The organism is Mangrovibacter plantisponsor, from assembly GCF_003182475.1.
GTDB lineage: Bacteria > Pseudomonadota > Gammaproteobacteria > Enterobacterales > Enterobacteriaceae > Mangrovibacter > Mangrovibacter plantisponsor.
Genome location: NZ_QGTS01000006.1, coordinates 115344 through 346029, shown reverse-complemented (window position 1 = coordinate 346029; position 230686 = coordinate 115344). Strand labels below are relative to the sequence as shown.

The following is a 230686-nucleotide window of genomic DNA, read 5'->3' as shown; positions in this document are numbered from 1 at the left end:
CGCTATTACTTGCAAATAGCAGGCTGTGCTTTCCAGGAATAGATAAGTTTGTTGTCCTGGTAATAGTTATACACCGCTCCGTCCGGGAAGAGTGAGCGGAAAACTTTCACCCGGTTATCGTTGGAGCAATAATTCGTGATGATCACTTTCTGCATATTACTGCGCCATTCCTCATTCTGCGTAATACTGGCCGGGAGCCCCTTAATGACGAATTTATAAGTGAATGTATTTCCCTCTGCAGAGACATCCTCCATCATGGTGGCATCATCAATTAATAATGGCAGCTGTTTTTTAACTTCCGCCACGACGGATTTTTGCAGTAACTTTGGGTCGTTATCTTTTAACTGATTAAATTCTTCAATTTTTGCTGATGTGGATTGTGAACGTATCTCTGCCAGCCGCTTATCCAGGTCGTTAGCGCCGGGGGCTGTTTTGCCAGCCTGCGCTGTGGTTGGTGCTTCTGCGGTATCCGCTTTATCTTTGGATGCATCATCGCACCCGCCAGCCAGAAGTATTGCCGGGAAAAGGGCGGCTAATGTTGCCTGTTTGATCATCACTGTCACTCCATAACCGTATGTTATTGTTGCCTCATTGTAATTAATTATATATATAAAGCACCTGGTAACTTTGTTTATCGTTTTCATTCCGGCATTCAGTGCAATTCAGCCAGTGATGGCTGTGCTTTGTGCCGTGCGAATGCACCATTCAGTAAAAAACAGCGTTGTATTCTCAGCCTGAATATTACCTGTATGGCAATCTGTTTTTTGGTGAGTTTTTCGAGATTAATCTTACTTATTCATTATGGAGAGATGGCATGAAGGGCATTGTTCCGGCGGGATTACTGGCCATGGTCTTTTTCAGCGTGCCAGCACTGGCTCAGGAAAGTGGGGTATCGTTTAGCCATAAAAACTGGGAAGTCGTGTGTGATAACACGCTCACCTGCCGGGCGGCAGGTTACAGCCCGGAAGAAGGTAAAGGTGGCTCGGTGCTGTTAACCCGTGAAGCCGGTGCGGGCAGCGCGGTTACCGGCAAAGTAATGCTGGCTGAAGGGGATGACACGGACAGCACGCCGCCGGTAGCCCAACTGGCACTGTGGATCAACGGTCAGCCCGCGGGGGCGTTAACAGCAACCAAAAACGACGACTGGCAACTTTCACAACAACAAACCCAGCGCCTGGTTGCTGCCATTAAAGGTAGCGGCAAGGTTGAATTTAAGGGCGGGCCGGAGCCGTTCGTACTCTCTGGCGATGGCGCTTATGCCGTATTGTTGAAAATGGATGATGTTCAAGGGCGCATTGGTACGCCTGGCGCACTAACGAAAAAAGGCGATAAGCCAGAAAGCAGTGTGCTGGCTGCAATACCTGAGCCGGTTATTCAGCAAGCGAAAACGGCCACTTCCCCGAAAAGAGCTTTGACCGCGCCAGAAATGGCTGCGCTTAAGCCAAAATTACTGGCGGCGCTGGGTAAATCAGAAGAGTGTGACCTTCTTGATGACCCTGATGAAATGGGCGACATGATCTCTTCTGAAGACAAAGCAATAACACTCCAGCCAGTAGATAAATCTCATGTTCTTATATCGGCATTGTGCTGGCGGGCGGCCTATAACGAAGGTTATGGCTATTGGTTAATGGATAGCCAGCTTGCTGAAAAACCGCAACTGGTGACAACTTCCGGCACTGATTATAGCGATGGTGTTATTTCATTGGGCCAGAAAGGCCGTGGTATGGGTGATTGCTGGTGGAGTGCCAGTTGGGTTTGGGATGGCTCTGTTTTCCGTAAAAGCCATGAAGGTGGCACTGGTTCGTGCCGTTACCTGCGCCTGGGCGGCACATGGGATTTACCGCTCTGGGTGGCACAGGTAAAACCGGCTCAGTAAATCCACTGCCATAGCGTTAAATCACCCTGAGTACCTGGCGTGTTCAGCTTTAACGCCAGCAAAATAAGAAAAGGCCGGTTGCCCTGCTGGGTATACCGGCCTTGTTTTTACTGCTGTTTGCCCGGCGGGCTGATGAATATCAGCGAGCCTGTAGGGCGAACACACCCCAGCCCAGGTATTCACGTGTGTATGCCACGTGGCGGAGTGGGGCGTCGTTAAGTTCAGCCCGTACTTCTGCTGCGAAGTCATCACCGGGGTTTTCATCAAGCCAGCGGCGCATTGTCAGCCATTTTGCCGCTTCATACCTGTCCCAGCCGTCCTGGTCTGCCAGTACCATTTCCACCAGGTCATAACCAGGTGAACGGAATGAGGCAACCAGTTCTGGCAGTGTAAGAAAATCCCCCGGTGCTGTGGCACCACAGGCGCGGGCAATGGTTTCTGTTGGCGGCAACTGGCGCCAGTACGGCTCGCCAACCAGCAGCAGTCCGCCGGGTTTCAGGCTTTTCTCCAGCAATGCCAGGGTGCCAAAAATACCGCCGCCAATCCAGGTGGCACCAATACAGGCAGCCACGTCGAACGGCTCACTGGCCACAAAGCCACTGGCATCATTATGAATAAACTGCACCGCGTGGCTGACGCCAAGTGCTTCGGCACGCTGGCTGGCCTGCTGGCTGAATAGCTGGCTCATATCCACACCCAGGCCGGTAATGGCGTGGTCCCGGGCCCAGGTGCACAGCATTTCGCCTGAGCCACTGCCCAGGTCAAGTACCTTGTCGCCGGGTTTCAGGCGTAACGCCTGGCCAGGGGGGGCATATTTCTCCGGGGTAAAGGGGTTATGGATCCGGTGAGCGCTTTCGCTAATCGTGAAAATACGTGGGATATCCATGGTGCTCTCCTCAGCGGTTGTCCGGTTGGGCGCGAACGTTATTCAGCCCGGTGGTGTTAATACGATAGGGCTGCCCGTTTACGGACTTAATAAGTTTTTTGGTTTTGAGTTTTTTGAAAACAGCGAGTGTGCAGTCGCTCAGCAACAGCCCTTCCCGGCTGTAACATTCAACTGCGGTAACGCGGCCAGAGGTATTACGGGTATGCACAATGCGCCCGCCTTTTGCGAGCACGTGTAAAGTCCGTTGTTCCTGACGGGATAAATTCATACTGAAACCTGTTAATCACCATGTGCAAAAACATGCCAACACCCGCAGGTGTTTGCGTAAGGTTTTAGCGCAGCGATAACCAGAGTGGCGGTAAAGCCAGCAAGCTGATTATCTGATGATTACATTCTCCAGCATCAAAGCCTCGGTGAGATTAGGTAAGAAAAACGGGTGAATAGTAACACCTGTTTTTTGTATGGGAATAGAGTGGCGTGAATAATGTGATCCCGGTGCAGCAATACAGTGGAGGTGGTTTAACACACAAAAATGCCTGAGCCACCTCTGCCCAGGTTATAAACGGTGCGGCACCCGGTAGTGATCCATTATCCGGCCCATTAAATACAGGCGCGCTTCTGCTTCAGTGGAAAATAATCCGTGAGTCATTATGGCGTGTTGCGCCACGTTGATAGACATAATAATCAACTGCACAATATCTGCCCGGGTATGAAGTTGGGAAAGAATATCGTTGCAGTCCACATGGTCATCATTGTGGCTATGCCAGCGTAATTTCAGCATTGGAAAAACCTCTGCAGCATGCTGGCGCGCACTTTCCAGAGACATTCCGCCACATTTGCTCAACGCAATATTGTCAAACTTTAAACGCCAGGAATCCAGCGCCCGTGCGGCCCTGTGCGACTGCCCATCCAAAGCGCTTGTTTGCTCCTGGGGCTTGTCATTATTAAGCCGGTAATTACGTGTCGCCATGATGATGTTCCTTATAGCCGGGCTGTATGTAAAACGTGCAGTCCTCCATCAGGAAGATTAGTTCAGTTTGCGGCGTATTTTCGTCGCTGACTTCGCATATCGTGACAGCACTTCAGAAAGCATTTCCCTTAGGGAGATCCCTACACAGTATAACGATTTTGGGTTACCAACAATGGGTAACATAACGCGCCATTTGCGCCCTGATTCTGGCTATAGCCCCACCATTTTTAGTGGGGGCATGCTGCAGCTGCGCCAATTTATTATTAGCTGTGTTTGAATTCGCTGGTACGGGATAAAGGAGAGAGGAGAATGTTGAATATTATCAGTCTATTAGTTGATGTCTCCTCTATGGTTTGTGATTTTTTGTATCTGCGTGACCGCAAAAAAGCAGAGCGCAAAACATTGCGCGGTGCACCATTTCGCAAAATACCCGTTATCCAGATGCAACCCGGTGAAAAGGCTGTTCAGGAAGAGGGAGGCAATACCACCTGCAATACAAAAGAAGCAAAGTAACCGGTTTTTTTCCTCGTTTTTTTCTTGCGCTATCCCACCTTTTTGCCATTTTTTATTAGTTGTTGAGAAATATCTCATTTGAACTGGCGTAACCCCATTTCCCTGCATAAGCTCAAATTAATCAGGTTGTTGCCCCCTGGCGAATTATTTCACAACCTGAATGAGAAAATATAACCGGGCTTTGAGCTAATATTTTGAAAAAAATTGAAAATATCTTTTTCTGGCGATGACCAGGCAGAAGTTATTTTCCGCTGGGAGCAAAACTCATGACGCTGGACTATGTTGCATTGGTAATGCTGGTAGTGGTGGTGTTGATTTTGTTTTACGGGATCATTGCCATTCACGATATTCCTTATGAAATAGCCAAAAAACGCAATCATCCCCATCAGGATGCTATTCATTATGCCGGATGGGTAAGTTTGTTCACTCTGCATGTGTTATGGCCATTCCTGTGGATTTGGGCCACCCTGTGGCGGGAAGACAGGGGTTGGGGTATTCAGAAAATTGAGCAAGAACAGCATGATATCCAGCACCATCTTAGCGTGCTTACCACGCAAATAGAGCAGCTTCAGCAAGAGATTACCCAGTTAAAAAAACCTCCTGAGCCAGTACCCGAAGTAGTACCCGTAGTGCAAGAAGTGCTGGCCAGTTCGCAGGAGGAAAAATAATGGAAACATTGTTACTGCTTTCTTATGCCGCACTTTGTGTTGCGGTGTTCAAGATTTTTCGCATCCCGTTAAATAAATGGACTGTGCCCACGGCAGTATTAGGCGGAGGTGTTTTTCTTGGCCTGATTGTGCTGATTATGAATTACAACTACCCCTTCAGCGATATTGGCAAAGAAGCCTACCGCACCATTCCCATTGTTTCTCAGGTGCGCGGGCGGGTAACTGATGTACCGGTAACGCCGAATGTGATGTTGCATAAAGGCGATGTGCTGTTTCGTATTGACCCGGAACCTTTCCAGAACCGGGTGGATGATCTCCGTGCGCAAATTAAAGACGCCAGCCAGAATGCCCTTTCGCTGGATTCCGGCCTGAACCAGGCAAAAGCGGATCTGAATAAAGCCATTGCCGACCGCGACCAGGCAAAACGGGAATATGCCCGTTATGCTCAGGGCCACAAGAAAGGTGCGTTTTCGGACCAGGAAGTGGATACCCGCCTGCAAACCTGGAAAGCAGCAGAGGCAACAGTGGCAGCAGAACAGGCTGCGGTACAACAGGCACAGAACTCACTCAATTCTGTGGTGGATGGCGAAAACTCGAAAGTCGCTTCACTGATGGCGCAGTTGCGTAACGCCGAATTCAACCTGGAAAGTACGGTGGTGCGTGCGCCTTCTGATGGCTACGTCACTATGGTGGGCCTGCGCCCAGGTGTGATGTCAACTGCCCTGGGGATGGCTCCAGTAATGACATTTGTGCCTAAAGAGCCGGGGGAATTACCCACTTATGTTGCCGCGTTCCGCCAGAACTCCATTCAGCGCATTAAACCCGGTTACGAAGCAGAGCTGTTGTTCCCGTCAATTCCGGGTACCGTGTTTCACGGTGAAGTGCTCGGTGTCTTGCCCGCGATGGGTGAAGGCCAGTTCCAGGGGCAGGGCCGCCTGCTGACCACGGCAGATTTACAGGGCCAGGGGCGTGTTCTGGTCACGGTCAGGGCAACAGACCCGCGGCTGGCGCAATATGACCTGCCCCAGGGTTCCCAGGTGGAAGTGGCAGTCTATTCCGGCCATTTTGAAGAGCTCTCTTTAATGCGTAAGATCCTGATCCGCATGAAAAGCTGGGAAAACTACGTCTTTCTGGACCACTAGCTGCTGCTAAAAAAGTAAGCGCAAACAAGGAAAGAACAGACCGTTTATCTCCCGGAATGTTTGCGCTTACGTATTCAGAAAACCGGCAGGTTATGCTGGCTGGGTAGCTGGCACTGGCAGTGCTGCCAGCATCTCCGCCAATGAAGAGTAACACCCGGCTGCACCCTGGAAATCAGGCTGGTGGCAGCCGGGCGTCACTACACATACTGCCATTCCGGCAGCCTGTGCAGCCCGGAAACCATTCAGGCTGTCTTCCACCACCAGGCACTCTGCGGCGGGCAGTGAAAGTTTGCGTGCGGTAGAGAGGTAAACTGCCGGGTCTGGTTTACCGCGCGGTTCGTTATCGGCACTGGACACCACTTCAAAATAGTGGCTCAGTTGCAGTTTATCGAACACGGCATCAATAACCTGGTGCGAAGATGAAGTGGCTAAAGCGATGCGGCAGTTTCTTTGCTGCAAGGCGCGTAATGTCGCTTCGACGCCAGGCAAAGGTTTACCGTTAGCGGCAATTAATGTGGTGACATGGTGCAAAATGGCCTGTTCCAGTTGCCCTGACCGGGTGGGCAAGTTGAAATACTGGCACCACACCCTGGCGATTTCATCCAGCCGTTTGCCTTTTGTCAGGGCTTCGCATTGCGCAACCGTGGCCTGGACCTGGTATGCCGCAAGTGCCGTGATTTGTGCCTGTTGCCAGAACGGTTCAGAATCAATAATCACACCATCCATATCAAAAATAACCGCTTTCACCTTCATTTTTACCTCTCTTGCTGGCTGGCGGCTGCCCGCCAGCCCGGTTGTTTACGACAATTGCGCGCTTTCTGCCGCACATTCCGGTTTAGTGCTAAAACCGGGCTGTTCAACGTGAATGAATGGGCAGATGAAAAACGCGACGATATACAGCACGGTGTAGGCAATCACTACACCAATGGTACTGAAGTGGGGCAGCAGCAGCACGGCAATGGCTGGGGCCAGGAAGTTGGATGTCCCGGCAGATAAGTTATAAACCGAAATAGCCGCGCCTTTGTGGTTAGGTTCCAGCGCCGGGAATACCGCTGCCATGGGAACAAATGCCGCCACAAAAATGCCCAGCGCAATTGCCGGAATTAACGCCATGGCAAAGTTATGCCCAAAATGCTGGGGGATGTAATAAAACGCCAGGCTGGAGATCGCCATACCAATGCAGCCAAACCAGCGCACCACTTTTATCCAGCCCATTTTTTCAGACACAACGCCCCAGAACACGTTGGAGAAAATCGTGGTGAAGAAAAAGACAGCCCAGACCTGGAGCCATTCAGACGTGGTAAAGCCGAGTTGGTCGACAAACATCATTGGCATGATGACGGCGAAACCAAACAGCGACAGGGTATTGATAATCCTCACCATGCAGGACAGCAGAATATTGCGGTTACTGTAAATCAGCGTCACGGCACGGGTGAGCTCACTGAATTTTTGCCGCGTGGTGAGGTTTTGCATATGGCGTGGTGTGGCAATGTGGCGCAGTGAAATCTGCGCGATAACCCCGCCAGTAACACAAAACGCCAGCGCCAGCCACAATGTCCCCAGTTCGCCAATATGCGGGATGGTGAAGCTCGGAATATAACTACCAAACACACCAATACCAATGGAATACACCGCCCAGAACCAGCCAATCGCTGAGCTGGCGCTGTCGCTCTTCACGTTATGAATAATGGCGACAATAAACGAATACAGGAACAGAGGGTAAGCGAAACCACGAATGCCGTAGAACAGCAGGATCATGGCGTAATTCGCACGCCCCAGGCCAAACACCAGGAACAGGACATGGAATACGCACCACATCAAAAAGCCAATCAGCATGGTTTTTTGTGGGGTAATAATTTCAGCCACCACGCCAGACACCCATGCAGCAAGGGCGGCTGCAAGGCCATAGAGAGTGAAAGCAAAAGAGGCTTCAGCCGGTGAAAAGCCTAATTCTTTAATGTAGTGGGATAAAAACGCCAGTTCGAAGCCATCTCCCGTCATGAAGAAGGCGATAGCGATATAACCCCATATCAGGTTCAGAGGCAATCCCAGCCACTGCTTGTTGGTTACAGACATAATGACCTCGTATTCAGGGTACAGTGGAACCGCTCCGGCGCAGGGCCGGAGGGTTTTGTTATTAAAATTAATGAGTACGGTAAGTAATGTCGTTTTGGTACAGAGCAGCGAATTGTTTATAGCGTTCCATTAGTGTCTGGTGGCGCTCAGGGTTCGCTTGCCAGGTTTTGTAGATTTCAGGTTTGGTGCACACCTCTGCCATAGGTTTACCTGCGGCAAGGCAGGCCAGCCGGGCCGCGCCCAGAGCACCGCCGGTTTCACCACCTTTGTGGGTGACAACCGGCATGGCAAGAATGTCTGCCAGAAGTTGCGCCCAGAATGGGCTGCGGGCACCGCCGCCAACTAATGAGCATTGCGTAATATCAGTGCCGCTTTCCTGCAGCACTCGCAGGCCGTCGGCAATCCCGAAGCTCACGCCCTCCAGAACGGCATAGCCCATTTGCGCGCGCAGGCTGGCATGGGTTAGCCCCCAGAACAGGCCGCGGGCGTTCGGGTCGTTATGGGGTGTGCGCTCGCCAGAAAGGTAAGGCAGGAACAGCGGCGCATGGGCTTTGTCGCTATCGCTTAACTGTTCTATTTCTTCCAGCAGTGCCGTTTCAGTGGTGCCTGTCAGGCGGCAAAACCACTGCAGACAACTGGCGGCACTCAGCATCACACTCATCTGGTGCCATAAATTGGGCAGCACATGGCAAAAGGCGTGTACCGCCGATTGTGGCGCGGGGCGGTAGGCGTCGGTTACCACAAACAGAACGCCGGAAGTACCCAGGGAGATAAACGCATCCCCCGGGGAGACCGCGCCAACACCAATCGCGCTGACCGCGTTATCGCCACCACCACCGGCAACCACTACTGAAGCATTCAGCCCCCAGCGCTGTGCAATGTCTGGTGCCAGTGTTGCCGACACCGCACAACCTTCCACCAGTTCCGGCATATTGCTGCGCGACAACCCACATTTCTCCAGCAGGGTGTCTGACCAGTCTCGTTTGGCTACATCCAGCCACAGAGTGCCTGCGGCGTCAGACATATCGGAGACTTTCTTGCCTGTCATTTTGAAGCGCAGATAATCTTTCGGCAGCAGCACTGTTGCTGTGCGGTTAAAGTTGTCGCTTTCATGGCGGCGAACCCAAAGCAGCTTGGGTGCGGTAAACCCCGGCATTGCCAGGTTACCGGCAATGGTGTGGAGTTCCGGCGCAATTTCTTCCAGCTCTGCGCACTCCTGTGCACAGCGGGTGTCGTTCCATAAAATCGCTGGCCGAATCACTTCGCCCTGGTCATCCAGCAGCACTGCGCCATGCATTTGCCCGGATAAACCAATCGCTTTAATGGCCGACCAGTGCTGGCCGCATTTCTCTTTCAGTGTCGCCATTAAATAGTCTGTGGCTTCCCACCAGGCCTGTGGAGCTTGTTCAGACCAGTGCGGGTGCGGGCGCTGGATGCTCAGTGGCGCACTGTGGGTGGCAACAACATGGTAGTTGTCGTCAATGACCAGTGCTTTCACTTCAGATGTGCCAAGATCAATGCCTAAGTACATAGTCATCCCTCACTGAATCAGCGTGTATACAGCGGCAATTTTTGCGCGTAACAGCGCAGCGAAGTCGGCGCGTGAGGCCAGTTCACCAAACAGTGCTTTGTTGCTGGCATAAACAGCAATTGGGTCGGCCGTGTTGAACATGGCATGCACGGCAGGGGCATCCAGAATGCCGTCCTGGTATTCATAAGGCAGCGTGCCGTTGTGCCATTGCTCCATAAACACGAAGAACAGGGCAGGCAGCATTGCGGTGGCATCCGGGGTGGTTCCACGCTGGTAGCATTCCAGCAGCGTTGGCGTGATCATCGCCGGGATTTTTGAGAAACCGTCTGCGGCAACACGCTGGTTGGTATCCTGAATATACGGGTTAGTAAAGCGGTTAAGCACTACATCGCGGTAACTGGCAAGGTCAATGCCGTTATCGCCAAGGCAGGGGATGACATCTTCGGTGACATAACGGTTTGCAATGGCATAGATAAAATCGGTCTGGGTGCTTTCATGGATATATTGCTGGCCGATTAACGTACCTGCCCAGGCAATGCAGCTGTGGGATGAGTTAAGAATGCGGATTTTGGCTTCTTCGTAAGGAATAACGGAAGACACCAGTTCAACACCGACGTTTTCCAGCGCTGGCCGGGCATCGCGGAAGTTATCTTCCACCACCCACTGAATAAAGGTTTCACCCATTACCGGGGCTTTGTCATCAATACCTGTTTTTTCTTTGATACGGGCCGGCAGGTCTGGTGCCGGGCGTGGTGTGATACGGTCCACCATGGTATTCGGGCTGGTGGTGTTGGCTGTCATCCAGTCAATCACGGCCTGCTTGCCTGTCTGTTGTAAGAATTCGATTAACCCACCATGAAAGCGCTCGCCATTATGGCGGACGTTATCGCAGCACAGCAGGGTTAACGGGCCTGCCTGCGCGGCCATGCGCGTTTCAAGAATGCGGGTAATGGTGCCGTAAATCGTTTTGCAGGCGCCTTGCAGGTCTGCCGCTAAATCCGGGTTGCTGGTATCCAGTTGGTGCTGGGTATTCAGGTAATACCCACCCTCTGTGACAGTAAATGCAATCACTTTGGTTGCGGATTTCGCCCCTTCGTCAATCAGTGGCTGGAGGTTTTCCTGCCAGGGAATGAGTTTCTGAATAGCGGTGATTTCTTCGTATTTTCTTTCCCCTTCCGGGCTGACGGTTTCCAGGACATAACGGCCATTCTGCGCTTTCAGTGCCTGAAGTACGTTTTCTGAATCAGGGCGGATGTTCCCGGCGGCAATGTGCCAGCGGTTATCGCCTGCGGCAATCAGGCTGTGCAGGTACCAGGCCTGATGTGCACGATGAAAAGAACCCAAACCGATATGAAGCCATGTGAATTGATTGTTCATGCTCTGTTCTCCATTAAGGTGTGGGTCCACTCTATTTAAACATTTGATCAATTGTAGAGCTATAGATCACAAAAGAGCAAAAGACCAAACAAAATACAAATGACCAATAATGTGCATCTAATTATGGCAAGAGTACTTGCCTCGCTATGATCTTCCCGCCAGAATGCGGGTATTGCCTGGGGTAAAATGCCCGCAGGCGCAGGAATAAGGCAGGGAAACGTGAGCAAAGAAGACGATGCCAGGCTGGACCAAAAAGTGCGTGCGGCTTGGATGTACTACATTGCCGGGCAGAATCAGAGTGAAATAGCTACCCTGTTAGGGACTTCAAGGCCGGTCGTCCAGCGCCTGATCGCTGCGGCGAAAGAAGAGGGTATTGTTTCCATTGGTCTGCACCATCCGGTGGCGAACTGCCTTGATTATGCGCAGTTGTTGCAGGAAAAGTACCAGTTGCATGAATGCAATATTGTGCCGGTCTACAGCGAAGACAGCCTTCTCGATAGCGTGGCATTTGGCTGTTACCAGGTGATGTCCCGTTTTCTGCGGGCCGATACACCGAAGATTATTGGTATTGGCTCGGGGTTTACCCTGAAAAAAACCATTCAGCGCATTGATTTTAATTGTAAGAACGCCCGCTGTGTTGCGTTGATTAGTGCCATGGATGAAAACGGCCAGTGTAATTATTACGACGATGTGCCCTTGCTGCTGGCGCGTAAACTGGAAGCCAAATATTCTCAGTGGCCGGCACCGCGCTATGCACAAACCAATGATGAACACGCAATGTGGTGCTCAAGCCGCTTGTTTAATAACGTGAGCGAGTTAGCCAACCTGTCGGACGTTATTTTTGTTGGCGTGGGGCCTTTAGGTGAGCAAAGCCCAATTTATAAAGACGGGTTTATTAACCGGGCGCAACTGGATGAACTAACAGCACTGGGCTCTGTCGGTGAGATCCTGGGGCGGTTTATTGATGCCAATGGCAATGTTGTTAACAGTGAAATCAACCAGTTGATAACCAGTTATGATATTCGCAACAATCCCTGCCCGCGTATTGGTGTGGCCTGTGGCGATTACAAACGCCCGGCGATTTTAGCCGCGCTGAAAGGGGGCTGGGTTAACGGCCTGGTTACCGATGAGCATACAGCTCGCTGGTTATTAACGCGCTGAGCACATTGCTTGCATCACCTTTTTGGTGTGGTCTGGTTTTTTATTAGGTGACATCCTTTCTTTCTGTACGGACATGAGGTTTGTCATCAGACTCAGGTGCCTTATTGGCACCTCCTGAGCGCAAAAAAATGAGGTAGTGTTCACAAAATTGCCATTGCATCTTCTGGCTATTATTCACAGTCCTCATTGTTCAATTCAGCTTTTCTATTTATTCAATAACTCACTGTATTTAAAAAATAAAAACATTTGATTCCCGCTATTTGTTAAATTTTAAATGTGATTCAATTCACAAAAAACTATTAACAAACAGGGGTGTCAATGTTCTGTATGGATTCATTTATCCAGTTTTTGAGATCTTCGTTGCAAATACAGGGCTTGCAGCCAGGGAAAAATGTGGGTGTCGCAAGCAATAAGGGCAAATGATGAAAATCGGTATTGTCGTAAGTGGCGGAGATGTTTCAGGGATAAATAATTTTATTTTCCAGATAGCCAGGCTGGCGCAGGCTGATATTACGCTATTTAATGGCGGGATCCCTGGCTTACTGGAGAAAAAACACCATGAGATTGCATGGCGCGAACTGGTGGACTTCTCTATCTCTGCAATGCCGGTAATCACATCCGGGAGGACGTCGAAAAAATTAATGCGTTCAGAGTACAGCGAAATCAGTAAAAAACTTAAATCACTCCATATTGATATATTAATCATGGCAGGTGGCGATGGTTCTTTACAATTTCTGAATACCCTCAGTGAATTCGGTGTTAATTGCTTTGGTGTGGGTATGACGATTGATAATGATGTATTCGGCAGTGATTACACTATCGGTTTCTCAACGGCCTGTGAACAAATTCGCCAGGAAGTATCCAAATTACGTAATACCGGCAGGGCATTGCCCGGGCGAGTATTTATGATTGAAGTTCTCGGTGGGTACTGTGGCGAGCTGACTTTGCAGGCGGCTATCAAGAGTAATGCTGATATTGCGTTAATCCCTGAAAGACAGTTGCCAGTGGCTGAACTGGTATCAAAAATTCAGCACAAGCTGGCGGAACAAAACAGCGTCGTAATCCTTTGCTCAGAAGGCTACACGAAAGAGTACTCGCCTGGGTTTCAGGGGGCGATAGACACCATGATAAAACAACTGGAGCCACAAATAGGTGTGCGTATCCGTAAGACCATTTTGGGTTTTGGCTTACGCAGTGGCGACCCCAGTTGCGAGGAAATTTATCAGGGAACGATTATGGCCAGTGAGATTGTTCGTTGTATTCAGTCTGGAATGCGTAATAAAGCCATTGTTATTAATTCGAGTAATAAACCTATCCCCATTGATTTAATTAGTATGCAAAAACGCCTGGTCGATACTGAAGGGCATCATTATAAACTTGCAAGGCAGCTCAATATCCTTTGAGGAGACCCTACATGTTAAAAGTACTTTGCGTATGTGGCTGCGGCCTCGGCTCAAGCTTTGCCATTGAAATGACCGCGAAAGCTGTTCTTAAAAAACTGGAGATTCCTGCACAAATTGAACACACCACTGTTTCTGAAGCGGGGGCATTTAAATCCGATATTATTTTAACCTCCAAAACATTTGCAGATATTTTAACAGCCGATGCCAGTGAAGAAGAGGCAAGGCGCGTTATCATTCTGAATAAATTAACTGATAAAGAGGAGATAGAAACAAAAATAGTTGCCTTTATGAAAGCGCAAAATTTAATGGTGGTTGATCATGAATAGTATTATTTCATTTATTGTAAAGGATTTACTCGGCCAGGCATCTATCCTGGTGGCATTTATTGCCATGCTCGGGTTGATTCTGCAAAAAAAATCGCCAGGGAAAATAGCAGAAGGCACATTTAAAACGCTGCTGGGCTTTCTGATAATGATGGCAGGCATCAACATTATTGTCGCCACTTTGACTTTCCTTAACGACATTTTTACCCATGGCTTCGGCATGAAAGGGTATATCACCGACGTGGCAGCGATAGCCGGGCTGGCAAACCGTGAGCTGGGCTCCGAAGTGGCGTTAACGCTGATGGTGATCTTTGCCGTCAATATCCTGGTGGCGCGCCTTTCACCCTTTAAATACATCTTCCTGACCGGGCAGGCACTACTCTGGATGGCAACTATCGGCACTGTTATTGGCTATAAAGCTGGCCTGACAGGTTTACCCCTTATCCTTACTGGTGGTGTTTTTGGTGGGGTTATGGCGGTGTTGATGCCTGCGCTGGCGCAACCTGTGGTACGGCGAATTACCGGTTCAGATGACGTCGCGCTGGGGCATTTTTGTACCATTGGCTACCTGGTTCAGGCAGCGGTGGCAAAGGTTGTCGGCAAAGGCTCCCGCTCAACTGAAGACCTGGTGCTGCCGGATAATTTCAAGTTCCTGCAAGATACCTATTTGTCTATGGCGGTGGTGATGGTGCCCATGTACCTGATCCCGGCGCTGGCGGCTGGGCCTGCTTATATTGCCCAGTTTTCTGGCGGTATGAACTACCTGATGTACGCGTTTATGCAATCTATCCAGTTTGTTGCCGGTGTCTTTGTTCTCTATAGCGGTGTGCGTTTACTGCTTAATGAACTGGTGCCTGCATTCCGTGGAATTGCCATGCGTATTGTGCCAGACGCCAAACCCGCTCTGGATTGCCCGGTTCTCTTTCCCTATGCCCCCAATGCAGTGATAGTCGGCTTTCTGGCAACAACAGTGGGTTCTATTATCGGCATGCTGGTCTTCCCGATGTTCGGGATGGCAATGATTCTGCCCGGGTTATTAACGAACTTTTTTGCAGGTGGCACCGCTGGCGTTTTTGGCAATGCGCTGGGAGGGCGGCGTGGAGCAATGATTGGTGGTGTTGTCCATGGCCTGTTTATCACTTTCCTGCCGTCAGTTCTGGTGCCGATGCTGGAAAGTTACGGTTTTAATGGCGTCACGTTCAGTGACTCAGATGTGATCAGTTCTGGCCTGGTGCTGGGGCATGCATTCCAAAATAACTGGTTATTTGTTGCCTTGTTTATTGTGTTTGTTGCCGCCCTTGCCTGGTTTGTAAATGGTAAGTCTGTTAATCCTAAAGGGGAGAAAGGTCATGAGCCTGCTTAATTTCAACGATATTTTACGTATTGCTCAGCAACGACAATTTAAGGCAATTGGTTCATTTAACTTACATTGTATTGAAATGCTGCCTGCCTATTTCCGGGCTGCAAAAAAAACGAACAGCCCGTTAATGATTCAGATATCTACCGGAACAGCACAATATTTGGGTTATAAATTGCTGGTGGATTCTGTGTGCTCCCTGGCGGAAAGTGAAAATGTGCCAACCTGCCTGCACCTCGACCATTGCTCGGATATTAACGCGATTGAAACAGCGATGAACGCGGGTTTTACATCTGTGATGTATGACGGTTCCCACCTTAGTATTGACGACAACATTGCGAATACGCGTATTGTGGTGGAAATGGCTCGCCCGAAAAATATCACTGTAGAAGGTGAATTGGGGGCGATTGGTGGCTCAGAAGATGGCAAAGCCGTGGCAGATGAAGACATCACCATTACTACCGTGGAAGATGCTGTGCGCTTTGTGCATGAAACGCAGGTTGATATGCTGGCGGTCTCTGTGGGCACAGTACATGGCCTGTATACGGGTAAAGCGCAAATTCGCCATGAACGGTTAACCGCAATCAGTAAAGCAACTAGCACCCCGCTGGTATTACATGGCGGGACGGGCGTTAGCGATGAAGATATGCGCCTGGCGGTGACCGAAGGGATTAATAAAGTGAATGTGGGTACAGAAATGAATGTCCAGTGGGTAGGGCAATGTAAAACTACATTTGAAAAAGGAAAAGTGAATGACAGTGTGCGGAAGTTTTTAATTCCGGCAAATGAAGCCGTTACCCAGGTATTAATGGAAAAGATCGCACTGTTTAAATAAATACCCGTTCTTCTTTTATTTTTATCACTCACCCTGGTGCCCCGGCACCCGTCGGGGCTGGAGTCAGCTATGTTTAATTCGCTAAAAGCATTATGGCAAAAAGCGCCAGTGAACCAGGAAGACAATAATCAGCAGGCACAACTGTTGTCTGAACAAATAGCTCTGCTGGAGCAATCTCTGGCACAACAGCCAGATAATGCTGAAACACAAAAAGCATTAATGCTTGAGTACAACCGTGCACTACGTGCTTATGCCGCAAGCCCTGTTTATCGGCCACAGGTGGAGACGTTGTTTACACGAATTGATGAACTGCGAAATATTATTCGCCGTAATATTTAGGGAGTGCGCATGTCCATTAAAGATTTGTTGCTGGAAGCAGATGCTATCCAGGTCGGTGTAGATATTGATAACTGGCAGGATGTGATTCGCCAGGCTGCCAACCCTTTAGTGAATAAAGGTTTTATTTCACAAAATTATGGGGAAGCCGTAATCAAAAACACGCTTGAACACGGAGCGTATTATGTTTTTGATGAGGGGATTGCCATACCCCATGCCCGTCCGGAAAACGGTGTATCCCGCACCTGTTTTAGTCTGGTGTTACTTAAAAACCCGGTCAGTTTTGCCGGAAGTGGTGCGGCAGATATTGTTATTTTATTTGGTGCTCAGGATAGCAATAAGCATATTGAAGAGGGGATTCGCGCAATTGTTGATTTACTGGATAACGATGTCCGGTTGTCCAGCCTGCGGGCAGCGCGCAGCAAAGAGGAGGTGGCAGCATTGCTATGAAACAGTTACTTAGTGCTGAACATAAAACCGTCATTCTGGTTAATGGAATTCCGGCATCAGGGAAAAGTACCGTCACCCAGGCGCTTTCACAGCAATTCGGCCTGCCCTCACTGACGCTGGATGGTATCAAAGAGCCTTTTATGGCGCAGTTCCCGGCTATAGATCGCCAGCTTAACCGCCAGCTTGGGTGCGCGGCTTATGCGGCTATCTGGTCGGTTATTGCTGCGGCTCCAGCAAACTGTATCTGGCTGGTTGATGCCTGGTTTGGGTTTCAGCCCCGTGAGCAACTTCAGGTCTTTTTGCAACAGGCCCGGGTACGTGAGGTGCTGGAAGTCTGGAATCAGGTTTCACCGGAACTGGCTGTATCACGCTATGCCCGGCGGCTTGAGCAACGTAAACCGGGCCACCCAGGGGAAGAGTATTTACCAGAGCTGGCTGTGTTAGCGCAATCTGCCCGCCCCATGAGCATCGGCCCGGTGTACACCTTTGAGCAGGGTGAAGAAGGGGGGGATTCAGGGGCACTTTTTAACTGGGTTACACACCATATAGCCAGTGAAGCATTGGTTGGCTGAGTGTACTGGCAGGCATAGTCAGGCGGGTTTTGCCATAGCGCCTGGCTTGTTCATGCTACTGTTTGCCTGGACTAATTACGTTACGTGAACGGCCTTGCGTGTTTATTTAATCGTACATTCAGTTAATACAAGCATTAAATAACGAGTGTGATTGTCATTAATCTTGCTGCCCGGAAGTACATTCCGGTTATAAAAAAACAGGAAACCCACCACAATTTGTAATTTTATTTCTCCCTGCCTGTTTGTTCTGTTGTTTTCACCCCGGCATTCCGGTTTATTACGCTGCGTAGCATTACGTATCAACCGATACTATGCACGAATTAGCACCACACACAACATACCCGCATATTAACTTATTAAGGACAGCTCTATGTTTAAAGGACTGGTTAGCGCAGCACTCTTACTGGCATGTTCTGCAACGGCGTTCGCTACTCAAATCAGTGGCGTTACGGCTTCTGGTTTTGATGAAAAGAACGGCCACAAGCCTGAATTTATGCTGGATGGTAACGCTAAAACCCGGTGGGCAGTAAGTGGCAAAGGGAACTGGGCTGTGTTCCAGTTAGCCGATGAAACGGAGATTCATAATATTGTTCTGCATACTTTTAAACCGGCAGAGCGGCGGCTTAAGTTTGACTTGCTGGTTTCGCAGGACAACCAAACCTGGGTAACGCTGGCACAAGGGGTACAGACATCCACGGCGTCTCTCAAGGGCGAAAAGTTCGTGGTGAAGCCGGTTAAAGCTCGTTGGGTAAAACTGCAGGTTCATGGCACAGATATCAATTCATGGAGTTCGTTACACCAGGTGGCGGTGAACAGCGATGAAGTGTTGCCAGAAACCGCGCTGAATTAACAACCTGGTGGTGGTGAACCGGAAAGGCTTCAGAAAAGTGCCGTTGTGCATAGAGTGCCGGGTTGCCATAATGGCTACCCGGCATCTCACAGCAAAACAGCGACGTCGCACTGGTGTTGATTGAGAACCTGTAACAGTTCCTGTCGTAGCCGGGTAAAGGTTTTGCTCTTATTGAGTACCAGTGTTTGTCTGAACAGCAAGGGAAAACGCCATGTTAGTGTTTAACTGCACCAGAACGGCAGCAGACTTTTTTACTGTGACGCGCCAGGGTAAAAAACAGTCACCACTGGAACAACCGCCAATGCCAGAGATTGGCGATACTCAGTACGAAAACCTACCCATCAGTTCCTGGCTGGTGCATGCCATTAAGGTTCAGCGTAAACACGTATTAATTGCCATGCATGTATCTACCCGTTATGCCATGGTATTTGTTGGCCTGAAAAAAGGCGACTGGGCTGAATTTGCCAGACTGTGGCTGGAACGGCTGTTTAATAACATGCAGTTTTTCGGTGAACAGCTTGAACTGTGCGATGAAGCCAGCTTCCATGTGATGGTTGAGCAGTTTATTCGCCTGAACCCTAATCCCTGTTTCTGCCTGCGTGGCGACAGAAGCGTTCAGAGCCATATTAATGACGTAGTGTGGAACATCGAATATCAGGCTGATGAAATGGGGGGGTTACCCGAAGACCTGGTGCAGGCATCGCTACTTGATGAGTGGATAAACCACACAGTGCGTTCCACCAAAACTCATAAAGACTATTTCCAGCCCAATGAAGAGATGTTCCTCGAATGGATAACCCTGTATGGCGACCTGGATCCGGGTGAAGTGCCGCAGGTCCGTGAGTATTTTCGCGCGCTACCCATGCAAATGCTGTCTTTACTACCGGAGCCAGAAAATCAGGCTAAAATTCAGGGCATAACAGAGGTCGCGCTGCAGACTAATTTTGAGGGTGAGCCTGCGCATGCGGATAATATTATTGATTTCCAGCAGGCCAGAGCCAATAAAAAGAACAAGTAACGAAAAACATATTTCTAAACGTGAATGTGAACAGATTCTGTTTAATGAATTTAGAGCTTTGCCTGGAGTGTTTTCTTTTTATGGACAATATAAAGGGTTGATAGTGGAAATGTTTAATATGAGGGTAAAATTAATCGGTATTACAGCTTTTGCTTTTATTATTGTAGCGATTATTGCTTTTTTTCGTCCGGTTGATATTGTTGCTGTACACTCAGAATCTGACGCGAGTGTTATATTAGTGAAAAATTTTCCGTATATCGACAAAGGAAAAATAAATTGGTGGTTGGAAAATAAATCCAATATTACTAGTCAGTATCATCTTCCTTTATCATCGCCTGGAAATTTTTATCGTGTAAGTTTTCTTGACTTTGGTGATGGATATAAAAAACTGGGAAAAGAAGACAGGATCTGTTTTGATGATATGAAAACCGATGTGAATTGTGTAGATAAAAATGTTATTTTTTCAGTGGATAAAAATGTAGACGGGCAGTTTTTCTTTCATACTTACAATGGACAATACCGCCTGACAGCAAAGGGAGAAGTGCAGGAGTATAAAGATAATTTTTACGTTAAATAGTATTGGCTGATGAGCGGGTGTAGAGAAATATATATTTTGTTAGAGCTTTTAATTAACGCTCCCTCCTGGTTTTTTTAAATACAATAAAAATACGTTGAGTTATAAGAAACTGTGGGGTGTGCCACGAATATTGCAGGTTCATGGCACAGATATCAATTCATGGAGTTCGTTACACCAGGTGGCGGTGAACAGCGATGAAGCGTTGCCAGAAACCGTGCTGAATTAAGCAACGGGCTCAAACAGGCTCGCCTGAGATGTACAAGAGCAAGCGTTGCCAGGTGGTTCTCCGCCTGGCTATTACAATTTAGCTTGTGGACTCACAGTTACTGACTGGGATCCGAAGCCAACAGCATCATAGTTTTATTTTTAATATCCACCAGTTCCTGGTCTACCAGCATATCCATAGCACGCAGGAAAGTAGATTTGGATATCCCCAGCATATGGGCAATTTCCTCCTGGTTCAGCGGGACCTGTATCTCGCACTGGTCAAAGCCATATTCTTTATTAATATATGATAAATAACGTAAAAACCCCAACACTTTTCCGGCGTTGTCTCGTTGATTCAGTACCGCGATGAATTTCTGTTTTTCCAGTGCTGAGCGGGCAATAATTTTAATAATAAAATTGGTAAAGCCTGTGGTTATTTGGCTGATTTCATAGAAACGGGCATTCTTGAGTTGGCAGACTTCAACCGGGCTGGCCGCCTGAACATGGTGCTGGTAATACTCGGAATAGAGCTCTTCTGCGCCAAATACCTGGCCTGGGAGTATCAGCCCCTGGAGCTTATCCTCTGCGTCATAAACTTTCGCAAAACCAGAACGCAGGGCATACAGTGCATCCACTTTGTTACCACAGCGGTAGATAAAATCACCTTTCGCAAATGCTTTACGTGTGGAAAGGCTGTCAACAAACAGCCGCTCCTGGTAATCAAACAGGTAGGCTTTACAGGCACTGGCAAAGCCACATTTTGCACAGGTGACACAGTTTTTTTTCATTTCAACTTCTTCTTTTTTATGGGCAGGTTACTCTACTGCAATGCCAGTTGTGGCAATGGGGGCTATGGTCAGGGTCATGACTGAATAACACAATTCATGATTGGCGACAGGGGAATACCGATAGTGAAATAATTGTCATCTGTTCTTTGCAGGTAGACGGCGTATTGCCCGCCAAGACCCAGCATTTTTACCGCCAGTGCTGAAACGTTGTCGGGGGCGTTATCGTGCACCATCGGGGCCTGACCAGTTATTGTAATGTGGTATTTATTGGCAGAAATATTACGGTAGTTAAAGGTGATATAGCGTGAAAAGGTCCAGGTTTTCCCGTCGGACTTCATAAAACCGGAGAGATTAAATTGCCCGGTTTTATCGGTACGAAACTCAAAAGCGATATTGCCATTAAATGTAAAGTCTTCTTCTTTTGTTGAGCTGTCATAAGTCAGGTTAGCGAAGCAGCGATCACTAAAATACTCTTTGGGGTGGCTGTTTGCACCCCAGGCAAACAGCCCTGCCAGCAGAACAATGAGGGTGACAAACAGCCCTGTCAGTTTCATTTCCATTCCCCATCGAAGGTGTAGTGATTTTCACAGTAAATAACTTTCTTGCTTGCGTCATCTAACGGACATAGCGAATAAAACACCCGCCCGCGGCCGCCGTAAAATACACTACGTTGTACCTGAACAGTGACAGCAAAAGGCTGCTTTTCACAGCGTGCTGCCATATCTGGTTGAAAGTGGCTCATCATATTAAGTAGTTTCTGTTGCAAACTACCTCGCAATTGTTCAAAAGTTTGCAACTGGCATTTACCGATTGTTCCTGCATTATAAAGCCGTGTGAAACGCGCACCTGTATCGTCATCCAGGCGTATAGCAATATTTGCCAGCACCAGAAGCGTTATCAGGGCGGCAGGTATTACAATCCGCCAGGGGAGTTTGAGTTTTGCTGCAGCATTGCGCTGAACTTCAACGGGTTGTTGTGTATCCGGTTGTGAGATGTCATGCCAGGGCAGAATCTCGATATCAGCAGAAAAATAAAATCCAACCCGGGGCACTGCAATAATCGTTTCTTCAATATCTGTCAGTGAGGTGAGGATCTTACGCAGAATACTCACATATTGATTTAATGACGAACTGGAGCTCACATGCCCGGCTGATTCCCATACCGTTTCCAATAAATAGCTCCGCTCCAGCACCTGGCCTGGGGACGCAATTAATAATGATAAAATCCGGTTGGCAGTATGGGTAAGTTTTTTCTCTTCCAGTACAGGCGATCCTGCAAGTGAGCCCGTTTCTTTTACGGCCAGCGTGCCACTTTCTGTATCATAAATAATACTGCCAGCGATGACATATTTCATGAGCGACTCTTTTGACTGCACCACTTATTCAGCACATTGCAACCAGCGGTTTTACAACGCCGATATTATGGATGAGTAACCCAACGATGTCCCTGTCCAGGCGGCCATTTGCAGATTCTTCCATCAGAATCGCTATGGCTTTTTCGGTATCCATTCCTCGCCGGTAAGGGCGGTTTTCCGTTGTTGCGGTGAACACATCTGCTACTGCCAGAATTCGTGAAGGTATATCCAGTTCTGCGGCCACCAGGCCAAAAGGGTAGCCACTGCCGTCCAGCCGTTCATGGTGGTTTGCTGCCCAGGATACAATTCGCCCGAGTTCTTCAAATTGTTCCAGCATCACCAGCGTTTTATAACTGTGCAACTTCATTCTGGCATATTCGACTGCTTCCAGCCGTCCGTGCTTTTCCAGAATCGACAGCGGAATAAATAACTTGCCGATATCATGCAGGTAACCAGCAATACAGATGCGCTGTTGCATTTCAGTGTCGTAGCCATACAGCTCAGACAGCTTTTCCGCAACATGGGCCACACTGGTACTGTGGGTTTGGGTAAAGCTGCTGTATTTATCGACGATTTTGGAAATAAGCAGGCACACTTCGAGAAAGTCTTCCCGGCCGAGGAATTCTTCGTGCAGCGGGCTGATGGTCTGTAACACGCGTTCCGGTTCCGGATTGCCCAGCCGGAACCAAAAGCCATCCTGCTGGCTTGCTTTTATCAGCGCATCGACCAGTTCTAAGGGCCATTTCTTATTGCCAGACAAAAAGCCATTCACAATCTCTTCGCGCTGTGCAATATAATTGCCATCTACCCGGTGCAGGTATAGCTCAAAGCTGTCTGCCATATGCACCAGGTGGTGAATCAGTGGTAAATTCAGGGGACTGCCATCCATCCATTCCAGATGATGATGTTCAATAATTTGTGTGACGGGCTGCAGAAAGCGGATCCCGGCCGTCATTGCTGCCCCACTTGCTTCATGTCCGTCTAAAAATGACTCACTGGCCAGCGCCAGGTCTGCCCGGGATTTATCCAGAGCGCCAATATCATGCAGCATGCCCGCCAGATAAGCCTCGCATATCTCCTGCTCAGGTAGCCGGGCTTTGTTGGCCAGATACCAACTGATTAACGCTGTCCGTTGCAGGTGAATGACGATTTCAGGTGAAATAGGTTTAATAATACTGTGAAGTAAGTCGAGTACAGTCTGAATTGATATTTTCATAATGCCCTTACCGGTACTTTTCTCGTATTTATACGAGTGTTAATTCACTCTGCCGATATTCATGGAGCATTGTGAAAATGATATAAGTTGTCATTTTTTAAAAGCGAATTAATACGTGTGTATGAAAGTTCTGTTTGCCAGGCTAATCGTAGCCAAACATGATTTGTGCTGTTGCAACAACTGTCCCTGTGCTGAGTGAAGCAGCATCGTAGACTTTATAATACGCATGCAAATAAATGTATTGGGTATCCTGAATATCTTCATCTTTTTCGATATCCAGAATTTGTGTGGCATTTTCCATATCTGAGCTACTGGATATCTGTACTTCTTCAGAATCTCCCATAAAAATACGGCTGCGAATAGCAATGCCAACACCGCCAGCGGTGGTTTCATCATTCACCATAATCTGGTAGGTAGAGTCTGTGCTGACCAGATCATTGCTGGACAACCAGGCTTTAATATTACGTGTGGCGGTTTTCACCCCAGCCAGGTTGCCACATTTTAATGGGATGGTGAAATCGGCACCGTTGGCTTTTCCTCGGACTTTCAAAGTGCTAAGTGGAGCCGGGGGCAATTTTACGGTTAAATCTCGTGTCATATTGCAGGTGGTCTGTTTGGGTTCAAACTGAATGGTCATCTTTTCATAAGCCAGAAAGTAATCGGTATCCCAGCTTTTACGCGCGGTATCCGCCATCATGTTGCTCCACGCGCGGTACGAGTAGGTTTTGCTGGATAATAGCGGTGAGCTACTTCCGCTTCCGGTACCACTCATCACTGCCGGGATCACGCTGAGCGCACCGGTAGTGGTGGATTTGGTGTAGCTTTCTACACCACTGGGTGCAGAGGTTAACAGTTCAGCGCGCAGTGTATATTGTGTCTGGTAGCCAAGTGAGTGAATACCCACTATCCCACTGACTGTTATTTTCTGTGTGCCAGTGATTTCAGATGTCATTTTAATCCAGTAGCTGTCTTCACCGTCGCTGCTGCTGAAATGCAGGTAAACCGGGTTGCTGTCAAAACCGGTAAAGTAATACAGGTGATCCTGCATTAATGAACCGATTCCCACACTTCCGTACACGCAAGTCATGCTGCCGGACCAACTGGTGGTATAAGTAGCTTCATACACATTGCTATTAACGAAAGCAGAAGACAGGTTCAGGGATTTATCTGCTTCCGCCACACTGGTAAATAAAATACCTGCGTTACGGCAAGTATCGCCTGTAACAGCCCGGGATTGTGCTCCCGCAGCCAGGGCGGAAAAACCAGGAGTCATTATTGCGGCTATCACCGTAATAATGAGAAAAAATTTATTGAGCATGATGTTTAATCGTCACAGTAAAAGGTTAGCGGCAGGTATTAATGCCGTGTTCAGTTGGATGTGTAATGGTGCACATCTGTTTCTTTTTGCCTTTGCTGATATTTACTGTAATGGTGTCCGGCATAGTGTCGGATTTAATAAATATCTGGCTACCCTGGGCGACAAAGCCCAGCTCCTGCTTTTTGTTGTCGTAGACAAATGCCCCAAAGGGTAGCTGGTCGCCTTGTGCATCCTGAACATCCAGTGTGAAAAGCTTGCGGGTGTCTGTTTTATATTTCAGGTAAGTAATGCTGCCTTCATACGGGGCAATGTTGAGCATATTCCCCAGTAAATCTACATCACTGCTTTGAGTGCCATCCTGGTCCAGGTGGAAGTTATTCTGCCGGTAAGCAGTGGCACTGGTAACCAGTGCGATGCCTTTGCTGTTAGTTCGTGTGCTGGTGCTGCCATTTACTGTGGCATTTTCAACCCCGGGAGCTTCCAGAATCACAAAGTTACGCCCGCTTTCTGGCGACATCAGCACACCACCACGCCAGGCCAGCAGGTTACCACTGGCGCCCAGGCTTGCCTGGCGGTATTCACGCGCCATGGTCAGGCCGCTGTTCAGGCTGGTGTAGTCGTTCTTCCAACTGGTGTAGAGGTCTGCCGAACGCGAATTACCTTCTCTGTCATGGGAAAGCATCAGGCTGTAATCCACGTCTTTGGCATTACCACTAACACTGACATCAGAAGAGGAGTATTTGCCGTTTTGTACACTGGCGTGGCTTGAAACACTGCCGCCACTGCCAAAAATTGTCATGGGAACAGTGACAGTAAAATAGAGGTTATTCTCTGTTTTACCACTGGACCGCAGGGCGCTTACCATGTTGCCTTCATAGTTGGTTTCATAGTCGTAATAAGACTGGGAAACCTCAGAACGGCGCAGGGAAACGGAGTAGTTCACACTCTTCCAGGTATTACTCCAGGTAAAGTTATACTGCTTGCTGGTCTGGCGGTTTTTCCAGTAATCACGCCAGTAAGCAGATAACGACAGGCGGCCAAAGCCGTTTGGTAATGTCTGGTTGATATTTGCGCTGAACGCCTGTTTGCTGTTAATGGTTGATGTGTTGTAGCCGTATGTCTGGACATTCGAGCGCATCTGCACGAAATCACTGAACGATGCGTAATCCTGGGTACGGTAATAGTAAGACGCCAGTGAAATATTGGTTTGCGTCGGGAAGTACTTACTCCAGGAAATAGAATATTTTTCACCATGAGTACGGCTGTCGCCCGGGAGTGAGTACTGCGCTTCTTCCAGTGAGCCAGAGAGCGAGCCGATATAAGGGATCGACACAGCGCTGCCCAGAATAACTGACTGGTAATGGTTGCTTAACGTAGTGCCGGCAGAGGCTGTCAGGTAGTTATTCAGCCCGCGTGAATAACTGGCCTGCATAAATCCGGTGTTATCATCCACACCACGGATATCAACTTTACCAAGGTTAATTTGGTAGTCGCTGGTGCCCGGACGCAGCATATCCGGAATAGAAGAAAACGGGACGACAAAGCGCTCAATGCTGCCACCACTGTTTTTTACTTCAACAGATAAATCACTACGTGAGCCAGTAGGCATTAAGTCACGAATGGCAAACGGGCCCGCAGGAACGGTTTGTTGGTGAATAATATGGCCATCCTGGTAAATACTCACTACCGACGTACCCGTTGCAATACCGGTAATTACCGGCATGTAAACGCGTTCGCTGTCTGGCAGCATCTGGCGGCTTTTGCGCAGGGTTACCCCCTGGAAACGTACGGTATCAAAATAGTCCGATGCGGTATAAGCCCGCCCGGCACGCAGCACTGCGCCTATTGCCGCAATGGGTTTTTCAATGTAGCGAGTGGTATTGATCCAGTAGCTTTTATTAAGCGTGCTGTAGCGCATCCAGGATGAGTTATCTATCAGGTGCCAGCCAAAAAGATTGAGCCCGCTGCTTAATGACAGATAGATATTATCGCTGTTGGTATAGCCTTTTTGCAGGCCATGAAAATTGTAATAGTTCAGGTTGTAGTTGGTATAAGCGCCATTAATACCTTCATCCCATTTTTCGGGTGCAACCCAGTTGCGGCTTTGGGTTTTTACGAAAGCCTGAGGGACTTCCAGGTCAAGGCGCAATTCGCCTGGTTTCAGGTTACTTTTGCCACCATGCAGCAGGGTGTTAATATCAACTATATCCTCATGCTGGCTTTTCAGTACATCATCCAGTTCCTGAATATCCAGCTGCGCAATATCATCTTTTTTTATTTCAAGTGAATTAGCTGCATTGCTGCCAACGATGACGTTGAATTTGCCGCGCCAGACATTATTAACATAGACATCCAGGTCATAAGCTCCCGGTGTCATTACCAGTGACTTATTACTCCAGTCCATTTCTGCCGAGTTACCCACCAACAAGCTATTATTAAAACTCTCAGCCAGAGCATCCGTGGCGCTTAATGCACACACCGCCAGACTAATGGCATGGACAAGCAAGCTTTTACGAAACAAAAATTCGTTTTTCATCAGAAATGAACCCAGAGTAATCAACAACCATAATCAGTTAATGGTGCTGAACCGTTTTGCACCGAAATCATCAAGCCAGGTAATCCGGTAATGCCCACCAGCACGGACTTTGTCTGACACTTTTGTGCAGCCAAATGGCGCAATAAACGCGGTCTCTGCCAGTAAATTATCTTTGCGGATTTGTTTTAATTCCCCTCCCTGCCAGGTGACAACCTGGGGAATCGTCATGTAATAAGGTGAGTCATTTTTCAGGCAGGTATGCCCGGCAGATGACGACACTGATATTTTTTCTGCGACAGAACTATCCGGCTCGGCTAAAGACTCAGGGCGATAAAACAACTTAATGCGGTTACGAATGGCAACCTGTAAATAGTTATCGTTACTGCCTTCAGGAATAGGCGGAACATCCAGTACGTTAAGCCAGAACACACTTTCGCGGTCTTTCGGCAAAGGCGTGGTATTCATGGATGATATTTTTAAAGTTTGCCCGGCATGGCCTGCCATTTTTACCACTGGAGGCATAATCGTGAAGGGCACTTTTATTTTCTCTGGTGCGGCCGAAGCATCACCATTATCCAGCCAGGATTGCACCAGATGTGTCTTGTCGCTGTCATTGACTAACTGTACGGAAACGAATTTCGCCGCAGCCGGGTAAATAACACGGGTCTGATTAATAACAACACTTGCCAGTACCGTTTGAGAAAATAAAACGGTAGTTAAAAGAACCAGGAGTTTTTTCATAATCGGTATTAGAAAACCGGGGGAAGGGGCCCCCGGTTTGAGCGCCTTAATCGTAGCTGAATGCGTAAGTTGCGTCGGTAACCACTTTACCGGTGGTGGCTGCGCCATTACCGAAGTTGTAGTAGTTAGCGTACATGGTTACCGTCGCGCCATTGGTGCTGGCTACCTCAGTAGAGCTCAGGCCAGTATCAAATGCGCTGTCAAACGGAACCAGCGTAGAGCCATCAGAAGTCAGGGCGATGCCCACGCCGTCTGCACCACCATCGCTGTAGTTTTTCAGGTATTTACCATCATCAGACAGGTTGCTGCTGCTGAAGGTGATTTTCAGCGTGGTGGCACCGTCGTCAGCTGCAGAGCAGTTTTTCAGGCTCATGGTGAAATCTTTTTTACCGGCAGCAACAACGCCTGTAGCACTATTAATATCGTCCAGGGTTACCGGAGTCAGGTTTACGGTAAAATCAGAACCATTGTTAGTGGTAACATCACAAGTGGTATCAGATACAGAACCGTTGAAAGTAATAGTACCCCCGGCAACGCCAGTTGATTCGGTAGCAAATGCAGCGCCAGAGAAAATAATTGCTGCTGCGATTACTGTTTGCTTAAACATAGTTTTCATCTCTTTCCAATTTGTTTCGTGTATAGCTGTAATGTGTTGGCGTGAGGCTTATCCAGAGGTTCCCTGCGTCGCGCCAGTTGTCCTTTTTTGCTGAACACAAGTCCTGTTCGTCTTGCCGGAATATAAGACCATGCAAACATGAAAAAACAAATTTAAATATTCTTTAAATATGAAATTTAATTATAAATATCTGTATTTTAACTTTTATATAGGTTTTGTATCTGTTTTGTGTGGTTTTTTGCAGAAGAGTTCAATATCTCATTCGCGTTAAAAAGTGGGTTAAATTTGTCATTTGCAAAGCGAATTAATGTGTTCAGAATTGGATTTAGCATTAATTTAATATATTAAAACAGTTAATTAACAAAAAATTAAAAATAGTGATGAAATTTGTACAGTCTGGGAATTAAATATAGAAGGGAAGGTGGGGGGAGATATTGGGTTATCTGTAGGGATAAAAGGAAAGATACGTGTGATGCCGGGGTGATATACCCGGTATTTCATTTTCGCCAACCCCTAATCACCACAAAACCCGACTTCCGCAGCCTGGCGGAACAGTGCCAGAGGGAACCCCCTGGCACAATGCCTGCATCAGGCATCCGCTGTGGTGGTGTGCTGTTCTTCACGCAGCGTGCGCTGGTACTCGCACATGGTTTGGTGGCGAACCCAGTAACGCCCCAGTGATTCATTCAGCGCGTCCATTTGTTTGCCAATACCTGGCAGGTAAATGGTCAGGCGTTTGCGCTTGTTGGTACGGGTTTTCTCAAAGTTAAGGGCGAGGTAATCAATCCAGCAACGGGTGTCGTGAGTCATGGTGCTGATATCTTCCCAGCGCAACAGTTCACCGTGTTTGGGTTCGGTAATGCCCTGCCAGCTAATGGTGATGGTTTTGCCTTTGCGCAGCGTATAAGTTTGTGGTGGAAAATATTTCTCTACCAGTGCTGTCTGGGCGGCATCTTCCGGGCGGTAACGCCAGGCAAGGCTTTCTTCATGAGCGCTGGAGAATTCGTGCTCGTAACGTTGCCATAATGCCTGTTCAATCTCTTCCGCATCCGGAATAAGGTTTGCCCAGCTCTCTTCTGGCACGTGGGTGGCGACTGCAGCCAGTTGGTCGCTGCTGATTTCATACCCGACATTTTTCATCCGTACACTTAATGGCGGGTGAGAATCAAACGGATGGGGCACATTCTGGCGGCGGATCATCTCACTGAACCCGTTTGAATGGGCGTACTGTGTTAACCCTTGTGCAATGGTCTGGCGTATTTGCAGGCTGTTTTCGTGCTTTTCATCCTGAGCGAACAGTTCGTTTTCTACCTCGCCCCAGTAACCGGAATAGGCGGAAACTTTCACCAGGGATTGCGCAATAGTGGCAGGCCCGGCGATTTGTGCTGCTTTGTTGTCGGCAATAAACTCACGGCGGCGGCTGTCGCGCTGCCAGGCAAGCTCAAATAAGGTGCGGTATACCGCCAGAGGGTAATACACCAGCAAGGTCGCCAGGTTATCTTTCATGGTTGAGATATACAAATCAAAACGCTGTATTTTCGGCCCCAGTGTGGCGTTAGTGGCGCTGTCCCCCTGGTGGAGGTGAGTTAACTCATGCACCATCACGCCATCAGCCTGTTCGGGTGTCAGGTGGCGCAACAACGGCAGGCTGACATACAACGTGCGCCCGGTCAGTTTGCGGTCTTTCACGGTTAGCGGAACTTCGGTGACATAAAAACTGGCGTCAATCCCGGCCACAATATGGTCTGGTGCAGTTGTGCCAAGGCGCGAGGCAAGGTTATCCATTCTGGCCCACAATGCCGGGGCGTGTGTCCGGCTGATTTGAGCGCCTTCCACCTGGTTGTCAAAGGGGATGCGGCGAAAAATCCCTTTTACCATATAGAACAACCCGGCCAGTATCAGCAGAGCGACGGCGAAAATAGCTTTGGGGTAATATTTGTCGGTAAAGAATGCGGAGATCCAGAAGGTAAACCACAGCAGCAACCCGCCCTGGACAATAACCTCCACAAAACTCATAAAAATAAGTACCGGGCGCGAGAGCCGCAGGCTCCATGCCTGGGCGCCCGGGCTGATAAAAGCAACCCCACCCAGCACACCAACCAGAACTAAAAACACCAGCCCCAAACCCATGCTTAAGAATATCACTTTGTCCATGGTTTCGAATTGCCACAGCTCGTTGCCATTACAGACGGCATGCTTATATTCAAGCAGGTCTGGCGTAACTGTGTCGCATACACTGCGTGGCGGGTGTGCCTGCAGAAATGCGTTTACTTTGGTGAGGTCCTGGTTGTTCTGGCGTGCGTTATCCAGTATTGCTTCAGTAATTTCATTATTCAGCTGGTACCCGGCATATTCCGACAACATCAGCGTGGCCACAGGTATGGCAAATAACGTGAGCAATAAATAGATAAGGATTTTGCTAAATCCTTTTTTCATCGTGGTGTTTCCTTGTCACAGAAAAATATAATCCGGCTATACAGAACAGATGTAGCCGTGCAGCAGGGAATAATTCCCAGCCAGTTAGTTAAAATTATTTTGAAAAGCAGGTGATTATAACGTGGCAGGGGAAAAAATATGACCAACAGAAATTGGTAGTGGTCGGTCGTAGTGAAGCTGCTTGTCTGGTTTTTGGCGTTTTGTTCTGGTTCGTGGTGTTATGCTTGTATGTTTTAAGGTTTTTGTCTTGCTTTATATTGTATTGGAAGCTTGATACTTTCGCTGTGTGCTGGCGGGCGTGAAGGGTGCCGGGCGCCACGCCAGGGGCAAATTAAGATTGCGCTTATTGAAGTGTATTTTAATAAAAATATTTGCGAATAATTATATCTGGCCGCGGTGCTTTGCTATGAATATACACCACCATTACATAGGGGCTAAGCCAGCCCCTGGTCAGAATGTCACTGGTGTATTTACCCACAGCACTTTAGTAACGCTTTTGCCGGGGTTGCTGTAGCCATGAGGCAGGTGGCTGGGAAAGTAGAATGAATCACCGGCTTCCAGTTGCCAGGTTTCTTCACCAATGCGCAATTCTAATATGCCTTCCAGCACATAACCCATTTCTTCGCCCTGGTGTTCAATTAAGGCATCGCTTTTCACGCCAGGTTCAATGATATGGATATCACCCTGTAGCAACCCGCCTTTGTGGTGCCAGGTGAGGTTCTCCAGCTCGATTCCCCCTTTTTTGTTGCGCTGCAGGAAGCGTTTACGGTGGCGTTGCGCGGGTTTCATCACCGGGGAATCTCCCGCCCAGTCTTCCGACATCAGGTCTGAAACACTGGTCTCCAGGGTTTTTGCCAGGTGGTGCAGCATGGTCAGTGAAGGGTTGGCGGCGTCATTTTCCAGCTTGGAGAGAAAACTTTCAGAGCAGTTTACCTGGCTTGCCAGTTGCTTGAGTGTCATTTCCCTGACCAGCCGGGCATGGCGTAACCGCATACCAAGGCTGGCAGGCGTTCCTGTTGATTTCGGGTCTGTCTTTTTTTTCATGGGCTAATGGGTTGCCAGTTAATGAATAAGGCCTGCCCAGGCAGGCCAAAACAAAAAAAATTATCCTGCTACTGTAAATTGGATTTCCTTCGGTGAACAGCCATTGATAGGCACAATGTCTTGCGGGCAGGCGGACATTACTGCCACACAGTCGCGTTCAGCGCGGATTTCCACGTAATCGCCCGGTGCGCTGACAGTGGGCAGCCAGGAAATGGTGTAATCCGGGTTGACCGGCGTGTTCATCCACAGGTTCAGGGGCTGCGGTACTTCGCGGGCACGCAGGCCAATGGCGTTCAGCGCCATACGCATGTTATCTGCACAGCTGTCGTGGTACTCCGTGATCCCCATGTTGGAATAACGGAACAGGTCACAGGCGGCAATCATGGTGTCGTGCACACCCGGTGAGGTATCGGTCAGCAGTGTCACAATAGCGCGGCGCTGGTTGGTTACCAGTACATCGCCTGGTTGGGGAATGATTTTATCGATAAACGCGCGGGTGTGCTCCATGGAAGCGAATTCGCTCAGGTCGTCACTGTTAAAGAACCAGGTATCGCACACCTGGCTGCCCGGGGTGTTGATAATTTTAATCACCTGGCCTTTTTTCAGTTTTACGGCCCGGCCGCAGCGCGGAGGAATGGTATATAACTCGCCAGCTACTGGTGTGCCGTCAACCGAAATTGGGGAGGTTGCGGTGGCATTCATGCCCAGCGCATCGCCATTATCTTTTGCACAACATTCCGGGTATTGGGTCGTGGTAGTCATTATGTAACTCCTTAAATAGTATCAGAAAGCTCGGTAAGCGCACCTGCCAGAGCACGGGCTCCGGTATGCAGCGCACGAGGTTCGGTGTATTCAGCCGGGTTGTGGCTGATGCCACGGTGGCTGGGAACAAACAGCATACTGGTGGGGCAGTGCCCGGCCAGATGCATGGCGTCATGGAATGCGCCGGACAGAAGCCCGGTGCAGGGAATATCGAGTGCCTGGGCTGTGGCGTTCAGCACCTGGTTTATCTGCGGTGCAAATACCACCGGTTCACAGGATAACAGCGGCGCCACACTGACCCGGTCACCAGCCAGCCCGGCTATGCGGGCATCAAACTGTGCCAGTACTGCCGGGTCCGGGTGGCGGAAATCCAGGGTGAAGCTGGCCCGGGACGGAATGGTATTGACCGCGTTCGGGGTAACCTGCCAGCGGCCAAATGTCAGGCGCAGGGCGTCATCGCCCGGGTTTAATGTGCTGGCTTCAATGGCGCTGGCTACGTTGCGGGCAAGCTGCATGGCATCCTGGCGCAAGGCCATGGGCGTGGTGCCTGCATGGGCAGATTCGCCCTGGCACTGTACCTGGTACCAGCGAACCCCCTGAATGCCCGAGACCACCGCCAGGGGTAACTCAAGGTGTTCCAGTAACGGGCCTTGCTCAATATGTAATTCCACAAAGCCGGCCATGTCCCGATTGGGCCGCTGGGCAAGGCCTGGGAAGCGCTGGTGGTGTAACTCCAGTGCCTGGGCAAAGGTCACGCCATCTTCCCCGGTAACGTTCAGAAATGCCGCCAGGGTGTCTGGTTCAGTAAACACACTGGAACCCATGGCACCGGGGGCAAACCGGCTGCCTTCTTCGTTGGTCCAGATGGCAACTTCCACCGGGCGTTCAGTAGTGATGCCTGCGTCATTCAGCGCTTTCAGGCAGGCGAGGCCCGCCAGTACGCCATAGCAACCATCAAAGTTGCCGCCACCGGGTTGGGTATCGATATGGCTACCGGTCGTCACCGGTGGCAGGTCTTGCCTGCCCGGGCGGCGGAAAAACAGGTTCGCGGCGCTGTCGGTGTAAATCTCACAACCCAGCGAGCGGGCTTCATCAATTAGCCAGGCCCGGGCATCCAGTTCGGTAGCGCTCAGTGCCTGGCGGTCCACACCGCCATTATCCAGTGCGCCAAATTGTGAGAGCTTGCTCAGCAGGCTGTCCAGCCAGTCAGTATCAAGGTGTTGAGCAGCACTCAGGCTCGGGGAGGAAATCATAGCGACTCCAGTTCTTCAGGTTGCAAAGGGCGGCGGAACAGTGGTGCCAGAAATATACGTAAGCGCTCACTTTCTGGTTGAGTAAAGAGCTGGCGAGGGCTGCCGCTTTCCACTATGTAGCCATCAGCCATAAACACCAGGCGAGAAGAGATATGGGCGGCAAACGCCATTTCGTGGGTCACCATCACCATGGTCATACCTTGCTTTGCCAGGCTGCGGATAACATCCAGCACTTCTTCAACACGTTCCGGATCCAGTGCTGAAGTGGGTTCATCCAGTAGCAGCAGTTCGGGTTCCAGCGCCAGGGCGCGGGCGATGCCTACGCGCTGTTGTTGACCGCCGGATAACCGTACCGGCCAGTCGCTGGCTTTTTGCGCCATACCCACCTGGTTGAGTGCTGTCATGGCGGCGTGTTTTGCTGCGTGGCGCGGCATTTTTTTGCCCAGCACCAGTGGGGCGACGACATTCTCCAGCACCGTCATGTGCGGCCACAGGTTGAATTGCTGGAATACCATGGCCAGCGGGCGGCGCACCTCTGCTATTAGCGCCGGGCTGTCGGTGTGCGCTTTACCGCGCAGGTTACCGGAATAACCGAGTAACTGGCCTTTAATCAGCACTTCGCCCTGGTCGTAAGCTTCCAGAAAATTCATGCAGCGCAGCGCGGTGGTTTTCCCGGAGCCGGAAGGGCCAATCAGGGTGACGATTTCGCCCGGGTGAACACTCAGGTTGATGTCGCGCAGCACCGGATTCCCGGCGAACGCCTTCCCGACATGGTGCATTTCCAGAATTGGAGCGGATGCATTACTCACGTTAATCTCCTGTACGTAGTGCATAGCCAAGGCCGCGCACGCAAAAGCTGACGCCTTGCGCCAGTAACCAGTAGCTGGCAATCAGCAGGGCGTACGGCAGTACATAGGTGTAGGTGTTGGCGACAATCTGGCTGGTGGTCATGGTGAGTTCCGGTACGGTAATCACCGACGCAATCGCGCTTTCTTTAATAGTTAAAATGAACTGGTTACCCAGCAATGGCAGGGCAAAACGCACAGCCTGAGGTGCCTGGATATGCCAGAAACAACGCACACCAGAAATGGAATTAGCCAGGGCCGCTTCGCGCTGGCCCGGGGGAATGCTGCCCCATGCTGCACGGAAAATTTCACCGAAGTAGGCGGCGCTGTAGAGCGTGAGTGACAGTACTGTGGCCTGTACCGCACTGAGCATAATGCCTGCAGAAGGCAGGCCAAAATAGATAACCGCCAGTTGAGCCAGGTAAGGTGTGCCGCGAATAATCCATACATATCCGCGCCACAAGCGGTATGCCAGTGGGTGATGTGGGCATAATCCGTTAAACGCAAACCCCAGCGCCATTCCCAGCACGGCTGCACACAGGCTTATCCATAATGTGGTACCCATAGCCTGAAGGTAATCGGGCAGGTAATTGGCCAGTTCGCTCATCGTGATTCCCTCTGCCAGTAGCGTTCCGCCTGGCGTCCAGCCAGGGCCAGCAGGCTGGTCAGCGCCAGGTAAATCAGCGCAACGGACAGGTAGACCTGTAATGGCTGGTAAGTGGATGAGGCCAGTTGCTGGCCTACACGCATCAGGTCAGTCAGTGCGATTACAGAGACCACGGCAGAAGCTTTCACCACATCAATCAGTTCTGATAACAATGAGGGCAGTGTCAGGCGCAACACCTGCGGCACCTGAATACGCCACAGAATTTGCCGGGAACTGAGCCCACATATTGCGGCTGCTTCCAACTGCCCGGGAGCAATACTGGCAAACCCGCTCTTGAGGATTTGCGACTGGTAAGCGGCTGTGTTGAGTGTCAGTGCCACCGCTGCGGCGAGGAACACCGGCAGATTCAGCCCCAGTTGCGAAGGAAGGTAAAAGCACAACAGTAACTGAGCCAGCACCGGCGTACCGCGAAACAGACTGACCCATCCATGGGCCACTCCACGCCAGACTCGCGCCGGGCTGCCAGACATGCGCCAGACGCCAATCCCCACCAGAAAGCCGGCAACCATGGCAACCAGGCAGAGTGCTGCGGTGGTTAGCGCGCCATGCAATAAGGCGGGAAGCCAGCTGGCGAAATGGGTGAAAAAAGCAGGCATCACTCAGTACTCACAGTGCCGGTGCTGGCATCGGTGTTGCCGGAACATTCATGGTGAAGCCGAACCATTTCTGTTGCAGTGCTTTCATCGTGCCGTCTTTGTTGGCCTCGATAATGCCGTCCTGGAACAGTTTGACCAGTGAAGCGCTGTCGGCATCTTTACGCCCAACCCAACCAAAATAGGTCTTCGGCCCCAGCATTTCTGGCAGCGTGGCAAACACACCCGGGCGGGCTTTGATAAGCGGCCCCAGGTTGGAGAGCGACTGGGCAACCCCATCCAGGCGGCCATTGGCCAGGTCAACATAGGCTTCGTCGAAGGCGACATATTGTTTAATCTCTTTGATCCCCGGTTTGCCGCTGGCTTTCAGTTTCTGATCAAAAGCCTGCAGCACCTGCAACTGGCCGGATCCGGTTTGTGTTCCCACTACTTTGCCGCTCAGGTCGTCAGGAGAGGTGATGCTGTTGTCTTTCGCGCGTTTCAGTAGCGCGACGGTGGATTCAGCAATAGGAGCGGTAAACGCGAAGTGATCCACACGTTGTTTATTCACGGTAACCGCGGTGATAACGAAATCGAATTTTTTGGCATCCAGCCCGGGCAGAATGCCCTGAAAGGGGAGATCCAACTGATCCACTTTCACGCCCGGCAACGACTTAGCCAGAATGTGATTCATCAGATCCACGTCGTAGCCAACAATTTTATTGTTCTCAACATATTCAAATGGTGCGTAACGGGCTTCGGTAGCGATGGTCATGACCTTCGCTTCTTTAATCCGTTCCAGTAAGTCTGCGCTGTGTGCTGTCGTAGAAAAGGCGCTGGCGGTTACCAACATGGCCCAACAGGCTGCAAAGGAAAAACGCGTCAGTTTCATGGTTTCGCTCTCTGAAAGTGATATTCATTTTAGGAAAGTTACTTGAACGAAATGACATTTGCATGAATTGTGCCAGGGCGTAATCAGACAACCGGTGTTTTTTTATCTAATTGAAAAGTAATTAGTTAAGAAGATTGCCGCCACGGACAATGCTATGAGAAGGAAAAAGTAAAAACGGGCGGTGTGCACAATATTGATGCTTGCTTTGCACGTTGATGGTGCGTTTTGGCGGTGGCAATGCAAATCACCTGCGGCTGGCCTTTACAGCCTTTCAGCGCATAGCCACCTCGCGCTGCATCAGCCCGTTGCTCCACAGACTGGTGAGTAGGGTTATCTTCGCCCAGACCGATTGAGTCGTGGGCATACACCATCACCCTTACAGCTGGTACGGTTCAAGAGGCTGGCCAGTATATGAACGAGAAGCGTGCAGCACTTGATTTATGGCTGGCTACTATCATTCCAGCATCATGGGATGATTACAGGGCATTTGGATAAGTCTGATGTGGCGTTATTCGTGTTTATGGGTCTCGCTTAAAATATTGTTAGCTATATGGCTAATATTGTGATTATGAGTTAGTTTATTAGCTATATAGTTAACTTTGGGTGTTTACATGGCCAGCAGACAGGAAATCGGTAAAACGGTCAGCGAGAAACGTAAAGCGCTTGGGTATACCCAGCAGCGCCTCGCGGAGCTAACCGGTATTCACAAAGTCACTATCTCAGAAATAGAGAATGGTCGTTTTACAGGCTCATTCGATATCTTCGAGCGCTTGCTTGATGCGGTTGGCTTACAGTTTAACGTGACACCTAAACGTCACGAATTACCTGATTGGGATGAGATTGATAGCTTGTTTTCGGAGGATGACTAATGGCCGTCGAAGCGAGCTTACCAGGTCAATGCATAAGAAGCGTGCAGCACTCAATTTATGAATTTATTTAATTCATGCCATATTAACTGGAGATGCCAGCAGTTACCTGCCAGACCGAACTATGATCCATTGCTGGCATAACGGCAGCCGAATAATACCGTTGGTATGGCAAAACGTACTGCCCGGCGGTGTTTATTAACAGGGGATGATCTTACGGGTGAAATTGCAACCGGAATGTTGCGAATTGTATAAGCTGAATTGTTTCAGCTCTGGGGCTTTTTTTTAAAGTAATTCTGGCGCAGTTACGCTTTCCGGGGAATAACCATGTTATTCATTATTGGGTGGTTGATTAATATATTCCCCAGGTAGTGAGCCAGCATAAAGTGACTTTATGGCAAAGTAAAGTATGCCATTAGCCGGAACACCTTCAATGGTGGGTTTCTGCCAGTGGCAATGGCACCGGCGGGGTGGCATGCAGTGCGTTTAAGAACAGAGTTACCGCGTTCTCAATCACTAAAGGGGTGCCGGTGATATTTTTGGTATAGAAAGAGATTGCCAATTTTTCAGTGGTTGCTTTGGTAATATGCACAAAATAATACTCGGCTAAACCATAACTGGCTTTCAGAATAGCGTCTTTGTCGTACTGGGTTTTATCCAGTAACAGAGTAAAATATTCACCCAGTGAGTTAGAGCCTTGTACCACAGTTTCCATTATCGAAACCTCACATTAAATCCATCTTTAAGTTGCCTTGCAAAGTGGCGCAGCTAAGAAGCAGAACCTGGCGCCAGGAAAAGTTTTAATAGTCTTTTACGGTATTTCTCCGCGTTTTGGGGGAGATGCATTTTGATTTAAATCACTATGTTGTTAATTAACCGCTGCAATGGTTTTTGGGGCTTTTGTAGTATATTTTTCAGACAGCGATAATACCCGTGCATCATGCTGAGTGTGGTTCTCTTTTTGGTTACTCTTTTCACGGTGGAAAGCAGTTGCAGCATTATCTGCCGTATAAATATTGTGCTGCCTGGGGGCGGGGTAATCAGAGTTGGTTTGCCGTTATCCGGCTTTCGGGAGCGTTGCTTCCCGGGCGAGCGGGAAGCAACAAAAGGAAGGGTTAGTTTAATTCAGGCCAGTATGCTTTATTCGCCTCAATAAGGTCATCGAGAATCGCTTTGGCAACCGTGGCGCTGGGCACTGTTTTTGACAGGGTAATGGCCTGCCACAGCTTTTGGTAAGAATGCTGTTCCCAGGCATCCACCACCAGTTTTTCCACCGCCACCTGCTGGCCCATCATCCCTTTCTGGAAATGCGGGATTTCGCCAACAGTCAGGGGTTCCGGGCCATTCTTCCCTACCAGGCAGGGGATCTCCACCATGGCATCGGCATCAAAGTTGGCAATTGCGCCATTGTTGGGAACAATCAGCAACATGCGCTCCTGGGTGTTGAACGCAATGGCAGCAGCCAGGTCAACAATGTAAGAAGCATGTTCGTCGATTTCCAGTTCTCCCGCACTGGAATTCCCTGCTTCAATAATGGCCCGGCAGGCACCAAATACCTGTTTTTCACGGTGGTCCATTACTTCGTTTGCCCGCGTTCTTTCCGGGTTGGAGTGAGCCACCACATAATCCGGGAACAGGTAATACTTCAGGTAGGTATTGGGCAGGGTTGCGCTGTCCAGCGCCTGGACATCTTTTGCCTTGGCAAAGGTATCGTTCCAGCTGGCTTCAGTATGGGTATCTTTTGCCGGGGGAACATAGCCGTGTTGTGCCACATAGGCTTTCAACTGTGGCATTAAATCATTACCTGCCAAATCTTCGATTTGGGTCCACCAGCCGAAGTGGTTCAGGCCGTAGTAACGTACACGCATTTGCTTGCGGTCTTTCAGCCCGACAATTTGCGCCATACGCCCTTCAATGCCAATGGGCATATCGCAAATATTGAGGATTTTTGCATTTGGTCGCAGTCTGCGGGTGGCTTCTGCAACAATGGCCGCCGGGTTGGAGTAATTCAGCATCCAGGCATTGGGGGAGTATTGCTCCATGTAATCCACCAGTTCCAGTACGCCGCCAATAGAGCGCATGCCGTAGGCAATCCCACCCGGGCCGCAGGTTTCCTGGCCCAGAACACCATGGCGCAGAGGGATTTTTTCATCCTGCTCACGCATTGGGTATTTACCCACGCGGATATGGGCCATCACAAAGTCCACGTCAGTAAAGGCTTCTTTTGGGTCGGTGGTGTAGCTGAACGCGATATCAGGCGCCTGCTCCTGCAGAATTACTTTGCAGGCTTCGGCGATAACTTCCTGGCGTGCGCCATCGTTGTCATAGAATTTCAGCGCTCGTAACGGGAAGCGGTCCTGGTTCGCCAGCAACATGAGCACAATGCCTGGGGTAAAGGTACTGCCGCCACCGGCGATTACCACTGAAAATTTATTTGTCATACTGCCTCCGTCATGGTGTTGGATTCATTCGTTAAAGCGGCTTTCATCAGGCTTTCAAGTTGGTCCCGCACCTGCGGAACATGCAGCCCGACAATCACCTGGATACTGTTGCCATGGCGCACCACGCCATGGGCGCCAAGGGCTTTGAAAACGTCGTCACTTTGGGTTTGCGCTATATCCACCAGGGCAATGCGCAGGCGGGTGGCGCAGTTATTGATGCTGTCGATATTGGCGGCTCCGCCCAGCGCTTCCAGGAACCCGAAGGCCTGGCCGGTACGGGTATCTCTGGTGGCAGGGGCCGGGGTTTTTCCGCGGGCAGCCTGGTAGTCGGCCTTGCTGTACAGGCGCACTTCACTGGCTTCGCGGCCGGGGGTTTTCAGGTTGAGCCGCAGAATCAGGGTGCGGAACACCACAAAATAGAGCGCGGTGAAACACAGGCCGACCCCAATTTGGGTGAACATCATGCCGCTGTGGTGGTGGAACATCGGGATCCAGTTTTGGGGTAAAAACTGGTCCAGTAAGCCGCCGCCAAAGTTGCCAACTACGCCACACAGGTACATCACTGTCGCCATGGTGGCAGCCAGCACGGCATGCACGGCAAACAGCAGCGGGGAGATAAACAGGAATGTGAACTCCAGTGGTTCGGTAATGCCCACCAGAACGGCGGTGAGTGTGGCCGGGATCAGCAACCCGGCAACTTTTACCCGGTTTTCTGGCGCGGCAGTGAAATACAGCGCAAGGGCAATTCCAACTGAGCCAAACACCTTGGAATTACCGTGTAAGGCAAAACCGCCTTCAGGGAACAGCGCTTTCAATGGTTCGCTGCTGTTGCTGAATTCTTGTAAATGTTGTGCCCAGTAAACCTGAATACCGCCTTCGACCGCGGCCGGGCCAAAGATAAACGGGCCGTAAATAAAGTGGTGCAGCCCGGTGGGGATCAGAATGCGTTCCAGGAAGGTATAGATCCACACGCCAGTGGCACCGGCAGTGCGTAAAAATGCCTGTAATGATTCAATGCCCATCTGGATTTTCGGCCAGCCCAGTAATGTCAGCCAGGCACAGGGGATCATTACCAGAAATGCAATAATTACAACAAATGACGTGCCCTGAAAAATACCCAGAAAAACGGGTAAGGGTTTATCGAAAAAACGGTTATGTAATGCCGTAACTATGCCGGATATAGCAATTGCGCCAATAATACTGGTATCCAGAGTTTTTATTCCGGCTATCAGTGTCAGGCCGCTTCCTGCAATGGGGTCCTGAGTAAAATCTACGCCGAAAAAATTTCCCCAGGTCATTCCTATGGCATTAATAAAATAGTTCCAGGTGAGGAAGCTGATTAGTACGGCAAGGCACGCTCTGGCCTGAGCCTGCTTCGCCAGGCCAATGGGCAGGCCGACGGCGAAGATCAGGGGCATATTGCGAAATACGCTCCAGCCACCTTCTTCGATAATATGAACAATTTGTGCAAATAAGCTTTCCGGCGCGGTCAGTGACTCCCCGACAAAAAGCGGGTTGCTGAGCATAATAGCTATGCCAACAACCATTCCTGCAAACGGAAATAATAATACCGGGGTGAACATCGCACCGCCGAAACGTTGTATTTGACTGAGCATTGTAAAATCCTCACATAAACCAACCGGGTAAGAGGCCTTATTTCATTGTCGTGCTGGCCGGTATTGAGAATAAGAACTGGCGCATGCGATGGCCGGGTGAGAACACCGGGTTTGTGATAGCTTTCAAAGTTTAATTACAGCGCATGATGTCTACTTTTTATTGTGAAACCAGACAAGTGCAGAAACTGGCTGAAGATGTGTTACTGGTTTTTCTATTAGTTAATTGTTTTTAAATAACTTTATAACGGAAACGCCAGTTCATTTTACTCATGGCTGAGGCAAAAAGAGGTCCAGTAGTGATCTACAAATCAATCGCAGAACGGTTACGGGTGCGCCTTAATTCATCGGATTATGCTGTGGGCAGCCCGTTGCCTGGTGAAAAGGCGCTGGCACAGGAATTTGGTGTGGCGCGCATGACAATTCGTAACGCGCTGGATTTACTGGTGAGCTGGGGGCTGGTGGTTCGCCGCCATGGCAGTGGCACGTTTGTCGCCCGTAAAGATGTTCACCATGAAACCAACAGTTTATGCGGCCTGGCGGAAGTGCTGCGCCTGCAGGGCAAAGAGGTTGCCAGCCAGGTGCTGAAATTTGAAGTGATGCCCGCACCGCCTGCAATTGCCCGGCAACTGCGGGTGCAGCTTAATGACCGGATCTGGTTTTCCCGCCGCCTGCGTTACGTGGATGGCAAGCCTTTGATGCTGGAAGACAGCTATATGCCTGTCGTGCTGTTTCCTTATTTATCGCTGGCGCATCTTGAAGGGTCGAAGTTTGATTATATTGAGAAAGAGTGTGGGCTGACGATTAGTGGCAACTATGAAAGCCTGACACCCGTGCTGGCAGACCGGCAACTGGCTGAACAGCTAAATGTTGCTGAGCACACGCCTTTGCTTAGGATCAGTTCGTTGTCTTACAACGACAACGGGGTATTCCTCAATTACTCAGTAATGTACCGTAATACTCGCGAATACCAGGTGGATTACCATTTGCGCCGTAGTGCGCCGCAACAGCCGTTATTGTGAGTGGTCAGAGAGCAGCAGGCAGGGTACTGATGCTGCTCTCTGGTGCGGGCTACTTACAGGTGACTGTTAGCGCGACGCTACCGCGATTATTGTGGTAGGTTTGCCATGCATCATTGGCGAAAGCGTAGAGGTAGCCGCTTGCCTTAGGTGTGAAGGTGGTTGTGTCACCAATCAGAAAGACTTCATGGGGTAATTTTTCATCCTGCTGGCTTCCCGAAGGAAAATCGTTGGCAACCATACCAACCAGCGCGAACCAGGGGTACTGTTCCTCACGTTTGGTGTACCAGAAATCAGCGGTGTGGTTATGGGTGAATTTCTGGTAGAGCGTTTCGGCTTTACCTAACAGTGATGAAACGCTGTGTGCCAGTTTGCTTAACTGAAATTTGCCGTTATCGCAGCCTGCCGGGCCACTGGGGATGTCACTATCCATCCATTCACCCTGCGCCTGAAAATGGTAGGTTTTCCCGGCTTCCAGGTACAACCCGGTTGCATTCCAGTGCTCACGGGCAAACACCGTAACAGTTGTATTGTCACCTTCAGCCAACACTGTGGTAGGCCAGTAGCTACCCTGGGTTAGCGGTGGGTTGTGGTAGCGGTTTAATGCAGACGAGTGTAACTGGCTGGCTTGCGTGGTAAAGCAGGGTACATTCCGCGGGCGGGTTTTCAGCGATTTAAAGACACCGGTAACGGAATCATGCAGGTAGCCCAAATAATCCGGGTGAAGCTGCGCCATGGTATCCGCGCGAAACACCAGCTCACAGGCCTGCGCTTCTTCCATCATCCATTGCAGGGCTCCGTCTGATAACGCACTTTGCCCATAACCCCCACCCACATCAGCATGGACACCAGGAAACCAGATTTGCTTCATATCCGTATGGGCTGTTTCATTGCTCCACAAGGTGGGGGAAAAGCTCTGGCGCTTTTCATCTATGGCAATGGCGTGGCGTGCGTGCTTCACAATATGACTCAGACTGGTATCGTGAAAGCGATAATTGTCCGGGTTGTCCAGCAGGTTGAGCAAAGCCATATCATCCGGCACACCCAGCGCACCGACTGTGTCCCACACGCCAATAAATTCAATACTGACACTGTGCCGGGTGGGAGCCCCCTGCGGCACATTGAAAAAAGCGTGCTGTGCAGTAGCGGTTACCGGTTTAGCCTCATTTTCTGGAGTCTTGTAGATCTCGAACAGGTCTTTAATTGCTGCCCAGCGTTGCTTTTCATCCATTTTCGACGCCACCGGATCCAGCAAACCGCAGCGGGCAATCATTCCGCCAAGGCTGCGCACGGTCCAGGAACCACGGCTGAATCCGAATAACCAGATACGCGCTTCTGGCTGGTAATTTTGTGTCAGCCACCCGTAAGCACTCATAATATTTTCATTCAGGCCTGCACCGGTGCCTCCTCCGGCCATGCGCTGAAGCCAGGTGCCGTCTGTACCCACACCGGGGTGATAATAACGGCGTTGTGCCGGGTTGTTCTCCAGCGCGTTATAGAGTTTCACTACATTAGTTGGCGCCGGGAGGTCGTCGTCCATTTGATCTGGCGTATTCCAGGTACCATCACAACAAATAATCAGATTGAGCATGGTTATATCCTGTGTGTAGGGTTGTTTTCGCTGCTCTGAAAGACAGGGCAATTATCCATTTATAGTTCATGGTTATTACATTTTGGCTATTTTTATTGCTGCCATAGTAGGGCTTATGGGCAACTCCGGCTGATGTATGCCGCTGGCTATTCATGCTTTTTTCGTATTTTTGGGAAAACCAGTACTGAGTCCCAATAATAATCAGGAAAACGGGATGTGAGAGCTGGTATTTGCGGTGTTTTAAACTACGTCGTATTTCACCGGTGCTAATTTTTCACGTAATTCCCAATTAATTTTGCATCAGGGCGTGAGTCTCATCACATAGAAAAATAACAGCGCGTTTATCCATATTTCCAGCAGGATATTTCCGGCGCGCCAACTATTTTCAAATCTGACTGTCGTTAAAAAAACGTAACAAAATCATGATAAGCGGCAACATTTCATGGTCTGTTGTGTATGCCGCATTTTCTTACCGCTGTCCTGACGAATAAATATGAGGCTGAAAATGAGTAAGCAATTTATTGCCAGTATGTTGTCTGCATTACTGATGGGGGCGGCGGTGTTGTCTGCGCCGTTGCACGCCGAAGAAAAAACGGTGGTGAATATTTCCAAAGTTGATGGTATGCCCTGGTTTAACCGCATGGGTGAAGGGGTGGTACAGGCGGGAAAAGACTTTGGCGTGAATGCCTCCCAGGTTGGGCCTGCCAGTACCGATGCGCCGCAACAGGTTAAAATCATTGAAGACCTGATTGCCCGCAAAGTGAATGCCATCACCATTGTTCCGAATGATGCCAACGTACTGGAACCTGCGTTCAAGAAAGCGCGTGATGCCGGTATTGTGGTGTTAACCAATGAATCCCCTGGGCAACCCAGCGCTAACTGGGATATCGAAATTATTGATAACCAGAAATTTGCGGCTGAATACGTTGAGCACATGGCGAAGCGTATGGGCGGTAAAGGCGGCTACGTTATCTATGTGGGCAGCCTGACAGTGCCGCAGCATAACCTGTGGGCAGATTTGCTGGTGAAATACCAGAAAGAGCATTACCCCCAAATGCATGAAGTGACCCGCCGTATGCCAGTTGCGGAAAGCGTGGATGATTCACGCCGCACCACGCTGGATCTGATGAAAACCTACCCGGACCTGAAAGCCATTGTCTCCTTCGGTTCTAACGGGCCAATTGGCGCAGGCCGTGCAGTGAAAGAAAAACGCGCGAAAAACAAAGTGGCGGTGTACGGCATGATGATCCCGTCTCAGGCAGCTTCGCTGATCCGCAGTGGCGATATTACTGAAGGGATCACCTACGATCCGGCAACGGCCGGTTATGCACTGACGGCTGTCGCCAGTACGTTGCTGAACGGCGGCGCCATCAAGCCTGACTTTGAAGTGAAGAACCTGGGGAAAGCGGAAGTGGATATGGATAAACATATCATTCGCTTCCACAAAGTGTTGTTGGTGAATAAAGACAATATCGATTCGCTGTATTGAGTTTGGTACAAGGCCAGGGGCGGTTATGCCCTCTGGCCGGTTGGTGCCAGCACCAGGACCGGGTGGATTACGATTATGGAACCGTTTCTTTCACTGCGTCATATCAGTAAAACCTTTCACGGCACCCGTGCGCTTAACGACGTGGCGCTCGATTTTCTGCCTGGCGAAGTGCACTGCCTTGCCGGGCAAAATGGTTGTGGCAAATCCACACTGATCAAAATTATTTCCGGGGTTTACCGCCCTGATGACGGTGCGCAGATAACTCTTGGCGGCCAGCACTGGTCGCGCCTGACGCCTTCGGCATCTGTTGCTCAGGGGATCCAGGTGATTTACCAGGATCTCTCGCTGTTTCCCAACCTGAGTGTGTGGGAAAACATTGCCGTCAACCACTACCACCACGGCTGGCTGGTGAAACGCCGGGCACTACGCCTGGTTGCTGAACAGGCAATGGCGAGTATTCATGTTTCCCTGCCACTGGATACGTCCGTGGAATCGCTGTCTATTGCCCGTTGCCAGTTGGTGGCTATTTGCCGCGCACTGGCCCAGGATGCCAGGCTGATTATTATGGATGAGCCCACGGCTTCGCTAACCCATCAGGAAGTGGAAGGGTTGCTGGCGGTGGTGCGCCAGCTTCGGGAAAAAGGTATCTGTGTGGTGTTTGTCAGCCACCGGCTTGAAGAAGTGCTGGCGGTGTCGGACAACATCACGGTTCTTAAGGATGGTGAACTTGTGGGCACTTACCCGGCAGCCGATATGACAACGCAACACCTGGGTTTCCTGATGACGGGGCAGCAGTTTGAATACCAGACTCGCGCATTGCGCCAGAGTGCGGGCAGTACGCCGGTGCTGGAAGTCGTGAACTTGTCACGGGCCGGGGAATACCAGGATGTGTCGTTTCAGGTGGAGGCCGGAGAAGTGGTGTCCATTGTCGGGCTGCTGGGTGCCGGGCGCACTGAACTTTGTCTGAGCCTGTTCGGGCTCACCCGGCCAGACAGCGGTGAAATCCGCATTAATGGCCGCCCGGTGAAACTGCGCAGTAACCAGGATGCGATCAGCCAGGGCATTGGTTATGTCTCAGAAGACCGGATGAACCGTGGGCTGGTAATGGCGCAGTCTATCGAGAATAACGTTATCAGCACGGTGTTCCCGCAGGTCACTAATACTGTGGGGCTGATTGATGAAACCCGTTGCCGGGGCCTGGTGTCCCGCCTGGTAAAAGCGCTGAGCATTAAAGTGCCTGATGTTCATTTGCCGGTGAATACGTTATCGGGGGGGAACGCCCAGCGGGTATCAATTGCCAAATGGCTGGCGATTACTCCCCGGTTATTGATTCTCGACAGCCCAACGGTTGGTGTGGATATCGCCAACAAAGCCGGGATTTACCAGATTATTAGCGACCTGGCGAACCATGGTATCGCGGTAGTGATGATTTGCGATGAAATTGAAGAAGCCTGGTACCAGAGCCACCGTATTCTGGTGATGCAGCAGGGGCGGTTAACCCACAGTTTCCTGCCAGAAAACAGTACACAAGAGATGATAGCCGGGGTGGTCAATGGCTGATTTATTCAAACGCCACGAAACCTGGCTGGGGCTACTGATTGTGGTGCTGTTTGCCGGGTTGGCCTGGAAAAGCGATGAGTTTTTTACCCTGGGTAACCTGTATGACCTGGTGAATAACTATGCCATGTTAACCATTCTGGCCTGCGGGCTGTTTATGGTGCTGATTTCTGGCGGTATTGATATTTCTTTTCCGGCGATGACCATTATTGCCCAGTACGGCATGGTGTTGCTGTTGCATCACATTGGCGGCAACTTTGCCGTGGCGTTTTTACTGGCTGGCGGTATTGGCGTGCTGCTGGGCCTGGTCAATGCTCTGCTGGTTAATCGCCTGAATGTGCCGTCTATCATCATTACTATTTCTACGCTGAATATTTTCTACGGCCTGCTGTTATGGCTGAGCAAAGGGGTGTGGCTGTACGATTTTCCCCCCTGGTTCGAAAAAGGCATCATGCTGTTCAAATACACCGATGCAGATGGTTATGACTACGGGCTGAGCCTGCCATTACTGGCGATGTTGTCGGTGGTGGCACTGACCGGGCTTATCATGAATTTCACCACCACTGGCCGCAAGATTTACGCCATGGGCGGCAACCGGGAATCTGCCAGCCGTATTGGCTTCAGTGTGTTGCGGCTGCACCTGTTTGTTTATGGCTATATGGGTTTTCTTTCGGGTGTGGCGGGTGTGGTTCAGGCCTGGACAGTTCAAACCGTGGCGCCTGATTCACTACTGGGCTATGAACTGACAGTGCTGGCGGCGGTGGTGCTGGGCGGAACCAGTCTGGTGGGCGGCCGGGGTACGCTCACCGGTACATTATTAGGGGTGATTTTACTGGCGGTAGTACAAAACGGCCTGAATTTACTGGGCGTATCCTCTTACTGGCAAACACTGATTACCGGCAGCATCATCGTTGTGAGTATCAGTGCGACTGCCTGGAGCCAGCACCAGAACCGGAGTCTGTTATGAAAATCGCCTGGCGTAATAATGTGGAGTTTTACCTGGTGGGGTTGTTGTTGCTGGTGGTGGCCGCTTTCAGTGTACTGATGCCGGATATTTTCTGGTCGGTCAGTAACTTTCAGTCAGTGGCGTCACAAATGCCGGTGCTGGGGATTCTGGCGCTGGCAATGGCGATGACCATGTTATGCGGTGGGATTAATCTTTCGATTATTGGCACGGCCAACGCCTGTTCACTGGTTATGGCCTGGGTGGCAACCAGTTATCCGCCGGGCTGGCTTTCTGCACTGGGTGCGTTGGGTGCCGGTGCAGGCACTGCGGTGCTTATCGGCTTATGTAATGGCGTATTGATTGCCGGGATACGGGTATCGCCGATTCTGGCAACCCTTGGCATGATGACCTTGCTGAAAGGTATCAATATTTTGATAACCGGCGGCAGTGCCATTGCCAATTACCCGGACTGGGTGTTGTGGCTGAACCATGCCCAGTGGTTTGGTATCCCGCTGCCGTTGTGGCTGTTTGCGCTGGTGGCGCTGGGGCTGTGGGTGCTGCTGGAGAAAAGCCCGTTGGGCCGCGCCATCTACCTGATTGGCTCCAATGAACGGGCAACACGTTATGCCGGGATTAATACCCGCCGGGTGCTGATTCAGGTGTATGTGATTTCTGCGCTGTTGTGCGCGGTGGCCGCGTTTTTAATGATGTCCAAACTGAACTCTGCCAAAGCCTCTTATGGGGAATCTTACCTGCTGGTGTCGATTCTGGCTGCGGTTCTGGGCGGGGTAAACCCCGATGGCGGTAGCGGGCGTATTATTGGCATGGTGCTGGCGTTGTTTCTCCTGCAAACCATTGAAAGTGGCTTTAACATGATGGGAGTCAGCCCTTATCTCACCATGGCACTGTGGGGCACATTACTGCTGTGCTTTATTCAGGTGCGCGGCATGATGGGGGTATCCCGGCCAGGTTGAAACTTGTCGTGAAGGTTGAACGAGCCCGCCGGGCACTGGCTGGCCGGCAATTTTGCGGCCTGTACCGCAAGCCGGGTATTTTGCCGGGTGGGAACGGGATTCCCTGGGGATGTATCACAGAAAAAAACCAGTACCTGGTGATAATGCCGTGGCGTTTTCCTGGGCGGGTGTTGGTGTTTTTATCGCCCGGCGGTGGGAAGGCGCACGGTTACTGGAATACATAGCCCTTACTGGAATATAGCCTCGACAGGAGAGTTGAGAATGGTCATTCCCCGTTCGTTTATATCAAGTGCATTTGTTTTTTCACTCGTTTCCCCCGTTTCCGTTTTTGCGCAAACCTTACCAACAATCACTCTGTTGGCAACCGGTGGCACCATCGCTGGTGGTGGTGAGTCCGCCACACAATCTAACTATGTTGCCGGGCAGTTTAATGTTGACCAGTTAGTTGCCGCAGTGCCACAGCTTAGTGATATGGCCATTATTAAAGGTGAGCAGGTGGCAAATATTGGCTCACAAGACATGAATGACAAAGTGTGGTTGTCATTAGCTAAAAAGATTAATGCACAATGCGCGGCCAGCGATGGCTTTGTGGTTACCCACGGTACAGACACGCTGGAAGAAACGGCCTGGTTTCTTGATCTCACGGTAAAGTGCGATAAACCAGTGGTTCTTGTGGGGGCGATGCGTCCGGCAACCGCAATGAGCGCAGACGGGCCATTTAATTTGTATAACGCAGTGGTGGTTGCGGCAGATAAACACTCGGCGGGCCGGGGTGTTTTGGTGGCAATGAATGACATGGTGTTTGATGCCCGCGACGTGACAAAAACCCACACCACCGGGGTGCAGACTTTCCAGGGTGCGAATTTTGGCCCACTGGGGCTGGTTCACAATGGGCGGGTCGAATACCTGCGGGTTTCTGCACGCAGGCATCCGGCTCAGACTGTGTTTGATGTCAGCAAACTTGATGCCCTGCCAAAGGTGGATATTGTCTATAACTACGCCAACGCCTCTGCGGCACCAGTGAAGGCGCTGTCTGGCGAGGGCGCACAAGGGATTGTCAGTGCCGGTGTGGGCAACGGTAATCTTTACCACCAGGTGTTTGATGCACTGGTTGAAGTGCGCAGGCAGGGTGTTGCTGTTGTGCGCTCTTCGCGAGTACCTGGCGGCGCTACCACGCGTGATGCGGAAATTGATGATGCCCGGTATGGCTTTGTGGCTGCAGGCACACTGAACCCACAGAAATCACGCATCTTGCTGCAACTGGCTTTGACACAAACTGAGTCGCCAGAAAGTATCCAGGCTATTTTTGATTCGTATTAACACAATATCGTTATTACCTGCCTGCCAGTTTCCATGCTGGCGGGCTTTTTTGTCCCTGTTAACCGGGTGGTTACAAAATGATACGAAGGTAAACTACCAAGTTTTCCTTCGTAACTGTAGACTGCCTGTATGGAGTAAGGAGCGCATAAAATGAACGATTCAACCCTAACCGCTGCCAGCCTGCGCAGCCTGGTTGGCAGGCTGTCGCGCCGTTTGCGCGCATCTGCACCTCCGGGCGATTTAACCTGGTCTCAGGTTGCTGTGCTGGGCTATTTGGTGCGTGATGGTGCCATGACGGTTACCGAACTGGCCGATGCTGAAAGGGTGCGAACCCAGTCAATGGGCGCAACCGTTGCCAGTTTACAGGCATCCGGCATGGTGACCGGTGAACCCGACCCGAACGACGGGCGCAAAACACGTTACCACGCCACTGAAGCCTGCCTGGCGCTGGTGTCAGCTAACCGCGCAATGCGTGATGACTGGTTATTGCAAGCCATGGAGAGCCAGCTTTCACAGGACGAACAGCGGCAATTAACGCAACTTGTCCCTTTACTCCAGAAACTGGCTGACTATTCATCCTGAGAGGTTATACATGGCTATTACTACCCTTGATGCCAATACGGCACTGATCGTTATCGACCTGCAACATGGCATTGTTTCTCTGCCTGGCGCGCAGGATACTCGCCCGGTTATTGAAAAATGCGCCCAACTGGTTGGCGCTTTTCGCAACGCACAGCTCCCCGTGGTGCTGGTGAATGTTGCCGGGGGCGCTCCCGGGCGTACAGAACAGCCGCGCCACAGTGGTGAATTGCCTGCCAACTGGGCAACGCTTATCCCGGAAATGACCCCACAGGCTGGCGATATCACTGTTACTAAACACTCCTGGGGCGCATTTAACAACACGCCGCTGCATAGTGAACTGCAACAACGGGGTGTGACCCAGGTTATTGTGGTGGGTGTGGCAACCAGTATTGGTGTTGAATCCACTGCCCGCCAGGCGTATGAGCTGGGTTACAACGTGGCGCTGGCGGTAGATGCAATGGCCGATCTGGCGGCAGAAACCCATGCGAACAGCATTGAACGTATTTTCCCGCGTCTTGGGGAAACCGGCACCACAGCCGATGTTCTGGCACAGGTTAGCGCCAGGTGATTAAGGCGCCGGCATCACTGGCCCGCTGGTGCGGGCTGGTACTGATTTCCGCCTTGCTGGTTCTGGTTCTGGAAGCGGTACAGATCCCGGCGGCTTTATTGCTGGGGCCGATGTTTGCGGCTATTGGTTTTGCGGCATCCAGCCGCCCGGTGAGTATTCCCCGCCCGTTATTTCGTAGTGCGCAGGCCGTGGTGGGCGCTATGATTGCTGCCGCTATTCCTCCCTCGATTTTTCACGAAATCGCTCGCCAGTGGCCACTGTTTCTGGGGTGTGTGGTTTCGGTTATTATCGCCAGCCTGGTGTTGGGAGGGCTGTTAGCCCGCTACCAGGTTCTGCCTGGTTCCACGGCAATTTGGGGGTCTTCTCCAGGTGCCGCTACCGCCATGACACTGATGGCGGAAAGCTTTGGTGCCGATGTGCGCCTGGTGGCATTTATGCAGTATTTGCGGGTGATGGTGGTGGCGCTGGTCGCCACACTGGTAACTCGCCTGTGGGTGAGCGATATTCCGGATGGTGCCGCAGCCCAGATAAACTGGTTTGCTCCGGTACCTCTGTGGCCACTATGCGCCACTTTGCTGGTTATCGCTGGCAGCGTATTGCTGGCTCACTGGGTTAAGCTCCCTGCCGGGCCCATGTTACTGGCACTGGTGCTGGCAACGGTTGCGCAAGATGCCGGTGGTTTGGCTATTACACTGCCAGAAACCTTGCTGGCACTGGCTTATGCGTTTGTTGGCTGGGGCATTGGTTTGCGCTTTTCCGCAGAGATCCTGCGCCATGCAGCCCATGCGTTGCCACGTGTGCTGCTTTCCGTATTCACTCTGGTGGCGGTGTGTGCCGGGTTTGCCTGGCTGTTGGTGCGGTTCGCAGGTATCGACCCGTTAACCGCATACCTGGCAACCAGTCCGGGTGGTGCGGATTCGGTGGCGATTATCGCTTCGTCCAGTAATGTGGATTTGCCTTTCGTGATGGCGATGCAAACCGGGCGCTTTATTCTGGTGATGCTGACCGGGCCGTTGTTATCACGCTGGATAGCCAACTGGATGCAAAGGCGTGCGACAGAGTAGGTAAGTAGGTAAAAAGATACGCGGTTCGCAGATGAGCCGGACTGTGTGATACTGGGTGTTGGCTCAGTCGTTAACACAAAGGATGTCTGCATGGAACTGGCTATGTACCTGGTGGATGCATTCGCGCACCAGGCCTTCTCCGGAAACCCTGCCGGGGTGTGTCTTACTCCCGAACCACTACCTGATGCGCTGCTACAAAAAATTGCCGCTGAAATGGCTGTTTCCGAAACGGCATTTTATACCCCTGGCAGCCAGCAGTTACGCTGGTTTACCCCGCTTACCGAAGTTAACTTGTGCGGGCACGGTACGCTCGCCACTGCGCATGTTTTACAGCAAACCGGTGCGCTTAATAGCGGGGAAACATTAACATTCACAACCCTTTCTGGCCCGCTGCATGTAACGGCAGGGCGGGATGCTATCACTATGGATTTCCCGCTGTTGCCACCCAATATGGCAGTGCCTGCCGGGCTGGCATATCTTGCCGCACTGGGGCTTACTGATGAGCAAGTAACAGCACAGGGCATGTTCGGTGAGAAGCATTTTATTGTGGTCAGTAGCGAAGCTGTTGTACGCCAGCTGGCACCAGATTTTGCGGCCTTACGGGCGTTACCCGGGCGTGGAATTGTGGTGAGCGCCCGTGGCGAAAATGGGTTCGATATTGTTTCGCGTTACTTTGCTCCCTGGGTGGGGGTGAATGAAGACCCGGTAACCGGCTCTGCACATTGCGCTCTGGCGGCTTACTGGTGCGCTGAGCTTGGGAAAACGCAATTGCATGCGTTCCAGGCTTCTGCGCGTGGTGGTGAGTTGTCGCTCGCGTTGGGTGAACCTGGACGGGTGAACATTGGCGGGCAGGCGCGCACTATGCTGGTAGGGGCTTTTACTCTGTAATTTTCCGGGCATTACCACAGGGGGGCAATTTTAGTGCCTTCCCTGCCCAGTGGTAATTATGTTATTCGCACCATTGTAAACGGTTGTGGCTGCCACACTGTGATATCATCAGCAAACTGCATTCTTGAAAAAACGCACAATATATTCTTAAATTTTCAAAAGTGGAAATATTTCACTCCCTGTTTTTTCTGTAAAATGAGGTAACTATTTCATTAACTGAACTATCGTTTCCGTAATATTACACGAACACCGCCATTTTTTATCAGGCACGGATTATGTGTTATTTCAGTTAATGATGTATACAATTTAATAACATTACTGGAGTGGCTTCATGAACCTTAAACAGTTGTACTATTTTAAAAGACTGGCTGAAAAGCAGCATTATACTGAGGCCGCATCAAGCCTGTTTATTACTCAGCCTTCATTGAGCCATGCTATTGCTGAGCTGGAAAAAGAATTAGGTGTAACTTTATTTGAAAAACAGGGAAGAAATGTCCGTATAACCAGTGGTGGCATGCTATTCCTGCCTTATGTAGAGAAAGCGATTTGTGAGTTGGAAAAAGGCTGTAATGCACTGACTAAACTGACTGATGTTGCGTTTGACCACGTTAAGCTGGCCTTCATCTATACGATGGGTGAGTGTGTGATCCCCCAACTGATTGAGCACTTTACCGCCCAGCCCGAAAAGAGCAACATTCAGTTTTCATTTTACCAGGGGACAACGTCATCAATTGTTCAGGATTTGAAAGCAGATAAATTTGATATGGCTATTTGTTCAATGATGCCGGATGAAACTGATATTGACTTCACACCTATTATTAGCCAGGAGTTAGTTCTGGTTACTGCGAGAAATCACCCTCTGGCGCAAAAAAACATTCTCAATATTGATTTAGAAGATGTGGCGGAATATCCCTTTATCTTTTTTTCAGAAAAAAGCGGTTTGCGCCAGTTTATTGATAAGATCTTTGTGGGTAAGAATATCATTCCCAATGTTGCCTGTTATGTTGAGGAAGATACCGCAATGGTTGGGTTAGTCGGCATTAATTATGGGATTGCCATAATGCCGCGGATTAACTTGTTATCGTCATCAAATGTTCATGTTATTAACCTGAATAACATTGAGCAAACCCGTTATGTGTACCTGGCAACCCATAAATACCGCACGATGTCGCCACCTGCACAGGCGTTTAAAGAGTTTATGCTGCGTTTTTGCCAGGAGAATTCGTTTCGCTAAGATAAACCGGTAAACAACTGGCCAGGTTGTTTACCGGTTTGGTTATCAGGCCGAGAGCAGTGGCAATACTGCCCGCATAGCGCTGACAGAGATTTGCCCTGGGGCTGAAGCCTGGCCCACAGCACCAAAAGTCATGCTGGAGTGGAACACTTCACCACACAGGCGGCTGATAACGCCCAGTTTGCCCATCGACATAGTAATCAGCGGTTGCGTGGCATACAGTTCCGCCATGGTGGTGGTGGCATCCAGCAATACCAGCACGTCCTGCCTTGTTTGCGGCATTACCGCAATTTTGGGCAGGTCTGCACCCAGTTCCTGCATCCGGCGCAAGCGCCAGATTATTTCTTCTTTCGGCGGTGTTTTATGGAAATCGTGGTTACTCATGATGACGCGCACGTTGCACTCATGGGCAATTCCCACTAACTGCGCAATACGTTTTTCATCATTGAAGAGCTCAACATCAATCAGGTCAACCAGGCCGCTGCCTGCCGCCATGGCGTTCAGGGCAAAATAGTCGTCATCGCTGAGCTGGCACTCCCCACCTTCTTTTTTGCTGCGGAAAGTAAACAGCAGTGGTGTGGCAGGCATGATGTCACGCAGTGCGGATAACACACTTTTGACTGCCGCCTGGTCGCTAACCTGGCTGAAGTGATCTACTCGCCATTCCACTAAATCTGCTTTCTGTAACAACAGTTCGTGAGCATTGACGACGATTTCTTCGCGGGTTTTCCCCATCAACGGTACGCAGATAAGCGGCGTACCAGTACCAAAAGTGATATTTCTGACAGTAACTGTGTTCATTATCCCGTTCTCCTGTGAGGCTCGTTGGTGTCAGACCTGAGCACTTTTAACGGCAAAGTGGGCACCTGCGAATTGCCTCACGCCGATAATTAAGGCCAGCGCAAATCCGGCGGCAGCCAGGCCGGTATCAAACCACATAATACTGGCGATACTGGTGTGTGATAATTCTGCTGTAATCAGTGGGATGGTGAAGGTCGCCAGGCTCCCTGCACTGTAGAAAATCCCGGTTGCTTTCCCTTTGGCCTGCGGGAATTTCATTGCCATGATTGTCAGCGCCAGTTGCATAACACCGCCAGCGGCAGAGAAACCGATGACAAATGCGAACCCTGCCACCATCATTGGTGTTGGCCACAGGCAAACACTGAGCAGCGCAATAAAGGAGATAAAGGTATACAGCATCAACAGGGTATGTGAGCTGACAGTCTTTTTCACCAATGCGGCTGTAATGAATACGCAGGACAATGACCCAACGGTATACAGGCTCAGTAACTTAATGGCCGAAGCGTATTCCATTCCGGCAACAAACTGACCATATTGAGAAAGCCACTGGCTGACCAGATAAAACGTCGCCATAGAGATGTAGCCGTAAAGCGTGAAGCAGGCTATATCCAGTATCTCACTGCGTGACATCCGGGGAGCGGCCGCCACCTGGTTGCTGGCACCTGAAGCCGGATTGTTCGCTTTTCCTGCCTTTTTTTGGTCCTGGTCCGGGAAAGGACGTTTGAGCAAAAAGATGGCATTAAGGATCATAATGCACGCGGCAACAACAAACGACCAGCCAAACCAGGCATTGCTCCAGACCAACAGGCTGATAATAAACGGCAACAGGAACTGGCCTGCGGAAACAAACGCTTTAATCAGAATATTGGCTGTACTGGGCGAATTGGGGAACGACTCCATCAGCGCCGGGTAAGTTCCTGAATCCAGGAAACTGTTGGCGATACCGGCCAGGAAGCCAAACGCGTAAGCAACAGCAATGGTCTGCGACTTCAGTATTCCAAAGAAAAACAGTAAGTAACAGGCCATTCCCAGGTAGATAAAGGGTTTGCGCCCAAAGCGGTCTGAAAGCATACCAGACAAGAACAGCACCACCAGTCGCCCAATCCCCAGTGAGGAAATAACGATGGATACCCCGGCGGCGTCAGTCTGCCATTGTTGCTCAAGGTGTGGCATGTTCAGGGAGATAAGAATCACGCCCATCCCATGAACCAGGTAATTAAGGTATAGCCCCAGAGCGGTGGGAAGATAACGATTTTTCATCTTCTCGTACCTTATCAAAATAGAATATTTTTAACGTATTCAATGGGCATTTCTTTCCCGGTCCAAATTTCGAATGCGCGGGCACCTTGCCACAGCATCATGCCAAGACCATTCATGGTGCGGCAGCCTTTCTTCTCGGCAATTTCCAGCAAACGTGTTTTCAGTGGGTTGTACACCACATCGGTGACAATCAAATCCGGGCGCAGGAAGCTGTCGTCTGGCAGCAATGTCTGGCCCACATAAGGTTTCATCCCCATACCTGTGGCGTTGGCGAACAGCACGCTGTCATCCATTTCCTGGCGCAGGCGTTTGCTGTCGTCCATATCGTAGAGATTCACCACGCAGTTGGTGTTATCGCGGATTTTTTTGACAGTCGCTTCGGCATTGGCAAAGAAGTTATCTTTACGGTTAAAAATGGAAATTTCTTTTACACCGTCCAGCGCGGCCTGCACACAAATGGCAGTTGCAGCGCCACCGGCACCACACAGCGTAATTTTTTTGCCAATAATATCTATCTGTTGTTCTGACAGCGCGCGCATATAACCCGTACCATCGGTGATGTGCCCGGTCAGAACGCCGTCATCGTTGACTACGGTATTCACCGCACCTACCAGTTGTGCTGCGGGTGACAGTTGGTCCAAATACTGGCATACCGCAGTTTTATTCGGCATGGATACGTTAAAACCGCGCAATTTCAGGGCACGAAACCCCTGAATAACGTCGGGCAGTTCCTGGTTGTCCACTTCAAAAGCCAGGTAAACGTAATCAAGGCCCAGTTTGGCAAAGGCTTCATTATGCATGGTGGGTGACAGGCTGTGGCGGATAGGTGTGGCAATCAAACCGATCAGCTCTGTGTGGCCAGTAATACGTTCTGTCATGATAAATTTCCTCATTATATTTAAATGCAAAAGATGTAGGGTTGGCAGCCTGGCGTTGTCAGGTGTTTGTGTTGTCGTTACGCCAGAACGCCCATGTCTTCGAGTGTGCTGAGAATATTTCGCCCTTCACGTACCCCGTCGATGATGCGGCGGGCAGCGACGCTGTCGCCGATATTGACGATGTTGACGTTGTGTTCCAGCCCCCAGGATTGCAGCGGGGAAAGGGTGTGCTGGTCAGCCCGCATACCCAGGCAAACAAAGCCATAATCGAAGGGAAGGTGAAGCACTTCACCTTGTTGCTCTGCGGTGAAGCTGTCGGCATTCACCGACATCAGGCGAGTGTTCATGTACTGAGTCACACCATATTTCTGCAGCATGCTCATCATGGATGTTTTGGTTATCAGGTCTAAATCACGGCCAGGGGCCGGCATCATTTCTACCAGCGAAACATGTGCGCCGCGCAGAGCAAAAAACTCGGTCACATCCAGCCCGACAGCACCGCCGCCAATCACCACGACCTGTTTATTTTCCGGGTGGTCAAATGCCGGCAGATTGTTGAGCATGCCTTTAATGGAAAAGACTTTGCTGTTGGGTTTATCAATAAAGTCCATCAGCCCGTTAATGGGCGGCAGCAAAGGTGACGAACCCGTGGCATTAATTACCAGGTGTGGCTCCAGTGCCGCAATGTCCCGGACACTTGCCTGTTTGCCGGTGATAAGGCGCAGGTTGCTGAGCCCATTGATGCGGTTTTTCATAAAAGCCGGGAAATCAGCGATACGGCGTTTTTCAGGGAGCGTAGATATTTCTGCGGCCAGGCCTCCCGGTTGCCCTTTGGCTTCCAGTAGCCAGGTTTCGCAACCCACTTCAGCTGCTGTGCAGGCGGCTTCCATCCCGGCGGTACCCGCGCCAATCACTACCACGCGTACAGGTTCACGAACGTGGCGTTGTTTATAGGCGTCGCCATGAATAATGTCGGGGTTAATTGAGCAACGAATGGGCCGGGAACGGGCGATACGGTGGTCGGCACAGCCAATATTGCAGGAAATACACTTGCGCATCTGTGCTTCCTGGCCGTGTTGTACTTTGTTGACCCATTCAGGCTCCGCAATCAGACCACGGCCGATGGCAATCAGGTCGGCATCGCCTTCAGACAGAATACTTTCGGCAATGGCCGGGGTGCGGATGTTGCCGGAAACAACAGTCGGCTTATGGAATTTATCCCGCACAACACGCGATAACTTGCGTTTCCAGCCGTCTTCCAGATCCATCTGGTCAATCTGGAATTGGAGTGTGTCGTTTAAGGCTACGGAAACATTGAGAATATCAACCTTGTCCTGGCAGTAAGACAGCATGGTTATCATGTCATCTTTGTGGTTGCCGCCTTCGACAAAGTCTTCCAGGCTGAAACGCAGGCTGATTGGAAAACGGGGGCCAACTTGTTCACGGACTTTATCAATCACTAACTGAACAATACGGGCACGGTTCTCCAGCGAACCACCAAATTCATCATCACGCTGGTTATAAACCGGGGAGAGGAACTGGCACAGCAGGTAAGAGTGGCCCGCGTGAATCTCGACACAGTCAAAACCCGCCAGGCGTGCACGCAGTGCTGCTTCACCAAATTTATCAATGATCTGGTAAATATCTTCTTTGGTCATGGCCCGGGGAACCAGACCATTTTTTTTGGAAGGCACATTGGAAGAGGACAATGGTTGTTGGTGATTAAGGCGGCCAGGATATGCCGATGCCCCTGCGTGGTTAAGTTGCACTGAGACACAGGCACCGTGTTTATGCAGGCGCTCTGTCAGGCGAAACAGCCCGGGTACATACTGGTCATTATCAATACGTAATTGTGTTGTACCATTTGAAGCGAAAGGGAAATCAATACAGACATTTTCAATTGTAATTAGCCCAGTACCACCTTTGGCTCGCAGCTCATAATAATCCAACTGCTCTTCTGAAACCTCGCCATTAATTCCGGCAAAGTTCGTTCCCATTGGGGGCATTATGATACGGTTTTTTAATGTCATGCCATTTATTGTGACAGGCGAAAATATATGGCGGTAAGTATTCATTTTGCTCTCCTTGGGTACGACAGAGTGCATCTTTTCAGTAATTAATAGATTGCATTCTTGGGGTGATTTTTTTTCTTATCCTGATGGTAGAAGAGCAATGAGAGAGAAAATAATGCTTTTTTTTATGGGTAGTCATAGAGGTATTCTATGGAATTAACAATTTTATGATGTTGTTTTAATTTTTGGGTTAACTTGCAAGTTACAAAAAAATAATTCCATTTGATTGTTGTTAACAAATCGCGAATAAATGTGAGCTAAATACTAATGTTTATTTTTTGAAATGCTGGTTCAGATTTTCCTGTACTGTGAGAAAAGACAGTTTTCCCCTGAATTTGGTGGCGAGAAAAAATTGAAAATGTGCAACAGATCACATTAAAAGGGTTTTAGAAAATAAGGTACAGGCCGGGAACCTGTACCTTTCAGGTGTGTTTAACTCAGTGGTGCTGGCTGATGTGCAATATTGGACAGGTAAAGATTGAAGATATCCTGCATGACCAGTGCCTTATTCCTGTCAGCATCAATGACAAAATGTGTGGCTGAACGGTACAGTTTTTCCCGCTCTTTCAGTACGCTACTCAGCTCATCAATAATGTCCAGGCCGGTTAAGGAAGGGCGCTGGCTGATTGCCGGGTTAGCGGAAAGCCGTTCCACCAGAGCCTGAATAGAGGCACTAAGGTAAAAAACCATACCATTGTTTTTCATATGGTTACGGTTTTCTTCACTCAGTACCATACCACCACCGGTCGCCACAACATGCTCCGGCGACGTAAAGTCCTTCAGTATCTGGCTTTCAATTTTGCGAAACGCAGGCCAGCCTTCTTCGTCAACAATTTGTGCAATGGTTTTACCTGTACGTTGTTGTAGCGCTTCATCGGTATCAACGAAAGTTAAAGCCAGATCTGCCGCCAGCATTTTACCAATGGTGGTTTTGCCGCTCGCCCGGGGGCCAATGAGTATTATCGCTTTTCTCATAATATCCAGGCCTTTAACATAACCGCTCTAAGTTGCGGGAAAACAGTTCAGCCGCAGCCGACTGGTAGAGTTTCCATTGTAAAAAATCCCCACCAGGGTATACCTGCAGAAAGTCCTCAAAAGAAGTGAAGTAACGCATCGTATTGTTACCTATGCGGTCATTAATTTTATGAACAATTGCAGCGATACGTTCTTTGCGGATTAATCTTAGCGCTTCCATTTTTACGATAATATCTTCGGGGATTTCTTTTTCCCCAGATTCCCATTGAGACCATGTTTCTGTGTCACTGTCTCCGGCAATCCAGGTTGCAGATTCTTTAACGGAAAGAAAAAAAAGGTAGCGTAGTGCCTGTAGTTCGAGGTTATTCATTTCTTGTTTCTCAGGGTTATCTGGTGTTGTTGGAATAATGGTATGAGAAATATATAATTAATAAAGGTGATCTGTGTCATGACTCGTGCAAGTATTTAAATCAGGATTTGTTTTTTATTACCTCTCTCAACTTAATGGCGCTTTTCTTTTCTTCCGCACCAGGCTCACTTTTTAAGTTCCAGGTAACTGCCTCATGTTGTCTTGTTGTGGGGGCACCGGCTGGTTAAATATTGAAACACTCAGAACAAACTGACACATAAAAAGTGGTTAAGCGCACAGAGTGTGAATGTTGAACCCGGGTCTGGTTACTACGCTGCCATAAGGTTCATCTCTTGGGGGCGCAATCACAACAGGGCGGTGAGCCACTGGTTGTGGAGGAAGAACGGCCACACTATGGGATGGAAAAACAGGTACAGGAGCCAGACATGAAGTTACGCACACTAGGTACAACAGGGTTACACATTCCGCCGTTGGTGTTTGGCGGCAACGTTTTTGGCTGGACAGCAGACGAAAAAACCAGTTTCTCTTTGCTCGATGCGCTGCTTGAACGTGGGTTCAATACGATTGATACCGCAGATGTCTATTCGGCCTGGGTATCAGGTAATAAAGGGGGCGAATCGGAAACCATTATTGGCAACTGGCTGGCGGCTCATCCTGGGGTTCGCGATAAGATTGTGCTGTTTACCAAAGTGGGTTCCGATATGGGCGGCCCGGATAAAAAAGGGTTGTCTGCCCGCTGGATAACCCAGGCGGTTGAAGACTCATTACGCCGGTTGAAGACAGATTACATCGATCTCTATTTTTCCCATTGGGCAGATAATTCTACGCCTTATGAAGAGACATTGGGCGCTTACGAGACGTTGCTTAAAGCGGGGAAAATTCGTGCTATTGGGGCATCAAATCTCGATGCTGACCAGCTTAAAGCATCACTGACCGCGGCAGACAACGCCGGGGTTCCACGCTATCAGGTGTTACAACCTGAATATAATCTGTTTGACCGGCATTCGTTTGAAGGAGCCCGCCAGGCACTGTGTATTCAGGAAAATATTGGCGTAGTGACGTATTACAGCCTGGCATCGGGTTTCTTGTCCGGAAAGTACCGTAGCCAGCAAGACCTGAGCAAAGGCAAGCGTGGCGACCGGGTTGCCAGGTACCTGACGCCGCGTGGTATGGCTATTCTGGAGGCTCTGGACAATGTGGCAAGCCGCCATGATGCGCAACCAGCCGAAGTAGCTCTTGCCTGGCTGAGCACCAGGGACGGGGTCACCGCCCCTATTGCCAGCGCCACGTCGGTGCCACAAGTTGATGCCTTTGTCCGTGCCATGAGCCTGGAATTAAACCCGGATGACCTCGCGCAATTGAATGACGCAAGCCAGGAGTAATTCACTATTTTGAGTGTAAACAGGCCAGTAAGTATACCTGGCCTGTTCCTGTGGCGGGTAACCCGCCAGGTGTTATCCCTGGCGGTATTTAATCACCAGAATGGGCAGGGCAAACAGCAGTGTCAGCAAGTTTGCCAGGCTTACCGCTGCGTCGCCAATCAATAGCCCATAGGCCAGCCACATCACCAGCCCACACACAAACATCAGGTACATCAGTAAAGAGATCCCTTGTGTGTTGCGGGTGGTAATAACTTTAACTGCCTGGGGTAAAAACGACAGCGTGGTCAGGCTGGCTGCCAGGTAACCCACAAATGTGTGCCACTCCATGTTATACCCCGGTTTCCGGCTGCCCGGTTACTGGGCGGGTAAGGGGCGTTGCCGGTTTTACCGTGCCGGGTTTGCGGTATTTATCCAGCAAGTGAATCTGAATATGCCGCAACATGTCGCCATTGAGTTTGTAGTAGCGGAAATAGAGCCATAACGTGGCAAGGAAGAAAAATGCCGGTAATACAATCATGATGACCTGCATGCCTGCCAGGGTGCTGGCAGACTGGGCGACATTGGGAACATAACCAATGACTCCCAGCACCAGAGCGATAAAGAACGCGGCAAATGCTGAACCGCCTTTCACCACCAGGGTTTGTACTGAGTAAGCGATGCTTTCGCAGCGCACATTGAGTTTATATTCGCCGTAATCCACGGTGTCGGCCACCATAATCACCTGCAAAACCCAGAACAACGCGGTGCCAATATTAAACAAAACGCCTGCCAGTAAAATGACCATCACCGGGTGGAACTGGCTCAGGGCGGCAACCAGCAATACGCCACTGCCCAGCAGGGGCATTAACGAAGCGCCAGCCCACAGTATGCGCCGGGAAAGCCGCCTGACCAGCCGGGGGAACAGAATGAGCGTAACAAGGTTAGCCGCGCCAGCATAAGACATATACCAGGGAAATAAACTGGCGTCGCCAATCACATAAGTGAAGTAATAGATGGCAAAGCCATTCACGATATTGGCGGCAATGTTGTAAGCCAGCGCCATGCCCAACAGACAACGTAACTGGTCGTTGTTATACAGCAGCCCAAAAATCGCTTTCAGGCTGGTTGCGGAGGAGGAGGAAGACGTGCCCGGGCTGTCGGATGAATACACTTCGTGCACGTTACGCAGCGTGACAAGCGTAGAAGCAATAAAAAAAGCAATCAACACCAGAGTAAACAACTGGAACCCATCACCGCGGTTTGCGCCACCAACCGCTTCTACAAACGGCAGGGTGACACCGGCTGTTACAAAACCGGCAAGGCTTGCAAAAAAGCGTGGGTAAGGCACCAGTTGCTCACGTTCACGTTTATCCAGCGTTATGGTTGGCACCAGTGACCAGAATGGAATATCCATGATGGTGTAGGTCATTCCCCACAGAATATACGTGACGGCGGCATAGATGAGCTGTGCATTGCCATCCAGCTTGTGCGCACTGAAGAGTAAAAAGAGCACTACGGAGTTTGCCAGTGTACCGACCAGTATCCACGGCTTAAATTTGCCCCAGCGGGTGCGTGTGGCGTTGACTATCCAGCCCATAATGGGGTCGTTAATGGCATCCCAGATACGGGCGACTAAAAACAGTGTCCCGACCGCGCCAACGGACAGGCCAACTACATCGGTGTAGTAATACATCAGGTACATGTAAACAATGCCGATAGCGAAATCTTTACCGAATGCACCGAAACCGTAGCTGAGCTTTGTTGTCATTGAAATACTCATAGGGTACCAGCCTGTGTTCCCAGGGCTGCCTCATGTAGAGTGATACGGTTACCTGCCAGTGCGGGAGGCAGTTGCTCCCGCGTGTTTATTTGCGTACTGCTTGTTTACGTACTTAGTTGTGGAGCCAGCCAGGTAACCAGTCTCCGTGAGCGGCAATCAGGTCATCCGTCAGTGCATAAATTTCGTCAATGCTTAACACGGCAGCGGTGTGCGGGTCGAGCAGGGCGGCATAGTACACATCGTTTTTGTTTTCATTCAGCACAGCCTGAGTGACTAACGTCTGAACGTTAATGTTGGTTTGCATCAACGCTGCCAGGTGGGCTGGCAGCCTGCCAATATGGGTTGGTTGAATGCCGTTGGCATCGACCAGGCAGGGTACTTCCACGCAGCAGCCTTCTGGCAGGTTGTCGATAAGCCCGTCATTACGCACGTTGCCGTAAACCACTTCGGGTGTGCCAGTCCAGATGGCATTCATGATGGCGCTGGCGTATTCGCGTGATGGTGACACATCAATACGTTCCGCCTGCTGGTAAGCCGCCAGGTCTTTATGCCAGGTATCCAGTTGCTCAACGCAGCGTTTGGGGTACTCATCTAACGGAATTTGATACCGGTCGATAAGATCCTGCCGCCCGGGTTTAATAAACCAGGGGGTATATTCGGCAAAGTGCTCTGAGGACTCAGTAACGAAGTGGCCCAATTTTTTGAACATTTCATAGCGCACAATATTTGGGCAGCGCGTGTTGCCATGAATGTTGGCTTTGGGAACGCGGCCCTGGGCATACGCCTCCAGCAAATCCGGGTAGACAGATGTGTAATCACCCTGCGCAGTTTTCTTTTCCAGCGCCAGGTAAAACGCCATATGGTTAATGCCAGCGCAGCGGTAACGCAGGTCTGCCGGGTCGATATCCAGGTCCCGGGCCAGTTCTTCGGCCGTTCCCTGAACTGAGTGGCACAACCCTATCTGTTTGATGTGCGGGTAACGGGCATAGATTGCCCAGGTGTTCATCGCCATAGGGTTGACGTAATTCAACAAGGTGGCTTTGGGGCACAACGCAGTCATATCCTCACAAATACGCCACAAGTGCGGAATAGTGCGTAATGCGCGCATGATACCGCCAGGCCCGAGTGTGTCGGCTATGGTCTGCTCCAGCCCATGGCGTTTGCAGATTTCAAAATCAGTGACCGTACAGGGCTGGTAGCCACCAATCTGAAATGCCACCACCACAAAATCAGCGCCGCTCAGCGCTTCACGTTGTTCTGTATGGCAGGTGATATCGCCTGTCGCACCCGTAGATTCCATCAGTTTGCGCACGACAATATGTGATTCTTCCAGGCGAACCGGGTCGATATCCATCAGTGCGATATGCGCGGTTTTTAATGCCGGGCGCTGAAACACATCGCCCAGTATATTTTTCACGAAAATAGTGGAGCCTGCGCCAATAAAGGCAATTTTAGGGGTGGACATCATCATGGTTTCTCCTTCCGGCTGTTAATGATGCCAGCATGGCACTGAGGGGCAGTGGTTATCGTCCCTGTAACCTGTTGAGCTGTCCCGGAAACTCAGAACTTGCGCGCCAGAGCAATAAAAATGACTAAATGGGAGGAAAAAACCGGTTTTACAGAGTTTTTGGCAGAAATTCTGTTCCATTATTACTCTGCTATAACCCGGATTGAGGGTGATATCGCGTTTTTTTGCCCAGGGTTACGCCATCATTCTTACTTTCCAGAACAAGGAGCGACGATGGGACACTCTGCTTTTTCAGCACTGCCAGCCGACCCTTTTATGTGTAGCAGCGATGAACGGGAAACACGCAGCCCGTTGTCGCTGTATTCAGAATACCAAAAAATGGAAATTGAGCTGCGCGCCCCTCATGCCATGGCAACCAGCCACTGGCACGGGCAGGTAGAAATTAATGTCCCGTTCGATGGGGATGTGGAATATGTCATCAATAACGATATTGTGCGCATTAAACAAGGCCACATTACCCTGTTCTGGGCCTGTACTCCGCACCAACTTACGAACCCCGGCCACTGCCAAAGTATGGCTATTTTCAACCTGCCAATGCACCTGTTCTTAGGGTGGCCGCTGGATAAAGAACTGATTAACTACGTGACTCATGGCATGGTTATCAACTCGCTCGCCAGCCAGCAATTGAGTGAGTTTGAAGTCCGGCGCTGGCAACAAGAGTTAAGTAGTAAAGACGAACAAATTCGCCAGGTCGCCATTGATGAAATAGGCCTGATGCTCAAGCGCTTTAGTTTATCTGGCTGGCAGCCGCTGGTGGTGAATAAAACCCGGCCAACACATAAAAACCGGGTATCACGCCACGCTCAATTTTATGTCAGCCAGATGCTGGAATTTATTGCCCGCCATTACGACCAGTCGCTCACCATTAATGACGTGGCGGAGCATGTTAAACTCAACCCGAATTATGCCATGGGGATTTTCCAGCGTGTGATGCAACTGACGATGAAGCAATACATTACCGCGATGCGCATCAACCATGTGCGGGCATTATTAAGCGATACGGATAAAACGGTACTGGATGTGGCTCTGACTGCCGGTTTCCGTTCGAGTAGCCGTTTTTACAGCGCTTTTGACCGCTATGTGGGAATGTCACCCCAGCAGTACCGCAAATTAAGCCAGCAGCGGCGGCTGATGGGGCGTGAAGAAAACGCTTAACTGCGTGATTTTTGTGTTTTCTGGCGGCGTAATACCCAGGCCTTACGCCATGCGCGGTTGTGCAGGAAGCCATTTACCGCCTGGCCAAAAACAGGTGTATTGAGGCTGGTGAAACTGAGCGCGCTGAAAGCAACCCCTGCAACAGACATCGCCACAAACAACGGGTGTGGTGCATGGCCCAGAAACAATTGTGCCAGCGTAAAGAGGAGATACCCGGTTGAGATGGCCGCCACGCACCGTAACAAAACCAGGTAGCCCCTGAGTGCCAGGTAGTAACCTCTGGCAGCCAACGAGCCCAGAGTGAACAGCGCCAGGCAAAAGAGCAGTACACCAGGAACTATACCGGCGAACACTGCATTGCCCGGCCAGCCTGCCAGATAAAATATCCCCATCCACAGCGCCGGTTGCGGCATGGCAAAGCTGCATAGCGCGCACAGCATACTCAGCGCCAGAGGCAGGCCAAATTTAAATGGGTTAAGCACACCCGGGAAAACCAGTTCCTGCATTACGGCTTCCAGTTCTGTTTCACTGGCCTGGCGTATGCGGGCATCCAACAATTTCATCCGGGCAAGGCTCGCTGTAATTTGCTTCATTTCACGCAGTACACATTAAAGAGAGAAAGACTGAAGAAGGCCGATAACATACTGCCCGGATTGTACCGCATTTCCCGGGTGGCGAATGGTGCCGGTCATCGCACTGCCTGCAAATGCCGAGGTATTCACCATTGCATTGGCTAATTCGCGTTGCAGGCTGTGTTGCAGCGCTTCTGCCGGGAAGCGTTTCGGGTACACACCAGCTTTCATGGCGGCTTTGATTCCGGCACCGGATATCCCCGGGTTCTGGGCACGGATAATTTCTTCTGTGAGGCGTTTGCGTTCAGCCCGGCTCAGGCCTTTGAGCCACTCAACGGCTTTGGCAGAGGAAACGCCTTTCATCAGTTTCCAGGTTTCGAGAGTGCTTTTCAGGCCTGCACCGGCACCCGCCAGAGAAATGACATCCAGCACGGTGCTGGTGGTGTTGTACCAACCCTGGCTGTCCAGCCATGCTACGTCATCACTGTGGCCCGTGCCGATAAACGCCAGGCGACCGACGCCAATCGCGCACTGGGCCGCTGTTGCCAAACCGCCAGCCACAATCATTGCGGCGATAACACCGGAGCCACCTGCAGTAAACGGCACGGCAGCAGACGCGCCAACGGCCAGCACCACGGTGGCAACGGTTGCGCCACAGGCAATAGCAGTAGACGTGATTTCGTTGGTCAGTGAAGGGGCCTGAAGGGTGTTGACCACCGCTTTGGTTGCCTGTTCTGCAGAAACTGCACGGACTTTGGTCACAATGACATGGCTGACTTCACTTTTGACCATGGATTTCGCCCGCCGCGAAGGGCGCACCAGCCAGCGCTGTTTCCCGTCATCATAAATAATCCCAACCTGGTAGAAATTGCGGGAACAATCCAGTGTATCGGCCAGTTTTTGAAAATCGATATCTGCTGCACCGCTTGCGCCAAACAACCGCGCACCGGCATAGTCAGGCATGCCTGCTTCTATGTTATTGCCAGGGTATTGCATGTTGAAACTCCTCTCTCCAGAACCATGCGTTGTATTGAGTAACAAGAAAACAAAGCAAAAAATTCAGATTGATGAAAAAGAAGGAAAAAGCGTGGTTTTTCCTTCTTTTTAGTTAGCAGCTGAAAATCAATGAATTGATTTTCCTGGTTTTTATTGGGTGACATCCTCTCGTTCTGTGCGGACATGAGGTTTGTCATCAGACTCATAAATTGTGAATGATGTGGTAATTCATTGTTATTTATCGCAACAGGTTAAAGGGCTGCCGGAACAGGGTATTTAAGATTGTTCTTATTATGCCGGGCAAAAAATGGGGATCTGCGGAAGAAAACTGTGGGAAAAATGCGCTGAGTTGTGCGGGGAAACCGGTGATTTTTGGCAAACCCGGGCAGGCCATGTGGTGAGCCTGGTTGTGTTATTACCCCGGCAGTGCGGAAAATTGTGTGCGGGCCACCAACCAAAGTAGTGGCCCAGCGACATAAAAATTAAGCAGACGCCATCCAGCCCGCAATGATATCCCCATACAGGCTTTGTGCCTGTTCCAGTTTGTTCACTTCACAATATTCATCTGTTTGATGTGCCATGGCCGGTTCCCCTGGCCCGAGAATAATACAGGGTGGATTTCCCAGCGCAGGTAACAGCAGCGAGGCATCGGTAAAGTAAGGCACAATGCGCGGTGTAAGTGGCGTGCCATGCAGTGGCTGGCAGAGTGCGAAGACCGCCTGAATCCACGGGTCTTGTGGGTCTGTCAGAACCGCAGGCAGGTCGACCTGCGCTTCCAGGTGAATATGCTCGCCAATGTGGTGATGCAGCCGCTGGCAAATATCACTGTGGCTCAGATTCGGGGCCGTGCGGATATCCACATCAAACACCGCGTGGTCCGGAACTGAATTAATGTTCAGCCCACCGTGAATGCGGCCAACATTCAGCGTTGGGTGGCGCATTAATGGGTGATCCGGGCCGGGGGAAAAATGCTGGATTTTTTGCAGTGCGTCTGCCGCCAGGTAAATGGCATTGATACCCAGTTCAGGCATGGCTCCATGGGCTGTCTTGCCGGTTGCTTCTGCCCGCAGCCAGAGCGCGCCTTTATGCCCAATCACCGGGTAATTGGCTGTTGGTTCGCCCACAATCAGTGCGCCTGGCGCGGCACCAGCCAGGCCGGATTCCAGCAATGCCCGTGCACCATCACACCCGGTTTCTTCGCCACCGGTCAGCCACAGGGTGACTCCGGTACCAGCACTAATGGCCGCCCGTTGTGCATCGCAGGCACCAATAAATGCGGCAATGGCGGCTTTCATATCGCTGCTGCCACGCCCATACAGGCGGCCGCCCACGATATCTTTGCCGAACGGGTCATACTGCCATTGTTGCTGGCCCAGCGGCACGGTATCCAGATGCCCGGTAAACCCAAGTGGCGCACCCGGAGTATTGCCCGGTAACCGGGCAACCAGGTTAGTACGATTTTCGCCAAAGGGTAACAGGCTTACCTCAAACCCGCGTTCTTCCAGGTGGTTGGCAAGAAACGCCATACAGGCGTGTTCATTACCCGGCGGGTTAATCGTGTTGAACCCGAGTAACTGCCGGGAAAGGGTGATGAGTGGTGTCGTCATGAGCGGGCCCGGGTGAGCCAGTCCAGCGCATTGACCCACAGGCGGCGGTAGCCGTCCCACTGGCAAAACTCATCGGGCAGCCAGTGAGCAGACATATCACTGGTCCAGGCCAGAGTGCGGCCTTTTTGGTATTCCCGCACCGCCAAAAGTGGGTGCCCGGTGCCAGATACCGTAGCAAGCAACTGGCCTTCGGGGTGCATTTCTACTTCGTTATAGCCCAGCAACCACGGCCATTCGCCTGCCAGCCCGTCCAGCACCGGGTGCTGGGTAATGCACTCTGCGCTGGCGCCTTCCGGCACTTCTACCCGGTCATCCCAGGGCAGGCAGCGCACCGGCAACACTTTCTCGACTGCGGTATTGCGGTAGCGAGCACCACCGTTGATACCCTGAAAGCTGAAGTAACCGCCAATCATCATCAGGTTCCCGCCCCCGGCAACATAATCATGCAGTAACGTTAAGCGATTAGGGGTACGGCGGCTTTTCAGCCAGGTGTCCGGGTGCAGTAACAAGGTGTTCGCACCAATATCGGACAAAATAATCACATCCCACGCCTGTAATGCTTCAAGGGTGGTGGGAAAGTGGGCCTGGGCCTCGTGAGCGGGCATGTGGGTGACCTGGTAATCACTCTCTTTCAGTGCCGCGAGAAAGGCATCAGCCCCGGTGTGGTAAGTCGCGGTATAAAACTGGTCAAACCCTTTTACGTGTGTGGCACTACTGGTCCAGGATTCGCCGACCAGTAAAACAGACTTTTGCATGGATAAACTCCTGTTACCCGCCAAATACGCGTTGCGGGTTGGTTATCATTAGTGTTTCCAGTTGTTCGCCGGTAACGCCGTGGCGGCGTAAGCGGGGCACGAAATGTTTGAGGATGTAGCCGTAACCATGGCCGCCATAACGGGTGAGCATGGTTTTCAAAAACACATCCTGGGAAAGCAGCACCTGGTGAATAAAACCGGCATCAATCAGTTCGCGAATAGCACGGGCATTTTCTTCATCGGACGGCGACTGGGCAGATTCGTCGGCATAGTAGTAACTCATGCCTATCATGTCGTACTCCAGAAACGCGCCCCGTTTCGCCAGGCTGTGTTGATAGGCTTTGTCGGCAAAACTGGGGTTCATGTGGCACAGCACGGTATGGCGCAGGTCTGCCCCTTCTTCTTCCAGAATATCCAGCACCTTGTGACCCAACCGCTCCCAACCCGGCAGATGGACTTCAATGGGGACCTGGGTTGCGGCATTGGCGCGCCCGGCAGCCCGTAGCGATTTCTCTTCTTCTGGTGTGAAGCGGCTGGAGATGCCGATTTCGCCAATTAACCCGGCGACCACTTCTGGCTTTTCATCCATGCCGCCCAGGTCGTAAATCAGTTTGTCGGCCAGCGTCTGGATATCCAGAGTTTTGGCCCAGTCCGGATGTGATGGCTCGAGGTATAACCCGGTGCCCATCACAATATTCAGGCCAGTGAGCCGCGAGATACGTTGCAACGCATGGGGATCCCGGCCGATGCCGAGGTTAGTTGGGTCAACCACGGTTTCTCCACCCAGCGCGCGGTATTTCATTAACTCTTCAATGGCAACATCTACATCGAACAACTGGCAGTTATCGCGGCTCATTAACGGGTTGAGCGACAACTCCCCAAGGTTTTCTATGCTGACCGGCGCTTCGGCGATATGGCGGTCGCTACAACAGCACGGGGGAACCCACTTACCAGCAGCATCCAGCAATATATGTTCATGCATCAGCGTGACGCCCATTTCCCCAACAGGCATTGGCCCGAGCACAGTCATCACACTGCCACTGTTCACCCCAACAGGCAGCGGCGTGGGGTGGCGAAAAATTGAACCCTTCATGAGCTATCCTTTTGCGGCGGAACGCGTGGGGTTAAGAATGCGGGTGTTCAGCCAAATGGCGAGCAGGATGATGCAGCCCGTGGCAATCTGAGTATAGAACGGTGAAATATGGGACAGGATCAGTCCGTTCTGGATAACCGCAATGGAGAGCGCGCCCAGTAAGGTGCCGATGATAGTGCCAAATCCGCCAAACAGACTGGTACTGCCCAACACCACTGCGGCAATGACCTGGAGTTCAAACCCTTCGCCCTGGTTGGATGACCCACTACCGAGGCGGGCGGTGATTATCATGCCAGCCAGTGCCGCGGCCATGCCACTGAGCATGTACACACGCATCGTCACTGACTGGGTTTTGATCCCGCTGCGGCGTGCACCTTCGTTATTTGCACCAATCGCGGTGACATAGCGGCCAAAACGCATATGGTTCAGCGCAAAATGGGCAATGATCAACACCGCGATACCGATCAGTGCCGGCATTGGGATGCCCACCACCCACGCCCGTCCCATAAAGGTAAAACCGCTCCCGGCCGGAACCGGTATGGAATAGCCCTGGGTTATCAACAGTGCCACACCACGAACGACCGCCAGTGTTGCCAGCGTGACAATAAACGCGGGGATCCCTTCACGGGCGATGAAAAAGCCATTGATGAGGCCGATCAGTGCGCCAACCGCCAGGCCGCCAATAAACACGACAGGCCACGGCAGGCCCCAGTGGTTCAGCGCAATAGCCGACAGCGCGCCCACCAGGGCGAGTGTGGATCCTACGGAAAGATCAATGCCGCCAGTGGTAATCACAAAGGTCATGGCACTGGCGACAATCAGTAGCGGTGCAGTCTGGCGAATAATATTCAGCCAGTTATTGCCAGTCAGAAAGTAGCTGGTGATAAGTGAGAACACCAGGCAGCAGAACACGAAAAATAGCGCGATACTCACCACGCCGGAGTGGTTATGCAAAATGCGTTTGGGCAGGCTGTGCTGCAGTACGCGGGGGCTGGACATATTAATGGTACTCATGGTTATCCCCTCAATGAGCCTGAGCGGAGTGGGCGGTGAATTTCTCGCCAACGATCAAGTTGACGATATCGCTCAGGCTGGTTTCGGCAACGCGACGGTCGGCAACGTTGGTGCCTTCGTACATCACCATGATGCGATCACAGACCAGGAACAGATCCTGTAAGCGGTGAGTTATCAGGATCACGCTGACACCACGGGCGCTGACACGTTTGATCAACTCCAGCACGGCCTCGACTTCGGCAACGGCCAGGGCGGCAGTGGGTTCATCCATAATGAGCACTTTAGGGTTGAACGCCGCTGCACGGGCAATGGCGATGGCCTGGCGTTGCCCACCAGACAGGTTACGCACCATCAGCCGGGTATCCGGAATAGAAATTCCCAGGCCCTTGAGCATCTCCTGGGCTTCTTTGTGCATGCGCTGTTCATCCAGGAAAGGAATACCCAGCACCTGTTTCATTGGCTCGCGGCCCATAAACAGGTTGCCGGCCACATCAACGGTGTCGCACAGTGATAAGTCCTGGTAAACCATTTCTATTTGGCAACGCCGGGCATCCGCCGGGGTCTGGAAACGGTGTTCTTCACCATCAATGCGAATTGCCCCGCTGGTGGGGACTACAGCCCCCGACAGGATTTTGGTGAGTGTGGATTTGCCCGCACCATTGTCGCCGACCAACCCGAGAACTTCTCCGGGGGCCAGGCGCAGGTTTACGCCACGTAATGAACGTATAGAGCCGTAAGTTTTGGTGATATTCACCATCTCGACTCTGGCCGGGACTGCCTGTTGTTGCATGCCATTACTCCCAATGTCGTGTGACGGTAGATGACGTTGCGTATTCGGATGGTCGCCACACCGGCCCACTTCTTGTAAACCGGTTTACTTAATGGTGACGACCACCCTTCAGGTTTGCTGTGTTCGTTACTTGTTCGCCGCATTTACCCAAGCAGTAACCATGCCAGGTTAAAAAACACTCACTGGATATTATTGTAATATATTGAATTTAAATGATTAAAATGGATGTTTTTTAGTAAACCGGTTTACTAAGCAGTTAGTATGAGTGATGTCTTAACAGGGCGTATTGCGCTAAAACTGCGCAGCCATTGCACACAATTAGCGCAGCCCGGGGGGCGGCATGATGGAATCACGGGCAACCCATTCAACAGGAAAACGAGTCTGTTCCGGCACGGTTTCGCCGTTAAGTAAACGCAGCATCAGTTGCACCGCCGTGGTCCCCATTTGGTGGGCTGGCTGGCGGATAGTGGAAATGCGTGGTTGGGTGAAATTAGCGTAACTGGCATCATCGAACCCGACCAGTGACAGGGCTTCAGGAGCCTGAAGCTGGCGAGCCCGCAAGCCGTCAAGAATGCCCAATACCAGGTAATCACTGGCCGCGAAAATCGCCGTGGGGCATTGTGAACCACTGAATAACTGATCCAGTGCTTTGCCGCCATATTCACGCTGGTATTCGCCATACAGCACCCATTCCGGAGGGCATGACAGGCCCGCGGCTGCCAGCGCTTCACAAAAACCCTGGTAGCGTTCGCGTACACTCATCAGGGCATCCGGCCCACCGACAAACGCAATGTGGCGGTGCCCGGCGCGGATTAACTGCTCTGTCGCAAGGCGGCCACCCTGAAGGTTGTCGGCAAACACTTTGGGAACATGGCTGCCAGGGATATCTTCATCAAGCAAAATTATCCGCTGGTGGTGCTGTACCTCGCGGCGCAACAGGCCGTCATCCGGGCGGTTGGTGGTAAACAACAGGCCATCGACCTGGCAGGTATCCAGCCAGCGAATAAACTGCCGTTCTTTTTCAGGGTTATTCCGCGTGACGCACAGCACCAGGCTGTAACCTTGTGCAGAAGCGGCTTCTTCGGCGGCATCGGCCAGTTCAGCAAAGAAGGGGTTGGTGATATCCGGTAGCACCAGACCAAGTGTTTCACTGCCGCCTTTGCTCAGGCGGCGTGCCAGACTGTTGCGCTGGTAATCCAGCTTACGAATGGCTGCCTCAATCCGTGCTGCCGTTTCCTGAGGCAACACCAGATTATGGTTGAGGTAGCGTGAGACAGTGGCTTTCGACAGCCCCGCCAGGTTTGCAACGTCTGAAAGAACAACCCGTTTTTTGGTCATGATCGCCGTTATCGTATTGACTGTTCATATCAGTAACACAGATAGCGCTCAGGAATATAGCGTTTTGTCACCTTTTCCGGGGGATGAAAATTAGCACTTGACAAGAGATGCCAAAACGCGAATTTTAATAACCTGTTCCCGACGTTGCCTTTGCTGCATTTTCTCTGGTTATGGAATACCTGAGAAAATATGTTTCGTTTCTCTCGCAGGCCCCATTTTTGGCGTCTGTGTTCTTTATTTGTCCCGCCAAAATACACCTTGTTGCTTTGTAACAAGTTCATCATTTTTCTGACGAGGGCATGACCAATGTTATTCAACACCAGCAAAAAAAATGTTATTTCTGGCGCGCTGATACTTTCTGCACTCTTGTTCGGTAAAGCAATGGCGGCAACGCCAGGCTATGCATTGGTGCAAATTAACCAGCAGGCACTGTTTTTCAACCTGATGAATAAAGGCGCACAAGAAGAAGCAAAATCCACAGGGAAAAATTTAGTTATCTTTAATGCTAACGATAACCCTGTATCGCAAAATGATGCCATTGAAAACTATATTGAACAGGGTGTTAAAGGCATTATGGTTGATGCCATTGATGTGAATGGCATTATGCCCGCTATTAAAGAAGCCGCAGCGAAAAATATTCCTGTCATTGCTATTGATGCGGTATTGCCTGCCGGGCCTCAGGCTGCTCAGGTTGGGGTGGATAACGAAGAAGGCGGCAAAATTTTAGGCAAATTCTTTGTTGACTACATTAATAAAAACGCCGCAGGCAAGGCCCGCCTTGGCATTGTTGGGGCACTTAACTCCGCGATTCAGAACCAGCGCCAGAAAGGGTTTGAAGAAACCCTGAAGGGCCATAAAGGCATCAGTGTTGCGGATGTGGTGGATGGCCGAAATATCCAGGATGATGCCATGACTGCAGCTGAAAACCTGATAACCGGCAACCCAGATCTCACCGCTATTTATGCCACGGGTGAACCGGCATTATTAGGGGCGATTGCCGCAGTGGAAAACCAGGGTAAACAGAGCCAAATCAAGGTGTTTGGCTGGGATCTCACCGCCCGTGCCATTAGTGGTATTGATGCCGGTTACGTGACTGCTGTATTGCAACAGGACCCGGAGAAAATGGGCCAGGAAGCGGTGAAAGCGCTGAATGCGATTAACAGCGGTAAAACTGTCAGCAAGAACATCCTTGTTCCGGCAACTGTGGTGACAAAAGCGAACGTTGATACGTTCCGCCCACTGTTTAAATAACCCACTTGCAGGCGCTACCCGGCTTGTGCCAGTAGCGCCGCCAGTGTTGCTCTGCTCGGGAAAGCCAGGCGTGTTCCTGGGCGGCTGATGGTGATAGCCGCCGCCTGGCTTGCATGATGCAGGGCAAGGGCATCTGGCCGGGTGTTGCGCAGCAGTGTGGAGGCCAGCATTACAGCCAAAAATGTATCGCCCGCGCCAGTGGTATCAACCACGGTGGCAGGCACCGCAGGGACATGTTCCGTGTGGCCGTGGGCGTGTAACCGCGCGCCCTGGCTACCCAGCGTTTCCACCACCAGGGTGTGAACGGTGTCGGGCTGGAGTAAACGGGATTCATGCTCGTTGACGACGGCGATGTCCACCAGCGGCCACAACTGGCGAAAATCTTCCTGGACAGGCGAAGGGTTAAAAACAGTCAGCATCTGCTTGCTTCGCGCACAGGTAAATAATGCCCGGGTTTTTTCCGGGGTGAAATTACCCTGTTGCACCAGCACATCACCGGGGCGGGCAGTTTCCAGTAATGCAGTAATGGTTGCTGTTTCCAGTGCACTGGCGGCATCGCAACTGGTAATAATTGCGTTGTCGTCATCATTGGTAGTGAAAATAATTGAGGTGTCGGTGTGAACAGGTAATGGTGTTTCTGGAAATAACTGTAATGTTTCGGCCTGAAGTTGTTGGTAAATCCATTCTCCGTAGTGGTCATTTCCCCTGCCGGCAATTAACGTTACAGGTAATCCACAGCGGGATAAAACAATGGCCTGGTTTGCACCTTTGCCACCAGTATCAACCATTATTTTTTCCCCGTGCAACGATTCACCTTTATGCGGTAAGGCAGAGCATTGCCAGGTTTCATCGACAGTAATATTCCCGGCAACATAGATATGCATAGCCGTTTCCTTTTTTAGAGGTTTAACATGGGTTCTATATCAGCAACAAAAACGAGCGCAATTCAAGATATTTTTTCACGAGATAAAGTAGTGATTGGTGTTATTCATTGTGAAGCCTTTCCTGGTGCGCCAAAATATAATGGCAAAGCTTTTAGTAGTATTGTTGAGCGCGCGCTGCGTGATGCTGAAAATTATATTGCAGGTGGTGTGCATGGTTTGATTGTGGAAAACCATGGCGATATTCCTTTTTCTAAACCCGAAGACATTGGCCCGGAAACAGCGGCATTTATGGCAGTGATTACTGATAATATCCGCCAGCGTTTTTCCGTTCCTTTGGGGATTAATGTGCTGGCAAATGCCGCTATTCCCGCGCTGGCGACGGCGCTGGCGGGTGGGGCGGATTTTGTGCGGGTTAACCAGTGGGCTAATGCCTATATTGCCAATGAAGGTTTTGTGGAAGGGGCCGCGGCAAAAGCTCTGCGCTACCGTAACCAACTTCAGGCGAGCCACATTCGTGTTTTTGCCGACAGCCACGTAAAACATGGCAGCCATGCCATTGTGGCAGACCGCTCCGTTGCTGAGCTAACCCGCGATGTCGAGTTTTTTGAAGCCGATGCGGTGATTGCCACCGGGCAACGTACTGGTGACAGCGCTACATTGAGTGAAATTGACGATATTCGCAGTGCCACGTCGCTGCCTTTGTTGGTGGGCTCGGGTGTGACGCCGGACAACGTGGCGACCATTTTAGGCCGTACCCAGGGCGTGATTGTTGCCAGTGCGCTGAAAGAAGGCGGGGTCTGGTGGAACCCGGTAGAACGTGAACGGGTGGTGAACTTTATGGCAGCGGCACGCCCCGCGCTGGAGGCCTGATGACCGCATTCAGTGACCAACTGCTGGCCGTGCATAGTGATGTATGGAACGAGATGCAGCAACACCCCTTTGTGCAGGCTATAGAGCAGGGAACCTTGCCAGAAACCGCTTTTCATCGTTACCTGGTTTTCGAAGGGGAGTTTGTGTTCAGTGCAGTGGAAATTTTGGCTCAGGGGTTGAGCCATGCGCCGGATGTATCATGCCAGCGCTGGTTAATCCAGGGGCTGAATGGCCTGGTAGATACCCAACTTGGCTGGTTTGAACGCGTAATGGCAAAGCGCGGTGTGGTTGCTGAACACTGGCAACCCGCGCCTGCCGGGTTTATTCGGTTTCGCGATGGCATGCTACAAGCCGCCCGTACTGGCGGCTACGCCGACATCATGGTTCTGATGTTTGGCGCTGAGTGGATGTATTACCACTGGTGCGCGCGTGCTGCTGCCCGGCCACAGCACGATGAAGACCTGCGCGACTGGTTATCTATGCATGCGGATGATGCTTTTTACCAGCAGGCGTGCTGGTTAAAACAGGAAGTGGACCAGTGCGGTTTAACGCTTTCCGGGCAGGAAAAGCAGCGGCTCAGCCAGTTATATGGTGATGTCCTGGCGTGGGAAATCGATTTTCACCAGGCGATGCTGGGTTAAAAATAATACCCTGTCGCGCATATTTAAATAGGTGATGGGGTGTTTGTAATGTTCTGGTTAATATTTTATGCGCTTTTTTATCGAGGTGTTTATTGTTTTTAACATATGCTAATTGTGACTAAAATATAGTCACTAGTATGTAATTATATTTCCATAAAATATAATTAACTGATTGTTTTAAGCTGCTTTTTTTGCATGGCATGCTGTTATTTTGCGATTTTCCCCTCTTGTGTTTCCATATTTTTCATATAGTTGGAGCGATTCTTGTTAGTGCGGGTAAGTAAAGCAGATATATTACAGTCATTGATTTAATGTTGTTATTATTTTGTCCGGGTAAAATAGCACTCTCTGATTAAAAATCTGTTCAGGTATTTTCGTTATTCACTGCCGCTTTCTGTTGCAGTGATTGCGTATATTGGTTGTTTATTTTTTATAAATTTTGCAAGGACACTGTCTCTTTTACCTGGAAATAGATGTATGAAATTATCACCGACAAAAAATAAGTTAGCGGCAGGCATAATGCTGTCTCTGGTCTGTTCTGGCGCATGGGCTGCTGATCCTTTTGCAGTTGATTCACCGTGGATGCTGGGAGACTGGGGCGGTACGCGTAGTGAACTTCACGATAAGGGCATAGATTTCAATGTAAATTATGTCATGGAAGCGGCGACGAACCTTGGTGGTTACCAGAAACACACTACGGCACGTTATACCTTAATACCCATCTGGATCTGGAAAAACTGCTAGGCTGGCAGGACATGGAGTTTCAGGCAACCATCACAGATCGCAACGGGCAGAATCTTTCTGATAATTTGAGTGATTCACGTAGTCCAATGCTGTCTTCTGTTCAGGAAGTTTATGGCCGTGGGCAGACCTGGCGTTTAACCCAGCTATGGTTGAAAAAAGGGTTCTGGGATGACCGCCTGGATATTAAAGTTGGCCGGGCCACTGTGGGTGAAGACTTTGGGTCTATCGAAACTCACTTCCAGAATTTAGCACTTGGTCCTGGCATACCAGGAAAATCACGCAGTAATTATTGGATGAACTGGCCAGTTTCGCAGTGGATGGCCAGGGCGAAAATCAATTTCACGCCAGAAGTCTATTTCCAGGTCGGGTTATATAATGAAAACCCGTATAACTACGACAAAGGGGATGGCTTCCGTTTTGAATTTACTGATTCCGATGGCAATCTGGTTCCGTTTGAACTGGGCTGGCAACCTGAACTGGGGCCGGACCATCTGAAAGGTAATTACCGGCTGGGCGGTTATTATACCTCTGCTCATGGGTCGGTATACCATACCTGGCAAGATGGCAGTTATTCATCTGAAGCCCATGGATATGGCGGTTACCTTATCATCCAGCAACAACTGTTTGCTCAGGGGCATGATAACCACCGTGGTCTGACGCTTACGCTGAGTAATATTATGAACGACAGACGCACGTCAAAACTGGATAACACTCAGACGGTGGCACTGGCCTGGAAAGGGATGTTTGAGTCTCGTCCTAAAGATGAAATTGGTCTGGGGGCGGCCCGGTTACATGTTAATTCAGCCTATAGCCGGATGCTGGAACGTGAAAATGAATATCACGGAGTGAGCGACTATAACGATGCCACTTACCTGCCAGTGATTCATGGCGCGGAATATGATTACGAACTCTACTATTCAGTTAATGCGACAAACTGGCTGACTATTCGCCCGAATATTCAATATGTCGCCGCGCCTGGCGCGAACAGTGCTGTGAAAAATGCCGTAGTGGCAGGGCTGGGTGCCAGCCTTAATTTCTGACGCAGCAGCAGGTTTGCACTAAATGAAGCTGGTCGGGCGGGTTGCTGGCCGGTTTCATTATCTCCTCTTGATAAACAATACCCCCCAAACCGCATAATCACCTGCCGGGCGCATTCCTTGCCGCCGCTGTCCTGAAGTGTTAAAAGATGCGCCTTTACGAAACATGACAGGGGAAAACCGTGGCAAATACGTCACAACATACCGGTGAGTTGCTAACGGAGGAGACATCCGGGCACCACCAGGAACTGCATCGTGGGCTGAAAAACCGCCATATTCAATTGATAGCGCTGGGTGGGGCAATTGGTACCGGGCTGTTTTTAGGCATTGGTCCTGCTATTCAAATGGCGGGGCCTGCAGTGATATTGGGTTATGCACTGGCCGGGATTATTGCTTTTCTGATTATGCGCCAGTTGGGTGAAATGGTGGTGGCAGAGCCGGTATCCGGTTCTTTCGCTCACTTTGCCAACAAATACTGGGGGCCTTTCGCCGGGTTTTTATCTGGCTGGAACTACTGGGTCATGTTTGTGCTGGTAGGAATGGCTGAACTGACTGCTGCAGGCATCTATATGCAGTACTGGTTCCCCCATGTGCCTACCTGGATTTGGGCGGCCGTTTTCTTCATTGCTATTAATGCCGTAAATCTGGCGAATGTTCGCCTGTATGGTGAAATGGAATTTTGGTTTTCCATTATCAAAGTGCTGGCAATTATTGGCATGATTGCCTTCGGCTTGTGGTTGCTGTTTTCTGGCCACGGCGGTCAGCACGCCAGTTTCAGCAACTTATGGCGTTACGACGGCTTTTTTGCCACCGGAACTCATGGGCTGGTGATGTCTCTGGCGGTGATTATGTTCTCCTTTGGTGGCCTGGAGTTGATAGGCATTACCGCAGCGGAAGCTCACAGCCCGGAAACCACTATTCCCAAAGCGATTAACCAGGTTGTCTACCGTATTCTGCTGTTTTATATCGGATCACTGGTGGTGCTGTTGTCGCTTTACCCCTGGTTGAATGTCAAGGCAGACAGTAGCCCATTTGTGATGATTTTCCATGAACTGGACAGTAACCTGGTGGCTTCTGTACTGAATGTTATCATTCTTGTTGCCTCGCTTTCGGTCTATAACAGCGGAGTTTATTCCAATAGCCGTATGCTGTTTGGCTTATCTGTACAGCAAAATGCCCCGGCTTTCCTGGCCCGGGTGAATAAACGGGGAGTGCCGGTATACGCTTTATTGCTGTCAGGGATTATTACTTCACTGGTGATAGTGATTAACTACCTTTTGCCAGAAAAAGCCTTTGGTTTGCTGATGGCGCTGGTGGTGGCAACACTGCTGCTCAACTGGCTGATGATTAGCCTGGCACACCTGAAATTCCGTGCCGCCATGCGGCGTAAAGGCCGTGACAGCCGCTTTCCTGCGCTGTGTTACCCGGCCGGGAATTATTTGTGCATCGCCTTTATGTTACTGATCCTTGGCCTGATGTGCACCATGGACTCCATGCGGCTGTCGGCCATTCTGTTGCCTGTCTGGGTGTTGGTGTTATTTGCCGCATTTTGGCTGCAGAGGCGTAACAGGGCAGTATTATAATCAGGCGTTATTCAGGGCGTTAAAGGTGCAGGCATATGTTAACCGGAATGAATCACCTGACACTGGCGGTAAGCCAGGTTCAACGCAGTATGGATTTTTACGCCCTGGTGCTCGGGTTTGCACCCAGGGCACAGTGGGCCCGTGGTGCATATTTATCTTTAGGTGATCTCTGGCTATGTTTGTCGCTTGATAAGCCAGAGATATCAAGTGATTACACACACTATGCTTTTACTCTGGAACCCGGAAAAATGGCGGAGTTCCGCGCCAGGCTGGGGGCTTTTGGCATAGTGGAGTGGAAGCAAAACCGTAGTGAAGGTGATTCAGTCTATTTTCTTGACCCTGACGGGCACAAACTGGAAGCCCATTGTGGTGGGCTTTCCAGCCGGCTTGCAGCCTGCCGGGAAGCACCCTGGGAAGGCATGGTTTTTTACCCGCATGGCGAGTAACCTGGAACGCACTCGGGCAGACAGATACCGTTAACTGGCATGGGAAACTGGAAAAGCCCGCGCAATGTTGGCTGCTCTCACCGGGTATGATTCCTGCAGCCAGGCAGGTTATTACTCCACGTTAAAAAGTTAACTCCTTACCACTTAAGTGGTTTTTGGTGTTCATAAAACATTTCTTATAGTTCTCAGTGGGTTACTCTGGCACTATAGGGCGCGGTAATGATAACCCGCTCTGGTGGCTGCTGTTTATGGTGGCTGGCAACCACGGGCGTAAAGCCACCACTGTGTAAATACAGCGTGCTGGCGGTATAACAAAACAGGGAAAATTATGCGTTTCAGGGGATTACAACTGGGTGTGGTTTTACTGGCACTGGTTGGCAGCCAGCCAACAGCATGGGCATCTTCAGATGCAGGGTCCTGCCCCTGGGGAGTGTTGCGCTGCCCACTACAAGGGTTGCCGTTTCTGGATGTAGATAACGATACCAATGATAACTTGCTGCGCCTGGTAAGTGCCGGTAAACATTTTACCTTGCCAGTGTATGCCTTCCCGCTGGATGCCAGCACAGTACGTAACGCACATTTCGGTTACCACTATGATGAGCCTGAGTCACCGGTGGGTGACCCGGTTGCGCCACAAGATGCGGCGCTGGCAGCATTAAAAAACCAGTTGGCCGCGCTGGGTATACCTGGCCAAACACTCAATGTGCCTGGGCCGGGCGAACTGGATACGCGCTTTGTGTCTAACTCAATTTCTTCTACCGTCTCATTTATCACGGCTTTACAGGCTGAAAGCTCACTGGCGCCAGAGCAGCGCAAAGCACTGGCTCAAATTCGCCTGGCCTTGCTGGCCGAGGGAGGCGCGGTTGATGGTGACGACCATGTAGATAGCGCAGCCTGGCCGCCAGATTCTGCCGCCGGCGCTTTTTACCGTTATTTATCTGCAGCCCGCGCGTTTTACTACGGTAATTATTCTGTTGCCCTGAATACCTTCAGCCAGTTGGCGGAAAACCCGCAGAAATGGGTTGCGCAGGCAGCAAGTTACATGCTGATTCGCACAAAATTAAATATGAGTGCGCAGTATGCGGAAGATGAATACGACATGTTTGATGCGCGCAATGTGAATCAGGGCATGGTTCGCGAGGCGCGAGAACTTGCTCAAAGTTACCTTGCCACCTGGCCAGATGGTGAATACCGGGATTCTGCTGTGGGCCTGTTGCGGCGTATTGCGTGGTATTTGCAGGACTGGTCGGTACTTGGCCCACAGTATGAAAGCGCGCTCGCTCATGCCACCGATGCCGCTTCGCTGAAGGCTCTTGTTGCGGAAACAGACAGTAAGTTTTTGAGCCGCGATCTCTATGGTTATGGGTATAACAACGATTTTGTATCCGATGCCAGAATGCCATTGCTCACTTTCATTCAGTCTCTGCGGTTATTACGCGAGTACGAACGGACCGACAGTTCAGGCCCCAAAATTACAGCTGATTCCCTTAAAACACTGCAACTATTGTTTAACCAGGCGGGGGAACAACCCTGGGGTGATTACCTGCACACGGCCTGGTTGTACTGGCAGCAGCAGGATTACCCGGCAGTGCTGGCGGCTGTCACGCCACAGGCGCAAGTGAGCGATGATGACCTGCCCGGGTTCAGCCAGCAGGTTCTGTATGGCTATGCGCAAGTGGCGTTAAAGCAGTGGCCGCAAGCTCTCGCGCACTGGAAAGGCCTGTTGGAGCATACCCAAAATGGCGAGCGCAAGGCATTTCTGGAAGCTCAGGTGGCCGCAACTGAAGTGGAACAGCAAAAAGTGGGTGACATTTTTGCTGCAGGCAGCCCGGTAACTAACCTGCGCTACCGTTCACTGGTGCTAAAAACGCTTGCCTCGCGTGAGTTACTGCGCCAGCAAGTGAGCTCGGGAATGAACGATGACGAACGCACCATTGCATTACATACATTGCTGATGCGTGATTTGATGGCGCAGGATTATTCCGCCTGGCTGGCAGATATTTCTTTGCAAAACCACATTGCCCACCCGGCCGGTGGGGAAGACTTCAGTGATGTTTCCCTTGCGCAATTTAGCTGGGATGGAAAAGGGGCTGAAACGGGTTATTACTGCCAGCCCCTGCAGGCTACGGTTCAGGCACTGGCTAAATCCCCGGCGGGCAGCCACAACCTGAACTGCCTTGGGGAGTTTATCCGTACTGCGGGTGCGCAAATTAATACCTGGCCAGAAAGTGGCGGTAATGCCGGGCTGGACACCGCGGTGGAGCACCAAAAACCGGTCACCCAGCCAGACCGTATGGCGCTTTACCGCCTGGTTATTAACAACCCAAATAGTGAGCCGGAAGATAAAAGCTTTGCGCTTTACCGTGCTGTGATGTGCTATGCCCCTTCCGGGTCTAACGATTGTGGTGGCCTGGATGTGAGTAAAGCGCAGCGCAGGCAGTGGTTTAACCAACTACACCGTGATTACCCCGGGAATATATGGGCAAAACAGCTGCGCTATTACTGGTAACCGGGCTTTTGGGCATAGTACCTGCCATTTTGGCTGGCACTATGCCTGCTACGGAAACGAAAACAGTAACGGTTACCCCCAGCCACTATGATGCATTCTGGCTGTGGTCAGGCAGGCGTTTACCCGGCGGGTTACCTGCTATTCGTACCTTGTATCTCCATCAGGGCGAAGTGTTAAACCTGCACGGAAAAGCTGTATTTATGCGCCAGGGGCAACCTGTTGCTTCGGTGAAAGCTACCCACATTTGGCTGACTGTCCGGCTGGAGACGCTGGCGTTACCCGACGACCAAATTGGCCGCATGGTTAACTTATTGCTGCGCTGGGAAAAGGCCGGGAATCATGTTGTGGGGTTGCAGTTGGATTTTGATGCAGCAACCGGGCGTTTGGCTGAATATGGCGTATTTTTGCAACGTGTTCGTGCAAAAATGCCTGCTGATTTCGCATTAGGGGTGACCGGGTTGCTTGACTGGGCGCATACCGGAAGTGTGGCACAACTGAACCTGTTACCCATTGATGAAATTGTGGTGCAGACTTATCAGGGGAAGCGCACAGTGCCTGGCTATCAACGCTATTTACCCGCCTTGCAGGGGTTGCATATTCCTTTCCGCATTGGCCTGGTTGAAAACGGGAGCTGGGGGGATATGCCTGGTGAGGTACGGGATTCGGCATGGTTTCGGGGGTATGTAGTTTTCCTGGTGCAATAAACGGCTGAGTGCCGCAAAGCTGAATCAGTAACTGTACTAATGGCTGAATCATAATAAATAGCGTTTAATTAATTATTGGGGTGGATTAATCCTGGCTATTTTAAAATGAAAAAATAATAAAGCTTTATTATGATAGTAATCTGTTAATTCAGGTTACTGGTCATGTCTATTACTCATCCTTTCTGTGAATACTCACCACATTGCTCGCTTGGTAATATTTGTTCAGTGAATAATGCTCACTGTGAACCGCTGTTTGTGAATAGCCTTAAAGCAGCGGTTTTAGCACCTAAAAATTCTTGTATTTTTGAATTTAAACAGAAAGTTACATCATTTTCGGTTTTGAGAAAAGGGCTGGTTAAACTGTATGACGAGAATAGAAATATTCGGAGTGTGGTTTTCCCTGGTCAATTATTGTCTGGTGGGGATTATTCTGAAGGGTATTATTCTTACTCCGGGGTTTGCGCAACAGAAGTAGAATATTGCCAGTTAGCTCTTGGCCGGGTATATGACTTAAGTCAGATTATTCCAGATTTCACACTACAAATACTGAATGTGTTTTCTCGTACCATTGCCAGTAAGCAACATTGGGAAGAATGCCTGATGCTACCTGATGCAAAATTGCGCCTGGCCGCTTTTTTGACTATGTGGTGGCAGACCTGTAGTACTTTGCCAGCAGGCAACGACTATGTTCGCCTGCCGCTGAGTAAAAAAGAGCTTGCTGCATTATTGGGGATGTCACTGTCTACGCTTAACCGCGCGTTTCAGTTACTTAGCGATGAACAACAGATTGATCTCCACAAAAAATACATTCGTATTTTGCCGGGGGTGCATTGAGTATTCTTTATGCCGGTATGCTGAAAGGCAGGTTATCCAAACTGGATACAACTTCATCAATCATTCAACAATCATTCAACAATCGATAAGACTTTCCTTAAGTTTCTTTGCAGTTACGTACTCATTGTGATAACACTTCTCATTCTGATTTATATTTCCCAACTAATGGGGTTATGGGTGTGAGTGCACCTGTTAAGGGATGAGTGACTGAAGATGATTAAACAATGGGCTGGCCGGTTACTGCACTGTTGCTTTATGGCTCTGGTGCTGGTTCCTGCTGCGGCGATTGCCACGCAATACCCGCTAACCGTAAAAGATATCGATGGCCGTACAGTGGTTCTGGACCATGAGCCGCAACATATTATTTTGCAGGACGGGCGCGATCTTATGGCGCTGGCTTTGTTAGACCGGGACAACCCGTTTCACCGGGTCATTGCCTGGAATAACTTGTTAAAAAAACAGGATGAACAAACCTGGGATATTCTGCGTAAGGCCTGGCCGGCAGCAGAAAAAATACCGGATATGGGCTTCTCCGACCAGGGTGAAGTCAATAATGAAACGGTCATTGCCAGTGAACCAGACCTGATGATTGCTCAGTTGCGGGCAAAACCTGCGCTGGAACAAACCGGTGTGCTTGGGCGCCTCAAAGCGCTGCATATTCCGGTGCTGTTTGTTGATTACGAACTGCACCCGGTGCAAAACACACTACCCAGTATTACGTTGTTAGGCAAAGTACTTAACCGGGAATCGCAGGCAAAAGCCTATACCGATTTCTACCAACAGCGCCTGGCTAAACTCCAGCAGATTGTTGCTGTACAAAAGAAGAAACCCGAAGTCTTTATTGAACCTATTGCCGGTATTGGCGGCACATCCGGAGCCTGTTGCTTTACCCATGGGCACAATGGCTGGGGTGGTCTGGTGGAAGCCGCGGGTGGGAATAATATTGGCTCTTCGTTGTTAACGGGCGCCAGTGGGTACATCAACCCGGAAAAAATTATTGCCATGAAACCGGATTTTTACCTGATGACCGGTTCCAAACGTGGTAATGCGCAGAATCCGTTGATCCCGTTTGGTTACAATACGGACCCGGCGGCCATTAAAACCAAGTTTGATGCTTTACTGGCACGTAATGCCGTTGCCGGTATTCCGGCAGTGCAGGCCGGGCATGTGGCAGGGATTTACCACCACTTCTATAACCACCCGTGGAATATTATTGGCCTGGAGATCCTGGGTAAAATTTTCTACCCGGAAGCGATGAAAGATATCGACCCAACAGCCGATTACCACTATATCGTGACTCACTTTACGCATCTGCCTGATGCGCCAATTAACCTGAGTTACCAGCCCTGATAACGTAACCCGCCACCGGTATGCCGGTAGCGGGTTTTGCTCTGTTTATTCCCAAAAACGCTTAGTTTTCTGGCGAAAAATCACTGCCATCAATAAAGCTGATTCTGTCCAGTACCCACTGGCGCACGATTTCGTGAGCTGCACGTTGCGCCTGCTCCGGCAACATACCTCTGGCGGAGACCAGCCAGGCGGCTGTCTGTTGCTGGGCTGGCTTCATTGCCTGTAGTGCTGCCTGGCGCTCCGTTGCGGAAAACAGTTGGGGTTGCGACCATTGTTTCAGCGCGACTTCAGGCTCTTTTTGCCCTTTTGCGAGTGTGGCTGGCGTTAAAAAATCACTGGGTGAAACAGTGGCTTTCAGTGCCTGAACACGCCATGCCGCATAGGTGGCGAACTGAATCGTACCTGCGTCACTTGAGGCTTTTTCAAGTGCCGGGCTGAAGGCTTTTTCGAGCGCCTGCCATGCCGGGTGGGTGAACAAATCCCCGCGCGGGCTGCACACCGGTGCGCCTGCATCACGGCTGGATCCATAAAGCGGCCCAAAGGCATCCCAGGCCGGGCCACCCAAACGGGCAAAAATAAAGCAGTGTGAGTTCATTAATACCGGGCTGCTTCTGTCCAGGCGCTCAATAACCATGCGCAACAGCAACAATGTTTTACTGCTGTTGCTCTGTTTGGGGTCTTTTTCTACATCAGTCAAAACAGACCAGGAAAAACTGTCATCTTTCAGGCTGTTAGCGGCGATGTCATGAGCGCGCTGCGCCTCTTTTTCGCTTACCCCGCTCTCTGGCGCAAACTGATGCAACCAGACCAGCCATGCGGCAGCCAGTGGGTTATGCCAGGTGCGCAGGCGTTGAGCCGCCAGTTCAGGGTTGGCGGGTATTTGCTGAATAACTTCACCCAGTTCACTTTGCCCTTGTAATGCCAGCTTAAGTAAAGCCCGGCTGCGGGTATTCATCTGCTGTGTCAGGCAGGCCGTCAGGTCTGGGGAAGCGCAATGGTTACGCTGGGCGAGCCAGTTGCGTTGTTCCTGGCGTAGTGCGGGTATCTGGTTTTCTGGCAGGTACTGAAGACTGTCGCTGTACGCCCCGGCAATCTGGGTATCCAGTGCGCTAAGGTCGGTATTGGCGCAAATAGCCTGTTCAACAGCGCTTTGCGCTTTACTGCAGTCAAACGAGGCGGCATGTGCCAGGCCTGGGGCCAGTCCGGCTAACACAATAAAAAATAACCCGCAAATAGCGGTTGTGTGCCGGGCAATACGGGGAGGCAAAACGGGGAACATAACACTATCCTTAATGTATTCACTCCGGGCGCAGGGGAAGGCGAATGCCACAACAGAAGATTGTAGCCCCGGGCCACCAGGCTGAATGGGTAACAGTCTGCGCAATAGTAGCCATCAATATGTGGCTTGTCTGGTCTTTATTGTATTCCTGATAAGCCCGGTTAAATACCTGCCAACTTTTTGCTCTCCAAAATAGTCTGTTTCGTTTCGTCTGGTATATGTGTTTTTTACTGGAATAAATACCTTATTTTAACAAGGGGTTTAAGACGGTTTCTGGTATCTGTTTGAAAAATCAGACATGTTCAGGGTTATTCTTGTTTTTTATTATTAATTCAGTTGGTTATATGTTTATTTCTCAGGGTGGTTATTTTGTTTGCTTACTATGTAGACAAATGTAATGCCCTGAATCTGCTATTCTGTAACCATTCACCTGAACGTGTGATGTAAGGGAGTTGTGTGAAATCACTCCCGAATACAGGGTTCTGTAAGCCTGCCTGTAAAAGGAAAATAGTTAATAAAAAAAAGAGGATACAAATGATTCGAGCAAGGAAAAAAATTAAGCCAATCGCCCTGAGCGATGTCACTATTATTGATGATGCTAAATTACGTAAAGCCATTACCGCAGCCTCTTTAGGAAATGCTATGGAATGGTTTGATTTTGGTGTTTATGGCTTTGTTGCTTATGCGTTGGGGAAAGTCTTTTTCCCGGATGCCAGCCCCGGTGTACAGATGATAGCGGCGTTAGCGACGTTCTCTGTTCCATTCTTAATTCGCCCTTTAGGTGGGCTGTTCTTCGGGATGCTGGGCGATAAATATGGTCGCCAGAGAATTCTCTCAATTACGATTGTGATTATGTCGCTCAGTACTTTCGGGATTGGCTTAATTCCGGGTTATGAAACGATTGGTATTTGGGCTCCTGTGCTGCTGTTAGTGTGCAAAATGGCTCAGGGCTTTTCAGTTGGCGGGGAATACACCGGAGCTTCCATATTTGTTGCCGAATATTCACCTGACCGGCGGCGTGGTTTTATGGGGAGCTGGCTGGATTTTGGGTCAATAGCCGGGTTTGTGCTGGGGGCCGGGTTAGTGGTACTGATTTCCGCAATTGTTGGCCAGGATAATTTTATGGCCTGGGGATGGCGCCTGCCATTTTTCCTGGCGTTGCCGCTTGGCATTATTGGGCTGTACCTGAGAAATGCCCTGGAGGAAACCCCGGCCTTTCAGCAACATGTTGATAAACTGGAGCAGGGTGACCGCCAGGGTTTGCAGGAAGGGCCGAAGATTTCATTTAAAGAAATCGCCACACAGCACTGGCGCAGCCTGCTGGCGTGTATTGGGTTAGTTATTGCAACTAACGTCACCTATTACATGCTGCTCACTTATATGCCGAGCTATTTGTCCCACAACCTGCATTATTCGGAAGACCACGGTGTGCTGATTATTATCGCCATCATGATTGGGATGTTGTTTGTGCAACCAGTAATGGGGCTGCTCAGCGACCGTTTTGGGCGCCGTCCATTTGTGATTTGCGGCAGTGTTGCTTTATTAGTTCTGGCGATCCCTGCGTTTAAATTAATTAACAGTGATGTGATTGGGTTAATTTTTGCCGGGTTGCTGATTCTGGCCGTGATACTCAATGCGTTTACTGGCGTGATGGCTTCTTCACTCCCCGCGATGTTTCCGACGCATATTCGTTACAGTGCGCTTGCCAGCGCTTTTAATATCTCGGTGTTAATCGCCGGGCTGACTCCCACACTTGCCGCCTGGCTGGTGGAAACCTCAGGTAACCTGATGATGCCGGCATGGTATCTGATGGTGATAGCTGTGATTGGGCTGATTACCGGGTTGGCGATGAAAGAAACCGCCAATTTACCGCTAAAAGGTGCAACGCCTGCGGCATCGGATATTCAGGAAGCAAAAGAGATCCTCAAAGAGCACCACGATAATATTGAGCAGAAAATTGAGGACATTGATGCGGAAATTGCTGAACTCCAGGCAAAACGGAGCAAACTGGTTCAGCAGCACCCGCGTATTAACGAATAACCTGGTCTGGTTGCCTGCCACCGCTGGTTTACCCGGCGGTGGCACAACAGATTAACGCAATGCCGGGTTGCTCACCAGGCTGAACCGGCCACACCCCAATAACGCAATGGTGATACCGCCAAAAAAGAATAACGCAATCTCTTCAAGCCCCCATGCGCCCACTTTGGTGGTGGTGAAAATCAGCCCGGGGTTGGTAGTCAGCCAGGCGAATAACATGGTAAAACACATCACCAGCGCTGCCGGGCGAACCAGCAGGCCGATTATCAACAGCACTGGCGCAACAACTTCCCCCAGGTAAACACCCCAGGCGACAAAGCCCGGCATACCGTGGCTTTCCACAATGCTGATAATTGGCCCAATACCGTCCATCACTTTGTGAATACCATGAAACAACATCATACAACCGATTGCCAGGCGTAACAGGAGCTTGCCAGTATCGGGTTTGTCCAGTAATGCATTGAATTGCCTGAGCATGATGCTCTCCTCCAGTGACCTGGTAAGTATGCCAAATGATTAGTGTATTAATTATGAGTCGCATTTTAATTTTGCAGGAGAACTGCTCGAAAAAAACTGCGCTATATCAACCTGAACGCAGGGAAAGCCAGGCAGATTTTGGCAGGTAGCGGTTTCATCCTGTTCAATGAAACCGCAGGGGAGTGGTGTTGGCGCTAAAAATTACAAATTGGCGGTTAAAAAGTTACTGACGGTTTTCATACATTGCTCACGCTCTTCGACATGAGGCATGTGGCTTGAATCTTCAAAAATAACCCACTGAGCACCAGCAATATTGTCGGCAAAGGGCTGCACCACTTCGGGAGCGGCTTCGTCGTAACGGCCAGAGATCAATAAAGTGGGGACGGTAATGGCGCTTAGCCGGTCGATAATCGTCCAGTCTTTCATGGTGCCGATAACGTGAAATTCTGTTGGTCCGTTCATGGCATGATAAACCGTTGGGTCTTCATCCATTGCGTCAAAAGTACGGCGTACTTCCACCGGCCAGGGAGCAAGGCGGCAAACATGGCGCTGGTAGAATACCTGGCTGGCGGCTTTATAGGCTTCGCTGTTCAGTGTACCTGCGGTTTCGTGCTCCAGCAGGGTGGCCTGAACCTCTGGTGGTAATTCAGAACGCAGTTTGGCCGCCGCTGACAACCAGAGTGCCATGGATGCCGGTGAATTGGCGATGACCAGTGCTTTCAGCCCGGCAGGCTGGCGTACTGCATGCTCAGCTGCCAGCATTCCTCCCCAGGATTGCCCAAGAAGCGCGTAGTCCTGTTCAATACCTAAATGCTCTAGCAGGTTATCCAGTTCTTCCAGGAAGAGTGCCGGGGTCCAGAAATCTGTGGGCATATCGGGCAGGTGTGTGGAGTTGCCATTGCCGAGTTGATCGTAGTGAATAACAGGCCGCCCGGTGCGGGCGATATCACGAAAAGCATCAACATAGTCGTGGGTACAACCCGGGCCACCATGGGCGACCACCAGAGGCGTTCGCCCCGTGTGGAGACTGCCGCAAATACGAAACCAGGTCTGGTATTCCCGAAACGGAGCATAGCCCTCTTGGATGGTATACATGGCTGCTGTTTACCCTGTGATGTGAATGTTTGCTCAGGGTAGAACGCAGTTGTATGCAGTGAATACTAGTAAAAATGCTAGTTCTTAACTGTCCAGTAAACGGTAGTGCAGTGCGCGTACCACTGCCTGAACCCGGTTACTGGCTCCCAACTTCTTCGCCGCGGTGTTCAGGTGCAATGTTACGGTGGCGACTGAGCGGTGTAACTTGCGGGCAATTTCTTTGGCTGTCAGCCCTTCCGCGGACCAGGCCAGGCATTCGCGCTCACGATTGCTGAGTTTGACATGGCGGCAGGTCAGCATGGATGCATCGAATAACGGGAATGCGCTTTCCTGGAAACGGTGGGCGATAAAGGTCAGTTGCGCCAGGCTGTCCATGACATCCCGTTCCTGATGGGGGGCGGTCAGGATCCCGGTCAGGGTGACAAAACCACCATGAGGCAAGTGCAGCGGTACGGTGGCGCCGCAAGGCATATCGTGGTCACGCATGTAATGGGTCACCGGTTTATGCTGGTCGCTCAACCGCCCACGCAGAGAGGTGTAATCCGGGCGTTGATAAGACCACACAAAAGGCGCGCAGCTTTCCAGTGCGCAGTGTTGTACCGGGTCAACCTGGTAATAGCCCTGGTCGCACCAGCGCTGGCGCATATCGTCCGGTACGTTGTGCATCCGCAACAATGATGGCGTGATCAATTCCCCTTCCAGTGAACGGGGGACGGGGGTGTAGTCGTAAATAACCGCATCAAAGCCCAGCGTTTGTGTCTGGTCAAAAAGTGTAGTGAACGCATCATCCAGTCCATTGGGAAATGATGTGCCAGGGTGCTGAATAGCTGGTTGCATGTTCCCCTCCATTTCCTGTCTGTGCCGTGAGCGGCATGGTTTGTGCAAAACCTTTTCAGTCTGTAACGCTTTATATGCAAATACAGTGCCATGAGTTGCATGTTTTTTGTACTGGCATTGCAGGCAAAACTAGTATTTTTGCTAACTGTTCAGTGGCGGGCGAAGCCGTTAGCGTAAGAAAAACACCCGCGAATTGAATGACGGGCACCGGAGGGAAAGATGTGGAGCGAAATTCAGCCAGATAAACGCCATGATATTACGGTTAATGGCTACAACGTAGTTGCCTGGGAGTTTGGCGAGGGTGACGACGTAGTACTTTGCCTGAATGGCGGCCCTGGGTTGCCCTGTGATTACTTGCGTGAAGCGCACTCCTGCCTGAAACAGCAGGGCTACCGGGTAGTGGCTTTTGACCAGTTGGGGACAGGTAAATCCGACCGCCCGCAGGACCCGCGCTTCTGGACAATGGAGCGCTATGTTCAGGAAGTTGAAACAGTACGCCGTGCGCTGAATCTTGGAAAAGTGCATTTGTTGGGGCATTCATGGGGCGGCTGGCTGGCGATTGAAGTGGCATTGCACCACCCTGGTGCAATTCGTAGCCTGATCCTCGAAAATACAGTGGCGGATATGCCCCATTTGGTGCAAGAGCTCAACCGTCTGCGCGAGGCTCTGGGGCCAGAAACGGTTGCGATGATGCAACGCTATGAAGCCCTGGGCTGGCTGAGTCACCCGCAATACCAGGCTGCCGTCACCTTGCTGAACTACCGCCATGTTTGCCGGCTTGATGTCTGGCCTGCACCGGTAAAACGCTCGCTGGACGACTGGAATATGGGGCCTTACGAGACAATGCAGGGGCCGAATGAGTTTCTCTATACCGGTAATTTAAAAGACTGGGACCGCAGTGCTGATTTGCACATGATTAAGGTTCCCTGCCTGATTACCACCGGACAGCATGATGAACTGACACCTGCCTGTGCGATGAAAATGAAACAGGGTCTGCCCCAGGCGGAACTCCATGTATTCCCCAATAGTAGCCATATGCCGTTTTATGAAGAGCCCCAGGCCTATTACCCGGTCCTGCTGGATTTTCTGGAGCGCCAGCGCAGCAGCGGAGGTGACTGATGCACCGTTACCGGTTTCTGCTGTTTCGCCCCCTGCAACTGCTGCCAGTTTTGCTGGGAATAAGCATTATTACGTTTGCCATGGTACGCGCCATCCCGGGTGACCCGGCACGCATTTTACTTGGTGTGCGCAGTACTCCCGCAGCACTGGCCCGTATTCGCGCCCAGTTTGGCCTCGATGAACCCTTGTGGGTGCAGTATCTCTATTTCTTGCGCAACCTGCTTCATGGCGAGCTGGGCAAATCCATCGTTTACCGGGTGGATACCCTGAAGTTGATAGGTTCCCGGCTGGAGCCAACCGTCTGGCTGGTGGCAGGAAGTGTCCTGCTGGCAATTGTTATTACCGTTCCTCTGGCCGCTATGGCTGCACGCCATCGGGGAGGTGTGTGGGATCAGTGCATTCGCCTGTTTACCACCGCCGGGCTGGGCTTTCCCGCTTTCTGGCTGGGGATCATGATGATCATTGTGTTCAGCGTGACGCTGGGCTGGTTCCCGGTTTCTGGTTATGGCGATGAACTGACCGAACGCCTGCACCACATGGCTTTGCCGTGTTTTACGGTTGCGCTGGCGTTATCAGCGGTGTTGATTCGCAATCTGCGCGCCAGCCTGCTGATGGAGATGAGCAGTGATTATGTGGTGGCTGCCCGGGCGCGGGGCCAGCAGGAATCGCGCATCTTCTGGCGGCATGTGTTACCGAACTCACTGGTGCCAACCATCAACCTGCTGGCCGTTAACATTGGCTGGCTGATTGGCAGCACGGTAGTGATAGAAAGTGTGTTCGCCATACCCGGAATGGGGCAGTTACTTATCAAAGCAATTTTCAGCCGGGACTACATGGTGGTTCAGGGCGTGGTGATTGTTTTTGCACTGGCAACTGTCACCGTCAATTTGTTGGCCGATGTGCTCACAGTCGCACTGGATCCGAGGGTGAAACTATGAACCTGACTTTGCCTGCAAGTGTGGCGCAGTGGCGGCGGCGTTTTATTCCGCGCCAGCACGCGCTGGTGGCTGGTGGCTGCATTATCGGCTTGTGGTTGCTGGCCGCAATTCTTGCGCCATGGCTGGCACCTTTCGACCCCATCAATCAGGACCCGTCGGTGAGCCTGCTCCCTCCTGGTGGCGCTCATTTGTTTGGTACCGATAACTTCGGGCGCGATATTTTTTCCCGCGTAGTGTGGGGCGCGCGCGTGGATCTGCAAATCTGCCTGCTGGGGGTGATTTTCCCGTTCTCGCTGGGAACAGTGCTGGGAGCGCTTTCTGGTTACCTGGGCGGCGTTGTGGATGCAGTCGTTATGCGTGTTATAGATATTGTCCTGGCTTTTCCTTTCCTGGTTCTGATGCTGGCAATCATCGCCATTCTGGGGCCAGGGCTTGGCAGTTTTTATATCGCGATGGCAATGGTGGGCTGGGTGTCTTATGCCCGCCTGGTGAGGGCGCAGGTGTTAACCCTGAAACAGCGTGATTTTATTCTCGCCGCGCGCAGCCTGGGGTACAGCCACACCCGTATTCTGTTTCGCCACTTATTGCCCAACGCGCTGACGGGCGCACTGGTGTTCTCCATGTCTGACTGTGTCCTGGTTCTGCTGAATGGTGCGGCGGTGAGCTACCTCGGCTTAGGTGTTCAGCCACCAACTGCTGAATGGGGCGTGATGGTGGCAGAAGGGCAGAGCTTTATTACCACCGCCTGGTGGATAACCACATTCCCCGGGCTGGCAATTGTACTGCTGGCAATGGGGTTCAGCCTGCTGGCTGATGGGCTGGGTGACCGGTTAGGAGAACGCGTATGACATTACTGGATGTCTCACAACTGACCGTGACAACCGTAAACCAGGTGACGCTGGTGGATGGCATCAGTTTTCGCCTGGCCGAAGGGGAAATGTTAGGCCTGGTTGGGGAAAGTGGGTCGGGTAAAACGGTGACCTGCCGTGCGCTGATGCGCTTATTACCAGGGCAGGGGCTGCGCATTAGTGGGGGAAGTATCAATCTTGCCGGGCGTGATCTTGTTCCCCTGAGTGAGGCGCAGATGGCCGGTGTTCGCGGGCGGGAAATTGGTATGATTTTCCAAAACCCGTCCAGCCACCTTAACCCGGTGATGACGGTAGGTGAGCAAATTGCCGAAAGCCGCCGCCTGCACTTTGGCGCCAGCCGCAGGCAGGCGCGGGCCGATGCTCTGGATTTCTTGCGCCAGGTGGGGATCCCTGACCCACAAAGCCGGGCAAAAAATTACCCACATGAATTCTCTGGGGGGATGCGGCAACGGGCAATGATAGCTGTTGCACTGGCGGCAGAACCACGTCTGTTAATTGCCGATGAGCCGACGACTGCGCTGGATGTCACTGTGCAGATGCAGATCCTGCGTTTGCTGAGTGACTTGCGCAGTGAGCTGGGTGTGGCGGTGATAATGATTACCCACGACCTTGGGGTGGTGGCGCAAACCTGTGACCGTATCGCGGTAATGTATGGCGGGCGGCTGTGTGAATCAGGTGGAAAACGCGAAGTGCTCCACCACGCGGCTCACCCATACACTCAGGGGCTGATTGATTGCCAGCCACAAAGTGAAGGCAGTGCCGGGCATTTGAAAACCATTCCCGGCCAGCCACCAGTGGCAAACCATTTTCCTGAAGGGTGCCGGTTTCACCCGCGTTGCCATGCAGCCAGTGAAGCCTGTCGCCAGCAACAACCCGCACTGCACTATACACAGAACAGCCTGTCTCATGCCGCGGCCTGTTTTCACCCCTTTCAACCATTAACACAGCGGGAGGGATAATGGCGAAACAGGAAAGCTGGCCGCTTTTGGAAGCGGAAAACCTGAGCGTAACGTTTCCGGCCGGAGGCGGCTGGGGCCGCGCACGGCGCGTTGTTCACGCGGTTAATCAGGTAAGCCTGGCAATTTCACCAGGAGAAACGCTGGGGTTGGTGGGTGAGTCGGGTAGTGGCAAAAGTACCCTTGGCCGTGCTCTGCTGCAACTGGAACGCCCGGCAAGCGGTGAAGTTCGGTTTGATGGTATGCGTATTACCCATGGGTTGCGCAGCGACGTAGCTCGCCTGCGCCAGCAAACTGCCATGATTTTTCAGGACCCGTTCTCATCCCTGAACCCGCGCCAGACTATTGGCGAAAGCATTGCCGAAGTGCTGCGGGTGCATCGCAAAGTCCCCACGGAGAATATTGCCGGGCGGGTGGATGAATTGCTGACGCTGGTGGGCTTAAGCCCCGTGCAGGCGGCATCCAAACCCGGCCAACTCAGTGGCGGGCAATGCCAGCGGGCAGGTATTGCCCGGGCGCTGGCGATTGAACCACGCTTAATTGTGGCAGATGAATGTGTGGCGGCGCTGGATGTTTCTATTCAGGGGCAAATCATTAATTTGCTGATGAGCTTACGCGAGAAAATGGGGCTGGCGATTCTGTTTATCGCCCATGACCTGGCCATTGTGCGCCACTTATGTGACCGCGTGGCGGTGATGTATTTGGGGCGCATTGTTGAACAGGGGCCGTCTGAGACGGTGTTCTCCCACCCGCGCCACCCGTATACCGCTGCTCTGGTAGCCGCGATTCCCGAAATCGACCCGGATAAACCGCTCCCTGCCCAGCCTCTGGGTGGCGAGCCTCCCAGCCCGATAGCTATTCCGGCCGGGTGTGCGTTTCATCCGCGTTGTCCATATGCCCAGGCACAATGTTGCACTGGCGCACCACCACAGACCCGGCATGTTGCCGACCATAGCTGGACCTGCGTGTTAGCCCACGCAGGCGAAGAGACTGTATTTCCGTTGACTGGGGGAGTGTTGAATGAAGCGCAAGCACGTTAAATTGGCAGCAGCAGGGTTATTGTTGGCGTTGAGCGCCGTGAGTGAACTGGCGCAGGCTGCCGGTATCTTAACCATTGGCCGCCGTGAAGACAGTACAACGTTCGACCCGATTAAATCGGCGCAGAACGCGGATAACTGGGTGTTTTCCAATGTGTTCGACCCACTTATCCGGGTAGATAAAACTGGCACCAAACTGGAACCCGGAGTGGCGGAAAGCTGGACGATTTCACCCGATGGTAAGGTGTATACGTTCAAAATCCGTGATACCAAATTTTCTGATGGTTCACCACTGACCTCTCACGATGCGGCTTTCAGCCTGTTACGTATTCGTGATAACGAAGGGTCACTGTGGCGCGATTCCTACAGTAATATCGCCAAAGTGGAAACCCCGGATGACCGCACGCTGGTGATCACCCTGAAAGCGCCTGCGGCACCGTTCTTGTCTCAACTGGCATTGCCGAATGCCTCTGTTATTTCAGAAAAAGCACTGAAAGCGGAAGGGGAAGATGAGTTTGCTGAAAAACCTGTCGGCTCTGGTGCGTTTCGTGTGAAAGAGTGGGTGCGTGGCGAGAAAGTGGTTCTGGAGAAAAACCCACTGTTCTGGCAGGCGAAAGATGTCAGCCTGGATGGGGTCGAGTGGCTGACTATTCCGGATGATAATACTCGTATGCTGAAAGTGCAGGCTGGCGAGCTGGATGCAGCGCTCACCGTACCGTTCTCGCGCATTGCTTCCTTGCAAAAAGATAATAATCTGACTGTTGAACTGGACCCTTCCACCCGTGAAGACCACTTGTTGATCAACCATTCACATGGTGCGCTTGGCAAAGTGGCGGTGCGCCAGGCACTGGATTTTGCCATTGATAAAGACGCGATTGTTAAAACGGTGACCTTTGGTTACGGGCAGGTGGCAAACTCCTATATTCCTGCCGGTGCGCTGTACCACTACAGCGATAACCTGCGCCGCCCTTATGATCCGGAAAAAGCCAAAGCGATGCTGAAAGCGGCCGGCGCTTCGGATTTGTCGCTGAATTATGTGGTGAATGCGGGCGATGAAGTGGATGAACAAATTGCTATTCTGCTGCAACAGCAACTGGCGAAGGCTGGGGTGAAAGTTAACTTACAGAAAGTGGATCCAAGCCAAAGCTGGGATATGCTGGTGGCCGGTGATTACGATATTTCGGTGATGTACTGGACTAACGATATTCTCGACCCGGACCAAAAAACCACATTTGTGTTAGGCCATGACGCTAACATGAACTACATGACCCGCTACCACAATGAGAAAGTGAAAGCGCTGGTTGCTGCGGCTCGCCTGGAAATGGACCCGAAAAAACGTGAGCAGATGTACATTGATCTGCAAAAAATGGCGAAAGCCGACGTGAACTGGATCGATCTGTATTACAGCCCGTACCGTAATGTCAGCCGTAAGAATATTAAGGGTTTCTACCAGAACCCGTTAGGCCGTTTCTTCCTGGAAAATACAGTTAAAGAGTAACGGTTTTATCCTAAAATGGCGCCGCGATGGCGCCATTTTACAAGGTATCACCCATATAAATTTGGTAGCCCAAATCAACACTGTCGCCCACGATTTCGTCATCCTCTATTTTCTTTAATAGCATTTGTGCCGCGGTACGACCAATTTCAAACCTTGGAGTAATCACACTGGCAAGGCTTGGTATCATGCGTTTACCCATTTCCAGCCCGTGAAAGCCGGCAATTGACAGGGTTTGTGGCACCCGGATATTTTGCATGTGGCACCACAGTAAGGCGCCCATAGCAATGTCGTCGTTGGTACAAAATACGCCATCTAAATCAGGGTATTGTGCCAGGGCATCTTGCAGCATCCGGGAACCGAGGTGAATAGATGAGATAGAATGAGGGTTAACTCGCAGGCAAGGTAACCCGGCTTCTGCCATGGCTTCACTGTAGCCCTGAAAACGCTGTTCATCTCTCACATCGTCTTTGGAGCCAAGGTAGACGATTTTTTTCCGCTGGCGTTTTTCCAGCATGGTATTGACCATATCGTAAGCGGCCAGTTTGTTATTGAACCCCACTTCCATGTCCAGCCTGTTACCCTGGGTATCCATCACCTCCACTACCGGGATTTGTGCTGCACGCAGGAACTTGCTGGTACGCAGGGTATGGTGCTTTTCGCTGAGAATAATGCCGTCAATATTGTAAGAGAGCAGGTTGATAACTTGCTCTTCTTCTGAGTGCTGGCAGTAATTGTAATTCGCTATCAGGGTTTGGTAATTATGGCCCGAGGTGACAGATTCAATCCCTGCCAGGATGTCGGAAAACAGTTGATTTTGAAAGGAAGGAATCAGGATGCCGACGGTATAACTCTTGGCATTAAGCAGCATTTCTGGTGCGCGGTTTGGTACGTAATTTATCTCTTCAATAATGCTGGCAATCTTTTCTCCGGTCTCCCGTGAGACCTTATGCGGTGTACGCAGATAACGGCTGATGGTCATTTTGGTGACACCTGCCAGCGTAGCAATATCCTGCAATGAAATGCGATGGTTTCTCATGATGTTTGAATAACATTCGCCTGCCAGTGGAATGAGCCGGGTGGCAAAATCAGGCTGCCTGATAAGATTTTGCCCAGAATACGCGACCTGCCACCCGTTGTCTGTATTAGTGAATAATTGCGTTAATGGCAAGGACACCGGCCAGGCCCATTAGCGAAATCAGGGTTTCCATGACGGTCCAGGTTTTCAATGTTTCCGTGACACTCAGGTTAAAATAACCTTTGAACAACCAGAAGCCCGGGTCATTAACATGGGAGGCAATAACACTGCCAGACCCGGTTGCCAGTACCATGAGTGCCGGGTCTGCGTGGGTGACACCAATAATAGGTAACACAACCCCTGCAGTGGTAATGGCGGCAACGGTTGCTGACCCCAGGGCAATACGTAGCACTGCAGCAACCGTCCAGCACATCAATAACGGCGAGAGCGTGGTGCCACTCATCAGGTCGGCGATATATTTCCCCACACCACTATCTACCAGTACCTGCTTAAATGCGCCACCGCCAGCAATGATGAATACAATCATTGCGATAGCACCAATGGAATCGCCAGTGATGTTCATCACCTGTTCCAGAGACCGGCCATTGCGCAAACCCAGGGTAAAAACAGCAATCACAATTGCGATGAATAGCGCGACAGCCGGGTTACCGACAAACTCGAAGAATACACGGACGGGGTGTTCTTTGGGCAGGGTTATCTCACAAATAGCGGCAATTGCCATCAGTACTACAGGGATAATGGCGGCAAAAATACTGTTCCAAAAACCCGGCATTTCTTCTTCGGTGAAAATATGTGGGTTGAACAATCCTTCCGGTGGCGTTTTTTCATATTTGGTAAGAAAACGCGAAAAAATAGGACCAGCAATGATTACGGTCGGGATGGTGATAATTATGCCGTACAGCAGTGTTGTCCCCAGGTTTGCATTATAAATAGCTGCAATGGCTGTTGGGCCCGGATGCGGCGGTAAGAAACAATGGGTGACGGACAAAGCGGTGACCATTGGTACGCCGACATACAGCAACGGCAAACGCGATGCCGCAACAATGGTAAATACCAGTGGCAACAATAGAACAAAGCCAACTTCGAAAAACATGGCCAGCCCAACCACTAAACCGGTGATAACCAGTGCCCACTGAACGCGTTCACGGCCAAATGCGTGAATGAGCGTTGTCGCAATACGTTGTGCTGCGCCTGTGTCAGAAATCAGGCGTCCCAACATGGCGCCAAACCCTAAAATCATGGCTAAACCACCAAGGGTGCCGCCAATCCCGGATTGAATCGAATGAATAACGTCATGTGCCGGCATTCCTTCTGCAAAGCCCACCACGGTCGCAACAAGTATCAGGGCAATAAAGCCGTTGATTTTAAAACCAATCATAAGCAGTAACAGCAACGCTACGCCTATGGCGATAATAATCAGTGGCATGATGTTTTATCTCTTTTATGGTTAACCGGGCGGTGGGTAAAACCGCCCGTATATATAGGGAAAAGGTTAAGAAGTTAAATCAGACAGCAACCAGCATGCCGCCATCGACAAACAACAGGTGGCCATTCACGAAGTCGGATGCTTTGGATGACAGGAAAACTGCGGCACCAATTAATTCTTCAGGGTCGCCCCAACGTGCAGCTGGTGTGCGTTTACATAACCAGTCTGTAAACGCCTGGTCATCAACCAGTGCTTTGGTCATTTCAGTTTTGAAGTAGCCAGGTGCAATGCCATTGACCTGAATGTTGTAGCGGGCCAGTTCCACGCACATTCCGCGAGTGAGCATTTTTACTGCGCCTTTGGATGCTGCGTAGGGGGTGATGGTGTCCCGGCCTAATTCACTTTGCATAGAACAGATGTTGATAACTTTGCCTGCTTTGCGTTCCATCATGTGGCGGGTGACTGCCTGAGAAACCAAAAAAACAGCAGTCTGGTTGACGGCGATAACATCATTCCACTCTTGTTCCGGAAACTCGGTGAACGGGTGACGGCGCTGGATCCCGGCATTATTAATCAGTACATCAATGGGGCCAAAATCTTGCTCAATTTTGCTGACGGCTTTATCAATATCTGCTTTGCTGGTGACATTAAAGGCAACTGCTTTTGCGGTGTAACCAGCTTGAGTCAGCTTATTGGCTGCGGCTTCTGCTCGTTCCTGGGTAATATCATTAACGATAATTTGTGCACCATATTTCGCCAGACCATTTGCCAGCAAGAAACCAATTCCCTGGGCTGAGCCAGTAATAAGAATACGTTTTCCCTGTAGAGAAAATAAATCGTTCATTGTGTAATGTCCTGTATTGGTATCAGAAAACAAGTTGCACTTTTGCTGCTCTGGTTTTGTCACCTGCGAACTTCAGGGCATTTTCCAGATCAGTGAAGGGATATTCCGCAGACAGCAACGGGAGTGGGTTAATCGTATTATTGCTCAACCAATTGACGGCGGTGGCAAATTCTGTGGTGAAGCGAAATGAGCCTTTCAGCGACAGTTCTTTGGCAATAATATTCATCAGTGGGAAGTCAGGAATATTGCTCCCCATACCAACTTGCACCAGCGTGCCACGAGCACGGGTAACTGCAATACAGCGTTGTACCGATGCAGCATTGCCTGAAACTTCGAAGGAGATATCGAAATAACCTTTGTCTTCTTCCCAGGCACTAAAATCCCCGGTTTTGGCATCAATCGTTTGTGTTGCGCCCATCTCTTGCGCCAGTTGGCGTGAGCGTTCACTGATGTCGGTGCATACCACTTCAGCGGCACCAAGGGTGCGAACAGCCGCTGCAATCAGGCATCCTATTGGCCCTACGCCCGAGATAAACACACGTTTACCTTCTAAATCACCAGCCTGGTGAGCGGCATGAATTGCCACTGCAAGGGGTTCCGCGAAAGCGACTACTTTGTCATCAGCATGTTCGGCATAAGGGACACACTGTACAGTATCCACTACTTTATATTGCGTGAACCCACCATCAACATGCGGGAAATACATCGCGCTACCGAAAAAGCGCATTGTGGTGCACTGATTTTCTTCATGATTAAGGCAATATTTACATTGCCCGCAAGGGCGCGATGGATTAATGGCAACCCGTTGCCCTTTTTGTAAATCAGGTGAGTCTGTTGCAACCACGCGGCCAATAACTTCATGGCCAAGAATCATGGGTTGTTTAACCTGAAAATTACCTACTTTACCTTCCTGGTAATAATGAAGGTCAGACCCACAAATACCACCGCGTACTACTTCTACTAATGTTTCCTGGTTATTCCAAATAACATTTTGCTGGATAACTGACACGTCTTCTTTGCCTGAAACAACGCAGGACCTGGTTGTAATTTCCATGATATTCATTCTCTGAGTGGTGTTGACACAAATCATTTAAACGCACTTTTTTGATGTTTATTTGTGATGAGCGTCACACTGCATGGTTGTTACAAAACAATGTTACGCATAACGTGATGAAGCCATAAATTATGAAATGCGAAAGAAAAAATGGTACATGACATTGCCACTGATGAGTTAGTATTCGGGTAATTCAATCGCTGGGAGTCGAATAATGGCGGGGAAAAGTATTATTTTAATGGGCGTTTCTGGTAGTGGTAAATCATTGGTGGGAACAAAACTGGCACAGCAGTTACCCGCAAAGTTTATTGATGGTGATGATCTTCATCCGCGAAATAATATTGATAAAATGTCTCGTGGTGAATCACTAAATGATGATGATCGTTTCCCCTGGTTAGCAAGGTTAAATGATGTCTCTTATAGTCTTTATAAGAAAAATGAAGTGGGAATTATTGTTTGTTCATCATTAAAAAGAATTTACCGTGATAAATTACGTGAAGGCAGCCCTAATATTATATTCCTGTGGTTAAAGGGTGACTACGAAACAATTTATTCTCGTATGGCTGACCGAGCCGGGCATTTTATGCCGGTTGCATTATTGCAAAGCCAGTTTGCCACTCTGGAAGAGCCTCTGGCGGATGAAACGGATGTGTTTGCTGTAGACGTGAATGCCACTGTTGAAGAGGTGACCGCTCGTTGTATTACTGTTCTGCAAAACCTGAATCAGCAGTGAATTACGGCCTGCGGTTAAGCAGGCCGGAGGGGTTACTGGCCTGACTGGTTCAGTAATGCTTCCCGCTCTGTTTGCGGAACCATACCGCCACCCGTTGCCCACAGAATATGGGTGGCTCCAGCCAGTTGTTGCGCGCTGAAAGATTTTGCGCTTTCAGCCGCGGTCACCCATGGGCCAGAAACGCTTGCTGCAGCTGAAGGTTCGAGAAAAATATTTTCATCGCGCCAGACATCACCCAGTAAGGCAAGCAACGTTTCGTCAGACTGGGTGTAATAACCTGATATCAGGCGTGCCATGGTTTTGCCCACAAAACCCGATGCGCGGCCAACAGCAAGGCCATCAGCAACGGTATGGTTATCAAGGCCGACATCCTGAACACTAATCTGGTCATGCAGGCCACTATACACACCAAGGAACATGCAGGGGGAGTGCGTTGGTTCAGCAAAAAAACAGTGCACGTTATCGCCAAACGCCAGTTTCAACCCAAAGCTGATTCCACCCGGTGCGCCACCCACGCCACACGGCAGGTAGACAAATAGCGGGTGGTCATGGTCGACAATTATCCCCTGTTCATCACACTGTTTTTTGAGGCGCTCGCCAGCTACAGCGTAACCCAGGAACAGAGTGCGTGAATGTTCATCATCAACAAACAGTGTATGTTCGTGGTTTTTGGCCGCTTCCCGGCCATGGCTGACCGCCACACTGTAATCATCCTGGTATTCAATAACACTGGCACCACATTCCCGCAGCAGGTTTTTTTTCCATGCTTTTGCATCAGCAGACATATGCACGGTGACGCGAAACCCCAGTTTTTTACCCATCAGGCCAATAGATAACCCGAGGTTTCCTGTGGAGCCGACAGCAATTTCGTAATCACTAAAGCACTGGCGAGCCACATCGCTGTCCAGTTTGCTGTAGTCGTCATGGGGGTTGAGTAACCCGGTACGAAACGCTAAATGTTCAGCCCACGTGAGCACTTCATAAATGCCTCCCCGTGCTTTTACCGACCCGGCAATAGGCAGGTGGCTGTCCTTTTTTAGCATCACCCGGCCAGGAACGGTGTGGCCATATTTCTGGTCCAGAGTGGCCTTGAGAGCCGAAATGGCAACCAGCTCAGATTCAATCATGCCGTCGGCGGCAGCTGTTTGCGGGAATAACTGTTTCAGGCAGGGGGCAAAACGCGCCAGGCGCTGCTCTGCACCCTGTACATCTCTGCGGGTAAGCCCGCTATAGTGCAGGCCTTCTTCGGCAGAGGTTATGTCCGGGTTGCACCAAACCGTTTCTTTCATTGCAGCCAGGTCATCCAGTAAAGGACGGGTTTCACGTAACATTGCAATCGTTGTTGTCATGATAGTGTTCTCATGGCTCAAGGATAAAAACAGCATAGCAGTTATCCTCTTATTCTTTCACATTGCTGGTGTATATGTGTGCACAGTTCATCTGGCCTTTGGAGAAAAAAACGTGAAGTCCCGGCTATTTCAGAGATGCGGGATTGTTTTTTTTATGACTCCGTTGAAGTGGCGCGAATACAATTTTAAACCATACTCAATTAAAAGCGCCGGTAAAAAAATAACTCAGTTATGGGTAATGAGCTTTCATACCCTTTTATTTGGCTTAAGTGATGCTTTCAGGCAGAACGATGATGACAACACAGCACACTAATTCTGAACAACATATTATTTCCCTTGGGGAATCCAGACAGCTATTACTTGATGGCGGCTGGGCAATGGCTGAGTTTGATTTGTCTGGTAATGTTATTTCAGCGAATCAGCAGTTTGCTCTTTTAATGGGGTTTTCTCATGCCGAGGAACTGGTGAATATTAACCATTCGCAATTTGTATTAAGTCATGGCCGTGGTACTGTTTTCTGGCAGGACGTACTGGCCGGAAATATTACCTGTGGAGAATTTAAACGTTGCCATCATGATGATTGTGTCGTGTGGCTGCATGCATCTTATTCACCTGTACTCAATAAAGATAATGAGTTGCAAAGTATTCTGATGATGGCAATGGACATCACTCAGGAAAAACTGATGTATGTGGAATACCATGCCCGCCTGCAGGCGCTGGACAGTGCTCAGGGCGTGATTGAGTTTGATAAGAACGGTTTTATTTTGTGTGCCAATGACAATTATCTGGCAATGACCGGGTACAGCGAACGCGAGTTAGTTGGCCATCACCATGCTTTTTTGTGTGCCAAAGATGAAGTGTCAGCTAACGGCTACCAGCGTTTCTGGAAAGCGTTACGCCGCGGTGAGTGCTGGAAAGGGCGGTTTAAAAGGATTCGTAAGAACGGCCAGCCGTTATGGATTCAGGCTAACTATAACCCTATTTTTGATTCCGAAGGGCACCTGTGCCGGATAGTGAAGTATGCACACGATATCACTGAATATGTTGCGAATGAGAGAAAAATGGTTCAGCAACGTGCATTACTGGATATTTTACTGGATGCACAGAATCGCTTTTTGCATGATCATGATCTGGGCTCAGCCTGTGACCATGTGTTCACGCCATTACTGGATATGACTCAGTGTGAATTTGGTTTTATTGGAATTGTGCAGGATACCGAAGGTGTGTTGTCTTTGCATATTCCGGCCATTTCGAATATCTCGTGGGATGATTCCGTTACCCGGTGGTTTGATGAGCAGATGCAGGCGAATAACGCGCTGATTTTTCACCGGCTGGATAACATATTTGGGCAGGTCATTACGCACAATAAAATTATGTGTGTGAATAATGTGCCTGCGTTCCCGGGGAAACGCCGTTTTCCTGCCGGACACCCGCCTTTGCATAATTTCCTGGGTATTCCCATTGTATTTAATCAGAAACCTGTCGGCATGATCGCGCTGGCTAACCGCCCGCAAGGGATGGATGATGAGCTGATTGCACAACTGGAACCGATAGTAACCACCCTGGGAACGCTCATCCGGGCTCGCAGCCTTGAAGATAAGCGTTCGGAAATGGAAGCCCGGTTACGTTTCAACGCCACTCACGACGGGCTGACCCGGTTGCCGAACCGTAACGCTTTTTTTGAATCCTTACATGCTTTGCCTGATCTCAATTTACCTTCACAAGGGATGTCCAGGCATTGCCTTGCTCTGGTCGATGTGGACTTCTTCAAGCGGATAAATGATAAGTATGGCCACCTGGCGGGCGATGCTTTATTGCAGGAATTAGCGCGTTTACTGGAAACGCACACCCGGGGCACGGACCTGGTGGCCCGGTTGGGTGGTGAAGAGTTTATTGTATTGCTACGGGATGTGACAACGCGGGACGCCTGCCTGGCAATGGAGCGGCTACGTGCTGCAATTGCAGATTACACCTTTAACTGGGAAGCGGTTTCACTTTCGTTTACCGTGAGTATCGGTGTGGCGCCCTGGCGGCCAGAGTACGCTTCCATGGATGACTGGGTACAACAGGCAGATACTAACCTGTATCAGGCGAAATCTGCCGGGCGTAACCAGGTTTGTGGGCCGTAACATGCTGGCTGCTAACTAAAAAGAAGGAAAATCACGCTTTCCCTTCTTTTTCACCAGACTGAAAAAGGGCATAAGGCCCTTGTTCAGCAGCGTATTCAGGATAACGGTGGCGCGGAAACCGGCACAATTTCCACGCTTATCAGCCCTACCCCTAATTTACGCGGCGAGTGCCCCAGAATATTGTCCATATTAGATTCTTGTGGCGCAGGCGGTGTAATGGTCAGCGTGCTACTGTTGCCTGGGTTATCAAAGCGTAATGTTGTAGTGACCGGTGTATCACCGACTGTCAGAACTTGTTCCTGGTTACCCACCCGCACTGGAATTGGCTGGTTGATATTTGGCCCATACGCTTTGGCCTTAATCACCACGTCAAAGTGCGCTGGCAAGGGCCGGGTATATTCAATTTTCACTTCAGGGGAGATATTGGCGTTAGACCAGCGCCCCCATGATTCCGGGCGGGAAATTCCGGTGAAGCTTTTCACTTCATCTGGCGCACCTGCCACATTGAAAATGAAACTGTCGGCTTTGTAGCGGATGTCGTTATCGACAATTTTCAGCTTATCGATATTTTGCTGGTAACGGGCCATATCAATGACAGTGTCAGGGAAATGAGCCTTGCCTTGCCAGGCCTGGGTACTGACTGCCTGAACCTGTTGTTTCCCCCCCAGTTGCCCTTGCGCCACGCACAAGTCGCTGGAAAGCGCGAGTTCAGGCGACCACAGGCGCGCCATTTTGTAGCAGGTATCAACCCAAATAAAGTTATCCCGGGGAGCGAAATCGGCCAGTTGGTAGCGCAATGGAGCGGAATATTCACTCTCTGGCAACGGCTCGATTTTTTTGTCGGATACACGTAACAGTAATGGCAGGCGGAAGGTACTGCCGGAGAAACTGATCGTGTTCTTGCCTTTATCAATATTGAAGGTGTCGATATGCGTTGGGAAATTCCACAGGCGAATCACGTCTGGTTTCCAGGCGAGAATTTTGTCTTTCATATTCAAAAAGAGCGACGAGAGCGACTGCCCGGACAGGCTACTGCGCCCCAGACCCAGATAGTTATCACCCCCGAGAATATCCAGCACGGTTGCACCGTTATCCATAGGGTTGCGTTTCACGGAAACCAGTTGTTGCGTGGGTTGGTCACCGCGAATAATGAAAAACAGATCTTCCCTGTCTTGTTTATTGAGATAAGGCCAGGCGGTATTTTTCATTGCCAGGTGGTCTGAAGACACCACGATTATGGTGTTCTTAAACCAGGGGGATGCCTTTATCTTTTCAATTAACGCAGCGACATGCTGTTGGCTACAGGTGACAGCGCTGAACGACTGGTTGGTTTTACCGTCCATTTTATAGCTGCGACGTGTACAGGAACGGGAAATAAACCCATCGGGATGGTGAGTATCCACTGTCAGAGTAAACAGGGAGAAGCGTTTATTTTGGCTGGAGAGCGTGACAAACTGCTTCCACACTTCATCCAGTACGGTGTCGTCGTAGTAACCCCAGTCATTTTTATATGCCGGATCGCTGACTCTCTGCTTGAGCTCTTCAGAGCCGTAGAGGTGGTCGAAACCGTGAGATTTAAGGAATACATCTTTCCCGGCAAAGCGCAGGTTGGCACCCTGCATGAAGTAGTTTTCATAGCCGGAATTTTTCAGAATGTCGCCAAGGCACACGTTCTGGGGGAAGAATGTGGACATCGAGGCCGATGAATTGCCTTCAAATGGCGCAAAAAGAGGGATCCCACATTGCGATGCCACCATACCTGCGATGGTGTAGTCCATGCCCGGTAGCTGGCCGGTTTTGCTGAAATCAATGGCATCTTGCTTGAGTGCGCCGAGTTCAGGCGTCAGGCCGGGGAATGCCTCGTTATCGAAGTAAGTGCGCTCAAGGCTTTCCCCATAGATGTACACCAAATTCAGATGAGGGGACGGAATCGTTTTGTTAGGTTCTTTATAGTAAACGTCAAAATCCGGATCCCCCTGGCGGGATTGTGATTTCACCAGTTCAGACAGTTGGTGAAAGGCCGGGCTGGCATCAACGGAGGCCAGTGCCAGTATTAACGCCAGCAGGCTGTAACCGCGGTGGTGCGGCGCGTGTTTCCGGCGGCGTAACAACCAGGATAACCCGAAAAAGATGCCCGCCAGGAGCCCAACAAGCCCGATTCCCGGCAGGATATATTTGTGAATGCCTGCGCCTGTGAGGCTACTGGTGAGGGTGTACAGCACCGCATCGTTGATCCCTTCGCCAGTAAAATAATTACTGGCATAAAGAACGATATTCAGCACAACAAAGACAATGAGTACCACAAGCGTGCAGATAAACCACCATGTGTGGCGGCCTGCCTTCCACGCATAAATAGCGATAGATGCGATAAACAGAAAAAACGAGATAACTTCTGACACTGCGTGATCCTCATCTGAATACCCGGGTACTCCTCAGGTGAGCGACACTCCCGGGCAGACTAATCTAGCCTGAGTTAATACGCCGTGCAATTTTTCTGCAACAAAAATGTGCTGTTGTAAGAGGTTTTTTCAGTGCGTATGTGGGGGTGTCATCAAACTGCGAAACTTCGGACTTCCCTTAGTGATTTACCTAAGAAAGTTTATTGTGGTATGGTGCTTTATTCTGGTTTTATCCGCTAAAACGCCTGGTTTTTTAGTGATTAATCTGGATTTGTGCGGTTTTGTCTGATCTTCTTTAGCAATATATCATGTTAAAATATAATGATTTTCAGATTATCCTCAGGATAATCTGAAAGATGTCCATGCTACATTACTGCAAATTTCTTGGGGATATTTGCCCTTCATTCCGCACAGCAATCGTGGATACCTTTATGTGGTTATATATTATTAGTCTTGCGGGGCTATTGGCTTTCGTAATGTTTTGTTTTTTCAAACATTATCGTGAGGTCAGTAAACGTACGCTGGACACGGATCGTGTGCGCCATCGTGTAAAACGGCGCTGACAGCTGAACAGAACGTTGCCTTTTGGCAACAAAAAAAGCGCAGATTCTGCGCTTTTTATTTATTTTACAGTTAGTTAAGATATAAAGCTGGCACCCTGTTTGAGTACCAAATCACAGGCTTTGGTTTTCACCTTTTTGCCCAGTTCTGAATTGCCCAATGAATCCAGGTTGATTTGCTGGCCTTCTTTGCTGTTCAGCAGGCCTGCTAACCCTTGTTGGTAATCCTGTGAGGTGCTGCTCTGGTTTTCCAGCCCCAGTTTATTAAGCAACTGATTTTTTACGTTATCTGCAGAAGTTGCATTCACCAGTTTTTGTTTCATGCAATACTGGAGTACCCCCGCCGCATTATTCATATTCCCCGCACTCAGAGAATTGCTGCTGCCCAGCAGGCTGGTTAGTGAAGATGTGCTGTTAGCGCTCGTACTGCCAGAGCTGCTGCCCATTAATTGCTCTGCTGAACTGGAGAGTTGTTGCAGGTTTACTGCGCTGGCCGTGGCCGATACCAGCCCGAAAGCCAGTGCAAGAGAAAGAAGTACAGGTTGCTTAACGCTCATAAGAAAATCCATCAGGGAAGCCAATAATTGTGGCCTCAGTATAAACCTGATTTCGGGCAGTGCTGCTGCCTGCCCAATAATTCGGATTTTAGTACTCTTTTCCGGTAACCCGGCTGCGGTGGCTGTCCCAATTGAAAATAACCCACAGGCTGTTACCCAGGCGCATACGATCCATCACGCGTTCGCCCAATAGCTGGTTCATCTCGTTAATATTCAGATTGGTCAGCATACCGGTTGGCCGCTTGGAAGAGGAGCGACGGTCAACAATCTGGTTAATAATCACTTTCTCGTAACGGGATTCTGTCTGGACACCAATTTCATCAATGACCAGTAAGTCCACTCTGCTCAGGTCTTCAATCAGGCGTTCTTCTGTGGTTTCAGCCCCTTCACTGAAGGTGCCTTTCATTGCCGACATGATATCTGCCACGGTAATAATCAGTACAGATTTACCGTGTAATAACAAGGCATTGCAAATTGCTGCGGCCAGGTGGTTTTTCCCGGTGCCGGGTTTGCCAGAAAAGACAAAACTGGCGATATTACCTTCGAATTCATCGGCATACTTACGTGCACGCGCCAGTGCCAGAGCCTGCCCTTCACACTCAACAAGATAATTATCAAACGAGCAATTAATATGCAGCTCGCGAATACCTGAACGTTTGAATGTGCGTTGCATTTTCATCGCCTGGTTTTCCCGGGCGAGAGCCTGAGAGCGCTGGCGGCCTTGTTCAAGTTGCCACTGGTGCCACTCCTCAGGCGTTGTAAACGCCGGTCTGATACCATCAGGAATATGGCGCCTGACACGGGAGAGCAGGTCGGTTGCTTTTTTTACCATTATTACCCCCGAAAACCGTCAGGAATGCTTTCATCCGGACGTGATATTTGCGAAATATCCCGCCTTGCCGGGCCGCCGTTTGCCTGGCGGCTGATTTGCAGATGACGCGCCAGCTTTTGTTGCCACTGAATATGGTGGAAAACTTTGCCTTCTGCCTGCCAGTATGACGTGAATGCTGCCAGCTCTTCTGCTGCCACGGGTGTGGCTAACATAATGCCCCACAATGCAGCCTGGCGGAGAAAATCGGCATCCGGAGCCCAGCCTGAATACATGGCAAATTTCCCCAGGGGAACCGGGCCTGCGGGCAAAGGGGCATCACTGAAAAGTGAGTCATCCAGGGCAACATCTGCCTGGGGCACGGGTTGCTGTTGCGCCGCTTCAATAGCCAGCAGTGCAGCAAGCCTTTCCGGTGTCAGTGCATAGAATGCCGGGCGGTTGTTATGGAAAATAGCAATAGCGCCATTTTCCGCCTGCTTCAGAGCAGAAAGCGGGTCATCATTAAATTGATCAAGACCGATAACATCCGGGGTAAGCGTTCTGGAAGACATAACACCATCTCAAAGCTGAATTTGACTGCACCTTTTCAGGCGAAAAAGGCCGGGAACATACCACCAGATAGTAGCATAACCTGCGGGGCAGATTGAAAGGAAAGCAGTGGGGATAATCAGCATGGCGAGCAAAACAGGTAGCACCAGACCGCACAAGCGGCCTGGTTGCCGGGGCAACAACGCTTAGTTAATGATATTTAGCGTGACATCGATGTTACCACGGGTAGCATTGGAGTAAGGGCAGACGATATGAGCGGCATCCACCAGTTTTTTGGCTTCAGCACTGTCCATGCCCGGCAGGTGGATATTCAGCTTTGCTTCAATACCGAAACCATCAGGAATCGGACCAATACCGACTTCACCTTCAATAAAGGCTTCTTTTGGCAGGGCGATTTTATCGCGGCCAGCAACGAATTTCATGGCACCTAAAAAGCATGCAGAGTAACCGGCAGCAAAAAGCTGTTCGGGGTTGGTAACTTCACCACCGAGCCCGCCCATCTCTTTTGGCACACCCAGTTTGACATCCAGTACACCATCAGATGAAACAGCGCGGCCGTCACGGCCCCCGGTGGCTTTTGCTTTTGCCCGGTAAACCACTTGTTCTAAAGACATGTTGACTCCTTTGTATATTTCACTATTAAGTCGTGAGCGACTTAATAGACGGTGACTAAATTGAGACTGAAGTGGTGCAGGACATTACCCGTAAGAATATGTACCTTAAGGCACGATGGTGAAGTTCTGCGCGTGACCGTTCAGTCTTGCTCTGTGATTAATTTAAATAGTGCGCTATTTAATTGCAAGTTATTTTTTATTTAACTAAAGCCACAATACATCGTAGTTCAAATGAGTCTGATGACAAACCTCATGCTCGCAGAGAACGAGAGGATGCCACCCAATAAAAAACAAGGAAAATCAATTCATTGATATTCGATTGCTAACTAAAAAGAAGGAAAAACCACGCTTTTTCCTTCTTTTTCATCAATCTGACGCGGGTTACACCCGCGGGCGTTTGCGGTAGAGCCATAGGCCTGGCAGGGACAAACCAATAGATAACGCGCCAACAATAAATGCGGCTTTCAGGAAATTGGTTACCAGCATTATCATCAGCGGCTCTGTATAGCCGAAGTGGCTCAGCTTCACTGCAGATATCATGGCGGTATAGGCGTAGATCCCCGGGAACATTGGGATGACGGCCGCGACCGTGAAAACTTTGGGGTGAGCAAGGTACCAGCGAGACCACTGAATCCCAATGCAGCCGACCAGAATGGATGCGAGAAATGTGCTCCATTCAATATTGCCACCAAAGTGCATCAGGATAAACCGGGCTCCGTGGCCTATAGCTCCCAGTAAAGCACAGTAAGGCAATGCTCTGAGTGGCACGTTGAAAACCATGGCAAAACCGACTGCCGGAATAGAGGCCAGCACCATATCCTGAAGCAGGCTCAATAAAAACGTCATTATGCCCATCCGCGTAACCCCCACAGTGCCAGCGCCGTGACCACACCAATACAGGTTGCAAGTGTAAGCAGGCTTGCCATGGCCCAGCGCGCAAGGCCGGTGTTGATATGGCCTTTGAACATATCCGCGACGGCATTAATCAATGGAAAGCCCGGCACTAATAATAAAACACTGGCGGCCATGGCAATGGTGGATGTGTGGCGAAACAGCGGGGTGGACAACAACAGCCCGGAAAGCGTTGTCGCAACAAATGCCGTGATGCAAAAGTTAATCTGCGGGTGAAAATGGCGATGAGTGAGTACCTGGCGAACAAACATGGCAACGCTACTGGCAAGAAAGGCGATGAGTGCGCCATCCCACCCGCCATTGTTGAGTTTACAAAAGCACCCACAGGAGAGCCCAACCATCAGAACGACCAGCCACCGTGGGTAACGCAATGGTCGAATATGGGCAAACCGGCGCCGGACGTCTTTGTCATCCAGCAGCTTGTGCTCGGTCATAATGACAATATGCTGAACCTGGGTCACTACGTGCATATTGATCCCACGGTCAATATTTTTACGTGTGGATGTCAGGCAGTGATCATCAACGATAGTTGTCAGCACAATGGCATTAGCAGAAATGGCGCTTTCAACGCTATCCATGCCCAGGGCTTTACCCAACCGCCCGGAAAGTTCTTCCACCAGAGCACTTTCAGCGCCGTGCTGAAGCAGAAAGAGTGCGCACTGAATGCACAGCCGGGTTACTTCACGCTGTTTTACCGCTATTGCTTCCATTTTCAGACCTGCCAAAACCAAAAGTAGAGATAAAAGCGTGGCTGTTAATGCGCACGCAAGGTAACGGGTTTGTGCGTTGAACGGCTACCCGCACAAACTGACGGGGGTATTACCTGTTTTTGGGTGCACAAGCTCTGTTAGTGAGAAGGTATCTCCGTTCAACCTTTACTCAATTTAAGATATTTACCCACGATGGGAAACAGCCTGGCGAACATTTTGCTGCGAACATTTTGCAGATGGAAGCAGAGCCGCAAAGTAACAATGGGAAAGCGCGACAGACCAGATAAGGCAATTTATGCCGTGAAGTGTTTTTTTCTTAACTTTGTATTAATGATTTTTTTACTTTTTATTTTTTTTTGACCAGGAATATTCCATCAATATTTTTTTACTGAGGGCTATTAATTATTTGCTTAGATGTGCCGTGTTATAATTACAACACGCCCTGGTTGTATTCATCTTGCTGCATATTGCGTAGTGTTTAGGTTTTATTCAGGTGTGGCGTGGGATTATAGGCATAATGTTCATCTGAACAGGTTCAGTATTTGTATTTATCTGTAGTTTTTTAAATTTATGTTTTTTCTATTCAACTTATCCAGGTCTGTACTTCGTGTCATGCGGTTTTCTGGTGCATATTGCTATAGTGGTGGTGTAGGCTTTTCAAATAATATATTGATTTTTAAAGTTTACTTCCGCTTTGATTGCTGGGAAATGCGTGTGGCTCCGTAAACCACCAGAAACAACGCAGGGTACAGAGGCCAGATATCAACAGGAGCAAAATATGACAGCAGGAAGCTATAAAGACGGTGCGGTTATTAGTCGTTCAGCGATAATCGCTGCCGGGATTGAATCACTGATTTTAAGAAATTTCGATAATATTAATCTGAGTGTTTGCGATGTAAAGTGCGATAGTCAGCTTAGTCTTACCGTTAATAACGATATCATTTTTTGTGATCTTTCCGATGAAAACCACAGTGATGATATTTATTATCATTATCTGGAAAGCGTCCACAGCGGGCAAAAATGCCAGTGGGTTATGTTGATATCCTCAGATGAACAGCAATATGAAAAATGGCATGGTTTACCTAATATCCATTTGATTCCTCTGTTGGTTCCTGAAACTGAGCTGATAAATCTGCTGCACCCCTTTCTGGATTGCATGTACATTCCGGGGGATACAGAGGCTGACGCCGAAGCCTGCTCCAGTGCACAAATTCCCCAGGAGCACCATAAACTGACTGCATCGGAAAAACGAGTTTTGCGCCTGCTTGGGCGTGGGCTCGGGGTGAACCAGGTGGCAAATGTGCTGCAAAAAAGCAATAAAACGATTAGCGCCCAGAAACGGAGCGCATTGCGTCGTTTATCACTGCGCAGTAATGCCGATATGTATGCCTGGATTAACAGCGAAGCTGGCAAAGTGGAACTTTCCAACGAGCTGTGAGGCAGGGCGGTTACCGGGCTTAACCGGTATGTGGCTGCTTCCATGTAAATGGGCCCTTGTGGCCCATTTGAGTCTGATGACAAACCTCATGTCCGCACAGAACGAGAGGATGTCACCTAATAAAAAACCAGGAAAATCAATTCATTGATTTTCGGCTGCTAACTAAAAAGAAGGAAAAACCACGCTTTTTCCTTCTTTTTCATCAATCTGAAATGGGCTCTTGTGGCCCATTTGTGCTTTCTCACAGACCCATGCCCGGGCGTTAATTTGCAGGGATAACACCCTGGTAATCTGCCCGGGTTCCACCTGGTGTGTGGCAGCGGCAAACGCAACCATCCCACATGGTTATTTATGCCAGTGTGCAGTCACCACATTGTTGCACACCTGGCAGGCGGTTACGCTGGCAGCATGTGCGGCGCACCCACTGGCCTTCCCGTTCCAGCATAGTGCGGAACAGGGGGTTAGCACTCCCGGTGCGTAATTGCGCAGAGAGGAAGCAGTGGCGATGTAGTGCATTGAGCTCTTCCTGAGGGTGGAATTTGCTCATTTCATTGAGAAACCAGTTAACAATGTAACCCAGGTTGCTCCAGATAAGCTTGCCGTTGATATGACCGGTTGCTTCCAGGGCTGCAACGACCGGTGTAATCCCACTTTCAATAAGGTGCTCCATGCGGGACATTGCATCCCGGGGGGCATCATGGTGAGCGGGCTGAACATCCAGCCAGAATTTTTCTGCCCGGCCGGTTTCATGGAAACGCACACAGACCCGTTCTGGTGAGAGGTCAAGAGGGCATGACATAGTCAGTTGCGCCAGCATCAGCGGGGGGACCAGTAGCCCGGTGTACCACTGAGCCCATAAAGAAAGCAGGGGCTTGTTCTGTTGTTTTTTCTCAGGCGTATCGCGGTAACAGTGGCTGGCGTAGCGTTCCAGTAAGGTGGCAAGTTCAGCCGGTTGCGACCATTGCGCAAGTGTCAGGGTGTCTGATGGGGCCTGGGCGCCTGGGAAAATAAAGTCATTAAACCATGGGCTATGGCGCGTAAATGTTGCCTTTACCTTGTCTGACAGGGTACGGGGGAAAAAACGGGGAACCGTTCCCCATTCTTCTGCTGGTTGGCGAAACGCAAGATAAGCCATAGCGGTAAGCAATGTAAATATAAATGATAATAATTACTAATACTAACCGCGATGCCAGACACATACAAGCGTTGCTACCCGGGTATCAGGCAGCACTCCAGGTATCATAGGACAGAATGCTGTTGCGCCCCTGGTTCTTGGCACTGTAAAGCGCCTGGTCTGCCTGGCTCAGGGCTGCTCCCATATCATTGTTTTTGACTTGTGCGGTGCCGATGCTGATTGTCACATTGGTCGCGACACTTTCATTAAACATGTGCGGAATAGAGAGATCGTAAACCCGCTGGCGAATGCGCTCGGCCATTTCGCTGGCTTGTTGTGGCGTTGTATTGACCAGTAAGACCATAAATTCTTCGCCGCCATAGCGGCCAACAATATCTCTGGAGCGGACTGTATCGCGAATGGCGGCGGAAACACGCGTCAGTGCCTGGTCGCCCATCATGTGCCCGTAGTGGTCGTTATAGGCTTTAAAATGATCAATATCCAGCAGCAATAACGTATGTACAGAAGAAGAATCCGCTAAGGCGTTTTCTGTCCGGTTCTCAAAACCACGCCGATTATACAGGCCGGTAAGCGGGTCTATCATACTGAGGTCGATTAGCGTTTCTTTCTCTGCTTCCAGTGTATTAAGCAGGCTCAGGATAAACCTGTCGTTACGCTGCTTTATTACCTGGTGAATGGCAATCCCGATGGTTGGTAATGCAAAAGCAAACAACACCGGCACCCAGTATTCTCCCCTGGAAAGAAACAGGATGGTCAGTGTGGTGGGCAGGCAATGCAGCAGGAAACTGATTAAGTTATTGATGAACGCAATTGCCCCAATAAACAGGACAGCCAGTAATGTCACCATAAACCATGAAAGATCTGTGGTTTGTAAGACATGCTGTGTCAGTACGGCATTCCAGGCCCAAAAAATACCAAATATCAGTGAGATGATATTTATATGTACGCGTATTTTTTTATTTTTTAAATTTGAGATAAGTAAAAACGTACTGCCAATGAAAATCATTGCCACAGGAGTGCGCACAATAATATGCACTTTGTTGGCTACCGGGTTGAGCATGCAATAAAGTGAGCTCAGCGCGTTCAGGAGCAAAAACAGGCGTAATGAAAGTTGATACTTTTCTTTCATCAGGCCTTGCCATGATGGTGTCGTCATAAAAATCAGTGGTAAGAATAAAATATTTTGCAATATCAGTGATATTGCTGGCGTTATGTCCAGACCTTATCTGAGGAACTTAATCTACAGAATGCGTTCAGCCAGAATGAGGTCGGATGAGTGTTATGTTTAATCGCTCAATTTATCATCTTAAGAATAATCTGTCACCCCAGCCTTATTTGTCATTTTGACAACACTGCATCCTGGTTCCAGGAATATAAGATTTAATTGAAAATGATAACTATTAGCATATGATGTCTGTTATCAAATTTCTGGCTGCGGTGAGGAAGTGATGCGCAAGTGTCTTGAAGGGGGCTGGGGGTTAATTCTGGGGAGCGGAGTGATTCTTGGCCTCGCGTTTATTGGCCTGCCATTTTCGTTATGGCGAGTGTTAACTGCGGTGGCATTGTTAAGCACTGCAGCAATGTTGTGGCACCCCCGGCTGCGGCATTTTATTTTACTCTCTTCTGCAATGGCGCTCGGGAGCGGTGCTGTGTTGCTGCTAAAAGCGATGATGACCTGGCCAGTTTTTCCCTGAACACGGGTTATTGCTGTAAAGCGCTTTAATACAGAAAGAAACAGGCATGGAAAGGCAGGCAGGGAATAACGAAACAGGGCTGCAGGGAAAATCAGGAAACTGGTGCGAGGGGAGGGACTTGAACCCTCACGTCCGAAAGGACACTAACACCTGAAGCTAGCGCGTCTACCAATTCCGCCACCTTCGCACAGTAAGAGAGATATCGTTTTCGCATTGGTGCGAGGGGAGGGACTTGAACCCTCACGTCCGTAAGAACACTAACACCTGAAGCTAGCGCGTCTACCAATTCCGCCACCTTCGCGCAGTGCGAACGATATATGTGATTATTGGTGCGAGGGGAGGGACTTGAACCCTCACGTCCGAAAGGACACTAACACCTGAAGCTAGCGCGTCTACCAATTCCGCCACCTTCGCATACCATCAACACATTAAAGTGTTGTAACCACGGAGGCGCATTCTAGTGGTTTTCTGCTATTCGTCAACTGTTAATTACATGCCGCTTTTCTGAATGGTGTAAAAAACGGCATCCGGCAACACCCCACACTTTGCGTTATTTTTTACCAGGACGCCGCAGTATGGCGCTGTAGACTTTAAAACGCCCGGTTTGGGCAATGACTTCATGGCTGCCAAAGGTCTCATCCAGCACCCTGGGGTAAGGAAGAAATGCGTTGGCAACGATACGTAATTCCCCACCAATATTCAGGTGACGCGCCGCGCCGCGGATTAACTGCTGGGCTGCGTCCAGACTGGTCTGGATCCCATCATGAAACGGTGGGTTGGAGATTATCATGTCAAACCGGCCCTGGATGTCGCTAAATACATTGCTTGCCAGGACCTGGCCTTCTACTTCATTAGCCAGCAGCGTGGCTTTAGTGGCTTCAATTGCCGCAGCGCTGACATCACATAATGTCAGGCGTACTTTAGGTGAGTGTGCCGCCAGTGACGCAGCCAGTACACCTGCACCACAACCGACATCCAGCACTTTGCCTTTCGTGTGTGGTGTGAAGGTGGACAGGAGCAGTTGGCTGCCTGAGTCCAGCCCGTCCCGGCTGAAAACGCCCGGGAGTGTTTTGACCGTAACGCCGTCGGCCTGGTATTCGCCCCACCAGGTATCAGGAGAAAATGCGGGCTGTTTTTCAAGTTGACCATGGTACAGACCACAACGGCGTGCACTGTCAACTTTGGTTAATGGGCAAAATGCCTCGATCATTTGTTCCGCGCTACGGATCCCGCTACGGTTTTCACCCACGACAAAAATATGGCTGCCTGTGGGGAGCAGTGCCAGCAGGTTCATTAGCTGGTAATGCGCTTCAGGCTTGTTTTTCGGCCAGTAATAAATCAGCGTATCGCAGCCGGCAACCTGTTCAGTTTCTGCATACATGCCCCAACTTGCCTGTTCACCCATTTGTGCATGTAGCTGTTGCCAGTGATGATATTGTTGAGTAAATACCCTGGCCGAGGCGCAGGGGAGTTGCGCGGGCAACATGTCTTGCAGGTCACCTGCAAATAAAATATGGCTGTCCTGAAAATCATCACTGTTGCGCAGCAGCACTTCACTGGCAGGGGTATACGCTGACATTAATTGTCTCCTTAATATTCTGAGGCGTGATTATAGTGGTTTGTTGGCGCAGATACGACGGATTTGCTATATTTGCGCCCTTCTGACGAGAAACAAGGCTACGCATGACATCCCGACGAGACTGGCAATTGCAGCAACTGGGCATCACCCAATGGGTGCTACGCCGCCCGGGCGTGTTGCAAGGTGAGGTTGCTATCACAGTGCCGTCTGCGGTGCGATTATTGATAGTCGCCCGGCCATTACCTGAATTACATAACCCTTTTATTCAGGATGTTCTGCGTAGTTTGCAACTCTCAACAGAGCAGGTCATGTTGTTATCCCCTGAACGGGTCGACATGTTGCCGTCTGGCAGCCGCTGCCATACCTGGTGGCTGGGGGCTTCATGCCCTGCGGCGTTACCCGGGGTAAATCTGTCTTCTCCCGGGCTGGATGAACTTTATCAGGACCACCAGGCGCGCCAGGCGCTGTGGAAACAAATTTGCCAACATGAACACGATCTCTTCCCTGACGCAGGCTGATCTCGCCGCCGCCTGGGCGATAGAACAACGCAGCCATGCTTTCCCATGGAGTGAAAAAACGCTCATCAGCAACCAGGGCGAGCGTTACCGTAATTTTGGTTTATGGTCCGACGGGCAACTGGTGGCCTTTGCCATAACCCAGGTTGTGCTGGATGAAGCCACACTGTTCAATATTGCCGTTGATCCTGCCTGGCAACGTAAAGGGCTGGGGCGCGAATTGCTTGAGCACCTGGTCGCTGAGCTGGAGCAGAGTGATGTGCTCACGTTGTGGCTGGAAGTCCGCGAGTCGAACCTGGGTGCCCGCGCCTTATACGAGCTATTAGGTTTTAACGAAGTCACCGTGCGCCGCAATTACTATCCGTGCGCGGCCGGGCGTGAGGATGCCATTGTTATGGCTCTGCCGCTGGGGTGAATACAGAAGAGAATTAACGGAGCGAAGCCATGCAGTGGGACTGGATTCTGTTTGATGCCGATGAAACGCTGTTTACATTTGATGCATTCAGCGGCTTACAAAGAATGTTTCTGGATTATAGCGTTACGTTTACATCCGAAGATTTCCAGGATTATCAGGCGGTCAATAAGCCGTTGTGGGTGGATTATCAAAACGGTGCGATTAGCGCGTTACAATTACAGCACCAACGTTTCCAAGGGTGGGCCGACAAATTGCGCGTGCCGCCTGCTGAACTGAATGATGCCTTTTTAAATGCCATGGCGGAAATTTGTACACCGCTACCAGGCGCGCTTTCCCTGCTCAATGCACTGTATGGCAAGGTGAAAATGGGCATCATCACTAATGGTTTTACGGCGCTTCAGGAGCGTCGCCTGGCGCGAACGGGTACAGCGCATTTATTTGATCTGCTGGTGATTTCTGAGCAAGTGGGTGTGGCGAAACCGGATGCTTCAATCTTCGATTATGCACTGAATAAAATGGGGAATCCGCCCCGGGAACGTGTGTTAATGGTTGGGGATACACCAGAGTCCGATATTCTTGGTGGAATTAACTCGGGTCTGGCAACTTGCTGGGTCAACAGCCATCAGCGCACTCTGCCGGAAGGGATTACACCAGACTGGCAGGTGGCTACGCTTAGCGAACTGGAGCAACGCCTGTGTAAACAATGATTGTCTGGCCCGGACTGTTGGGTAAAATAGCGCACATTTTTACCAATCCTTGTGGTGTGAACACGGTTCGCGCCCTGACACAGAAGACTGAATTATGACGTTGTCTCCTTTCGAGCAAGAGGTGGCCCGCCGCCGCACTTTTGCCATTATTTCTCACCCGGATGCGGGTAAAACAACCATTACTGAAAAAGTGCTGTTGTTCGGACAGGCTATTCAGACCGCGGGGACAGTGAAAGGCCGTGGCTCCAGCCATCATGCAAAATCTGACTGGATGGAGATGGAAAAGCAGCGTGGGATTTCTATCACCACATCGGTGATGCAGTTCCCGTATCACGATTGCCTGGTTAACCTGCTTGATACCCCGGGGCACGAAGACTTCTCCGAAGATACTTACCGTACTCTGACCGCGGTGGACTGCTGCCTGATGGTGATTGATGCGGCAAAAGGTGTTGAAGACCGTACCCGTAAACTGATGGAGGTCACACGCTTGCGTGATACGCCTATCCTGACGTTTATGAACAAACTCGACCGTGATATCCGCGACCCAATGGAGTTGCTGGATGAAGTCGAAAACGAACTGAAGATCTCCTGCGCCCCTATTACCTGGCCGATTGGTTGTGGGAAATTGTTTAAAGGCGTGTATCACCTGTATAAAGACGAAACCTATCTGTATCAGAGTGGCCAGGGCCACACTATTCAGGAAGTTCGCATTGTTAAAGGCCTAGATAACCCTGAGCTGGATAAAGCAGTGGGTGAAGATCTGGCTGGTCAATTACGCGATGAACTGGAACTGGTGAAAGGGGCTTCTAATGAGTTTGATGAAGACCTGTTCCTGAGCGGTGATATTACGCCTGTGTTCTTCGGTACCGCGCTGGGTAACTTTGGTGTTGATCATATGCTTGATGGCCTGGTTTCCTGGGCACCAACGCCAATGCCTCGCCAGACTGACCAGCGTGTTGTGGAAGCGAAAGAAGATAAATTCGCCGGCTTTGTTTTCAAAATTCAGGCCAATATGGACCCGAAACACCGCGACCGTGTGGCATTTATGCGTGTTGTGTCTGGTAAGTATGAAAAGGGCATGAAGCTGCGCCAGGTGCGTACCGGCAAAGATGTGGTGATTTCTGACGCCCTGACTTTCATGGCTGGTGACCGTGCTCATGTTGAAGAAGCCTATCCTGGCGATATCCTTGGTTTGCATAACCACGGTACCATCCAGATTGGTGATACCTTCACTCAGGGTGAAAACATGAAGTTTACCGGGATCCCGAACTTCGCCCCTGAATTGTTTCGCCGTATTCGCCTGCGTGACCCGCTGAAACAAAAACAGTTGCTCAAGGGGCTGGTACAGCTTTCGGAAGAAGGTGCGGTGCAGGTGTTCCGTCCGCTTATCAACAACGATTTGATTGTTGGCGCGGTTGGTGTGCTGCAGTTTGATGTGGTTGTGGCGCGCCTGAAAAGTGAATACAACGTTGAAGCAATTTATGAGTCAGTCAACGTTGCCACTGCACGTTGGGTTGAATGCGCTGACGTGAAAAAATTCGAAGAATTTAAACGTAAAAATGAAGTACAGCTGGCTCTGGATGGGGGAGATAACCTGGCGTATATCGCACCAACCATGGTTAACCTCAACCTGACTCAGGAACGTTACCCTGACGTGACATTCCGCAAAACGCGCGAACACTAACAGGGCATTTTGCCAACCGGTGAGTGCCGGTTTTGCCAGAGCCTGGCCTGCGCAATTAACGCGGGCCAGGCTTTTTTATATCCTTTCTGTCATTGTGCTTTTTGCGCAGAATGTTCTTAAAAACCCCCGAAATCAGCCCTGTTCAGCAGTTTTTTCCGTTTATCCGATCGTTTTTTACTGCCAGTGAACTATAGTTACCCCTGACAGTAACTCCTGGTTTAAAACGCTAATAAACATGTTTATTGTGGTTTTAAATCTTGGTTAATTGTTCTTTTGTTGAATTTATTCACCATTAATGGGTTTTTTAGATGTGGTGAATAACGGCTGGTTACTACCAGCACTGGCTCAAATACTGAGCAAACATAAGGAAAGAATCGATGAAGATGACAAACAAGGTTTCTCACTCTCTGCTGGCAATTGCGTTGGGTTCTGTTCTGGTGAGTGGTGCAGCGTTCGCTGAAAGTACCACAGCCGCTAAAGCACAGACCATGGCGGATTCCGCGGGACAAAAAATCGACAGCTCTGTCACTAAAGTCGGTAATTTCATGGATGACAGTGCCATAACGGCAAAAGTGAAATCGGCTTTAATGGATAACGACTCGGTCAAAAGTACCGATATCTCCGTCGATACAGATAAAGGCGTTGTGACCCTGAGTGGGTTTGTCACCAGCCAGAAACTGGCTGAAACAGCAGTGAATGTCGCCCAGCATGTGGATGGCGTGAAATCAGTCAGTGACAAGTTGCAGGTGAAAGACAGCGATTCGCAGAGCCTGAAAGGCTATGCCGGTGATACCGCAACGACCAGCGAGATTAAGGCGAAGTTCCTGGCCGATGACATTGTTCCGTCGCGCAAAATCAAAGTGGAAACCACCCAGGGTGTGGTACTGCTGACGGGTACAGTGAATAACAGTGCACAGGCACAGCGGGCAGAAACCATTGCTAAAGCCATTGATGGCGTGAAAAGCGTCAAAAATGAACTAAAAGTTAAAGCGTAAGAGTAATCAGACGGACCCGGGCTTGCCACAGGCAGGCCCGACGCGAACCAACCAGGTGTTACTGGTGCACTGGCCGGTGGCAATCATTATTCACTTTGGGTAAGGAGCGTTTATGTTTCGTTGGGGAATTATCTTCTTAATTGTGGCAGTGATTGCGGCGGCGTTAGGCTTCGGTGGCCTGGCGGGGACTGCGGCGGGTGCTGCGAAAATCGTCTTTGTTGTCGGTATTGTTCTCTTTCTGGTCAGTCTTTTTACCGGCCGTCGGCGTCCATAGACCGGAAAGTGTGGTACAACATGGGTGAGTAAGAGCCAGTCCGGGCGACTGGCTTTTTACTGTCTGGACCATTCCTTTTGTATAGCTAATCAGGCAGACCGCCCATGGGACAATATATACCGGTGACACTCGGGGATCTCTCCCCACTCTCGTTAGCACCTTTTGAACCAGGCAGAATGGCGCTGGTATGTGAAGGTGGTGGGCAGCGCGGCATTTTTACTGCCGGTGTGCTTGATGAGTTTCTGCGTGCCGGTTTTAATCCATTTGATGATTTCTACGGTACTTCTGCGGGTGCGCAGAACCTGTCCTCCTGGCTGTGCGGGCAGCGGGGTTATGCCTGGCGTGTTATCACCCGCTTCACCACGCAGAGAGAGTTTTTTGACCCGGTGCGCTTTGTGCGTGGCGGGCACCTTATTGACCTCGACTGGCTGGTAGACTCCACGGCGAAAACTATGCCACTGGCAATGGACCAGGCGGCCCGGTTGTTTGACCAGGGTAAACGTTTTTACCTGTGTGCCTGCCGTAGTGATGATTACACGCCAGAATATTTTACCCCTGATACAGACACCTGGCTGGACCTTATCCGTGCCTCCAGTGCGATACCGGGTTTTTACCGCAATGGCGTGACACTGAATGGTATCAGCTATCAGGATGGTGGCATCAGTGATGCTATTCCGGTACAGGAGGCTGTGCGTCGTGGAGCAAAAACTGTGGTTGTCATTCGCACGGTTCCCTCGCAAATGTATTACACACCGCAGTGGTTTCAACGCATGCAACGCTGGTTAGGTGAAAGCAGCCTGCAACCCCTGGTTAACCTGGTTCAGCACCATGAAGCCTGTTACAGCGCAACGCAGCAGTTTATTGAGTCGCCACCTGAAGGGGTCAATGTTATTGAAATATACCCGCCTGTCGCGCTGAAAAGCATGGCTTTGGGAAGCCGCCTGCCTGCGCTTCGTGCCGACTATAAAACCGGGCGGTTATGTGGGCGCTATTTCCTGGCGACTGTCGCGAAATGGTTAGGCGCGGTACATCCTCCTCATGCAACGGAGTTGCCTGTTACGGGCAAAATCATTATTCCGGGTGAGGCGGCTAACGATATGGTGCCTGCTCACCAGGCAAATGATGACTCATTTGGCCGTGATGGCTGCCTTGAGCAGGGAGACAGCGCGTGACGTACCGGTTTATCGATACCCACTGCCATTTTGATTTTCCTCCGTTTACTGGCGATGAAAATGCAAGCCTGGCTCGTGCGGCGAACGCTGGTGTGGAGAAAATTATCGTTCCGGCAATCGGTGCCGGGCAGTTTAACGCGGTACTTGCCCTGGCACGGGACTACCCGGCGGTCTATGCCGCTTTGGGTCTGCACCCCATGTATATCGAACAGCATGATGATGCCGCTTTGCAGGCCTTAGAGAACGCTTTAGCCAGCCAGCCGGGAAAAGTGGTGGCTGTGGGGGAAACTGGCCTGGATGCTTACCGGGAATCACCTGATCTCCCTAAGCAGGTTGCTATGCTCCAGGCGCAGTTTGCGCTGGCAAAACGCTGGCAGTTGCCGGTTATCCTTCATTCCCGGCGTACTCACGACAAGCTGGCAATGTTATTACGCCAGGCTTCATTGCCAAAAACCGGCGTAGTACACGGGTTTTCCGGTAGTTTTGAGCAAGCGATGCGGTTTATAGAACTGGGGTATTACATTGGTGTGGGTGGCACCATCACTTACCCGCGGGCGGCAAAAACGCGCAAGGCCATTAGCCGGTTGCCACTTGAAGCATTAGTACTCGAAACGGATGCGCCGGATATGCCTCTTAATGGCTGGCAGGGGCAGGCGAATCGCCCTGAGCGGGTTGCGCTGGTTTTTGACATACTTTGCCAGTTGCGTAGCGAAAATCCGGAGGAAATAGCCGATGCTGTGTGGCGAAATACTTGCGCACTTTTCCCATTAGTTGCGCAAACAGCTTAAAAATGTGATGCAGATCACTGTATAAGATTAACGTTTGTATTTGTTGCTTGGATAACGTGATTCATATATCAATTTAGTGATTTCCTGCCGTTATAATGCCAGCGTTTTCGACCAATAATTCTGTTAACGAATATTTCTCTTTGGCGCAGGAATCCATCTATGCAAATCCTCATGGGGTTAGTGGGCATGATCGTGTTGTTACTGATCGGTGTGCTCCTTTCAAGTAACCGTAAAGCTATTAATTTTCGTACTGTAATTGGTGCCTGGGTTATTCAGGTATTGATTGGTGCACTGGTTCTTTATGTGCCTGTTGGGCGTAAGGTGCTGTTGGCAATGTCGGAAGGCGTTGCGAAAGTGATTGCCTACGGCAATGACGGGATTTCATTCCTGTTTGGTGGCCTGGCTTCCGACAAAATGTTCGAAGTGTTTGGTAACCAGGGCTTTGTTTTTGCATTGCGCGTCCTGCCCATTATTGTCTTCTTCTCATCACTGATTGCTGTGCTGTATTACCTGGGGATCATGCAACTGGTCATCCGTATTCTCGGGGGTGGCTTGCGTTATGTGCTGAAAACCTCGCGCACTGAATCACTTTCTGCCACAGCGAATATCTTTGTTGGGCAGACTGAAGCGCCACTGGTTGTTCGGCCCTATATTGCCACAATGACACGTTCAGAGTTGTTTGCCGTAATGTGTGGTGGCCTGGCATCGGTTGCCGGTTCTGTACTGGCGGGTTATGCACAGATGGGTGTTCCACTTGAGTATTTGATTGCTGCTTCTTTCATGGCGGCTCCAGGTGGCCTGCTGTTTGCCAAACTGATAGTGCCGGAAACAGAAACTCCCCATGATGCGCCGGATCTGAAAATTGGTGAAAACGACCCTGACCGCCCGAGCAACGTGCTTGATGCTGCTGCCTCTGGTGCTTCTTCTGGTATGCAACTGGCGCTGAATGTTGGGGCTATGCTGTTAGCGTTTGTTGCGCTGATTGCGTTGCTCAACGGCATTTTGTCCGGTGTCGGTGGCTGGTTCAATCACCCGGAACTCTCCATGCAGTTGATTCTGGGCTGGGTATTTTCTCCACTGGCCTGGATTATTGGTGTGCCGTGGAATGAAGCGACGGTTGCCGGTTCCTTTATTGGGCAGAAACTGATCATTAATGAGTTTGTTGCCTACCTGAACTTTGGCGCTTACCTGAAAGATGACGCAACTGTGGCTGCCGCAGGCCTGCAAGTGCTGTCTTCCCACACCAAAGCGATTATCTCTTTTGCACTGTGTGGTTTTGCCAACCTGTCTTCCATTGCCATTCTGATTGGTGGGTTGGGCAGTATGGCCCCTGGCCGTCGCCATGATGTCGCACGCATGGGCTTAAAGGCGGTTGCAGCCGGGACATTATCTAACCTGATGAGTGCAACCATTGCCGGGATATTCCTGTCCATGTAGCGCATTTTGTTATTTTTATAACATTTTGTGATGCCAAGAAGGCCGGAGAATAACCGGCCTTTTTCATTTTAGGTAAACGTGATTTTATCTTGTCTGTCGCATATAATTGTTGCAGGAACATCGCCAGTGTTCTCTGTTTTGCGAAACTCTGCACAAAACATGGCTGGTGATGAATGTTAGAATTTTAACATTACATATACTGCGAAACTGAAATAGTGTGGTGAGCTTAAGCTCTGATTCCGGGTGCCAGTGCCATGCTTTTCGTTGGAGACGATGATGAATGATTTAACCAGCAGCAGCCTGCGTGCACTGCACTTAATGGATTTAACCACCCTGAATGAAGACGACACGGATGAAAAAGTTATTGCGTTGTGCCGCCAGGCCAAAACACCCGTGGGGACACCAGCGGCCATTTGTATTTATCCTCGCTTTATTCCCGTAGCCCGTAAGGCGCTGAAGGCTCAGGGGACGCCGGATGTGCGGATTGCAACAGTGACCAATTTCCCCCATGGCAATGATGACATCGAGATTGCGCTGGCAGAAACCCGCGCAGCCATTGCTTATGGTGCGGATGAAGTGGATGTTGTGTTCCCTTACCGCACATTAATGGCTGGTGATGAAGATACCGGGTTTGCACTGGTTAGTGCCTGTAAAGCGGCCTGCCAGGCTGCGAATGTGTTGCTGAAAGTCATTATTGAAACCGGTGAGTTAAAAACGGAAGCGCTGATTCGCAAGGCGTCTGCCATTGCCATTAATGCCGGTGCCGACTTCATTAAGACATCTACCGGGAAAGTGCCGGTTAACGCTACCCCGGAAAGTGCACGCCTGATGATGGAAGTCATTCGGGATATGGGCGTACAGGAAACCGTGGGCTTTAAACCTGCTGGCGGCGTGCGTACCGCCGAAGATGCACAACTGTATTTGCAAATGGCTGACGACATTCTTGGTGAAAAGTGGGCAGATGCCCGCCATTTCCGCTTCGGTGCTTCCAGCCTGCTTGCCAGTTTATTGAAAGCCCTTGGTCACGGTGACGGCCAGAGCAACAGTCAATATTGATTCTTCCAGGGAGCAGGCCCGCCCTGGCTCCCTGATACCTTCAGGAGGCGACAGTGTTTCTTGCCCAGGAAATTATCCGTAAAAAACGTGATGGACACCCGCTCAGTGACGAAGAGATCCGTTTTTTTGTCAACGGGATCCGCGATAACACCGTTTCAGAAGGGCAAATCGCAGCCCTGGCGATGACCATTTTTTTCCATGATATGACGATGTCTGAGCGTGTGTCGCTGACAATGGCGATGCGGGATTCAGGCACGGTACTGGACTGGTCAGCGCTCAATTTGCATGGCCCGATTGTGGATAAACACTCCACTGGTGGTGTGGGCGATGTAACTTCTCTGATGCTTGGCCCCATGGTGGCAGCCTGCGGTGGGTATGTGCCGATGATTTCCGGGCGAGGGCTGGGCCACACTGGTGGAACTCTGGATAAACTGGAATCCATTCCGGGCTTTGATATTTACCCGGACGATACGCATTTTCGCAACATCATTTCTTCTGTTGGTGTGGCCATTATTGGGCAAACCAATTCCCTGGCCCCGGCTGACCGCCGCTTTTATGCCACCCGGGATATCACCGCAACGGTCGATTCCATTCCACTGATAACCGCATCTATTTTGGCGAAAAAGCTGGCTGAAGGGCTGGATGCGCTGGTGATGGACATCAAAGTGGGTAGTGGCGCATTTATGCCAACTTATGAACAGTCTGAAGCACTGGCCCGGGCAATTGTCTCCGTTGCGAATGGCGCAGGTGTGCGTACCACTGCTTTGCTCACGGATATGAACCAGGTGCTGGCTTCATCGGCGGGGAATGCGCTGGAAGTGCGTGAAGCTGTGCGCTTCCTTACGGGTGAACAGCGTAATCCGCGCCTGGAGGCTGTTACCATGGCGTTGAGCGTTGAAATGCTGTTGTCGGGCAAACTGGCTGCCGATGAAGCAACCGCCCGGAAAATGCTGAATGACGTGCTGGATAACGGCAAAGCTGCAGAGTGTTTTGGCCGCATGGTTGCTGCCCAGAACGGGCCTGCTGATTTCGTCGAACATTATGACCGTTACCTGCCGGAAGCCATGCTTAGCAAAGCGGTGTTTGCCGACACCAGTGGCTACGTGAGCGCAATGGATACCCGTATGCTCGGTATGGCGGTGGTTGCTTTGGGAGGTGGCCGCCACCAGGCCAGCGATGAGATTGATTACAGCGTTGGGTTATCTGATGTTGTGCGCCTGGGTGAAGAAATTGATGGCCAGCGCCCTCTGGCAATTATCCATGCGCGCGGTGAGGCAGAATGGCTGGCTGCGGCGCAAATGGTGAAAACAGCTATCACCATCGGCAGTGCTCCAGTGGCTGACACCCCGGTGGTATATAGCACTATCACCCAATAACTGGCATACTGATCTGATCACTTTCTTTTAGCGCCGTCGGTTGCCAGCCGCTGGCAACGATGCAGGAGAAATTATGAAACGTGCATTCATTATGGTGCTGGACTCGTTCGGCATTGGCGCAACTGAAGATGCCGATAAATTCGGTGATGCAGGCTCAGATACTCTGGGCCATATTGCTCAGGCCTGTGCTAACGGCGAGGCAGATAAAGGCCGTCATGGCCCGCTGAACTTACCTAATTTAACTCAACTTGGCCTGGCGAAAGCCCACGAAGGTTCCACCGGGAGCCTTCCGGCTGGTATGGACGGTAATGCAGTAATTACTGGTGCATACGGCTGGGCGCATGAACTCTCTTCTGGTAAAGACACCCCGTCCGGGCACTGGGAAATAGCCGGTGTGCCTGTGTTGTTTGACTGGGGCTATTTCAGCGACGTAGAAAACAGCTTCCCCCAGAAATTGCTGGATGAACTGGTGCAACGCGCTGACCTGCCTGGTTACCTGGGTAACTGCCACTCTTCGGGCACCGTCATTCTCGACAAACTGGGTGAAGAGCATATGAAAACCGGGAAACCGATTTTCTACACCTCTGCTGACTCCGTTTTCCAGATTGCCTGCCATGAAGAAACCTTCGGTCTGCAACGCCTGTACGACTTGTGCGAAATTGCGCGTGAGGTGCTGACCAACGGGGGCTATAACATTGGCCGTGTCATTGCGCGTCCTTTTGTGGGTGAAAAAGCCGGAGCCTTTGAACGGACCGGAAACCGCCATGACCTGGCTGTCGAACCGCCGTCAGCAACTGTGTTGAAAAAGCTGGTGGACGAAAAGCAAGGCCAGGTGGTGTCTGTGGGTAAAATTGCGGATATCTATGCCAATGTGGGTATCACTAAAAAGGTGAAAGCGACCGGGCTGGATGCGTTATTTGACGCGACTCTGGCAGAAATGAAAGCGGCAGGGGATAACACCATTGTGTTTACCAACTTTGTCGATTTTGACTCTTCCTGGGGGCACCGCCGTGATGTGGCCGGGTATGCTGCCGGTCTTGAACTGTTCGACCGCCGTTTGCCTGAGTTACTGGCTTTATTGGAAGGGGATGATCTCCTGATCCTGACAGCCGATCATGGTTGCGACCCAACCTGGGCTGGTACTGATCATACTCGCGAGCACATTCCAGTATTAATTGCCGGCCCACGTGTGCAACCTGGTTCTTTGGGGCACCGCGAAACCTTTGCCGATATCGGGCAGACACTGGCCCACTATTTTGGTACCTCTGCCATGGACTATGGCAAAAATATGTTGTGAGTGACGGTAGCTGTGGGCGGGGACGAACCGCCCATGTCAGAATGTTGTGCCAGTAGCAGCCTGCTGCGCTCTGTGCCTGGTTTTGACAAGTGACCTTCTTAACGCTGACTACTGATTAAGGAATATAACAATGGCAACGCCACATATTAATGCAGAAATGGGTGATTTCGCTGACGTCGTTTTGATGCCGGGTGACCCGCTGCGTGCCAAACACATTGCTGAAACCTTCCTGGAAGATGTGCGGGAAGTGAATAATGTTCGCGGTATGTTAGGTTTTACTGGCACTTATAAAGGCCGCAAAATCTCCGTAATGGGCCATGGTATGGGGATCCCATCCTGCTCTATTTACACCAAAGAGCTGATAACAGAGTTTGGTGTGAAGAAAATTATCCGTGTCGGCTCATGTGGTGCTGTGCGCCAGGACGTCCATTTGCGTGATGTCGTCATTGGTATGGGCGCCAGTACGGACTCCAAAGTAAACCGCATTCGTTTTAAAGACCATGATTTTGCAGCGCTGGCTGATTTTGACATGGTGCGTAATGCGGTTGACGCCGCAAAAGCGTTAGGTGTGGATGCCCGGGTTGGTAATTTGTTTTCAGCTGACTTGTTCTACTCTCCGGACCCTTCCATGTTTGATGTGATGGAGCAATACGGAATCCTGGGCGTGGAAATGGAAGCGGCTGGTATTTATGGTGTTGCCGCGGAGTTTGGCGCGAAAGCGCTGGCGATTTGTACGGTGTCTGACCATATCCGTACTCACGAGCAAACTACCGCAGAAGAACGCCAGACCACCTTTAATGACATGATAAAGATTGCCCTGGAATCGGTACTGCTGGGCGATAAAGCCTGATAACGTACTGTTGCTTTTTGTTGTGCCAGTTTGTCTGGCACAACAACTTCTTAGCTGTTCCCCACTTTGTTCACGCCACTTTCTCTGTTCCTGGAAAATACCTGATACATGGCACACATAGTGCCCGCCACTTAAGGTTTGTCTTTCCCTTCTGGCGTATCGTTATCTTCTTCTTTTACCGACTTACTGGCAGTAAGCAGGAACGGCGATTGCTGCCAGCGTGTACGTTTACCCTGCAATAAGATACGGGCGAGAATAATGCCAATGGCGACACATAACAGCATCATCAGGCGTAAAATATTGGTTGTGTTATCTACCTGGCGTGCGTCGGTTGGCAGGGAGTGGGTGTCGAGCGTTAAACGCAAATAGCCCAGTAGCGTGTTTTTGTCTTCAACGGGCTGGACGATTTGTTGGTTGAAATAACTGCCTGCCTTTTTTCCATCTAAAGCCAGCCTGTCTCGCACATTGACATTTTCCCCAGCCTTGACGATTAAATTTCCTTGCGAATCGTAGACACCTGCATCGAGAATACGCCCTTGCTGGGTTAAATTACGCAAAATGACTGCAATATGTTTTTCATCCGGGGCATCCCCTTTGAGCAGGGGGACCAGGCGGTAACTGACCTGTATTGCCAGGGTGTTAGCCAGCTCTTCAAATTGCAAATTACGGGTTTTTTGGTGGCTCTGGCTGAACCACGACGCGCCTTGCATTAATGCAACCAGTAAGGCCAGGCAAATTAATATAATTAATGTACGATGCACACGGAATTTCAGTTTAGCCAGTGCCATAACTCACCTATTGAAAAATTGCTGTCTGCATGTTGCCAGAAGCAGGCATCACAGGGTAGCCTCATGCGTTGTTTTATTCCGGCATGAATTCGATTTTTACAGGAGCTGTAATGCCAAATAGCCTGACATGGTGCGATTTGCCCAACGATGTTTCCTTGTGGCCCGGACTGCCGCTTTCGCTCAGTGGCGATGAAGTGATGCCGCTGGATTACCGCGCTGGCCGGACTGGCTGGCTCCTGTATGGGCGCGGCCTGGATAAAAATAGTCTGACCAAATATCAGCGTAAGCTGGGCGCCGCTATGGTGATTGTCTCCGCCTGGGATGTTGAAGAGTATCAGGTGGTTCGCCTTGCGGGCTCACTGACTCCCAGAGCGACCAAACTGGCCCATGAGGCCGGTCTGGATGTCGCGCCCCTGGGTAAATTACCTAACCTGCGTGTTCCCGGGTTGCTGGTTATGGATATGGACTCAACCGCCATCCAGATTGAGTGTATTGATGAAATTGCCAAACTGGCTGGTACTGGCGAACAAGTCGCGGCAGTGACAGAGCGCGCCATGCGTGGCGAACTGGATTTCGCCGCCAGCTTGCGCGAGCGTGTAGGCACACTGAAAGGTGCCGATGCCGGTATCCTTCAGCAAGTGCTGGATACCTTGCCGCTGATGCCCGGGCTGACTGCTATGGTGGCGAAACTGCACGCCTTTGGCTGGCAGGTTGCCATTGCTTCCGGTGGCTTTACCTTTTTTGCCGATCACCTGAAAAATCAACTGAACTTATGCGCTGCGGTGGCAAACCAAATGGGGATTGCTCAGGGTAAGCTTACCGGAGAAGTGGTTGGCCCAATTGTGGATGCACGCTATAAAGCCGATACCCTCAAGCAGCTTGCTGATACCTGGAACATCGACCCTGCGCAAACTGTGGCAATTGGCGATGGCGCCAACGATCTATTAATGATTAAAGCGGCCGGGCTGGGGATTGCTTACCACGCTAAGCCAAAAGTGAATGAGAAAACGGAAGTGACTATCCGCCATGCGGATCTTCTTGGGGTATTCTGTATTCTTTCTGGCAGCCTGAAGCAGGAATAACCCGGCAGTAACAAGAGTGAGGTAATGTGGTGGCAAAAGCACCGAAAAGAGCGTTTGTCTGTAATGAGTGTGGTGCGGATTACCCGCGCTGGCAGGGGCAGTGCAGTGCATGCCATGCCTGGAATACCATTACCGAGGTGCGAATAGCGGCATCGCCTCAGGTTGCCCGCAATGAAAAACTGTCAGGCTATGCGGGCAATGCTGGTGTCAGTAAAGTGCAGAAGCTGTCGGAAATCAGTCTTGAGGAGCTCCCTCGTTTCTCTACGGGCTTTAAAGAGTTCGACCGGGTTTTGGGTGGCGGTGTGGTGCCGGGAAGCGCCATTTTAATCGGCGGTAATCCTGGTGCCGGGAAATCGACCCTGTTACTGCAAACCCTGTGCAAACTCGCTGAACAAATGAAAACGCTGTATGTCACCGGGGAAGAGTCGCTCCAGCAGGTGGCCATGCGTGCCCATCGCCTGGGGTTGCCTGGCAGCAATCTGAATATGCTGTCAGAAACCAGCATTGAACAGATTTGCCTGGTGGCTGACCAGGAGCAGCCAAAACTGATGGTTATCGACTCCATTCAGGTTATGCATATGGCGGATGTTCAGTCATCACCAGGCAGTGTGGCTCAGGTGCGGGAAACAGCCGCATATTTGACGCGCTATGCGAAGATGCGTGGTGTGGCTGTAATTATGGTGGGCCATGTCACCAAAGATGGCTCACTGGCCGGCCCAAAAGTGCTGGAACACTGTATTGACTGTTCTGTGTTGCTGGATGGCGATGCAGACTCGCGTTTTCGTACATTGCGTAGCCACAAAAACCGTTTCGGTGCTGTGAACGAGCTGGGCGTTTTTGCCATGACCGAGCAGGGGATGCGCGAAGTGAGCAACCCGTCAGCGATTTTCCTTAGCCGGGGCGATGAGCTGACTTCAGGCAGTTCTGTGATGGTGGTTTGGGAAGGAACCCGGCCTTTACTGGTAGAAATTCAGGCGCTGGTGGATCAGTCTATGATGTCTAACCCCCGGCGTGTGGCTGTAGGGCTTGAGCAAAACCGCCTGGCCATTCTGCTTGCGGTGCTGCACCGCCATGGTGGTTTACAAATGGCAGACCAGGATGTGTTTGTTAATGTGGTGGGCGGCGTAAAAGTAGCGGAAACCAGTGTGGATTTAGCACTGTTGCTGGCGATTGTCTCCAGCCTGAGAGACCGCCCGTTGCCGCAAGACCTGGTGGTGTTTGGTGAAGTTGGCCTTTCCGGGGAGATTCGGCCGGTACCGAGTGGGCAGGAGCGTATCACCGAAGCGTCTAAACATGGTTTCCGCCGGGCGATTGTTCCCCACGCCAATGTTCCAAAACGCCCGCCTGCGGGAATGGAAATCTTCGGTGTAAAAAAACTGGCGGATGCGCTGTCTGTATTTGATGATTTATTTGTCACATAACAACACCGGTGGTTGCTTCTTTTGGTAGCCCACCAGGTTTCAGCCCCGCGATTCAACAGGTAGTGGGCTGAAACCGAACCTGGTTATTCTTACTTGTTCCTGCGTGTATTACACAAAGGCAGGTATTCCCCGGAGATTGCAGGAGGCAACGCTTGTCATCGTTTGAATATTTAAAACACGCTATTCGCCAGAAGGGCTGCACACTCCAGCAAGTCGCTGATGCCAGTGGCATGACGAAAGGCTATTTGAGCCAATTATTAAACGCCAAAATCAAAAGCCCCAGTGCCCAAAAGCTGGAGGCTTTGCACCGGTTCCTTAGCCTGGAATTCCCCCGTGTAGAGAAGCGTGTGGGGGTAGTATTTGGCAAGTTTTACCCTCTGCACACTGGCCATATCTATTTAATTCAGCGCGCCTGTAGCCAGGTTGATGAGCTGCATATCATTATGGGTTATGACGAAACGCGTGATCGCGAGCTGTTTGAAGCCAGTGCGATGTCGCAACAGCCCACTATCAGTGACCGTTTGCGCTGGTTGCTGCAAACCTTTAAGTATCAGAAAAATATCCACATTCATGCGTTTAATGAAGAGGGCATGGAGCCTTATCCCTGGGGTTGGGATGTCTGGAGTGCTGGTATTAAAGCGTTTATGGACAGTGAAGGTATTTTCCCGGACCAAATTTATACTTCAGAAGCCTCAGATGCACCGCAGTACCTGGAACATTTAGGGATCAATACGGTGTTGGTGGATCCTGACCGCACATTTATGAACATCAGTGGCGGCCAAATTCGTGAAAACCCGTTCCGCTTCTGGGATTACATCCCTACTGAAGTAAAACCCTTTTTTGTGCGCACTGTGGCTATTTTGGGCGGCGAGTCCAGTGGGAAATCCACCATGGTGAACAAACTGGCTAATATCTTCAATACCACCAGTGCCTGGGAATTTGGCCGCGAGTATGTCTTCTCTCATTTGGGGGGAGATGGCCGGGCATTGCAATATACTGACTATGATAAGATTGCCATTGGCCATTCTCAATATGTTGATTTTGCAGTTAAATATGCCAATAAAGTGGTGTTTATTGATACTGACTTCGTTACTATTCAGGCCTTCTGCAAGGCAAATGAAGGGCGGGGACACCCTTTTGTGCAGGCGATGATTGATGAATACCGGTTTGACCTGGTGATTTTGCTGGAAAACAACATGCCATGGGTGGCAGGGGATTTTCGCCGTTCCGGGAGTGGTAGTGAACGCGAGCGTAAGGCTTTTCAGGCACAGTTAGTGTCTATGCTGCAGGAAAATGGCATTGTTTATGCTCATGTTGATGAGACAGACTACGATACGCGCTTTCTGCGTTGTGTCAGCCTGGTGCGCCAGTTGATGGGTGAAGAGAGTGGGCAATAAAACACACGGCTGTTTCTGAGCCAGTATCCCGGTGGCAGCCATACTCGGAACTTGCTCACAACGAAAACCAACGGTGACAACAAAGAAAACAGCCACCTGTGTAAGGTGGCTGAAAAGAGATAAGCAGTAAACTATTTATTTAGTAATACGCTTATATTTGATGCGTTTTGGCTCAAGAGCTTCAGCACCCAGAGTGCGTTTTTTGTATTCTTCGTATTCAGTAAAGTTACCTTCGAAGAATTCAACTTTGCCTTCATCCTGGTAGTCCAGAATATGCGTCGCAATACGGTCCAGGAACCAACGGTCATGGGAAATAACCATGGCGCAACCCGGGAACTCCAGCAGGGCGTTTTCCAGTGCTCGCAGGGTTTCTACATCCAGGTCGTTGGTTGGTTCATCGAGCAGTAACATGTTGCCGCCTACCTGCAACAGTTTAGCCAGATGCAGGCGCCCACGTTCACCACCAGACAGTTCGCCAACCCGTTTACCCTGGTCAGTGCCTTTGAAGTTAAAGCGCCCCACGTAAGCACGGCTGGGGATTTCAAAGTTACCAATCTTCATGATATCCAGGCCGCCAGAGACTTCTTCCCAGACAGTCTTCTTGTTGTCCATGGCATCACGGAACTGTTCTACTGCGGCAATTTTTACGGTATCGCCCAGTGTGATATTCCCGCTGTTGGGCTGTTCCTGGCCGGTTACCATACGGAACAGCGTAGATTTACCCGCGCCGTTAGGGCCGATAATCCCCACGATAGCGCCTTTCGGAATAGAGAAAGAGAGGTCGTCAATCAGGACCCGGTCGCCGTAAGACTTGGTGAGGTTTTCTACTTCCAGCACTTTGTCGCCCAGGCGAGGACCGGGTGGAATAAACAGTTCGCTGGTTTCATTACGTTTCTGGTATTCCACGTTGTTGAGTTCTTCAAAACGGGCCAGACGTGCTTTGCCTTTAGACTGGCGGCCACGGGCGCCCTGGCGAACCCATTCCAGTTCTTTCTCAATGGATTTACGGCGTGCGGCTTCAGCAGAAGCTTCTTGTGCCAGACGTTGATCTTTCTGTTCCAGCCAGGAAGAGTAGTTCCCTTCCCAGGGAATGCCTTCACCACGGTCAAGTTCAAGGATCCAGCCAGCAACGTTATCCAGGAAGTAACGGTCGTGGGTAATTGCCACCACAGTCCCTTCGAAGTCGTGCAGGAAGCGTTCCAGCCAGGCAACAGATTCAGCATCCAGGTGGTTGGTTGGTTCGTCCAGCAGCAGCATGTCAGGTTTTTCTAACAGCAGGCGGCACAGAGCGACACGGCGGCGTTCACCCCCGGATAAGTTTGCGATTGTCGCGTCCCAGTCAGGTAAGCGGAGTGCGTCTGCCGCTCGTTCTAACTGGTTGTTCAGGTTGTGGCCATCATGCGCCTGGATAATCTCTTCTAACTTACCTTGCTCGGCAGCCAGTTTGTCGAAGTCTGCTTCCGGGTCTGCGTACAGGGCATAGACTTCATCAAGGCGCTTAAGCGCACCGACGACTTCCGCGACAGCTTCTTCAATCGATTCGCGAACAGTGTGTTCCGGGTTGAGCTGAGGTTCCTGCGGCAGGTAACCGATTTTGATCCCAGGCTGAGGGCGGGCCTCACCTTCGATATCGGTATCAATGCCCGCCATGATACGCAGCAATGTTGATTTACCGGCACCATTAAGGCCCAGCACACCGATTTTGGCGCCGGGGAAGAAGCTCAGAGAAATATTCTTAAGAATGTGCCGTTTCGGCGGAACCACTTTGCCGACACGATGCATGGTATATACGAATTGAGCCACGTTGCGACTTCGCCTCTTTAATCGTGATTTAGGGTATTGAGTAACACTGGCGAAGTTTAGCCTTTTTCTTGTCTTAATCCCAGCTATCAGCACGGAAGGACGATATCCTCTTCTCGAAAAGAATTACGTAAAAAAGTGTTTGTGGCATGGCAGATTACTTTTTGCCTGGTTAGCATGAGATTTCCTGAAGGATGTTTCGGGCATCCTGACGTACAAGAAGACTAAGGAGTTGTTGTGGGGAAAGCAAAACAGGGTACCTGGCGCTTCGCGGCTGCAAGCCTCTGCCTGCTTACCGTCAGCCATGCGGTTTGGGCAGATTCACTGGATGAACAGCGTCAGCGCTACAGCGCAATAAAACAGGCCTGGGATCAACGGCAGATGGATGTTGTGCAGCAAATGATGCCAGGCCTGAAAGATTACCCCCTTTATCCTTATCTTGAATATCGGGAATTGACATCAGACTTACAGAATGAAACTGCTGTTGCTGTTACACAGTTTGTCCAACAGTACCCCACAATGCCCATCAGCAGAGCGCTGACAACGCGCTTCATTAATGAACTGGCACGCCGCAGTGACTGGAAAGGCTTGCTGGCGTTCAGCCCAACAGAACCACCGACAACTGAAGCAAAGTGTAATTATTACAATGCAAAATGGCAGACCGGGCAGACCAGTGCGGCATGGGAGGGGGCGCATAAGTTGTGGCAAACAGGGCGTACTCTGCCATTAACTTGTGAGAATTTGTTCACGGCATGGCGTGCTTCCGGCCAGCAATCTGTTGATGATTATTTATCCCGTATTGTGCTGGCGATGAAAGCAGGTAATACCGCGCTGGTGGACGCACTGGCAGGCCAGTTACCGGATAATGACCTGACATTGTCCTCTTCGGTAATGAGCCTTGCCGATGACCCGCAAACGGTGCTCTCATTTGCACGCACAGTCAAACCTTCTGACTTTACTCGCCGCCTGGTTGAGCTGGCGTTTGCCAGTGTGGCACGCCAGGATGTGGAAAACGCGCGGGCCATGATCCCGGCATTAGTTCAGGCATCCGGGCTGGACGACGACCAGGCTCAAAATCTGAAAGATATTGTGGCCTGGCGCTTGTTCGGTAACGACATTACCGATGAACAGGCGAGCTGGCGTGATGACATCATTATGCGTTCAGGCTCAGATTCATTAATTGAGCGGCGCATTCGTATGGCGTTAGGTGAGGGGGACAGAGCCGGGCTGAATACCTGGTTATCACGCCTCTCTATGGAGGCCAAGCAGGAAGACGAGTGGCGTTACTGGCAGGCTGTACTTTTGCTGGAACGTGGGCGTGAAACGGAAGGCCGGGCTATTTTGCAGGATTTGATGAAAGCCCGGGGGTTTTACCCAATGGTTGCGGCACAGCGCCTGGGTGTACCTTACCAGTTAACGGTGAATGATGCTCCTGAAGCCAGTGGCTCACTGGTTAATGGGCCTGTTCTGGCTCGTATTCGTGAACTGATGTACTGGAACCTTGATAATACGGCGCGCAGTGAATGGGCGGGTTATATTGCCAGCCGCCCACCTGAGGAACAGGCCGCTTTAGCTCATTATGCCCTGAAGCAAGGCTGGTGGGATTTGAGTGTGCAGGCGACGATTGCCGGTAAATTATGGGATAACCTGACGGAGCGTTTCCCTCCGGCCTGGAAAGCAACGTTCGACCATTATGTCAGTGGTAAAGATATTTCCAGCACGTATGCCATGGCTATTGCTCGCCAGGAAAGTGCCTGGAACCCGAAAGTGCGCTCACCGGTTGGTGCCACAGGCCTGATGCAGTTAATGCCCGCAACGGCCACACATACTGTGAAGATGTTTAATATCCCCGGGTACAGCAGTAGTAGCCAGTTACTCGACCCGGACACCAACATTAATATTGGTACGCAATATCTGCAGTATGTGTATCAGCAATTTGGTAATAACCGTATATTTGCTTCTGCGGCATATAATGCCGGGCCTGGCCGGGTGCGGAGCTGGCAGGGTAATAGTTCTGGTCGAATCGACGCCGTCGCGTTTATTGAGAGTATTCCTTTCTCAGAAACCCGGCGTTATGTGAAAAATGTGCTCGCCTATGATGCCTATTACCGCTATTTCGATGGTGATAACTCACCGTTACTGACGCAACAGGAGTGGCAGCAGCGTTACTGATTTTTTCAGGAGTGTGTTATGCTGCTGTACTAGTTAAATAGTATGGTGGCATAACATGACTCAGCAGACGCCGTTCTCTTCTCCGCAGGAAGAAAACGCCAACCAGGAATGGCTCCGTTTTGTGGAATTACTGCAGGCTTCTTTTGGTGAAGATCTCCACCTTCCACTTCTGACCTTACTCCTGACGCCTGATGAGCGCACGGCCTTAGGTACACGTGTGCGTATTATTGAAGAGCTGCTTCGTGGGAAAATGAGCCAGCGTGAGCTCAAAAGTGAGCTGGGCGCGGGTATCGCCACAATCACTCGGGGCTCGAACAGCCTGAAAACGGCACCATTCGCACTGCGCCAGTGGCTGGAAGTGAAATTGCTCGACGCCGAGTGATTCTGTTACCAGGCCGGGTGGTGAAAAGGGCTGAGTGCCAGCACAACCGCCTGGCTGTAAACACTGCTTCTGGTCAGAGCGCCTTTCGTGAAAATCCCTATAGCACCTTCTTTGCGCCCAGGTTGCTCAATACCTGTGATCGCGCTGATAACATCACCCAGTGTTTCACCGCGGGTAATGGCAGAAAGAACAGCTTCGGGCAAAGGCAGCGATGCAGAACGCGCTTCTCCGCGCTTGTCTGAATTTTCAATCACCACCCAACTGAACGTGCTACCCTCATCTATACCTGCTTCAATAGCGACCCAGAAATCTGCTTGCGGGTAAACTTCGCGGGCATTGATAACACGCTGGCGTGCGCCAGCCAGAGTTTCAGCACTGCCTATTGGTTGTTCCGGGACGCCGCTCTCGACGCCTGCGGCAATAATGTGGCAAGATCCTTCGCCAAAGATGATTTCAAATGCATGTAAAATTGCGTTAATTTTGGCTGGATTTTTGGTGGCTGTGACAACCTGGTACATAATTTAGTAAACGCCTAATGAAAACATCAGAGCAGTATAACGGATAAAGTACATGTTACAGGTCTATCTTGTTCGCCACGGCGAAACGCAGTGGAATGTGGAACGACGCATTCAGGGCCAGTCTGACAGTGGGCTGACCGAGAAAGGTATCCAGCAGGCACAGCAAGTTGCTCAGCGTGTCAGGCATCTGGGTATTACGCATATTATCTCCAGTGATTTGGGGAGAACACAGCAAACGGCACGCATTATTGCGCAAGCCATCGGGTGTGATTATGTCGTTGATGACCGCCTGCGCGAACTGGATATGGGGGTACTGGAACAACGCGATATCGACAGCCTCACTGAAGAAGAAGAGTCCTGGCGGAGGCGTTTAGTTGACGGTACGCCAGACGGGCGAATCCCCCAGGGGGAATCAATGACGGAACTGAGCCAGCGTATGCATGCTGCTTTGAGTGCCTGCCTTGAATTGCCTGCGCAAAGCCGCCCTCTGCTGGTAAGCCATGGTATGGCGCTGGGATGCCTGGTGAGCACGATTCTCGGGCTACCGCCTTATGCAGAACGGCGCCTGAGGTTGCGTAACTGCTCTATTTCCCGGGTTGATTACCAGCAGAGCGCGTGGCTGGCTTCCGGGTGGGTGGTTGAAACCGCCGGGGATGTTTCGCATCTTGATGCCCCGGCCTTGGATGAACTACAACGCTGAGTTGCTGTTAGCGGCGTACCGGAATCAGGTAATCGCAACGGATGCTTGAAGGCGGCTGGTCAGAACCATTGGTGAACTCTGGTTGCAGCCGCTCAATATCCTGCCCTTCACGGCGAACCAGGCCCAGTGTTGGCATGCAAGTGCCATACACCGTCAGGATAAATGATTGCAGTTCGTCGGGCTCACCTTCATAAACAAATTTTACGTAATCACCACCAGCCAGTACTACCGGATGTGCATTCTGAACGTAACTTTTGGCGATATCAGGCGGCAATGCCGTAGTGTAAAAGACTTCCTGCTCATCGTCTTTCTCTGCACTGGGGCGTGGCTCTGCAAGGCCATAAAGCACAGGCGGAATACTGGTCGTATTGGCAAGAAATGCCCGCCAGAACTGAATACGCATTTCGTGGCGATATTGGGTGATTTGTTCCAGAGTACAACTATAGCTCTGAGTCACCCCAACCAGTTCAGTATCAGGCAGGGTAACGAAAGTGGCTTCTGGAAGTGGTGTATTATCCAGGCGGATTGGCGGGCGTATACCCGAGGCATTCCACTCAGGAGAGCGGCGGTAGAGCGCTGGCGTTAGTGCGAATTGCTTTTTAAATGCCCGGGTGAAAGTTTGCTGGGAATCAAACCGGTATTGCAAGGCAATGTCCAGTATTGGCCGGGCAGTCAGTTTGAGTGCAACTGCTGATTTGGACAAACGACGTGCACGAATATAGGCACCAATTGCCTGGCCTGTCACATCTTTGAACATTCGTTGCAGATGCCATTTAGAGTACCCTGCTTTAGCCGCCACATTGTCGAGCGACAAAGGTTGGTCCAGATGGCTTTCAAGCCAGTTAAGCAAATCACTAATGATCCCAACCTGATCCATATAATATCCTCATCCTGATAAGCACGGGGTATAACGACGCGGAATAATAGCACTTTTTATTTTCTTCTGGCGTGCAGTTTTCTTGGCGCATAATGGGGTTACGCCTGTATAAATTTAAGTTTTTTCTTACAAAATCATGATCTTCAAGAAGAAATTCTCGAATATTAAATAATCACATATCGGTAATTTCAGAATTGGTAACAATATGAAATATTCTATGCTCTTTTTATCCACTGTTTTGAGCGCTCTGAGTGTCGCCCATGCAGAAGAAATTGGCTCTGTTGATACAGTTTTCAAACTGATCGGGCCGGATCATAAGATTGTTGTCGAAGCGTTCGATGACCCGGACGTAAAAAACGTAACTTGCTACCTTAGCCGGGCAAAAACTGGGGGGATCAAAGGTGGTCTGGGGCTGGCTGAAGATACCTCCGATGCGGCAATTTCCTGCCAGCAAACCGGGCCTGTTGAGTTGAGTGAGGCCATCAGCACGGGCAAAAAAGAAGGCGAGGTTGTCTTTAAAAAACGGACATCGCTGGTGTTCAAGAAGTTACAGGTTGTTCGCTTTTACGATAAAAAGCGCAACACACTGGCTTACCTGGCGTATTCGGATAAGTTAGTGGATGGCTCGCCGAAAAACGCGATAAGCGCGGTTCCGATTATGCCGTGGAAATAGGCGTTCAGCAGGCAACAAAAAAGGGCATTAAGCCCTTTTTTACATTTTACCCGGAGTAGGGGAAATTACTCCTGAAGATCGCCGCAGAAGCGGTAGCCTTCGCCATGAATAGTCGCAATAATTTCTGGGGTATCTGGTGTGGATTCGAAATGTTTGCGGATGCGGCGAATAGTCACGTCAACAGTACGGTCATGTGGTTTCAGTTCGCGGCCGGTCATTTTCTTCAGCAGTTCTGCGCGAGTCTGGATTTTCCCAGGGTTCTCACAGAAATGCAGCATGGCACGGAATTCACTACGCGGCAGTTTGTATTGCTCACCGTTAGGGCTAATCAAAGAACGGCTGTTGATATCCAGTTCCCAGCCATTGAACTTGTAGGTTTCTACAGCACGGCGTTCTTCCGTTGTAGTGCCCAGATTCATGGTACGGGATAGCAGGTTACGTGCACGGATAGTCAGTTCACGAGGGTTAAAAGGTTTGGTGATGTAATCATCTGCACCAATTTCTAACCCAAGGATTTTATCGACTTCGTTATCACGGCCTGTCAGGAACATCAGTGCGACATTTGCCTGTTCACGCAATTCGCGGGCGAGTAGCAGGCCATTCTTGCCTGGCAGGTTGATGTCCATGATAACCAGGTTAACGTCATTCTCGGACAGAATCTGATGCATTTCAGCGCCATCTGTCGCTTCGAAAACATCGTAACCTTCTGCCTCGAAAATGCTTTTTAATGTGTTACGTGTAACTAATTCGTCTTCGACGATAAGAATGTGCGGGGTCTGCATGTTTGCTACCTAAAATTGCCAACTAAATCGAAACAGGAGTACAAAAGTCCCGGGCCTGCCTGAAAGTGCATGCGAAAAATTAACATGCCGGCGTAACATGACTAAAGTACATAATTGTGTTCTTGATGCATAATCCATCAACGTCAACAACATCATTAGCTTGGTCATGGGTACTTTTCCCTTGCGACCCTGCGGTGTCGAAAACGGCCACTATGGTAGCGATTTTAACAGCGACATAACAGAGTCATACGACGGCAACACCCAATAAAACTACGCTTCGTTGACATATATCAAATTCAATTGTAGCACGTTAACACTCTGATGATATCACCAGACAGTGTGACTAAACTGAGCAACATTTACGTAAACACCGGTATAATCAGGCATTATAATTAATAAACAATTGAAATGAAATTGACAAGTCTTATTTTAATGTAATTTTTTTATAATAAACATAAGGATATGCAGGGTTTTGTTCTTGGTGAGAGAACTCTGCTGTCACTTTTTTGGTTAGGATTTTTAATCTGATAATTGCAGTAAAGTTCTGAAAAATGTTGCGATAAAGTAAATTTTTGCCGCGTAATATGTTTGGCAGGCAATGTTAAATCATTCGAAAAACACGAAAAGAGAAGCGTATGCAATTCGTTATTATTCTGGTATCCCCCGCCCGCCCCGAGAACATTGGTGCTGCTGCCAGGGCGATGAAAACCATGGGATTTACCACACTGCGTATCGTTGACAGCCAGGCTCACCTGGAACCGGCAACAAGATGGGTTGCGCATGGTTCAGGTGACATAATTGATAATATTGAAGTTTTTCCTGATCTCGCAGCAGCTGTTGCTGATATTGATCTGACTATTGCGACCACAGCCCGGAGCCGGGCCCGTTTCCATTACTATGTCACGCCCCAGGAATTGTTGCCGGTACTGGAAGAAAAACAGCAGTGGTTACGTTCTGCTGCGGTGGTATTTGGCCGTGAAGATAGTGGACTGACGAATGAAGAACTGGCCCTGGCAGACATCCTTTCGGGTGTGCCTATGGTTGCGGATTACCCGTCGCTGAACCTTGGCCAGGCTGTAATGGTGTATTGCTACCAATTAGCATCGCTAATTAATACGGCGACAGAGACTCGCCCAGAAACTGATCCTGGGCAGTTAGCGGCATTGCGCCACCGGCTGGCTGGCTTGTTGAATAAACTGGATGTTGCTGGCGACCATAAGCTCAGCGACTGGCTGCAACAACGGCTGGGTGGATTAGCCCAACGGGATATCGCAATGTTGCATCAACTGGCCCATGATATTGAAAAAAAACTGCCAGAGTAACCTGTTGGTAAATGTCTCCATTACCAATGAATGAATGGGTAACCGGGTAGTTAACAGTGTTTTATCAAGGTGAAAAGAGAAAAGACGGGATCTGTCGGCAAGGTCACAGAAAGTGCTAAAAATAAAAAAATATTGACTTAACCCGCATAATACTTTAACCAATATAGGCAATTCATATTAAGAATTCGAGCACACAACATCCATGATGCATTTCAGCCTGGTCACAACCATTATTATTACCACCATTACAACAGGTAACGGTGCGGGCTGACGCGTACAGGAAATACAGAAAAAGCCCGCACCTGAACAGTGCGGGCTTTTTTTTCGGCTTATGTTCAAGGGGTAACAACCATGCGAGTGTTGAAATTCGGCGGTACTTCAGTAGCAAACGCACAACGTTTTCTGTGCGTAGCTGAGATTCTGGAAAGCAAGGCGCAACAGGAACAGGTCGCCACCGTGCTTTCTGCGCCGGCGAAAATTACAAACCATTTGGTCGCGATGATAGAAAAAACAATTAGCGGCCAGGACGCTATGCCGAATATCAGCGACGCCGGGCAAATTTTTGCAGATTTACTTAATGGACTGGCTCAGCTTCAGCCCGGTTTCCCTCTGGCTGAAATGAAAAGTGTTGTTGAGCACGAATTTGCCCAGATTAAGCATGTTCTGCATGGTATCAGCTTGCTGGGTCAGTGCCCTGACAGCATTAACGCTGCGTTTATCTCGCGCGGGGAAAAATTATCCATCGCCATTATGGCGGCATTGCTTACTGCGCGCGGTCACCAAGTGTCGGTGATTGATCCTGTCGAAAAATTGCTGGCCAATGGGCACTATCTGGAATCTACAGTTGATATTCCTGAGTCTACTCGCCGTATCGCTGCCAGCCGGATCCCGGCAGAGAATATGATTCTGATGGCCGGTTTTACCGCCGGTAATGAAAAAAATGAACTGGTTGTGTTGGGCCGTAATGGTTCTGACTATTCTGCCGCAGTGCTGGCAGCCTGCCTGAGGGCGGATTGCTGCGAAATCTGGACCGATGTTGATGGTGTCTATACTTGTGACCCAAGGCAGGTACCCGATGCGAGGTTATTGAAATCGATGTCGTACCAGGAGGCCATGGAGCTTTCTTACTTCGGCGCCAAAGTTCTTCATCCTCGCACCATTACCCCCATCGCCCAGTTTCAAATTCCCTGCCTGATTAAAAACACCGGAAACCCTGATGCGCCAGGTACCTTAATTGGAGCCACTAAAGATGATGATAACCTGCCGGTAAAAGGTATCAGTAATCTGAATAATATGGCGATGTTCAGTGTGTCCGGCCCGGGAATGAAAGGCATGGTAGGCATGGCTGCCCGTGTGTTTGCTGCCATGTCACGTAACGGCATTTCGGTGGTACTGATAACCCAGTCCTCTTCTGAATACAGTATCAGCTTTTGTGTGCCGCAGTCTGAATGTGTGCGGGCGGCTAAAGCACTTGAAGATGAGTTTTATCTGGAGCTGAAAGAAGGGTTGCTGGAGCCGTTTATGATAACTGAGCGGCTGGCCATTATCTCTGCCGTCGGTGACGGTATGCGCACCCTGCGCGGTATTTCTGCTAAATTCTTCGCCGCGCTTGCTCGTGCGAATATCAACATTGTTGCCATTGCCCAGGGATCCTCGGAGCGGTCAATCTCGGTTGTGGTCAGTAATGATGATGCGATGACCGGGGTGCGGGTTACCCATCAGATGCTGTTCAATACAGACCAGGTTGTTGAAGTGTTTGTGATTGGTGTGGGTGGTGTTGGTAGTGCGTTGATCGAGCAGATCAAACGCCAGCAACCCTGGCTCAAGCGCAAACACATAGATTTGCGTGTTTGTGGTGTTGCTAATTCCCGCGCTCTGCTGACTAGCGTGCACGGCCTGGATTTGGAAAACTGGCAGTCCATGTTGGGTGAGGCCAAAGAACCCTTTAACCTGGGCCGCCTGATTCGCCTGGTAAAAGAATATCACCTGCTGAATCCGGTGATAGTTGACTGCACATCAAACCAGTCAGTGGCAGACCAGTATGTTGATTTTCTGCGGGAAGGTTTTCATGTGGTTACGCCGAACAAAAAAGCGAATACCTCATCCATGGCTTATTACCATGAGTTGCGACAGGCCGCAGAAAAATCACGCCGTAAGTTCCTTTATGATACCAACGTAGGTGCCGGGTTACCGGTTATTGAAAACTTGCAGAACTTACTGGATGCCGGTGATGAATTGCAGCATTTCTCGGGCATTTTGTCTGGCTCGCTCTCTTTTATCTTTGGCAAACTGGATGAAGGTGTGTCACTGTCTGAGGCTACCCGCGTTGCACGGGAACTGGGCTATACCGAGCCAGACCCGCGTGATGATTTGTCTGGTATGGATGTGGCGCGCAAATTATTGATCCTTGCCCGGGAAAATGGGCACGAACTGGAGCTTGACGACATTATTGTTGAGCCAGTTCTGCCACCTGAATTCGATTCGTCTGGCGATGTCAGCCAATTCATGGCGCGTTTACCCGAACTGGACGATGCATTCTCTGCTCGCGTTGCAAAGGCTCGTGACGAAGGTAAAGTTCTGCGTTATGTCGGGCAGATTCAGGAAGATGGCCGTTGTGTTGTGAAAATCGACGCTGTAGATGGCAACGATCCTTTATTCAAAGTGAAAAATGGCGAAAACGCGCTTGCCTTTTACAGCCATTACTACCACCCGTTGCCGCTGGTATTACGTGGGTATGGTGCAGGAAATGATGTGACGGCTGCCGGGGTATTTGCCGACCTGCTGCGCACTTTGTCATGGAAGTTGGGAGTTTAATAATGGTTACTGTGTATGCACCTGCCTCCATTGGCAATGTGAGTGTAGGGTTTGATGTCTTAGGCGCAGCAGTGTCTCCGCTGGATGGCGCATTGCTGGGCGATTGTGTTTCGGTGGAAGCGGCTGACACTTTTTCACTGAAAAATGTTGGGCGTTTTGTCAGCAAATTACCTCCCCGGGCGGAAGATAATATTGTCTGGCAGTGCTGGGAACGTTTTTGCCAGGCTATTGGTAAACAGGTTCCGGTAGCGATGACGCTGGAAAAAAACATGCCTATCGGCTCTGGGCTGGGTTCCAGTGCCTGTTCGGTGGTCGCTGCATTGATGGCAATGAACGAATTTTGTGGCAAGCCTTTGGATGACACGGCACTGCTTGGCCTGATGGGGGAAATGGAAGGGCGCATTTCCGGCAGTGTGCATTACGACAACGTTGCTCCCTGTTTTCTGGGGGGAATGCAACTTATGCTGGAAGAGCAAGGGATAATCAGCCAGTCGGTGCCTGGTTTTGACGACTGGCAGTGGGTGATGGCTTACCCGGGCATTAAAGTGTCTACAGCACAGGCCCGGGCGATTCTTCCTGCTGAATATCGCCGCCAGGATTGTATCCGCCATGGCCGCTATTTGGGCGGGTTTATTCATGCCTGCCACACCGGCCAGCCTGCGTTGGCTGCCGCATTAATGAAGGATGTGATTGCTGAACCTTACCGCACACAGTTATTGCCTGGCTTTGAAGCTGCACGCCAGGCGGCGATGGAACTGGGTGCGCTGGCATGTGGCATTTCTGGCTCGGGGCCAACGATGTTTGCCGTATGCAACCGGGCTGATGCTGCTCAACAGGTAGCTGACTGGTTAAGCCAGAATTACGTCCAGAATCAGGAAGGCTTTGTACATATCTGCCGTCTCGATACGGCAGGTGCACGAGTAATGGGATAAGTAATGAAACTCTACAATCTGAAAGATCACAATGAGCAGGTCAGCTTTTCACAGGCAGTAACTCAGGGGCTTGGCCGTAATCAGGGCCTGTTTTTTCCTCATGAGCTTCCTGAATTCAGCCTCACCGACATTGATGAAATGCTGGAGATGGATTTCGTCACGCGTAGTAGCAAGATTTTGTCAGCATTTATTGGTGATGAAATTCCTGAGGCACAACTGGCGGCTCTGGTGAAGGCTGCGTTTACTTTCCCGGCGCCGGTTAAGCCGGTAGAAAGTGATGTGGGTTGTCTTGAATTGTTCCATGGCCCCACGCTGGCATTCAAAGACTTTGGTGGCCGTTTTATGGCGCAGATCCTTGCCCATATCAGTGGAGACAAGCCGGTCACTATTCTGACCGCAACGTCCGGTGACACTGGTGCCGCTGTTGCCCATGCTTTCTTTGGCCTGCCGAATGTGCGCGTGGTGATTCTTTACCCGGAAGGGAAAATCAGCCCGTTGCAGGAAAAATTGTTCTGCACCCTGGGTGGCAATATCGAAACGGTTGCTGTGAAAGGCGACTTCGATGCGTGCCAGGCTTTGGTGAAACAGGCTTTTGATGATGAAGAACTGAAAGTCGCGCTGGGCCTTAACTCCGCTAACTCGATTAATATCAGCCGGTTACTGGCGCAAATTTGTTACTACTTCGAAGCGGTAGCGCAACTGCCACAGGAAGCCCGTAATCAACTGGTAGTGTCTGTGCCCAGCGGTAACTTCGGTGACCTGACTGCCGGCCTGCTGGCTAAATCACTGGGTTTGCCAGTTAAACGCTTTATTGCAGCAACAAACGCGAATGATACTGTGCCGCGCTATTTGGCTGGCGGTGAATGGGCTCCCAACGCGACGGTTGCTACGCTCTCTAATGCTATGGATGTCAGCCAGCCCAACAACTGGCCGCGTGTGGAAGAGCTATTCCGCCGTAAGATTTGGCGCCTGAATGAACTGGGTTATGCAACTGTAGACGACGAGACAACCAAAGCCACTATGCGTGCTCTGGATGAACTCGGTTATGTTTCAGAGCCCCATGCGGCAATTGCCTACCGGGCATTACGTGACCAGTTACATGACGGTGAATACGGGCTGTTCCTTGGTACTGCTCACCCGGCTAAATTTAAAGAAAGTGTTGAAGTTATCCTGGATAAAACGTTGCCACTGCCTGAAGAACTGGCGGCAAGGGCTGACCTTGAACTGTTGTCTCACTTCTTACCGGCCGATTATGACCAGTTGCGCGCATTTATGCTGCGCGGCAAATAATCACGCCAGAGTGCGTTAAAATACATAAATGGCCACTTCAGTGAAGTGGCCATTTTTTTATCTTATACCCTGAGGCAAGACCAGGCGTGCCTGATCATGGAACCGGATAGGTATAAGGTGCAGCCAGACCCAGTGGCATACCCAGGCCCCACCAAATAAGCAGGAACAGGCTCCAGACAACGAACAGGACTATGGAATAAGGCAACATCATGGAAACCAGAGTACCTACACCAGCACTTTTGACATAGCGCTGGCAGTAAACCACCACTAGCGGGAAGAAGACCATTAACGGCGTAATGATATTGGTCGTTGAATCCCCAATGCGGAACGCGGCCTGAGTTAATTCCGGAGAGATCCCGACAGCCATCAGCATTGGAACCATGATAGGCGAAAGCAGAGCCCACTTGGCTGAAGCCGAGCCAATCAGAATATTGACAACTGCTGTCAGCACAATCATGCCGACAATGGTTACGCCACCAGGTAATGACATCGCCTTCAGGGCATCCGCACCTGCCAGTGCTAACAGCGTACCAATATTGGAGTCGCCAAAAGCCTTGATAAACATGGCGCAAAAGAAAGCCATCACCATGTAAGAGCCCATTTTACTCATGGTGTCATTCATGGCATCAATAACATCTTTGCCTTTACTGAATGTGCCTGATGCGTAGCCGTAGACAATACCGGGGATGATAAATACCAGGAAAATAAGCGGCACGATTGCTTTCATTATTGGCGCGCTGTAGCCCGTCAGAGAACCATCTGCCCCACGCATGATGGAGTCAGCCGGCCAGGAGACAACGGCCAGCAAACCCAGCCCAAGGAGCATGACAAGCGTTGCCAAAATAAACGCTTTGCTCTCTTTTGGGGAGTAGTTCGACATATCGTCATCATGAACATAATCGCCGTCTATCGGCATTTTTGAAACACGAGGTTCAACGATACGTTCTGTGACCCACCACCCTGTAAGGGTGATTACCACAGATGACGCGATCCCAAAGAACAGGTTACACAGCGTGTTAACGGTATAGGTGCTGTCCAGCAGTTGTGCTGCTGCCTGAGTGAAGCCCTGCAATAATGCATCGTTACCAGTAGGCACCATGTTCGCGGCGAAACCACCCGAAACACCGGAAAACGCTGCAGCAATACCGACCAGGGGATGGCGCCCGGCCGACATAAAAATAATCGCGCCCAGTGGAATAACCAGTACATAGCCGGCATCTGCAGCTACATGGCTGAACATGGCAACAAAGATAAGCATTGGGGTCAATAACCGGCGCGGGGTGACGTTCAGCATCTTTTTCAGCGCGGTATTGATGAAACCGGAGCGTTCAGCAACCCCCACACCCAGCATGGCGACCAGAACAATCCCCAGAGGTGCGAACGTTGTGAAGGTGGTTATCATATTGGTGAGTGAGCTAACCAGTGCTTCTGGAGCCAGCAGGTTGTTTACCTGAACTGCTTCACTGGTTACCGGATTAACAATGCCGAAATCAACCCAGGAGAGAATGAGAGACAGCCCCATCACCCCCAGCAGCATATAAAAAAAGATCAGTGCCGGTTCGGGTAATTTATTCCCGGCTTTTTCTACAGCATTAAGAAAGCCTGATAACAAACGCCCTTCCTTGTTCCTTGTTGTGCTTTGCATGATATTCCTCTGTTATGCATTGACCCCTGTGTTTTGTAGCAATAGCGCTGAGGAACTGCTTGCTCTGCTATTGGCAGCACCAGATGCAGGTTTTACCGGGGGACCGGCAGGTATTACACCCCTGCATCTGTTGGGGATTGTCCGTTGTGTGTCTTTATAGCGATGTAAAAATAGCCATGTAAAACGCGTGGCTTTTATAGTGGATAATATGAGTAAAAGCGAATGATAAAGTATAAATCTTGAACGTAAGCCAAATGGCAGGGGAATATAATGAGAAGAATGCGAGCCAGGTAGTATGGCTGGCGGGGAGCCAGCCAGGTGCTTTATTGTTCCGAGCGGCGGAAAACCAGTTCCTGGTCGGTTGAGGTTGCGCTATCGAAGGTATAGCCTTCCTCGTTAAACTCAGCGAGCTGCTCTGGCCTGGTCAGGCGGTGTTGAATGATAAACCGGCTCATCAACCCACGGGCTTTTTTGGCATAGAAGCTGATGACTTTGTATTTGCCATTTTTTTCATCAAGGAACACAGGCTTGATGATGGGCGCCTTGAGTTTCGCGGTTTTCACAGATTTGAAGTATTCATCAGACGCAAGGTTCACCACAGCCTGCTCTTGCTGTTCAAGGATGTGCTGATTCAGTTTATCTGTAATGGTATCTCCCCAAAACTGGTAGAGATCTTTGCCGTTAGCGTTCGCCAGGCGAATGCCCATTTCCAGCCGGTAAGGCTGCATCAGATCCAGTGGGCGTAGCACGCCATATAACCCGGACAGCATTCTTAAATGTGACTGGGCAAAATCGAAATCGGCTTCAGAAAAGGATTCAGCCTGTAAACCTGTGTACACATCTCCTTTGAAAGCGAGGATGGCCTGGCGGGCATTTTCCAGGGTGAAATTAGCCTGCCAGTCGTGGAACCGTGTTGCGTTTAATGACGCCAGTTTATCGCTGATCCCCATTAATGACGCGATTTGCGCCTCACTTAATTTACGAGCTTCGGTGATTAACTGCTGGCTGTAATCCAGTAACTCGGGTTGGGTGAAACGAGTGGTTGCCAGCGGGCTTTGGTAATCCAGTGTCTTTGCAGGTGAAATTAAAATCAGCATAACAGCGCGCTCCTTAATACTTTTTCTTTGCACCCACTGTAGCAAATTTTCAGTGGCGGCTTATCAATGGTTATGATTGGTCGGGATGTTTTTATTTTTTTGCCTTCCAAACGCCTGGGAACAACTGCCCGCTGATATCAGGGAAACGGTCGGGGTCAAACGTTGGTGTCAGGCCCAGTTTTCGTTGACGATGGTAATCTAACGTGACATCACGGACGACAGGGGAAAGTAGTAATATTGCGGTAAGGTTGGTAATTGCCATGAACGCCATAATAATATCAGCCAGCGACCACACCAGGTCGATACTGGAAAGGGCTCCGGCCAGTAATGTCAGGCTGACTATCACCCGCAGCGATGTCACGATACGGGGAGTGTCCAGGCGCAGAAATGACAGGTTGTTCTCTGCATAACTGTAGTTAGCCAGCACAGAAGTGAATGCGAATAACACGGTGATAAACGCGACAAAGTTTGCGCCCCATGCGCCGGAAAGCGTGCTGAGTGCGTTTTGTAGCAGATTGATACTGTTTGCCCGGTCAATCACTTCGGTATTGCTGCCTGAGAGCAGAATAATAGCGGCCGTTGCGGTACAGATACCGAATGTGTCAAACATTACTCCCGCCATTTGAACAATACCCTGAGAGGCCGGGTGAGCAGGAATGGCTTCAGCCGCCGCCGCCGCATTTGGGGTTGAGCCCATACCGGATTCATTAGAGAACATGGCACGCTGCAGGCCGCTGGCAATCGCCTGGCTTAAGGTATAACCCAGTGCGCCCGATGCTATCTGTTGCCAGCCAAAAGCATACTCAATAACCCGCCGTATCACGCCTGGTACTTGTTCAATATGGGTAAACACTACGCTCAGGCTGACGCCAATCCACAGTATGGCCATGAGTGGCACCAGCCATTGCAGTATTCGGGCAATTCCGGGTAACCCACGGGTGAAAACCAGGCAGGCAACAATAGCCAGCACACTGCCGCTGATTATCGGTGCAACAGAGAATGAACCGGACATTGCTACCGCAATGGCGTTGGCCTGAACGGTATTAAATACCAGCCCGAAAGCAACCAGTAAGAACAATGAGAACGCAACGCCCATCCAGCGCATACCCAGGCCATGAGCCATATACCAGGCCGGGCCTCCGCGGAACCCGCCGTTTTTATTGGGTGTTTTGTACAACTGCGCCAGAGTGCATTCTGCAAATGTTGTCGCCATACCGGTCAGGGCTGCAAACCACATCCAGAAGAGAGCACCGGGCCCGCCACCGGCCAGTGCAATGACGACGCCTGCCAAATTTCCGCTGCCGACGCGCGCAGCCATGCTGGTGCAAATTGACTGAAAAGGCGTGATATTTTTATTTTTGGTGCGAAAGGTGATTTTCAGACTTTTTACAGCCGGCAAAAAGTAACGAAACTGAATAAAGCTGCAGCGCAACGTGAACCAGACTCCGGTGGCCGGAACCAGGTAGAGTAAAATTGCTCCCCACAGCACTTGGTTGATAAATGCCAGAAAGTCCTGCATTTTTTCCTTTTAAAACATCAATTTTCTGGAACGACCCACGCCATGGCGGCTGAATCCAACCGGGGGCGTACAGTTTGTGAGTGGAGTTTACCATAATGAGCCCGTGGCGTTTGCTGCAGGTTGCACCTGAAACACACCGTGTTATCATCGGGACAGACCGGTTACATCTCCCTAACAAGCAGTTTTGATGAGTGAATAATCATGACGGATAAATTGACCTCCTTGCGTCAGCTGACTACGGTTGTTGCTGATACCGGAGACATCGCGGCAATGAAACTTTACCAGCCGCAGGATGCCACCACTAACCCATCTCTGATTCTTAATGCTGCGCAGATCCCGGAATACCGCAAGTTAATCGATGAAGCCGTAACCTGGGCTCGCGACCAAAGCAGTGACCGTGAACAGCAACTGGTTGATGCAACAGACAAACTGGCTGTAAACATTGGTCTGGAAATTCTTAAATTAATCCCTGGCCGCATTTCCACTGAAGTGGATGCCCGCCTGTCATACGATACCGAAGCCAGCATTGCTAAGGCAAAACGCCTGATTAAGCTGTATAACGATGCCGGTATCAGCAATGATCGTATTCTGATCAAGCTGGCCTCAACCTGGCAGGGTATTCGCGCGGCAGAACAACTGGAAAAAGAAGGTATCAACTGCAACCTGACGTTGCTGTTTTCTTTTGCCCAGGCTCGTGCCTGTGCTGAAGCTGGTGTGTATCTGATTTCTCCTTTCGTTGGCCGTATTCTTGACTGGTATAAAGCGAATACCGATAAAAAAGAGTACGCCGCAAGCGAAGACCCGGGCGTAGTTTCTGTTTCTGAAATTTACGAATATTACAAACAGCATGGCTATGAAACTGTCGTCATGGGTGCAAGCTTCCGTAATGTCGGCGAAATTCTGGAACTGGCTGGTTGTGACCGCCTGACGATTGCTCCGGCTTTATTGAAAGAACTCTCTGAAGCACAGGGTGCTGTTGAACGTAAACTGTCTTACACCGGCGAAGTGAAAGCGCGCCCGGAACGTATGACGGAATCTCAGTTCCTGTGGGAGCACAACCAGGATCCTATGGCTGTTGATAAACTGGCTGATGGTATCCGTAAGTTTGCTGTTGACCAGGGTAAACTGGAAAAAATGGTGGGCGATTTGCTGTAATTGCCCCAAATACGGCCGGTGTTCCGGCCGTATGATCTTCTCTGTCTCTGTCTCTGTCTCTGTCTCTGTCTCTGTCTCTGTCTCTGTCTCTGTCTCTGTCTCTGTCTCTGTCTCTTCTCGTCTTTCTTGCCTGCATTTTTGTCTGCGCTCTGCCTCACGGTGTATTATCAGAACATTACGTTTACTGACCGGAATTGATTATGAGCACACTCCGTATTGGCCTTGTTTCTGTTTCTGACCGCGCTTCCAGTGGTGTCTACCAGGATAAAGGTATCCCTGCACTGGAAAGCTGGCTTGCCAGCGCACTGACTACGCCGTTTACGTTCGAAACCCGACTGATTCCTGATGAGCAGGCAATAATTGAGCAAACGTTGTGTGAATTGGTTGATGAAATGGGGTGCCATTTGGTATTCACCACCGGGGGAACCGGCCCGGCACGCAGGGATGTCACTCCGGATGCAACTCTCGCTGTCGCTGACCGGCAAATGCCGGGGTTTGGGGAGCAGATGCGCCAGATTAGCCTGCATTATGTGCCTACTGCGATTTTGTCACGTCAGGTCGGTGTTATCCGTAAACAGGCTCTTATTCTTAACCTGCCCGGGCAGCCTAAATCCATTCAGGAAACACTGGAAGGGGTGAAATCAGCGGATGGAGCGGTTCTGATACCAGGTATCTTTGCAAGTGTACCGTATTGTGTACAGTTGATGGAGGGGCCTTATGTGGAAACCAACCCTGAGGTGGTAGCAGCTTTTCGTCCGAAAAGTGCTATTCGTAGTAGCGAATCCTGATTTTAGAGACTGTCTGGTATAAAAGCGATTTGTAGTGGGCGTTATGTATTTTTGACGATATAGTAAGTTTTACTTTACGTTTTTGGTAAATAAATCTTTCTCCCACCTATTTACAAATGGTTTTTTATGTCTGACGCGAACAGAGCCCTGAACCGGCAGGATTACAAAACGTTGACTCTGGCGGCCCTTGGGGGTGCGCTGGAGTTCTATGATTTCATCATCTTCGTCTTTTTTGCTGCTGTGGTAGGGGAGCTGTTTTTCCCGGCGGACATGCCTGACTGGCTGCGGCAAGTGCAAACATTTGGTATTTTTGCTGCCGGTTATCTGGCGCGCCCGTTAGGCGGCATTGTGATGGCGCACTTCGGCGATAAAGTTGGCCGCAAGAAGATGTTTACCCTGAGCATCTTACTCATGGCTCTGCCTACGCTCGCTATCGGCTTATTACCTACTTACAGCTCGTTGGGGGTGATGGCGCCATTGCTGTTGTTGCTGATGCGCGTACTGCAAGGGGCCGCGATTGGCGGTGAGGTTCCTGGTGCCTGGGTTTTTGTGGCAGAACATGTTCCTTCCAAACGTATTGGTATTGCCTGTGGGACACTGACCGCCGGGCTGACTGTGGGGATACTGTTGGGCTCGGTTGTCGCGACTATCATTAATACTGCATTTACCAAAGTTGCCATTCATGATGGGGCCTGGCGTATTCCTTTCTTTATTGGCGGGGGATTCGGCCTGGTCGCTATGTATTTACGCCGCTGGTTGCAGGAAACTCCGGTGTTTATTGAAATGCAGCGCCAAAAAGCACTGGCTGAAGAGTTGCCCCTGAAAGCGGTTGTGATACATCACAAGAAAGCAGTGGCTATTTCTATGCTGCTCACCTGGTTGTTATCTGCCGGTATTGTCGTGGTTATCTTGATGTCGCCAGTGTGGTTGCAAAAACAGCTGGGGCTGGCTCCCGCATTAACACTACAGGCAAATAGTGTGGCGACTGTGATGTTGTGTGTGGGATGCCTGGTTGCCGGGCTGGCGGCAGACCGCTTCGGTGCCAGCCGCACTTTTACTGTAGGTGGGATCCTGCTGGCAGTATCATCCTGGTGCTTCTACCACTTAACCGCTGTTATGCCTGAGTACCTGTTTGAGTTATACGGGCTGGCGGGTTTCAGCGTTGGTGTTGTGGGCGCGGTTCCTTTTGTGATGGTTCGGGCATTTCCGGCTGAAGTTCGGTTTACCGGTATTTCCTTTTCCTACAATGTTGCATACGCCATTTTTGGTGGCCTGACACCAGTACTTGTCACGGTCCTGATGAGCATATCGCCAATGGCACCTGCATGGTATGTACTGGCGTTGTCATTACTCGGGATTGGCATTGGGCTGGTGCTACGTAACGTGCTGGATGAGGCAAGTGTACATGAAACGGAAAAAGCGAGGACCACGGCCTGATAAAAAAAGTGGCACTCTTCCGTGCCACTTTAGCCATTCTTAACTGGTGAATCAGTGATGCGAGGATGCGCCGATTGGCAGAATGGTGCGGCCGAACTGCTCGTTCAGTACTTCGCCCATCGCCAGGTAAATAGCGCTTGCGCCACATACCAGGCCAATCCAGCCTGCGACATGCACAATACTTTCGTTATCAACCATATGCCCCAGGCATAGCAGCATAAACAGCACTGTCAGGCTCAGGAATACAAACTGTAATGCGCGTGCGCCTTTCAGTGTGCCGAAGAACATAAACAGGGTGAATACACCCCACAATCCCAAATAGACACCGAGGAAATGCGGGTTGGCTGCTTCAGCAACGCCGAAGTGAGGCAACATAAGAATTGCTACAAGGGTCAGCCAGAAACTGCCATAAGACGTGAAGGCAGTGAGCCCGAATGTATTGCCTTTCTTAAATTCCAGCAGCCCTGCGAAAATTTGCGCAATACCGCCGTAAAAAATGCCCATGGCAAGAATAATGCTATCCAGGGGATAAAACCCAATATTGTGCAGATTAAGCAGAATGGTCGTCATACCGAAGCCCATTAAGCCCAGTGGTGCGGGGTTAGCCAACGTAGTGTTGCCCATAATTCCTCTGAAAAAATAAAAAGACAAGTTTATGTGTTTAGCTCTTTCAAACCGATAAAGGCTGAAAGGGCGCGGCATCGTAATCAGCTTTTCAGGCGCAGTCCATGATCTGAAAAGGTAAGAATTAAAATTTTTTTTGTTTCCCCCCTTGATGGATGGCTGCACGCCCCCATCTTCTGGTTATCGAAAAGTTGTTGAATCTGAAAAAAAGACGACAAAAGCGGTTGAAACACTGTTTTTTGGCCGCATAACAGGTTCACAACCACATGAAGACGAATTTTTAGTGGAGACGTTTAGATGGGTAAAATTATTGGTATCGACCTGGGTACAACCAACTCTTGTGTAGCGATTATGGACGGCACCCAGGCACGTGTTCTGGAAAACGCTGAAGGTGATCGTACTACGCCTTCAATCATTGCTTATACTCAGGATGGTGAAACCCTGGTTGGTCAGCCGGCTAAACGTCAGGCAGTGACTAACCCGCAAAACACCCTGTTTGCGATTAAACGCCTGATTGGCCGCCGCTTCCAGGATGAAGAAGTTCAGCGCGATGTGGCTATTATGCCGTACAAAATCCTGGCTGCTGATAATGGCGATGCCTGGCTGGACGTGAAAGGCCAGAAAGTGGCTCCGCCGCAGATTTCTGCTGAAGTTTTGAAAAAAATGAAAAAGACAGCAGAAGACTACCTGGGTGAGCCAGTAACTGAAGCTGTTATCACTGTTCCTGCATACTTCAACGATGCTCAGCGCCAGGCAACCAAAGATGCTGGCCGTATCGCAGGCCTGGAAGTAAAACGTATTATCAACGAACCTACTGCCGCAGCGCTGGCTTACGGTCTGGATAAAGAAACCGGTAACCGTACTATCGCTGTGTATGACCTGGGTGGCGGTACTTTCGATATCTCTATCATCGAAATTGATGAAGTTGATGGCGAAAAAACCTTCGAAGTTCTGGCAACCAATGGTGATACTCACCTGGGTGGTGAAGACTTCGACAGCCGTCTTATCAACTATCTGGTTGACGAATTCAAGAAAGACCAGGGCATTGACCTGCGTAACGACCCACTGGCAATGCAACGTCTGAAAGAAGCGGCAGAAAAAGCGAAAATTGAGCTGTCTTCTGCACAGCAAACTGATGTGAACCTGCCGTATATCACTGCAGATGCCACTGGCCCGAAACACATGAATATTAAAGTGACTCGCGCCAAACTGGAATCTCTGGTTGAAGACCTGGTTTCACGTTCAATTGAGCCGCTGAAAGTTGCACTGCAGGATGCCGGTTTGTCTGTATCCGAAGTCAACGACGTTATCCTGGTTGGTGGTCAGACTCGTATGCCAATGGTTCAGAAAAAAGTTTCTGAATTCTTTGGTAAAGAGCCACGTAAAGATGTGAACCCGGATGAAGCAGTTGCTATTGGTGCCGCGGTTCAGGGTGGTGTTCTGACTGGTGATGTTAAAGACGTTCTGCTGCTGGATGTTACACCGCTGTCCCTGGGTATCGAAACCATGGGTGGTGTGATGACTGCGCTTATCACTAAAAACACCACTATCCCGACGAAACACAGCCAGGTGTTCTCTACCGCAGAAGATAACCAGTCTGCAGTGACCATCCATGTTCTGCAGGGTGAACGTAAACGTGCGGGTGATAACAAATCACTGGGTCAGTTTAACCTGGATGGTATTAACCCGGCGCCGCGCGGTATGCCACAAATCGAAGTTACTTTTGATATCGATGCTGATGGCATTCTGCACGTTTCTGCGAAAGACAAAAACACGGGTCGTGAGCAGCAGATCACTATCAAAGCCTCTTCTGGTTTGAATGAAGATGAAATCCAGAAAATGGTACGTGAAGCTGAAGCTAACGCTGAATCTGACCGTAAGTTTGAAGAACTGGTTCAGACCCGTAACCAGGGTGACCACTTGCTGCACAGCACTCGCAAACAAGTGGAAGAAGCAGGCGACAAACTGCCGGCAGAAGATAAAACTGCAATCGAAGCCGCACTGGGCGACCTGGATAAGGCGCTGAAAGGTGAAGATAAAGCTGAGATCGAAGCAAAAATGCAGGCGCTGGCTCAGGTTTCTGCAAAACTGATGGAAATCGCTCAGCAGCAGCATGCTCAGCAGCAGGCGGATACGGGTTCAGCAGATAACAATGCTGCACAAGACGACGACGTTGTCGATGCAGAGTTTGAAGAAGTTAAAGATAAAAAATAATCGCCCTGATTGCGGGCGCGGTCATACAAGCGTTTATGATCGGTAACCAGCACGGGCGTAGAGGCAACTCCACGCCCGTGTACGTATGTCAGGCGACTTAATTCTGCAGTTTATTTCCATATTCAGATTAGGTATGAGCCGTTCCCGGCAATGTTTTCTGGCTGCCTGCTCACTGGGTAGTGAGGCATTTGCCTGATGTAGCGATAACTGTAGTGCCTGTGGAACAGGCTCTAAGGGCAGACACACAATGGCGAAGAAAGACTATTACGAGGTTTTGGGCGTTCCGAAAACAGCGGAAGAGCGTGAAATCAAAAAGGCTTACAAGCGCCTGGCAATGAAATATCACCCTGACCGTAATCAGGGCGATAAAGACGCCGAAGCAAAATTTAAAGAAGTAAAAGAAGCTTACGAAATCCTCACCGACGCACAGAAACGTGCCGCATATGACCAGTATGGCCATGCTGCTTTTGAGCAGGGCGGCATGGGTGGCGGTGGTTACGGTGGCGGCGGCTTCGGCGGCGGCGGTGCTGATTTCAGCGACATCTTTGGTGATGTATTCGGCGATATCTTTGGCGGTGGCCGCAGAACGCGGGCTGCTCGTGGCGCTGACTTGCGTTACAACATGGAATTAACGCTGGAAGAAGCTGTCCGTGGCGTGACAAAAGAAATCCGCATTCCAACGCTGGAAGAGTGTGAAGTTTGCCATGGTAGTGGTGCAAAACCTGGCTCTACTCCGCAAACCTGCCCAACTTGTCATGGCTCAGGCCAGGTTCAAATGCGTCAGGGCTTTTTCACTGTGCAGCAAACCTGTCCGCATTGCCAGGGGCGTGGGTCGATTATCAAAGATCCCTGCAACAGTTGCCATGGCCATGGCCGTGTCGAAAAGAGCAAAACCTTGTCTGTTAAAATTCCGGCAGGGGTGGACACCGGCGACAGAATCCGTCTGTCGGGCGAAGGTGAAGCTGGGGAGCATGGCGCACCAGCCGGGGACCTGTATGTTCAGGTTCAGGTTAAACAGCACCCAATCTTCGAACGTGAAGGCAACAACCTGTATTGTGAAGTCCCGATTAATTTTGCGATGGCTGCACTGGGGGGCGAAATCGAAGTGCCAACCCTGGATGGCCGGGTGAAATTAAAAGTACCAGGGGAAACACAGACTGGTAAGCTCTTCCGGATGCGCGGTAAAGGTGTGAAATCTGTGCGTGGTGGCGCTCAGGGTGATTTGTTGTGCCGGGTGGTAGTTGAAACGCCAGTTGGGCTCAATGATCGCCAGAAACAGCTACTGCAGGAACTGCAGGAAAGCTTTGGCGGCCCGACCGGAGAAAAAAATAGCCCTCGTTCCAAAAGCTTTTTCGATGGCGTAAAAAAATTCTTTGATGACTTAACTCGCTAATTGTCATAATAAATTTGATGCAGGTCATCTGATAAAGCCCGAGTCAGTTTACACTGATTCGGGTTTTTCTTTTTTGTATTTCGTACCACACTGAATATGGCACAGAAGTAAACAATACGAGAAATACAGCCTCATTTCTGCTAATTAATCGTAAAAACCGAAGTTACTACCTTATATAACCTACTTTTTACGATGAGTTTCTCCCGCTATTCTTATTAACAGTTCCATTAAACCGAAATGTATAACAGTGAATGTTAGGTTGTAATTCATGACGAAACTCATAAAACGATTTTTTAGTAGTGATGCGTCTGGGGGGGTGATTCTCATCATCGCGGCGGCTCTGGCCATGTTAATGGCTAACCTGGGCGCAACCAGCCAGGCCTATCAGTCTTTCCTGTCTATGCCTGTGGAATTCCGGTTTGGCTTACTGGAGATCAATAAGAACCTGCTGTTGTGGGTGAATGATTTCCTGATGGCTATCTTCTTCCTGGTCATAGGGCTGGAAGTGAAGCGCGAAATGATGGTGGGGTCGTTGGCGAGCCTGCGCCAGTCTTCTTTCCCGGCTATTGCCGCAGTGGGCGGTATGGTAGTACCTGCGTTGGTGTATCTGTTATTTAACGGTGCAGACCCGGTGACCCGTGAAGGCTGGGCGATTCCTGCTGCAACGGATATTGCTTTCGCCCTGGGAATTTTGGCATTACTGGGTAACCGTGTACCGACATCATTAAAAATATTTTTGATGGCGTTAGCTATCATTGATGATCTGGGTGCAATCATTATTATCGCGCTGTTTTATACCAGTGACCTTTCTGTGATGTCGTTACTGGTGGCTGCAGCAGCGGTTGCAGTGTTAGTGGTAATGAACCTGCTCAATGTACGGCGCACCGGGATTTATATTCTGGTGGGGGCTGTGTTGTGGGGCGCGGTACTGAAGTCGGGGGTTCATGCTACCCTTGCCGGGGTGATTGTCGGCTTCCTTATCCCATTGAAAGAAAAAGATGGGCACTCGCCAGCTCGTGAACTTGAGCATGTGTTGCACCCGTGGGTGGCTTATTTGATTTTGCCCTTGTTTGCCTTTGCCAACGCAGGTGTGTCGTTAGCCGGTGTGGACGTAAACGGTATGTTCTCCGTTCTGCCACTTGGCATTATTGCTGGCTTGTTCATTGGTAAACCCGTAGGTATTGCACTGTTCAGTTGGCTGGCCATTAAACTGAAGCTTGCGACTTTGCCAGAAGGCACAACGGGTAAGGATATTCTGGCAATTGGTGTGCTGTGCGGAATTGGTTTCACCATGTCAATTTTTATCGCTTCACTGGCCTTTGGCGACCTGGATCCAATGCTTATCAATCTTGCTAAACTCGGGATTCTGGTTGGGTCTGTTATTGCAGCAATCACCGGATATGCCTTGCTACGTGCCAGGAGTGCCACACGTACCTGACGTATCATTTTTTAAGTGAGCAATGCCCACTGCCGCCAGGAGGTGGCAGTGGTGTAATCATTATCAGGGAGTGACAAAATGTCTCATGTAAACTTTAACCATTTGTATTATTTCTGGCATGTCTACAAGGAAGGATCTGTTGTAGGTGCTGCAGAGGCGTTGTATTTAACGCCGCAAACCATAACCGGGCAAATCAAAGCGCTGGAGGAACGTTTACAAGGAAAGTTATTCAAGCGAAAAGGGCGCGGCCTGGAACCCAGTGAACTGGGTGAACTGGTATTCCGTTACGCGGACCGCATGTTCACGTTAAGCCAGGAAATGCTGGATATCATCAATTACCGCAAAGAATCACATCTGTTGTTTGATGTTGGGGTGGCAGATGCATTGTCCAAGCGCCTGGTTAGTGGGGTTCTGGATGCTGTTGTGGTAGAGGATGAGCAAATTCATTTACGTTGCTTTGAATCCACCCATGAAATGCTACTGGAACAACTTGGTCAGCATAAGCTGGATATGATTATTTCTGATTGCCCCATTGATTCAACCCAGCAAGAAGGGTTGTTCTCCGTCAAAATCGGCGAATGCAGTGTCAGCTTTTGGGGGCAACATCCGTTACCTCGTCAGGCTTTTCCTGCCTGCCTGGAGGAGCGGAAACTGTTAATACCCGGTCGGCGTTCTATGTTGGGGCGGCAAATCCTTAACTGGATTAATTCGCAGGGACTGAAGGTAGAAATTCTTGGTGAGTTCGACGATGCGGCACTAATGAAAGCTTTTGGTGCGGCACACAATGCGATTTTTGTGGCTCCGACACTATATGGCCAGGATTTTTATCAGGACGAAAATATTACCGAGATAGGGCGTATCGACAACGTGATGGAAGAGTACCATGCCATTTTTGCTGAACGTATGATTCAGCATCCGGCAGTACAGCGTATCTGTAACCGTGATTACAGCGCCTTGTTTCGCTTGCCCGAAAAAGTGACCTGAAGTTTTATGTCAGGGCAATAAAAAAACCGGCTTGCGCCGGTTTTTTTATAAAGCAACAACAAACAGGATTAAGCCAGTTTGTTGATCTGCGCAGTCAAGTTAGCTTTATGACGCGCTGCTTTGTTTTTGTGGATCAGACCTTTGCTGGCCTGACGATCCACGATCGGTTGCATTTCGTTAAATGCTTTCTGTGCAGCTTCTTTGTCGCCAGCTGCAATCGCCGCGTATACCTTTTTAACAAAGGTGCGCATCATAGAGCGACGGCTTGCATTGTGCTTGCGGCGCTTCTCAGATTGTACGGCGCGTTTCTTAGCTGATTTGATATTAGCCAAGGTCCAACTCCCAAATATAATCTATGTGGACGATTCAAAGGCCGAGGAATATGCCCTCTTAGCCTTCTTTTGTCAATGGATTTGTGCAAATAAGCGCCGTTAATGAAGCGGCACCTGTTACCTGATTGTGGCGCAAGATTCTATCAGTTTGCGTGCTGCGAATATAGTCCTGCAGTGAGAAAATTGTACTCTGTAAGGTGCTTTTTACACAAAAAGAGCGGGCTTAAGCCTGAAGGCGGGCAGTTTATCGCTTACCAGCATCAATCGCGGGTTAACCTTAACCGCTGTACAAGGTATAATCCGCCAATTTCCACAGTTTTGAGCCAGTCATGAAGCTGATACGCGGCATACATAATCTCAGTCAGATACCTCGCGGATGTGTGTTAACCATCGGAAATTTCGATGGTGTTCATCGTGGTCACCAGGCTTTACTGCAAGGGTTGTGTGCGGAAGGGGCAAAACGTCAACTCCCGGTTGTCGTGATGATCTTTGAACCGCAGCCGCTTGAGTTATTTGCCGGTGAAAGTGCGCCTGCGCGGTTAACGCGTTTGCGTGAAAAATTACGCTATCTGGCTGACAGCGCAGTGGATTATGTCCTGTGTGTCCGCTTTGACAGGCGTTTTGCCGCCCTGACAGCGCAGCAATTTATCGCTGATTTGCTGGTTGACCGCCTCGGTGTCAAATTACTGGCGGTAGGTGATGATTTCCGCTTTGGTGCTGGTCGCCAGGGCGATTTCCTGTTATTACAGCAGGCAGGTAAAGAGTACGGGTTTGATGTTACCAGTGCGCAAACCTATTGCCATGACGGGCTGCGCATCAGCAGCACTTCCGTGCGCCAGGCTTTAAAAGAAGATGACCTTGCCCGGGCAGAAAACCTGCTGGGGCATCCATTCGTTATTTCCGGGCGCGTTGTACATGGCGATGAATTGGGCAGAACCATTGGTTTTCCCACGGCTAATTTACCATTGCGCCGCCAGGTGTCACCGGTTAAAGGTGTGTTTGCTGTAGAAGTCAATGGGTTAGGAGACTCTCCGGTTCCTGGTGTGGCCAACATTGGTACACGTCCCACGGTTTCAGGTGTGCGTCAGCAGTTGGAAGTACACCTGCTGGATACCAATATGAATTTGTACGGGCGCCATATTGATGTGGTGTTGCGCCATAAAATTCGCAATGAACAGCGGTTTGCATCACTTGACGCACTGAAAGCGCAAATCGCAAAAGATGAAAGTACGGCCCGGGTATTGTTAGGGCTGAATGTTGAATAACAGGGGCGCGTATGACAGACGCGAGGCCCCGGTGGCGGTGAGTTTCTAAGCACCGGCGTAATCCCAGAGCGGGTTATTAATCAAACCGAAGACGGAATAGAAAATCTAATGAGTGACTATAAATCTACCCTGAATTTGCCGGAAACAGGGTTCCCGATGCGCGGTGATCTTGCAAAACGCGAACCGGGCATGCTGGCGCGTTGGACTGATGACGGTCTGTATGGCCTCATCCGTGATGCGAAAAAAGGCAAAAAAACGTTCATTTTGCATGATGGCCCTCCATATGCGAACGGTAGCATTCATATTGGTCACGCAGTTAACAAAATTCTCAAAGATATTATTATTAAATCCAAAGGGTTATCTGGTTATGATTCCCCTTATGTTCCGGGCTGGGACTGCCACGGTCTGCCTATCGAATTAAAAGTTGAACAACTGGTTGGCAAACCGGGTGAAAAAGTGTCTGCTGGCGAGTTCCGTGCTGAGTGCCGTAAGTATGCCACTGAGCAGGTTAACGGCCAGCGTGAGGACTTTATTCGTCTGGGCGTGCTGGGTGACTGGCAACATCCTTACCTGACGATGAACTATGGCACTGAAGCCAATATCATTCGGGCTCTGGGTAAAATTATTGGCAATGGTCATTTGCTCAAAGGCGCCAAGCCAGTGCACTGGTGCGTGGATTGCCGCTCAGCACTGGCTGAAGCCGAAGTTGAGTATTACGACAAAACTTCTCCATCTATCGATGTTGCGTTTAACGCCGTCGATACCGATGCCGTTAAAGCAGCTTTCTCTGTTGCGCAAGTGACAGGCCCTGTCGCACTGGTTATCTGGACAACCACTCCGTGGACTTTACCGGCTAACCGGGCAATTTCTTTGCACCCTGAATTTGAGTATGCACTGGTGCAAACCGAAGACCGGGCAATGATTCTGGCAACCGAGCTGGTTGACAGTGTCATGAAGCGTGCGGGTATTACTGAATGGCGCGTGTTGGGGACTGCTAAAGGTGCCGCACTGGAGCTGCTGCGCTTTACTCATCCGTTTATGGGGTTTGATGTACCCGCCATTATGGGTGAGCACGTCACTCTGGATGCCGGTACTGGTGCCGTTCACACCGCGGGTGGCCATGGCCCGGACGACTATGTCATCAGCCAGAAATATGGTCTGGAAATCGCCAACCCGGTTGGGCCGGATGGTTGCTATCTGCCGGGTACTTATCCGGGGCTGGATGGCGTGCAGGTATTTAAGGCCAATGACCTGGTGGTTAATCTGCTGCGTGATAAAGGCGCATTGCTGCATGTTGAGAAAATGCTGCACAGCTACCCGCATTGCTGGCGCCATAAAACACCGATTATTTTCCGTGCAACACCGCAGTGGTTTATCAGCATGGATAAACAAGGGCTGCGTATTAAATCCCTGAAAGAAATCGACCGTATCGAGCAGGAAGGGCTGGAAAAAGAGCACCTGAGCGGTTGGGTTCCGGCATGGGGTAAAGCACGTATTGAATCAATGGTTGCGAACCGCCCGGACTGGTGTATTTCCCGCCAGCGTACCTGGGGTGTTCCAATGGCCTTGTTCGTACATAAACACACAGAAGAGCTGCACCCGCGCACTGAAGAGCTGATTGAAGCGGTTGCTCAGCGCGTTGAAAAAGGTGGTATTCAGGCCTGGTGGGATCTGGACCCGCGCGACATCATGGGTGATGAAGCCGATGACTATGTCAAAGTGCCGGATACCCTGGATGTGTGGTTCGATTCCGGATCAACCAGTTACTCCGTCGTTGATGCCCGCCCTGAGTTTGGCGGCCACAGCGCTGATATGTACCTGGAAGGTTCCGACCAGCATCGTGGCTGGTTTATGTCTTCCATGATGATTGGCGTGGCAATGAAAGGCAAAGCGCCTTACCGCCAGGTGCTAACCCACGGGTTCACCGTAGATGGACAAGGGCGCAAAATGTCCAAATCCATCGGCAACACTGTCAGCCCTCAGGACGTCATGAATAAACTGGGTGCAGATATTCTTCGCCTGTGGGTGGCTTCTACGGATTACACCGGCGAGATGGCGGTTTCTGACGAGATTCTCAAACGTGCCGCTGACGCATATCGCCGTATTCGTAACACTGCGCGCTTCTTGCTGGCAAACCTGAACGGGTTTGATCCGGCGAAAGATATGGTTCAGCCTGAAGATATGGTGGTGCTGGATCGTTGGGCGGTAGGTTGTGCCCAGGCGGCACAGGCTGACATCATCGCAGCGTATGAATCCTATGACTTCCATGAAGTGGTACAGCGCCTGATGCGTTTCTGCTCCATCGAAATGGGTTCTTTCTACCTGGATATTATTAAGGACCGTCAGTACACGGCTAAACCTGACAGCGTGGCGCGCCGTAGCTGCCAGACTGCGCTTTACCATATTGCTCAGGCTCTGGTTCGCTGGATGGCACCAATCCTCTCTTTCACCGCGGATGAGGTCTGGGGTTATTTGCCTGGCGAGCACGAGAAATATGTGTTTACTGGCGAATGGTATCAGGGGCTGTTTGGGCTTGCCGAAAACGAGCCGATGAATGATGCCTTCTGGGATACCCTGCTGAAAGTTCGTGGTGAAGTGAACAAAGTTATTGAGCAGGCGCGTGCCGAAAAACGGGTTGGCGGTTCTCTGGAGGCGGCTGTAACGCTGTACTCTGACAGCGAACTGGCAGGCAAACTGACAAGCCTGGGCGATGAATTACGATTCGTCCTGTTGACCTCTGGTGCCCAGGTTGCCGATTATGCAGCAGCAACAGAAGATGCTCAGCAGAGTGAACTGCTTAAAGGGCTGAAAGTTGCGCTCCACAAAGCTGATGGTGATAAGTGCCCGCGTTGCTGGCATTACACGTCAGATGTGGGCAAGGTGGCGGAACACGCAGAGCTCTGCGGCCGCTGTGTCAGCAACGTCGCCGGTGACGGCGAGCAACGTAAGTTTGCCTGATGAGTAAACAGTTATGTTCAACAGGTCTGCGCTGGCTTTGGCTGGCGCTCCTGCTTTTAGTGGTGGATCTGGGCTTTAAACAGTGGATCATGGATAACTTCCAGTTGTTTGAAACTCGCCCATTAATTCCTTTTTTAAACCTGCATTATGCACATAATCCTGGGGCGGCATTCAGCTTCCTGGCGGATAAAGGCGGCTGGCAACGTTGGTTTTTTGCCGGTATTGCGATTGGTATTTGTGTGGTTCTGGCGGTACTTATGTATCGCGCTAAGGCCTCACAGAAACTGACTAATATTGCCTATGCATTAATTATTGGCGGGGCGCTGGGTAATTTGTTCGATCGTGTCTGGCACGGGTTTGTGGTTGATATGATCGACTTCTATGTTGGCGACTGGCATTTTGCCACCTTTAATATTGCGGATGCCGGTATTTGTATTGGTGCTGCGCTCATTGTACTGGAAGGTTTCTTCGTACAAGGGAAAAACGCGAATCAAAAGGAAAGCTCATGACTGATGTTGTTCAACATGACAGCGCTGTTCTGGTGCATTTTACGCTGACTCTGGAAGATGGCTCCCTGGCTGAGTCAACCAAAGACGGCGGCAAACCTGCGTTATTCCGCCTGGGTGACGGCTCCTTATCTGCCGCGCTGGAAGAACAACTTCTTGGGCTGGCTGTTGGGGATAACAAGGCCTTTTCTCTGGCACCAGAAGCCGGGTTTGGCCCGGCTAATCCTGACTTGATCCAGTATTTTTCCCGGCGGGAGTTTGTTGATGCCGGTGAGCCGGAAGTTGGGATGATTATCGCCTTTACTGGTATGGACGGAAATGAAATGCCGGGCATCATTCGTGAAGTGAATGGGGACTCCGTGACGGTGGATTTCAATCATCCTCTGGCTGGCCAAACCGTTAATTTTACGATTGATGTATTAGCGATTAATCCTCAACAGGAGGCTATGAATGCGGATTCTGTTGGCTAATCCTCGTGGTTTTTGTGCCGGGGTTGACCGTGCGATCAGCATTGTTGAAAACGCGCTGGAAATCTATGGCGCGCCAATCTATGTGCGCCACGAAGTGGTGCACAACCGCTATGTTGTTGACAGCCTGCGTGAGCGCGGTGCTGTGTTTATCGAGCAAATCAGTGAAGTGCCCGATGGCTCAATTTTAATATTTTCCGCTCATGGTGTTTCTCAGGCGGTAAGAAATGAAGCCAAAAGCCGTGAACTGACAGTATTTGATGCCACCTGCCCGCTGGTTACCAAAGTGCATATGGAAGTTGCCCGGGCCAGCCGTCGTGGGGAAGAAGCGATTCTTATCGGCCATGCCGGGCATCCTGAAGTTGAAGGGACAATGGGCCAGTACAGCAACCCACAAGGTGGCATGTATTTGGTTGAGTCTCCCGAAGACGTTCTGGCACTGGAAGTAAAAGCGCCAGAAAGGCTCTCCTTTATGACGCAAACGACGTTGTCTGTTGACGATACGTCGGATGTAATTGACGCACTGCGTATTCGGTTTCCGCAAATTGTTGGCCCGCGTAAAGACGATATTTGTTACGCAACGACCAACCGTCAGGAGGCTGTTCGCTCGCTCGCGCTGGAGGCCGATGTTGTTCTGGTTGTCGGCTCCAAAAACTCATCAAATTCTAACCGCCTTGCTGAACTGGCCCGGCGTATGGGGAAACAGGCTTATCTGATTGATGACGCGGGAGACATCCAGGAAGCCTGGGTCAGGGGAATGGCCTGCATTGGGGTAACGGCGGGTGCTTCAGCGCCGGATGTTCTGGTGCAAAATGTTCTTCAACGCCTGAAGTCGTTGGGTGGGGAAGAGGCTGTCGAACTGACGGGTCGTGAAGAAAATATTGTCTTTGAAGTTCCCAAAGAATTGCGGCTGGATGTGCGTGAAGTGAAATAACGCTGCGGTTGCCAGGATTTGCAGAATGCCAGATGATGTTAATCATCTGGCATTTTTTATACACCCTGCAAAGGAGCTGGTATGCAAACCATTCCGGTTATTCTGGATACAGACCCGGGAATTGACGACGCGGTCGCACTGGCTGCTGCTATCTTTAGCCCACAAATTGATCTCAAACTGATTACCACAGTGGCAGGCAATGTTGGTGTGGCGCAAACCACCCGTAATGCCCTGCAACTCCTGGAGTTTTGGGAGGAAGACATTCCTGTTGCTCAGGGAGCTATTCGCCCATTGTGCCGCCCACCGGCCGACGCTGCCCATATCCATGGGGAAAGTGGTATGGATGGCTATACTTTTGCTCCTCCCCGCCAGTCCCCTTTAATCCGCCCGGCTTTTATGGCGATGGCTGAATGCCTGCAGGAAAGCTCGCGTCCAGTCACTCTGGTGACCATTGGGCCACTGACCAATGTCGCGTTATTGCTGGCGCATTATCCGGATTGCAAAACCAATATTTCACGTATTGTCATGATGGGGGGCTCTGCCGGGCGCGGCAACTTCACTCCGAATGCTGAGTTCAATATTGCTATCGACCCGGAAGCAGCCGCCCAGGTTATGGAAAGCGGTATTGAAATTGTGATGTGTGGCCTGGATGTCACCAACCGGGCGGTGCTCACGCCGGACTATATGGCACGGCTGAAAACACAAAGTAAAACCGGGGAAATGCTGTACTCACTGTTCAGCCATTACCGCAGCGGCAGCCTTGCTACCGGGTTGAGGATGCATGACTTGTGTGCCATCGCCTGGCTTGTTCATCCTGATCTGTTTCAACTGGTTGATTGCTACGTTGGCGTAGAAACACAAGGTACGCTTACCGCCGGAGCAACCGTGGTTGATTTAGAAAACCGTTTTAACCGGCCAGCCAATGTACGGGTTGCAATGGACATTGACGTGGAGGGGTTCCGGCACTGGGTTGAAGAAGCACTGGCGCGGGCACCTTAATTCACGGGCCAGAATACCAGTGCTGGTTAACCATTTTTTTAGTGTGGGAATAATGGCTTTTACTGATATTCCGGCGCGTTTGTCATAAATTTCTAATTATAGGTGTTTTCGGCTGGCGGCCTGCAGGCAGGCTGGTTAACCTGAGAACGTTTTTATGCATTTCAACAAGAGCCTCAATATGGAAGAAGTACAAATTCGCGTCGCAATCGTGGGCGCCGGTGGCCGTATGGGCCGCCAGTTAATCCAGGCGGTTCAGCAAATTAGCGGTGTGGTGCTGGGTGCTGCTCTGGAACGTAGTGGGTCTTCCCTGGCAGGCAGTGATGCGGGGGAACTGGCGGGTGTCGGGCATTCCGGTATCACCGTTCAAGACTCACTGGACAGTATTGCAAATGACTTTGACGTGCTGATCGATTTTACCCGTCCGGAAGGCACGCTGGAACATTTGGCATTTTGCCGTGCTCACGGCAAAGGCATGGTGATAGGCACCACTGGCTTTGATGATGCAGGGAAACAGGCCATTAAAGACGCCAGTGCATCTATCCCTATTGTTTTCGCAGCCAATTTTAGTGTTGGTGTGAATGTGATGCTGAAATTGCTGGAAAAGGCCGCAACAGTGATGGGTGATTACACCGACATCGAGATTGTTGAAGCCCACCACCGCCATAAAGTCGATGCCCCTTCCGGTACCGCACTGGCAATGGGGGAATCAATTGCCAGTGCTTTGGGGAAAGACCTGAAGGATTGTGCCGTGTACAGCCGGGAAGGCTATACCGGTGAACGTGTTGCCGGAACTATTGGCTTTGCCACAGTGCGGGCAGGGGATATCGTTGGGGAACATACTGCGATGTTTGCTGATATTGGCGAGCGCCTTGAGGTTACCCATAAAGCATCCAGCCGTATGACATTTGCTAATGGAGCTGTTCGTTCTTCATTGTGGCTTAAAGGCAAGGAAAATGGCCTTTATGATATGCGTGATGTGCTGAATTTAAATGATTTGTAGTTTTATTACCCAATCGTGATGTGGTTATTGCAATCTTAACTTTTTGATTGGCAGGGCAATATTTTTGTTGCCCTTTTTATTTTTTGTCTTTTCAGGCTTTTGGTTTGTGTTTTATTTTGTAAGTGCTTAAACACCAGCTTATCTTCATTTTTTTCTCTTTCTGTTGATAAATTTGACCATATGGTCCACTTTTTCATGATGTGCTTTCATTTTTCATAGTTAAATCTGATAATTTGGGTTTTTTACGTCAGTTTTATTGCTTGTTTTGGGCTGAAAGCGGGTCTTATTGTTCAGGTGGGCTAAAATGAAAAGAAAAATCCCCCTCTCGCTGGACTTTTGACAATGTTGTCTTTAGAATGCCGCCGTTTGCCAAAAATTCGCCAGACAGGCGTTTTTGCGTTGATTCATACGCTATTTATGAATTAATATGCAAATATACTGATTTTTTATTCCCTGGAGGACGTTTTGATTAAGTCAGCGCTGTTGGTTCTGGAAGACGGAACCCAATTCCACGGTCGGGCCATTGGGGCTACAGGACAGGCCGTTGGGGAAGTCGTTTTCAATACTTCAATGACCGGTTATCAAGAAATCCTCACTGATCCTTCCTACTCTCGCCAAATTGTCACTCTTACTTATCCTCATATTGGTAACGTTGGTACTAATGAAGCCGACGAAGAGTCATCACAAGTGCATGCGCAAGGGTTAGTGATTCGCGACCTGCCATTGATTGCCAGCAACTTCCGGGATACAGAAGACCTGTCGTCTTATCTGAAACGCCACAACATTGTCGCAATTGCCGACATCGACACGCGTAAACTGACGCGTTTGTTACGTGAGAAAGGCGCACAGAACGGCTGCATCATTACTGGTGATAACCCTGATGCGGCACTGGCGCTGGAGAAAGCGAAAGCGTTCCCGGGCCTGAGTGGTATGGATCTGGCAAAAGAAGTCACGGCTAAAGAAGCCTGGAGCTGGACGCAAGGCTCATGGTCGCTGGCTGATGGCCTGCCTGAAGCGGCACAAGACAGTGACTTACCTTTCCATGTTGTTGCATACGACTTCGGTGTAAAACGCAATATTCTGCGCATGTTAGTTGACCGCGGTTGCCGCATTACAGTTGTACCGGCTCAAACCTCGGCAGATGATGTGCTTAAGCTGAATCCGGATGGCATTTTCCTGTCCAATGGCCCTGGCGACCCGGCACCATGTGATTATGCTATTCGCGCCATTGAGCAATTCCTGACTACCGATATTCCAGTCTTTGGTATCTGCCTTGGGCACCAGTTACTGGCTCTGGCAAGTGGCGCCAAAACCATAAAAATGAAATTCGGGCACCATGGCGGTAACCACCCGGTAAAAGATATCGAACATGACAGGGTGATGATTACCGCTCAGAACCATGGCTTCGCAGTTGACGAGGCGAGCCTGCCAGGTCATTTGCGTGTCACTCACAAATCTTTATTCGATGGCACACTTCAGGGTATCCACCGCACAGATAAACCGGCTTTCAGCTTCCAGGGGCACCCTGAAGCCAGCCCGGGCCCTCACGATGCGGCACCGCTGTTTGACCACTTTATCGATTTGATTAAGCAATACCGTTCAGAAGCGAAATAATCAGGAGCCTGAAACCATGCCAAAACGTACAGATATTAAAAGCATCCTGATTCTTGGCGCTGGTCCGATTGTGATTGGCCAGGCTTGCGAATTCGATTATTCCGGCGCACAGGCGTGTAAAGCGCTGCGCGAAGAAGGCTACCGGGTGGTTCTGGTGAACTCCAACCCGGCCACTATCATGACCGACCCGAATATGGCCGATGCAACATACATCGAGCCCATTCACTGGGAAGTGGTTCGCAAAATTATTGAAAAAGAGCGCCCGGATGCAGTGTTACCTACCATGGGCGGGCAGACTGCACTGAACTGTGCTCTGGAACTGGAACGCCAGGGCGTCCTGGAAGAGTTTGGTGTCACCATGATTGGTGCAACCGCCGATGCCATTGATAAAGCGGAAGACCGCCAGCGCTTTGATAAAGCGATGAAGAAAATTGGTCTGGAAACCGCGCGCTCTGGTATTGCTCATACCATGGAAGAAGCACTGGCTGTTGCTGCGGATGTGGGTTACCCCTGCATTATTCGCCCTTCCTTTACTATGGGCGGTACTGGTGGCGGTATCGCTTATAACCGCGAAGAGTTTGAAGAGATTTGCCAGCGTGGTCTGGATCTTTCCCCAACCCGTGAACTGCTGATTGATGAATCACTGATTGGCTGGAAAGAGTATGAAATGGAAGTGGTGCGCGACAAAAATGATAACTGCATTATTGTCTGCTCAATCGAAAACTTCGATGCCATGGGGATTCATACCGGGGATTCCATTACCGTTGCTCCGGCACAAACGCTGACGGATAAAGAATACCAAATCATGCGTAACGCTTCGATGGCGGTACTACGTGAGATTGGTGTTGAAACAGGCGGTTCCAACGTACAGTTTTCTGTAAACCCGAAAAACGGGCGCCTTATTGTTATCGAAATGAACCCGCGTGTTTCCCGCTCTTCTGCGCTGGCTTCTAAAGCGACTGGTTTCCCGATTGCTAAAGTAGCAGCCAAACTGGCTGTGGGTTATACCCTGGATGAGTTGATGAACGACATTACCGGGGGGCGCACTCCTGCTTCCTTTGAACCGTCCATCGACTATGTCGTTACTAAAATTCCTCGCTTTAACTTCGAAAAATTCGCGGGCGCAAATGACCGCCTGACCACGCAAATGAAATCCGTGGGTGAAGTGATGGCGATTGGCCGCACACAACAGGAATCACTGCAAAAAGCACTGCGTGGACTGGAAGTGGGCGCAACAGGCTTTGATCCTAAAGTCAGCCTCGACGATCCGGAAGCACTGACTAAGATTCGCCGTGAACTGAAAGATGCCGGGTCAGATCGTATTTGGTATATCGCAGATGCGTTCCGTGCCGGTTTGTCCGTTGATGGTGTCTTCAACCTGACGAATATCGACCGCTGGTTCCTGGTGCAAATTGAAGAGCTGGTGCGCCTGGAAGAACAGGTTGCTGATGTGGGCATCAATGGTCTGGATGCAAATTTCCTGTACCAGTTAAAACGTAAAGGCTTTGCCGATGCACGCCTGGCGAAACTGGCTGGTGTGCGCGAAGGTGAAGTGCGTAAGCTGCGCGAGCAATATGGCTTACACCCGGTGTACAAACGGGTTGATACCTGTGCGGCTGAGTTCGCCACTGATACGGCGTATATGTACTCAACCTACGATGAAGAGTGTGAGTCTAACCCGCATCAGGACCGCGATAAAATCATGGTGCTGGGCGGTGGGCCAAACCGTATCGGGCAGGGGATTGAGTTCGACTACTGCTGTGTACATGCATCACTCGCACTGCGTGAAGATGGTTACGAAACCATTATGGTGAACTGTAACCCGGAAACAGTATCAACCGATTACGACACCTCAGACCGTCTCTACTTCGAACCGGTTACGCTGGAAGATGTTCTGGAAATCGTGCGAATCGAAAAACCGAAGGGTGTGATTGTTCAGTATGGCGGCCAGACTCCGCTGAAACTGGCTCGTGACCTTGAAGCAGCAGGTGTACCTGTGATTGGTACCAGCCCGGATGCGATTGACCGTGCAGAAGACCGTGAGCGTTTCCAGCATGCTGTTGAGCGCCTGAAACTGAAACAGCCGGCAAATGCCACAGTAACCGCAATTGAGCAGGCTGTAGAAAAAGCAGTGCAGATTGGCTACCCGCTGGTTGTGCGCCCGTCTTATGTTCTCGGTGGCCGTGCAATGGAAATCGTCTACGACGAAACAGACTTGCGCCGTTACTTTGCTACAGCCGTGAGCGTATCTAACGATGCGCCGGTACTGCTTGACCACTTCCTGGATGATGCAGTCGAGGTGGACGTTGATGCTATCTGTGATGGTGAAACGGTATTAATCGGCGGCATTATGGAACACATCGAACAGGCTGGTGTTCACTCTGGTGACTCCGCCTGCTCACTGCCTGCTTACACTCTGAGCAAAGAAATTCAGGATGTAATGCGCCAGCAGGTTCAAAAACTGGCTTTCGAATTGCAGGTTCGTGGCCTGATGAACGTCCAGTTCGCAGTCAAAGATAACGAAGTCTACCTGATTGAAGTGAACCCTCGTGCAGCGCGTACTGTGCCATTTGTCTCCAAAGCGACGGGTGTCTCACTGGCGAAAGTTGCCGCACGCGTGATGACGGGTAAAACGCTGGTTGAGCAGGGTTACACCAGGGAAGTGATTCCACCTTACTACTCCGTTAAAGAAGTGGTTCTGCCATTCAACAAATTCCCGGGTGTTGACCCGCTGTTGGGGCCAGAAATGCGTTCTACCGGTGAAGTGATGGGGGTTGGGCGCACATTTGCTGAAGCCTTTGCGAAAGCACAATTAGGCAGTAACTCCAATATGCAGAAGTCTGGCCGTGCGCTGCTTTCTGTTCGCGAAGGCGATAAAGAACGTGTGGTTGACCTGGCTGCTAAACTGCAGAAACAAGGCTTTGAACTGGATGCAACACACGGTACTGCCATTGTGTTGGGTGAGGCGGGAATTAACCCGCGCCTGGTGAACAAAGTGCATGAAGGCCGTCCGCATATTCAGGACCGTATCAAGAATGGCGAATATACCTACATCATTAACACTACCGCCGGGCGCCAGGCTATTGAGGATTCCAAACTCATTCGCCGCAGTGCGCTGCAATATAAAGTGCATTATGACACCACTCTGAATGGCGGTTTTGCGACAGCAATGGCCCTCAACGCCGATGCTAAAGAGAAAGTTATCTCTGTGCAGGAAATGCACGCGCAAATCAATAAATAACCCTGGTTTGCCAGTGTAATGTTGAAAGCCCGCTTCTGCGGGCTTTTTTGTCTCACCAATTTATTTGCACCTTATCATCAATATATCACCGTCTTTATTCAGCCGTATTCAGGCTACAATGCTTACTGTTGCTGTTAAGGAATACACAAGCTGAAGCCTATGATTTTGATTATTTATGCACATCCTTATCCTCATATTTCCCATGCGAATAAAGCAATGCTGGCGCATGTGTCTGATTTAAAAGGGGTGGAGGTGCGCTCGCTCTATGAGCTGTACCCGGATTTCAATATTGATGTCGCTGCGGAGCAGCAGGCATTAGGCAGGGCAGACCTGGTTATCTGGCAGCACCCTATGCAGTGGTACAGCATGCCTCCTCTGATGAAATTATGGATAGATAAAGTGCTGTCTCATGGCTGGGCTTATGGGCGGAACGGGTCTGCTCTGCATGGTAAAGATATGCTCTGGGCGGTGACGACCGGAGGTGGAGAGCACCACTTTAGCCTGGGAGACCACCCGGGGTTTGAGGTTCTGGCGCAACCCGTGCAGGCAACTGCACTCTATTGTGGTTTGTCGTGGCTGGAACCTTATGTCATGCACAGCACGTTTATTTGTGACGATGAAACGCTGGCTCAGCATGCAGATTTATACCGGCAGCGTTTGTTGGCCTGGCAGGAGTCATTCAATGGATAGCCATAACCTGATACAAGTCCTGATTTTTCTCGGGGCGGCGGCGTTTATCGTGCCTCTCGCTGTGCGCCTGGGTCTTGGCTCTGTGCTGGGTTATTTGATTGCCGGTTGCCTTATCGGCCCCTGGGGATTACGCCTGGTCACTGACGCCCACACTATTATTGCTTTTGCAGAAATAGGGGTGGTGCTGATGCTGTTTGTGATTGGCCTGGAGCTGGACCCGCGCCGGTTATGGACTTTACGCGCCTCGGTGTTCGGTGGCGGGGCATTGCAAATGCTGGCTTGTGGGCTGTGCCTTGCGGCGTTTTGTTTCACACTTGGTTTAAGCTGGCAGGTGGCGGTACTGATTGGTCTGACACTGGCATTGTCATCTACCGCGATAGCCATGCAGGCAATGAATGAACGAAACCTGGCGCTTTCTCCTATGGGGCGTAGTGCTTTTGCTGTGCTGCTTTTTCAGGATATTGCCGCTATCCCGTTGGTTGCCATGATCCCATTGCTGGCTAACAGTGGCGCATCCACCACACTGGCTGCCTTTTTGATTTCAGCGGCTAAGGTGGTTTCCGCCCTTGCACTGGTTGTCGTGTTAGGGCGTTACGTGACACGGCCATTGCTGCGTTTCGTTGCCCGCTCAGGCCTGCGGGAAGTGTTCAGTGCCATGGCATTATTTCTGGTCTTTGGGTTTGGCGTGTTGCTTGAAGAAGCCGGGCTTTCGATGGCAATGGGCGCATTTCTTGCCGGGGTTTTACTGGCCAGCTCTGAATACCGCCATGCTCTGGAAAGTGATATTGAGCCTTTTAAGGGGTTATTACTGGGGCTGTTTTTTATTGGCGTCGGGATGTCGGTAGATTTCGGTACTTTGGCACATTACCCCCTGCGTATTTTACTCTTGCTGGTGGGATTTTTACTGATAAAGGCGCTGGTATTGTGGCTGGTTGCCCGCCCACTCCAGGTTCCCCGCCGGCAATGGCGCTGGTTTGCGGTATTACTGGGGCAGGGGAGTGAGTTTGCTTTTGTTGTGTTTTCTGCCGCGCAAAATGCCCAGGTGCTGGACGACAGTTGGGCGCGTTCATTAACACTCGCCGTTGCGTTGTCTATGGCTGCGACACCTTTGTTGCTGGTGCTGCTGAACCGGCTGGAATGCGCTGAAACCGCCAGTGAGCAGGAAGCCGATGTTATTGACGACCAGCATCCCAGCGTCATTATCGCCGGGTTCGGGCGTTTCGGCCAAATTGCCGGGCGTTTATTGCTGGCAAGTGGTGTTCCCGTGGTGGTTCTCGACCACGACCCGGATCATATTGAGATTCTGCGTAAGTTTGGCACTCAGGTATTTTATGGCGATGCCACGCGGGAAGATTTACTGCGTTCTGCAGGTGCGGAAAAGGCCTCAGTACTGATTAACGCGATTGATGACCCGGATGTCAGCCTGCAATTGACAGAAATGGTTCATGAACACTTTCCTGATTTGCATATTATTGCCAGAGCGCGTGACTTAGAGCATTACATTCATTTACGCCAGAATGGCGTACAGGCGGAACGTGAGACATTTGAAAGTGCCATTCTGGTTGGCCGCCATGCGCTTGAAGCATTGGGAGTCGGCCGTTATGAGGCCCGGGAACGGGCTGATCATTTCCGGCGTTTTAATACCCGAATGGTAGAAGAAATGGTGGCAGCGAGTGACGACATGCAGGCCAGGGCCGCGGCCCTGCGGCGAGCCAGTGCCATGCTAAGTGAAAGTATTGAGCAAGACCGCAACCAACTGGATGTGATGCAGCGGCACGGCTGGCAGGGAACGGATCAGGGCAAGCATGGCGGCAGCCTGCAGGACGACCCGGATAAGCTCAGCGATAAATAACGGGGTAACAGGCATTCCCCTCAGTGGCACAGAGGGGAATGATGTCAGCTCAGCGCAACTTTTATACCCAGAACCAGCAGCATGCCACCGAGCAGTTTATCAACCACTTTCTGAGCCTTCGCCAGCCCACTGCGTACTGGGGCACTTTGGATTAGTACCACCAGTAACGGCCACCAGATAACCGTCAGCCCAACAATAATACCGGCATACCACAGTTTCTCTCCCAACCCTGAATGCACATTTAATACTTGAGTAAACATGGCGAGAAAGAATAATGTCGCTTTAGGGTTAAGCAGGTTACACAAATACCCCTGAATAAACGCTTTGTGCAATGAAGTGCTTTGCGGGGTTAACTGGTTCAGATCCATTTTGCTGCCACCACGAGAAAACAGCGCCTGAAGGCCAACCCAGATAAGGTATGCTGCACCAGCGTATTTCAGTAAACCAAACAGCCATGGTGTGGTAGTGATGACTACGGCCAGGCCAGCAACGCAATAAGTCATATGTGTAACCACACCAAAAATCACACCAAGTGCAGTCATTAGCGCTGCTTTACGCGGGTAGCGGGCGGCATTTTTGATAACCAGGAAAAAATCGGGCCCCGGGGAAAGCATACCGAGAGCAGCAATTGTTATAACGAACAGCGTTGTTTCAAGCATAAGAGATCCTGGTTAGAAATTGCGGCTGCACTATATCCGCCCCGGGTCAAAAAAGGTAGTCCCTTGTGGTTTTCTGCCTCAATAAGCGGACCTGGTAAGACTTCAGGCAGGATTGTGGAGTAACGCTCAGGGGGAAAATATTTCTGCTTTTTTGGGCGGGTCTCCTGGTGACGAAATACCCGGCTTTCCGTATAGTGGCGACAATTTTGAATATTCAGGATGCACTGCATGATTAGTTTGATTGCTGCGCTGGCTGTGGACCGCGTAATTGGTATGGAAAACGCCATGCCCTGGAACTTGCCTGCTGATCTGGCCTGGTTTAAACGCAATACATTGAATAAACCAGTTATTATGGGGCGGTTAACCTGGGAGTCTATTGGCAGGCCATTGCCCGGGCGCAAGAACATTGTGCTCAGCCGTACTCCGGGTAATGATGACCGCGTACTGTGGGTGAGTTCAGTAGAAGAAGCGCTTGCGCTGTGTGCTGAAGACCCTGAAGTGATGGTGATTGGTGGTGGGCATGTTTACCAGCAGTTCCTGCCAATGGCTCATCGCCTGTATCTGACTCATATTGATGCTGAAGTAGAAGGCGATACGCACTTCCCTGAATATGAAACGGACGAATGGCAGTCGGTGTTCAGTGAGTTTCACGATGCTGACGACAAAAACAGCCACAGCTACTGCTTTGAGATCCTGGAGCGTAGCTAACACTATTCACTGAGTGGGTGTTATTGCAGATTCACCAACGCCTGTCGGTTTGCTCAGACAGGCGTTGTTGTTATATCTCGTTGGTAATTTCCGGGCGTAATGAGGCCTGATGGAACCAGGCTTTATCTTCCCAGCGCAGGCAGGTTAATGCCCCACCCCAGCAACAGCCGGTATCCAGCGCATACACGCCGTCTGGTGTACCTTGCCCTTCCAGTGATGCCCAGTGACCGAAGGCAATACTGTACTCTTCCTTTACCGGCCCAGGTAATGAAAACCAGGGTTTCAACAGGGAAGGCGCGTTGCCCGGTGCATCTTTGCAGTACATATCCAGTTGCCCATTGGCAAAACAATAACGCATTCTGGTCAGCGCATTGGTTGAAAAACGCAGGCGCGCCAACCCGGTAAGCTGTGGCGACCAGTTATTAGGCATATCGCCATACATGGCATCAAGGAACAAAGGGTAACTGTCGCTGGACAGCACTGCGGAAACCTCTCCGGCACAGGCGATGGCGGCAGATAAATCCCATTGAGGGGTAATACCTGCATGTGCCATAACCAGACGGTTTGCTTCATCCACCTGAAGCAATGGCTGGCGGCGTAGCCAGTTAATCAGGGTATCTGCATCTGGTGCTTCCAGCAGCGGAGTGACCAGGTCTTTGGGTTTATTGCGGCTAATACCGGCGTAGACTGCCAATAAATGCAGATCGTGATTACCCAGCACAATGCGCACACTGTCGCCCAGACTACGGACGTAGCGCAAAACCTCTAAGGACTTCGGGCCACGGGCAACCAGGTCCCCCGTCAGCCACAACGTATCGGCCTCTGGCGTGAAGTTTACCTGGCCAAGCAAGGCTACCAGCTCGTCATAACAGCCGTGAACATCACCAATTAAATATGTGGACATAGGCGCTTAATGAATCAGGGTTGGAACGGCCAGGCGGAAAACAGGGATGGCCAGGCGGAAAGCATTACCATTGGCATCAATCATTTCATAATGCCCTTCCATCGTGCCTAACGGCGTTTCGATAACGGCACCGCTGGTGTACTGGTATTCACTGCCAGGGTCAATATGCGGCTGTTCACCAACAACCCCTTCGCCCTGTACTTCAGTTTCGCGCCCATGGCCGTTAGTGATTAACCAGTAGCGGCCAAGTAATTGCACAGGCTCTCGCCCCAAATTGCGGATGGTAACGGTATATGCAAAAACAAAGCGCTCATCTTCCGGGGATGATTGCGATTCGACATAAACACTCTGTACCTGCACACAAACACGGGGCGATGCTGTCATAGCTTAATTCTCCTGCGACGGGGGATTCTCAGCTAAAAAATTAGCCATCTGGCAATATTGGGCAACGGAGACATTTTCGGCCCGCAGAGCGGAATCCACACCCAGCTCAGCCAGTGTTTCCGGCGTGAATAAATTGCCTAAGCTGTTACGCAATGTTTTCCTTCTTTGGTTGAAGGCTGCAGTGGTAATCCGGTTCAGGATATTCAACGCTTTGACAGGGTGTGGCAATGTTGCATGCGGAACAAGCCTGACTACGGCTGAATCAACCTTAGGTGGTGGTGTGAATGCACTTGGTGGTACTTCCAGAACCGGAATAACCTTGCAGTAATACTGCGCCATTACACTTAACCGACCATACGCTTTCGTGCCGGGGCCTGCAACCAGGCGGTTGACCACTTCTTTTTGCAACATAAAGTGCATGTCAGCAATGGCATCAGTATAGCTAAACAGGTGGAACATAAGCGGCGTAGAAATGTTATACGGCAGGTTGCCGAATACACGTAAAGCCTGGCCTTGTTTTTTAGCCAGTTCCGCAAAGTCCATTGTCATGGCGTCTTGCTGGTAAATGGTCAGTTTTGGCGCAAGGAAAGGGTGAGTTTGCAGACGGGCAGCAAGATCCCTGTCGAGCTCAACAACAGTCAGTGCATCCAGCCGTTCACCAACGGGCTCTGTCAGCGCACCCAAACCCGGGCCGATTTCGACCAGTGACTGGCCTTTTTGTGGATTGATGGCAGAGACAATACTTTCAATAACAAATTGATCATTAAGGAAGTTTTGCCCAAAACGTTTACGGGCTAAATGCCCCTGGTGGACGCGATTATTCATTGACTCTTTGTAATCATGGTAATGGCGAGATTAAGCGCCGTGATAAAACTGCCGACATCTGCTTTCCCGGTACCGGCCAGGTCCAGCGCGGTGCCGTGATCAACAGAAGTGCGAATAAAAGGCAGGCCGAGGGTGATATTCACCGCACGGCCAAATCCCTGATATTTTAGCACGGGTAAGCCCTGATCGTGATACATAGCCAGGACAGCATCTGCATTATCGAGGTATTTGGGCTGAAAAAGTGTGTCTGCGGGGAGTGGGCCTTCCAGTTTCATGCCTTGTGCACGCAGGCTATCAAGCACTGGCGTAATAGTTTCTATTTCTTCAGTGCCCATATGCCCACCTTCACCCGCGTGAGGGTTGAGCCCGCAAACCAGGATTCGCGGCTGAGCGATACCGAATTTGGAACGCAGGTCATGGTGTAAAATGGCAATAACCTGATGCAGTGACTCCACCGTAATGGCGTCACTGACGGCCTTGATGGGTAAATGGGTGGTTGCCAGTGCAACACGTAATGACTCTGTCGCCAGCATCATTACTACTTTTTCACAGCCAGCCTGCATCTGGAAGAATTCTGTATGGCCTGTGAAAGGAATGCCTGCGTCATTGATAACACCTTTATGCACCGGGCCAGTTACCAGTGCTGCAAACTCACCCTCAATGCAACCCTGCGCTGCCCGGGCGAGTGTTTCAGTGACATAAGAGCCATTGTCTTTAGCCAACTGCCCGGGAATAGACGGTGTATGCAAGGATACTGGCAGGCATGTCAGTGAACCCGCCTGTTGGGGCTGTGGTGCTTCACTGGCCTGATAATTGCGTAATACCAGCGGCAGGTTCAGTGCCCTGGCCCGTGACAGTAATAGTTCGGGATCTGCGCAAACAACCAGTTCAACCGGCCAGGCCCGTTGTGCCAGTTCGGCAACTAAATCAGGGCCAATCCCGGCAGGTTCGCCGGGAGTGATCACTACACGTGGTATTTTCACTTAAATATCCAGATTAATTATCCAGGATTTTCACATACGCGCTGGCGCGTTGTTCCTGCATCCAGGTTGCCGCTTCCTCTGAGAATTTGCGGTTGAACAGCATGCGGTAAGCCCTGTCTTTTTGTGCTTCATCGGTTTTATCCACACGACGGGTATCCAGCAGTTCAATCAGGTGCCAGCCAAAGGAAGAGTGGACTGGCTGGCTCATTTGCCCTTTTTGCAGGTGCATCAGAGCATCGCGGAAAGCCGGATCGTAAACGTCCGGGGAGGACCAGCCCAGGTCACCGCCCTGGTTTGCAGAACCGGGGTCATCAGAATTGGCACGTGCTGCCGCAGCAAACGTGGTTTTCCCGCTACGGATATCCGCAGCGATTTGTTCCAGTTTCGCACGCGCCTGTGCATCACTCATGATAGGTGAGGTCTTAATCAAAATATGGCGGGCATGGACTTCGGTAACAGAAATATTCTGTGACTGCCCGCGGATATCGTTCACTTTCAGGATATGGAAACCCACACCGGAACGAATCGGGCCAATAATATCGCCTTTCTTCGCGGTGCTGAGAGCCTGAGCAAAGATAGACGGCAGTTCCTGAATACGACCCCAACCCATTTGCCCACCTTTCAGTGCCTGCTGGTCGGCGGAATAGGTAATTGCCAGTTTGGCGAAGTCGGTGCCGTTACGCGCCTGGCTGATAATATCTTCAGCCTGGCTTTGTGCCTGGCTGACTTGATCAGCCGTTGGGTTTTCAGGTAACGGAATCAGAATGTGGCTCAAATTAAGTTCGGTGCTGGCATCATTCTGGTTGCCCATCTGTTTTGCCAGTGCATCCACTTCCTGAGGCAGAATAGTGACACGGCGGCGAACTTCGTTATTACGCACTTCTGAGATAAGCATTTCTTTGCGGATCTGCGCACGGTATGTGTTGTAGTTCATACCGTCATAGGCCAGACGACTGCGCAGTTGATCCATTGTCATGTGGTTTTGCTGGGCAATATTGGCAATAGCCTGATCCAGTTGATCATCGCTGATTTTAACGCCCATTTTCTGGCCCATCTGCAGCACTATCTGATCCATGATGAGTCTTTCGAGGATCTGGTGGCGAAGGGTGTTGTCGTCAGGAAGTTGTTGCCCGGCTTCACCTGCGTTCATTTTTACGGACTGCATCAGCCCATCAACATCACTTTCCAGTACTACGCCGTTATTGACGACGGCCGCCACTTTATCAACAACTTGTGGAGCTGCGAAACCGGTATTCACCAACAGGGCCAGCGCGATACCAGGAAGCAGCTTTCTCCAGTTCATCATAGGTTTTCCATTTCTGATTAACCGCAATGCGGATTATGTTTCAAATCAATCAAGACTACAGTGAGCTTTGATACGGCAGAATGTTGGAGCGCAACATTTGATGCGTGCCAAGGCCATAGTTAGAACTCAGCCCACGCAATTCAATGTTGAAGCCAATCACGTTGTCATACTTACTTTGGTCGTTCTGCCAACCATTAATTTTCCTTTCATAGCCAACACGAATCGCGTAGCAGCAGGAGTTATATTGCAAAGCCAGCATTTGGTCCGCCGGTTGGTTTGCTTTGGTATCGTAGTAGTACGCACCAACAACAGACCAGCGGTCAACAATCGGCCAGCTTGCGGCCATCCCCACCTGGGAAATCCCGTTTTCATACTGCTCGCTGGTTGAGTAAGCTGGCAGTGTGGCCTGAATATATTCCGGACTGGCATAACGGTACGTTAACTGCACCATCCGGTCAGCATCCCGGCGGTATTCCAGTGAACCGCTACCGGTTGCCACGTTGTCCATGCGGGTATCATACTCTACGCCACCGCGTAATCCCCAACGGTTTGAGATCCGCCAGTAGGAGTCTCCAGCCCAGACAACAGCACCCGTCTGGTGGTCATTATTTTCCCAGTTTATGTTGTCATCGCCAGTACGGGACCGGGTGAAATAGTAGATTTGACCAACAGAAGCGTTAAAACGTTCCACTGAATTTTCATCATAAACACGGGTTGTGACACCGGTAGACACCTGGTTTGCTGATGCAATACGGTCAAGGCCACCATAAGTCCGGTCACGGAACAGACCCGTATAGTCAGATTGCAGGAAGGCGGAATCGTAGTTATAGATATGGCTTTGATCGCGATAAGGAACATACAGATACTGTACGCGAGGTTCCAGAGTCTGGGTGTAGCCCTGGCTCCAGTCCATATCACGCTCGAAAACCATTTTACCGTCAACCTTAAACTGTGGCATCACCCGGTTAACACTGTCTTTGAGTGCCAGAGATGTCGCACTGTTATTAGCATAAGAGCGGTATTCATCGAGGTTGGTCTGCTGGTAGTGAGTCGCCAGCAGTTTCGCTTCGGTATTAAGACTTCCCCAGTTATTGGACAACGGCAGGTTGATAGTCGGTTCAATATGCAGGCGTGTCGCTTCCGGGTAGTTGCTGTTCACGTTGGTGAACTTCACGGCCTGGGCATACAGATGGGTATCGAACGGCCCAACGTCATTTTGGTAGAAGTTAAGGTCTAACTGCGGCTCAGCGCGGTAAGAGTTGCTGCTGGCTGTGTCGAAGACCTGGAACTGTTTGGTTGATAATGTGGCATCAAAGTTCTGTACTGCGTAACCCACACTGAATTTTTGCGTGGCGTAACCATCGGTACTTGAACCATATTTTGAATCAAAGTTGTTAAAGTAGTGCGGGTCGCTCACTTTCGTGTAATCGACGTTAAAACGCCACACCTGGTCCAGCACACCAGAGTGTTTCCAGTAGAACAACCAGCGGTGCTTGTTATCTTCACTGGGGTATTCATCGTGGTAAACACTGTCGGATGGCAAGTAGTCAAATTCGACTATCCCTGCACCAGCGCGTGTTAAGTAACGGAATTCATTCTGCCACTGAATGTTGCCACGCTTATCCATGTAATGCGGAGTAATGGTGGCATCAAAGTTAGGGGCAATATTCCAGTAATAGGGGAGTGAAAACTCAAACCCGTTGGTGGAGCTATATTTCGCATTTGGGATAAGGAAACCCGAACGGCGTTTATCGCCAATAGGAAGTTGCAGGTACGGGCTGTAAAATACGGGAACCGGGCCCAGTTTAAAGCGGGCGTTCCAAATTTCAGCAACTTGTTCCTGGCGGTCCTGGATAACTTCGCTGCCTTCAATGCTCCAGGTATTAGAGCCGGGAAGACAAGAAGTGAAGGTGCCATTTTCCAGAATCGTGTAGCGATTATTGTCACGCTGTTTCATCAGGTCGGCTGTGCCTCGGCCCTGCCGCCCGACCATTTGATAATCGCCATCCCACACATTTGTGTCTTTTGTGTTGAGGTTAGACCACGCTTTCGGACCTTTCAGGATGATCTGATTGTCATCATAGTGCACATTACCCAGTGCATCGACAGTCCTGACCGGTGTAGTTTGACCTTCTGCCTGTTTCTGGTGAAGTTGTACTTCGTCAGATTGCAGGCGGCTGTTACCCTGTGCAATGTCTACATTTCCGGTGAAAGTAGCGTTGTCTGGATAATTGCCTTTTGCATGATCGGCATTGATTGTTACGGGCAGATCATTAGTATCGCCCTGAACCAACGGACGATTGTAGCTGGGCACACCCAGCATGCACTGTGATGCGAGATCGGCGGTAAAACCTTGTTGGCTGTACAAAGCCGAACCGATAAGGGTTGCCAGCAAGGTGGGAATACGTTTTTTCATACGTGTTTTTCGTTGTTCTGTCATCAGGGACTTAGCGTAGGCAAACGGAAAGAGACTAACGTAGTCGTTATCATAGTGCCAGTGTTAATCCAGCCTGTTTACACGCCTGTTATTAGGCTCAGTTATGAATGACAGGTATGATAAATGAATTTCGGTCTGACAGCATGACCATTTGGGGAGTATATGCAGTATTGGGGAAAAGTGATTGGTATTGCGCTGGGAATTATCTTCGGCGGCGGGTTTTGGGGCGCAATTGGCGGTTTGCTGATTGGTCACTTATTTGACCGCATGCGCATGCGCTCTGCCTGGTTTACCAGTCAACAACAACGACAGACGATGTTCTTCAATACCACGTTTGAGGTGATGGGGCATCTGACCAAGGCAAAAGGGCGCGTAACGGAAGCGGATATCCATGTTGCTTCGCAATTAATGGAGCGGATGCAATTGCATGGTGACTCGCGCGTGGCTGCTCAGCATGCATTTCGTGTAGGGAAAGGTGCCTCTTACCCGCTGCGCGATAAAATGACACAACTGCGCAGCGTATGTTTTGGGCGTTTCGACCTGATTCGGATGTTTCTGGAAATTCAGATTCAGGCTGCCTTTGCCGACGGCTCGTTGCACCCGAAAGAGCGCGATGTTCTGTATGTGATAGCTGAAGAACTGGGGATCTCCCGGCTACAGTTTGACCAGTTTTTGCGCATGATGCAGGGCGGGGCACAATTTGGTGGCGGGTATCAGCACTCTTCTTCTGGCCAGCAGGGCGGTTACCAGCAAACGCAACGTGGGCCAACTTTGCAGGATGCCTGCAATGTCCTCGGAGTGAAGTCATCTGATGATGCGACGACAATCAAGCGGGCATACCGTAAGTTGATGAGCGAACACCATCCGGACAAGCTGGTGGCGAAAGGCCTGCCGAAGCAGATGATGCAAATGGCAAAACAGAAAGCCCAGGAAATTCAGCAGGCTTATGATTTGATCAAAAAAGAAAAAGGGTTTCGCTAGCCTGGGGGTTTTTCAACCCAGGCAGAAGTAAAATAGCCCGGTAGTCAGCCGGGCTCAGATTGATGAAAAAGAAGGAAAAAGCGTGGTTTTCCCTTCTTTTTAGTTAGTGGGCGAAAATCAATGAATTGATTTTCCTGGTTTTTTTTATCGGGTGACACCCTCTGGTTCTGTGCGGACATGAGGTTTGTCATCAGACTCAGCCCGGTGGTTAACCGGGCTGTGGGTCAGAAGTCGGCAAGTGCCCGGAATGTCATGCTGTTGCCAAAAGCCGGGTGCGTAATGGTCAATGACTCTGCGTGTAACAATAAGCGTGATGCCATTGCCCGGGCTTCGGGAGTGGCATAGAACTTATCACCCAGGATAGGGTGGCCCAGCGCCTGCATATGAACACGCAATTGGTGCGAGCGCCCGGTAATGGGGCGCAGAATCACTCTGGCTGTCATATCCGGCGCATACTCCACCACTTCGTACTCAGTTTGTGCGGGTTTACCCGTCTCAAAACAGACTTTTTGTTTGGGGCGGTTAGGCCAGTCACAAATCAGTGGTAAATCAACGATACCTTCCGCTTTCTCCGGGTGCCCCCAAATTCGCGCCACGTACTGTTTCTTTGGCTCGCGCTCCCGAAACTGGCGCTTGAGTTCACGCTCCGCTGCTTTGGTCAGCGCCACAGCGATAACACCGCTGGTCGCCATATCGAGCCGGTGAACAGATTCGGCAGTGGGATAATCGCGCTGAATCCGCGTCATCACGCTGTCTTTATGCTCTTCCAGCCGACCGGGTACGGAAAGCAACCCGGATGGCTTGTTCACCACCATAATATGCTCATCCTGATACAGAATGACCAGCCACGGGTCTTGTGGCGGAGAGTAAAACTCCAGCATCGTTGTCATTTCCTTACTGGTGCGTGACCACAATCAGGCGCAGCGCATCGAGCCGCCATGAGGCCTCAGACAAACTCTCCAGCACTTGCTGGCGGTTATCTTCAATTGCACTCAGTTCGTCGTCGCGAATATTGGGGTTAATGGCTTTCAACGCTTCAAGGCGTGATAATTCGGCAGACAGTTTCTCATCCGCCTCTTTTGTCGCCGCATCGATTAACGCTTGTGCCGCTTTCCCCACCTGCTCTTCGCCATGTTGCAAAATCTCATGCACATCCTGCTGTACGGCATTGATCAGTTTGCTGCTGGTATGGCGGTTCACCGCACTTAACTGGCGGTTAAAGCTTTCGAATTCCACCTGCGCTGCCAGGTTGGTGCCATTTTTGTCCAGCAGCATACGTACTGGTGTCGGTGGCAGGAAGCGCTGCAACTGAAGTTGTTTGGGCGCTTTGGCTTCAACGACATACACCATTTCGACCAGCAATGTGCCAACGGGCAGCGCCTTGTTTTTGAGCAAGGAAAGCGCGCAACTACCGGTATCGCCCGACAGAATCAGATCAAGGCCATTACGAATCAAAGGATGTTCCCAGGTAATGAACTGGGCATCTTCACGTGAAAGCGCGACATCGCGGCTGAAGGTTATTGTGCAGCCATCTTCAGGCAAGCCCGGGAAATCCGGTACCAGCATATGGTCGGATGGCGTCAGGATAATCATGTTATCGCCTTTGTCATCCTGGTTGATGCCGATAATGTCGAACAGGTTCATGGCAAAGTTTACCAGTGCAGTATCATCATCCTGTTCTGCGATTTCATTGGCCAGCGCCTGGGCTTTTTCGCCACCGTTGGAGTGAATCTCCAGCAGGCGGTCACGGCCCTGTTCTAACTGAGTTTTCAGTGCGTCATGCTGGGTGCGGCAGCGGTGAATCAGCTCAGCAAAGCCGTCTTCGTTTTCGGGGGCTGCCAGGTAGCCAATCAGTGATTCATAGACGTCATCGTAAATGGCGCGGCCAGTTGGGCAGGTATGTTCAAAGGCATCGAGCCCTTCGTGATACCAGCGAACCAGGATGGATTGCGCGGTATTTTCCAGATACGGTACGTGAATCTGGATGTCGTGAGCCTGGCCGATACGGTCCAGACGCCCGATACGCTGTTCAAGCAAGTCAGGGTTAAATGGCAGGTCAAACATTACCATGTTGCTGGCAAACTGGAAGTTACGCCCTTCAGAACCAATTTCCGAGCATAACAGCACCTGTGCGCCGGTATCTTCCTCGGCGAACCAGGCTGCTGCACGGTCACGCTCAATAATTGACATACCTTCATGGAATACAGCTGCGCGGATCCCTTCACGCTCGCGTAATACCTGCTCCAGTTGCAGTGCTGTCGTTGCCTTGGCGCAAATAACCAGAACTTTTTGTGAGCGGTGGCTGGTGAGGTAGCCCATCAGCCAGTCAACCCGCGGGTCAAAGTTCCACCAGGTGCCGCTGTCGCCTTCAAATTCCTGGTAAATCTGTTCCGGATAAAGCATGTCGCGGGCGCGCTCTTCCGCCGTTTTACGCGCACTCATAATGCCGGAGACTTTTATAGCTGTTTGGTACTGAGTGGGTAATGGCAGGCGAATTGTATGGAGTTCGCGCTGAGGGAAGCCTTTCACACTGCTGCGGGTGTTACGGAACAGCACCCGGCTGGTACCGTGGCGGTCTGTCAGCATGGAAACCAGTTCCTGACGGGCGGCTTCACTGCTTTCACCACCACTATTAGCCGCTTTCAGTAACGGTTCGATATCCTGTTCGCCAATCAGCTCGCTCAGCGTATTGAGGGTTTCATCACTCAGATGGTTACCTTCCAGCAACAGGGAAACGGCATCGGCAACCGGGCGGAAGTTATTTTGCTCGGCAACAAATGCTTCGTAATCATGAAAACGGCTTGGGTCTAACAGGCGCAGGCGGGCAAAATGGCTTTGCATGCCAAGCTGTTCCGGGGTCGCGGTTAACAACAACACGCCTGGTACGCGTTCAGCCAGTTGTTCAATGACCTGGTATTCGCGGCTGGGAGCTTCTTCGCTCCATACCAAATGGTGAGCTTCATCCACCACCATTAAATCCCACTCGGCTTCGCACAGGTTTTCCAGGCGCTGCTTGTTGCGGCGCACAAAGTCCAGTGAGCAAATAATCAGTTGTTCGGTATAAAACGGGTTCTCGCTGTCGTGTTGCGCTTCTGCGTATCGTTCATCGTCAAACAGCGCAAACCGCAGGTTAAAGCGGCGCAGCATTTCTACCAGCCACTGGTGTTGCAGGGTTTCCGGAACAATAACCAAAACACGCTCAGCGGCACCACTGAGCAATTGCTGGTGAATTACCATGCCTGCTTCAATGGTTTTACCCAGCCCGACTTCATCGGCAAGTAACACACGGGGAGCATGACGGCGGCCAACGTCGTTGGCAATATGCAACTGGTGTGGGATCAGGCTGGTGCGCATACCGCGCAGGCCACTCCACGGCATACGGTATTGCTCGCTCTGGTATTTGCGGGCACGAAAGCGCAGTGCAAAACGGTCCATGCGGTCAATCTGGCCGGCAAACAGGCGATCCTGCGGTTTACTGAACACCAGTTTACTGTCCAGCAGTACCTCACGCAGTATGACGCCACTTTCCTGGGTGTCTTCACGGGTACCCAGATAGGCGAGTAACCCGTTCTCTTCCTTGACTTCATCCACTTTTAACTGCCAGCCCTCATGGCTGGTAATGGTATCCCCGGGGTTAAACATCACGCGGGTGATAGGGGAGTCATTTCTGGCATACAGACGATTTTCTCCGGTTGCCGGGAACAGTAATGTCACCATGCGGGCATCAATTGCTACTACTGTTCCCAATCCCAGTTCGCTTTCCGTATCGCTGATCCAGCGCTGACCAAGTGTAAAAGGCATAAATATTCGGCTCTGTTGTATATCTAAAAGTTGCAGGCAATAGCATTACTGCCGTCGGCACAAGGCGGCGGCACGTTGAAGAATTCTGTTATGAGTTTTGGGATATGACCCGGAAAGGGCGCTATGGTAATGGATGGCAACGCATTCGTCACCTGTCAAAATAACCCAAGTTGCCCCGTTACTAGTGTAGCAAACTCCTTACCCAGGAAGGGTAAAATTCCTTCGGCAATGGGTTGTAGCTGCCGCGTAAGGTAGTGTTCATAGTCAAGTGGCGATTGCGCAAGCCCCGCAGGCTCCGGGCCTTGCAGCGTCCAGACATACTTCACTGTGCCTCGCCCACTATAGCGTGGTGGCCGCCCGGCGCGGCGGTCAAATTCGTTGGCAAGCCGCGCAGCTCTGGCGTGAGGGGGAATATTTCTCTGGTAATCATCCAGTGGCCGACGCAGCCGCTTGCGGTATACCAGTTGGTCATCCAGTTCGCCAGCCATCAGGCTGGCAATAGTCTCGCGAATATAATCTTCATAAGGTTGGTGCAGAAAAACACGTTGGTAGAGATTTTTCTGGAAGGTTTGTGCAAGGGGAGTCCAGTCGGTGCGTACGGTTTCCAGCCCTTTAAACACCAGTTGCTGTTTACCTTCGCGCATAACCAGGCCTGCATAACGTTTTTTACTGCCCGTTTCGGCACCGCGAATTGTCGGCATCAGAAAACGGCTGTAATGGGTTTCGTATTCCAGTTCCAGCACGCTCTCGAGTTGTTGTGTTTCATGCAGGTGGTCGCGCCACCACTGATTGACCAAACTAACCAGGCGCCTGCCGGCCGCATCGGCAGCTTCTTCGCTGTGCGCGTGTTTCAGCCACACGAAGGTGGAATCGGTATCGCCATAAATGACATCAAACCCTTGCGACTCAATAAGTTCTCTGGTCTGGCGCATAATGGCATGGCCGCGCATCGTAATCGATGAAGCCAGTTGCGGGTTAAAAAAGCGGCAGGCAGAGGTGCCCAGTACACCATAAAATGCATTCATCAGGATTTTTAGCGCCTGCGATAGCGGAGCATTCTTTTGCTGTTTGGCTCGTTCCCTGCCTTGCCATATTTGGCTGACGATTTCAGGCAGGCAATGTTTTTCGCGGGAAAACCAGGCACCAAGAAACCCTTCAACGGCGTGCTGTTTATCTGCATGCAACTGGCCTTCCACCAGCCCAACCGGGTCGATAAGAAATGTGCGAATAATCGACGGATAGAGGCTTTTAAAATCCAGAACCAGCACCGAGTCATACAGGCCAGGCCTTGAGTCCATCACGTAGCCGCCAGGGCTTGCCTGAGGGGGAATTTCCCCCAGATTTGGCGCAACATAACCCGCCCGGTGCATACGTGGAAAATAGAGGTGACAAAAAGCGGCAACAGACCCACCATGGCGGTCTGCCTGCAGGCCATTAACCGCCGCTCGCTCCAGTAAAAACGGCATGATGTCAGTGTGCCTGAAAATACGGGTGACCAGCTCACAGTCTTTTAAATTGTATTGTGCCAGCGCCACTTTATCCTGGTGGAAGCGCCGGTCTATTTCCGCCATGCGATCCCAGGGATCGTCAATATCTTTCCCTTCGCCCAGCAATTCCTGAGCAACTGACTCGAGGGAAAACGACGGAAAACTCCAAAAAGCAGATTTCAGCGCTTCAATACCATCAACCACCAGGCGCCCTGGGATCTGTGCGAAAAAATACCCCTGGTTGTAACCATGTTCGCGCCACTCAATTTCACGCTGTTCCCTGCCTGGTAGCAGACGAACACCGAATTTATCTGCCTGTTTCTGCAAGATGCGTAAATCGAACTGAATTACATTCCAGCCAATAATGACATCCGGATCATGTTCGGCAACCCACTGGTTCAGGCTGTGGATAAGACCGGCTCTGTCAGGAATAAAGGTCAGTTGAAAATCAGTTGGGGCAAGGGCTTCTGGTGGGTTGCCCAGCATAAACACCTGGCGTTGCCCGCAGCCTTCCAGACCAATGCAGTAGAGCTCGCCATGCCGGTTAGTTTCGATATCCAGAGAAACCCAGCGTAAATTTGGGCGGTAATCCGGGTGCGGCTTCATTTTTGCCTGGTGAATTCGCAGTGGCTGGTGTTCACCATCGACCCAGACTGGCGCGGTAATGAAACGTTCCATCAGGTAACGTTCTGGGGGGCGAATATCCGCTTCGTAGACGGTAATACCGGCTTCGCGCAGTACTTTTTCAATGCGCAACAACTGCCGGTATTGCTGGCAATAAAGCGCACACACCGGCTGGTGGTGGAAATCGTTTAACGGTAGTGATACCCAGCGCAGGTGTGGTTCACTGCCCAGCAGTGCCTGAGCGCGCGCCATCTGTGATTCTGGAATGAAAGCGGTTGATTGCTGGGGAGGAAGCCGGGCACAGACCGGCCCGGCATCTGTTGCCAGCCAGAATTCAATCTCTGTACCTTGCGGGGTATCCCGCCAGTGCCGGGTGAGAACAAAACCGGCTCTTGCCTGTGACACTCAGGTTTCCCTCAAAATAAACGGTTTTCAGTATACCCTGAAAACCGTTGTGTCACTGCATTTATGTACAGTATTCCTGGCTGGCGGCGCGATTACTGGCCGTAATACGCTTTGGCACCATGTTTGCGCAGGTAGTGTTTATCGAGCAGGGTTTGCTGCATATCGGGTAACTGTGGCGCTAACTGGCGGCAGAAAATGCCCATATACGCAACTTCTTCCATCACTATGGCATTGTGTACGGCATCCAGCGCATTTTTACCCCAGGCGAAAGGCCCATGGGAATGTACCAGTACACCCGGCATTTGGTTCGGGTCGGTATCGCGTTGACGGAAGGTCTCCACAATAACTTCGCCGGTTTGCCACTCATAGTCTCCATTGATTTCGGCATCGGTCATTTTACGGGTGCAGGGAATGGAACCGTAAAAATAGTCCGCATGGGTGGTGCCAGTCGCCGGAATGCTTTGGCCAGCTTGTGCCCAAATAGTGGCATGCCGCGAGTGGGTATGCACAATACCGCCAATATCAGGAAACTGCTGATACAGGATGCGGTGAGTTGGGGTATCTGAAGAAGGTTTCTTGTTTCCTTCAACTACTTCGCCGGTCTCCAGGCTCACGACCACCATATCTTCAGCGGTCATCACGGTGTAATCCACCCCAGAGGGTTTAATGATAAAAACACCGGCTTCGCGGTCTACCGCACTGACATTACCCCATGTCAGGGTGACCAGGTTGTGTTCAGGTAAAGCCAGGTTGGCTTCGAGAACCTGACGTTTCAAGTCTTCAAGCATCGTTATCCTCCAGAGAAAAGAAGGGCCAGCCGATAAGGCTGGCCAAAGTTCCCCTGTTACTACCGTTTAAAGCTGTAATACATTTCGTTCCAGCGCAGTGCATCTTTAAAGGCAGGAAGGCGTGTATCGTTATCAATTACTGCAAGCTCAATGTCGTGCATTTCTGCAAACTGACGCATATCGTCCAGGTTGAGTGCCTGGCTGAATACGGTATGGTGTGCGCCGCCAGCCAGAATCCAGGCTTCAGAGGCTGTGTTCAGGTCTGGCTGTGCTTTCCAGAGTGCATTGGCAACTGGCAGTTTCGGTAGTGCATGTGGTGCTTCAACCGCATCAACACAGTTGACCAGCAGGCGGAAACGGTCACCCATGTCTATCAGGCTGGCGTTAATGGCCGGGCCAGTTTTGGTTGAGAAAATCAGGCGTGCCGGGTCTTCTTTACCGCCAATCCCCAGGTGCTGGACATCCAGAAGCGGTTTTTCTGCGGTAGCAATGGAAGGGCAAACTTCCAACATGTGTGAGCCAAGTACCATGTCGTTACCGGACTCGAAGTTGTAAGTGTAATCCTCCATAAATGAGGTGCCGCCCTGCAGACCGGTTGACATCACTTTCATAATGCGAAGCAGGGCGGCGGTTTTCCAGTCGCCTTCACCAGCAAAGCCGTAGCCTTGCTGCATCAGGCGTTGAACTGCCAGACCTGGCAGTTGTTTCAGGCCGTAGAGGTCTTCAAATGTTGTGGTAAATGCGTGGAAGCCGCCTTGTTCCAGGAAGCGCTTCATACCCAGTTCAATACGTGCCGCATCAATAACGTTTTGGCGTTTATCACCATTTACCTGTGCCGCTGCACTCAGGCGGTAGCTGCTTTCATATTCATCAACCAGTGCATTGATATCACCCTGGCTGACAGCATTGACCACACTGACCAGGTCGCCAACCGCATAGTAGTTCACGGAAAAGCCGAATTTGATTTGTGCAGCGACTTTGTCACCGTCGGTCACGGCAACTTCACGCATGTTGTCGCCGAAACGGGCAACTTTGATATGGCGGGTATTCAATTTAGATACCGCCTGGCGCATCCAGGAGCCAATGCGTTTATGGGCTTCACCATCCTGCCAGTGGCCTGTTACTACGCTGTGTTGCTGGCGCATTCTCGCGCCGATGAACCCAAACTCGCGGCCGCCGTGTGCTGTCTGGTTCAGGTTCATGAAGTCCATATCCATGGTGTCCCACGGAATTTGCGCATTAAATTGGGTGTGGAATTGCAGTAAAGGCTTGGTCAGGATTGCCAGGCCATTGATCCACATTTTGGCTGGAGAGAAGGTATGCAGCCAAACCACCATCCCGGCGCATTTTTCGTCGTGATTCGCTTCACGGCAAATTGAAGTGATTTCATCTGGCGTGGTGCCAAGCGGTTTCAGTACCAGTTTGCAAGGGAGCTTTGCCTCTGCATTCAGCGAGTTGACAACATGCTCTGCATGCTGAGTGACCTGACGTAAGGTTTCCGGGCCATATAAATGCTGGCTACCAATAACAAACCACACTTCATATTGTTCAAAAATATTCATTATTCTGTCCTTAATGTGTCAGGGCGGTTTCATCTGTCTTCTTGGCAGACGATGACGCCGTTACAGAGGGGAGATAGTGCTGTTCTGCGCTGGAGGCCCAGGCCAGGTAGCGTTGATATAACTGTTCAAAGCGCTCAGCGCTGACTGGTTTTGGTTGCAGGGTTTTTTCAACGTTGCTGGCCATGGCTTGTTGCGCGGCCGGGATATCGCTGTGCACACCAGCGGCGACGGCCGCAAAGATGGCAGCGCCCAGGGCACAACACTGGTCGGAGGCAACGATTTGCAGTGGGCGATTAAGCACATCGCAGCAAACTTGCATAATGACGGGGTTTTTACGGGCAATACCGCCCAGAGCCATTACGCCATTAACCGGAATACCTTGTTCTGTGAAACACTCCATAATTGCGCGGGCACCAAATGCCGTGGCTGCAATAAGGCCACCAAACAGCGCTGGCGCATCGGTCCCCAGATTCAGATCAGTAATTACACCTTTCAGGCGCTGGTTGGCATTGGGGGTGCGGCGGCCGTTAAACCAGTCGAGTACCACCGGCAGGTGATCAAGTGCCGGATCTTTTGCCCAGGCTTCAGTTAGCGCCGGGAGCAGCTGTTTTTTACTGGCCTGTAACGTTTCTTTTAACTCAGGATGTTGTGCGGCTAATTGATCCAGCGGCCAGCCCAGAACCCGGCCAAACCAGGCATAAATATCACCAAAAGCTGACTGCCCGGCTTCCAGGCCAATAAAGTGTGGCACCACACTGCCGTCTACCTGGCCACAAATGCCTTTGACTGCCCGGTCACCTACCGTGGGTTTGTCGGCAATCAGAATGTCGCAGGTAGAGGTCCCGATGACTTTCACCAGTGTGTTGGCCTGCGCGCCAGCGCCTACTGCACCCATATGGCAGTCAAACGCGCCACCGGAAATCACCACGGTTTGTGGTAGCCCAAGGCGTTCTGCCCATTGAGCGGACAGCGTGCCAACAGGAATGTCTGCAGTCCAGGTATCAGTAAATAATGGGTGAGGCAGGTGTTTATTAATGATGGGATCCAGTTCGTCGAAGAAACTGGCCGGTGGCAACCCGCCCCAACTTTCATGCCACAGAGATTTGTGCCCGGCACTGCAGCGACCACGGCGAATAGCTTCAGGCCTGGTGGTATCGGAAAGTAAAGCAGGGATCCAGTCGCACAACTCAATCCATGAGGCCGCCGCTTTGGCAACGCTCTGATCCGCGCGGGTTACATGCAGTATTTTGGCCCAGAACCATTCACTGGAATAAATGCCACCAATGTAGCGCGAGTAATCCTTGTGGCCCGGCGCATGGCACAACCGTGTGATAGCTTCCGCTTCTTCAACGGCCGTGTGATCTTTCCAGAGCACAAACATGGCGTTGGGGTTTTCTGCGAATTCAGGGGTCAACGCCAGTACGTTACCGTCTTTATCAATTGGCGCGGGCGTTGAGCCGGTGCTGTCAACGCCAATCCCGACAACGGCGTCACGTTGTTCAGCAGACAGATCAGCCAGCACGGTTTTTAACGCTTTCTCCATTGATTCGATGTAATCGAGGGGATGGTGGCGGAACTGGTTTTTCGGGGCATTGCAGTAGCGCCCTTCTTGCCAGCGTGGATACCACTCCACGCTGGTTGCCAGCTCGCTGCCAGTGATGGTATCGACTGCCAGTGCACGAACCGAGTCGCTACCAAAATCGAGTCCCAGCGCTATAGCCATTTTTAATACTCCATGGATCTGTAAAAAACATATCCAGAACATTAGTTTTCATAGCTAAAAACAGTCAGGGTGTATTCGCTGATCTTATGGATAAAAATGCTGTCAGTCGCCAAATTGTGACCGCACGCAAAAATTTGATGTGGATATTTCTGCCATGCTTATAGACACTTTGGTTATCTGCTAAATGGGTTGTTAATTCAGGTTTATTCGGGTAATAGTTGATCCGAAGCGGTTTTTGGCTGTTCAGCGCTTTCTTTATGGTTTCATAGGTTTACTGTTCCGCACTGGAACAGTGAATATGGACAAATGGTTTCTCAACTCTTATGCAGGAGTCAAATTCGGTATGGCTGAAACACAAAATGATCCCCTGCTGCCGGGGTATTCATTTAACGCGCATCTGGTTGCCGGGTTAACCCCTATCGAGTCGGGGGGACCGCTGGATTTCTTTATTGACCGTCCATTAGGCATGAAGGGTTTTATTCTGAACCTGACAGTCAAAGGTGAAGGCGTTATCAATAACAATCACCAGCAGTTTATTTGCAAACCGGGGGATATGTTGTTGTTTCCGCCGGGAGAAATTCACCACTATGGCCGCCACCCTGATTGCAGCGCCTGGTACCATCAATGGGTCTACTTCCGCCCCCGGGCATACTGGCTTGAGTGGCTGAACTGGCCGACCATTTTCGCGCATACCGGTTTTTACCGGCCAGATGAACAGCATATTGAAGCGTTCTCTTCTCTGATTCAGCAGGTGATTGATGCGGGGCAGTCTCAGGGGCGCTATGCCGAACTGCTGGCGATAAATTTGCTGGAACAATTGTTGTTGAAGCGCATGGCGGCTATCAGTGAATCAATGAATCCCCCTCTGGATAACCGGGTGCGTGAAGCCTGCCAGTATATTAGCGACCACTTGTCCGACAGCCAGTTTGATATTGCCGGTGTGGCGCAGCATGTGTGCCTTTCTCCCTCCCGGTTGTCTCATTTGTTCCGCCAGCAATTGGGGGTGAGTGTGCTGAGCTGGCGGGAAGATCAGCGTATCAGCCAGGCGAAATTGTTGCTCAGTACCACGCGTATGCCTATCGCCAGTGTAGGGCGTAATGTCGGGTTTGAGGACCAGCTTTATTTTTCGCGGGTTTTCAAAAAATGCACTGGCGCCAGCCCCAGTGAGTTTCGTGCCGGTTACGAGCAGTAAGTGGCCTGGTAAGCAGGCTTTGTTACAACCGCTTAATCTTTCGCGGGGCTGGAATCTTGACCTTATGCTGCCTGCCCCGCAAAATCGCTGTTCGTAAGTCTGACGGACGTTTTATGTACGCCTTTGTTGAACAACTGATAGCCCATTCACTCACCTTCGCACTGATAATTGTGCTGATGGTCGCTTTTTTTGAATCTCTTGCTCTGGTTGGATTGTTGCTGCCTGGTACGGTCTTTATGGCGGCGCTTGGTGCGCTGATCGGTAGTGGTAACTTGCCGTTCTGGTGGGCCTGGGGCGTGGGCATTATTGGTTGCCTCGCGGGCGATTGGGTCTCTTTCTGGATTGGCTGGCGCTTTAAACGGCCCCTGCGCAACTGGTCATTTCTGAAAAAATATAAAACGCTGGTGGATAAAACAGAGATGGCATTACACCGCCACAGCACTGTGACTATTTTAGTTGGCCGTTTTGTGGGCCCGACACGCCCTCTGGTTCCAATGCTGGCCGGTATGCTGGATTTGTCGGTTGCCCGGTTTGCCAGAGCCAATATTCCCGGCTGCCTGTTCTGGCCGCCGGTTTATTTTCTGCCGGGCATTCTGGCCGGGGCGGCAATCGACATCCCCGCGGGTGAAAATGCCGGGCATTTTCAGTGGTTATTACTGGCTGCTGCGGTTGTAACCTGGCTTGCATTATGGCTGAACTGGCGTTTATGGCGCAGTGAGCGTAAGCCAGCAGGCGAGCTCCCTGAGGGCCGGTTACCCCGCGCGCGGTTAATGTGGCTGGCGCCCCTGGCCGCGGTTTGCTGCCTTGCACTGGTATTTCTGTTGCTTCGCCACCCACTGATGCCGGTTTATGCCCGCATCTTGCACCAGGTCATTTTCGGCTAGCTTTGGGAAATCCCCAGTAACCCGGCGGCAGGAGACGAACCGTCGCTCAGTGACTGAGTGGAGCCATCCCAGACAATTCGCCCGTCAGCCACTACCAGGCTGCGCGGTGTAATACGTGCGGCATCATCCAGGTTATGTGAAACCATCATCAGCGTGATTTTCTGGCTCTCACAGACTGATTCCACCAGCGCCAGCATTTCCTGGCGCAATGCCGGATCCAGGGCAGAGAAAGGTTCATCCAGCAGCAGAACCGGCTGAGCGCGCAACAGGCAACGGGCCAGGGCGGCGCGCTGGCGTTGCCCGCCAGATAATTGCGCTGGCAGGCGGTCCAGTAAATCACTAATCGCCATTTTGTGGGCAATCTCTTCCAGCGCTGTTTTTTGTGTTGCTGTGAGCTTCATTCCCGGATGCAGCCCCAGGCCAATATTTTGCCGGATGGTGAGGTGGCTGAATAAATTGTTGTCCTGAAACAGCATAGAGACCGGGCGATGTGCAGGCGGGGTCAGAGTATGGTTTTGCTGGTTAAGGGTGATAGTGCCACTGTCTGGTTTGAGAAAACCGGCAATCAGATTCAGTAACGTACTTTTCCCGGCACCGCTGGGGCCCAGTACGGCAACGCGTTCGCCGGGAGCCAGCGTCACGTTAAAACGCATGGGCAGGTGCTGGTAAAGCCAGGTGACGTCAGTGAGTGTTAGCATGGCGTTTAGCGGTATTCTCTATCAAAGTGAACAGCAAGAAGCAGAGTAACAGCATCAGCATCGCGGTAACCGCACCATCATTACTCCGGTAGGCCCCTATTTGTTGGTAGAGGTAAAACGGCAGGGTGCGGAAATCGTCACTGCCGAACAAAGCGACAACGCCAAAATCCCCCAATGACAATACGCAGGCAAAAGCCAGGGCCTGGGCACAGGGGCGTTTTAGTGCCCGTAGTTCTACCCAACGCAGACGGTTAATGCCACTGATATCCAGGTGCTGGCATAAGCGGCTATAGCGGCTGGCAATATCATAAAACGGGCTTTCCAGTACTTTCATCGCATAGGGGATTGCCATCAACGCATTAGTAAAAATAACAATACCATCAGCCCGTTCAGGCAACCCGGTGGTGCTGTTCAGCAGTAAGAAAAAACCTGTAGCCAGCACGATTCCGGGCATGGCGAGAATCAGTAAGCCGCTCAGCTCTATGGCCTGTGCCGGGCGTTGACGCTGGCGCAAACGGAGTTCCCGGCTGCTCCACAGCAGCATTGTAGTCAGGCATAAACACACCACACCTGCCGCACAGGCAATGCGAACGGAGGTGATTAGCGCAGACCATAACGCTGGCTGGTGAAAAATAACCATCGGGTTGTTGACCAGCCCGTCGGCAATAACTGCCATAAGCGGTGGCAACAATAGCAGTAATGCCAGAATGATCACCGCGCTATCCAGTACCCGGGCTGCCAGGTTGTCTTGTGGATCCCGCCAGGTTGCATTCTGGCTCTCTCCGGGGGAAAAAGCCTGAGTCAGTTTTTGGCTCAATAAGACAAGACCAAAGCAGCACAACATCTGGATCAGTGCCAGGCAGGCGGCTTTGGCTGGATCGAAGTCAAAACTCAGTGCCTGGTAAACAGCCAGCTCAATAGTTGTCGCCTTCGGACCGCCACCCAAAGCCAGTACCGTGGCAAAACTGGCGAAACACAGCATAAAGATGAGTGCGGCTGCCGGGAATATCTGGCGCTGCATCCAGGGCCACTCTACCAGGCGGAAAAAGTACCAGCCGCGCATATTCAGTTGTGCGGCAAGTAGCCGCTGTTCTACAGGGATATTTTCCAAAGACTGCAGCAGTAAACGCGTGGCTAAGGGCAGATTAAAAAAAACATGCGCGAGCAAAATACCCTGCAACCCATAAGGCGTGAACGACCACTTCAAACCTGACAGTTCAAAAACAGTGCTTAACCAGCCTTCGCGGCCATACACACTCAGAATCCCAAAGACGGCTACCAGAACGGGCAAAACCAGTGTCATGGCACATAAACGCAGTAAGAGTTGCCGGCCTGGGAAACGACGGCGGTAGAGTGCTCGCGCCAGTAATATTGCAGGGAGAACAGACAACAAGGCAGACAAAGAAGCCTGGAAGAACGAAAACCTTACCACATGCCACAACCATGGGTCGTGAAGCAGTGCGCTGTAGTCTGTTTGTGGAGCATGTAGCCATAAAGCGCCAAAAGCCGCCAGAGCGACAATGCAAATCGCTCCGGCGGATATCAGCCCGGGCCATAACCAGCCCGGAATTAATGGCTGACGGCTTGCTGCCATTGGCTAATCCATGCTGCCCGGTTGTGTTCTACCTGTTCAGGTGTAAACACCAGGCTGGTGGCGGGCTTAACCAGTTGGCCGAAGGCTTCCGGAACCGCGACATGGCTTACCGGATACATCCAGTTGCCAGTGGGGATCGTTTTTTGGAACGTATCAGAAACCATAAACTGCATAAACTGTTTCGCCAGTTCCGGGTGCGGGCTGTTAGCAAGGCGGGCAGCAACTTCCACCTGCATATAATGCCCTTCGCTGAAATCCGCGGCGGCATAATTATCTTTTTTCTCTTCAATAATGTGATACGCCGGAGATGTGGTGTAACTCAGGACCAGGTCGCTCTCGCCTTTGAGGAATAAACCATAAGCTTCACTCCAGCCTTTTGTTACCGTCACTGTCTTTTTAGCCAGTTTTTGCCAGGCTTCCGGTGCTTTGTCGCCGTAGACCTTTTGCACCCACAGTAACAACCCCAGACCCGGTGTACTGGTCCGCGGGTCTTCATAAATCACTTTCCACTGCTGTGGGCTTTCAACCAGTTCTTTCAGACTGTGTGGTGGGTTGTGCAGTTTGTTCTTGTCGTAGACGAACGCGAAGTAGCCATAATCGAACGGGATAAATGTATCGTCTGACCAGCCGCCAGGTAGTGACAGCGGTGGCAGAGTGATATCAGCTTTGGTAAACAGCCCGGTGCGACGGGCGGCAGTTATCAGGTTATTATCGAGCCCCAGGACAATATCTGCTTTGCTTTTTTTCCCTTCCATGCGCACGCGGTTGAGCAGTGATACGCCGTCTTCCAGCGCAACATATTTCAGCTCACAACCGCATTGTGCTTCAAAGGCTTTCTTGATAGCCGGGCCAGGGCCCCAGTCAGCAGAAAATGAGTCGTAGGTATAGACGGTGAGAGTAGGTTTGGCGAGGACGGGCGCAGCGGCCAGTACCAGTAAAGCCAGTAATTTTTTTAACACTTTGCACTCCTGAAAAAGGGTGGCAAAGGATTTTGAGAACGGCCTCAAATCCCTTCGCCGGCGTTATCCGGATCAGGTTCGACGGGTATTATCTCAGCGCCTGGTATCCAGGGCACCCCGTTGAGAACGGCTCATTGTAATGATTTGCCTGGCATTATTAAAGAACATGTTGGGTTAGTTTTCTGGCGGAGCAAACCAGGCGGATTTGAAGTCGAACCACCCCAGTGTATTCATCCGCAACCCCCGCATGCTGCGCTGCCCCTGGATAGTGAGCCAGTGGTGAATCAGTGGCAGTACATGTTGCTGTTCGACACACTGGCGTGCCCATTGAGCCGCATTCAGCTCACCTGCGCGCCATTGTTGGTGGGCCTCTTTCATGGCAATACCCAGCCCTTTGCTCAGCAGGGGAATTTCGTACAGATGAGCAAAGACCGAGTAATCCAGCGGCAGTGTGAAATTGGCGCTGTTAAGCCAAATATCGCTGTGCACATCGCCATTAAACCAGGCGTTATAGCTGATTTCCTGTATCACCAGGTGGATGCCGTGTTGTGCCAGGCGTTTACTGATAATGTCGCTCAGAGTGCGGTGTTCTATGTGGTCAGCATAAAATGTGAGCGTAAGGCTGGTCAGTCCTTCTGGTTTGCCGCACTCTGTGCTGGCTGGAGTGTGGTGCCAGCGGGGCAGTAACCCCCAGGCTGGAAACCACAGGCGATGATATTGAGGGTCGCTGTCAGCCAGAATATTTACGGGTGAAAGTACCTGGCTCAGCCATGCCCTTACATGCGGGTTGGCACCATGTTTAGAACGCTGGTCAAACAACAGGTAATAGCAGCCCTCTTCCTGGCGGCTTTCTTCTGCTTTTTCACTCTGGCTGCCATCTTCGAGAAAGACACCGCAGCTCATGTCTTCGCCGATTTCGGGCAATACCCAAATATTGACTTCATCAATCAGCGCGCGGAAGCCAAAGTAGTCATCAAATGCCTGAATACTGAGCTGGCTGGTATTATTGCGTGTAACAGAATAAGGGCCGGTTCCGGTTGGATGGGTGGCGAAATGCGGCAATGACTCCCATTCCCGAGGCAAAATCATGGCGGAAACCCCCGCCATCAACCAGGGCAGCCAGTTATCAGGCTCGTGAAGTATGATATCCAGCGTCCAGTTGGTCGGCGACGATATACTGGCAATATGCTCATACAAAGGTTGCTGGTTAACCCGGTTCAGTGAATACAGTACATCGGCCATTTCGAGTTCACGCCCGTGGTGAAAATGTACTCCGGGACGTAAAAAAAAGCGCCAGTGGCAAGGTGATAATTGCTGCCAGTGGTGAGCAATATCTGCTTCCAGTTCCCCATTTTCCTCATTTATTCGCGTCAGCCCATTGAATATTTGCCGCACAATGTGAGTTTCGGAACGGCGCAGTGGCGTGCCGGGTAATAAATTCAGCAGCGGGCGGTAATAAAGTACCCGCAGAATATGGCGCCCCTGGCGGAAGCTGCGCCCCAGGTGTGAGAGCAGCATTTTTTTGACTTCATCTTTATCGCCAACGAGTTGTACCAGTTGGTCAACCCGGTCCTGCTCCAGTAAGTCTTCCGCCCGCTGTTGCTGAAGAGATAAACCAGTATAGATAAATGTCAGTTGTGAACGTTTGCCGCGCCCGGCCTCTGCTTCCCATGTCAGCCAACCTTTTGCCTGCATGGCATTGAGCAGAGTACGCATATGGCGCCGCGAGCAATTGAGCAGGGTGGACAGATCATGCAGCGTTGTGGATTGAGGCCGGCCGTCACAACATTGCCATAACCGGATGAACTGCTGCTGCAAGCGTGTTGATGCCATAAAAGAGGAACTCCGGGCGAAAACTCATCAATTTATCTTTCCCTATATTACGCCAATACTGTTTCGTGATGAAAGCGAGGTTAACTTATGAAGCGTTCCTTTGCAGAGCAGTTTTATTTGGCTTTTTTTACTGCAACCCGGCGTGTTTCTGGTTCATGGCTGGCCTGCCTTGATCCTCAACAGCGTGTGCAGATGCTTGATGAACTCATGCAGTGGCACTGTTCATATCCTTGTGCTTTGCACAGACATCATCGTTCTCATCAAGTGTGACTGAGTATTGGTGCTTTTAACCAACCAGCGGCAATCGTGCTGCTGGTTTTTTTCGTTTAAAATCTACCCGGCGATGGGCGTTTTGTTCACAGGACATAATAAAAGGACCTATGAGATGCATTGGCTGATTACGCAGGGAAGGCATTTAAACTCGGTATTACTGGCGTTTATGGCTGTCGCGTTTATGCTGGGCGTGGCGGGCGCACTGCAGGCTCCCACACTGAGTTTGTTCCTGAGCAAAGAAGTGGGGGTGACGTCATTCTGGGTTGGCCTGTTTTACACGGTAAATGCTGTGGCAGGTATCGCTGTCAGCATGATTCTGGCTAAACGTTCAGACCGAAAGGGCGATCGGCGTAAACTGATTATTTTCTGCTGCCTGATGGCCGTCGCCAACAGCCTGGTGTTTGCATTCAATCGCCATTACCTTACTCTGATAACCCTTGGTGTTTTTCTGGCTGCGCTGGCCAACACCACCATGCCACAAATTTTTGCTCTGGCACGTGAATATGCAGATAACTCAGCCAGAGAAGTGGTGATGTTCAGCTCTATTATGCGTGCCCAGCTTTCACTGGCCTGGGTAATTGGCCCGCCGTTGTCCTTTATGCTGGCGCTGAAATTTGGTTTTACCACCATGTTTTTATGTGCCGCAGGTATTTTTGTGGTTGGGGCATTACTGGTGGCATTTTTCCTGCCTTCTGTTCCCCGGGTATTTGGCCCGGAGAACCAGGCCGTAGCGGCTGTCAGTGGCTGGAAAAACCCCAATGTGCGGCGGTTATTCATCGCCTCGATGCTGATGTGGACCTGCAACACGATGTATATCATTGATATGCCGTTATGGATAACCAGTGTCCTTGGGTTGCCCGAAGCGCTGGCTGGTGCATTGATGGGGACGGCGGCGGGTCTTGAAATACCGGCAATGATCCTTGCTGGCATGGTTGTAAAGCGTATGGGTAAACGCCGGATGATGGTGTTTGCTGTTGCTGCCGGGGTTGTGTTTTATGGTGGGTTATTGCTATTCCCTACACGTAATGCATTGATTGTATTGCAACTGTTTAACGCGATTTTTATTGGGATTGTGGCTGGTATCGGTATGCTCTGGTTTCAGGACCTGATGCCCGGGAAGGCCGGGTCTGCCACCACCCTGTTCACTAACAGTATTTCTACCGGTGTGATCCTCGCAGGGGTATTACAGGGTTCGCTGGCGCAGCAGTTTGGCCATGAGAGTGTCTACTGGGGCATTCTGGTGTTGAGTATTCTGGCGCTGGGGCTGACTTGCCGGGTAAAAGATGTGTGAGCGGTTGTGCTGCGTTACAGCCAGGCAATGGCACCATCAACTATCAGGTGCCATTACCTGGATTGGCGTTTATAACCAGTAAGGCTTAACGCATAAACGCAGGCTGGTTCGCTTCATAAGCCGCGATAGCATCTTCATGCTGTAACGTCAGGCCAATGCTGTCCAGTCCGTTCAGCATGCAGTGACGGCGGAAACCATCAATGCTGAACGGCCAGGTTTTATCACCCGCCTGAACCGTTTGCGCTTCCAAATCCACGGTGAATGTCATGCCAGGGTTTTCCTGCACCATGGTGAACAGGGTATCGACATCCTGGTCACTCAAGGCAACGGGCAACAGCTGGTTATTAAACGAGTTGCCATAAAAAATATCGGCAAAGCTCGGGGCAATAACAACTTTGAAGCCGTAATCGGTCAGTGCCCAGGGCGCGTGTTCACGGGAAGAGCCACAACCAAAGTTCTCACGCGCCAGCAGAATAGACGCGCCTTTATAGACGGGTTTATTCAGCACAAAGTCCGGGTTGGGTTCCTGGCCTTTATCATCCAGAAAACGCCAGTCATTAAACAGGTGCGCACCAAAGCCGGTGCGGGTTACCTTCTGCAAAAATTGTTTGGGAATAATTGCGTCGGTATCGACATTTGCCGCGTCTAACGGGACAACAATGCCTGTGTGACAAACAAATTTCTCAGCCATGGTTTTTCCCTTATTTCAGTGTGCGGATATCAGCAAAGTGACCAGCGATGGCAGCGGCAGCAGCCATTGCCGGGCTAACCAGGTGAGTACGCCCACCGCGCCCCTGGCGACCTTCAAAGTTACGGTTACTGGTGGATGCACAACGTTCGCCAGGGTTCAGGCGGTCATTGTTCATCGCCAGGCACATTGAGCAGCCAGGTAAGCGCCATTCAAAACCGGCTTCAAGGAAAATTTTGTCCAGGCCTTCGGCTTCAGCCTGCGCTTTAACCGGACCGGAACCAGGAACCACCATGGCAACCACACCTGGAGCCACTTTATGGCCTTGTGCAACGGCTGCTGCAGCGCGCAGGTCTTCAATGCGTGAGTTAGTGCAGGAGCCGATAAAGACTTTATCAATAGCGACTTCAGTCAGAGGTATACCAGACTTCAGACCCATATAGGCCAGCGCTTTTTCCGCCGACGCCCGCTCGACCGGGTCAGAAAAGCTTTCTGGTGCCGGGATGTTATCGGTAATAGAAATAACCTGGCCCGGGTTAGTGCCCCAGGTAACCTGAGGTGCAATTTCTGCAGCATCCAGGGTTACGACGGTGTCAAATTGCGCGCCGTCGTCGGTTTTCAGGGTACTCCACCAGGCTACTGCGGCATCCCAGTCTTGTTCTTTAGGCGCAAACTGGCGGCCTTTGACATAGTTGAACGTGGTTTCATCCGGCGCAACCAGCCCGGCTTTGGCACCCAGTTCAATTGCCATATTACACAGCGTCATGCGGCCTTCCATGCTTAACGCTTCGATGGCTGAGCCACAAAATTCAACTACGTGACCGGTGCCACCGGCGCTGCCAGTTTTGCCAATAATCGCCAACACAATATCTTTTGCGGTAATTCCTGGCGCCGCCTGGCCGGTTACTTCAATTTTCATGGTTTTGGCACGGCCCTGTTTCAGCGTTTGTGTCGCCAGAACATGCTCAACTTCTGAGGTACCAATACCAAATGCCAGTGCACCAAATGCGCCGTGAGTGGCTGTATGGGAGTCACCACAAACAATGGTCATCCCGGGCAGAGTAATCCCCTGCTCAGGGCCCATTACATGGACAATCCCCTGGAATGCATGATTCAGGTCGTACAGTTCCACGCCAAACTCTTTACAGTTTTTCATCAACTCCTGCATCTGAATGCGGGCCATTTCGCCACTGGCGTTGATGTCTTTAGTTTGTGTGGAAACGTTGTGATCCATCGTGGCAAACGTTTTACCCGGCTGGCGCACCGGGCGCCCATGGGCACGCAGGCCATCGAAAGCTTGCGGTGACGTAACTTCATGCACCAGGTGACGGTCAATATACAGTAATGGAGTTTCACCCTGGGCTTCGTAAACGATGTGTGCATCGAATAACTTTTGATATAACGTCTTTGCCATGATTACACCCCCTGAGCCACGTAGTGGGCAATTTTATCGCCCATTTCATCGGTACCCAGCGCAATAGTATCCCGTGCCAGGTCTGCTGTGCGGAAGCCTTCTTCCAGAACGCGATTGACTGCATTTTCAATTGCTGTCGCGGCATCATTCGCATCCAGGCTGTAGCGGAGCAGTAATGACAATGAGAGGATCTGGGCAACCGGGTTGGCGATATTTTTGCCAGCAATGTCCGGCGCAGAGCCCCCGGCTGGTTCGTATAAACCAAACCCTTCTTCGTTCAGGCTGGCAGAAGGCAGCATACCCATAGACCCGGTTATCATGGCGCATTCATCAGACAGAATGTCGCCAAACAGGTTTGAGCACAGCAGTACGTCGAATTGCGCCGGGTCTTTGATTAACTGCATGGTGGCGTTATCGATATACATATGCGACAGCTTCACATCCGGGTAAGACTGTGCAATTTCTGTCACGATTTCACGCCACATTACTGAGGTTTGCAGCACGTTAGCTTTATCAATCGAGGTAACGATACCGCGGCGTTTGCGGGCAGATTCAAAAGCAATGCGGGCAATGCGCTCAATTTCAAAGCGATAATACACTTCGGTATCAAACGCTTTTTCATGAACACCGCTACCTTCGCGGCCTTTTGGCTGACCAAAGTAGATCCCGCCAGTTAATTCACGCACACACAGGATATCGAAGCCTTTTTGCGCAATGTCTTCACGCAGCGGGCAAAAACTTTCCAGCCCTGCGTATAATTTTGCCGGGCGCAGGTTGCTGAATAATTTGAAGTGTTTACGTAAAGGCAATAATGCGCCACGTTCAGGTTGTTCCGCCGGGGGCAGGTGTTCCCATTTCGGGCCACCGACTGAACCAAATAAAACGGCATCTGCCTGTTCGCAACCCTCAATTGTTGCTGCAGGAAGCGGGGTACCGTGGCGGTCAATCGCCGCGCCACCGACATCATATTCACTGGTGGTAATCTGTAAATCAAAACGATGGCGGACAGCGTCCAGTACCTTCATTGCCTGAGCCATGACCTCAGGGCCAATACCGTCTCCGGGTAAAACTGCAATATGATGATTCTTTGACATGTCACATGGTTTCCTGGTTGTGTTCTTTATTTTGTGCTTTGCGTTGCAATTCTTTTTCGACTTCACCGGCGCGCCAGATGCTGTTCAGCACGTGAACCATCGCCTTGGCAGAAGATTCGACAATATCTGTCGCCAGGCCGACACCGTGGAAACGGCGGCCGTTATGGTTAACGACAATATCTACCTGGCCCAGCGCGTCTTTACCCTGGCCTTTGGCACTTAACTGATATTTCACCAGTTCAATGTCGTATTCAGAAATGCGGTTGATTGCCTGGTAAACGGCATCCACAGGACCGTTACCTGTCGCAGCTTCTGCTTTTTCTTCTTCACCACAAAATAATTTGACCGAGGCCGTAGCCATCACACTGGAGCCAGACTGGACGCTGAAGTAATCCAGGCGGAAGTGTTCGGGCTCTTCTTGTTGTTTATTAATAAATGCCAGCGCTTCCAGGTCGTAATCAAACACCTGGCCTTTTTTATCTGCCAGTTTCAGGAAGGCGGAGTACAGGTTATCCAGGTTGTAATCTGTTTCTTTGTAGCCCATTTCTTCCATGCGGTGTTTTACGGCCGCACGGCCAGAGCGGGAAGTCAGGTTTAACTGGATTTGGTTCAGCCCGATAGATTCCGGCGTCATGATTTCGTAGTTTTCGCGGTTTTTCAGTACGCCATCCTGGTGGATGCCGGAAGAGTGTGCGAAAGCATTTGCGCCAACCACTGCTTTATTTGCCGGAACCGGCATGTTGCACAGCTGGCTGACTGTCTGGCTGGTACGCCAGATTTCCTGGTGGTTAATGTTGGTATGCAGGCCGAGCATTTTTTGGCGTACTTTGATAGCCATAATGACTTCTTCCAGCGCACAGTTACCGGCACGTTCACCAATACCGTTAATGGTACCTTCAACCTGACGGGCACCCGCGTGCACGGCTGCCATTGCATTCCCTACAGCCAGCCCCAGGTCATCATGGGTATGTACGGAAATAATCGCTTTGTCGATATTCGGCACCCGCTGGTACAGTGAACTGATGATGTTGCCGAATTCATGGGGCAGCGTGTAACCCACGGTGTCTGGAATATTAATTGTGCGGGCCCCGGCGTTGATAGCGGCTTCTACAACCCGCGCCAGGTCTTCAATTGGGGTACGACCTGCATCTTCACAGGAAAATTCTACGTCATCAGTATAATTACGTGCCCGTTTGACCATATAGACGGCGCGTTCAATCACTTCATCCAGAGTACTGCGCAACTTGGTAGCGATATGCATTGGCGAAGTGGCGATGAACGTGTGGATACGGAAGGCTTCTGCCACTTTCAGTGCTTCTGCCGCAACATCAATATCTTTTTCAACGCAGCGCGCCAGGCCACACACTCTGCTGTTCTTGATGTTACGGGCAATGGTCTGGACTGACTCAAAATCGCCCGGTGAAGAAACCGGAAAACCAACCTCCATCACATCGATGCCCATACGCTCCAGTGCGAAGGCGATTTGCAGCTTTTCTTTTACACTCAGACTGGCCTGTAACGCCTGTTCACCGTCACGTAAAGTTGTATCGAAAATAACGACTTGCTGGTTCATTGATTCCATCCTGTCTGATTTATTTCGCCATTACGCCGGATATAAAAAAACCCGCGCATTGGCGCGGGTTTAGTTTCTTATGGGGCTTGATTAACCTTAAGCAGCGCCCACCAGTCTACCGCGCACAGTATCTGCGAGAAGTAGTAGAACTAGTAGACGAGCAAAACGAGTCATGTAATCAAACCTCCGTAATCGAATGCATTTAGTGGTAACCGATATAAAACGCCATGTCAACTTTTTGTCTCAGTGGAACGCTTCATTGATGGAAAGTATTAAGGAATTTCCTGGGTAATAATTCTGCTTTTTATCTGGCGTTGTGTGTGGTTGTGCTAAAAATGACGTTACGCATGATAGTTTATATTTTTTATCCCCCGGCGGGGTAATGCTCGGTAATTTCGTGCCATTTCTTCGGTAATAAATGACCAGCTACCGTGTGAACAACTACCGGGTGAACAACATGCCTGTGCTGTTGAGCAATGTTAATAGATCAAGAAACCGGGTGGCTAACACAGTCTGGGGAAACAGATTCTGGCCCGGCTTTTGTCATAACGCGTGAACGTTAATTCATGGAGTGAACAATGTCAGAAAAAATTATCGCTAAGCGACGCCCCGAAGAAGATATTAATCTTCGGCTAAAAGATAAGCTCGACCTGAATTTAATACCTGTTTTTTCAACTGTTATGCAACGCCGCAATATTACTAAAGCGGCACAGGTTTTAGGGATGTCGCAACCTGCGGTGAGTAATGCCATCTCGCGGCTAAAAAAGACCTTTGGCGACCCATTGTTTGTGCGCCAGGGAAGGGGAATTGAGCCAACCCCCCGGGCGTTCCAGTTGGAAGCGGAGTTTCAGCAGGCTCTTTTTTTGATTCATAACGTATTTCCCCCAGCTCATTTCGAGCCTCATAAAAGTTCACGTGTATTCACCCTGGCGGTTCTGAACCCGCTTGATACCTTGTTTCTTCCGCGGATTTATCAATATATTCATCACCATGCACCCGGTATTCGGCTGAATGTGTGTTCCGGCCAAAGCCGCTATACCCTGGACGGTGAACATGTTGATTTTATGCTTGGTTATGAATCCACCATGGGAGAAAACATTGTTAACCGGCTGCTGTTTGAGGACGAAATGGTTGGCGTGGCAAAGAAAACATGGGGACAGAATGTATCTTTGATGACGGAATCAGCTTTTTATCGCGCAAGGCATGCTGTGGTTTCGCTAAAAAATAGCGATTCGTTCAGCGCGATTTGGTATGACACGCCACTCAAACGCAGCGCAATTGCTTACCAGGGGCAGTGCCTGTTCAGCCTGCTGGAGGTGGTTTCCCGAACGAATCTGATTGCTATTATGCCAACCTGGGTTACCCGGCGCTGGCATAATGGGCCAGAGATAATTCAGTTCACGCTTCCTTTAGCAGTAAAAAAACGCGCTTGTTATTTAACGGGTTACACAACAAATCCGGATGACCCCGGGTTTCGCTGGATGCTGGATACATTAACCAGAATTTGCCAAAAACCCTGAAATAAGAAAGAAGGGAGACCCAGTGCCCTTCTTTTATCGTGCTAAATCACCAGCTTCGTTAACATTTTTTTTATCATTATATTGATAACATAATTATTCATAACGCCAGCTTATGGATAGAGTAATAAACTATTAGTACGTTATTTTATGGTGAATTATGAATGTTGGGCTGTGGGTTCAAAGGTAAATGGGTATTTGCCTGCTCAATTTTCTCCAGTTATTTTAGAAAGTCCGATAATAATTTTTGTAGGTGCAGTGTGCTGCACCCAATGACGAACAGAAATGAATTCTGGCGTCGTGGCGTTAACCACAGCCTGGAGGCAAACCATGGAGATGTTGTCTGGAGCCGAGATGCTTGTTCGATCGCTTATCGATCAGGGCGTAAAGCAAGTATTTGGCTACCCTGGTGGAGCAGTGTTGGATATCTATGATGCACTGCATACCGTTGGTGGAATTGAGCATGTACTGGTCCGCCATGAGCAGGCTGCGGTACACATGGCTGATGGTCTGGCGAGAGCAACAGGCGAGGTGGGTGTAGTTCTGGTCACTTCAGGACCCGGTGCGACGAATGCAATTACGGGTATTGCCACCGCGTATATGGATTCCATTCCTTTAGTGGTGCTTTCGGGTCAGGTTGCGAGCTCTCTGATAGGTTACGATGCCTTTCAGGAGTGCGATATGGTGGGGATCTCTCGCCCTGTGGTGAAACACAGCTTTCTGGTCAAACAAACAGAAGATATTCCCGGTATTCTGAAAAAAGCATTCTGGCTGGCAGCATCCGGTCGCCCCGGGCCAGTGGTTGTTGATTTACCGAAAGATATTCTTAATCCGGCTAAAAAGTTGCCTTATGTGTGGCCGGACAGTGTCAGTATGCGTTCATATAACCCAACGACCCAGGGGCACAAAGGGCAGATCAAACGTGCTCTGCATACGCTGTTAGCGGCGAAAAAACCGGTTTTTTATATCGGTGGTGGCGTGGTTACATCGGGGTGTTCTGAGGAACTTAAAACTCTGGCCGAAAGTTTAAATGTGCCTGTCGTTTCTTCTTTGATGGGGCTGGGCGCATTTCCGGGTACGCATCGCCAGGCGTTGGGGATGTTGGGTATGCATGGTACCTATGAAGCCAATATGACCATGCATAATGCCGATGTGATTTTCGCTGTTGGGGTGCGGTTTGATGACCGAACCACCAACAACCTGGAAAAGTATTGCCCCAATGCCACGGTGTTGCATATTGATATTGACCCGGCTTCTATTTCAAAAACAGTACCGGCAGATATCCCCATTGTTGGTGATGCGAAAGTCGTTCTGCAACAAATGATTGAATTGAGCGTTGGAGAAAAGCAAGGCCAGCCACTGGACGATATCCGTGACTGGTGGCAGCAGATTGAACTCTGGCGGGCAAGACATTGCCTGGAATATGACAAAACCAGTGATGCCATCAAACCACAGGCGGTGGTTGAAACTGTTTACCAACTGACTCGGGGAGAGGCGTATGTCACCTCTGATGTTGGTCAGCACCAGATGTTTGCCGCTCTGTATTACACCTTCGATAAACCACGGCGCTGGATTAACTCTGGTGGGTTGGGGACCATGGGGTTTGGTTTACCCGCGGCCCTGGGAGTGAAGATGGCTTTGCCCGATGAAACCGTGGTGTGTATCACGGGTGACGGCAGTATCCAGATGAACATCCAGGAGCTGTCTACTGCGCTGCAATACAATTTGCCGGTGTTAGTTGTTAACCTGAACAACCGCTTTTTGGGTATGGTTAAACAGTGGCAGGATATGATTTATTCCGGGCGCCATTCCCAGTCTTATATGGCATCTTTGCCTGACTTTGTTCGCCTGGCGGAGGCTTATGGGCATATTGGTATTCAGATAACCAAACCCGAAGAACTGACCAGTCAACTTCAGGTGGCGCTGGAGCATGTACAACAAGGCCGGCTGGTCTTTGTCGATGTTACCGTCGATGGAACAGAACACGTTTACCCAATGCAGATCCGCGGTGGTGGCATGGATGAAATGTGGTTGAGCAAAACGGAGAGAACCTGATTATGCGCCGCATCATATCTGTATTACTTGAAAATGAATCCGGTGCACTGTCACGAGTTATTGGGCTATTTTCCCAACGTGGCTATAACATCGAAAGCCTGACCGTCGCGCCAACTGAAGACCCGACATTGTCCCGTATGACCATTCAAACGGTGGGTGATGAAAAAGTCCTTGAGCAAATTGAAAAGCAATTGCACAAGCTCATTGATGTTTTGCGGGTCAACGAATTGAGCCAGGGGCCCTGTGTTGAACGCGAAATTATGCTGGTGAAAGTGCAGGCGACAGGCTATGGGCGTGAAGAGGTGAAGCGCAGTGCAGAAATCTTCCGTGGTCAAATTATTGATGTCACGCCGTCGTTGTACACCGTCCAGCTTGCTGGTACCAGTGATAAGCTGGACGCATTTCTCGCCACTATCCGTGATGTGGCAAAAATCGTCGAGGTTGTGCGCTCGGGGGTAGTAGGCTTATCGCGCGGTGATAAAATCATGCGCTAATGTGGCTGATATCGTCACTGTAACCCGGCCTGAGTGCCGGGTTTTTCATTTTTTTAACACAGGAATGTGAGCCAGAAAAACAATTAAAGGTGTTATTATTGTGCGTGCAACCTTAACAGGATTAATCTATAACCCTGAATTCGGTGTGATATTGCCGTATCAGGCCGTCTGGCAGGTACAATCACTGTTGCAGGTTCGGTTGTTCTGTGCGGATTGCTGGTGGTGAGATCTCACCCATGTTATTCAGGTTTCAGGGTGTTGAAGTATCTAAATCGTTAAGGGGCAAGAGTGAAACTGGACGAAATTGCACGCCTTGCGGGTGTGTCACGTACCACTGCAAGCTATGTCATCAATGGTAAGGCTCGCCAGTATCGGGTGAGTGAAAAAACTGTTGAGAAAGTGATGGCAGTGGTCAGGGAATATAATTACCACCCTAATGCGGTTGCTGCAGGTTTGCGGGCGGGGCGAACCCGTTCTATTGGCCTGGTGATTCCTGACCTGGAAAACACCAGTTACACGCGCATTGCCAACTATCTTGAGCGCCAGGCGCGCCAGCGTGGTTATCAATTGCTTATCGCTTGCTCAGAAGACCAGCCTGACAACGAAATGCGTTGTATTGAACACTTACTGCAACGGCAAGTTGACGCCATTATCGTCTCGACCTCTTTACCGCCAGAACACCCTTTTTACCAGCGTTGGGTAAACAGTGATTTCCCCATTGTGGCACTGGACCGGGCTCTTGATCGTGAACACTTCACCAGCGTTGTTGGTGCCGACCAGGATGATGCCGAAATGCTGGCGCGTGAATTACGTAAGTTTCCGGCTAACAAAGTGCTTTATCTTGGCGCTCTGCCGGAGTTATCCGTCAGCTTCTTGCGCGAGCAGGGGTTTCGTACTGCCTGGGCGGATGACCCCCGGCAGGTCGATTTTCTGTATGCCGATAGCTATGAACGGGATAATGCCGCGCAACTCTTTGAGAAATGGCTGGAAACCCATGATATGCCGGAAGCTTTGTTCACGACTTCATTTGCGCTTCTGCAAGGCGTCATGGATGTGACGTTACGCCGGGAAGGAAAGCTCCCTTCAGACCTCGCTATTGCTACATTTGGCGATAACGAACTGCTGGATTTCCTGCAATGCCCGGTACTGGCTGTTGCACAGCGCCATCGTGATGTGGCAGAGCGTGTGCTTGAATTGGTACTGGCGAGCCTGGATGAACCGCGTAAACCGAAGCCCGGTTTAACACGCATTCGCCGTAATCTCTATCGCCGTGGCAGCCTTAGCCGTTACTAATCAAAAAAAGAGCAGCCGTGCAGGTTGCTCTTATTATAAGAAAACTCTTAGTCCTGCTTTTGTTATTCATTTTTTTCTCAGGCCGTTTTGGAACAATCCGAATATTGATATTGTATTAATTTGTTACAGCAGTTTCGCTTGCTGAATGTATAGGATTATTCCATCAGCGTTTTTATGCCGTTTTGGGGGCGTTTTTTTTACTCCGTGGCACTTAACTCCTGCTGTTAACCTCCCGCTATTTGCCGTAAAATGCCGCCCGAGTCGCAAACTGAATAGTTTATTTTGCAATTTGGTTGTATTTGTTGGTGTTAACGTTCTGCATGTATATTTGTCACTTTTCTTACAAATATTCATAACGTTATTTCGTGTCACCGTCACAGCCTTTTACTCCATATCCTCTTTATTCACTGTTTTTGGCGAAATGTTTCGTCTGGTCGGCACTGGCGCTGGCTTGACAAGCTTTTCCTCTGCTCCGTAAACTCCTTATAGTGGGAATTTGTGGAACAAAGTGGTGAAAAAGGTAATTTAAGGGGCGACTCGATATGTTCCGTGGTGCGACGGTAGTTAATCTCGATAGCAAAGGGCGATTATCCGTCCCGACCCGCTATCGCGAAAAGCTGCTCGAACTGGCTGCAGGGCAGATGGTTTGCACCATTGATATCCACAACCCATGTTTGCTGCTTTATACCTTGCCTGAGTGGGAAGTCATTGAGCAGAAACTGGCGCGTTTATCCGGGATGAACCCTGACGAACGTCGGGTGCAACGCTTACTGTTGGGGCATGCCAGTGAATGCCAGATGGACAACGCAGGAAGATTACTGTTAGCGCCGGTGCTGCGTCAGCATGCCGGGCTAACAAAAGAAGTGATGCTGGTTGGGCAGTTCAATAAGTTTGAGCTGTGGGATGAAGCAACCTGGTATCAACAAGTTAAGGAGGACATTGACGCTGAGCGGTCTTCGTCAGGCACATTGTCCGAAAGACTGCAGGATTTGTCTCTCTAAATGATGGAAAGTTATAAACATACAACAGTGCTGCTTGACGAAGCGGTAAATGGGTTAAACATTCGTCAGGATGGCATCTACATTGATGGCACCTTCGGCCGCGGGGGGCATTCTCGTCTGATTCTGTCTAAGTTAGGGGCAGAGGGGCGACTGCTGGCTATCGACCGTGATCCGCAGGCGATCGAAGCCGCCAGCCAGATCAATGATGCGCGCTTTTCCATTGTTCATGGACCGTTTTCTCACCTTGCGGATTATGTCGAAGAGCTGGGGCTTACCGGTAAAATTGACGGGATCCTGCTTGATCTTGGTGTTTCCTCTCCACAGCTCGATGACCCTGAACGGGGCTTCTCGTTTATGCGTGACGGGCCGCTGGATATGCGGATGGACCCAACGCGTGGTCAGTCTGCGGCGGAATGGCTGCTAAGCGCTGAAGAACAGGATATTGCCTGGGTACTGAAAACCTATGGTGAAGAGCGCTTTGCAAAGCGTATTGCCAGAGCAATTGTTGAGCGCAATAAAGAAGCGCCGATGACGCGCACTAAAGAACTGGCTGAGGTTGTTGCAGCCGCAACACCGGTGAAAGACAAATTTAAACATCCGGCTACCCGGACGTTTCAGGCCGTGCGCATTTGGGTTAACAGTGAACTCGAAGAAATAGAGCAGGCGCTGAAAGGCGCTGTCACGGTTTTAGCGCCAGATGGGCGCTTATCTGTGATTAGCTTCCACTCCCTTGAAGACCGGCTGGTTAAACGGTTTATGCGTGAGCAAAGCCGTGGGCCACAAGTACCTGCAGGGTTGCCAATGACTGAGGCACAACTGCGTGCTTTAGGTGGCAGGCAGCTCAAAGCGTTAGGAAAACTAATGCCTGGCGAGGACGAAGTGGCGGACAACCCGCGGGCACGTAGCTCTGTACTGCGTATTGCCCAAAGGAGCGCGAATGATTAATCGCGTGACAGAAACCTTAAGCAAAATGACGGCGCTTGGCAGTAATGAGCGCCACTCTCTGCCGGGAATCATCGGCGGAGATATTCTGCGCTTTGGGAAACTGCCGCTGATTTTGTTTGTCGCGATTGTGGTGTCTGCGGTGATGGTCGTCACTACCGTGCACTACACCCGTTTACTGACTGCGCAGCGCGAGCAACTGGTGGTTGAACGCGATGCGCTGGATATAGAATGGCGAAATCTCATCCTGGAAGAGAACGCACTCGGTGATCACAGCCGTGTTGAGCGTATCGCAACTGATAAGCTCAAGATGCAGCATGTTGATCCTTCACAAGAAAATATCGTAGTGCAGCAATAAGGGACCGGCAACGATGAAAGCAGCGAATAAATCGCTTAAATCGAAACGTCAGGAAGAACAAGCCAACTTCGTAAGTTGGCGTTTTGCGTTGCTTTGCGGCTGCATTCTGATGGCGCTCGCTTTTCTGTTAGGCCGTGTTGCCTGGTTACAGGTGGTCAATCCCGATATGCTGGTACGCCAGGGGGACATGCGTTCCCTGCGTGTACAGGAAGTCTCCACGTCGCGCGGCATGATTACCGACCGCGAAGGCCGCCCGCTGGCAGTCAGTGTGCCGGTAAAAGCAATTTGGGCAGACCCGAAAGAACTACATGAAGCGGGTGGCGTTACTCTGGATTCGCGCTGGAAAGCGCTGGCTGACGCATTAAAAATGCCGCTCGACCAAATGGCTTCGCGGGTTAATGCAAACCCACGAGGCCGTTTTATTTATCTGGCTCGTCAGGTCAACCCTGATATTGCCGACTACATCAAAAAGTTGAAACTTCCAGGCATTCACTTGCGGGAAGAATCCCGCCGTTATTATCCCTCAGGCGAAGTGACTGCTCACTTAATTGGTTTCACTAATATTGACAGCCAGGGCATTGAAGGGATCGAAAAAAGCTTCGATAAATGGCTTACCGGGCAGCCCGGTGAGCGGGTGGTGCGTAAAGACCGCTACGGCCGCGTGATTGAAGACATTTCCTCTACAGACAGCCAGGCCGCTCATAACCTGGCTTTAAGCATTGATGAGCGCCTGCAGGCACTGGTGTATCGCGAACTGAATAACGCTGTTGCGTTCAACAAAGCTGAGTCTGGTAGTGCGGTACTGGTGGATGTTAACACTGGTGAAGTTCTGGCAATGGCGAACAGCCCGTCCTATAACCCGAACAACCTGACAGGCACACCCAAAGATGTCATGCGTAACCGCACGATTACTGACGTTTTTGAGCCTGGTTCAACTGTAAAACCTATGGTGGTCATGACCGCTTTACAGCGGGGTGTGGTTCAGGAAAACAGTGTGCTTAACACGGTTCCTTACTTCATCAATGGCCACGAAATTAAAGATGTAGGCCGTTACAGCGAACTGACCGTAACGGGGATTTTGCAGAAGTCGAGTAACGTTGGCGTATCCCGGCTGGCGTTAGCGATGCCGTCCTCAGCGTTAGTAGATACTTACTCACGTTTTGGGCTGGGGAAATCGACCAATTTGGGGTTGGTCGGAGAACGCAGTGGCTTATTTCCAACAAAACAACGGTGGTCTGACATAGAGAGGGCCACCTTTTCTTTCGGCTACGGGCTAATGGTAACACCGTTACAGTTAGCGCGAGTCTACGCAACCATTGGCAGCTTTGGCATTTATCGGCCGCTTTCTATCACGAAAGTTGACCCTCCGGTACCTGGAGAGCGCGTGTTCTCTGAGGCAACTGTGCGCACAGTGGTCCACATGATGGAAAGTGTCGCCCTCCCAGGCGGGGGTGGCGTGAAGGCCGCAATCAAAGGCTATCGTATTGCCATTAAAACGGGGACGGCGAAAAAAGTCGGCCCTGATGGCCGTTATATCAACAAATATATTGCTTACACCGCCGGTGTCGCACCCGCCAGTAACCCGCGTTTCGCTCTGGTAGTGGTGATAAACGACCCGCAGGCAGGTAAGTATTATGGTGGTGCCGTGTCAGCGCCAGTTTTCGGAGCAATTATGGGTGGCGTTCTGCGCACCATGAATGTTGAACCGGATGCGCTCCCTACGGGAGATAAAAACGATTTTGTAATTAATCAGAAAGAGGGTACAGGTGGCAGATCGTAATTTGCGCGACCTTCTCGTGCCGTGGGTGCCAGAGGCACCGGCGCGAGCACTGCGAGAGATGACACTCGACAGCCGTGGGGCTGCCGCAGGGGATCTTTTTGTGGCGGTGGTCGGTCATCAGGCGGACGGGCGTCGGTATATCCCGCAGGCGATAGCGCAAGGTGTTGCTGCCGTAGTAGCGGAAGCAGATGGTGAAGCTGCAGACGGTGAAATCCGTGAAATGCATGGTGTTCCGGTGGTTTATCTTAGCCAACTGGACCAGCGTTTATCCGCACTAGCGGGGCGTTTTTACCATGAACCCTCTCATTCATTACGTCTGGTGGGCGTAACCGGAACTAATGGTAAAACCACCACTACGCAGTTGCTTGCTCAGTGGGCACAGATTTTGGGTGACGTCAGCGCCGTGATGGGCACTGTCGGTAACGGTTTGCTGGGGAGCGTGGCTCCAACGGCGAATACCACTGGCTCCGCGGTTGATGTTCAGCATATGTTATCTGGCTTTGTTGAGCAGGGCGCCAACTTTGCTGCCATGGAGGTCTCTTCCCATGGACTGGTTCAGCACCGGGTCGCAGCGGTTAAATTTGCAGCCTCTGTGTTCACTAATCTTAGCCGTGATCACCTTGATTACCATGGTGATATGGCACATTACGAAGCGGCAAAATGGTTGCTGTTTTCTGAACACCAGTGTGGTGTCGCCATCATTAATGCGGACGACGAAGTAGGCCGCCGCTGGCTGGAAAAACTCCCTGATGCCGTGGCTGTTGCCGTTGATACTCCGCTCAATCCAGACAACCATAATCGCTGGCTGAAAGCGACTCATGTGTCTTATCACGACCGTGGCGCGACAATTCAGTTCGCTTCTTCCTGGGGAAATGGCGAGATAGAAAGCGGGCTGATGGGCGCCTTCAACGTGAGTAATTTATTACTCGCTTTGGCTACGTTGCTGTCACAAGGCTATGCCTTTGAATCAATTATGGCGACGGCCTCTCAGTTACAACCGGTGTGCGGCCGTATGGAAGTTTTCAGCGCGCCCGGTAAACCAACCGTTGTGGTTGACTACGCACATACCCCTGATGCTCTGGAAAAAGCCCTGATGGCAGCGCGTTTGCACTGCCCGGGTAAGCTGTGGTGCGTTTTCGGGTGTGGCGGCGACCGTGATAAAGGTAAGCGCCCACTGATGGGTGCTATTGCTGAAGAGTTTGCGGATGTGGCTGTTGTGACTGACGACAATCCCCGTACTGAAGAGCCAGGCGCCATTATTGACGATATTCTCGCCGGGATGCTGGATGCCGGGCGTGCCCGTGTTATGCCGGGGCGTGCTGAGGCTGTGACCAGTGTCATTATGCAGGCTCAACCCGGTGATGTGGTGTTACTGGCAGGCAAAGGCCATGAGGATTACCAAATCGTTGGTACGCGCCGCCTGGATTACTCTGACCGCGTAACAGCAGCTCGTTTACTGGGGGTGGTCGCATGATCCCGGTAACGCTTGAGCAACTGGCATTAGTCCTCAACGGGCAACATATTGGTGCCAACTGCCAAATTAATGATGTCACCACAGATACACGCAAATTAACTTCTGGCTGTCTGTTCGTTGCCCTGAAAGGTGAACGTTTTGACGCTCATGACTTCGCGCAGAAAGCCATTGATGGTGGTGCCAGTGCATTACTGGTCAGCCGCCAGTTACCTCTGGATATTCCTCAACTGGTAGTGGAAGACACTCGTATTGCGTTTGGGCAACTGGGTGCATGGGTGCGCCAGCAGGTGCCAGCGAGAGTCGTTGCGCTGACGGGTTCTTCGGGCAAAACCTCGGTTAAAGAGATGACAGCGGCCATTCTTGGGCGTTGTGGAAACACCCTCTACACCGCAGGCAATCTTAATAATGATATTGGTGTTCCCATGACGCTGCTGCGTCTGACGCCAGAGTATCAATATGCCGTGATTGAGCTGGGTGCTAATCACCAGGGTGAAATCGCCTGGACCGTTAGCCTGACTCAACCAGAAGCTGCACTGGTTAATAACCTGGCAGCGGCGCACCTGGAAGGTTTTGGCTCGCTGGCAGGGGTGGCAAAAGCCAAAGGTGAGATTTTTGGCGGGCTGTTACCCAACGGTATTGCCATTGTGAATGCAGATAACAATGACTTACCTCGCTGGCAGGCAGTGATTGGTGAACGCAAAATTTGGCGTTTTTCACCGGAACAACCCGGCAGTGATTTTCTGGCGCGTGATGTGCGGATAACCACGCAGGGTACAGTTTTCACACTGTGTACCCCTGAAGGTGAATGTGAAGTGGTGTTGCCCTTACCTGGGCGTCATAACATTGCTAATGCCCTGGCTGCAACGGCGTTGTCTATGGCAGTTGGTGCACCGTTGAGCGCGGTGAAAGCTGGTCTTGCAGAATTACAGGCTGTTCCGGGGCGTTTATTCCCCATTGCTTTATCAGCAACCCAGTTATTGTTGGACGATAGCTATAACGCCAATGTGGGGTCGATGACTGCTGCGGTGAGCGTATTGTCTGAAATGCCGGGTTACCGGGTACTGGTTGTAGGTGATATGGCTGAACTGGGTGATGAAGCACAAGCGTGCCATCGCCAAATCGGTGAGGCAGCGAAGGCTGCAGGGCTTGATAAAGTCCTGAGTGTGGGAAGCCTGAGTCATTTAATCAGTTCAGCCAGCGGTGTGGGTGAACATTACAGCAATAAAACGTTATTAATTGAACGGTTACGTGAATTAGTGGCGCAAAACTCAACAATAACAATGCTAGTGAAAGGGTCACGAAGTTCTGCCATGGAAGAGGTGGTACATGCATTACAGGAGAACAGGACATGCTAGTCTGGCTGGCCGAGCATTTGGTCAAATATTATTCCGGTTTTAACGTCTTCTCATATTTGACGTTCCGCGCCATCGTGAGCCTGTTGACCGCGTTGTTTATCTCCTTGTGGATGGGGCCACGTATGATTGCCCGTCTGCAACAGTTGTCGTTTGGCCAGGTTGTGCGTAACGATGGCCCGGAAAGCCATTTCAGCAAACGTGGTACCCCCACCATGGGCGGCATCATGATTCTGACTGCCATTGTGGTTTCAGTTTTATTATGGGCATACCCGTCAAACCCGTATGTCTGGTGCGTGTTAACCGTGCTGGTGGGTTTTGGCATTGTCGGGTTTGTCGATGATTACCGCAAAGTCGTACGCAAAGATACCAAAGGGCTGGTTGCGCGCTGGAAATATTTCTGGATGTCGGTGATTTCTCTGGGTGTTGCTTTCGGGTTATACGCGGCAGGCCATGGTACTCCAGCCACCCAACTGGTGGTGCCTTTCTTTAAAGACATCATGCCACAGCTTGGTCTGTTCTACGTTGTGCTGGCGTATTTTGTGATTGTCGGTACGGGTAACGCCGTTAACCTGACCGATGGCCTGGATGGCCTGGCCATTATGCCCACCGTGTTTGTTGCTGCAGGTTTTGCGTTAGTGGCCTGGGCTACGGGTAACATGAATTTCGCTAACTACCTGCATATTCCTTACCTGCGCCACGCTGGTGAGCTGGTTATCGTGTGTACTGCAATTGTTGGGGCCGGTTTGGGCTTCTTGTGGTTTAACACCTATCCGGCTCAGGTTTTTATGGGCGACGTGGGTTCTCTGGCACTGGGTGGAGCACTTGGCGTGATTGCCGTATTGCTGCGCCAGGAGTTCTTGCTGGTGATTATGGGTGGTGTGTTTGTGGTGGAGACACTGTCGGTCATCTTACAGGTTGGGTCGTTTAAACTGCGCGGTCAGCGCATTTTCCGTATGGCGCCTATCCACCATCACTATGAATTAAAAGGCTGGCCAGAACCGCGCGTTATTGTGCGCTTCTGGATTATCTCGCTGATGCTGGTCCTGATTGGGCTGGCTACGCTTAAGGTGCGTTAATCATGGCAGATTACCAGGGCAAAAACGTTGTTATCATCGGCCTGGGTTTAACCGGACTTTCCTGCGTTAATTTCTTCCTTGCGCGGGGGGTAACGCCGCGTGTAATGGATACGCGAGCGACACCTCCCGGGTTAGATAAGCTTCCGGAAAATATTGAACGCTATGTAGGTAGCCTGAATGAAGACTGGCTTCTTGCAGCAGATTTGATAATCGCCAGCCCTGGTATTGCCCTGGCTACACCCGCCCTGAGCGCTGCCGCAGACGCCGGGGTGGAAATCATCGGCGATATAGAACTCTTTTGCCGTGAAGTGCAGGCTCCTGTTGTTGCTGTTACCGGGTCTAATGGTAAAAGCACGGTGACAACACTTGTTGGCGAAATGGCGAAAGCTGCAGGCG

The 230686-nt window shown here is 50.7% G+C and carries 208 protein-coding genes, 3 tRNA genes, 3 pseudogenes, 1 riboswitch and 1 other annotated feature (1 of these 216 running past the window's edge); of the genes and pseudogenes, 113 read left to right on the top strand and 101 right to left on the bottom strand.

Translation table 11 applies throughout. The features are described 5' to 3' along the window. Positions 1 to 5: 5 nt before the first annotated feature. Positions 6 to 554: a protein K gene (locus DES37_RS12040; RefSeq protein ID WP_110025926.1), complete on the bottom strand. Its 549-nt coding sequence runs from the start codon at positions 552 to 554 to the stop codon at positions 6 to 8. Between the two features lie 260 nt (positions 555 to 814). Here DES37_RS12040 and DES37_RS12035 point away from each other — a divergent pair, with 260 nt between their 5' ends. After that, on the top strand, positions 815 to 1876 hold the full coding sequence (locus DES37_RS12035) for a DUF1176 domain-containing protein (RefSeq protein ID WP_110025925.1): 1062 nt from the start codon (positions 815 to 817) through the stop codon (positions 1874 to 1876). A gap of 139 nt (positions 1877 to 2015) precedes the next feature. Here the strand turns inward: DES37_RS12035 and DES37_RS12030 are convergent, their stop codons facing one another. The 3 genes from DES37_RS12030 to DES37_RS12020 form a co-directional block, all read right to left on the bottom strand. After that, positions 2016 to 2762 (bottom strand): SAM-dependent methyltransferase, encoded by a 747-nt coding sequence (locus DES37_RS12030; protein WP_110025924.1) that lies wholly within the window; start codon positions 2760 to 2762, stop codon positions 2016 to 2018. 10 nt (positions 2763 to 2772) lie between these two features. Then, positions 2773 to 3030 carry a YjhX family toxin gene (locus DES37_RS12025; RefSeq protein WP_036106746.1) on the bottom strand — a complete coding sequence of 86 codons (258 nt, stop codon included), beginning with the start codon at positions 3028 to 3030 and terminating at the stop codon, positions 2773 to 2775. A 288-nt stretch (positions 3031 to 3318) separates the two neighbouring features. After that, positions 3319 to 3732, bottom strand: coding sequence for a hypothetical protein (locus tag DES37_RS12020; protein WP_036106744.1), 414 nt, complete (start codon positions 3730 to 3732; stop codon positions 3319 to 3321). A 309-nt stretch (positions 3733 to 4041) separates the two neighbouring features. Between DES37_RS12020 and DES37_RS12015 the strand changes: the two genes are divergently transcribed. The 3 genes from DES37_RS12015 (at position 4042) to DES37_RS12005 (ending at position 6055) form a co-directional block, all read left to right on the top strand. Further along, positions 4042 to 4245, top strand: a complete 204-nt coding sequence (locus DES37_RS12015; RefSeq protein ID WP_110025923.1) for a hypothetical protein — start codon at positions 4042 to 4044, stop codon at positions 4243 to 4245. 266 nt (positions 4246 to 4511) lie between these two features. Continuing rightward, positions 4512 to 4913 (top strand): DUF3302 domain-containing protein, encoded by a 402-nt coding sequence (locus tag DES37_RS12010; RefSeq protein WP_110025922.1) that lies wholly within the window; start codon positions 4512 to 4514, stop codon positions 4911 to 4913. Next, complete coding sequence (locus DES37_RS12005) at positions 4913 to 6055, top strand: HlyD family secretion protein (protein ID WP_110025921.1); 1143 nt, start codon at positions 4913 to 4915, stop codon at positions 6053 to 6055. Before DES37_RS12010 ends, DES37_RS12005 begins: the two co-directional genes overlap by 1 nt. 90 nt (positions 6056 to 6145) lie before the next feature. Here the strand turns inward: DES37_RS12005 and DES37_RS12000 are convergent, their stop codons facing one another. The 4 genes from DES37_RS12000 to dalD form a co-directional block, all read right to left on the bottom strand. Further along, the gene (locus tag DES37_RS12000; RefSeq protein ID WP_110025920.1) at positions 6146 to 6808 is read right to left on the bottom strand and encodes an HAD family hydrolase; all 663 of its coding nucleotides are present in this window, start codon (positions 6806 to 6808) and stop codon (positions 6146 to 6148) included. Positions 6809 to 6853: 45 nt separating this feature from the next. Then, positions 6854 to 8131, bottom strand: a complete 1278-nt coding sequence (locus DES37_RS11995) for an RbtT/DalT/CsbX family MFS transporter (protein ID WP_036106731.1) — start codon at positions 8129 to 8131, stop codon at positions 6854 to 6856. A gap of 67 nt (positions 8132 to 8198) precedes the next feature. Then, positions 8199 to 9662 (bottom strand): xylulokinase, encoded by a 1464-nt coding sequence (gene xylB, locus DES37_RS11990; protein WP_110025919.1) that lies wholly within the window; start codon positions 9660 to 9662, stop codon positions 8199 to 8201. Between the two features lie 9 nt (positions 9663 to 9671). After that, complete coding sequence (gene dalD, locus DES37_RS11985) at positions 9672 to 11039, bottom strand: D-arabinitol 4-dehydrogenase (protein WP_110025918.1); 1368 nt, start codon at positions 11037 to 11039, stop codon at positions 9672 to 9674. Between the two features lie 219 nt (positions 11040 to 11258). On the opposite strand from dalD, the gene DES37_RS11980 reads away from it, so the two are divergent. From DES37_RS11980 to DES37_RS11930, 11 genes are all read left to right on the top strand, one after another. After that, positions 11259 to 12200, top strand: coding sequence for a sugar-binding transcriptional regulator (locus tag DES37_RS11980; protein ID WP_110025917.1), 942 nt, complete (start codon positions 11259 to 11261; stop codon positions 12198 to 12200). Between the two features lie 422 nt (positions 12201 to 12622). Then, entirely contained in the window at positions 12623 to 13603 is a 981-nt protein-coding gene (locus DES37_RS11975; RefSeq protein ID WP_036106934.1) for a 6-phosphofructokinase, read from the top strand. Between the two features lie 11 nt (positions 13604 to 13614). After that, positions 13615 to 13929, top strand: a complete 315-nt coding sequence (locus DES37_RS11970) for a PTS sugar transporter subunit IIB (RefSeq protein ID WP_036106721.1) — start codon at positions 13615 to 13617, stop codon at positions 13927 to 13929. Then, positions 13922 to 15289 (top strand): PTS sugar transporter subunit IIC, encoded by a 1368-nt coding sequence (locus DES37_RS11965; protein WP_036106719.1) that lies wholly within the window; start codon positions 13922 to 13924, stop codon positions 15287 to 15289. The genes DES37_RS11970 and DES37_RS11965 overlap by 8 nt, the downstream gene beginning before the upstream one ends. After that, the gene (locus DES37_RS11960; protein WP_110025916.1) at positions 15276 to 16118 is read left to right on the top strand and encodes a class II fructose-bisphosphate aldolase; all 843 of its coding nucleotides are present in this window, start codon (positions 15276 to 15278) and stop codon (positions 16116 to 16118) included. The genes DES37_RS11965 and DES37_RS11960 overlap by 14 nt, the downstream gene beginning before the upstream one ends. 69 nt (positions 16119 to 16187) lie before the next feature. Then, positions 16188 to 16457, top strand: a complete 270-nt coding sequence (locus tag DES37_RS11955; RefSeq protein WP_110025915.1) for a hypothetical protein — start codon at positions 16188 to 16190, stop codon at positions 16455 to 16457. A gap of 9 nt (positions 16458 to 16466) precedes the next feature. Then, a complete protein-coding gene (locus DES37_RS11950; RefSeq protein ID WP_110025914.1) occupies positions 16467 to 16904 on the top strand; it encodes a PTS sugar transporter subunit IIA in 438 nt (145 codons plus the stop codon). Continuing rightward, complete coding sequence (locus DES37_RS11945; RefSeq protein ID WP_110025913.1) at positions 16901 to 17476, top strand: AAA family ATPase; 576 nt, start codon at positions 16901 to 16903, stop codon at positions 17474 to 17476. The genes DES37_RS11950 and DES37_RS11945 overlap by 4 nt, the downstream gene beginning before the upstream one ends. A gap of 370 nt (positions 17477 to 17846) precedes the next feature. Further along, entirely contained in the window at positions 17847 to 18326 is a 480-nt protein-coding gene (locus tag DES37_RS11940) for a discoidin domain-containing protein (protein WP_110025912.1), read from the top strand. 211 nt (positions 18327 to 18537) lie between these two features. Continuing rightward, complete coding sequence (locus DES37_RS11935) at positions 18538 to 19344, top strand: DUF6933 domain-containing protein (RefSeq protein WP_110025911.1); 807 nt, start codon at positions 18538 to 18540, stop codon at positions 19342 to 19344. After that, positions 19304 to 19921 carry a DUF943 family protein gene (locus tag DES37_RS11930; protein ID WP_170123764.1) on the top strand — a complete coding sequence of 206 codons (618 nt, stop codon included), beginning with the start codon at positions 19304 to 19306 and terminating at the stop codon, positions 19919 to 19921. The genes DES37_RS11935 and DES37_RS11930 overlap by 41 nt, the downstream gene beginning before the upstream one ends. Before the next feature lie 323 nt (positions 19922 to 20244). Here DES37_RS11930 and DES37_RS11925 read toward each other — a convergent pair whose 3' ends face one another. From DES37_RS11925 to DES37_RS26185, 17 genes and pseudogenes are all read right to left on the bottom strand, one after another. Beyond that, positions 20245 to 20916 (bottom strand): Crp/Fnr family transcriptional regulator, encoded by a 672-nt coding sequence (locus tag DES37_RS11925; protein ID WP_110025909.1) that lies wholly within the window; start codon positions 20914 to 20916, stop codon positions 20245 to 20247. Between the two features lie 74 nt (positions 20917 to 20990). Further along, entirely contained in the window at positions 20991 to 21470 is a 480-nt protein-coding gene (locus DES37_RS11920) for a hypothetical protein (RefSeq protein WP_170123763.1), read from the bottom strand. Continuing rightward, positions 21467 to 22270: a winged helix-turn-helix domain-containing protein gene (locus tag DES37_RS11915; RefSeq protein WP_110025907.1), complete on the bottom strand. Its 804-nt coding sequence runs from the start codon at positions 22268 to 22270 to the stop codon at positions 21467 to 21469. Before DES37_RS11915 ends, DES37_RS11920 begins: the two co-directional genes overlap by 4 nt. Positions 22271 to 22298: 28 nt before the next feature. Then, on the bottom strand, positions 22299 to 23486 hold the full coding sequence (locus DES37_RS11910; RefSeq protein WP_110025906.1) for an HD domain-containing phosphohydrolase: 1188 nt from the start codon (positions 23484 to 23486) through the stop codon (positions 22299 to 22301). Positions 23487 to 23628: 142 nt separating this feature from the next. Then, a complete protein-coding gene (locus DES37_RS11905) occupies positions 23629 to 24804 on the bottom strand; it encodes a fimbrial protein (RefSeq protein WP_110025905.1) in 1176 nt (391 codons plus the stop codon). Positions 24805 to 24829: 25 nt separating this feature from the next. Continuing rightward, on the bottom strand, positions 24830 to 27340 hold the full coding sequence (locus DES37_RS11900; protein WP_110025904.1) for a fimbria/pilus outer membrane usher protein: 2511 nt from the start codon (positions 27338 to 27340) through the stop codon (positions 24830 to 24832). A gap of 33 nt (positions 27341 to 27373) precedes the next feature. After that, positions 27374 to 28081 carry a fimbrial biogenesis chaperone gene (locus DES37_RS11895; protein WP_110025903.1) on the bottom strand — a complete coding sequence of 236 codons (708 nt, stop codon included), beginning with the start codon at positions 28079 to 28081 and terminating at the stop codon, positions 27374 to 27376. A gap of 46 nt (positions 28082 to 28127) precedes the next feature. Beyond that, entirely contained in the window at positions 28128 to 28688 is a 561-nt protein-coding gene (locus DES37_RS11890; RefSeq protein WP_110025902.1) for a fimbrial protein, read from the bottom strand. A gap of 597 nt (positions 28689 to 29285) precedes the next feature. After that, a complete protein-coding gene (locus DES37_RS11885) occupies positions 29286 to 31133 on the bottom strand; it encodes a M48 family metallopeptidase (RefSeq protein WP_110025901.1) in 1848 nt (615 codons plus the stop codon). Between the two features lie 450 nt (positions 31134 to 31583). Further along, the gene (locus tag DES37_RS11880) at positions 31584 to 32177 is read right to left on the bottom strand and encodes a cupin domain-containing protein (protein WP_036106692.1); all 594 of its coding nucleotides are present in this window, start codon (positions 32175 to 32177) and stop codon (positions 31584 to 31586) included. Between the two features lie 60 nt (positions 32178 to 32237). Continuing rightward, complete coding sequence (locus tag DES37_RS11875; RefSeq protein WP_036106690.1) at positions 32238 to 32939, bottom strand: DUF1989 domain-containing protein; 702 nt, start codon at positions 32937 to 32939, stop codon at positions 32238 to 32240. A gap of 11 nt (positions 32940 to 32950) precedes the next feature. Beyond that, the gene (locus DES37_RS11870; RefSeq protein ID WP_110025900.1) at positions 32951 to 34192 is read right to left on the bottom strand and encodes a M20 family metallo-hydrolase; all 1242 of its coding nucleotides are present in this window, start codon (positions 34190 to 34192) and stop codon (positions 32951 to 32953) included. Continuing rightward, entirely contained in the window at positions 34189 to 34971 is a 783-nt protein-coding gene (locus DES37_RS11865) for an amino acid ABC transporter ATP-binding protein (protein ID WP_211320554.1), read from the bottom strand. The genes DES37_RS11870 and DES37_RS11865 overlap by 4 nt, the downstream gene beginning before the upstream one ends. A gap of 31 nt (positions 34972 to 35002) precedes the next feature. Then, positions 35003 to 35644, bottom strand: coding sequence for an amino acid ABC transporter permease (locus tag DES37_RS11860; protein WP_036106685.1), 642 nt, complete (start codon positions 35642 to 35644; stop codon positions 35003 to 35005). Continuing rightward, positions 35641 to 36300 (bottom strand): amino acid ABC transporter permease, encoded by a 660-nt coding sequence (locus tag DES37_RS11855; RefSeq protein ID WP_110025898.1) that lies wholly within the window; start codon positions 36298 to 36300, stop codon positions 35641 to 35643. Before DES37_RS11855 ends, DES37_RS11860 begins: the two co-directional genes overlap by 4 nt. A gap of 10 nt (positions 36301 to 36310) precedes the next feature. Further along, complete coding sequence (locus tag DES37_RS11850) at positions 36311 to 37168, bottom strand: transporter substrate-binding domain-containing protein (protein WP_036106673.1); 858 nt, start codon at positions 37166 to 37168, stop codon at positions 36311 to 36313. A 299-nt stretch (positions 37169 to 37467) separates the two neighbouring features. Then, positions 37468 to 37551 (bottom strand): annotated as a pseudogene (locus DES37_RS26185) (hypothetical protein); the annotation flags it as partial. A 228-nt stretch (positions 37552 to 37779) separates the two neighbouring features. Here DES37_RS26185 and DES37_RS11840 point away from each other — a divergent pair. Then, positions 37780 to 38037, top strand: a complete 258-nt coding sequence (locus DES37_RS11840) for a helix-turn-helix domain-containing protein (protein ID WP_110025897.1) — start codon at positions 37780 to 37782, stop codon at positions 38035 to 38037. Between the two features lie 427 nt (positions 38038 to 38464). Here DES37_RS11840 and DES37_RS11835 read toward each other — a convergent pair whose 3' ends face one another. The 3 genes from DES37_RS11835 to DES37_RS11825 all read right to left on the bottom strand — a co-directional run bounded on the left by DES37_RS11835 (position 38465) and on the right by DES37_RS11825 (position 42091). Next, complete coding sequence (locus DES37_RS11835) at positions 38465 to 38749, bottom strand: hypothetical protein (RefSeq protein ID WP_110025896.1); 285 nt, start codon at positions 38747 to 38749, stop codon at positions 38465 to 38467. A 400-nt stretch (positions 38750 to 39149) separates the two neighbouring features. After that, positions 39150 to 40475 (bottom strand): 6-phospho-alpha-glucosidase, encoded by a 1326-nt coding sequence (locus DES37_RS11830; RefSeq protein WP_036106662.1) that lies wholly within the window; start codon positions 40473 to 40475, stop codon positions 39150 to 39152. After that, entirely contained in the window at positions 40472 to 42091 is a 1620-nt protein-coding gene (locus DES37_RS11825; protein WP_110025895.1) for an alpha-glucoside-specific PTS transporter subunit IIBC, read from the bottom strand. Before DES37_RS11825 ends, DES37_RS11830 begins: the two co-directional genes overlap by 4 nt. A gap of 296 nt (positions 42092 to 42387) precedes the next feature. Here DES37_RS11825 and DES37_RS11820 point away from each other — a divergent pair, with 296 nt between their 5' ends. Next, positions 42388 to 43110, top strand: coding sequence for a GntR family transcriptional regulator (locus DES37_RS11820; RefSeq protein ID WP_110025894.1), 723 nt, complete (start codon positions 42388 to 42390; stop codon positions 43108 to 43110). A 49-nt stretch (positions 43111 to 43159) separates the two neighbouring features. Here DES37_RS11820 and DES37_RS11815 read toward each other — a convergent pair whose 3' ends face one another. Next, entirely contained in the window at positions 43160 to 44698 is a 1539-nt protein-coding gene (locus DES37_RS11815) for a DUF2235 domain-containing protein (RefSeq protein ID WP_110025893.1), read from the bottom strand. Positions 44699 to 45203: 505 nt separating this feature from the next. On the opposite strand from DES37_RS11815, the gene DES37_RS11810 reads away from it, so the two are divergent. The 11 genes from DES37_RS11810 to DES37_RS11760 all read left to right on the top strand — a co-directional run bounded on the left by DES37_RS11810 (position 45204) and on the right by DES37_RS11760 (position 55320). Next, on the top strand, positions 45204 to 46187 hold the full coding sequence (locus tag DES37_RS11810; RefSeq protein ID WP_036106927.1) for an autoinducer 2 ABC transporter substrate-binding protein: 984 nt from the start codon (positions 45204 to 45206) through the stop codon (positions 46185 to 46187). Between the two features lie 75 nt (positions 46188 to 46262). Continuing rightward, positions 46263 to 47747, top strand: coding sequence for a sugar ABC transporter ATP-binding protein (locus tag DES37_RS11805; RefSeq protein WP_110025892.1), 1485 nt, complete (start codon positions 46263 to 46265; stop codon positions 47745 to 47747). Beyond that, positions 47740 to 48711: an ABC transporter permease gene (locus DES37_RS11800; protein ID WP_110025891.1), complete on the top strand. Its 972-nt coding sequence runs from the start codon at positions 47740 to 47742 to the stop codon at positions 48709 to 48711. The genes DES37_RS11805 and DES37_RS11800 overlap by 8 nt, the downstream gene beginning before the upstream one ends. Further along, positions 48708 to 49664 carry an ABC transporter permease gene (locus DES37_RS11795; RefSeq protein WP_110025890.1) on the top strand — a complete coding sequence of 319 codons (957 nt, stop codon included), beginning with the start codon at positions 48708 to 48710 and terminating at the stop codon, positions 49662 to 49664. The genes DES37_RS11800 and DES37_RS11795 overlap by 4 nt, the downstream gene beginning before the upstream one ends. An 8-nt stretch (positions 49665 to 49672) precedes the next feature. Further along, positions 49673 to 49888 (top strand): hypothetical protein, encoded by a 216-nt coding sequence (locus DES37_RS11790; RefSeq protein ID WP_146211510.1) that lies wholly within the window; start codon positions 49673 to 49675, stop codon positions 49886 to 49888. A 37-nt stretch (positions 49889 to 49925) separates the two neighbouring features. Beyond that, positions 49926 to 50984, top strand: a complete 1059-nt coding sequence (gene ansB / locus DES37_RS11785; protein ID WP_036106642.1) for an L-asparaginase 2 — start codon at positions 49926 to 49928, stop codon at positions 50982 to 50984. A 150-nt stretch (positions 50985 to 51134) separates the two neighbouring features. Further along, positions 51135 to 51566, top strand: coding sequence for a MarR family winged helix-turn-helix transcriptional regulator (locus tag DES37_RS11780; RefSeq protein ID WP_110025889.1), 432 nt, complete (start codon positions 51135 to 51137; stop codon positions 51564 to 51566). Positions 51567 to 51576: 10 nt separating this feature from the next. Then, the gene (locus DES37_RS11775; protein WP_110025888.1) at positions 51577 to 52134 is read left to right on the top strand and encodes an isochorismatase family protein; all 558 of its coding nucleotides are present in this window, start codon (positions 51577 to 51579) and stop codon (positions 52132 to 52134) included. Further along, positions 52131 to 53198, top strand: a complete 1068-nt coding sequence (locus DES37_RS11770) for an AbrB family transcriptional regulator (protein WP_110025887.1) — start codon at positions 52131 to 52133, stop codon at positions 53196 to 53198. The genes DES37_RS11775 and DES37_RS11770 overlap by 4 nt, the downstream gene beginning before the upstream one ends. Positions 53199 to 53288: 90 nt before the next feature. After that, on the top strand, positions 53289 to 54086 hold the full coding sequence (locus DES37_RS11765; protein WP_110025886.1) for a PhzF family phenazine biosynthesis protein: 798 nt from the start codon (positions 53289 to 53291) through the stop codon (positions 54084 to 54086). 331 nt (positions 54087 to 54417) lie between these two features. After that, positions 54418 to 55320 carry a LysR family transcriptional regulator gene (locus tag DES37_RS11760; RefSeq protein ID WP_110025885.1) on the top strand — a complete coding sequence of 301 codons (903 nt, stop codon included), beginning with the start codon at positions 54418 to 54420 and terminating at the stop codon, positions 55318 to 55320. A 45-nt stretch (positions 55321 to 55365) separates the two neighbouring features. Here the strand turns inward: DES37_RS11760 and aroD are convergent, their stop codons facing one another. The 6 genes from aroD to DES37_RS11730 all read right to left on the bottom strand — a co-directional run bounded on the left by aroD (position 55366) and on the right by DES37_RS11730 (position 61676). Then, positions 55366 to 56124, bottom strand: a complete 759-nt coding sequence (gene aroD, locus DES37_RS11755) for a type I 3-dehydroquinate dehydratase (RefSeq protein ID WP_084172253.1) — start codon at positions 56122 to 56124, stop codon at positions 55366 to 55368. A 27-nt stretch (positions 56125 to 56151) separates the two neighbouring features. Next, on the bottom strand, positions 56152 to 57381 hold the full coding sequence (locus DES37_RS11750; RefSeq protein ID WP_110025884.1) for an MFS transporter: 1230 nt from the start codon (positions 57379 to 57381) through the stop codon (positions 56152 to 56154). Positions 57382 to 57395: 14 nt separating this feature from the next. Then, on the bottom strand, positions 57396 to 58259 hold the full coding sequence (locus tag DES37_RS11745; protein ID WP_036106623.1) for a shikimate dehydrogenase: 864 nt from the start codon (positions 58257 to 58259) through the stop codon (positions 57396 to 57398). A 77-nt stretch (positions 58260 to 58336) separates the two neighbouring features. Further along, positions 58337 to 60334 carry an oxidoreductase gene (locus DES37_RS11740; protein WP_110025883.1) on the bottom strand — a complete coding sequence of 666 codons (1998 nt, stop codon included), beginning with the start codon at positions 60332 to 60334 and terminating at the stop codon, positions 58337 to 58339. 429 nt (positions 60335 to 60763) lie between these two features. Then, the gene (aroL, locus tag DES37_RS11735; RefSeq protein WP_110025882.1) at positions 60764 to 61306 is read right to left on the bottom strand and encodes a shikimate kinase AroL; all 543 of its coding nucleotides are present in this window, start codon (positions 61304 to 61306) and stop codon (positions 60764 to 60766) included. A gap of 13 nt (positions 61307 to 61319) precedes the next feature. Next, positions 61320 to 61676, bottom strand: coding sequence for an Aca2/YdiL-like domain-containing protein (locus tag DES37_RS11730; protein WP_036106613.1), 357 nt, complete (start codon positions 61674 to 61676; stop codon positions 61320 to 61322). A 425-nt stretch (positions 61677 to 62101) separates the two neighbouring features. On the opposite strand from DES37_RS11730, the gene DES37_RS11725 reads away from it, so the two are divergent. Then, positions 62102 to 63058 carry an aldo/keto reductase gene (locus DES37_RS11725; protein WP_110025957.1) on the top strand — a complete coding sequence of 319 codons (957 nt, stop codon included), beginning with the start codon at positions 62102 to 62104 and terminating at the stop codon, positions 63056 to 63058. A 72-nt stretch (positions 63059 to 63130) separates the two neighbouring features. Here the strand turns inward: DES37_RS11725 and DES37_RS11720 are convergent, their stop codons facing one another. The 3 genes from DES37_RS11720 to melA form a co-directional block, all read right to left on the bottom strand. After that, positions 63131 to 63385, bottom strand: coding sequence for a SemiSWEET transporter (locus tag DES37_RS11720; RefSeq protein WP_036106607.1), 255 nt, complete (start codon positions 63383 to 63385; stop codon positions 63131 to 63133). Position 63386: 1 nt separating this feature from the next. After that, positions 63387 to 64817 carry a melibiose:sodium transporter MelB gene (gene melB / locus DES37_RS11715; RefSeq protein ID WP_036106604.1) on the bottom strand — a complete coding sequence of 477 codons (1431 nt, stop codon included), beginning with the start codon at positions 64815 to 64817 and terminating at the stop codon, positions 63387 to 63389. Positions 64818 to 64929: 112 nt separating this feature from the next. Beyond that, the gene (gene melA / locus DES37_RS11710; protein WP_110025956.1) at positions 64930 to 66285 is read right to left on the bottom strand and encodes an alpha-glucosidase/alpha-galactosidase; all 1356 of its coding nucleotides are present in this window, start codon (positions 66283 to 66285) and stop codon (positions 64930 to 64932) included. A 273-nt stretch (positions 66286 to 66558) separates the two neighbouring features. Here melA and melR point away from each other — a divergent pair, with 273 nt between their 5' ends. Continuing rightward, on the top strand, positions 66559 to 67500 hold the full coding sequence (gene melR / locus DES37_RS11705) for a transcriptional regulator MelR (RefSeq protein WP_036106918.1): 942 nt from the start codon (positions 66559 to 66561) through the stop codon (positions 67498 to 67500). On the opposite strand, the gene DES37_RS11700 is transcribed toward melR, so the two are convergent. The 8 genes from DES37_RS11700 to DES37_RS11665 form a co-directional block, all read right to left on the bottom strand. Further along, a complete protein-coding gene (locus DES37_RS11700) occupies positions 67497 to 68093 on the bottom strand; it encodes a hypothetical protein (protein ID WP_146211509.1) in 597 nt (198 codons plus the stop codon). The genes melR and DES37_RS11700 overlap by 4 nt on opposite strands. 15 nt (positions 68094 to 68108) lie before the next feature. Then, the gene (ssp4, locus tag DES37_RS11695) at positions 68109 to 69068 is read right to left on the bottom strand and encodes an Ssp4 family T6SS effector (RefSeq protein ID WP_036106601.1); all 960 of its coding nucleotides are present in this window, start codon (positions 69066 to 69068) and stop codon (positions 68109 to 68111) included. A 482-nt stretch (positions 69069 to 69550) separates the two neighbouring features. After that, positions 69551 to 70675, bottom strand: coding sequence for a M20 family metallopeptidase (locus DES37_RS11690; protein WP_110025880.1), 1125 nt, complete (start codon positions 70673 to 70675; stop codon positions 69551 to 69553). Then, positions 70672 to 71430, bottom strand: a complete 759-nt coding sequence (locus tag DES37_RS11685) for a glutamine amidotransferase (RefSeq protein ID WP_110025879.1) — start codon at positions 71428 to 71430, stop codon at positions 70672 to 70674. The genes DES37_RS11690 and DES37_RS11685 overlap by 4 nt, the downstream gene beginning before the upstream one ends. 13 nt (positions 71431 to 71443) lie before the next feature. Further along, the gene (locus DES37_RS11680) at positions 71444 to 72523 is read right to left on the bottom strand and encodes a phosphotriesterase family protein (protein WP_110025878.1); all 1080 of its coding nucleotides are present in this window, start codon (positions 72521 to 72523) and stop codon (positions 71444 to 71446) included. A 3-nt stretch (positions 72524 to 72526) separates the two neighbouring features. Beyond that, a complete protein-coding gene (locus DES37_RS11675) occupies positions 72527 to 73528 on the bottom strand; it encodes an ABC transporter permease (protein WP_170123768.1) in 1002 nt (333 codons plus the stop codon). A gap of 19 nt (positions 73529 to 73547) precedes the next feature. Beyond that, positions 73548 to 74294 carry an ATP-binding cassette domain-containing protein gene (locus DES37_RS11670; RefSeq protein ID WP_170123767.1) on the bottom strand — a complete coding sequence of 249 codons (747 nt, stop codon included), beginning with the start codon at positions 74292 to 74294 and terminating at the stop codon, positions 73548 to 73550. Positions 74295 to 74645: 351 nt separating this feature from the next. Then, positions 74646 to 75665 (bottom strand): LacI family DNA-binding transcriptional regulator, encoded by a 1020-nt coding sequence (locus tag DES37_RS11665; protein WP_425451710.1) that lies wholly within the window; start codon positions 75663 to 75665, stop codon positions 74646 to 74648. A 306-nt stretch (positions 75666 to 75971) separates the two neighbouring features. On the opposite strand from DES37_RS11665, the gene DES37_RS11660 reads away from it, so the two are divergent. Beyond that, entirely contained in the window at positions 75972 to 76916 is a 945-nt protein-coding gene (locus DES37_RS11660; protein WP_036106569.1) for an ABC transporter substrate-binding protein, read from the top strand. Between the two features lie 14 nt (positions 76917 to 76930). On the opposite strand, the gene DES37_RS11655 is transcribed toward DES37_RS11660, so the two are convergent. Continuing rightward, a complete protein-coding gene (locus tag DES37_RS11655; RefSeq protein WP_110025876.1) occupies positions 76931 to 77800 on the bottom strand; it encodes a ribokinase in 870 nt (289 codons plus the stop codon). 27 nt (positions 77801 to 77827) lie between these two features. On the opposite strand from DES37_RS11655, the gene DES37_RS11650 reads away from it, so the two are divergent. From DES37_RS11650 to DES37_RS11610, 9 genes and pseudogenes are all read left to right on the top strand, one after another. Then, positions 77828 to 78670 (top strand): BtpA/SgcQ family protein, encoded by an 843-nt coding sequence (locus DES37_RS11650; RefSeq protein WP_110025875.1) that lies wholly within the window; start codon positions 77828 to 77830, stop codon positions 78668 to 78670. Continuing rightward, positions 78670 to 79311 carry a TenA family protein gene (locus tag DES37_RS11645; RefSeq protein ID WP_110025874.1) on the top strand — a complete coding sequence of 214 codons (642 nt, stop codon included), beginning with the start codon at positions 78670 to 78672 and terminating at the stop codon, positions 79309 to 79311. Before DES37_RS11650 ends, DES37_RS11645 begins: the two co-directional genes overlap by 1 nt. Positions 79312 to 79830: 519 nt before the next feature. After that, positions 79831 to 81095: pseudogene (locus tag DES37_RS11640) on the top strand (carbohydrate porin). A gap of 209 nt (positions 81096 to 81304) precedes the next feature. Further along, entirely contained in the window at positions 81305 to 82675 is a 1371-nt protein-coding gene (pheP, locus tag DES37_RS11635) for a phenylalanine transporter (RefSeq protein WP_170123766.1), read from the top strand. A gap of 35 nt (positions 82676 to 82710) precedes the next feature. Further along, entirely contained in the window at positions 82711 to 83121 is a 411-nt protein-coding gene (gene fos / locus DES37_RS11630; protein WP_110025873.1) for a fosfomycin resistance glutathione transferase, read from the top strand. 328 nt (positions 83122 to 83449) lie between these two features. Further along, complete coding sequence (locus DES37_RS11625; protein WP_110025872.1) at positions 83450 to 85630, top strand: PA5441 family protein; 2181 nt, start codon at positions 83450 to 83452, stop codon at positions 85628 to 85630. Continuing rightward, positions 85600 to 86334 carry a DUF3142 domain-containing protein gene (locus DES37_RS11620; RefSeq protein WP_110025871.1) on the top strand — a complete coding sequence of 245 codons (735 nt, stop codon included), beginning with the start codon at positions 85600 to 85602 and terminating at the stop codon, positions 86332 to 86334. Before DES37_RS11625 ends, DES37_RS11620 begins: the two co-directional genes overlap by 31 nt. 390 nt (positions 86335 to 86724) lie before the next feature. Further along, complete coding sequence (locus tag DES37_RS11615) at positions 86725 to 87168, top strand: Crp/Fnr family transcriptional regulator (RefSeq protein ID WP_170123762.1); 444 nt, start codon at positions 86725 to 86727, stop codon at positions 87166 to 87168. A gap of 213 nt (positions 87169 to 87381) precedes the next feature. Next, a complete protein-coding gene (locus DES37_RS11610; RefSeq protein ID WP_425451709.1) occupies positions 87382 to 88518 on the top strand; it encodes an ABC transporter substrate-binding protein in 1137 nt (378 codons plus the stop codon). A gap of 61 nt (positions 88519 to 88579) precedes the next feature. Here DES37_RS11610 and DES37_RS11605 read toward each other — a convergent pair whose 3' ends face one another. Next, positions 88580 to 89797, bottom strand: coding sequence for a lysozyme inhibitor LprI family protein (locus DES37_RS11605; protein WP_110025869.1), 1218 nt, complete (start codon positions 89795 to 89797; stop codon positions 88580 to 88582). A gap of 537 nt (positions 89798 to 90334) precedes the next feature. Here DES37_RS11605 and proP point away from each other — a divergent pair. Further along, on the top strand, positions 90335 to 91837 hold the full coding sequence (gene proP, locus DES37_RS11600; RefSeq protein WP_110025954.1) for a glycine betaine/L-proline transporter ProP: 1503 nt from the start codon (positions 90335 to 90337) through the stop codon (positions 91835 to 91837). Between the two features lie 51 nt (positions 91838 to 91888). Here proP and DES37_RS11595 read toward each other — a convergent pair whose 3' ends face one another. The 3 genes from DES37_RS11595 to DES37_RS11585 form a co-directional block, all read right to left on the bottom strand. Beyond that, positions 91889 to 92311: a DoxX family protein gene (locus tag DES37_RS11595; RefSeq protein ID WP_036106527.1), complete on the bottom strand. Its 423-nt coding sequence runs from the start codon at positions 92309 to 92311 to the stop codon at positions 91889 to 91891. Between the two features lie 201 nt (positions 92312 to 92512). Further along, complete coding sequence (locus DES37_RS11590; RefSeq protein WP_110025868.1) at positions 92513 to 93406, bottom strand: proline iminopeptidase-family hydrolase; 894 nt, start codon at positions 93404 to 93406, stop codon at positions 92513 to 92515. Between the two features lie 84 nt (positions 93407 to 93490). Further along, positions 93491 to 94243 (bottom strand): LuxR family transcriptional regulator, encoded by a 753-nt coding sequence (locus DES37_RS11585; protein ID WP_036106522.1) that lies wholly within the window; start codon positions 94241 to 94243, stop codon positions 93491 to 93493. 219 nt (positions 94244 to 94462) lie between these two features. Here DES37_RS11585 and DES37_RS11580 point away from each other — a divergent pair, with 219 nt between their 5' ends. Genes DES37_RS11580 through DES37_RS11555 form a run of 6 tightly spaced genes read left to right on the top strand, consistent with a single transcriptional unit; the run spans position 94463 to position 100660 of the window. Beyond that, a complete protein-coding gene (locus DES37_RS11580) occupies positions 94463 to 95362 on the top strand; it encodes a proline iminopeptidase-family hydrolase (protein WP_036106521.1) in 900 nt (299 codons plus the stop codon). Next, positions 95362 to 96300: an ABC transporter permease gene (locus DES37_RS11575; RefSeq protein WP_036106518.1), complete on the top strand. Its 939-nt coding sequence runs from the start codon at positions 95362 to 95364 to the stop codon at positions 96298 to 96300. The genes DES37_RS11580 and DES37_RS11575 overlap by 1 nt, the downstream gene beginning before the upstream one ends. Next, positions 96297 to 97148, top strand: coding sequence for an ABC transporter permease (locus DES37_RS11570; protein WP_036106516.1), 852 nt, complete (start codon positions 96297 to 96299; stop codon positions 97146 to 97148). The genes DES37_RS11575 and DES37_RS11570 overlap by 4 nt, the downstream gene beginning before the upstream one ends. Beyond that, positions 97145 to 98128, top strand: a complete 984-nt coding sequence (locus DES37_RS11565; RefSeq protein WP_110025867.1) for an ABC transporter ATP-binding protein — start codon at positions 97145 to 97147, stop codon at positions 98126 to 98128. The genes DES37_RS11570 and DES37_RS11565 overlap by 4 nt, the downstream gene beginning before the upstream one ends. After that, positions 98128 to 99165 carry an ABC transporter ATP-binding protein gene (locus tag DES37_RS11560; protein WP_110025866.1) on the top strand — a complete coding sequence of 346 codons (1038 nt, stop codon included), beginning with the start codon at positions 98128 to 98130 and terminating at the stop codon, positions 99163 to 99165. Before DES37_RS11565 ends, DES37_RS11560 begins: the two co-directional genes overlap by 1 nt. Next, the gene (locus tag DES37_RS11555) at positions 99146 to 100660 is read left to right on the top strand and encodes an ABC transporter substrate-binding protein (RefSeq protein ID WP_036106509.1); all 1515 of its coding nucleotides are present in this window, start codon (positions 99146 to 99148) and stop codon (positions 100658 to 100660) included. Before DES37_RS11560 ends, DES37_RS11555 begins: the two co-directional genes overlap by 20 nt. Positions 100661 to 100697: 37 nt before the next feature. On the opposite strand, the gene idnR is transcribed toward DES37_RS11555, so the two are convergent. The 4 genes from idnR to idnD all read right to left on the bottom strand — a co-directional run bounded on the left by idnR (position 100698) and on the right by idnD (position 105020). Further along, positions 100698 to 101696 (bottom strand): DNA-binding transcriptional regulator IdnR, encoded by a 999-nt coding sequence (gene idnR, locus DES37_RS11550; RefSeq protein WP_110025953.1) that lies wholly within the window; start codon positions 101694 to 101696, stop codon positions 100698 to 100700. Positions 101697 to 101802: 106 nt separating this feature from the next. Then, positions 101803 to 103122: a gluconate:H+ symporter gene (locus tag DES37_RS11545; protein WP_110025865.1), complete on the bottom strand. Its 1320-nt coding sequence runs from the start codon at positions 103120 to 103122 to the stop codon at positions 101803 to 101805. A gap of 79 nt (positions 103123 to 103201) precedes the next feature. Next, positions 103202 to 103966, bottom strand: a complete 765-nt coding sequence (idnO, locus tag DES37_RS11540) for a gluconate 5-dehydrogenase (protein ID WP_110025864.1) — start codon at positions 103964 to 103966, stop codon at positions 103202 to 103204. A 22-nt stretch (positions 103967 to 103988) separates the two neighbouring features. Further along, positions 103989 to 105020 (bottom strand): L-idonate 5-dehydrogenase, encoded by a 1032-nt coding sequence (gene idnD, locus DES37_RS11535; protein WP_110025863.1) that lies wholly within the window; start codon positions 105018 to 105020, stop codon positions 103989 to 103991. A 214-nt stretch (positions 105021 to 105234) separates the two neighbouring features. Here idnD and DES37_RS11530 point away from each other — a divergent pair, with 214 nt between their 5' ends. Then, positions 105235 to 105753 (top strand): gluconokinase, GntK/IdnK-type, encoded by a 519-nt coding sequence (locus tag DES37_RS11530; protein WP_110025862.1) that lies wholly within the window; start codon positions 105235 to 105237, stop codon positions 105751 to 105753. Positions 105754 to 105785: 32 nt separating this feature from the next. On the opposite strand, the gene DES37_RS11525 is transcribed toward DES37_RS11530, so the two are convergent. Continuing rightward, positions 105786 to 107102, bottom strand: a complete 1317-nt coding sequence (locus DES37_RS11525) for a D-serine ammonia-lyase (RefSeq protein ID WP_110025952.1) — start codon at positions 107100 to 107102, stop codon at positions 105786 to 105788. Positions 107103 to 107392: 290 nt separating this feature from the next. On the opposite strand from DES37_RS11525, the gene DES37_RS11520 reads away from it, so the two are divergent. Continuing rightward, positions 107393 to 109231 (top strand): sensor domain-containing diguanylate cyclase, encoded by a 1839-nt coding sequence (locus tag DES37_RS11520; RefSeq protein WP_170123761.1) that lies wholly within the window; start codon positions 107393 to 107395, stop codon positions 109229 to 109231. A 95-nt stretch (positions 109232 to 109326) separates the two neighbouring features. On the opposite strand, the gene opgB is transcribed toward DES37_RS11520, so the two are convergent. The 7 genes from opgB to DES37_RS11485 all read right to left on the bottom strand — a co-directional run bounded on the left by opgB (position 109327) and on the right by DES37_RS11485 (position 116361). Further along, on the bottom strand, positions 109327 to 111630 hold the full coding sequence (gene opgB / locus DES37_RS11515; RefSeq protein WP_110025860.1) for a phosphatidylglycerol--membrane-oligosaccharide glycerophosphotransferase: 2304 nt from the start codon (positions 111628 to 111630) through the stop codon (positions 109327 to 109329). 637 nt (positions 111631 to 112267) lie between these two features. Continuing rightward, on the bottom strand, positions 112268 to 112747 hold the full coding sequence (locus tag DES37_RS11510; protein ID WP_110025859.1) for a YjjA family protein: 480 nt from the start codon (positions 112745 to 112747) through the stop codon (positions 112268 to 112270). A gap of 88 nt (positions 112748 to 112835) precedes the next feature. Further along, positions 112836 to 113579, bottom strand: a complete 744-nt coding sequence (gene dnaC, locus DES37_RS11505) for a replicative helicase loader DnaC (RefSeq protein WP_036106477.1) — start codon at positions 113577 to 113579, stop codon at positions 112836 to 112838. Positions 113580 to 113581: 2 nt separating this feature from the next. Next, on the bottom strand, positions 113582 to 114127 hold the full coding sequence (gene dnaT / locus DES37_RS11500; protein ID WP_110025858.1) for a primosomal protein DnaT: 546 nt from the start codon (positions 114125 to 114127) through the stop codon (positions 113582 to 113584). A gap of 183 nt (positions 114128 to 114310) precedes the next feature. After that, positions 114311 to 114739, bottom strand: coding sequence for an organic hydroperoxide resistance protein (locus DES37_RS11495; protein WP_036106471.1), 429 nt, complete (start codon positions 114737 to 114739; stop codon positions 114311 to 114313). 381 nt (positions 114740 to 115120) lie between these two features. Continuing rightward, entirely contained in the window at positions 115121 to 115594 is a 474-nt protein-coding gene (locus DES37_RS11490) for a threonine/serine exporter (protein ID WP_110025857.1), read from the bottom strand. Next, the gene (locus tag DES37_RS11485) at positions 115585 to 116361 is read right to left on the bottom strand and encodes a threonine/serine exporter family protein (protein WP_036106465.1); all 777 of its coding nucleotides are present in this window, start codon (positions 116359 to 116361) and stop codon (positions 115585 to 115587) included. Before DES37_RS11485 ends, DES37_RS11490 begins: the two co-directional genes overlap by 10 nt. A 778-nt stretch (positions 116362 to 117139) precedes the next feature. Here DES37_RS11485 and DES37_RS11480 point away from each other — a divergent pair. Next, positions 117140 to 117799 carry a helix-turn-helix domain-containing protein gene (locus DES37_RS11480; RefSeq protein ID WP_110025856.1) on the top strand — a complete coding sequence of 220 codons (660 nt, stop codon included), beginning with the start codon at positions 117140 to 117142 and terminating at the stop codon, positions 117797 to 117799. A 349-nt stretch (positions 117800 to 118148) separates the two neighbouring features. On the opposite strand, the gene fhuF is transcribed toward DES37_RS11480, so the two are convergent. Both fhuF and DES37_RS11470 read right to left on the bottom strand, forming a co-directional pair. Beyond that, positions 118149 to 118934 carry a siderophore-iron reductase FhuF gene (gene fhuF / locus DES37_RS11475; protein WP_110025855.1) on the bottom strand — a complete coding sequence of 262 codons (786 nt, stop codon included), beginning with the start codon at positions 118932 to 118934 and terminating at the stop codon, positions 118149 to 118151. Between the two features lie 85 nt (positions 118935 to 119019). Further along, positions 119020 to 120090: a GGDEF domain-containing protein gene (locus tag DES37_RS11470; protein ID WP_110025951.1), complete on the bottom strand. Its 1071-nt coding sequence runs from the start codon at positions 120088 to 120090 to the stop codon at positions 119020 to 119022. 292 nt (positions 120091 to 120382) lie between these two features. Between DES37_RS11470 and DES37_RS11465 the strand changes: the two genes are divergently transcribed. Beyond that, positions 120383 to 120628: a DUF1435 family protein gene (locus tag DES37_RS11465; RefSeq protein WP_072006916.1), complete on the top strand. Its 246-nt coding sequence runs from the start codon at positions 120383 to 120385 to the stop codon at positions 120626 to 120628. Positions 120629 to 120728: 100 nt separating this feature from the next. Here the strand turns inward: DES37_RS11465 and DES37_RS11460 are convergent. The 4 genes from DES37_RS11460 to rsmC all read right to left on the bottom strand — a co-directional run bounded on the left by DES37_RS11460 (position 120729) and on the right by rsmC (position 122207). Further along, positions 120729 to 120815 (bottom strand) — tRNA-Leu (locus DES37_RS11460). Positions 120816 to 120842: 27 nt separating this feature from the next. Further along, a tRNA-Leu gene (locus tag DES37_RS11455) sits at positions 120843 to 120929 on the bottom strand. 26 nt (positions 120930 to 120955) lie between these two features. Then, positions 120956 to 121042 (bottom strand) — tRNA-Leu (locus DES37_RS11450). Between the two features lie 136 nt (positions 121043 to 121178). Then, positions 121179 to 122207 carry a 16S rRNA (guanine(1207)-N(2))-methyltransferase RsmC gene (rsmC, locus tag DES37_RS11445; protein WP_110025854.1) on the bottom strand — a complete coding sequence of 343 codons (1029 nt, stop codon included), beginning with the start codon at positions 122205 to 122207 and terminating at the stop codon, positions 121179 to 121181. Positions 122208 to 122311: 104 nt separating this feature from the next. On the opposite strand from rsmC, the gene DES37_RS11440 reads away from it, so the two are divergent. The 13 genes from DES37_RS11440 to deoD all read left to right on the top strand — a co-directional run bounded on the left by DES37_RS11440 (position 122312) and on the right by deoD (position 134773). Next, positions 122312 to 122725 carry a DNA polymerase III subunit psi gene (locus tag DES37_RS11440; protein WP_110025853.1) on the top strand — a complete coding sequence of 138 codons (414 nt, stop codon included), beginning with the start codon at positions 122312 to 122314 and terminating at the stop codon, positions 122723 to 122725. Continuing rightward, positions 122694 to 123137, top strand: coding sequence for a ribosomal protein S18-alanine N-acetyltransferase (gene rimI, locus DES37_RS11435; RefSeq protein ID WP_110025852.1), 444 nt, complete (start codon positions 122694 to 122696; stop codon positions 123135 to 123137). Before DES37_RS11440 ends, rimI begins: the two co-directional genes overlap by 32 nt. Before the next feature lie 29 nt (positions 123138 to 123166). Further along, positions 123167 to 123844 (top strand): pyrimidine 5'-nucleotidase, encoded by a 678-nt coding sequence (gene yjjG, locus DES37_RS11430; RefSeq protein ID WP_036106440.1) that lies wholly within the window; start codon positions 123167 to 123169, stop codon positions 123842 to 123844. A gap of 94 nt (positions 123845 to 123938) precedes the next feature. Continuing rightward, positions 123939 to 125528 carry a peptide chain release factor 3 gene (prfC, locus tag DES37_RS11425; protein WP_110025851.1) on the top strand — a complete coding sequence of 530 codons (1590 nt, stop codon included), beginning with the start codon at positions 123939 to 123941 and terminating at the stop codon, positions 125526 to 125528. A gap of 377 nt (positions 125529 to 125905) precedes the next feature. Beyond that, positions 125906 to 126523 (top strand): molecular chaperone OsmY, encoded by a 618-nt coding sequence (gene osmY / locus DES37_RS11420; RefSeq protein ID WP_036106434.1) that lies wholly within the window; start codon positions 125906 to 125908, stop codon positions 126521 to 126523. Positions 126524 to 126635: 112 nt separating this feature from the next. Then, positions 126636 to 126797 (top strand): DUF1328 domain-containing protein, encoded by a 162-nt coding sequence (locus DES37_RS11415; protein ID WP_072006915.1) that lies wholly within the window; start codon positions 126636 to 126638, stop codon positions 126795 to 126797. 104 nt (positions 126798 to 126901) lie between these two features. Further along, a complete protein-coding gene (locus tag DES37_RS11410) occupies positions 126902 to 127969 on the top strand; it encodes a patatin-like phospholipase family protein (RefSeq protein ID WP_110025850.1) in 1068 nt (355 codons plus the stop codon). Beyond that, complete coding sequence (locus tag DES37_RS11405) at positions 127966 to 128757, top strand: TatD family hydrolase (RefSeq protein ID WP_110025849.1); 792 nt, start codon at positions 127966 to 127968, stop codon at positions 128755 to 128757. Before DES37_RS11410 ends, DES37_RS11405 begins: the two co-directional genes overlap by 4 nt. 159 nt (positions 128758 to 128916) lie before the next feature. Further along, on the top strand, positions 128917 to 130194 hold the full coding sequence (locus tag DES37_RS11400; protein ID WP_036106429.1) for a NupC/NupG family nucleoside CNT transporter: 1278 nt from the start codon (positions 128917 to 128919) through the stop codon (positions 130192 to 130194). Positions 130195 to 130470: 276 nt separating this feature from the next. Next, on the top strand, positions 130471 to 131250 hold the full coding sequence (gene deoC, locus DES37_RS11395) for a deoxyribose-phosphate aldolase (protein ID WP_036106423.1): 780 nt from the start codon (positions 130471 to 130473) through the stop codon (positions 131248 to 131250). A 53-nt stretch (positions 131251 to 131303) separates the two neighbouring features. Then, entirely contained in the window at positions 131304 to 132626 is a 1323-nt protein-coding gene (deoA, locus tag DES37_RS11390; protein ID WP_110025848.1) for a thymidine phosphorylase, read from the top strand. A 73-nt stretch (positions 132627 to 132699) separates the two neighbouring features. Further along, on the top strand, positions 132700 to 133923 hold the full coding sequence (gene deoB, locus DES37_RS11385; RefSeq protein WP_036106418.1) for a phosphopentomutase: 1224 nt from the start codon (positions 132700 to 132702) through the stop codon (positions 133921 to 133923). Between the two features lie 130 nt (positions 133924 to 134053). Continuing rightward, positions 134054 to 134773 (top strand): purine-nucleoside phosphorylase, encoded by a 720-nt coding sequence (gene deoD / locus DES37_RS11380; protein WP_036106415.1) that lies wholly within the window; start codon positions 134054 to 134056, stop codon positions 134771 to 134773. Positions 134774 to 134904: 131 nt separating this feature from the next. Here the strand turns inward: deoD and DES37_RS11375 are convergent, their stop codons facing one another. After that, positions 134905 to 135561, bottom strand: a complete 657-nt coding sequence (locus DES37_RS11375; RefSeq protein ID WP_036106412.1) for a YtjB family periplasmic protein — start codon at positions 135559 to 135561, stop codon at positions 134905 to 134907. A gap of 110 nt (positions 135562 to 135671) precedes the next feature. Here DES37_RS11375 and serB point away from each other — a divergent pair, with 110 nt between their 5' ends. The 3 genes from serB to nadR all read left to right on the top strand — a co-directional run bounded on the left by serB (position 135672) and on the right by nadR (position 139461). Further along, the gene (gene serB / locus DES37_RS11370; protein ID WP_036106410.1) at positions 135672 to 136643 is read left to right on the top strand and encodes a phosphoserine phosphatase; all 972 of its coding nucleotides are present in this window, start codon (positions 135672 to 135674) and stop codon (positions 136641 to 136643) included. Between the two features lie 29 nt (positions 136644 to 136672). Then, a complete protein-coding gene (gene radA / locus DES37_RS11365; protein WP_110025950.1) occupies positions 136673 to 138064 on the top strand; it encodes a DNA repair protein RadA in 1392 nt (463 codons plus the stop codon). 152 nt (positions 138065 to 138216) lie between these two features. After that, complete coding sequence (gene nadR / locus DES37_RS11360) at positions 138217 to 139461, top strand: multifunctional transcriptional regulator/nicotinamide-nucleotide adenylyltransferase/ribosylnicotinamide kinase NadR (protein ID WP_110025847.1); 1245 nt, start codon at positions 138217 to 138219, stop codon at positions 139459 to 139461. Positions 139462 to 139596: 135 nt separating this feature from the next. Here nadR and ettA read toward each other — a convergent pair whose 3' ends face one another. Beyond that, positions 139597 to 141264, bottom strand: coding sequence for an energy-dependent translational throttle protein EttA (gene ettA / locus DES37_RS11355; RefSeq protein ID WP_036106404.1), 1668 nt, complete (start codon positions 141262 to 141264; stop codon positions 139597 to 139599). Between the two features lie 234 nt (positions 141265 to 141498). Here ettA and sltY point away from each other — a divergent pair, with 234 nt between their 5' ends. Then, positions 141499 to 143433, top strand: coding sequence for a murein transglycosylase (gene sltY, locus DES37_RS11350; protein ID WP_110025846.1), 1935 nt, complete (start codon positions 141499 to 141501; stop codon positions 143431 to 143433). Positions 143434 to 143488: 55 nt separating this feature from the next. Further along, complete coding sequence (gene trpR / locus DES37_RS11345; protein WP_036106398.1) at positions 143489 to 143815, top strand: trp operon repressor; 327 nt, start codon at positions 143489 to 143491, stop codon at positions 143813 to 143815. 5 nt (positions 143816 to 143820) lie between these two features. On the opposite strand, the gene yjjX is transcribed toward trpR, so the two are convergent. Continuing rightward, positions 143821 to 144333, bottom strand: coding sequence for an inosine/xanthosine triphosphatase (gene yjjX / locus DES37_RS11340; RefSeq protein ID WP_036106393.1), 513 nt, complete (start codon positions 144331 to 144333; stop codon positions 143821 to 143823). 52 nt (positions 144334 to 144385) lie between these two features. Here yjjX and gpmB point away from each other — a divergent pair, with 52 nt between their 5' ends. Further along, positions 144386 to 145033, top strand: coding sequence for a 2,3-diphosphoglycerate-dependent phosphoglycerate mutase GpmB (gene gpmB, locus DES37_RS11335; protein ID WP_036106391.1), 648 nt, complete (start codon positions 144386 to 144388; stop codon positions 145031 to 145033). Positions 145034 to 145040: 7 nt separating this feature from the next. Here the strand turns inward: gpmB and robA are convergent, their stop codons facing one another. Beyond that, complete coding sequence (gene robA, locus DES37_RS11330; protein ID WP_036106388.1) at positions 145041 to 145910, bottom strand: MDR efflux pump AcrAB transcriptional activator RobA; 870 nt, start codon at positions 145908 to 145910, stop codon at positions 145041 to 145043. Positions 145911 to 146115: 205 nt separating this feature from the next. Between robA and creA the strand changes: the two genes are divergently transcribed. Beyond that, positions 146116 to 146583, top strand: coding sequence for a protein CreA (gene creA, locus DES37_RS11325; RefSeq protein WP_110025845.1), 468 nt, complete (start codon positions 146116 to 146118; stop codon positions 146581 to 146583). A gap of 65 nt (positions 146584 to 146648) precedes the next feature. On the opposite strand, the gene arcA is transcribed toward creA, so the two are convergent. Then, positions 146649 to 147365 carry a two-component system response regulator ArcA gene (gene arcA, locus DES37_RS11320; RefSeq protein ID WP_064598689.1) on the bottom strand — a complete coding sequence of 239 codons (717 nt, stop codon included), beginning with the start codon at positions 147363 to 147365 and terminating at the stop codon, positions 146649 to 146651. 97 nt (positions 147366 to 147462) lie between these two features. Here arcA and yjjY point away from each other — a divergent pair. The 6 genes and pseudogenes from yjjY (at position 147463) to thrC (ending at position 153723) form a co-directional block, all read left to right on the top strand. Beyond that, a pseudogene (yjjY, locus tag DES37_RS11315) lies at positions 147463 to 147604 on the top strand (YjjY family protein). Positions 147605 to 148000: 396 nt separating this feature from the next. Beyond that, positions 148001 to 148687 carry a tRNA/rRNA methyltransferase gene (locus DES37_RS11310; RefSeq protein ID WP_110025844.1) on the top strand — a complete coding sequence of 229 codons (687 nt, stop codon included), beginning with the start codon at positions 148001 to 148003 and terminating at the stop codon, positions 148685 to 148687. 202 nt (positions 148688 to 148889) lie between these two features. Beyond that, positions 148890 to 148958: a thr operon leader peptide gene (gene thrL, locus DES37_RS26180; protein WP_072006919.1), complete on the top strand. Its 69-nt coding sequence runs from the start codon at positions 148890 to 148892 to the stop codon at positions 148956 to 148958. Next, positions 148897 to 149013 (top strand) — a sequence feature (Thr leader region). Its footprint overlaps the gene before it by 62 nt. Before the next feature lie 25 nt (positions 149014 to 149038). Further along, positions 149039 to 151501 (top strand): bifunctional aspartate kinase/homoserine dehydrogenase I, encoded by a 2463-nt coding sequence (gene thrA, locus DES37_RS11300; RefSeq protein ID WP_110025843.1) that lies wholly within the window; start codon positions 149039 to 149041, stop codon positions 151499 to 151501. Between the two features lie 2 nt (positions 151502 to 151503). Next, on the top strand, positions 151504 to 152433 hold the full coding sequence (gene thrB, locus DES37_RS11295) for a homoserine kinase (RefSeq protein WP_036106370.1): 930 nt from the start codon (positions 151504 to 151506) through the stop codon (positions 152431 to 152433). 3 nt (positions 152434 to 152436) lie between these two features. Then, positions 152437 to 153723, top strand: a complete 1287-nt coding sequence (gene thrC, locus DES37_RS11290; protein ID WP_036106367.1) for a threonine synthase — start codon at positions 152437 to 152439, stop codon at positions 153721 to 153723. A 94-nt stretch (positions 153724 to 153817) separates the two neighbouring features. On the opposite strand, the gene DES37_RS11285 is transcribed toward thrC, so the two are convergent. From DES37_RS11285 to DES37_RS11275, 3 genes are all read right to left on the bottom strand, one after another. Continuing rightward, the gene (locus tag DES37_RS11285; RefSeq protein WP_051691294.1) at positions 153818 to 155368 is read right to left on the bottom strand and encodes an AbgT family transporter; all 1551 of its coding nucleotides are present in this window, start codon (positions 155366 to 155368) and stop codon (positions 153818 to 153820) included. A gap of 323 nt (positions 155369 to 155691) precedes the next feature. Beyond that, positions 155692 to 156465 (bottom strand): peroxide stress protein YaaA, encoded by a 774-nt coding sequence (gene yaaA, locus DES37_RS11280; RefSeq protein ID WP_110025842.1) that lies wholly within the window; start codon positions 156463 to 156465, stop codon positions 155692 to 155694. Between the two features lie 91 nt (positions 156466 to 156556). Further along, entirely contained in the window at positions 156557 to 157984 is a 1428-nt protein-coding gene (locus tag DES37_RS11275) for an alanine/glycine:cation symporter family protein (RefSeq protein ID WP_110025841.1), read from the bottom strand. Positions 157985 to 158185: 201 nt separating this feature from the next. On the opposite strand from DES37_RS11275, the gene tal reads away from it, so the two are divergent. The 3 genes from tal (at position 158186) to DES37_RS11255 (ending at position 161364) form a co-directional block, all read left to right on the top strand. After that, on the top strand, positions 158186 to 159139 hold the full coding sequence (tal, locus tag DES37_RS11270) for a transaldolase (protein ID WP_110025840.1): 954 nt from the start codon (positions 158186 to 158188) through the stop codon (positions 159137 to 159139). A gap of 200 nt (positions 159140 to 159339) precedes the next feature. Further along, entirely contained in the window at positions 159340 to 159927 is a 588-nt protein-coding gene (gene mog, locus DES37_RS11260) for a molybdopterin adenylyltransferase (protein ID WP_036106355.1), read from the top strand. 126 nt (positions 159928 to 160053) lie between these two features. Next, positions 160054 to 161364 carry an MFS transporter gene (locus tag DES37_RS11255; RefSeq protein WP_110025839.1) on the top strand — a complete coding sequence of 437 codons (1311 nt, stop codon included), beginning with the start codon at positions 160054 to 160056 and terminating at the stop codon, positions 161362 to 161364. Between the two features lie 51 nt (positions 161365 to 161415). Here DES37_RS11255 and satP read toward each other — a convergent pair whose 3' ends face one another. Then, positions 161416 to 161988: an acetate uptake transporter gene (gene satP / locus DES37_RS11250; RefSeq protein ID WP_036106349.1), complete on the bottom strand. Its 573-nt coding sequence runs from the start codon at positions 161986 to 161988 to the stop codon at positions 161416 to 161418. Between the two features lie 297 nt (positions 161989 to 162285). Here satP and dnaK point away from each other — a divergent pair, with 297 nt between their 5' ends. The 4 genes from dnaK to nhaR all read left to right on the top strand — a co-directional run bounded on the left by dnaK (position 162286) and on the right by nhaR (position 168017). After that, complete coding sequence (gene dnaK / locus DES37_RS11245; RefSeq protein WP_110025838.1) at positions 162286 to 164202, top strand: molecular chaperone DnaK; 1917 nt, start codon at positions 162286 to 162288, stop codon at positions 164200 to 164202. 247 nt (positions 164203 to 164449) lie between these two features. Beyond that, positions 164450 to 165595: a molecular chaperone DnaJ gene (gene dnaJ / locus DES37_RS11240; protein ID WP_036106343.1), complete on the top strand. Its 1146-nt coding sequence runs from the start codon at positions 164450 to 164452 to the stop codon at positions 165593 to 165595. 268 nt (positions 165596 to 165863) lie between these two features. Then, positions 165864 to 167033, top strand: a complete 1170-nt coding sequence (gene nhaA, locus DES37_RS11235) for a Na+/H+ antiporter NhaA (RefSeq protein ID WP_110025837.1) — start codon at positions 165864 to 165866, stop codon at positions 167031 to 167033. A gap of 78 nt (positions 167034 to 167111) precedes the next feature. Then, the gene (gene nhaR, locus DES37_RS11230; protein ID WP_036106337.1) at positions 167112 to 168017 is read left to right on the top strand and encodes a transcriptional activator NhaR; all 906 of its coding nucleotides are present in this window, start codon (positions 167112 to 167114) and stop codon (positions 168015 to 168017) included. Positions 168018 to 168085: 68 nt separating this feature from the next. On the opposite strand, the gene rpsT is transcribed toward nhaR, so the two are convergent. Further along, positions 168086 to 168349, bottom strand: a complete 264-nt coding sequence (rpsT, locus tag DES37_RS11225) for a 30S ribosomal protein S20 (protein WP_036106334.1) — start codon at positions 168347 to 168349, stop codon at positions 168086 to 168088. Between the two features lie 329 nt (positions 168350 to 168678). On the opposite strand from rpsT, the gene ribF reads away from it, so the two are divergent. From ribF to dapB, 7 genes are all read left to right on the top strand, one after another. Continuing rightward, on the top strand, positions 168679 to 169614 hold the full coding sequence (ribF, locus tag DES37_RS11210; protein ID WP_036106331.1) for a bifunctional riboflavin kinase/FAD synthetase: 936 nt from the start codon (positions 168679 to 168681) through the stop codon (positions 169612 to 169614). A 108-nt stretch (positions 169615 to 169722) separates the two neighbouring features. Beyond that, positions 169723 to 172572: an isoleucine--tRNA ligase gene (gene ileS / locus DES37_RS11205; protein ID WP_110025835.1), complete on the top strand. Its 2850-nt coding sequence runs from the start codon at positions 169723 to 169725 to the stop codon at positions 172570 to 172572. Further along, positions 172572 to 173081, top strand: a complete 510-nt coding sequence (gene lspA, locus DES37_RS11200; RefSeq protein WP_036106325.1) for a signal peptidase II — start codon at positions 172572 to 172574, stop codon at positions 173079 to 173081. The genes ileS and lspA overlap by 1 nt, the downstream gene beginning before the upstream one ends. Further along, entirely contained in the window at positions 173078 to 173548 is a 471-nt protein-coding gene (gene fkpB / locus DES37_RS11195) for an FKBP-type peptidyl-prolyl cis-trans isomerase (protein WP_036106322.1), read from the top strand. Before lspA ends, fkpB begins: the two co-directional genes overlap by 4 nt. Next, positions 173529 to 174479, top strand: coding sequence for a 4-hydroxy-3-methylbut-2-enyl diphosphate reductase (gene ispH, locus DES37_RS11190; protein ID WP_036106318.1), 951 nt, complete (start codon positions 173529 to 173531; stop codon positions 174477 to 174479). The genes fkpB and ispH overlap by 20 nt, the downstream gene beginning before the upstream one ends. 81 nt (positions 174480 to 174560) lie before the next feature. Beyond that, positions 174561 to 175478 carry a ribonucleoside hydrolase RihC gene (rihC, locus tag DES37_RS11185; RefSeq protein ID WP_110025834.1) on the top strand — a complete coding sequence of 306 codons (918 nt, stop codon included), beginning with the start codon at positions 174561 to 174563 and terminating at the stop codon, positions 175476 to 175478. 178 nt (positions 175479 to 175656) lie between these two features. Continuing rightward, the gene (gene dapB, locus DES37_RS11180) at positions 175657 to 176478 is read left to right on the top strand and encodes a 4-hydroxy-tetrahydrodipicolinate reductase (protein WP_110025949.1); all 822 of its coding nucleotides are present in this window, start codon (positions 175657 to 175659) and stop codon (positions 176476 to 176478) included. A gap of 35 nt (positions 176479 to 176513) precedes the next feature. On the opposite strand, the gene DES37_RS25635 is transcribed toward dapB, so the two are convergent. After that, the gene (locus DES37_RS25635) at positions 176514 to 176675 is read right to left on the bottom strand and encodes a hypothetical protein (protein ID WP_170123760.1); all 162 of its coding nucleotides are present in this window, start codon (positions 176673 to 176675) and stop codon (positions 176514 to 176516) included. A 268-nt stretch (positions 176676 to 176943) separates the two neighbouring features. On the opposite strand from DES37_RS25635, the gene carA reads away from it, so the two are divergent. The 4 genes from carA to kefC all read left to right on the top strand — a co-directional run bounded on the left by carA (position 176944) and on the right by kefC (position 183875). After that, positions 176944 to 178092 carry a glutamine-hydrolyzing carbamoyl-phosphate synthase small subunit gene (gene carA / locus DES37_RS11175; RefSeq protein ID WP_036106314.1) on the top strand — a complete coding sequence of 383 codons (1149 nt, stop codon included), beginning with the start codon at positions 176944 to 176946 and terminating at the stop codon, positions 178090 to 178092. Positions 178093 to 178108: 16 nt separating this feature from the next. Beyond that, entirely contained in the window at positions 178109 to 181333 is a 3225-nt protein-coding gene (gene carB / locus DES37_RS11170) for a carbamoyl-phosphate synthase large subunit (protein ID WP_036106311.1), read from the top strand. A gap of 159 nt (positions 181334 to 181492) precedes the next feature. Then, positions 181493 to 182023: a glutathione-regulated potassium-efflux system oxidoreductase KefF gene (gene kefF / locus DES37_RS11165; RefSeq protein WP_110025833.1), complete on the top strand. Its 531-nt coding sequence runs from the start codon at positions 181493 to 181495 to the stop codon at positions 182021 to 182023. Further along, entirely contained in the window at positions 182016 to 183875 is a 1860-nt protein-coding gene (gene kefC, locus DES37_RS11160; protein ID WP_110025832.1) for a glutathione-regulated potassium-efflux system protein KefC, read from the top strand. The genes kefF and kefC overlap by 8 nt, the downstream gene beginning before the upstream one ends. Before the next feature lie 44 nt (positions 183876 to 183919). On the opposite strand, the gene DES37_RS11155 is transcribed toward kefC, so the two are convergent. After that, positions 183920 to 184534 (bottom strand): LysE family translocator, encoded by a 615-nt coding sequence (locus DES37_RS11155; protein ID WP_036106302.1) that lies wholly within the window; start codon positions 184532 to 184534, stop codon positions 183920 to 183922. Positions 184535 to 184762: 228 nt separating this feature from the next. On the opposite strand from DES37_RS11155, the gene folA reads away from it, so the two are divergent. Next, positions 184763 to 185242 carry a type 3 dihydrofolate reductase gene (gene folA / locus DES37_RS11150; protein ID WP_110025831.1) on the top strand — a complete coding sequence of 160 codons (480 nt, stop codon included), beginning with the start codon at positions 184763 to 184765 and terminating at the stop codon, positions 185240 to 185242. 70 nt (positions 185243 to 185312) lie between these two features. Here the strand turns inward: folA and apaH are convergent, their stop codons facing one another. From apaH to lptD, 6 genes are read right to left on the bottom strand one after another with little or no spacing between them, the layout of a single operon-like run. After that, on the bottom strand, positions 185313 to 186146 hold the full coding sequence (gene apaH / locus DES37_RS11145; protein ID WP_110025830.1) for a bis(5'-nucleosyl)-tetraphosphatase (symmetrical) ApaH: 834 nt from the start codon (positions 186144 to 186146) through the stop codon (positions 185313 to 185315). Between the two features lie 6 nt (positions 186147 to 186152). Next, the gene (apaG, locus tag DES37_RS11140) at positions 186153 to 186530 is read right to left on the bottom strand and encodes a Co2+/Mg2+ efflux protein ApaG (RefSeq protein WP_036106296.1); all 378 of its coding nucleotides are present in this window, start codon (positions 186528 to 186530) and stop codon (positions 186153 to 186155) included. A gap of 3 nt (positions 186531 to 186533) precedes the next feature. Beyond that, a complete protein-coding gene (gene rsmA, locus DES37_RS11135; RefSeq protein WP_110025829.1) occupies positions 186534 to 187355 on the bottom strand; it encodes a 16S rRNA (adenine(1518)-N(6)/adenine(1519)-N(6))-dimethyltransferase RsmA in 822 nt (273 codons plus the stop codon). Beyond that, entirely contained in the window at positions 187352 to 188338 is a 987-nt protein-coding gene (pdxA, locus tag DES37_RS11130; protein ID WP_110025828.1) for a 4-hydroxythreonine-4-phosphate dehydrogenase PdxA, read from the bottom strand. Before pdxA ends, rsmA begins: the two co-directional genes overlap by 4 nt. Positions 188339 to 188351: 13 nt before the next feature. Next, positions 188352 to 189644 carry a peptidylprolyl isomerase SurA gene (surA, locus tag DES37_RS11125; RefSeq protein ID WP_036106284.1) on the bottom strand — a complete coding sequence of 431 codons (1293 nt, stop codon included), beginning with the start codon at positions 189642 to 189644 and terminating at the stop codon, positions 188352 to 188354. A gap of 55 nt (positions 189645 to 189699) precedes the next feature. After that, a complete protein-coding gene (gene lptD / locus DES37_RS11120; protein ID WP_110025827.1) occupies positions 189700 to 192060 on the bottom strand; it encodes an LPS assembly protein LptD in 2361 nt (786 codons plus the stop codon). Between the two features lie 183 nt (positions 192061 to 192243). Here lptD and djlA point away from each other — a divergent pair, with 183 nt between their 5' ends. Next, complete coding sequence (djlA, locus tag DES37_RS11115) at positions 192244 to 193062, top strand: co-chaperone DjlA (protein WP_036106280.1); 819 nt, start codon at positions 192244 to 192246, stop codon at positions 193060 to 193062. Between the two features lie 224 nt (positions 193063 to 193286). On the opposite strand, the gene rluA is transcribed toward djlA, so the two are convergent. The 6 genes from rluA to araB all read right to left on the bottom strand — a co-directional run bounded on the left by rluA (position 193287) and on the right by araB (position 203452). Continuing rightward, positions 193287 to 193943: a bifunctional tRNA pseudouridine(32) synthase/23S rRNA pseudouridine(746) synthase RluA gene (rluA, locus tag DES37_RS11110; protein ID WP_110025826.1), complete on the bottom strand. Its 657-nt coding sequence runs from the start codon at positions 193941 to 193943 to the stop codon at positions 193287 to 193289. Positions 193944 to 193956: 13 nt separating this feature from the next. After that, positions 193957 to 196863 (bottom strand): RNA polymerase-associated protein RapA, encoded by a 2907-nt coding sequence (gene rapA, locus DES37_RS11105; RefSeq protein ID WP_110025825.1) that lies wholly within the window; start codon positions 196861 to 196863, stop codon positions 193957 to 193959. 155 nt (positions 196864 to 197018) lie between these two features. Then, positions 197019 to 199379: a DNA polymerase II gene (polB, locus tag DES37_RS11100; RefSeq protein WP_110025824.1), complete on the bottom strand. Its 2361-nt coding sequence runs from the start codon at positions 199377 to 199379 to the stop codon at positions 197019 to 197021. A 92-nt stretch (positions 199380 to 199471) separates the two neighbouring features. Then, positions 199472 to 200167, bottom strand: coding sequence for an L-ribulose-5-phosphate 4-epimerase (gene araD, locus DES37_RS11095; RefSeq protein WP_036106268.1), 696 nt, complete (start codon positions 200165 to 200167; stop codon positions 199472 to 199474). 59 nt (positions 200168 to 200226) lie between these two features. Further along, positions 200227 to 201729 carry an L-arabinose isomerase gene (gene araA / locus DES37_RS11090; RefSeq protein WP_036106264.1) on the bottom strand — a complete coding sequence of 501 codons (1503 nt, stop codon included), beginning with the start codon at positions 201727 to 201729 and terminating at the stop codon, positions 200227 to 200229. Between the two features lie 10 nt (positions 201730 to 201739). After that, positions 201740 to 203452 carry a ribulokinase gene (gene araB, locus DES37_RS11085; protein WP_110025823.1) on the bottom strand — a complete coding sequence of 571 codons (1713 nt, stop codon included), beginning with the start codon at positions 203450 to 203452 and terminating at the stop codon, positions 201740 to 201742. Positions 203453 to 203795: 343 nt separating this feature from the next. Here araB and araC point away from each other — a divergent pair, with 343 nt between their 5' ends. Together araC and DES37_RS11075 are read left to right on the top strand one after the other, a co-directional pair. Beyond that, positions 203796 to 204644 (top strand): arabinose operon transcriptional regulator AraC, encoded by an 849-nt coding sequence (gene araC, locus DES37_RS11080; protein ID WP_036106883.1) that lies wholly within the window; start codon positions 203796 to 203798, stop codon positions 204642 to 204644. A 113-nt stretch (positions 204645 to 204757) separates the two neighbouring features. Further along, positions 204758 to 205528, top strand: coding sequence for a DedA family protein (locus DES37_RS11075; protein WP_110025822.1), 771 nt, complete (start codon positions 204758 to 204760; stop codon positions 205526 to 205528). Here DES37_RS11075 and thiQ read toward each other — a convergent pair. From thiQ to sgrR, 4 genes are all read right to left on the bottom strand, one after another. After that, positions 205525 to 206226, bottom strand: coding sequence for a thiamine ABC transporter ATP-binding protein ThiQ (gene thiQ, locus DES37_RS11070; RefSeq protein ID WP_110025821.1), 702 nt, complete (start codon positions 206224 to 206226; stop codon positions 205525 to 205527). The two genes, DES37_RS11075 and thiQ, sit on opposite strands and share 4 nt — an antisense overlap. Then, on the bottom strand, positions 206210 to 207820 hold the full coding sequence (gene thiP, locus DES37_RS11065) for a thiamine/thiamine pyrophosphate ABC transporter permease ThiP (RefSeq protein ID WP_110025820.1): 1611 nt from the start codon (positions 207818 to 207820) through the stop codon (positions 206210 to 206212). The genes thiQ and thiP overlap by 17 nt, the downstream gene beginning before the upstream one ends. Beyond that, complete coding sequence (gene thiB, locus DES37_RS11060; RefSeq protein WP_110025819.1) at positions 207796 to 208779, bottom strand: thiamine ABC transporter substrate binding subunit; 984 nt, start codon at positions 208777 to 208779, stop codon at positions 207796 to 207798. Before thiB ends, thiP begins: the two co-directional genes overlap by 25 nt. A gap of 31 nt (positions 208780 to 208810) precedes the next feature. Continuing rightward, positions 208811 to 208909, bottom strand: a riboswitch (TPP riboswitch). Between the two features lie 44 nt (positions 208910 to 208953). Continuing rightward, positions 208954 to 210612, bottom strand: a complete 1659-nt coding sequence (gene sgrR, locus DES37_RS11055; protein ID WP_110025818.1) for an HTH-type transcriptional regulator SgrR — start codon at positions 210610 to 210612, stop codon at positions 208954 to 208956. Positions 210613 to 210699: 87 nt separating this feature from the next. Here sgrR and sgrT point away from each other — a divergent pair, with 87 nt between their 5' ends. Then, the gene (sgrT, locus tag DES37_RS11050) at positions 210700 to 210882 is read left to right on the top strand and encodes a glucose uptake inhibitor SgrT (protein WP_110025817.1); all 183 of its coding nucleotides are present in this window, start codon (positions 210700 to 210702) and stop codon (positions 210880 to 210882) included. Positions 210883 to 210997: 115 nt separating this feature from the next. After that, positions 210998 to 212176, top strand: a complete 1179-nt coding sequence (locus DES37_RS11045) for an MFS transporter (RefSeq protein WP_110025816.1) — start codon at positions 210998 to 211000, stop codon at positions 212174 to 212176. Between the two features lie 85 nt (positions 212177 to 212261). Here DES37_RS11045 and leuD read toward each other — a convergent pair whose 3' ends face one another. From leuD to leuA, 4 genes are read right to left on the bottom strand one after another with little or no spacing between them, the layout of a single operon-like run. Then, on the bottom strand, positions 212262 to 212867 hold the full coding sequence (gene leuD, locus DES37_RS11040) for a 3-isopropylmalate dehydratase small subunit (RefSeq protein WP_110025815.1): 606 nt from the start codon (positions 212865 to 212867) through the stop codon (positions 212262 to 212264). A 10-nt stretch (positions 212868 to 212877) separates the two neighbouring features. Then, the gene (gene leuC / locus DES37_RS11035; protein WP_036106232.1) at positions 212878 to 214278 is read right to left on the bottom strand and encodes a 3-isopropylmalate dehydratase large subunit; all 1401 of its coding nucleotides are present in this window, start codon (positions 214276 to 214278) and stop codon (positions 212878 to 212880) included. Positions 214279 to 214280: 2 nt separating this feature from the next. Next, the gene (gene leuB / locus DES37_RS11030; RefSeq protein ID WP_036106228.1) at positions 214281 to 215372 is read right to left on the bottom strand and encodes a 3-isopropylmalate dehydrogenase; all 1092 of its coding nucleotides are present in this window, start codon (positions 215370 to 215372) and stop codon (positions 214281 to 214283) included. A 1-nt stretch (position 215373) separates the two neighbouring features. Continuing rightward, entirely contained in the window at positions 215374 to 216945 is a 1572-nt protein-coding gene (gene leuA / locus DES37_RS11025; RefSeq protein ID WP_036106225.1) for a 2-isopropylmalate synthase, read from the bottom strand. Between the two features lie 578 nt (positions 216946 to 217523). Between leuA and leuO the strand changes: the two genes are divergently transcribed. The 12 genes from leuO to murD form a co-directional block, all read left to right on the top strand. After that, the gene (leuO, locus tag DES37_RS11020; RefSeq protein WP_110025814.1) at positions 217524 to 218465 is read left to right on the top strand and encodes a transcriptional regulator LeuO; all 942 of its coding nucleotides are present in this window, start codon (positions 217524 to 217526) and stop codon (positions 218463 to 218465) included. Positions 218466 to 218792: 327 nt separating this feature from the next. Then, positions 218793 to 220517 carry an acetolactate synthase 3 large subunit gene (ilvI, locus tag DES37_RS11015; protein ID WP_110025813.1) on the top strand — a complete coding sequence of 575 codons (1725 nt, stop codon included), beginning with the start codon at positions 218793 to 218795 and terminating at the stop codon, positions 220515 to 220517. A 2-nt stretch (positions 220518 to 220519) separates the two neighbouring features. Further along, positions 220520 to 221011, top strand: coding sequence for an acetolactate synthase small subunit (ilvN, locus tag DES37_RS11010; protein WP_036106216.1), 492 nt, complete (start codon positions 220520 to 220522; stop codon positions 221009 to 221011). Positions 221012 to 221299: 288 nt separating this feature from the next. Then, a complete protein-coding gene (cra, locus tag DES37_RS11005) occupies positions 221300 to 222304 on the top strand; it encodes a catabolite repressor/activator (protein WP_036106213.1) in 1005 nt (334 codons plus the stop codon). Between the two features lie 542 nt (positions 222305 to 222846). Continuing rightward, positions 222847 to 223305: a division/cell wall cluster transcriptional repressor MraZ gene (gene mraZ, locus DES37_RS11000; RefSeq protein WP_036106212.1), complete on the top strand. Its 459-nt coding sequence runs from the start codon at positions 222847 to 222849 to the stop codon at positions 223303 to 223305. Next, a complete protein-coding gene (gene rsmH, locus DES37_RS10995) occupies positions 223306 to 224250 on the top strand; it encodes a 16S rRNA (cytosine(1402)-N(4))-methyltransferase RsmH (RefSeq protein ID WP_036106207.1) in 945 nt (314 codons plus the stop codon). Continuing rightward, positions 224243 to 224605 carry a cell division protein FtsL gene (ftsL, locus tag DES37_RS10990; protein WP_036106204.1) on the top strand — a complete coding sequence of 121 codons (363 nt, stop codon included), beginning with the start codon at positions 224243 to 224245 and terminating at the stop codon, positions 224603 to 224605. The genes rsmH and ftsL overlap by 8 nt, the downstream gene beginning before the upstream one ends. 13 nt (positions 224606 to 224618) lie before the next feature. Beyond that, positions 224619 to 226385, top strand: coding sequence for a peptidoglycan glycosyltransferase FtsI (locus DES37_RS10985; protein ID WP_036106201.1), 1767 nt, complete (start codon positions 224619 to 224621; stop codon positions 226383 to 226385). Beyond that, entirely contained in the window at positions 226372 to 227859 is a 1488-nt protein-coding gene (murE, locus tag DES37_RS10980) for a UDP-N-acetylmuramoyl-L-alanyl-D-glutamate--2,6-diaminopimelate ligase (RefSeq protein WP_110025812.1), read from the top strand. Before DES37_RS10985 ends, murE begins: the two co-directional genes overlap by 14 nt. Beyond that, a complete protein-coding gene (murF, locus tag DES37_RS10975) occupies positions 227856 to 229214 on the top strand; it encodes a UDP-N-acetylmuramoyl-tripeptide--D-alanyl-D-alanine ligase (RefSeq protein WP_110025811.1) in 1359 nt (452 codons plus the stop codon). The genes murE and murF overlap by 4 nt, the downstream gene beginning before the upstream one ends. After that, positions 229208 to 230290, top strand: coding sequence for a phospho-N-acetylmuramoyl-pentapeptide-transferase (mraY, locus tag DES37_RS10970; RefSeq protein WP_036106193.1), 1083 nt, complete (start codon positions 229208 to 229210; stop codon positions 230288 to 230290). The genes murF and mraY overlap by 7 nt, the downstream gene beginning before the upstream one ends. Before the next feature lie 2 nt (positions 230291 to 230292). After that, a protein-coding gene (gene murD / locus DES37_RS10965; RefSeq protein WP_110025810.1) for a UDP-N-acetylmuramoyl-L-alanine--D-glutamate ligase crosses the window boundary here: on the top strand, positions 230293 to 230686 show its 5' portion. The gene runs 923 nt beyond the window's last position; the window shows 394 of its 1317 coding nt (coding positions 1–394); its start codon is at positions 230293 to 230295; its stop codon lies beyond the right edge, outside the window.

Coding starts and splice junctions, on each gene's coding strand:
- DES37_RS12040 (WP_110025926.1), bottom strand. CDS start 554: ATGATCAAACAGGCAACATTAGCCGCCCTTTTCCCGGCAATACTTCTG.
- DES37_RS12035 (WP_110025925.1), top strand. CDS start 815: ATGAAGGGCATTGTTCCGGCGGGATTACTGGCCATGGTCTTTTTCAGC.
- DES37_RS12030 (WP_110025924.1), bottom strand. CDS start 2,762: ATGGATATCCCACGTATTTTCACGATTAGCGAAAGCGCTCACCGGATC.
- DES37_RS12025 (WP_036106746.1), bottom strand. CDS start 3,030: ATGAATTTATCCCGTCAGGAACAACGGACTTTACACGTGCTCGCAAAA.
- DES37_RS12020 (WP_036106744.1), bottom strand. CDS start 3,732: ATGGCGACACGTAATTACCGGCTTAATAATGACAAGCCCCAGGAGCAA.
- DES37_RS12015 (WP_110025923.1), top strand. CDS start 4,042: ATGTTGAATATTATCAGTCTATTAGTTGATGTCTCCTCTATGGTTTGT.
- DES37_RS12010 (WP_110025922.1), top strand. CDS start 4,512: ATGACGCTGGACTATGTTGCATTGGTAATGCTGGTAGTGGTGGTGTTG.
- DES37_RS12005 (WP_110025921.1), top strand. CDS start 4,913: ATGGAAACATTGTTACTGCTTTCTTATGCCGCACTTTGTGTTGCGGTG.
- DES37_RS12000 (WP_110025920.1), bottom strand. CDS start 6,808: ATGAAGGTGAAAGCGGTTATTTTTGATATGGATGGTGTGATTATTGAT.
- DES37_RS11995 (WP_036106731.1), bottom strand. CDS start 8,131: ATGTCTGTAACCAACAAGCAGTGGCTGGGATTGCCTCTGAACCTGATA.
- xylB (WP_110025919.1), bottom strand. CDS start 9,662: ATGTACTTAGGCATTGATCTTGGCACATCTGAAGTGAAAGCACTGGTC.
- dalD (WP_110025918.1), bottom strand. CDS start 11,039: ATGAACAATCAATTCACATGGCTTCATATCGGTTTGGGTTCTTTTCAT.
- DES37_RS11975 (WP_036106934.1), top strand. CDS start 12,623: ATGAAAATCGGTATTGTCGTAAGTGGCGGAGATGTTTCAGGGATAAAT.
- DES37_RS11970 (WP_036106721.1), top strand. CDS start 13,615: ATGTTAAAAGTACTTTGCGTATGTGGCTGCGGCCTCGGCTCAAGCTTT.
- DES37_RS11965 (WP_036106719.1), top strand. CDS start 13,922: ATGAATAGTATTATTTCATTTATTGTAAAGGATTTACTCGGCCAGGCA.
- DES37_RS11960 (WP_110025916.1), top strand. CDS start 15,276: ATGAGCCTGCTTAATTTCAACGATATTTTACGTATTGCTCAGCAACGA.
- DES37_RS11955 (WP_110025915.1), top strand. CDS start 16,188: ATGTTTAATTCGCTAAAAGCATTATGGCAAAAAGCGCCAGTGAACCAG.
- DES37_RS11950 (WP_110025914.1), top strand. CDS start 16,467: ATGTCCATTAAAGATTTGTTGCTGGAAGCAGATGCTATCCAGGTCGGT.
- DES37_RS11945 (WP_110025913.1), top strand. CDS start 16,901: ATGAAACAGTTACTTAGTGCTGAACATAAAACCGTCATTCTGGTTAAT.
- DES37_RS11940 (WP_110025912.1), top strand. CDS start 17,847: ATGTTTAAAGGACTGGTTAGCGCAGCACTCTTACTGGCATGTTCTGCA.
- DES37_RS11935 (WP_110025911.1), top strand. CDS start 18,538: ATGTTAGTGTTTAACTGCACCAGAACGGCAGCAGACTTTTTTACTGTG.
- DES37_RS11925 (WP_110025909.1), bottom strand. CDS start 20,916: ATGAAAAAAAACTGTGTCACCTGTGCAAAATGTGGCTTTGCCAGTGCC.
- DES37_RS11920 (WP_170123763.1), bottom strand. CDS start 21,470: ATGAAACTGACAGGGCTGTTTGTCACCCTCATTGTTCTGCTGGCAGGG.
- DES37_RS11915 (WP_110025907.1), bottom strand. CDS start 22,270: ATGAAATATGTCATCGCTGGCAGTATTATTTATGATACAGAAAGTGGC.
- DES37_RS11910 (WP_110025906.1), bottom strand. CDS start 23,486: ATGAAAATATCAATTCAGACTGTACTCGACTTACTTCACAGTATTATT.
- DES37_RS11905 (WP_110025905.1), bottom strand. CDS start 24,804: ATGCTCAATAAATTTTTTCTCATTATTACGGTGATAGCCGCAATAATG.
- DES37_RS11900 (WP_110025904.1), bottom strand. CDS start 27,340: ATGAAAAACGAATTTTTGTTTCGTAAAAGCTTGCTTGTCCATGCCATT.
- DES37_RS11895 (WP_110025903.1), bottom strand. CDS start 28,081: ATGAAAAAACTCCTGGTTCTTTTAACTACCGTTTTATTTTCTCAAACG.
- DES37_RS11890 (WP_110025902.1), bottom strand. CDS start 28,688: ATGTTTAAGCAAACAGTAATCGCAGCAGCAATTATTTTCTCTGGCGCT.
- DES37_RS11885 (WP_110025901.1), bottom strand. CDS start 31,133: ATGAAAAAAGGATTTAGCAAAATCCTTATCTATTTATTGCTCACGTTA.
- DES37_RS11880 (WP_036106692.1), bottom strand. CDS start 32,177: ATGAAAAAAAAGACAGACCCGAAATCAACAGGAACGCCTGCCAGCCTT.
- DES37_RS11875 (WP_036106690.1), bottom strand. CDS start 32,939: ATGACTACCACGACCCAATACCCGGAATGTTGTGCAAAAGATAATGGC.
- DES37_RS11870 (WP_110025900.1), bottom strand. CDS start 34,192: ATGATTTCCTCCCCGAGCCTGAGTGCTGCTCAACACCTTGATACTGAC.
- DES37_RS11865 (WP_211320554.1), bottom strand. CDS start 34,971: ATGCACCATGTCGGGAAGGCGTTCGCCGGGAATCCGGTGCTGCGCGAC.
- DES37_RS11860 (WP_036106685.1), bottom strand. CDS start 35,644: ATGAGCGAACTGGCCAATTACCTGCCCGATTACCTTCAGGCTATGGGT.
- DES37_RS11855 (WP_110025898.1), bottom strand. CDS start 36,300: ATGCCTGCTTTTTTCACCCATTTCGCCAGCTGGCTTCCCGCCTTATTG.
- DES37_RS11850 (WP_036106673.1), bottom strand. CDS start 37,168: ATGAAACTGACGCGTTTTTCCTTTGCAGCCTGTTGGGCCATGTTGGTA.
- DES37_RS11840 (WP_110025897.1), top strand. CDS start 37,780: ATGGCCAGCAGACAGGAAATCGGTAAAACGGTCAGCGAGAAACGTAAA.
- DES37_RS11835 (WP_110025896.1), bottom strand. CDS start 38,749: ATGGAAACTGTGGTACAAGGCTCTAACTCACTGGGTGAATATTTTACT.
- DES37_RS11830 (WP_036106662.1), bottom strand. CDS start 40,475: ATGACAAATAAATTTTCAGTGGTAATCGCCGGTGGCGGCAGTACCTTT.
- DES37_RS11825 (WP_110025895.1), bottom strand. CDS start 42,091: ATGCTCAGTCAAATACAACGTTTCGGCGGTGCGATGTTCACCCCGGTA.
- DES37_RS11815 (WP_110025893.1), bottom strand. CDS start 44,698: ATGCTCAATCTGATTATTTGTTGTGATGGTACCTGGAATACGCCAGAT.
- DES37_RS11810 (WP_036106927.1), top strand. CDS start 45,204: ATGAGTAAGCAATTTATTGCCAGTATGTTGTCTGCATTACTGATGGGG.
- DES37_RS11805 (WP_110025892.1), top strand. CDS start 46,263: ATGGAACCGTTTCTTTCACTGCGTCATATCAGTAAAACCTTTCACGGC.
- DES37_RS11800 (WP_110025891.1), top strand. CDS start 47,740: ATGGCTGATTTATTCAAACGCCACGAAACCTGGCTGGGGCTACTGATT.
- DES37_RS11795 (WP_110025890.1), top strand. CDS start 48,708: ATGAAAATCGCCTGGCGTAATAATGTGGAGTTTTACCTGGTGGGGTTG.
- ansB (WP_036106642.1), top strand. CDS start 49,926: ATGGTCATTCCCCGTTCGTTTATATCAAGTGCATTTGTTTTTTCACTC.
- DES37_RS11780 (WP_110025889.1), top strand. CDS start 51,135: ATGAACGATTCAACCCTAACCGCTGCCAGCCTGCGCAGCCTGGTTGGC.
- DES37_RS11775 (WP_110025888.1), top strand. CDS start 51,577: ATGGCTATTACTACCCTTGATGCCAATACGGCACTGATCGTTATCGAC.
- DES37_RS11765 (WP_110025886.1), top strand. CDS start 53,289: ATGGAACTGGCTATGTACCTGGTGGATGCATTCGCGCACCAGGCCTTC.
- DES37_RS11760 (WP_110025885.1), top strand. CDS start 54,418: ATGAACCTTAAACAGTTGTACTATTTTAAAAGACTGGCTGAAAAGCAG.
- DES37_RS11750 (WP_110025884.1), bottom strand. CDS start 57,381: ATGAAAAATCGTTATCTTCCCACCGCTCTGGGGCTATACCTTAATTAC.
- DES37_RS11745 (WP_036106623.1), bottom strand. CDS start 58,259: ATGACAGAACGTATTACTGGCCACACAGAGCTGATCGGTTTGATTGCC.
- DES37_RS11740 (WP_110025883.1), bottom strand. CDS start 60,334: ATGAATACTTACCGCCATATATTTTCGCCTGTCACAATAAATGGCATG.
- aroL (WP_110025882.1), bottom strand. CDS start 61,306: ATGAGAAAAGCGATAATACTCATTGGCCCCCGGGCGAGCGGCAAAACC.
- DES37_RS11730 (WP_036106613.1), bottom strand. CDS start 61,676: ATGAATAACCTCGAACTACAGGCACTACGCTACCTTTTTTTTCTTTCC.
- DES37_RS11725 (WP_110025957.1), top strand. CDS start 62,102: ATGAAGTTACGCACACTAGGTACAACAGGGTTACACATTCCGCCGTTG.
- DES37_RS11720 (WP_036106607.1), bottom strand. CDS start 63,385: ATGGAGTGGCACACATTTGTGGGTTACCTGGCAGCCAGCCTGACCACG.
- melB (WP_036106604.1), bottom strand. CDS start 64,817: ATGAGTATTTCAATGACAACAAAGCTCAGCTACGGTTTCGGTGCATTC.
- melA (WP_110025956.1), bottom strand. CDS start 66,285: ATGATGTCCACCCCTAAAATTGCCTTTATTGGCGCAGGCTCCACTATT.
- melR (WP_036106918.1), top strand. CDS start 66,559: ATGGGACACTCTGCTTTTTCAGCACTGCCAGCCGACCCTTTTATGTGT.
- DES37_RS11700 (WP_146211509.1), bottom strand. CDS start 68,093: ATGAAGCAAATTACAGCGAGCCTTGCCCGGATGAAATTGTTGGATGCC.
- ssp4 (WP_036106601.1), bottom strand. CDS start 69,068: ATGCAATACCCTGGCAATAACATAGAAGCAGGCATGCCTGACTATGCC.
- DES37_RS11690 (WP_110025880.1), bottom strand. CDS start 70,675: ATGACGACACCACTCATCACCCTTTCCCGGCAGTTACTCGGGTTCAAC.
- DES37_RS11685 (WP_110025879.1), bottom strand. CDS start 71,430: ATGCAAAAGTCTGTTTTACTGGTCGGCGAATCCTGGACCAGTAGTGCC.
- DES37_RS11680 (WP_110025878.1), bottom strand. CDS start 72,523: ATGAAGGGTTCAATTTTTCGCCACCCCACGCCGCTGCCTGTTGGGGTG.
- DES37_RS11670 (WP_170123767.1), bottom strand. CDS start 74,294: ATGGTGAATATCACCAAAACTTACGGCTCTATACGTTCATTACGTGGC.
- DES37_RS11665 (WP_425451710.1), bottom strand. CDS start 75,665: ATGACCAAAAAACGGGTTGTTCTTTCAGACGTTGCAAACCTGGCGGGG.
- DES37_RS11660 (WP_036106569.1), top strand. CDS start 75,972: ATGTTATTCAACACCAGCAAAAAAAATGTTATTTCTGGCGCGCTGATA.
- DES37_RS11655 (WP_110025876.1), bottom strand. CDS start 77,800: ATGCATATCTATGTTGCCGGGAATATTACTGTCGATGAAACCTGGCAA.
- DES37_RS11650 (WP_110025875.1), top strand. CDS start 77,828: ATGGGTTCTATATCAGCAACAAAAACGAGCGCAATTCAAGATATTTTT.
- DES37_RS11645 (WP_110025874.1), top strand. CDS start 78,670: ATGACCGCATTCAGTGACCAACTGCTGGCCGTGCATAGTGATGTATGG.
- fos (WP_110025873.1), top strand. CDS start 82,711: ATGTTAACCGGAATGAATCACCTGACACTGGCGGTAAGCCAGGTTCAA.
- DES37_RS11625 (WP_110025872.1), top strand. CDS start 83,450: ATGCGTTTCAGGGGATTACAACTGGGTGTGGTTTTACTGGCACTGGTT.
- DES37_RS11620 (WP_110025871.1), top strand. CDS start 85,600: ATGGGCAAAACAGCTGCGCTATTACTGGTAACCGGGCTTTTGGGCATA.
- DES37_RS11610 (WP_425451709.1), top strand. CDS start 87,382: ATGATTAAACAATGGGCTGGCCGGTTACTGCACTGTTGCTTTATGGCT.
- DES37_RS11605 (WP_110025869.1), bottom strand. CDS start 89,797: ATGTTCCCCGTTTTGCCTCCCCGTATTGCCCGGCACACAACCGCTATT.
- DES37_RS11595 (WP_036106527.1), bottom strand. CDS start 92,311: ATGCTCAGGCAATTCAATGCATTACTGGACAAACCCGATACTGGCAAG.
- DES37_RS11590 (WP_110025868.1), bottom strand. CDS start 93,406: ATGTATACCATCCAAGAGGGCTATGCTCCGTTTCGGGAATACCAGACC.
- DES37_RS11585 (WP_036106522.1), bottom strand. CDS start 94,243: ATGCAACCAGCTATTCAGCACCCTGGCACATCATTTCCCAATGGACTG.
- DES37_RS11580 (WP_036106521.1), top strand. CDS start 94,463: ATGTGGAGCGAAATTCAGCCAGATAAACGCCATGATATTACGGTTAAT.
- DES37_RS11575 (WP_036106518.1), top strand. CDS start 95,362: ATGCACCGTTACCGGTTTCTGCTGTTTCGCCCCCTGCAACTGCTGCCA.
- DES37_RS11570 (WP_036106516.1), top strand. CDS start 96,297: ATGAACCTGACTTTGCCTGCAAGTGTGGCGCAGTGGCGGCGGCGTTTT.
- DES37_RS11565 (WP_110025867.1), top strand. CDS start 97,145: ATGACATTACTGGATGTCTCACAACTGACCGTGACAACCGTAAACCAG.
- DES37_RS11560 (WP_110025866.1), top strand. CDS start 98,128: ATGGCGAAACAGGAAAGCTGGCCGCTTTTGGAAGCGGAAAACCTGAGC.
- DES37_RS11555 (WP_036106509.1), top strand. CDS start 99,146: ATGAAGCGCAAGCACGTTAAATTGGCAGCAGCAGGGTTATTGTTGGCG.
- idnR (WP_110025953.1), bottom strand. CDS start 101,696: ATGAGAAACCATCGCATTTCATTGCAGGATATTGCTACGCTGGCAGGT.
- DES37_RS11545 (WP_110025865.1), bottom strand. CDS start 103,122: ATGCCACTGATTATTATCGCCATAGGCGTAGCGTTGCTGTTACTGCTT.
- idnO (WP_110025864.1), bottom strand. CDS start 103,966: ATGAACGATTTATTTTCTCTACAGGGAAAACGTATTCTTATTACTGGC.
- idnD (WP_110025863.1), bottom strand. CDS start 105,020: ATGGAAATTACAACCAGGTCCTGCGTTGTTTCAGGCAAAGAAGACGTG.
- DES37_RS11530 (WP_110025862.1), top strand. CDS start 105,235: ATGGCGGGGAAAAGTATTATTTTAATGGGCGTTTCTGGTAGTGGTAAA.
- DES37_RS11525 (WP_110025952.1), bottom strand. CDS start 107,102: ATGACAACAACGATTGCAATGTTACGTGAAACCCGTCCTTTACTGGAT.
- DES37_RS11520 (WP_170123761.1), top strand. CDS start 107,393: ATGATGACAACACAGCACACTAATTCTGAACAACATATTATTTCCCTT.
- DES37_RS11510 (WP_110025859.1), bottom strand. CDS start 112,747: ATGAGCGTTAAGCAACCTGTACTTCTTTCTCTTGCACTGGCTTTCGGG.
- dnaC (WP_036106477.1), bottom strand. CDS start 113,579: ATGGTAAAAAAAGCAACCGACCTGCTCTCCCGTGTCAGGCGCCATATT.
- dnaT (WP_110025858.1), bottom strand. CDS start 114,127: ATGTCTTCCAGAACGCTTACCCCGGATGTTATCGGTCTTGATCAATTT.
- DES37_RS11495 (WP_036106471.1), bottom strand. CDS start 114,739: ATGTCTTTAGAACAAGTGGTTTACCGGGCAAAAGCAAAAGCCACCGGG.
- DES37_RS11490 (WP_110025857.1), bottom strand. CDS start 115,594: ATGGGCATAATGACGTTTTTATTGAGCCTGCTTCAGGATATGGTGCTG.
- DES37_RS11485 (WP_036106465.1), bottom strand. CDS start 116,361: ATGGAAGCAATAGCGGTAAAACAGCGTGAAGTAACCCGGCTGTGCATT.
- DES37_RS11480 (WP_110025856.1), top strand. CDS start 117,140: ATGACAGCAGGAAGCTATAAAGACGGTGCGGTTATTAGTCGTTCAGCG.
- fhuF (WP_110025855.1), bottom strand. CDS start 118,934: ATGGCTTATCTTGCGTTTCGCCAACCAGCAGAAGAATGGGGAACGGTT.
- DES37_RS11470 (WP_110025951.1), bottom strand. CDS start 120,090: ATGACGACACCATCATGGCAAGGCCTGATGAAAGAAAAGTATCAACTT.
- DES37_RS11465 (WP_072006916.1), top strand. CDS start 120,383: ATGCGCAAGTGTCTTGAAGGGGGCTGGGGGTTAATTCTGGGGAGCGGA.
- rsmC (WP_110025854.1), bottom strand. CDS start 122,207: ATGTCAGCGTATACCCCTGCCAGTGAAGTGCTGCTGCGCAACAGTGAT.
- DES37_RS11440 (WP_110025853.1), top strand. CDS start 122,312: ATGACATCCCGACGAGACTGGCAATTGCAGCAACTGGGCATCACCCAA.
- rimI (WP_110025852.1), top strand. CDS start 122,694: ATGAACACGATCTCTTCCCTGACGCAGGCTGATCTCGCCGCCGCCTGG.
- yjjG (WP_036106440.1), top strand. CDS start 123,167: ATGCAGTGGGACTGGATTCTGTTTGATGCCGATGAAACGCTGTTTACA.
- prfC (WP_110025851.1), top strand. CDS start 123,939: ATGACGTTGTCTCCTTTCGAGCAAGAGGTGGCCCGCCGCCGCACTTTT.
- osmY (WP_036106434.1), top strand. CDS start 125,906: ATGAAGATGACAAACAAGGTTTCTCACTCTCTGCTGGCAATTGCGTTG.
- DES37_RS11415 (WP_072006915.1), top strand. CDS start 126,636: ATGTTTCGTTGGGGAATTATCTTCTTAATTGTGGCAGTGATTGCGGCG.
- DES37_RS11410 (WP_110025850.1), top strand. CDS start 126,902: ATGGGACAATATATACCGGTGACACTCGGGGATCTCTCCCCACTCTCG.
- DES37_RS11400 (WP_036106429.1), top strand. CDS start 128,917: ATGCAAATCCTCATGGGGTTAGTGGGCATGATCGTGTTGTTACTGATC.
- deoC (WP_036106423.1), top strand. CDS start 130,471: ATGAATGATTTAACCAGCAGCAGCCTGCGTGCACTGCACTTAATGGAT.
- deoB (WP_036106418.1), top strand. CDS start 132,700: ATGAAACGTGCATTCATTATGGTGCTGGACTCGTTCGGCATTGGCGCA.
- deoD (WP_036106415.1), top strand. CDS start 134,054: ATGGCAACGCCACATATTAATGCAGAAATGGGTGATTTCGCTGACGTC.
- DES37_RS11375 (WP_036106412.1), bottom strand. CDS start 135,561: ATGGCACTGGCTAAACTGAAATTCCGTGTGCATCGTACATTAATTATA.
- serB (WP_036106410.1), top strand. CDS start 135,672: ATGCCAAATAGCCTGACATGGTGCGATTTGCCCAACGATGTTTCCTTG.
- trpR (WP_036106398.1), top strand. CDS start 143,489: ATGACTCAGCAGACGCCGTTCTCTTCTCCGCAGGAAGAAAACGCCAAC.
- yjjX (WP_036106393.1), bottom strand. CDS start 144,333: ATGTACCAGGTTGTCACAGCCACCAAAAATCCAGCCAAAATTAACGCA.
- gpmB (WP_036106391.1), top strand. CDS start 144,386: ATGTTACAGGTCTATCTTGTTCGCCACGGCGAAACGCAGTGGAATGTG.
- robA (WP_036106388.1), bottom strand. CDS start 145,910: ATGGATCAGGTTGGGATCATTAGTGATTTGCTTAACTGGCTTGAAAGC.
- creA (WP_110025845.1), top strand. CDS start 146,116: ATGAAATATTCTATGCTCTTTTTATCCACTGTTTTGAGCGCTCTGAGT.
- arcA (WP_064598689.1), bottom strand. CDS start 147,365: ATGCAGACCCCGCACATTCTTATCGTCGAAGACGAATTAGTTACACGT.
- DES37_RS11310 (WP_110025844.1), top strand. CDS start 148,001: ATGCAATTCGTTATTATTCTGGTATCCCCCGCCCGCCCCGAGAACATT.
- thrA (WP_110025843.1), top strand. CDS start 149,039: ATGCGAGTGTTGAAATTCGGCGGTACTTCAGTAGCAAACGCACAACGT.
- thrB (WP_036106370.1), top strand. CDS start 151,504: ATGGTTACTGTGTATGCACCTGCCTCCATTGGCAATGTGAGTGTAGGG.
- thrC (WP_036106367.1), top strand. CDS start 152,437: ATGAAACTCTACAATCTGAAAGATCACAATGAGCAGGTCAGCTTTTCA.
- DES37_RS11285 (WP_051691294.1), bottom strand. CDS start 155,368: ATGCAAAGCACAACAAGGAACAAGGAAGGGCGTTTGTTATCAGGCTTT.
- yaaA (WP_110025842.1), bottom strand. CDS start 156,465: ATGCTGATTTTAATTTCACCTGCAAAGACACTGGATTACCAAAGCCCG.
- DES37_RS11275 (WP_110025841.1), bottom strand. CDS start 157,984: ATGCAGGACTTTCTGGCATTTATCAACCAAGTGCTGTGGGGAGCAATT.
- tal (WP_110025840.1), top strand. CDS start 158,186: ATGACGGATAAATTGACCTCCTTGCGTCAGCTGACTACGGTTGTTGCT.
- mog (WP_036106355.1), top strand. CDS start 159,340: ATGAGCACACTCCGTATTGGCCTTGTTTCTGTTTCTGACCGCGCTTCC.
- DES37_RS11255 (WP_110025839.1), top strand. CDS start 160,054: ATGTCTGACGCGAACAGAGCCCTGAACCGGCAGGATTACAAAACGTTG.
- satP (WP_036106349.1), bottom strand. CDS start 161,988: ATGGGCAACACTACGTTGGCTAACCCCGCACCACTGGGCTTAATGGGC.
- dnaK (WP_110025838.1), top strand. CDS start 162,286: ATGGGTAAAATTATTGGTATCGACCTGGGTACAACCAACTCTTGTGTA.
- dnaJ (WP_036106343.1), top strand. CDS start 164,450: ATGGCGAAGAAAGACTATTACGAGGTTTTGGGCGTTCCGAAAACAGCG.
- nhaA (WP_110025837.1), top strand. CDS start 165,864: ATGACGAAACTCATAAAACGATTTTTTAGTAGTGATGCGTCTGGGGGG.
- nhaR (WP_036106337.1), top strand. CDS start 167,112: ATGTCTCATGTAAACTTTAACCATTTGTATTATTTCTGGCATGTCTAC.
- ribF (WP_036106331.1), top strand. CDS start 168,679: ATGAAGCTGATACGCGGCATACATAATCTCAGTCAGATACCTCGCGGA.
- ileS (WP_110025835.1), top strand. CDS start 169,723: ATGAGTGACTATAAATCTACCCTGAATTTGCCGGAAACAGGGTTCCCG.
- lspA (WP_036106325.1), top strand. CDS start 172,572: ATGAGTAAACAGTTATGTTCAACAGGTCTGCGCTGGCTTTGGCTGGCG.
- fkpB (WP_036106322.1), top strand. CDS start 173,078: ATGACTGATGTTGTTCAACATGACAGCGCTGTTCTGGTGCATTTTACG.
- ispH (WP_036106318.1), top strand. CDS start 173,529: ATGCGGATTCTGTTGGCTAATCCTCGTGGTTTTTGTGCCGGGGTTGAC.
- rihC (WP_110025834.1), top strand. CDS start 174,561: ATGCAAACCATTCCGGTTATTCTGGATACAGACCCGGGAATTGACGAC.
- dapB (WP_110025949.1), top strand. CDS start 175,657: ATGGAAGAAGTACAAATTCGCGTCGCAATCGTGGGCGCCGGTGGCCGT.
- DES37_RS25635 (WP_170123760.1), bottom strand. CDS start 176,675: ATGAAAAAGTGGACCATATGGTCAAATTTATCAACAGAAAGAGAAAAA.
- carB (WP_036106311.1), top strand. CDS start 178,109: ATGCCAAAACGTACAGATATTAAAAGCATCCTGATTCTTGGCGCTGGT.
- kefF (WP_110025833.1), top strand. CDS start 181,493: ATGATTTTGATTATTTATGCACATCCTTATCCTCATATTTCCCATGCG.
- kefC (WP_110025832.1), top strand. CDS start 182,016: ATGGATAGCCATAACCTGATACAAGTCCTGATTTTTCTCGGGGCGGCG.
- DES37_RS11155 (WP_036106302.1), bottom strand. CDS start 184,534: ATGCTTGAAACAACGCTGTTCGTTATAACAATTGCTGCTCTCGGTATG.
- folA (WP_110025831.1), top strand. CDS start 184,763: ATGATTAGTTTGATTGCTGCGCTGGCTGTGGACCGCGTAATTGGTATG.
- apaH (WP_110025830.1), bottom strand. CDS start 186,146: ATGTCCACATATTTAATTGGTGATGTTCACGGCTGTTATGACGAGCTG.
- apaG (WP_036106296.1), bottom strand. CDS start 186,530: ATGACAGCATCGCCCCGTGTTTGTGTGCAGGTACAGAGTGTTTATGTC.
- rsmA (WP_110025829.1), bottom strand. CDS start 187,355: ATGAATAATCGCGTCCACCAGGGGCATTTAGCCCGTAAACGTTTTGGG.
- surA (WP_036106284.1), bottom strand. CDS start 189,644: ATGATGAACTGGAGAAAGCTGCTTCCTGGTATCGCGCTGGCCCTGTTG.
- lptD (WP_110025827.1), bottom strand. CDS start 192,060: ATGAAAAAACGTATTCCCACCTTGCTGGCAACCCTTATCGGTTCGGCT.
- djlA (WP_036106280.1), top strand. CDS start 192,244: ATGCAGTATTGGGGAAAAGTGATTGGTATTGCGCTGGGAATTATCTTC.
- rluA (WP_110025826.1), bottom strand. CDS start 193,943: ATGCTGGAGTTTTACTCTCCGCCACAAGACCCGTGGCTGGTCATTCTG.
- rapA (WP_110025825.1), bottom strand. CDS start 196,863: ATGCCTTTTACACTTGGTCAGCGCTGGATCAGCGATACGGAAAGCGAA.
- araD (WP_036106268.1), bottom strand. CDS start 200,167: ATGCTTGAAGACTTGAAACGTCAGGTTCTCGAAGCCAACCTGGCTTTA.
- araA (WP_036106264.1), bottom strand. CDS start 201,729: ATGAATATTTTTGAACAATATGAAGTGTGGTTTGTTATTGGTAGCCAG.
- araB (WP_110025823.1), bottom strand. CDS start 203,452: ATGGCTATAGCGCTGGGACTCGATTTTGGTAGCGACTCGGTTCGTGCA.
- araC (WP_036106883.1), top strand. CDS start 203,796: ATGGCTGAAACACAAAATGATCCCCTGCTGCCGGGGTATTCATTTAAC.
- DES37_RS11075 (WP_110025822.1), top strand. CDS start 204,758: ATGTACGCCTTTGTTGAACAACTGATAGCCCATTCACTCACCTTCGCA.
- thiQ (WP_110025821.1), bottom strand. CDS start 206,226: ATGCTAACACTCACTGACGTCACCTGGCTTTACCAGCACCTGCCCATG.
- thiP (WP_110025820.1), bottom strand. CDS start 207,820: ATGGCAGCAAGCCGTCAGCCATTAATTCCGGGCTGGTTATGGCCCGGG.
- sgrR (WP_110025818.1), bottom strand. CDS start 210,612: ATGGCATCAACACGCTTGCAGCAGCAGTTCATCCGGTTATGGCAATGT.
- sgrT (WP_110025817.1), top strand. CDS start 210,700: ATGAAGCGTTCCTTTGCAGAGCAGTTTTATTTGGCTTTTTTTACTGCA.
- DES37_RS11045 (WP_110025816.1), top strand. CDS start 210,998: ATGCATTGGCTGATTACGCAGGGAAGGCATTTAAACTCGGTATTACTG.
- leuD (WP_110025815.1), bottom strand. CDS start 212,867: ATGGCTGAGAAATTTGTTTGTCACACAGGCATTGTTGTCCCGTTAGAC.
- leuC (WP_036106232.1), bottom strand. CDS start 214,278: ATGGCAAAGACGTTATATCAAAAGTTATTCGATGCACACATCGTTTAC.
- leuB (WP_036106228.1), bottom strand. CDS start 215,372: ATGTCAAAGAATCATCATATTGCAGTTTTACCCGGAGACGGTATTGGC.
- leuA (WP_036106225.1), bottom strand. CDS start 216,945: ATGAACCAGCAAGTCGTTATTTTCGATACAACTTTACGTGACGGTGAA.
- leuO (WP_110025814.1), top strand. CDS start 217,524: ATGTCAGAAAAAATTATCGCTAAGCGACGCCCCGAAGAAGATATTAAT.
- ilvI (WP_110025813.1), top strand. CDS start 218,793: ATGGAGATGTTGTCTGGAGCCGAGATGCTTGTTCGATCGCTTATCGAT.
- ilvN (WP_036106216.1), top strand. CDS start 220,520: ATGCGCCGCATCATATCTGTATTACTTGAAAATGAATCCGGTGCACTG.
- mraZ (WP_036106212.1), top strand. CDS start 222,847: ATGTTCCGTGGTGCGACGGTAGTTAATCTCGATAGCAAAGGGCGATTA.
- rsmH (WP_036106207.1), top strand. CDS start 223,306: ATGATGGAAAGTTATAAACATACAACAGTGCTGCTTGACGAAGCGGTA.
- ftsL (WP_036106204.1), top strand. CDS start 224,243: ATGATTAATCGCGTGACAGAAACCTTAAGCAAAATGACGGCGCTTGGC.
- DES37_RS10985 (WP_036106201.1), top strand. CDS start 224,619: ATGAAAGCAGCGAATAAATCGCTTAAATCGAAACGTCAGGAAGAACAA.
- murF (WP_110025811.1), top strand. CDS start 227,856: ATGATCCCGGTAACGCTTGAGCAACTGGCATTAGTCCTCAACGGGCAA.
- mraY (WP_036106193.1), top strand. CDS start 229,208: ATGCTAGTCTGGCTGGCCGAGCATTTGGTCAAATATTATTCCGGTTTT.